Origin of the sequence: Streptomyces sp. NBC_01016, assembly GCF_026341035.1 — a bacterium.
GTDB lineage: Bacteria > Actinomycetota > Actinomycetes > Streptomycetales > Streptomycetaceae > Streptomyces.
The window spans coordinates 3,073,182-3,303,867 of record NZ_JAPEOQ010000001.1 but is presented as its reverse complement, the minus strand read 5'-3'; the positions used below and the strand labels follow the sequence as shown (position 1 = coordinate 3,303,867).

Sequence of the window (230,686 nt, the reverse complement as noted above, 5' to 3'; positions counted from 1 at the left end):
CGCAGACCGCTTCGGCGCTGCGGGCCAAGTCGGTGGAGGACACGGCGTTCTACCGGTTCACGCCGCTCCTGTCGGCCCTGGAGGTGGGCGGCTCGCCTGGGGACCCCGCCGTGTCCGTGGAGGCGTTCCACGCGTACTGCGCGCGCGTGCAGCGCGACTGGCCCTATACGTCGACGGTCCTGTCGACGCACGACACGAAGCGCAGCGCAGACGTGCGGGCCGGCGTCTCGGTCCTGACGCAGTGCCCCGAACGGTGGGAGGCCCTCCTCGCGGAGGTCACCGGGCGGACCGCGCGGGGCGGCGGCGCGAGCGCGCCCGACCCGCAGCTGGCATGGGCCGCCTGGCAGACCGTGGCCGGGCTCGGCCCCGCGGAACCTGCGCGGCTGCGGACCGCGATGCTCAAGCACGCGCGCGAGGCGGGGCTTTTCACGACGTGGACGGAGCAGAACGCGGACTACGAACGCGCGGTGGAGGACTTCGTGGCGTCAGGCCCTTGCGGCCCGCCGGGCAACGAGGTGCTGCGCTTCATGGACGATCTGGAGCCCCATGTGCGCGCGAACATCCTGGGCGCGGCCCTCGTGCACCTCACGATGCCGGGCGTTCCCGACCTCTACCAGGGCACGGAGCACGAGTACCGCGCCCTGGTCGACCCGGACAACCGTGCGCCCGCCCGGCTCGCCCCCAAGGAGCACAGCGCCAAGGCCGAGCTCACCGGGTGCGCGCTGCGCCTGCGCCGCGCGCACCCCGAGTGGTTCGGCGGCGCGGCCACCTACGAGCCGCTGCGCGCCGAGGGCCCCGGCGAGGCGCACTGCGTCGCCTACGCGCGCTCGGGCCAAGTGGTCGTGGCGGCGACCCGACTCTCCTTGCGGCTCGCCGACGCCGGCGGATGGCGCTCGACACAACTCGCGCTTCCCGAGGGCGAGTGGGTTGAACTCCTCGGACCAGGAAGGCGGTTCAGCGGGCACGCGCGCGTGGCGGAACTCTTCGAGCATCTCCCTGTGGCGCTCCTCGTCCGCGCCGACCAGAGCAGCGACGAGGCAGAGGGCAAGAGCGAGGGCGAGGGCCTGCGAGCCCTCATCGCAGACGTACGTGGAGAGCTGCGGGAGAGCGGGTGAGCAGCCCCTCGTAGGCGGGCCTGAAGCCCGGCGCCCACGCCATCGACGGCAGCGCCGCCAGCAGGGCGCGCAGGCCCGCGTCGGCGGTGAGGCGGGCGAGTTGGACGCCCGGGCAGCGGTGCCGCCCTGTACCGTGGGCCAGTTGCCCGGGAGCCGCGCGGAACAGGTCGTAGCGGTCGGGGTCGGCGAACCGGGCCGCGTCCCTGCCCGCCGCTCCCACCAGACACGCGACCGTGGCGCCCGCCGGTATCGTGCCGCCGCTCACCGGGACAGGCGCGAGGGCCCGGCGCAGGACGACGTGCGTGGCGGGGTCGCGGCGCAGCGACTCGGCCCAGGCGGCATCGGCGAGTTCGGGGCGGGCCCGCACCAGCGCCAACTGCTCGGGGTGGTCGAGGAGGTTGGCGAGGAGCGCGGCCAGGGCCCTGCCGGTGGCGTCCCCGCCCGCGCCGAGGAGCGTCGCGGCGAGCCCGCAGACCGTGTCGTCGGACAGCGGCCGTCCGTCGGCCCGTGCGGCGCACAGGGCGCCCAGGAGGTCGTTCGTGGGGTGGGCGCGGCGGCGGGCGATCTGCGGGCGCAGGAAGGCGTCCAGGGCGTCCGGGGCGCCGCCCAGGTGGGTGAGCCCCGCGCGGCACAGGGCGGCGACGTGGGCGGTGCCCTCGTAGGGCAGGCCCAGCGCGCGGACGACGGCCACGGCGGGCAGCCAGTGGCAGAACTCCTCGACCAGGTCGGCCTCGTGGCGTCGGGTGAGGCGGCGCGCGAGCACGTAGGCGGTGCGTTCGACGCTCGCCTTCAGGGTGGCCAACGCGCGCCCCTGGAGGGCCGGGGCGAGGAGCGCGCGCTGGGCGGCGTGCGTGTCCGCTTCCAGGTGCGCGAAGGTACGGCCGGGCGGCGGGGCGACCAGCCGGGGATCGGCGAGCGCCGTGCGCACGTCCACGTAGCGGCTGAGGAGCAACGCGCCGAAGGGCTCGTCGAGGTGCAGCGGGTGCGTGGTCCGCAGGGTGCGATACAGCGGGAACGGATCGTGGGCGGTCCGCGGCGCGGCGAGGCTCGGGGGCTGCGTCACGGACCCCGCGTGCGGGTAGGACCCCGATGCGTCGGGATACGAGACCGGTCCGGAAGGGCACAGCACCGCGGGACTCCACTCTGTACCGGGGCGCGCACCGGTCGCTGCGCGCCGCTCTTCCCAGCGCACCACCGAGGCCTTCGTCACGCAGCCTCCGTTCCACTGTCCGAGTGACAGCGGTGACTCAGGGTGACGTACGGGTCTGACCTGCACGGGGCCGAGGTGGCGTGAACTCTCCCCTGCCGAGCGGCCCGGGGCCGCTGTATAGGCCTTCTTGACACATGGAGCGGAGCATGGGGTACTGCGGATTGCTGACGCCGGGAGCACCAACGGGGGTGAGTCACCTGTCGGAGCAGCGGTACCCCACCTCGGCCGAGTTGGTCCAGTCAGCGCGGGAGCTGACGTCTCACCGACCTGACCTGTGTCGCCTACGCCAGGTCGGGACGTCGCGTGGGGGGCGCCCCCTGCACCTGCTGTCCATAGGGCACGACAAGCGCGCCGTCCTCATCGTGGCCGGGGCGCACGCCAATGAGCCCACGGGCGGCTCCACGGCGCTGCACCTGGCCGAAAAGGCGCTCTTCGACCAGGAGTTGCGAACCGACCGGGCCTGGCACTTCCTGCTGTGCGCGGACCCGGACGGCGCGGCCCTGCACAACGCTCCGGAGCCGCACTCGCTGCTCGACTACCACCGGGGCTTCTTCAGGCCCACGGGCGCCGAGCAGCCGGAGTGGTCGCCGTCGGTGCTGCCCCCGGACCGGCTTCCTCCGGAGACGAAGACCCTGGTCGGCGTGATCGACGAGGTGCGGCCCTACCTCCAGGTGTCCCTGCACGGCACCGAACTGGGCGGCAGCTGGGTGCAGTTGACCCGGGACATACCGGGGCTCGCCGAGCCCTTCGCCAAGTCGGCCGCCGAACTGCACATACCGGTGGAGACCGGGGCGTCGGACGCGGCGGGCTGGCCGACGTCGGGGCGCGGCGTCCATGTGATGCCGGACCTGGACGCGCAGGCCGCGTTCCCGAGCCTGCCCGACGACGCCCGCCTGTCGACGTGGCACCACGCGCACCGCTACGGCGGCTCCACGGCGATCGTGGAGGTCCCGATGTGGGCCAGCGACCTGGTGGACGACCCGGCCCCGCACCCCGCGCCCGAGCGGGCGCTGCGGCGCCTGTCGGCCCGGCTCAGCCGCGACACCCGGCTCGTGGAGGAGATCCTCACGGAGGCCATGCCGCGGCTCCCGGACACCGGCGGGCCGCTCCTCGGCGCGGCCTGCTGGGCCCTGGGCCTGGTGCCGGGGCTCGCGGACGACTGGGTCCAACCGCCGCCGCCGGGCGCCACGATGGCGTACGTCGGCAGCATCGACGCGTTCGCCCGGCGGCTTCCGTTGCGGGCCGCGGCGATGCTCCTGCGGGTCCTGGTGGAGGCCGACGACCAGGCGGCGCCCCGTCTCGACGCCCTCGTCACCCGGTGGTGCGAGGCGTACGCCGAGCGGTTCGGGGCGCGGTGGGTGCCGGTGGCCCACCAGATAGAGCATCAGGCGCGGACGACGGTGGCGGCGGTGCGGCACGCGCGCGGATGAGCAGGCGCCCCCGGGTCAGTCTGCGGACAGCCGGAACGCCATGCGGCCGAAGGCGACCTGATCGCCGTCCTTCACGACGGCCGCGCCGATCACCCTGCGCCCGTTCACCGACGTGCCGTTGGTCGAGCCGAGGTCGCGCAGCACCCACACGCCGGCCTGCCGGCTCAGCTCGGCGTGCACCCGCGAGACCGTGTCGTGGCTCAGCCGCAGCCCGTTGGCCGGGTCGCGGCCGATGCGCAGCGGGTACGGGGACGCGACCGGCGGCAGGAGCAGCTTCGGCAGCCGCTCCACGGTCCACGCCCTGCGCAGCCGCACGGTGAACCCGGAGACCGCCCCCACGGTGCCGAACAGCGCCCGCGACCAGCGGCTCTCCTGCTGCAGATCCGCGGTGAGCCGGTCGAGGTCCTCGGTCCGCCGGGCGGTGAACACCAGCTCCATGCGGCGCACGAACGTGTCGTGCGAGAGCCGACCGAGGGCGACGCCGTCCCTGAGCACCTTCAGCGCACGGTCCCGCTCGGCGTCGGAGAGCCGAGCCGGGTACGTGTGGTGTTCAAAAGAGGACGTCACAAAGGGAATTGTCGGGCAGCGGAGGCCGAGGTGTCCAGAAAACCGGGAGCGTGGGCCACCCCGCGCTGTTACGTTCGGCGCGCCGCGGCCACCAACGGGCCGCTCCCCAAGGAGACTTCTTGACCTCGACAGTCCTGCCCCTTGTCGTGCGTGCTCTCACCGAGGCCGACGCCCGCCTCTTCCATTCCCTCGACGATCCCGGCCTGGTCGGCCGCGCCCTCGTCGGATCCGTGTACCGCACCGTCGGGGAGGGCGGCGAGTACCGGCCCGAATGGACCTGGGTGGCGCTGCGCGGCGACCGTGTGGTGGCCCGTGCGGCGTGGTGGGGCGGTCCCGACGACGAGCGGCCGGTGGCCCTGGACTGGTTCGACGTCGCCGAGGGCGAGGCCGCGGCGGGCGCCGAGCTGTTGCGGAGGGCGCCGTTCCGCACCGAGTTCGACCTGCTGCTGCCGCCCGACTGGCGCGAGCGGCCGGAGGTCGTGGCCGCGGTCGAGCCGCGCAGGGCGGCGGTCGAGGACGCGGGCATGCGCTTCCTGGTGGAGCGTTTTCGGTATCGGTGGACTCCGGGGGACGGTCTGCCCGAGCGGCCCGGCCGCCTGGAGTTCCGCCCCGAGCCCGACGACGAGGCCGTCCTGGACGTGCTGCGGCGCGTGCACTCGGGGACGCTGGACGCGCATTCGCGGGCGGCCATCGAGGAGAGCGGCTCCGACCGGGCCGCGCGCCAGGAGCTGGACTTCTTCCACTGGTTCCCCGCGGGCCGCGAGTGGTTGCAGTTGGCGTACACGAAGGAGGGCGAGCTCGTCGGCCTCCATGTGCCCGCGCACAATCCCGCGGGCCCCTGTGTCGGGTTCATCGGCGTGGTGCCCGAACAGCGCGGGCACGGGTACGCGTACGACCTCCTGGTGGAGACGACGCACTTCCTGGCCGAGCGGGGCGCCGAGTTCATCGCGGCCGCCACGGACGAGGGCAATTTCCCCATGGCGGCGAATTTCGCGAAGGCCGGGTACCCGGTGGCACAGAAGCGCATCAACTTCGTGTGACGGACCCCGACTTCGTGCGGCAGAGCCTCGACTTCGTGTGACGCGTGCCCCAGCGAGGCAAATTCGTGTGACGCGTGCCCCAGCGAGGCAAAACGGCCCCGCGTCGATCACAACTGACGCACCATGGGACTCAGCCGTCACTGTCGGCAGGCATCCGGTCACGAGGGGGAACGGTCCGTGCAGTTCGAGGTGTGGGCACCACAGGCCGAGCAGGTAACGCTCCACATACGGGGCGCCGAAGACGAACAGGGCACCACGCGCGCGTTGGCGCGGGACCCGTACCGCGGCGACGGATGGTGGTCGGGCCGGGCCGAGGCCGTGGACGGCACGCGGTACGGCTTCGCGGTCGACGAGGGACCCGTGCTGCCCGACCCGCGCTCGCGGCGGCAGCCCGAGGGCCCGGACGGGCTGAGCGCCGTCGTCGACCACAGGCGGTACGCGTGGCGCGGCCAGTGGCCCGGGCGCGGACTGACGGGAGCGGTCCTGTACGAGCTCCATGTGGGCACGTACACGAAGGAGGGCACACTCGACGCCGCCGCGGGGCGGCTCGGCCACCTCGCCGACCTGGGCATCACGCACGTGGAGTTGATGCCGCTGTGCCCCATGCCGGGCCGGCACGGCTGGGGCTACGACGGGGTCGACCCGTGGGCCGTGCACGAGCCGTACGGCGGGCCCGAGGCGCTGAAGCGTTTCGTCGACAGCGCGCACGAACAGGGCCTCGGTGTCGTGCTCGACGTCGTGCACAACCACCTGGGCCCTTCCGGCAACCATCTGCCCGCGTTCGGCCCGTACTTCACGGACACGCACCACACGCCGTGGGGCAGCGCGGTGAACCTGGACGCGCCCGGCTCCGACGAGGTACGCGCGTACCTGATCGGCAGCGCGCTCGCCTGGCTGCGCGACTACCGGATCGACGGGCTGCGGCTCGACGCGATCCACGAGCTCCACGACCGGCGCGCCCTGCCGTTCCTGGAGGAGCTCTCGGCGGCCGTGGACGCGCTCGCGGAGGACCTCGGGCGGCCGCTGTTCCTGGTCGGCGAGTCCGACCTCGGCGACCCGCGCGTCATCACCGCGCGCTCCGAGGGCGGGCTCGGACTGCACGCGCAGTGGAACGACGACGTGCACCACGCCGTGCACGCGGCCGTCACCGGTGAACGGCGGGGCTACTACGGGGACTTCGCGCGGCAGCCGATGGCCTCGCTCGCCAAGACGCTCACCCACGGCTTCTTCCACGACGGCACGTACTCGACGTTCCGCGGCCGCCGCCACGGTCGCCCGCTGGACCGCACCACCGTCCCCGCGCACCGGCTGCTCGCCTACACGCAGACCCACGACCAGATCGGCAACCGGGCGCAGGGCGACCGCCTCGCCGCGCTCGTGAGTCCCGGACTGCTCGCGTGCGCGGCGACGCTCGTGCTCACCGGGCCGTTCACGCCGATGCTGTTCATGGGCGAGGAGTGGGCCGCGAGCACGCCCTGGCAGTACTTCACCGACCACACCGACACCGCTCTCGCCGAAGCCGTACGCAAGGGCAGGCGGCGGGAGTTCGCGGCGCACGGCTGGGCCGAGGAGGACATCCCTGATCCGCAGGACCCGGCCACCCGTGAGCGCTCCTGTCTGAACTGGGAGGAGCGGGAAACGGGCCACCACGCGCGCGTGCTCACCTGGTACCGCGAACTCATCGCCCTGCGCCGCGCCCGCCCCGACCTCCGGGACCCGGATCTGGCCGCGGTCAAGGTCGCGTACGACGAGCGGGCGCGGTGGATCGCCTACCGGCGCGGCGATCTACGGGTGGCGGTGAACCTGTCGGACGTGCCGGTGTCGATTCCGCTGGGGCGTCCTGTGGCGCGGCTGCTCGCCACGTGGGAGCCGGTGGAACTGCCGGGCAGGGACGGCGTGCTGACGGTCCCGGCGGAGTCCTGCGTGGTCGCTGTGGCGCCGTAGAAGCGCAGCCGTAGAAGCGCACAGGGACGGAGGGCGGCGGCGGGCCGGAGAGCGGGCGGGCCCGGCCCTCCGTCCCGCCGCCGCCCTCCGGCTCAGCCCTCCGACACCAGCTCCAGCAGGATCGCCTCCCACGCCCGCTCCATCTGCGCCCGCAGCAGACCCTCGGGGCTGTCGTCGGCGCCGTACAGCCGGTCCCCGAGCCGCACCAGGACATCGCACCGCGCCAGCCACAGCCCCCGCAGGCACGACCGCGGTCCGTACCCCGCCAGCGTCGCGGAGCGGACCGCGGCACGCGCGCCCACCGCGATCGTGAGCCCGGCGATGTCCTCCGCGGCGTCACCGACGACCGCGTCGGCCCAGTCGAGGACGCCGCGCACCCGGCCGTCCGTCGACACGGTCAGATGCTCGCCCTTGAGGTCGTGGTGGACGAGCACGGCCTCGGGCTGCGGGACGAGCTGCGCGACGGCCCGCGCGGCGAGCTGATCGAGCCGCTCGGCCTCGAACTCGCCGTCCGCATCGAGCTTCAGGGCCGCGGCGCCGGCCTCGCGGCGCAGGCTCTCCAGCGAGCGCGGCGGCACCTTCGGCACACCGACAGGAACGGTCCGCGCGACCGGCACCTCGCGCAGCCCCGCGAGCAGCCCGGCGAGATCCTCCTCGCCGGCCGCGGTGACGTCCCTGACCTCGGCGGACTCCCCGGGCAGCCGCTTGTCGAGCGTGCAGGCGAGGCCGGGCGCCCACTCCCCCGTCGCGACGGAGGCGGGCACGGCGACCGGCACGTGGGGACGTACGAGGTCACGGAGGCGCACCTCGCGCCGCAGCCGCGCGGACATCGCTCCGTCGGTGGCGAGGCGCAGCACGTGCGCCTTCCCCACCCACCACGTGGAGTGCTCGCCGCCCTCGGTGACGGGGCGCACCTCCGGAGTGCCGCCGTCCGGAAGCATCGCCTCCAGGACGCGGCGCACGGCGTCGGCAGTGGGCTGCCGCGGCGTCGACGGCATGGCCGCTCAGCCCACGATCGCCATCTCGCGCGCCGTCGCGTTGAGGCGCCGGCCGCCGTCCTCGGTGACGGTCACGATGTCCTCGACGCGGACGCCGAACCGGCCCGGCAGGTAGATGCCGGGTTCGACGGAGAAGCACATGCCCGGCACCAGCTCCTGCTCCTCGCCCTCGATCATGTAGGGCGGTTCGTGGGTGGTGACGCCGATGCCGTGCCCGGTGCGGTGGATGAAGTACTCGCCGTACCCGGCGTCCGTGATGACCTTGCGGGCGACCCGGTCGACGTCCTGGCAGGCGATCCCGGGCCGTACCGCGTCACAGGCCGCGGTCTGCGCCTCCCGGACGATGTCGTGGACCTTGCGCTCCTCGTCGGTCGGCTCGCCGACGTGCACGGTACGGGTGGTGTCGGAGCCGTAGCCGTGCTTGAGGCCGCCGAAGTCGAGCACCACCATGTCGCCGTGTCCGATGACGCGGTCGCTCGCCTCGTGGTGCGGGTTGGCGCCGTTCGGGCCCGAGCCGACGACGGTGAAGTCGACCTGCGAGTGCCCGAACCGCTTCAGCAGATCGGACAGTTCACCGGCGATGTCGTTCTCGCGGCGGCCCGCGAAGGCGACCTTCTTGATCTCCTCGTACGTGGCGTCCGCCGCGGCGCCGGCGGCGGCGAGGCGCTCCAGTTCGGCGGCGTCCTTCACGCCGCGCAGCATCGGCAGGGCCTCGGTGAGCGAGACGTACGAGGTCTCGGGCAGGGTCTTCTGCAGGCCGAGCAGATGCATCGCCCAGGCGTTGTCGCTCACCCCGAAGCGGCCCGGACCCCCGACCGACCTGAGCAGCGGGGCGGTGACGTCGTACGGGTCCTTGCCGTCGGTCCAGTCGCGCAGCGTCATCGCGTCGGCGCCCGCGGCCTTGGCGGCGTCGGGCGCCTCCAGGGTCGGCACGACGAGCGTGGGCTCCTGGTCGGCCGCGAGCACGAGGAGGGTGAGCCGCTCGGTGTCGGCCGGTACGTGGTAGCCGGTGAGCCATACGAGGTCGGGGCCCGGCGCGACCAGCACCCCTGCGAGCCCCGCGTCGGCGGCGGACTGCGCGGCACGGTCCATGCGGGCCTTGTAGTCGGCGGCGGTGAAGGGCGCGGGGGTACCGGTCGTCATGTCCTGGCCTTTCGTACGGGTGAGCGCCTGTGGGAGTGCGGGCGTCGTACGGGCAGCCATCCTGCCCGGCGGCGCGGGGCGGCGCGAGACCGACCTCTGCCCATGATTTCAGGCGCCGTGGGCGGGGCGCGCGCCGAATACGGCCGTCACGTGACCACCCCGGGGGTGACCGCCAGCTTCTGCAGCGCCCCGTTCGCGTGCCGGACCGTGACCACGACCTGCCGTCCCGGTCGGGTGTCCGCGACGTCGGCCACGTGCGCCGCCAGGTCGAGCGCGGAGCCGACGCGCCGGCCGCCGAGGCCCACCAGGACGTCGCCGCGGACCAGGCCGCCGGTGTAGCCGGGGCCCGGGACGTGCACGGCCACGACGAGCGCGCCGGGTGCCTTGGGGGCGTCGACGACCTCCACGCCGAGCCCGCCCCTCGGCAGGGGCGCCGCGGGCTGTGCGGGCGCCGTGGTGGGTCCCGGCGTGGCGGCGGGGCTGCTCGGCGGCGGGGTCGCGGGTCCTGCCGCGGGCGGGGCCTGCCGCTTCAGTTCGGCGAGCTTGCTCATGCCGATGACGGTGGCTCCCACGGTGCCGAGGCCGATGCCCGCGAGGACGAGCACGACCGCGCACAGCAGGCCGCACAGCACGCTGCACAGGCGCCTGCCGCGCTGCTGGGCGGCGCCCGGCCTGCCGGGCTTCGGCGCAGGACCGGGCCCCGTCAGCGGGCCGGCCGACGGCTCCGGCGTCGACGTCGTGGTCGATGCCCTGCCCCCGGTTCCCGGCATCGACTTGGGACGCAACGCAGTCTGTTCCATGGGTCGTCCGCCTCCGGTCCCTGGCCCACTCGGCCACGGCCAGAGCCCTACCCTCCGCGCACGCCCACGACGATCCACGAACGAGTGAGAGTGCCGGGGCCGGCTCGAACGCCGGCGCCCCCTGGGGCCGCCGATCAGCGGCTTATCCGGTCAGCGCCGTCACGAACTCCGCCGCAGCAGCACCCGTTCTTCGTCGCGACGCTGTTCCAGCCGGAGCTGTCCGGTGACGGCAGCCGCCCGCACCCGATCGTGCAGGCGCTGGCGCGGGCGGCCGTCACGCACGCGGCAGGTCGGGTGGGTCAGCCCGTGTGACCTCTGGGGTCTTTCTCGTTGTGCGGCAGCGCGATTTCGTCTCTTGCCAGCTTGTCCGTGATGCGCTCGAAGATTTCGGTCACAGTAAAGAACACCGTTCCTATCCACTGAGTCAAAGTGAGCCCTGCGTCCAGGACTGCACGTCAGTGGCCTGCCGCGGACGGTCTTCGGCAGGCTGGGCCGTTGCCTTCTCTCTTCGGCGGCGTGCATCGTGTGCACGGTCCCTGGCCGCGTCGGCCGATCACGATCGCCGCAGCGTCATGACCGGACGTCTGATGAGTTGCCGTGCTGGTGGTCTTCTTCCAGTGCTGGGCGCCCCAGCGGCTGGAGTACGCCGGGTCGACGACGATCACCGACAGTCCCGCCCGGTGAGCCATCGCGAGGAGCCGGGCCGCGAACTTCGCCGTCGGCATCGCCGCCACCGTGGCCCGGAACACCCGGCCCCGCCTGCCACACCCGCCGCACTCCTCCCGGCCGATGGCGAACCCGAGGTCCTCGATCACCAACGCCCCCGCCCCCGACCGGCGCGCTTGACGGAGCAGGGCGGAGCAGGCGTGCCGGATCTGCGCATCGCGGCGGGAGGTGGAACCGGCGTAGTCGACCTCGATGCGGGTCGGGCGGCCGACGGGATTGCCGTGCACGTCCAGACGCCACACGGCGAGGTGATCGGCGTTGTGATCGATACCGATCACCCCGCGGGCCCGCGCGGCGGCCAAGAACGCCTCATCGTCCGCCCCCTCGGGCAGCACGTTCGAGGGCGGGGTGAAGGCGGCTGTGAGATAGCAGCGCCCGCACTCGAACGTGACCGTGTAGCCGACCGCGCGGTGCGCCTTCACCTGCGCCTGCCACTCGGCATCCCGATGCGCGAAGGCCGCGCGGGCATCCAGGGTGTAGCGCCCGTAGCGGTCCACCACATCGGCATGCTGGGCGGCAAGTTCGCCCGGCAGCTTGATGGTGACGACGCCGTCCGGGCTGATGCTGATGGTCTGGTTGCCGTGGCGTTTGCCGGACTCGCCGTCCGCCTCGATCCGGGTGCGCGCCTGCCTCCACCGCTCCCGCCAACTTGCTTCGTCCAGCCCGGCCGGCTCCAACCGCAGGCGGGTCTTGAGTAGACGCTTGCCGCCGCGCACGATCTTCACCCTCCCGGCCCGCCGCTGCTCTCGCAGCCTGGCGGCGCGCGCGGTGAGGTGCGCGAGACGGCGCTGCTTGGCGGCGCGGACGGCCTGGGTCGGGTAGCCCGCCACCCGGGTCTTGATGTCGCAGGCGGCCACCGGTACTGCCAGCCGCCCTCGGATAACCTCGATCGCCCGTGTCAGCTGCTTCAGGTCGTCGGCCTGCGCACGGCGGGCCAGCACCCACTGGTCGTTGCTGCCGCGCACGATGGTGCCCGCCCAACGGGCCGAGGTGATCGCGCTCAACTCCCGCTTGCGCCGCGCGAAATCCTCCAGCGTATGCCCAGTGCCCAGCCGCACTCGCTCCGCCAGATCCGCCCCCGCCAGCCGATCCAGGAATTCCCCCAGTCCGGCCAGAACCTCCGCGTCCCGCTCGGACAGCCGCAGCCGCGTTTTCAGCGCCATCGCCCCGGCATGCCGGGCCAGGCGGGGCGGGGACAACACCCGCAAGCCCGACGCGCTGCGCATCACCGCTCCGACCACCCCGTTCGCCCGCCCTTCACCACGCCGAAGACCATCGCGTGGTTCAACGACGCACCCACCCTCAGGTCACCCATTCGGCGCACGAACTCCCGTTCCCGACTCCGCCCCACAGCCCCCGGGGCCGGCCAACGGCCTGGGCTATGCCCGAAAGGTCGATGGCGCAACGACACCCGATCCACGACCTCACAAGACGGCTGGTGTCCCAGCGAAGTTCCCTGAACTGCCCCATCCGGACGTGTGGTTGTTGAAACCAATCGGAACCGGAGGTGCCGGAACGCGGCCCGGGACGAAGCCGTGGGCGCGGCGTGAGAGCCACGCGTCGCGGTAGCGGTCCACTTCCCGGTGCCAGTTGAGAATGCCCGCCATCCAGTTCCGCAGATCGTCGACATAGCCGTCGAGGACCGTGCGCGCCTCGCGGTCGAGGCCGAAGTCCTCGTAGAGGACGGGGAGTTCGTGGTCGACGATGTGCTCGAACTGCCGCATGCGCTGCGTCATGAGGTCGTTCACGATGCCGAGCGCCGTCGGGTAGTCGGCGCCGAAGAAGTTCTGCACGACCAGGATCGCGTTGTGGATCTCACCCTCGAACTCGATCTCCTTCTGGTACGAGAACACGTCGTTGAGCAGCATCGCGTAGTCGATCGCCGAGTTCTCCAGGGCACGCACCGGGCCCGTGCGGTAGACCTCGGGCGGCACAGCGGGCCCGTGCCCCATGCGGCACAGGCTCATGGTGAGGTCGGAGCCGAAGGTGGCGCGGCGCATCTCCAGGTAGTCGACCGGGTCGGGGATGCGGTTCTGGAGCTGGTTGGCGACCTCCCACACCCAGCTCTCCGTCATGACCTCGACGGCGTCCTTCAGGGTGCGCCGCTGCTGCGGGGCCATGGCGGCCGTGGTGCGCCGCCACAGGTCGGCGAGGCCGCGCTCCATGGCGTTGGTCGGCGGCGGGATCTCCTCGCCGTCCACGGGCATGCAGGCGGAGAGCCGCGCGGTGCACAGTTTGGCGGCGGCCAGGTCGCGGCGGTGCCCGAAGATCAGCGGGTAGTAGTCGTCCCCGTAGGTGCCCCAGGCGAGCCACTGGGAGCTGAGGTCGAGCGCCTCCGGTGAGCCGTCGGGGTCGAGGCCCGCCGCGCACAACGGCAGGTCGTAGGCGCGGAGTTTGTCCTCGTCCCAGACGCCCTCCGCCAGGATGCCCATCCGGTGCATCCACGGAAGCAGTCGCGCGCGGGCCCCGTCGAGCTCCGGGTTGAGGGTCAGGGCGAACGGCATGTGGATGTCGGGGATCAGGGAGGGGCCGACCTTCTGGAACGGCACGTGCGTGTACGCGCGCAGGCGCTCGGCACCGACGTCGGCGAGCAGCGCCCGTACGTCGACGGTGCCGGTGCCGATCCCGCTCGGCGCGCCCAGGGACGGAGCAGCCTGCGCGGCGGCCTCCTTGTTCATGTAGCGGCTCGAGCGCATGTGCCACTCGTGGCCGCCGGACTGCCAGTCCTGAAGGCCGCGCGTGTACGCGGCGATCGCGGCGACCTGGTCCGGTGTGAGCCCCTTCTCCACGGAGAGCGCGGGCACCTCGGTCAGCGCGGTGTGCTCGAACTGGTGCAGCCGCGAGGTCAGCACATCATTGACGGCTTCCGCCGCCTCCTGTGTCGTACAGCCGAAGAAGGTCTCCAACACCAGGACGCCGTTGGAGAGTTCGCCCTCGTCCATGACCTCCCGCTCGTAGGAGAAGAGGTCGTTGCGCAGGTGCACGCCGTCGGAGAACGTCTCCATGAGGACGCGCAGCGGCCGCGACGTGGCCACGGACGCCGGGACTTCGGCGGTCGCGTACTCCACCAGGCCCGCCGACCAGGGGGCGCCGCCCACCTTGCGGCGCATCTCGATGTACTCGACGGGGTTGGAGATCCGCCCCTCGTTGATGTTGGACAGCTCCCACATCGACTCGTTCAGGAGGTGCTCGGTCGACTCCGCGAAGCGGCGCCGCCACTCCATCGACATGGCGGGCACGGTGCGCCGCCACAGGTCGATGAGGCCCGCCTCGACCGGGTTCTCCGGCTCGGGCACGGGGGTGTCGAGCTCCATCGGCATGAACAGCGGCAGCCGGTCCAGGTGCGCCTTGCCGGCCGCGCGGTCGTTCGTGCGCTTGAACATGTCCAGGAAGTGGTCGTCGAAGAAGAAGACCCACACGTACCAGTCGGTGATCAGGGAGAGCGCCGGGCCGTCGCAGTCGGGGTGCGTGTACGCGCACAACAGGCCGTAGTCGTGCGCGTCGAGGTCGCCCTGGTCCCAGACACCGCTGCCCTCCAGCATCCCCATCTCGCGGGCCCACACCGTGGAATGGGCCCGCGCCTCGTCCAGGTGCGGATTGAGCCGGGCCTGGTACGGCATGTAGAAGCGCGGCAGATGGAAGGGCTGTGTGGACTCGTGTGTCATGAGCGCCGCCCTACCCGTGGCCGTCAACCGGCATCCGCGGGGCGGAACATGATCGCACCATCGCGTGAACCGGAGACTGAACGGCGCCCGTTCAGGGAAAGACGTGCCGCCTGATACACAACAGGGGCACCTCTTGCACTGCATGCACCCCTTGCCCGTACGAAGCGAAGGACCCACGTTGCGCATCCGGACCACGTCGACCGCCGCCCGCTGCCTGGTCACCCTGGGCGCCGCCACCGCGCTCACCCTCGGCGGGGCGGCCCTCCCGGCGTCCGCGGCCCCGGCCGCACCCGCCACCGCATCGCAGACCGCCCACGCCAACCCGCGCGCCCTCGCCGCGATCACCTCGCTCGCCACGGAACGGCTCGCGCTCGCGGACAAGGTAGCGGCGGCCAAATACGGCACGGACGCGCCGATCGACGACCCGGCACGCGAGCAGCAGATCCTCGAGGACGTGGCGAAGCGCTCGGCGGACCTCGGCATCGACCCGGCGTTCACGAAGTCCGTCTTCCGGGATCAGATCGAGGCCAACAAGGTGGTGCAGCGCGGTCTTTACGCCCGCTGGGACGCCCACCCCGAGCAGCGCCCGACCGAGCGCCCCGACCTCGCCACGGAGGTGCGCCCGCAGCTCGACCGCATCACGACGCGGCTCCTGGACGCGCTGCGGGAGGTGGCCCCCGTGCGCACCTCCCCCGCCTGCGGGCCGCTGCTCACGGCAGCAGCGCTGCACGACGCTCACGCGCGCGGGTTCGACGTACTCCACCTCAAGGGCCTTGCGCGGGCGCTGCCTTCGGTGTGCGCCTCCTGAGCCCCGCTCGGGGCCGGGACCTACGCCCAGTGCGCCGGACGCCGCAGGCCCGCCGGGATGCGGGTGGCCACGTCGCCGCGGGCCGCGTTCACCTGCGCCTGGGTGAGGAACAGCGCCCCGGTGAGGTCGGCGCCCGCGAGCCGGGCGTCGCGCAGGTCCGCGCCGATCAGGTCGGCCGATCGAAGGTCGGCGCCCGTCAGATCCGCGGCCACAAGAAGGGCGCCGCGGAAATTGGCGCCCCGTAGGTCGGCCTTTTTGAAACGCGCGCCTACTAGGTCGGCTCCCCGGTGGTTCTTCTTGCGGCCGAGCGCACCGGGCACGTCGGCGCGCACCAGTTCACTTGCCTTCAGTAGAAGGGCGTTCACGTCGCCCCGGATGGTCGGCACGTCGGCGGCGACGAGTTCGTCGCTGCGCGCGCGGGTCAGCCGCTCGATGTCCTCGCGGGCCCGCCGGGCGTCGTCGTGCACGGCACCGGCCGCTCTCAGCTCCAGTACGTCGCTCAAGTACCAGAGCAGCTCGTGCAGTTGGCGCATGACCGGGAAGACCTCGTACATGGCCCTGGCGCTCTCGGGCCGCTCACGCCAGCCGACGCCCTCGAAGGTGACCTGGGAGACCTTCTGGCCCGCGCCGAAGCAGTCGAAGACGGTGCAGCCGGGGTAGCCCTCGTCGCGCAGCCTCGCGTGGATGCCGCAGCGGAAGTCCTGCTGGAGGTTGCGGCAGGGCGTGCCCGCGTTCTTGTCGTGCGCGAAGTCGTGCGACTTGGCGAAGGGGAGGGCGACGCAGCACAGGCCGAAGCAGTCGGCGCAATCGGCGCGCAGGTCGGGGCGGTCGGGTGGGGCGTCGGGGGAGGTCACCCCCACATTGTCGCCGATCGGCCACGGCGCACGCCGCCACGCGCGCGTGCGCCCCCTTGTGGCCGGGCCCGGCCCCGCGCCACCTTTGGAGGCGTCCCGCACCGCCCGAAGTCCCACACCCTTGGGAGTCGACGTGGCCTCCTCCTTCGTCCTGCCGTACGAACTGCACGGTGACGGCCCGCACAAGGTGATCGCGGTGCACGGCTGGTTCGCCGACCGCGCCGCCTACGCGCCGATCGTGGCCGACCTCGACCGCACCTCCTTCCAGTACGCGCTCGTGGACCTGCGCGGCTACGGGGAGGCGAAGCAGACGCCGGGCGCGTACACGACGGCCGAGGGCGCCGCGGACGTGCTCGACCTCGCGGACCGGCTCGGCTGGGAGCGGTTCTCGCTGATCGGGCACTCCATGGGCGGCACCGTGGCGCAGCGCGTGGTGGCGACCGCGCAGCGCCGGGTGCGCCGCATCGTGGGCGTGTCCCCGGTCCCGGCGTCCGGTCTGCCCATGACGCCCGAGCAGCGGGAGCTGTTCGTGACGGCCGACACCTCCCCCGCGAACCGCCGCGCGATCATCGACGTCACGACGGGCGGCGTACGCCCCGCCGCGTGGCTGGACCGCATGGTGGAGCGCTCGTTCGCGTGCAGCGACACCAAGGCGTTCCGGGCCTGGCTCGACTCGTGGACCGGCGACGACTTCCACGCGGACCTGGGCCCCTGTACGGTCCCCGCGCTCGCGATCACCGGGCAGCTCGACCCGGCCCTTGCCGCGCCCCTGATGCGCTCGACGTGGCTGGCCTGGTTCACCCGCGGCGAGCTCGTCGACCTCCCCGTGTGCGGCCACTACGCGATGGACGAGGCGCCGCTCGCGCTGATCCGCGTCATGGAGGACTTCCTGCGGGCGGACGGCTCGTGACGCCTGTCGTCCCCGACGTCTTCGACCCGCGCCTGTACGCGCGTGGCGTCCCGCACGACCGCTACCGGACGCTGCGCGACCACCACCCGGTGGCCTGGCAGCCGGAGCCCGCGGTCCTCGGCTGGCCGGAGGGCCCCGGCTTCTGGGCGGTCACCCGGCACGCGGACGTGGTCCGGGTCCTCAAGGACGCGTCGGCGTACTCCTCGCACCTGGGCGCGACCCAGATCCGCGATCCGGACCCGGCAGACCTCCCGTTCATCCGCGGCATGATGCTCAACCAGGACCCGCCGGCCCACGGCAGGCTGCGCCGCCTGGTGAGCCGGGCGTTCACGCCGCGCCGAGTGGCGGCGTTCGAGGAGTCGGTACGGAACCGAGCAAGATCCCTACTGCACAAGGCACTTCACGACAACGACAACAAAAACGAGAACGCGGACACGGACACGGACACGGACCCGAACACGGTGGACCTGGTCGCCACGGTCACCGACGACTACGCCCTCCTGAACCTCGCCGACCTCCTGGGCGTCCCGGAGTCCGACCGCGCGCTGCTCCTGCACTGGACCCGCCGCGTCATCGGCTACCAGGACCCTGATGAAGCAGCCGAAGCCGCTGAAGCGGCCGAAGCGACCACGGCCACCACCACCCCACCGGTGAACCCCCGCTCCCCCTCCGCGCTGGCCGACATGTTCGCGTACGCCGAGGAGCTGACGGCCCACAAGCGTGCCCACCCGGCCGACGACATCATGACGACGCTCGCCGCGGACCCCGATCTCACCCCGCCCGAACGCCAGATGTTCTTCTTCCTGCTGACGATCGCCGGCAACGACACGGTCCGCAGCGCCGCTCCCGGCGGCCTCGCCCTGCTGGCCGAGTCCCCACCCGCGTACGAACAACTCCGTACAGGCAAAGCCGACTTGACGCTCGCGCTCGACGAGCTGCTGCGCCGCCACCCACCGGTCCTGACCTTCCGCCGCACGGCGACCGAGGACACGACCCTGGCGGGCGCGCACATCAAGCGCGGCGACAAGGTGGTCGTCCTCCACGCCTCCGCCAACCACGACGAACGCGTCTTCCCCGACCCGTTCACCCTGGACCTGGCCCGCACCCCGAACCCCCACGTCTCCTTCGGAGACGGTCCGCACGTCTGCCTGGGCGCCCACTTCGCCCGCCTTCAACTACAGGCGCTGTACGAGGAAGTGGGCCGGTCCCTGCCGACCCTGACACTCGCGTCGCCACCGAAGCGCCTCGTGTCGAACTTCATCAACGGGATCAAGGAACTACGGGTCGAACCACGGGTGCGCCCACACCCGCACACGCCCACGATCCGGTGATTGGCAGGGATCTTGGTCGCGGCCCCCGAAGGTTCTGCTCATGATGATCAACAAGATCCCTCGTACCGCGCGCCGCCTCGCCGCCCTGCCCGCCGCCGCGGTGTCCGTGCTGGCCCTCGCTTCCGCGCCGTCGGCCACGGCCAGTGCCCCGGACGTCGACACCACGAAGTCCGCGACCTCCGTGGCGAAGGTCGCGCCCTCCTCCTGTCCCGTCGTCCCGGACCGCCTCTACGCGGCCATCGACCGCGTCCCGCTGGAGAGGATCTCGCCGGACCCGGAGTACCGGAACGACTGCCAGACGCTGTACCGGGCGGACGGGCGCGCCCCGGCGGTCATCTTCAAGGAGGGCTTCGAGGCGAAGGACGTCACGACCGGGCAGTACGACCTGGAGCAGTACGTACTGAAGAACCAGCCGTCGCCGTTCGTCTCCACCACCCGCGACCACGACCTCTTTAAGAAGTGGACCAAGTGGATGCGGGGCGGCGCGTACAACTACTACATCGACGCCCCGAACGGCATCGACGTCAACGAGACGATCGGCGACACGCACAAGTACGCCGACCAGGTCGAGGTCGCCTTCCCCGGCGGGGTCGCGTCGCGCTTCGTCATCGGCGCGTGCCCGATCAACAAGGAGACCAACACCGAGAGCATGTCGGACTGCGTGAGCAACCCGGGCTTCCGGCCGGTGACGGCGGCAACGGCGGCGCGCTGAGCGCCGCCGGGACCGCCGGTCCTCACTCCCCCTCGGGGCTCAGCGTGAGTGAGATCGAGTTGATGCAGTACCGCTGATCCGTGGGCGTCTGGTATCCCTCGCCCTCGAAGACGTGGCCGAGGTGCGATCCGCAGCGCGCGCAGCGCACCTCGGTGCGGACCATTCCGTGGGTGCGGTCCTCGATGAGTTCCACGGCGTCGGTGTTCTTCGGGTCGTAGAAGGACGGCCAGCCGCAGTGCGACTCGAACTTCTCGGTGGACGTGAAGAGCTCGGCGCCGCACGCGCGACAGGCGTAGACGCCCTTCGTCCTCGTGTCGGTGTACTCACCGACGAACGCGGGCTCCGTGCCGGCCTGGCGCAGCACCGCGTACTCCGCCGGGCTCAGTTCCGTGCGCCACTGCTCGTCCGGCTTCTCGACGTCGTACGACATGTGCCTCATCCCTTCAGCTGGTCAAGGATCCGCGGGCCGAGGTCCGTGACGTCGCCCGCGCCCATGGTGAGAACGAGATCGCCCTGCTTGGCCATTCCCGCGACCGCCGCGACCGCGGCGTCCTTGTCGGCGGCGGCCTGTACGTCGGCGCCCGCCTCGCGGGCGGCGTCGATGATCAGGGCGCTGGTGATGCCGGGGATCGGGTCCTCGCGGGCCGGGTAGATGTCGAGGACGACCGAGGCGTCCGCGAGGGCGAGCGCGGCGCCCATCTCCTTGCCCAGCTCCTGGGTGCGGGAGAAGAGGTGGGGCTGGAAGAGGACCAGGAGGCGCGAGTCGGCGGCCGCCGCGCGCATCGCGTCCAGGTCCGCCGTCATCTCCGTGGGGTGGTGGGCGTAGGAGTCGATGACCTGTACGCCGTTCACCTCGCCCTTGAGCTGGAGGCGGCGCTTGACGCCCGTGTACGACTTGAGGGCCGAGGCCAGGTTCCGGGCCGGGATGCCCATCGCGACGCCCGCGGCGAGCGCCGCCACCGCGTTCTGCGCGTAGTGGCGGCCGGGGACGGAGACCGTGAAGGTCAGCAGCTTGCCGTCCAGGAGGACGGTCACCTCGCTGGCCAGGCCGCGCGGGGTGATCTTGTGGATGCGGATGTCCGCGCCCTCGGACTCGCCGTACGTGACGACCTTGAGGGACGTCGTGTCCCGGACCCTGCGGGTCAGCTCGGCCGCGCCCGCCTGGTCCGCGGCGATGACGAGAGTGCCGCCGGGGGTGATCTTCCCGGTGAACGTCTCGAAGGACTCGTAGATCTCGTCCATGGACGCGTAGTTCGCGTGGTGGTCGAGTTCGACGTTGAGGATGATCGCGACTTCCGGCTTGTACTTGTGGAAGCTGCGGTCCGATTCGTCGGCCTCGGCGACGAAGATCTCGCCCTCGCCGTGGTCGGCGTTGGAGCCGGGGACGTCCAGGTCGCCGCCGATGGCGTAGGACGGGTTCAGGCCGAGGGACTTCAGGGACACCGCGAGCATCGACGTCGTGGTCGTCTTGCCGTGCGTGCCCGCCACCGCGATCGGGCGCAGGCCGTCCATCAGGGAGGCCAGCGCGTCCGAGCGGTGCACGACCGGGACGCCGAGCTCCTGGGCGCGGGCCAGCTCCGGGTTGTCCTCGCGGATGGCCGAGGAGACGACCACGCAGGTGGCGTCGGAGGCGAGGTGCGCGGCGTCGTGGCCGATGTGCACCGTCACGCCGAGCTCGCGCAGCGCCTGCGCCGTCGCGGACTCACGGGCGTCGCTGCCCGCCACCTGCGCGCCGCGCTGGGCGAGGATCTTGGCGATGCCCGACATGCCGGCGCCGCCGATGCCGATGAAGTGCGGTCGGTCCATGTCGGCGACGGAATGCGGCAGGCCGGGTGCCATGCGTGATCTCCCCTGGGGTTCTCGGGTGTCCTGGTCCGTAGTCACGTCGACCACGGCAGGGGCCAAGCCTATTGCCTCGGCCCGTGCCGCCCCGCCCCTCGCCCCTTCACCCCCTGCTGTCCGTCACGCCTTGCTGTGCGAGAACAGCTTCAGGACCGGCACGCCGACCTGGTGGCGGGCGCGCGAGGCCCAGTCCCGGTGGAAGAACTCCTCGACGTAGTGCGGATCGGTCAGCACGATGACCTCGTCCGCCTTCACCTCGTCGACGAGCGCCTTGAGGGCGTCCAGCGGGTGGTCCTCGATGAGTCGGCCCACCGCCTCGCTGCCCGCCTGGTGCAGCGCGGCGAGGGAGACGGCGAGGGCCTTCTCCGCCGGGCCCTTGGCCTCGTCGCCCTCGGGCACCTCGCTCTCCCTGCCCGCCTCGTCGAACTCGCCCATCGCGACGTCGTCGATGGCCCGCAGCAGGCGGTCCGCCTGGTCTCCGCGGGGCTGCAGCAGCACGTGGAAGGAGACGTCCTCCTCGCCGTGCAAGGTGGTGACGAACTCCACGTCGGCGGAGGTCAGAGCCTTCTCGATCATCAATACGCTCGTGAACACGACGGGCGCCCTTCTTCTCCTACCGTGGGCCGGCTGACGACGACCCTCCGGGTGGACCAGCGGACCTGCGGAAACCATCCTGCCCCGTATTCGCACGGGGACTGCGAGATTTAGTGTGCCCAGCCAAAGCTAAACGGAACGAGTCATTCCGCCGAATGTCGCCGTGCTGTCGGCGGACAGCGGCCGACAGTGGCTACTGTCCGCCCCGCGGCCGGGCGTAACGGCTGTACAGGAATCCGTCCTCCTCCAGTAGGGACGTCAGTTCGAACCGCTCCGGCACGGCCAAGGTCGAGCCGCCCGCGATCCGCTGGGCGTCCCCCGCGGTCAGCATCGGGGACACGGTCAGGCACAGCTCGTCGAGTACCCGGCCCGCCACGAACTGACCGAGCATCCTCGGCCCGCCCTCGGTGAGCAGACGCCGCAGGCCCCGCTCGCCGAGCGCCGCCACCGCGCGGTCGGGGTCGACCGCGGCTCCGTCGCCCGCGACCAGCACCTCCACGCCCGCCTTGCGCGCGGCCGCGACCCGGTCGGCCGAGGCGCCCGCGCCGGTGAGCAGCAGCGTCGGCACCAGCGGGTCGGTGAACAGGGGCAGGTCGAAGTCGAGGTCGAGGCTCGCGCTGATCACGGCGATCTGCGGGGCGGGGCCCTGTCCGGCCGCCTCCCTGCGCGCCGCGAACGCCTCGCGCGCGCGGGCGGGGCGGTAGCCCTCAAGGCGGACCGTCTCCGCGCCGACCACGACGACGTCGGCGAGCCCGCGCAGCGTGCCGAAGACCCGCATGTCCGTGGCGTTGGAGATGGGCTGGGAACGGCCGTCGTGCTGGGCCGCGCCGTCGAGCGTGGAGACCATGTTGGCCCGCAGCCACGGCGCGTGCGCCGCTTCGGGCGGGTACGCGTAGGCGTCGGCGAGCTCGTCGAGGCTCCACTCACGCCCCTCCGGGCTCGCCTCCCTCCCCTCGTACCCCTTGCCATCTGCTGTTTCGTACGTCACAGGGAACAGGCGTCGCATGACGTGCAGTGTGGCACGGAGACTAAGGTGGGTAACCGTGTCGTCATCCCTCGAAGCCGCCGACTCCCGGGAGTCCAGCCAGATGGGCATCAGCCCCATAGCCGACCCGTCGCCGCTGTCCCTGTGCGCGCGCGAGCCGCGCGTCCCCGCGGAGCGCCTGGTCGCCGAGATGGTGCCGCCGCCCCGTTTCGACTCCGTACGTTTCGACACGTACATCCCGGACCCGAAGCAGCCCAGCCAGACCGAGGCCGTCCAGGTCCTGAGCTCCTTCGCGGCCGGTCTCCGCGGGGCGCACGCGACCGGGGCGGGCAAGAAGCGCGGCTTCCTCGGCTTCGGCAAGAAGCCCGCCGCCCCGACCGGACCGCGCGGCGTCTACCTCGACGGCGGCTACGGCGTCGGCAAGACCCACCTCCTCGCCTCCCTCTGGCACGCGACCCCCGCCGAGCCCGAGTACAAGGCGTTCGGCACCTTCGTGGAGCTGACGAACCTGGTCGGCGCGCTCGGCTTCCAGCAGACCGTCAAGACGCTCGGCGGCCACCGGCTGCTCTGCATCGACGAGTTCGAGCTGGACGACCCGGGTGACACGGTGCTCGTGTCGAGTCTGCTCGCGCGGCTCGTCGAAGCCGGTGTCGCGCTCGCCGCGACGTCGAACACGCTGCCGGGCAAGCTCGGCGAGGGCCGGTTCGCCTCCGCCGACTTCCTGCGCGAGATCCAGGGCCTGTCGGCCCACTTCAGGCCGCTGCGCATCGACGGCGAGGACTACCGGCACCGCGGCCTCCCTGAGGCCCCCGCGCCGTTCACCGACGAGCAGGTCACCAAGGCGGCGTACGCCACCGAGGGCGCCTCGCTCGACGACTTCCCGCACCTTCTGGAGCACCTCGCGCGCGTGCACCCGAGCCGGTACGGGGCACTGACGGACGACCTGAAGGCCGTCTGCCTCACCGATGTGGCGGCCGTGCCCGACCAGTCGACCGCGCTGCGGCTCGTCGTCCTGGCGGACCGGCTCTACGACCGGGAGATACCCGTGCTCACGTCGGGGCTCCCGTTCGACCGGCTGTTCAGCGAGGAGATGCTGAACGGCGGCTACAAGAAGAAGTACTTCCGGGCGATCTCCCGGCTGACCGCGCTCGCGCGCGACGCGAAGGGGCTCGTACACGCGTAAGTAGGGGCTCGTACACGCGTAAGTCACGAGTGAGTACGGGCACGTCGCGGGCGCGCCGATACATGGTCGGTGCACGAATCGCCTGCGCTACGCGCGTGGTTCCCGCGGCGATAGGCACGTGGTAAACACAGCCGGGTCACAGTTCCTGTCCGCCAGCAGGAGGTTGCACCCATGTCCCGCACCGCTGACGCACGACAGTCCGCGACCCGACGTCAAGTACTCGCCCGCTCCGGCGCCCTGGGGGTGGGCATCGCCTTCGCGGGGAACCTCTCCGAGCTGTTCGCCGGCTCGGCAGCCGCCCAAGGACGCGCCGGATACGGCCCGTTGGTGCCCGACCCGGCCGGTCTCCTCGACCTCCCGAAGGGATTCCGCTACAAGGTCCTGTCGCGGGAGGGGGAGCCACTCCGCTCCGGCGAGGGCAAGGTTCCGTCGAACCACGACGGGATGGCGGCGTTCGCCGGCAGACAGGGCCGCGTGCACCTCGTACGCAACCACGAGAACCGGGTCACCGGAAAGATCGCGGTGCCGACCGTCGAGGGTCTGACGTACGACCCGATGGGCAAGGGCGGCTGTACCGTGCTCGCCGTGGACCGGAAGAACAATGTCCTGTCCGAGCGGGTCGGCATCGCCGGCACGGCGGTCAACTGCGCGGGCGGGCCCACGCCTTGGGGCACCTGGCTGACCTGCGAGGAGACCGAGGACAAGGCCGGCACGAACGGCTACACCAAGGACCACGGCTTCATCTTCGAGGTCGACCCGGTCGACCCGCACCGCTCGGGCGCCGTCCCGCTCACCGCGATGGGCCGCTTCCAGCACGAGGCGATCGCCGTCGATCCGAAGCGCGGCGTCGTCTACGAGACGGAGGACGCCTTCGACAAGCCCTTCGGCCTCTTCTACCGCTTCCTGCCCAAGAACGCGAAGGGCGGCCTCGGTTCGCTGCGCGCGGGCGGAAAGTTGCAGGCGATGCGGGTGCCGGGCGTGCCGGACCTGTCGGCGGTCCAGGAGACGGGCGCCACGTTCAGCGGCATCGAGTGGGTCGACGTGCCGGACCCGCTGGCCGCACAGACCCCCATCCGGAACCAGGACTTCGGCCCGAAGGGCATCACCCACGCGCAGAAGCTGGAGGGCTGCTATTGGGGCGGGTCGAGCGTCTACTTCGTCTCGTCGTACGCCCGCAGCCGCGAGGGCTCGGCCGCCGACCACTACGGGCAGATCTGGCGCTACGACCCGTCGTCGCGCCGCCTGACGCTGGTCATCGTGTTCGGTCCCGACACGGACGTCCAGCTGCCGGGCGAGGAGCCCGACAACATCTGTCTCGCGCCGAGCGGGGGCCTGATGGTGTGCGAGGACGGCGAGGGCGCTCAGCACGTGTTCGGCGTGACGCGCAAGGGCGAGGTGTACGCCATGGCGCGCGGCCGGCAGAACATCGGGACGGCCGACAAGCCCGAGTGGGGCGAGTTCGCCGGGGTCACCTTCTCGCCGGACGGCGAGACGATGTTCGTGAACTGCTATACGCCGGGGACCACGTTCGCCGTGACGGGACCTTGGCACTGAGCCGTTGACGCATGACGGTCGGCCGTTCCCTCGTTCGAGGGGACGGCCGTTCGCCTGGCCGGTTTTCGCGGGTGGCACACCGCGTGCCGGGCGAGTGCCCTGGGCAAGGTCCCCTTTATGGAAGAACGGTCAACCACAGCCTGGGAGTTCACCGACGACCGCGGACACCTCACGTCCGCGAGCGAGACGCCACAGCGCGTCGTCGCCTATATACAGGCCGGGGCGAGCCTGTGGGATCTGGGCATACGCCCGGTGGGGATCTTCGGCTCGTTCCACGACGGCGAGGAGCCCGATCACGCCAAGTCCGGCGCGCTGCCGCTGGACGACCTCGCGTACCTGGGCGCGGGAGCGGGGCTCGGCCTGGACGACGTGCTCGCGGCGCGCCCCGACCTGGTCGTGGCGCTCACGTACGGCGGCGGGCAGGTGTACGGCATCGAGCCCGACACAGCGAAGCACCTGGAGGAGCACGTCCCCGTCGCCGTGTTCGACGTGGGGCAGGGCCGCACGTTGGGCGGGGTGCGGCAGCGTTTCGCGGAGCTCGGGCACTCGCTCGGGACCTCGGAGCCGGCAGAGATGCGGGAGGAACTCGCCCGCGCCGAGCGGCAGTTGGGGGTCGCGGCCCGCGGGGCGCGGGGCTTGAAGGTGCTGGCGCTCTCGGCCGCGGGGGCGGACGCGGTGCACCTGGCCCGGCCCACCAAGTGGCCCGACCTGAGCGCGCTCGGCGGGCTCGGCGTCGGCATGGTGGCGCCGCCCGAGGGGCCCGGCGCCAACTGGTACACGGGGACGTGGCGGGACGTCGCCGAACTCGCCCCCGACGTCATCCTGTCGGACGCCCGCGCCAACGCGGCGCCGCGCGCCCAGTACGCGGCCGACCCGCACTGGGCGTCCGTCGCCGAACGGGCGTCGGTGCTGCCCTGGAACCCGGAGACCCCCGCCAGCGCCCGCGCCCACGCGGCGCTCTTCGACCAGGTGGCGGGGGCGCTGCGGGGGCGCTAGCGCGCTATGGGAGTCAGTGTCAGTCGGCGGGTTCGTCCGGGACGGGCTGGTCCGGGTGGACGCCCGGGGCATGGGGTGCGCCGGTGCGGCCGGTGCCCGCCACGTCCGAGTCGGGGACGGTGACGTCGGGCCCGGACTCGTCCTCCGGGGCGCCCTCGGCCCCGGCCCGCTGCTCGGCGTCGGTGTCGGGCTCGGGGTTCGCGCCGGGCCCGGTGGTTTCGGTTTCTTCGGTGTCCGCCTGCTGGTCGGGGAGGTCCCGCGGGACGGCGCCCGGTTGCTTTGCCATGAAGTGATCAGCGCCCCAGTGCCTTGGCGAGTTCGGCCTTGTTCATCTTCGAGCGGCCCTCGACGCCGCGGTCCTTGGCCTCTTCGTAGAGCTGGTCCCTCGTCGGACCGCCGGCGCCCTGGTGGGAGCGGAGGCCGCCGCGCCTGCCCGAGGAGATGTCCTGCGTCGATGTGCGGCTCGCCTGCTTCGACTCGCCGCTCCTCGCACGCTCCTTGTTCACCGTGCGGGCGGCGATCTCCTTGGCCCGCGACGTGCTCTCGCCCCGGTCCTGGGCGCTCTTCTTGATCTTCTCGTACTGGCGCTCACGCTTGGCGCTCGATCCGCTGGGCATGGCGGCTCACTCCCTTCCACTCCGTTCCGTTGTAGCCCCTCCCGCTCCATGTCGCAGGGCGACGTCGGGGCCGGGCGGGGATGCACCCCGCCCGGCCCCGACTTCCCTTTGCTCCCCTGGCCTTTCGGCCGCAATCCGGGTCCCCCTGCCCGCGGCGCTCAAACTCCGCGTTTCCGTACGGGTGTTGGGGGCACCCGCCGCCGCATGCCGTTACCAGTGAGGAACACGGAGATGGAGTGGCTGGACAGCGCGGCGTGTGCCGATGAGGACCCGGACGTCTTCTTCCCTGTCGGCACGACCGGGCCCGCCATGGATGACGTAGAGGCCGCCAAGGAGGTGTGCCGAAGCTGCCCGGTGATCACGGAGTGCCTGCGGTGGGCCGTCGCCACGGAGCAGACGTCGGGGGTCTGGGGCGGGACCTCCGAGGGTGAGCGGGCCCGGCTGCTGCGGGCCGAGCGCCGCCGACGCGCCCGGGCCGGGGCGGCGCACTGAACCCGGGCCGGGGCCGCGCGCTGAAGGGTCACGCTCCGTAACGCGTGCCCCCGCGCGCGGCCCGCCCCGTCAGGTGCGCCCCGGGCCGCCGCTGCCGGCTGCGTCGCCGCCGTCCCGGCTCCAGCGGCGCGGCCGCTGGTCAGTGCTGCGCTTGCTGCCCGCGTTGCCGAAGCCGTGCAGCTCGTGCGGGGTCAGGCGGGAGCCGCCGTCGTCCGTGTGCGGCATCTCGTCGGGCTCCCGCATCTCGCGGACCTCTTCCACCGGGCCCGTACGCGGGAGTTTCGGCTGGTCGGCCGGGTCGGGTGGGCCCGGTTCCCGGCGTCGGAACCTGATGCCCATCCAGACCGCCCAGATCAGGGCCAGCGCGATCACCAGGCCGACGACGAACGGGACGACCGAGGTGGAGGGGTCGGGGGAAGCCATTGGTGTCGTCATGGGGGCCGGGTACCCCACTGCACGAGATCACGCCCCTCCTCGCGAGTCCGATTTGCACGATTTGAGGTAAATCCGACGATACTGTCGGCGCGTGATCAGACATGTACGCCGCGTGACCGCGGCCTGCGCCCTGGGCGCGCTCGCTCTCGGCCTCGCCGGATGCGGCGAACCGGCCTCGTCGGGAGTCTCGGGCGCGACGCGCCCCACCGGCTCCCAGGAGAGCCCCCGGAAAGGCGCCCCGGACAGCTCACCGAAGGCGTCCCCGAAACCGAAGAAGACCCCCAAGCCCACCCTCGCTCCCGGCCCGGGCGGCACCACCCCCGTCTTCAAGCGCGGCGCGGCGACGAAGAACCGGACCGTAGCGCTCACCTTCGACGCCGACATGACGGCCGACCAGGGGGCGCGGGCGCGGGCCGGGGAGCGCTTCGACAACCCTCAACTGGTGGGCACCCTACGTAAGTTGAAGGTCCCTGCCACGGTCTTCATGACCGGGCGCTGGGCCGAGGAGTACCCCACGGAGGCCAAGGACATCGGCCGGGACCGGCTGTTCGAGGTCGCCAACCACTCGTACAGCCACTACGCCTTCACCGGGGACTGCTACGGCCTGCCGAGGGTGCCGGCACGGGGCATGCGGGCCGATGTCGACCGCGCGTTCGGCGCGTTCCGGAAGGCGGGGGTCGAGCATGTCGTGCCGTACTTCCGGTTCCCCGGCGGCTGCTACGACCGGGCGGCGCTGCGGGCCCTGACGCCGACCGGGGTGACGGCGGTGCAATGGGACGTGGTGAGCGGTGACGCGTTCGCCACGGACGCGGACGCCGTGACCCGGCAGGTGCTCGACGGGGTGCGGCCCGGTTCGGTCGTCGTCATGCACTGCACGCGCAGCGCGGCGCCGACGACGGAGCGGGTGGTGCGGGCGGTGGTGCCGAAGCTGCGGGCGAAGGGGTACCGGTTCGTGCGGGTGTCGGATCTGGTGGGGGCGGCGCGCGGGGCGTGACCGTGGCTTGGCCGTGCTCGCCCGCGCTGGCCGTACGCCCGTGTACGTACGCTGGAGCCATGAGCGACTACTGCGCCGGTGGCCCCGAGGAGCGCCCGGCACCCACTGCTGCGCCTGGCGAGCCATTCGCCGAGTGCGTGCTGTGCCGGAAGCCGACGGAGTACCCGGAGTCGACGAAGGGCAGCACGCTGTGCCCGGTCTGCGAGTGGCAGGAGGCGCAGCGCACGGCCTGCTCGGGCTAGCCGGGCCTCAGCGGCGGGAAGCGAGGGCGCAGGCCGCCGCCGCGCAGATCCCGGCCACGGCCACCGCCCCCGCGAGCGGCAGCAGCAGGACCGGCACCGCCCCGTCCTGCGACCCGGTCACCAGGGCGCTCACCACGGACTTCGCCGGTGACCCTGGGGCGATCAGCGCGACGAGTGCGCACAGCACCAAGGTGGCCACGCCGAGCCCTGTGCCGCGCACCACGGGCCAGGTGGTGACGGCCCCGACGGCGACGCCGACGAGGGCGCACACCAGCACGGCGAGCAGCCCGGACCCGGCGGCCGGCCACTTGGCCACGCGCACCAGGCGATCGGTGCTGACCCCGTCGCTGATCAGCGCCACGACCACGGTCGCCGCGACGCCGACGGCCAGCGTGGCGAGGAACGCGGCGGCCAGGCTCGCCAGGTGGGCGCGCCACGGCGCCGTCGCCGCCGCGGCGCAACTGCGGGCAGCGGGCGGCTCGTTGGTGACGCATATCCGCGCCAGCCAGGCCCCCACGGGGAGCAGGGCCGCGGCGGTGTACCCGAGGGAGTCGAGCACCGGCTGCCCCGCCTGCACGCCGACGGCGGCGAACGCGGCGTAGAGGACGACCGGTGCCAGCCAGCGCTGCGAGCGCAGCAGCAGGGCCGACTGGTAGGAGAGCAGGGCCGTGGTCATCCGTTGTTCTCCGTGGGCTCGGGCGTGCGGACGGCGACGATGTGCCAGGGCGGGTCGGCGGCGAGCAGCGTGCGCAGTACGGCGTCGGAGTGCGCGGCGTCCGTGGTGATCCGTACGGTGCGGGGGTCGAGGCGGACGTGGGTGTGCGGGTGCGACAGGGCGGGCTCGTGGCCCGCGGGCCCGGCGGCGTCGACGACCACGGTCGCCCCGCCGCCTCCCTCGCTCCGCAGCACGGCCCCCTCCTCGACCTCGTACGTCGCGTCGGCGGTGCCGGTCAGGCGGCGCGGGTCGTGGTCGACGAAGAGCACGGCGGCGCCGGCCCCGGCGCGTTCGGCGACGGCGTCGTCGAGGGTGTCGCGGGCGGTGGTGTCGAGGCCGGTCCAGGCCTCGTCGAGGACGAGCAGCTCCGGCTCCGCGAGCAGGGCCGCGGCCACCGCCACCTTCTGGCTGCTGCCCTTGGACAGCTCGGCGAGGGGTGACCCCGCGTAGGCACCGGCGCCGAACCGCTCCAGCCACTCCCCCGCCCGCCGCGCGGCCGTCGGGCGGCCGAGGCCGTGGATGCGGCCCATGTGCGTGAGGTAGGCGCGGGCGGTGAACGGCAGGGCAGGCGGGAAGCGTTCGGGGACGTAGGCGGTGCGCGGGCGGCCGATGACCCGGCCCTCGGTGGGCGCGTCGATCCCGGCGACCAGCCGCAACAGCGTGGACTTCCCGGTGCCGTTGGGCCCCCGCACCCGGAACACGGCCCCCTCGGGCACGTCCATGTCGACCCCGCGCAACACCCAGGGCCCACCAAGTCCATAGCGGCGACCCGCGCCGCGGAGCGTGACGTGCATGCGGTCATGTTCCCCTACACGTACTGGAGCCCCGGCGGCGGCTGAGCCATTCAAGCCCGCTCTTCGGACGAGAGCCCGCGGGGCCCGGGGCAGAGCCCCGATCTTTTCAACCCCACCCCACCAAGCGACCCCGCCCATTCAAGCGGCCCCGGCAAATCAAGCCCGCTCTTCGGACGAGAGCCCGCGGGGTCCGGGGCAGAGCCCCGATCTTTTCAGCCCCTGCGGCGATTGAGCAGCGGGGTCCGGGGCGGAGCCCCGTGGCGTGGAGGGCGGCCGACCGCCTGGCAGACTGGACCGGTGACCAGTGACGCCCCCCGTACCGACACCCCCTCCCACCCTGAGCCCAGCGCACGCGAGTTCGTGCTGCCGCTCGTCGTACGCATCGAGCGGGCCGCGCCCCCGACGCGTACGGACGCCCTGGAGGCCGCGGCGCGCGCCGTGTTGGTGATCCTCTCGGACGAGCGCTCGGTCGGTGAAGGACCGTGGGCGCAGGCGATGCACGACTGGCAGGACGCCCGGATCCGCAAGGTGGTGCGGCGGGCGAGGGGCGCGGAGTGGCGGCGCGCGGAGGCCCTCGACGGGATCACCGTCACCACCGGATCCGCGGAGGTACGGGTCTTCCCGCCGGTCCCCCTCGACGGCTGGCCCAAGGACCTGGCCCGCCTCCAGGTCTCCGGCACGGACCTCGACGACCCGGAGGCGCCGCCCGCCCCCGACTCCTCGGCCCCGGTCCTCTGGCTCAACCCCGACCTCGGCATGACCGCGGGCAAGACCATGGCGCAGGCCGGCCACGGGGCCCAACTCGCCTGGTGGGAGCTGTCCGGCGCGGAGCGCAAGGAGTGGCGTGAGGCGGGCTTCCCGCTCTCGGTGCGGACCGCCGACCCGGCGCGCTGGCCCGCGCTGACCACGGGCGGGCTGCCGGTCGTACGGGATGCCGGGTTCACGGAGATCCCGCCCAGCGACACCGTCGTGTCCGAGGGACCCCTCACGGGCGATCTCCTGCCCGGCCTCGCCCACCTCTGAGCCCCGGGCACGAATGGGCCCCGGGCACGTAAAAGACCCCGCCCGTCCGCACGGGGGATGACGGACGGCCGGGGCCACTCGGAAGGCTACCCCACTCCGCGGGAGGCCGGGCCGGGTCCCCGGTCCTCGCCGCGGCGGGCCGTTCCTGTGCCGCGCCGACGCCCACTTGAAGCTGCCCCGCCGGATGCCCATGGATGAAACCTCAAATGTTGCTCTGAACGTGGTCCCGCAGGGGTTCGGGCCGTGCCGTTGTGGTCAGGAGACCAGGAAGCAGGGCGGCGGAGGGGGAGTTCCATGGAGCTGGGTACCGGGATCGGCTGGCGGCCCGAGATCGCGGAGACGGTCGAGGCCATGCAGGGCATCGACTGGGTCGAGGCCGTCGCCGAGAATCTGTGTCCGGGGCATCTGCCGGACTCCCTGCGGCGGCTGCGCGAGCGCGGCGTCACCGTCGTCCCGCACGGCGTCTCGATCGGCCTCGGCGGGGCCGACCGTCCCGACGAGGGGCGGCTCGCCGACCTCGCCGCGTGCGCGGAGGCTCTCGGTTCGCCGCTGGTCAGCGAGCACATCGCGTTCGTACGTGCCGGGGGCGCGCGCACCGCTTCGCAGCCGCTGGAGGCGGGGCATCTGCTGCCCGTGCCGCGCACCCGCGACGCGCTCGACGTGCTGTGCGAGAACGTCCGGATCGCCCAGGACGCGCTGCCGGTACCCCTCGCGGTGGAGAACATCGCGGCACTGTTCGGCTGGCCGGGCGAGGAGCTGACGGAGGGGCAGTTCCTGTACGAGCTGGTGGAGCGGACCGGCGTACGGCTGCTCATCGACGTGGCCAATCTGCACACCAATCACGTCAACCGCGGCGAGGACCCGGCGAAGGCGCTGGCCGAGCTGCCGGTCGAGGCCATCGCCTATGTGCATGTCGCGGGCGGCTTCGAGCGGGACGGCGTCTGGCACGACAGCCACTCCCACCCCGTGCCGCCGGCCGTGCTCGACGTACTCGCCGAGCTGGCCTCGCGCGTGACCCCGCCGGGTGTGCTCCTCGAACGCGATGACAACTTCCCTGAGGACCTTGGGGAGTTGGGGCGCGAGGTGGAGGTCGTCCGGGAGACGGTCGCGGCCGGGTCCGGCCCCCGCGCGCAGGCCCCCGACGACCGGATGACCTCGCCCGCCGCGCCGCCCGTCGACGACGCCACGCGGCAGCGGCTCGCACTCGACCAGGCCGCCCTGCTGTCCGCACTCGTCGCCGGCACTCCCGCCCCGGAGGGCTTCGACCGCGCGCGACTCGCCGTCCAGGCCCGGGCACTCGCGGGCAAGCGGGCCGACGTCGTCGCGAAGGTGGCACCCGAACTCCCCCTGATCCTCGGCGAATCCACGTACCGGTCACTCTTCCTCGGCTACGCACGACGCCGGCCGATGACGAGCGGCTACCGACGCGACGCCCTCGACTTCGCGGAGCAACTCCTGCTCACGCAACGGCTCCAAGAGCCCGCCACACGCCGCGAGTTGACCCACTGGTGGCTCGACCGCTCCGGCCCCAAGCCCCTGACCGGCCGCCCGGTAGCGCGAGCCCTGAAGACCGCAGCTTTCGCACTGCGGCGGACCAAATAGAGCCCCTGCGGCGCAACCGAGCCATCCAAGTCCCGCGGCATGGCTGAACCATCCAAGCCCCGCGGCACGGTCGAGCCATTTGAGCCCCTACGGCGATTGAGTAGCGGGGTCCGGGGCAGAGCCCCGAGTCCGCAACCCCGGTGCGGCCCGCGGCGACCGCATACCTACCGCAGGTGACGTAAACCCGACCGATGCCCACCCCACCCGCCCGAGCCGGAGGCTAGCGTGCGTGCCGCACCAGGAGGCACCATGCGATTGTTCCCGCCCACCACCCCACCCGGCGCCACCGGCCAGGGAATCCGCGTCAACGGCACCGCGCTCATCGTCACGGGACTCGTGGCGACGCTGGCCGCACTCGTCTTCCCCCTCTGGTCGTACGCGGACCGCTCCGGCACCGGCCTCGACGAGCTCAACGCCCAGACCGTGTCCACCAGATTCGGGCCGCTGTCCGCCACCGACCGCCTCTTCATCACCAAGGTGCGGCTGGCCGGGCTGTGGGAGCTGCCCGCAGGACAGCAGGCCGAGGAGCGGGCGCCCAGCAAGGCGGTCGAGACGGCGGGCGAGCACCTCGTCGAGGGGCACACGTTCCTGGACGCCCGGGTGCGCGAGGTCGCGGCCCGGATGAACCTGGAACTTCCCAGCCAGCCGAACGCCCAACAGCAGGGCTGGTTACGGGAGTTGACTGCCGCGAGAGGCGAGGACTACGAGCAGAAGTTCGCCAACATCCTCCGCCGCGCCCACGGGCAGGTCTTCTCGCTGGTCGCCCAGGTACGCGCCTCGACGCGCAACGCGCTCGTGCGGGAACTCGCGGACGACGCCAACACCACCGTCCTCGACCACATCAAGGTGCTGGAGGCCACCGGCCTCGTCGACTTCGACGCGCTCGCCCGCGACGGCGCCACCGCGAGCCCGCCGCCCGCCACCCGCTCCCCCGCCCCACCGGGACCGACCCCCGCACCGGGCACCGCGACCCCGGTCTCACCGTCGCCCACCCCCTCGTTCTCCCTGCCGCCCGCCGCGTCCCGGCCGAAACCGGCCCCCGACGCACGCGAGAAGGACAACGACAAGAAGCCACCCAAGCCGAAGCCGAAGAAGACGAAACCGAAGCCGAACGTCACGACACGATGACCGGCTGTCCACATCGTGGGCGAGGCATGGCGGCATTCGCGCAACTGTCGTAGAAACTGCGCATGTTGTGGGTCCTGTTCCTCCTCGTCGCCTGCGTCGCCGCCGGAGTCTCCTGTGGGCGGCTGTGTCTCGCGGCCGTACGCACCGCCGAGGGCGAACGCGCGACGGGCCGCGACACGTCCGTCGGCGTGCGCGCCGACGCGTACCAGGGGCGCGAGCTGTCCCTGTACGAGACCGCTTTCCTGTCGGGCGGCCCCGACCGGGTCGCCGAGGTGACGCTCGTGTCGATGGCCCGCAGCCGCCGCCTGCTGCTCGCGCACACCGGCTGGGCGACCGTCGTCGACCCGGTCGGCGAGGACCCGATGGAGCGTTCGGTGCTGCGCGCGATCGGGCCCGAGGGACAGGCACGGATCGCGCCGCTGCGGACGGCGGCCGCGGCCGGGGACGCGGTACGGGTGCTCGCGGAGCGGCTGGTCGCGGCCGGGCTCGCGGTGCCGGACCAGGAGCGGACGACGCTCGCGGGCGCGGTGCGGCAGGTACGACGGGCGACGGCCGCCGTGGTGCTGCTCGGCCTGCTCGCAACGCTGCTGCCGGACGAGAACGCACGGCAAGAGGGGCCGGTGGCCCTGTGGTTCGGGCTCCCGCTGCTGCTCACACTGAGCTGCCTCACCCTCGCCCGCATCGAGAGCCACCCGTACACGCGCTGGGCCTCACCGACCGGGCAGCGGCTGCTCGCGGGCCGGCCCCTGGGCGCCGGCAGCCTGCTCGCCGTCGCGGTGCGCGGGGTGCGGGCGGTCGACGACCCGCAGCTGCGCGCGGCGCTGACCGACACGGGGCGACATACCACCGAGTGAGCCGCCGCGCACGCCGATGAGGGCAGTTACCACGCATCAGGGTCATGGTTCCGACACCCACGACCTGGTCCTTTACTTCGTCAACTGCCGCCCCAAGGATCCCTTTTGTGCGCGAGTCGCACGGCCTCGCGAACCGCTTCGCCGCACGGGTTCGCGGGCCCCGACGAAGGGATACGTCCAAGCGATGCGAGCAGCCCCCGCCCTCTGCGCCACCGCGGGATCCTTGATCCTCTCGGCCCTGGTCACCGCCCCCGCGGGCGCCGCCACGCCCACACCGCCGCCCGCCGCCGAGACGGCCGGCACCACGATCGCCGCGCTGCGCGCCGCGGACGCCGGGATCCGCTGGGGCGCCTGCCCCGAGGTCGAGGGTCTGCCGGATTCGGTCCGGTGCGGCACCGTCACCGTCCCGCTCGACTACGCGCACCCGATGGGCAAGAAGATCAAGCTGACCGTCAGCCGCGTGAAGGCGACCGGCAAGAACACGACCGGTAAGAACAAGGGCCACAAGGTCGCCCGGCAGGGCCCGCTCGTCTTCAACCCCGGCGGCCCCGGCGGCAACGGCATGTACTTCCCGGTGGCCGGAACGCAGCCGGAGTGGCGGCCCATCGCCGCCGCGTACGACCTGGTCGGATACGCCCCGCGCGGCGTGGGCCGGTCGGCGCCGCTGTCCTGCGAGGACCCGAAGAAGAGCCGGAAGGGCCCGACGCAGTCGCCGACCCACCCCTCGGCCGCGTACAAGAAGAAGCGCGTCGCGCAGGCGAAGGCGTACGCGCGCGGGTGCGCCGGGCGGAACCCGGACATCGAGCACTTCAATACGCTCAACAACGCCCGTGACCTGGATGTGCTGCGGGCCGCGCTCGGCGAGAAGAAGCTGACGTTCATCGGCGCCTCGTACGGCACGTACCTGGGTGCCGTGTACGCGGAGCTGTTCCCCTCGCACGTGCGGCGGATGGTCTTCGACTCGGCGGTCGACCCGTCCCCCGACGGGATCTGGTACGCCAACAACCTCGAACAGTCGGCCGCGTTCGAGCGCCGCTGGACCGACTTCAAGGCGTGGGTCGCCCGCCACGACAAGGCGTACCACCTGGGCAGGACGCCCGGGAAGGTGCAGGCCGCGTACGAGAAGGTGAGCGCGGAAGTGTCCCGCAAGCCGGCCGGGGGCAAGGTCGGGCCGGCCCAGTTGCAGTCCGCGTTCCTGCAGGCCGGGTACTACGACGACTACTGGCCGCTGCGGGCCTACGCGCTCTCCGCCTACGTGAAGGGCGACCCGAAGCCGCTCGTCGACCAGGCCGCGCCGATCAAGGAGTCGGCCAAGGAGGACGAGAACAGCAACGCCGTCTACACGGCCGTCCAGTGCAACGACGCGTCCTGGCCGACGGACTTCCGCACCTGGGACCGCGACAACTCGGCCCTCGCGAAGCGCGCCCCGTTCGAGACGTGGGACAACGCGTGGATGAACCTGCCGTGCGCCTACTGGTCCACTCCCCGGCAGCAGCCGCTCGACGTGCGCACCGCCCCGGGCGAACTCCCGCCGACGCTGATCCTCGCGGCCGAGCGGGATGCGGCGACGCCGTACAAGGGCGCGCAGGAACTCAACCGTCGCCTCGCGGGTTCGTCCCTGGTGACCGAACGCAAGGCGGGCACGCACGGGATCGGAGCGGGCCCGAACCAGTGCGTCAACGGTCGCCTGAACGCGTATCTCCTCCGCGGAGAGCTGCCGGAGAATGGTGCGGCCTCGTGCGCGCCGCACAAGGAGCCCAAGCCCTTGGGCTCAAGCCGCTAAGTTCAAGCCCCTCCGGGGTCGGGGTCCCGGGGCTCTGCCCCGGACCCCGCTGCTCAATCGCCGCAGGGGCTTGATCGACTTACGCGAGCCCCGCCACCAACTCCGAAACCGACTTGCGCCGCCCCGTGAAGAACGGAACTTCCTCACGGACGTGACGCCGCGCCTCGGACGCGCGCAGCAACCGCATCAGGTCCACGATCCGGTACAGCTCGTCCGCCTCGAACGCGAGGATCCACTCGTAGTCGCCGAGCGAGAAGGACGCGACCGTGTTGGCCCGCACGTCCGGGTAGCCGCGCGCCATCTTGCCGTGGTCGGCGAGCATCTTGCGGCGCTCGTCGTCGGGCAGCAGGTACCAGTCGTAGGAGCGCACGAACGGGTACACCGAGATGTAGTCGCGCGGCGTCTCGTCGGCGAGGAACGCCGGGATGTGCGAGCGGTTGAACTCGGCGGGGCGGTGCAGCGCCATGTTCGACCACACCGGGTCGAGCGCGCGGCCCAGCTTCGTGCGACGGAAGAGGTTGTACGCCTCCTGCAGCTGGTCGGCCGTCTCCGCGTGCCACCAGATCATGAGGTCGGCGTCCGCGCGCAGACCGGACACGTCGTACGTGCCTCGGATCGTCACGTCCTTCGCGGCGAGCTGGTCGAACAGCTCCTGGACCTCGTCCGCGTACCCGGAACGGTCCTCGGGGAGCACGTCCTTCAGCTTGAAGACGGACCAGAGGGTGTAGCGGATGACCTCGTTGAGGTCCTTGGCCAGCTTGCCCTTGTTCGGAACGCGGGCGGCCTCGGGGGTGGTGGCGTCGTCACTCATGTCCTCATTCTCCCGCTCCGCCGTGCATGCTCTGCACCGGGTCGGCCTTCAGCTCGTCGAGGGCCGTGGTGTCTCCACCGAGGATGTCCACGGCCGCGTACGCGCTGGCGATGCACGCCGGGATGCCGACGCCGTCGTACGCGGCTCCGCACACGGCGAGGCCGGGCACGGCGGCGATGTGCTCGCGGATCCGGTCGACGCGGGCGGCGTGCCCGACGGGGTACTGGGGCAGACCGTCCTTCCAGCGCGTGACGTGCGCGGCGACCGGGGCGGCGTTGAGCCCGGTGGCCTCGCGCAGGTCCTGGCGGGAGAGGTCGACGAGGTCGTTGTCGTCGCGGGCGAGGTCCTTCTCGTCGCCGTAGCGGCCGACCGAGGTGCGCACGACGAGCAGGTCGGGGTTCTGCTCGGCGATCCAACCCCACTTGCGGGAGGCGAAGGTGGCGGCCTTGATGGTGTGGCCGTCGACCGGCGGGACGAGGAATCCGCTGCCCTCCGGAACGTCCGCCTCCGCCTTCCGGAACGCCATCGTGATCAGCGCCATGGAGGCGTACTCGATGCGGCGCAGCTCCTGGGACGCCATCGGGGACGCCGTGCGCAGCAGGCTCGCGGCGGCGGGGGCCGGGAGCGCGACGATCACCTGGTCCGCCTCGAAGGTGCGGCCGGACTCGGTGCGGAGCTGCCACTGTCCGTCGCGGGTCGTGAGGGTGGTGGCGCGCTCGCCGAGCAGAATCTCGCCGCCCTTGGCGCGCACCGCGTCGGCGACCGCCCCCGGCAACGTACCGATGCCGCCGTCGATGCCCATGAACACGGGCCCGGTCTGCTGGTTGGCCGCGGCGCGCTCCTGGATGGCGCGGACGGCCTCCGTGAGCGAGACGTGGCGCGCCGCCTCCTCGAACAGCTGCGGCACGGCGCTGCGCATCGAGATCAGGTCGGCGTCGCCCGCGTAGACGCCGCCGAGCAGCGGTTCGACGAGCCGGTCGACGACCTCGCGGCCCAGGCGCGCGGCGACGTACCTGCCGACGGAGACGTCCTCGCCGAGGTGGGTGGGCGGCAGGTGGTCGTCGCGGCGGATGCGGCGCAGGCCCTCGTCGGAGAGGACTCCCTCGAGCGCCTCCGCGGTGCCGGGCACGCCCATGACGTGGCCCTTGGGCATCGGGCGCAGGGCGCCGCGGGTCCAGATGGAGGCGGTGGCCGTGCTGGGCGGCTGCAAGCGGTCGCCGAGGCCCACTTCGCGGGCGAGGCCGACCGCTTCGGGGCGGCGGGCCAGCATCGACTCGGCGCCGAGGTCGACGCGCGCGCCGGCGATCTCGCCGGTGTGCAGCTTGCCGCCGAGCCGTTCGTCGGCCTCCAGGACGGTCACGTGCACCTGCCCGCCCCGCTCGCTCCCGTCGAGCAGTCGGTGGGCGGCCGCGAGGCCGGCAATTCCGCCGCCGATGACGAGGACTTTCCTGCCCCGCCTGCCCCGACCCGTCTTCGTCACAGTGTCCGCTTCACGCATGCCCCCCACTTTGTCAGAACGTCAGCTCCAGATTGACGCGCGCGGCCGTGTCCCGACCGTGACCGCTTCGGGACCGGTCGGCAACCACCGTTCGGGGGACTCGCGCGTCGAAGGGGACGTCCGATGACCGTCACGTCCCTCGGGGGTACGTCCATGCACCTTTCCAGTACGCCGACACACACCAGGCCACGACCGCTGGCGCTGCTCGCCGCGGCACTGTTCGCGGTGGCGCTCGCGCTGACGGGCTGCTCGGGGGCGGGCGGCGACGCGGGCGGCAGCGACGCCGACGACAAGGCCGCCGGGCAGGCAGGCCCGGGCAACAGTGGTGCGGGCGGCAAGGCCGACTCCAGCGACCAACAGGCAAAGAAGCCACCGAAGCTGACCGGTGTGCACATCATCCGCACCGCGCACCTCTCCGTACGCGTCAAGGACGTCCCGGACGCGCTCGACAGGGCCCGCACCGCCGCCGAGGACGCGGGCGGGCTGGTCGGCGACGAGACGACCGACCGGGACGGCCACGGCCACGAGCGCTCCCGCGTGACACTGCGCGTACCGCAGGAGTCGTACGAGGACGTGCTCGACCAACTCGCGGGCAGCGGACGCCTGTTGGAGCGAAACGTGACGGCGAAGGACGTCACGGACCAGGTCGTGGACGTCGAGAGCCGGATCAAGTCGCAGCGGGCGAGCGTGGCGCGGGTGCGGGAACTCATGGACCGGGCGGAGAAGTTGAGCGACGTGGTGACCCTGGAGGGCGAGCTGGGCACGCGCCAGTCGGAGCTGGAGGCGCTGCTCGCGCAGCAGGACTCCCTCAAGGACCGCACCAGCCTCGCGACGATCACCCTGCGCCTGACCGAGACACCTCCGGCCACACCGGCGGCGGACGACGACCCCGACCTCCTCGACGCCCTGTCGGGCGGCTGGGACGCCTTCACCACGACCCTGAAATGGATCGGCATCGCCCTGGCAGCAGTCCTCCCGTTCGCGGCACTGCTGGGCGTACTGGTGTTCCTGTTCATACGTTTCCTGCGCCCCCGGCTGCCTAAGACCCCGCCCGGCGACTGAGGGGCGTGACATCGAGTGGGGTTGTTCGTTGATGTGATCGACGGATGAATTACCGTAAGGGGGTGGCTGGTTGTGGCTCAGGGGAAGCGGGGCGGCAACGGCCGCCGGGTGCGCCCCTTCCGAGAGGTGGCAGCGCCGTTCGTGGTCACCCCGCCCGTCGGCTGCCGGATCCGTACCCGGCTGCGCCTGTCCGCGCGTGATGAGACGGTGCTGCGGGCCGTCGGCGAACACCTCGGGAAGCTGGTCGGGGCCGATCTGGCCGCGCGGGTGCGACTCGGGGACGTTCCGGCGGCAGACAATCGGCGGGCCCAGCGGAAGAAGACGCTGACCGTCCTGTCCTCCTCCCGCTGGGCCGGGACCATCACTTGCACCTCGGAGGACCAGTACAATCTCGCCCGCCGCGCCCTGAGCGACACCATCGGCTCGCTGCGCCGCGCGATCCGGGCCATCGAATCCCGCCTTGCCATCCCGGCCGGAACCGTCCAGCGGCAGGGGCAGCGGGTGGTGCGCGGTTACGCTGACCAGGACGAGCGACACTCCAAACAGCAGCGCCTACAGATCCTGCAGGGCCGCCTGCGCAACGCCCTGAGGGAACGGAAATCGGGGCGGGTGCGCATCACGCGGGGTGGGCGCCAGCTGCTCAATTCCCGCCACCACCTCTACGCGACGGCCGACGGCACCAAGCCGTCGCCCCAGCAGGCCTGGCAGGCCGAAGTCGACGCCTGGCAGCGGAAATGGGCCGATCGGCGGATGTTCCTGACCGCCTATGGGGAGGCCGGGGCGCCGTTCGGGAACTACACGATCAGCATTGACCCCGCCGACGGCACCGTCGCCCTGGTGCTGCCCGAGCCGCTGCGCGCGCGGTTCGCCAACGCCCCGCGCGGCCGCTATGTCCTGGATGCCCGTGCAGTGTTCACCCACCGCGGTCAAGGGTGGGCGGACCGGGTGATGGCCAGAGGCTCGGTGCGCTACGACATCGCCCACCACACCGGGCGCGGCCGCTGGTACCTGGACGCCTCTTGGGCGACGGTCAAGAAGGGCCACAAGGCCCCCGTTCCGATGGTGGAGGTGCTGCGGCAGCATCCGGTGGTGGCCGTCGACGTGAACGCCGACCACCTCGCGGCCTGGCTTCTCGATGTGCACGGCAACCCCGTCGGCCGCCCCCGCACTCTCCCCCTGGAGTTGTCCGGGCTACCCTCCGCCACCCGCGACGCACGCCTGCGCGCAGCCGTCACCCAGCTCCTCGACCTCGCCCGCCTGCACGGGTGCGCGGCGCTCGTGATCGAGAACCTGAACTTCTCCGACGCGCGTGCCACCGGCCGCGAGAATCTGGGCCGGGGCAAGCGCGGCAAATCCTTCCGGCGCACCGTGGCGGGCATCCCGACCGCGCAGTTCCGCGACCGCCTGTCCGGCATGGCCCACCACGTCGGCCTCTCCGTGATCGCCGTGGACCCTGCCTATACCAGCCGTTGGGGCGCGCAGCACTGGCTGAAGCCTTTGAAGGACACCACGCAGACTTCCGACTCGACCCCGGTGAGCGGGCATCATGCCGCCGCTGTGGTTGTCGGCAGGCGGGGCCTGGGATTCCCGGCCCGGCGCAGGAGAAATGGAGCCCGCCAAACCCCCACTCGCCGCACAGCACCATCACGTGCGCGGCGGGTGGGGGCCGTGCGACCAGAGGATCGCACCGGGCCAGCCGTTCCCGTACCGCCGAGTCATCGGACCAGGCCCCGCACGGAGCGGACAGCTCCGGCCAGGACCTCTCGCAGCACCACCAGGTCACCCGGCCCGGTGACGCGTCAGACGAGAGCCGCCCCGACCGGAAAGCACCCGCCCAAAGGCCCCAACACCGTTCGGGGGCCCAGCACTCCAGGCCGACAACCCATACCGCCTGGAATGCCAGATACGGCCAACCTCGGCCGACCAACTTAGGAACGGTTAGCGTAAAGAAATGAGCACCGACACCGCGCGCGAGCGCCTCGTGGTCATCGGCGGCGACGCCACCGGCATGTCCGCCGCGTCGCAGGCCCGCCGCCTCAAGGGCCCGGACGAACTGGAGATCGTGGCCTTCGAGCGGGGCCACTTCACGTCGTACTCGGCATGCGGCATCCCGTACTGGGTGGGCGGACAGGTCGCCGAGCGCGACGAGTTGATCGCCCGGACACCCGAGGAGCACCGGGCGCGGGACATCGACCTGCGCACGCGGACGGAGGTCACGGAGATCGACGTGGCGGGGCGCCGCGTACGTTCCCGTGAACTCGACGGCGGGGCCGAGTCCTGGACCTCGTACGACAAGCTCGTGATCGCCACCGGCGCCCGGCCCGTCCGCCCCGACCTGCCCGGCATCGACGCGCCCGGCGTGCACGGCGTGCAGACGCTCGGCGACGGTCAGGCGCTGCTCGACACGCTGCGGGCGACCGAGGGTCGGCACGCCGTGGTCGTGGGCGCCGGGTACATCGGCGTGGAGATGGCGGAGGCGCTGATCCACCGCGGGTACGAGGTGACGGTGGTGAACCGCGGCGCCGAGCCGATGTCGACGCTCGACGCGGACATGGGCCGGCTCGTGCACGAGGCGATGACCGGCATGGGCATCACCATGGTCGACGACGCCGAGGTGACGAAGATCCTCACGGGGGACGACGGGCGGGCCCGCGCGGTGGTCACGGACGACGCCGAGTACCCGGCGGACGTGGTGGTGCTGGGGATCGGTGTGCGCCCGGAGACGACCCTCGCGCAGGAAGCCGGGCTGCCGCTCGGGGCGCACGGCGGGCTGCTCACGGACCGGGCGATGCGGGTGCGCGGCCACGAGAACATCTGGTCGGGCGGCGACTGCGTCGAGGTGCTGGACCTGGTGTCGGGAAGCGAGCGGCACATCGCGCTCGGCACCCACGCCAACAAGCACGGCCAGGTCATCGGCTCGAACGTCGGCGGGGACTACGCGACGTTCCCCGGCGTCGTCGGGACGGCCGTCAGCAAGGTGTGCGATTTGGAGATCGCCCGTACGGGCCTGCGCGAGAAGGACGCTCGACGTGCGGGATTGCAGTACGTGACCGTCACCATCGAGTCGACCAGCAGGGCGGGTTACTACCCCGGCGCGGCGCTGATGACGGTGAAGATGCTGGCCGAGCGGCGCACGGGCCGGCTGCTCGGCGTGCAGATCGTGGGCCGCGAGGGCGCGGCGAAGCGGGTCGACGTGGCGGCGGTCGCGCTCACGGCGGGCATGACGGTGGAGCAGATGACGGCGCTCGACCTGGGCTACGCGCCGCCGTTCTCTCCGGTGTGGGACCCGGTGCTGGTGGCGGCGCGGAAGGCGGTGGCGGCGGTCCGAGCGGGCTGACTCCGGCTCGAAGCACCGCCTCAACGCGCGGTGTCGGCGCGACGCCTCAAAGCGCCGCCTCCCGCGCCGCGGCCACCGCGTCCACCAGCCCGAGCCCGGACTCCCTCCCCGCCTCGATGGCGTCGAACCAGGCCCGCAGCGCCGACCGGACATCGGCCACGAACTGCTGCGCGGCGGGGGCGAGTTCACCGGCGCGGTGCACGACGCCGAACGGCGACTCGATGAGCGGGTCGGTCTCGACGACCTCGGCCCCCGCGTCGAGCGCCGCCGCGCACATCCGCAGCGGCAGGAACGCCTGGAACCCGGACCTGAGCACGAAGGCGAGCTGGGCGCTGCGGCTGGGCACGGTCGCGCCGGTCGTCGGGTCCACGCCGTGCGCGGCCAGCGCCGCCTGCACGGCGTCCTCCTCGTTGCGGGTGACCTGGCGGCGGGCGAGCGGCAGGTCACCGATCCCGGCGAGGGGGACGCGCCGCGCGCCCGTCGCGGGGGCGCCGAGTCCCGGTGGGCGTACCAACAGCAGCCGTTGCACGCCCAGTTCGATGAAGTCGAGGTCGCCGCGGAGTTCGTCGGGGGCGAGCGTGAAGCCCAGTTCGGCCCGCCCGTCGGCGACCGCCGCCACGAGTTCGTGCCGGGAGCCGACCTCGCTGATGTCGAGCCGGACCGCCGGGTACGCGCGCGTGAACCCGCCGGCCCAGGACGCCACCGCCTCCCCGGACATGTCGGGCGTGCACATCACCGTGAGCACGCCCCCGCCGACCTCACGGGCGCTGCGCATCGCGTCCTGGACGGCGACCACGTCGTCGAGCACCCGCCGGGCCAGCGGCACCAGCTGCCGCCCCGCCGAGGTCGGCACGAGGCGGCGCGCGGTGCGGTGGAACAGCTCGACCTTCAGCTCGCGCTCCAGGGCCTTGATGGACCCGGAGACGGTGGGCTGCGACAGGTACAGGCGCTCGGCGGCGCGCCCGAGTCCGCCGTGGTCCACCACGGCCAGAAACTGCTCCAGCTGTCTCAGCTCCACCGCGACTCCCGTGCCTCGTCGAACGGACCCGGGTGATGACCAGGCCTTACGCGCCCACGGCCGGTCCGCGGGTGACACGGTAAGTGTCGGGCAGCGTCCCGTCCACGCCGACCTGCCTGCTCACCGCGCGGCCGAGGTTGCGCTCGTGCACCGGCGAGGAACCCTCGTAGATCCGCAGCGCCCGTACGTCGCGCCACATGCGCGGTACGGGGTGGTCGCCGACGATGCCCTCGCCGCCGAGGAGCTGGACGCAGCGGTCCGCGACGCGGCTCGCCATCTCGGAGGCGAACAGCTTGGCGGCGGCGATGCGGTGGCGCGGCACGGTGCCGGAGTCGAAGGCGTGCGCGGCCTCCATGGTGAGCGCGCGTGCGGCCTCCAGGTCGGCGAAGCAGCGGCCGAGGTCGGCCTGGACGGCGCCGAGGTCGGCGAGGGGCGCCCCGAACTGCTCGCGGCCCGACAGGTGCCGTGAGGTCTCCTCCAGCATGCGGGTGGCCTGCCCGACGCAGGTGGCGGCGACGTGCAGCCGGGCATGGTTGATGCCGCGCAGTGCGGCCTTGAACCCGGCGCCGAGTTCGCCGCCGAGCAGCGCGGAGTCGGCGACCCGCACCCCGGCGAGGTCGATCTCGGCGACCGGCGCCTCCGCGTGCCCGTTCATGCGGGTGGGCAGCCGGGTCGTGACGCCTTCGGTGTCGCGCGGCACGAGGAACGCGGAGACGCCCGCGGCGCCGTCTTCCGGCTCCCCCGTCCGCGCGAACACGACCAGCTCGTCGGCCCAGTGGGCGTTGGTGATGTACCGCTTGTGCCCGTCGATGACCCAGCCGCCGTCGACCCGGCGCGCGGTGGTGGTGAGCGATCCGGCGTCGGACCCGGCATCGGGTTCGGTGAGCGCGAATGCCGTGACGTGCTCCCCCGCCGCCATCTTCGGCAGCATGGTCTCGCGCTGCTCGTCGGTGCCGTGGTCGAGGATCGCCTGCGAACACAGCCCGATGACAGTGGAGAACCGCGACCGGTACACGCACGACGCGCGGGTGAACTCCATGGTCAGCTGGACCTGTTGGCTCATGGACCACTCGAGCCCGCCGAGCCGCCGCGGTATCGACACACCGAACAGCCCGTTGTTCGCGAGCGCCTCCACCACACGCTCGGGGACCTCCCCCGCTTCCACCATCTCCGGCTCGGCGGGAATGAGAACGTCATCGGTGAGGGCGGCCACGCGGGCCAGATACGCATCGAAGCCGAGCTCGAAGACGTCGGGGTCGATCATGCGGATCCTCCTAGGGGGTGGTGGTGCCGGGGTGCCCGTCCCGGCTTGGGCAATCTGCCGCCTTGGGCGGCAGGGTGGGCAAGGCGGCGCACGGTGCCGCGCAATGACGACTAAGGGGTCCGGCCACGGAGCGGCATATCGCCGCACGCAAAATCCGCCGCCGCGACGGCGCCGCCGTCGACCAGAGCGCGGATCTCCGTCTCGCCCCGGCCGAGCTCCGCGAGTATCCGCACCGTGTGCTCACCGATCCGCGGCGCCGGCGGCGTACTCGCGGGGCGACGGCCGCCCAGCGAGAAGGCCGTGGTGGGGGCGGTGCCTCCGCCCCCACAGTCCGCGATCAGCCCGGAGGCCCGTACATCGGGGTCGTCGGCGAGTTCGTCGAAGCTCCGCACCGCCCCGCACACGATGCCCGCGCCGCGCAACCGCTCCAGGGCCTCGGCCCGGTCGAGCCGGCCGAGGGTGGCGTGCAGCAGATCGAGAAGTTCCGGCCGGTGCTCGACCCGCGCGGGGTTGGACGCGAACCGGGGGTCACCGGCCAGCTCAGGACGCCCGATCACCTCGCACAGCGCCGCGAACTTCTCCTTCGTATAGGCGGAGAGGACCAGCGCCCCGCCGTCCCGGGTCCGCACCAGGTCCGCGGCGGGCGCCGCCAGCGCCTGCCCGTTGCCGCGCCGCCGCGGGACGTTGCCGCTCAGCTCGTGCTCGGCCCAGGTGGACGCCTGGGCGTGCACGACGGCCTCCATGAGCGAGGTCTCGACGACATCGCCGCGCCCCGTGGTCGCCCGCTGGAGCAGCGCGGCGAGCACCCCGGACGTCAGCGCCTGCGCCGCCAGCACGTCCGCCACCGCGAAGCCCACCCGCTGCGGGTCCCCGTCCGCCGACCCGGTGAGGTCCATGACGGCGAACTCGGCCTGCGCCGCGATGTCGAGCCCGACCCGGTACGCCGAGGGGCCCCGCGTGCCGAACCCGGTGACGAAGCCGTAGACGAGGCGCGGGTGACGGGCGAGCAGGACGTCCGGGCCGAGGCCGAGACGTTCACTGACGCCGTGCCGGAAGTTGTGCAGCAGCACGTCGGCCGACGCGAGCAGTTCGCGGACCACGGCCTCGCCCTCGGGCGCGCGCAGGTCGACGGCGATGCTGCGCTTGCCGCGGTTGTTGGCGCGGACCATCGCGGTGCCGAAGGGTCCGATGCCGCGCGCCTGGTCGCCCGCGAGGGGCTCCACCTTGATGACGTCGGCGCCGAGGTCGGCGAGGTTCTGCCCGGCTCCGGGCGCGGCGATGTACTGCCCGAAGTCGAGGACGCGCAGTCCTGCGAGAGCGTTCATCGGGCCACCTCCACGGACGCGGCGCGACGCTTCGCGGTCTCGGCGAGCAGCGCCTCCCGCGAGCGCGCCGGGTTCAGCAGCAGCCCGCCCGCGACGGCGAAGACGCAGATGGTGATGCCGACGACGAGGAACCCGTCGGCGTACCCCTGCGAGACGGTGTCCGCGGCGTCCACGATGACGCCGAGCAGCCACGGAGCGACGATCCCCGCGACGCTGTACGCGGCGATGATGCAGCCGAAGAAGCCGGGCCGGTGCCTGCGGGGCAGGAAGTCGGCGGCGCCCGCGAAGGCGACCGAGAACGCCACGCTGTTGATGGAGAACGCGGCGACCACCAGCGCCAGTTGGAGCCCGCCCGGCGGCACCTGCGTGAAGGCGATCATGGCGACGCCCGCGAAGCAGAGATAGCCCATCGTCAGGAATCCGCGCGCGGCCCGCGCCGAGCGCCCGGCCTTCAGCATCCGCCCCGAGATCAGCCCGGCGGTGAGCAGCACGACGATCGCGAGCCCGTACGGGAGCGTGGCGAGGAGCCCGACGGTGCCGCGCGAGTAGCCCATCCCGTCGTGCAGGAACGAGGGCAGCCAGGACACCTTGAGCGAGGAGATGAGGTACCCGGCGAAGGAGAGCAGGGCGAGCCCCCAGAAGCTGCCGGTGCGCAGGAGCGAGGTCAGCGGTACGTCGATGTCACCATGATCAAGCCCCGCCGGCGATTGAGGCGCGGGGTCCGGGGCAGAGCCCCGTGGCCCCATCCCCGGCTCCCTCCGTGTCACGATCAGCCACAGCACGGCCCACAGCGCCCCGACGGCGACGAGCACGACGAACGCCGCGTGCCAGGTCCAGGTGATGATGACCCAGGTAAGCACGGGCGTGGCGACCAACGGCCCGACGGAGGACCCCGCGTTGACGATCGCGCCCGCGAACGCCCGCCGCTCGGAAGGGAAGCGGTCCGCCACGACGGACTGGCACAGCGCGTGGGCGGGGCCCTCGAAGAAGCCGAGCACCATCCGCGACGCGATCACCACGCCCACCGTGGTGGGCACGGTCAGCGGCGCCATGCTCGCCACCCACGCGATCATCAGAGCGGCCGCGGACCAGCGCCAGCCGATCCGCCGGAAGAACAGCGCGAGGACGACCGCGCCCGCCGCGAACAGCCAGAAGAAGGCGCTCGACATCAGGCCGTACTGGGCGGCGGTGAGCCCGAGGTCCTTCTCCAGGTCGGGCGCGGCGAGCCCGATGGCCGCCTTGTCGGCGAAGTTCAGGGTGAAGAAGGCCAGCAGCAGGCCGATGATCCACCAGTCCGTCGATGACACCCCTCGACGGAACCCCGGCTCCTTCGCCGTCCCGGCCGCCGCCTGCGACGCTGCATGCGCGGTCACGTCCACCTCCACGGTCCCGCGCCACCGGATGGGGTGGCGCACGGCACAGGCAATCGGAGGTGGCGGGCGCGAACAATGGCCGTTCTCCGCAGGGGCCCTTCGGCAATTCCGAAGGGACCCCGGCGGCGGCGCGAACTACTTGGCGGTCTGCGTGTGCACGTACTCGACGAGCCGGGTCAGCGAGTCCGGGTCGGTGTTCGGCGGCACGCCGTGGCCGAGGTTGAACACGTGGCCCTCCAGGCCCGCAGCGGCGTCGAGGACCTCGCTGGCCCTGGTCTCGACGGCCTCGGGCGTGGAGAACAGGATGGCCGGGTCGAAGTTGCCCTGGAGGGCCTTGCCGGGGCCGACGCGGCGCGCGGCCTCGTCGAGCGGGACGCGCCAGTCGACGCCGACGACGTCCGCGCCTGCCTCGCCCATGAGCCCGAGCAGCTCGCCCGTGCCGACACCGAAGTGGATCCGGGGCACCCCGTACTCCGCGACGGACTGGAAGACCTTCGCCGATGCGGGCATCACGGAGCGCCGGTAGTCGGCGGGCGCGAGCGCCCCCACCCAGGAGTCGAACAGCTGGACGGCGCTGGCGCCGGCCTCGATCTGCACCTTCAGGAACGCGGAGGTGATCTCGGCGAGCCGGTCGACCAGGTCGGCCCAGAGCTGCGGGTCGCCGTACATGAGCGCCTTGGTGTGCTCGTGGTTGCGGGACGGGCCGCCCTCCACGAGGTAGCTGGCGAGCGTGAACGGGGCGCCCGCGAAGCCGATCAGCGGCTTCTCGCCGAGCTCGGCGGTGAGCAGCCCGATGGCCTCCGTGACGTACCAGACGTCCTCGGGGGTGAGGTCCCGCAGCCGGGCCAGGTCGGCGCGCGTGCGGATCGGGTCGGCGATGACGGGGCCGACGCCGGGCTTGATGTCGAGGTCGATGCCGATGGCCTTGAGCGGCACGACGATGTCGCTGAAGTAGATCGCCGCGTCGACGTCGTGCCGGCGCACCGGCTGCATCGTGATCTCGGCGACCAGGTCGGGGCGCATGCAGGAGTCCAGCATCGCGATGCCCTCGCGCACCTTGTGGTACTCGGGCAGCGAGCGGCCGGCCTGGCGCATGAACCACACCGGCGTGTGCGGCACGGGCTCGCGCCTGCACGCCTTGAGGAAGGCTGAGTTCCTGGTCGCCTTCGTGGCTTCGTACGTCGCTGACGGCTGCTGGCCCGTGGCCTCGGTGTTGGCACTCACACCCGAAAGTTTCGCACGCCCCCGACGTCGCCTGTGAAGGACCTGGGGAAGGGGGCTCCGAGAGGGGTGTCCCTCCCCACGCGCGGGGTCCGCTCCCCTTAACCTTCCCGGCATGGCTGCGGCTCAGGGACAACGGTCGGGCGACGGGCGCGACGACCACGACGACACAGGCGGGATGAGTGAATCGGTGCGGGAGGGGCAGAACGCTCGGGACATGAACGCTGCACAGGAGCACGACCCCACCCCGCCCGCCTTCCGCACGGCGGTCGACGCCCTGCGGTCCGCGCGGCTCCGCCCGGAGATCGAGATCGACCCGACGCGGCCGCCGCAGCGCCTGGCTCCCTTTTCGTACGCGCTCGAGGCCGCGGTCGTGGACGGTGACGAGGATCTGGCCGACGGCCGGCTCGTCCTGCTGCACGATCCGGAGGGCCACGACGCCTGGCACGGCACGTTCCGGCTCGTGACCCTGGTCCGGGCCGAACTCGAACCCGAGATGGCGGCCGACCCCCTGCTCCCGGACGTCTCCTGGTCCTGGCTGACGGGCGCGCTGCAGGCCCGCGGCCTCTCCTATGGGGAGCCCTCGGGCACAGTCACTCGTGCGAGTTCGCACTACTTCGGCGGGCTCGGCGACCGGGCGCCCGCCTCGCAGATCGAGATCCGGGCGTCGTGGACACCGCGCGAGGGCCTGGGCGGCGTACCGGACACGGCGGCGCATCTCGCGGCGTGGTGCGAGGTGCTGTGCCAGATCGCGGGCCTTCCGCCGGTGGCGGCGGGGCCGCAGGGGCCGGACGGCGCGGTGGTGACGCTGCCGCAGCGGCGGGGGCCGCGGCCTTCCTGAGCGCCGTTTCCCAGGGATCATTTTCGGCCGTGTCGGAGCACCTCCGACACGGCCTTCCCATGTTTCGGATCCTTTCGAAATGGCCCCGGTCAGTCGGATTTGGTTCGATTGGATGCGACTCCTGACTATTCGGCACCCTTTCGAATGGTCGCTAGCGTGTCCGAATTGCTCGCATTGTTACTCACCAAATCGTGATCATTCTCTAAAGGCGGCCGGGTTTGGTGCCGAAGGACCCAGTGACCTTGAAAGCACGGTTCATCCCGGCTTCATCCCCGAGCCGGCTCCGTCCCGCACCCCAGGAGGCCTGGTGTCCGTTCTCCTCGAGCAGCCCTCAAGCCTGGTCGCCTACCGCCCGAACAAGCCGACGGCGATGGTGGTCGTGGCCGACCCCCGCGTCCGTTCCACCGTGACCCGCCATCTGTGGGCGCTCGGTGTTCGTGACGTGATCGAGGCCTCGTCCGTCGCTGAGGCTCGTCCCCGCATCGGCAACCCCCGCGACATCTGCGTCGCCGACGTCCACCTTCCCGATGGATCCGGCCTGACGCTCCTCTCCGAAACCCGAGCCGCGGGCTGGCCCAATGGGCTCGCCCTCTCCGCCGCCGACGACATCGGTGCCGTGCGCAACGCCCTCGCGGGCGGCGTCAAGGGCTATGTCGTCACCGGCACCCGTACCAACATCGGCCTGCCCACCCGCCCCGGCGCCGCCCCGATCGGCGCCGCGGCCGCCCGTATGCACCGTCGCCCCCCGGGTGCCCCGAGCCACCCGGGCGGCTACCGCGAACTCTCCGGCCGCGAAGTGGAGGTGCTCCGGCTCGTCGCCGAGGGCCAGTCGAACAAGGCCATCGGCGTCTCGATGGGCCTGTCCGCCCTGACCGTCAAGAGCCACCTCGCCCGCATCGCGCGCAAGCTCGGCACGGGTGACCGGGCCGGCATGGTCGCGGTCGCGCTGCGCACCGGCATCATCCACTGATCGACCCGTGGCCGGATTCGTCCGGTTTACTTCGGCACGGCGCCCGTCGACGGAACGTTCCGTCGACGGGCGCCGTGCGTTCACAGATACTCTTGACAGGTGACCGACGCCCAAGAGACCGCAGCAGACAGTTCACTGCGCACCACCGGAGGCGCCCCTCTGGACGACGGCGGATCTTCTGCTGAAGGATCTGTTGGTTCAGTCGACGGTGCGCCCACCCCCCTCCTCGAACCCCGCGAGGGCATCCCGCCGGTGATCGCCGACGAGGCCTCGCTCGCCGATGTCGTCGCGGCCTTCGCCGCCGGCACCGGCCCTGTCGCCGTCGACGCCGAGCGCGCCTCCGGCTACCGCTACGGGCAGCGCGCCTATCTGGTGCAGCTGCGCCGCGAGGGCGCGGGCACCGCGCTCATCGACCCGGTCGCCTGCCCCGACCTCTCCTCCCTCGGCGAGGCCATCGGCGACGCCGAATGGGACCTGCACGCCGCCACCCAGGACCTGCCGTGCCTGCGCGACATAGGCATGCGGCCCGCCCACCTCTTCGACACCGAGCTGGCCGGACGGCTCGCCGGTTTCCCGCGGGTGGGCCTCGGCGCGATGGTCGAGAACGTGCTCGGCTACGTACTGGAGAAGGGCCACTCCGCCGTCGACTGGTCGACGCGCCCGCTGCCCGAGCCCTGGCTGCGCTACGCCGCGCTCGACGTCGAACTCCTCGTCGACCTGCGCGACGCGCTGGAGAAGGAGCTCGACCGGCAGGGCAAGCTGGAGTGGGCCCACGAGGAGTTCGACGCCATCGCCTCGGCCCCGCCCCCGCCGCCGCGCAAGGACCCCTGGCGGCGCACGTCCGGCATGCACAAGGTGCGGCGCCGGCGTCAGATGGCGGTCGTCCGCGAGCTGTGGACGGCGCGCGACCAGGTCGCCCAGCGGCGGGACGTGTCGCCGGGCAAGGTGCTCGGTGACTCGGCGATCGTCGAGGCCGCACTCGCGCTGCCGCTCAATGTGCACGCGCTGTCCGCCCTGCCCGGCTTCGGCCACCGCATGGGCCGGCGCCAGCTGGAGCAGTGGCAGGCGGCGGTCGACCGGGCGCGGGCCCTGCCGGACTCCGAGCTGCCGCAGCCCGGCCAGCCCACGACGGGACCGCCCCCGCCCCGCGCCTGGGCCGACAAGGACCCCGCCGCGGCGGCCCGCCTCTCGGCGGCGCGCGCGGCGGTCTCGGCCCTCGCCGAGACGCTCTCGATGCCCCAGGAGAACCTGATCACGCCGGACACCGTGCGCCGGGTGTGCTGGGAGCCTCCGGCGGTCGTGGACGCGGAATCCGTGGCGGAGGCGTTGGCCTCGCACGGGGCGCGGCGCTGGCAGGTGGAGCAGGTGACCCCGGTCCTGCTCCCGGCGCTGACGGCCTGATCCCATCCCCTCTTCCGTACGCCCCCGACTTCCGGTCGGGGGCGTACGGCGTTCACGGGCCCCGTGGGTGGCGGCCCCTCCGTCCTCCGCCCTGGGGCTCTGCCCCGGACCCCGCTGCTCAATCGCCGCAGGGGCTTAGGAGGTGTGACCTTCGCCGCTCCGGCCCGGGGGGCTTCAAGACTTGGTTACCCGCAAGTAGCATGACGGTATTCGCAGCGCGCCGTCCGCGTACCCGGAAACGGGTCCGTACCGGACGCCCGCGCCGCGCGGCAGCGCATTCCCGCACCAGGAGGAGAGCCATCGTGCCTCGTACCGTCAGGGACGTCGTCTTCGTCGACGGCGTCCGCACCCCGTTCGGCAAGGCGGGCCCGAAGGGCATCTACCACGAGACCCGCGCCGACGACCTGGTCGTCAAGTCCATCCGGGAGCTGCTGCGCCGCAACCCGAACCTGGACCCCGCGCAGATCGACGAGGTCGCCGTCGCCGCGACCACGCAGATCGGTGACCAGGGCCTGACCATCGGCCGCACCGCGGGCATCCTCGCGGGCCTGCCGCAGTCGGTCCCCGGCTACTCCATCGACCGCATGTGCGCGGGCGCGCTCACGGCCGTCACCACCACCGCGGGCTCCATCGCCTTCGGCGCGTACGACGCCGTCATCGCGGGTGGTGTCGAGCACATGGGCCGCCACCCCATGGGCGAGGGCGTGGACCCGAACCCCCGCTTCGTATCGGAGAAGCTGGTCGACGAGTCGGCCCTCTTCATGGGTATGACGGCGGAGAACCTGCACGACCGCTACCCGCACATCACCAAGCAGCGCGCCGACGAGTACGCCGTGCGCTCGCAGGAGAAGGCGGCGAAGGCGTACGCGGACGGGAAGATCCAGCAGGACCTCGTCCCGATCTCCGTCCGCAACACCAACGCCGAGGTCGGCGAGACCGGCTGGGGCCTGGTCACGGCCGACGAGCCGATGCGCCCGGGCACGACGCTCGAGAACCTCGCGGGCCTCAAGACCCCGTTCCGCACGCACGGCCGCGTCACGGCCGGCAACGCGGCCGGTCTCAACGACGGCGCGACGGCCTCGATCATCGCCTCCGAGGACTTCGCCCGCGAGAACAACCTCCCGGTGAAGATGCGCCTCGTCTCCTACGCCTTCGTGGGCGTGGAGCCGGAGGTCATGGGCTACGGCCCGATCCCGGCGACGGAAAAGGCCCTCGCGAAGGCCGGCCTGTCGATCGAGGACATCAACCTCTTCGAGATCAACGAGGCGTTCGCCATCCAGGTCCTGGCCTTCCTGGACCACTACGGCATCGCGGACGACGACGCGCGCGTCAACCAGTACGGCGGCGCCATCGCGTACGGCCACCCGCTCGCCTCCTCCGGCGTCCGTCTGATGACGCAGCTGGCCCGCCAGTTCGAGGAGCACCCGGAGGTCCGCTACGGCCTCACGACCATGTGCGTCGGCTTCGGCATGGGCGCCACGGTCATCTGGGAGAACCCGCACCACAAGGACGCCGGAGGCGACAAGTGAGCACCACCACCGCTGAGCTCCTGAAGGGCGCCTCGGCCCTCTTCCCCGACGAGGTCGTCACGTCCGCGCACGTACGCCACCTCGACCTCCCGTACGGTGCGGGCAAGTTCGCCCTCATCACGCTGGACAACGGCCTGGACCACACCAAGCCGACCACCTTCGGCCCGGCCTCGCTCGCCAACCTGAACACGGCGATCGACCAGGTGGAGAAGGAGGCCGCCGAGGGCGACATCGTCGGCGTCGGCGTCACCGGCAAGCCGTTCATCTTCGCGGTCGGCGCCGACCTCAAGGGCGTCGAGCTGCTGAAGAAGCACGACGACGCGCTCGCCATCGGCAAGGGCGGCCACGAGGTCTTCAAGCGCCTCTCCGCCCTCGCGGTCCCCACCTTCGCGTACTACAACGGCGCGGCGATGGGCGGCGGCGTCGAGGTCGGCCTGCACTGCAGCTACCGCACCGTCTCGAAGGCCCTCCCGGCCTTCTCCCTCCCCGAGGTCTTCCTCGGTCTCGTGCCCGGCTGGGGCGGCTGCGCGCTCCTCCCGAACCTCATCGGCGCGGACAAGGCCGTCTCGGTCATCATCGAGAACAGCCTCAACCAGAACAAGCAGCTCAAGGGCAAGCAGGTCTACGAACTCGGCATCGCGGACGCGCTGTTCGAGGGCGCCGACTTCCTGGAGCAGTCCCTGCTCTGGACCGCGGACGTCCTCAAGGGGAACGTCAAGGTCGAGCGCCCGGACGTCGACCGCGGCGAGGCCTGGGACCAGGCCGTGGCGCGCGGCAAGTTCATCGCCGACGGCAAGGTGCACGGCGCGGCCCCGGCGGCGTACCGCGCGCTGGACATCATCGCGAACGCCAAGTCCGGTGACCTGCAGGCCGGCTTCGACGCCGAGGACCAGGCCCTCGCGGACCTGATCATGGGCGGCGAACTGCGCGCGGGCATCTACGCGTTCAACCTCGTCCAGAAGCGCGCGAAGCGCCCGGCGGGCGCCCCGGACAAGAACCTGGCGCGCCCGGTGTCGAAGGTCGGCGTGGTCGGCGCGGGCTTGATGGCCTCGCAGCTGGCGCTGCTCTTCCTGCGCCGCCTCGAGGTCCCGGTCGTCCTCACGGACATCGACCAGGCGCGCGTCGACAAGGGTGTGGGCTACGTCCACGCCGAGATCGACAAGCTGCTCGGCAAGGGCCGCATCAACCAGGACAAGGCGAACCGCCTCAAGGGCCTGGTCTCCGGTGTCCTGGACAAGGCGGAGGGCTTCTCGGACGCCGACTTCATCATCGAGGCGGTCTTCGAGGAGATCGGCGTCAAGCAGCAGGTGTTCGCGGAGGTGGAGGCCGTGGCCCCCGCACACGCGATCCTGGCGACGAACACCTCCTCCCTCTCGGTCTCCGAGATGGCCTCGAAGCTGAAGCACCCCGAGCGCGTGGTCGGCTTCCACTTCTTCAACCCGGTCGCGATCCTCCCGCTCCTGGAGATCGTCCGCGGCGAGCAGACGGACGACGCGGCGCTGGCCACGGCGTTCGGCGTCGCCAAGAAGCTGAAGAAGACCGCGGTCCTGGTCAAGGACGCCCCGGCGTTCGTGGTCAACCGCATCCTGACCCGCTTCATGGGCGAGATCCAGAACGTCATCGACGAGGGCACGCCGGTGGCCGTGGCGGAGAAGGCGGTCGAGCCCCTCGGCCTCCCCATGTCCCCGCTGGTCCTGCTTGAGCTGGTCGGTCCGGCGATCGGTCTGCACGTCTCGGAGACCCTCAACCGCGCCTTCCCGGAGCGCTTCACGGTCTCCCCGAACCTCGCGGCGGTCGTCAAGGCCGGCAAGCGCGGCTTCTACGTCTACGACTCCGGCAAGCCGGAGCTGGACCCGGAGGTCGCGGCGCTCCTCGAGCAGGGCGACGTGGTCCTCACGGAGGAGCAGGTCCGCGACCGCGTCCTCGACGCGGTGGCCCAGGAGATCGGCCTGATGCTCGACGAGGGCGTCGTGGCCGAGGCCCAGGACATCGACCTGTGCCTGATCACGGGTGCGGGCTGGCCCTTCCACCTGGGCGGAATCACTCCGTACCTGGACCGGGCGGGCGTCTCGGAGCGGGTCATCGGGAAGAAGTTCCTGGAGGCCGGGGTGGCTTCGGTTCCGGCGTGATGGTGCGCGGCTGACGTGACGGTGCGTTTGTGACGCACGGTGCGCGTCTGATGTGACTGTGACGGCTACCCACGAAATATTCGTGGGTAGCCGTCACAGTGTGCGGTCAGGAGCTCCACGGCCCCAACGGGCTCCCTGCCTTGGGAGACAGCTGTCGCCGCACTCGTAGTCGACCGTCCAGGCCGATGACCGCGACGGCCAGCGCCCCGGACGCGTCGTACGCCATCGACGGGGCGTTCGTGAACATCTCCCCCGACTCGCGCCAGTGCGTACCAGAGACGTCCTTGTCGCGGTCGGGCATCGAAACGACCACTCGGCCCCGGCTGCCGCGATGCGCCAAGAAGGCCTCGCGTGCCCCGCGTTCGGGGGCCCACAGCGCGGCCACCGCGCCGGTGCCACCGTGACCGCCGAGCCCCGCCCCCGAGCCCGGCCAGCGACCGTCGGCATGCTGCCGGTAGGCCATGACCTGCTGGGTCCCGGCCTCCCGGAAATACAGGCAGGTGCGACCGCCTCCGGAATCGACCGCGGAGAGCCCGCCGGTCGCCGGCCGCCCCGTCTTGAGGGTGTCGTCCAGCAGGAACGGGCCTCCCGGTTCGGTCTGGTGCCAGCGCCAGACCGAGGTCTTGCCCGGCACGAACAACTCCACGGTGCCGCGCTCAGTGGTGACGGCTGTGCCCGCGTCCTGGACGAAGCTGCCGCCGATGCTCTCCCACGGCGCCCAGGTGCCGTCCGTGTCCCGACGGCGCACGCTGATGCCCTGGTCGAAGTCGCGGCAGAAGACGTACAGCCGGCCGGCCGCGTCGACCGCCGCGTGCGGCACTCCCAACTCCCGCTGGCGGTGCGCGTCGCCGTGCGCCCAGTCGGGGTTCTCCAAGCTCTGCCAGCCGCTGAATCCGTTGCCGTCCGGGTCCTGGGTGGTGTGGACGACGTCGACGGTGACTCCGCTGCCGATGACGTGCTGGCGGCGCAGGGCCGCGAGTTCCGCGGGCCCACCGGGAAGTCCGGCAACGGCCAGGGTGGGAGCCACCCAGCCCTCGCCGAGCACGAACGGCCCCTTCCACTCGCCGCTCGCAGGCCCGGTCTCCGTCCAGAAGGCAAGCCGACCGCCCAGCACTCCGAAGGCGTTGAGCCGCCCGCCCGGGCCGAGGCGCAGCCATCCGGTGGTCGGCGAGTACCGGTGGGCGGTGCTCATCATGTGTGTGCTGCGGAACGGGTCCGGGCCCAGCTGTCGGTCGCCACAGGTGTGACAGGTGCCGTGCCGGCAGTCGTCGGGGGCGTCGAGGCCGCTGTACGTCGCCAGGTACTCGGCCTTCTCCGTCACCGCGTCCGAGTCGAGGTTGTAGCCCCAGAAACGGTTGGCGTAGCCGCGATAGTGCTCGACGACGGTGGCGTGCCCCGCCTCGCGGTGCCGGGTGAGGGCCGCGAGGGCGAACTGGGTGGTCGTGGTGTGGTCGATGTGGTCGGAGCAGACGAACTCCGTTCGGCCACCGTCGTGTTCGGGGTCGGGGTCCATGGTGCGGACAGTGGTCGGCCGGACGCGGTCGAGCAGTGCCGCGAGCCCGCCGATCACCTGGTCCCGGGTGATGTGCTGGGCCTCGGTCACGACCCCGCCGTGCACGGGCAGCGTGCGCTGGGTGCGCAGCGCGCCTTCCCACAGCTCGTGCAGCCGGGTGCGGGTGCCCCGCTCCGTGGGTGCGCCCATGTGCAGCTGGAAGAAGTACAGGCACACGGAGGGGTGGCCGACGAGGACGAACCGCTCCACGGCGAATCCGGGGACGATCTCCACCGCCTCGCGGTGCCACGGACGGTCGCGGTCGCCCGTCGCCATCCGGGCGTACGCCGAGCGCAGACCGCACCCGCGTTCGGTGCTGTAGCGGGCGAAGTCGGGTGCCACAGCCTTGCGTTGCGGTTCGTTGGTGTCGACGTTGATGCCGTCGCCCTCTCCCGCGGTGACGATCACCGTTGTGACGACGTCGCCGTCCTGCAGGGAGCGCACCAGGTCGGGGTTCATGAAGTACAGGTCGTCGTCCTGGTGGGCGACGATGTGCAGGACGGAACGGGTCGGCGAGGTCTCCGGGGCGGTCATCGGTCCACCACGTTCATGGCCATGGCCCCGGATGCCGAGCAGTACGGACGCACCCACACCGGGCGCGCCGGGTGGACCACGGCGAACTCCGAGGCCTCCTCCCCCGCGAGCGGGACCGACGGGTAGACGTAGGCGCTCTTCACGTCGTGGAAGTCCTCCAGCAGATGGCAGACGCGCACCTTGCGCCGGTCGTACGGGTCGGGCTGGAGCCACCAGTCCCAGTCCTCCCACCGCTCCAGGCGGAGGTCGACGACATGGCGCAGTGGTACCTCGGCCCGGAACGACTGCCGGCCCAGGATCCCTACCTGTACGGCAACATTGCGCGCATGTCGGCCTCGGCGGCTGACGACGAACTGGGCACCGGGCTCCATCCGGAGGCCGCCGCACAGCACACCGCGCAGGGAGATCGTGTCGGCGTCGACATCGACTTCGGTGCACTCGACGTGCTCCTCACGCAGCACGGTCCGCAGCATGAGCCGACCGTTCGGCTGCGCGTACGGGAGGTTCCAGGCGATCGGTCCTGTGGGCGGGCGGCCGATCACACGGGCGCGCGCACCGATCAGGGCACGGGTGTCCCGGACTCCTGCCTTCATGTGCACGGGGGCGACGTTGGGAGCGCTCATGGTCACCTGCCAGCGCCCGTCGCCGAGGGCGTCGAAGGCGGACGGCGTGAGCGCGGCGGAATATCGGGTCGCACCGTTGTCCAGATCCTTGCGCGAGGTGCGCAACGGGAGATCGGGGCGGCGCTCACCGTCCGACGGCTTGTGGCGCAGCGTGAACTGCCAGCGGCGGCCCTCCCCGGGACCGTCGGCCGAAAAGCGCAGCCAGCCCGTGTCATCGGTGGTGACGTCCACGGTGGCCGCGCCCAGCGTCACCGGGGGCACGGTGAGAACGCCGCCGCCGGCGCGACGGGCCGACCCCGGGGACCGGTAGCCCCGCTGGGCGGCGGCTCGCTTGCGGGCGGCCTCCTCGAACAGCGCGACGTAGCGGGCCGCCACGGCGGACGGGTCGTAATCGGCTCCGTTGCGCAGGGCGGCGGCCCCCATGGCACGGCGCAGCGGTTCGTCGGCCATGAGCCGTCGGAGCCCCCAGACGATGCCCTCGACCTGCCCATTGGGCACGAGAAAGCCGTCCTCGCCCGGGTGGAGGATCTCGCGCGGGCCGACGGGACAGTCGGTGGACACCACGGGCAGTCCGCAGCGCATGGCCTCGACCAGCGTCATACCGAAGGACTCCGCGCTGGAGGTGACAGCCGCGATGGACCCCTTGGCCCACTCCGACTCGATCGGCGAGAAGCCGCCCATCAGCAACGCCCGTCCGGCCAGGCCCAGTTCAGAGACCAGCTCGCGGAGCTTGCCGGCCTCGCCGCCGTCGCCGTAGATGCGCAGTTGCCAGTCGGGGAACTCGTCGGCGAGTTCCCCGAAGGCCCGGATCAGCAGGTCGTACCGCTTGATGTGGTGCATGCGTCCGGCGCTGACCACGACCTTGTGCGTGCAGTCGGACGGCGGTACGGACGGCTCGGGCACGCTGTTGGGGATGCCGACGACGGAGATGCCGGGGATCGGCGTGTTCTCCATGAACGAGCGGGCGTCGGCCTCGGTGACCGTGGTGATGGCGTCGAGCCGTGGGTAGACCCGGGCCATCTCGGCCCGCACCGCGGCGGGGATACCCAGGTGCGTCATGTGCTCCTGGGCGATGCGCAGCGCACCGTCGCGGGTGTACCCGGCGACGAACAGATTGAGGCTGGGCCGGGTGCCGACGACCACGTCGGCGTCGGTGCGGTCCAGATCCCGGATGATGCGGGCGTCGGTGAACCTGCTGTACTGCGCGTAGAACTCCTCCTGGCGCGGCACCACTTCGCTGGGCTCGTCGCCTCCGGCCGCGGTGTGGTCGGCGGATCCGGGGCGCAGGTCGACGAGGGCGCGAACGGTGATCCGCGGGGAGATCTCGAACTTGGTCGCGGTCGTACGCCGGAACACCGAGACGATCTCCACGTCGTGGTGGACGGCCAGCGCCTCCGCGAGATTGATGACCGTGCGGTTGGTGCCGCCGATGCCGTAGATGTTGTTGATGAGGAAGGAGATCTTCATCGGACCTCGCCCTCCTTGCGCTCGAACGGACTTGGCACGGGGTAGTACGCCTGGAGGAACTTGTTGAGCATCACGGTCTGCCGAACCACGTCGCGCCCGTCGGACAATGTGTCGTTGATGCAGAAGGCCTGCCGGTCACGGCGGGCGAGCAGAATGCCGAGCCGCCGCTGTATCTCGGGCCTGGCCAGGTCGAGATAGGCGAAGGTGATCTCGGAGGGGATCGCTCGGCCGGTGAAGTAGGCGTAGTAGTGGTACAGCGACGACGGGATGGAGATGTCGTCCGCGCTGCGAAACCGGCTCATGGACGTGTTCCAGTGCGCCTCGGCGAACTCCGTCTCGATCTCCTGGAGCACGCTGCGCCGCAGCGCATAGGGGGCGTGCCGGATCTTCTGGACGATGGCCGAGCCGAAGTTGTCCAGCAGCAGTCTGCGGTTGTTCTTCCCGGCCGCGTCGACCGGCCTGTCCCCCAGCGTCCGCTCCCACTGGGGCACTTGGGACGGCGACAGGAAGGTGCGGGTCATGCCGTTCGACAGGAAGAAGTCGGCCGGGGTGACCGGACGCCCGAGGAACATGTCGTCGTTGAAGTAGAGGAAGTGCTCGGACAGGCCCTTGATGTGGTGCAGCCTGCTCTCGATCGCATGGGAGTTGAACGTCGGCAGGGCGGCCGAGTCGTGGAAGATCTCCGAGTGGTCGACCACGGTGATCCGCGGGTGGCGTTCATTGAGCCAGCCCGGACACTGACGGTCCGTCACCAGATAGACGTGGCGCACCCAAGGGGCGTTCTGCTCCAACGCACGCAGGGAGTAGCGGAGTTCGTCCCGACTGATATAGCGGGCGGCGTTCGCGGACTCCGAGTGATAGCCGCCCTCGCCGTACACGGCCCGGCGGTGCTGCCACTCGGGGTCGTCCCCGTCGACCCAGGTGTAGACCACGTCGATGGGGAAGCGGACGTCCTCGGGCAGTGCGTCGGCGCACGGTGCGATGGTGCGCACCGAGCGGGTGCGGCGGGTGTGCAGCGCCGCGAAGCCCGTCAGCCTGCTGACCGGCACGACAACCCTGGGTTCGTCGAAGGCCACGTCGTCGGTGACACGGTTGGGCCTTGGAGCGACGAGTCGGCCGTCCTGCTGTTGCCAGAACTCGATGTCGCAGCCGTGGGCGAGGCCGATGACCAAGGATGCGGCGGGGTCGCTCCACACCATGCCGACACGCAACACTTGTGCTCCGCCCACGAGTTGGCGGGCACGACGGGATCCGCACAGGGCCCGGCGGCCCACCTCGACGTCGCCGCGGCAGGCGGTCACATAGACGGGTCCGGTGGCGGCGCTGCGGCTCAGCGCCCGAGCCACCCGGTCGCGGTCCGCCTCGGCGACGGCGAGGCACGAGCGGTAGTCCGACTCACCCCGGACCGCGAAGTAGTCGACGCCCTCCTCGTCGAACAAGGTCGAGACGAGTTCGAGGTTGGCCTCACGCAGTCCCAGTGGTGACACCGTGGGGCGCACCAGTGCGACGTGTCTGCTGTGTCCGGCCAGGACGGCGAGCCGCTCCTGCGCGTTGAACAGATGCGGCCAGCGCCGGCGCGCCCGCGCGGCGCGCAGGGCGCGGGCCAGCAGGGTCACGGCCGTCGCATGGCGCAACAGCTGCTTGAGTCCTGTCCGCAGACGGATCGGTACACGGCGCGCGATCCGGCGCCGCAGCCCGCTCGGGACAAGGGTGCGGTACGCCCCGACGACCGCGGACGCCTCGGGATTGCCCATGCTCACGACTGGTTGCCCGACTCCCTCGAAGCCCCGCGCTCGAAGATGCTGCGGACGGGGTAGTAGCGGCGCAGAAGGCGGATGACGGCCTCGGTTCCGCCCTGGTCCAGGGCCCGTTGGTCGCCGAGCCCGTAGAACTGGATCTGCTGGGTGTCCCGGCGCACGAGCAGTCGCTCCAGGCGGAGGTCGATGCCGGGCAGGGCCGCGTGCAGCGCCGTGGACGCCTCACCGGACGGGTCGGCGATTGCGGACGTGTACCCGATGTGATGGAGCACGCTGTCCAGCGGGTGGCCACCGGGGATCGCGGGCACCGTCTGCCCGTCGAACAGCGGCAGGGTCGCGGAGACCGACTGCGTGAGGCGTTCGAGGGTGGCGCAGCGATGGGGTTGTGGGCCGCCCGCGTAGCCGTGGGCGGTGACACTCCCGGTTGCCGTGTAGGCGGCCCGGGTCCAGGGGGCGAACGACTCCTCGGCCGTCCACCGCCCTCGGCGCGGGCGGGTGACGCCATGCGGGCCGAAGTAGTCGAAGGGGCGCACCGGCCGGCCGAACAGGGCACCGGGACGCAGCAGCACGAAGTGCTCTGCGACATCGGGGAGTTGGTGCAGCTGCCACTCGGCGCCGGGGCCCGCGGGGACGATGCTGAGCCTGTCGTCGGAGTGCAGCCAGCCAGGCACTGGCGCCTGGGCGACCACGTGAACGACATCGATCCACGGTGCGTACTGGTGCACGGAACGCAGGGCGGCCCTGAGCAGTTCCTCGCCCCAGAGGGTGGGGTGCTGCCAGAGCAGGACGGCATCGACGGGGAAGGTGACCTCTTCGAGCCGAGGCACGTCGAAGTGCTCCAGCGTGACCGTCGGCTCCATGTCGCCTTCGATGTCGCAATAGCCGCTCAGCCGGTCGAGGGCGATCTCGATGCCGTGCGCGTCCGCGGGCACGGCCCGCTGCACCCGGTTGGGGCGGGGGCCGACGAGCCGTTCCTGGGGCAGGTCGGTGTTGTGGGTCCAGAACTCGATCTCGATGCCCTGGTCGTCGCCGAGCCAGAGGTTCTCGGTCGGATCGGTGCGCAGCCAGACGAGGCGAATGACGCGCGCCTTGCCGAAGTGCTTCCACGCCTTCACATGGCTGCCGGGAATCGACTGCGTGTCGCTGTTGGCCGGCGACACCGACACCACGTACCCGGTGTGCTCCTCCAGCAGGGCGCGCAGGGCGCGGCGCACCGCTCCCTTGTCCCGCTGGTCCACGGCGAGAGCGATACGCCGGTCGTCGAGGGCCGGGACCGCGAACCAGGGGATCTCGGCCGCGTCGAGCGCGTGGGCGACGAGGCGGAGGTCGAGCCTGCGGGCCAGGTCGAAGGTGAGCCCGGTGTGCACGTGCCCGATACGGCTGTCCGGTGCCGCGACCCGGCGCTCGGAGCGGCCCAGTTCGACTCTGCGGACGCGCCGCAGCGCACGCCGGTGGAGGCGTGCTTCGCGGCGGCGGAGGGTCTGCGCCAGCGAACTCTGGAGCTTGCGCCGCACCCGTCTGGGGACCGTCGTCGTGGCGACGGAGCGCACGGGCTGCGGGACGAGCCGCCGGTATACGTGGGCCGCGGAGCTCAGCGACGTCTGATCTGCCACGTCATGAACTCCGTCTCATCGCTCGTAGGGGCTGGGCGTGGGGAAGTAGGAGGTGAGGAATCCGTCGAGGAGTTCCTGCTGGGCCTCGATGTCCTCGGGGGTCGAGAAGGCGTCGTTGAGGCAGAACGAGTCCTGGTTCCTGCCGTCCAGGAGCCGCTGCAAGCGGTCCGCCAGGTCGGGCACGGCCAGTTGGAGATAGGCGAAGGGCATCGAGCCCGGCTGGGCGCGGCCGGTGAGGGCCGCGTAGTAGAGCGCGAACGACGAGGTGGGCGAGAGGTCCGTGATCGCACGGAACCGGCTGGCCGAGGTGCGGGCCCAGGCTTCGGGAAAGTCCCGCTCGGCCTCGTCCATGGCCGACTTGAGCAGGGCGTACGGGATGTGCTCCATGGGCTGCGTGATGACCCGGCCGAAGCGCTCGTGCAGCAGGGCGCGGTTGTTCTTGCAGGCGGCGTCGACGGGGGTGTCGGTCGGAGCGACCGGGCCCTGAGGGATGCGGTTGCGCGAGGGGAAGTACCGCGCCACGCCGGTCGGCGTGAAGAACGCGTGCGGGGCGACGGGCCGGCCCATGAACATGTCGTCGTTGAAGTAGAGGAAGTGCTCGGCGATCCCCTCGATGTGGTGCAACTGGCTCTCGATGGAGTGCGAGTTGAACGTCGGCAGGTCCGCCGGGTTGCGGAAGATCTCCCGGTGGTCGGCTGTGCGCAGGCCGGGCAGGTCCTCGCGCAGCCAGTCCGGCACCTGGTCGTCGGTGACGATGTAGATGTTGCGTATCCAGGGCGCGAACAGGTGCAGGGAGCGCACCGAGTAGCGCAGCTCGTCACGGCTGATGAAGCGCGCGTCGCTGGCCGACTCCGCGTGGTACGCCTCGCCCTTCGCGGTCGCCTTGCGGCGTTGCCAGGCGGGGTCGTTGCCGTCGACCCACGTGTAAACGGCGTCGATGGGGAAGGCGATGTCGTCGGCGCAGTTCACCAGGAACTCGGGCCGGGTGGGCAGCGGCGGCGCGAGGTTCGGGTCGGTCCAGTCGGAGACGAAGCGGCTGAACAGACGGGCGGCGCCCAGCACGTTCGCGCCGTCCGCCGCCACGGCCCAGGTGGCCCGGTTGGCGCGGGGCGCGACGAGGTACGTGCCGCGCTGCTGCCAGAACTCGATGGCGCAGCCGTACTCGTGACCGAGCAGCAGATGCCGGCCCTGATCGGTGCGGTACCAACTCACGTTCAGCACGCGGGCACCGGAGACGTCGCGCCACGCCTTCGGGTCCCGCGAGGAGACGGGCTTGGCCGGGCGAAGGGCGTCGGGATCCACCACGCTCAGGTGGCCGGGGTACTGGCCGAGACCCCGGAAGACCGCGCCGAGCGCCTTCTCCCGGTCGTGCTCGGCAACAGCCACGACGGTGCCGTGGTCGGAGGTGCCGCGCACCGCGAAGTGGCCCACGCCCGCGGCGTCGAGCAGCGCGGTGAGCGCCCTGCGGTTCGCCTCGCGGGCGCTCAGCGGCGTGACACCGGGCTCGACGTAGACGTCGGAGTGCTCCCCGGAGGCCGCGCTTCCCGTGGGAACGGCAGGCGTGTGCTGCGCCGGTCCGACCGAGATGCGAGGCGCAACATGGTGGACGGCGGATTCCGAAACGGTTGTCACCGGCGCTGCCCTTCAAGGGCGTGCAGAAGTCGCACTTCACCCCTCCCCTTCTCGCCCGGCACTGAGCCGAGAACGAGCCCCAGCGGTCGCACGCCCTTGTGCCCCCCGGCTCGAAAACCGCGACCGCTCACCAACCGGCAATAAATAGCCGGATTTGATCACCGAAAGACCTATTCAGCCTCACAGATGTCGCGCACATCTTCACTAAGTCATCACACATCTGTCAACAGGGGTTATGACTCGTTCCACAAAACAAAAAGTTCGGAGTCGGTCTATAGTTCGGGCACAGCACGGCCCGCCGGTCGGCCCCGCGGCCTGCCTCTCCCCCACTCGTGGCCTCCCTACCCGTCATCACCCGGGTCGGTGCCTCCTTGCGCCGAGCCACCTGCGAGAGAGGACACCGCGGCATGACGCACGCCCTGACGGAGCCGCAGCAGACCCGTAGATCCAGGCGCGCACCCGGGCGCCGCAGGGGCAAGCCGCGACGACGACGCGTGTGGCGCTGGATCCTGCTGGCCCTGGTCGTCGTACTCCTGGCCGCGGGCGGCACGGGGTACTGGCTCTACAGCAACCTCGACGGCAACCTGAAGGGCGTGGACCTCGACAAGGCCATCGGCACCAACAGGCCCGAGAAGCTGCCCACTTCGGGGCAGAACATCCTCGTGCTCGGCTCCGACTCGCGCTCCGGCGCCAACGCCTCGCTCGGCACCGGCAAGGTTTCCGGCGCCCGCTCCGACACCGCCCTCGTGATGCACATACCCGAGGGCCGGCAACAGGCCGTCGCCATCAGCATCCCGCGCGACACCCTCGTCACCCGTCCCGAGTGCACGGCAACCAGTGGCTCCGCCCTGCCGTCCGCGAAGCGTGTGATGTTCAACTCCGTCTATTCCGCGGCCGGTCCGGCCTGTGTGGTCAAGACGGTGGAGCAGATGTCCGGCGTGCGCATGGACCACTTCGTGGAGATCGACTTCGCCGGCTTCAAGGGGCTCGTGGACGCGATCGGCGGCGTTCCGGTCACTGTCGACAAGGCCATCCACGACAAGTCCAGCGGCCTCGACCTGGAAGCCGGCACACACACGTTGGACGGAACCCGGTCGCTGGCGTTCGTCCGCACCCGGCACGGCATCGGCGACGGCAGCGACCTCGGCCGCATCGGACTGCAGCAGAAGTTCATGATCGCCCTGCTGTCCGAGATCGAGAAGCAGGACCTGTTGGGCAGTCCCACCAAGGCGTACAAGATCGCGGACAATCTGACCGAGTCGATGACGACGGACTCCGGCCTCTCCTCGCTGACCAAGCTGGCCGACTTCGCGCGCAGCATGAACGGCGTGGATCCCGGCTCCATGGAGACGGTCATGCTTCCGGTGGCCTACGACCAACAGGACCGCAATCGCGTCGTGGCCGCGGAGCCGCAGGCGAGCACGCTGTGGAAGGCGCTGCGCACGGACAAGGAGATCCCCGAGTCGGCGAAGAAGTCCCCGGCCACCGGCGGAACCTCCGGCTGACCCTCCCCCGCCGACTCTGCGATCAGGCCCGCTGCGACGGCGCGAGGCGCAGGCCGGACTCAGCGGTCTGGCGCGCGATGTGCAGACCGCCGTCCGCACCGATCATGCCGAGCACCACCCGCCCGAACGCGTCGCACGCAAGGGCAGGAGCGCCCACGCAGCCCTCGCCGGTCGCCGACCACCAGAGGCCCGCCTGCTCGTTCTCCGTGCCGAAGGCGGCCAGCATGACCTGCCCGTCCACGTCGCGATGGGCCAGTACGGTGCAGTCGTAGCCGTCGATCGGAGCGCGCAGCGCGGCCAACACACCCTCGCCGGGCGCTCCACCCAGCGGGTACACCCAACCTCCCGGCCGATGCCCCGCGATCCCACCGGTGGTGGGATCGGTCCAGTAGTACGTGGCCCGGCCCGGCGCGGTCTCCAGGGCAACGGCGCTGCCGGGAGCCACCGTGACGGGGATGTCGGGCTGCTGTCGGACGTCCCCGTCGGGCTCTTCCTGGGCCCACCGCATGATGAGGTTCGGGCCGGGGACCATCGCCTCGACATGACCGGAGGAGTGGTCGACCACGACCACCGGCTCCTGGGCCTGACTGCCCTTGAGGTCGGTCCACCCGCCCCACGTGCCACCGGGCAGCTCCCTGCGCAGCATCACGCCGCGACCCGCGTTGCGGACGAAGACGTAGACGGTGCCGGAGGCGCTGACCGCGGCGACCGGGACGCCGAAGCGGGCCGCCTTCTCCCGGTCCTTGTGCGGATTGCCCAACGAGCGCCACTCGGTGACGGGGCGTCCGGTCTGGTACTGGATGGCGTGCACGACGTCGACCGCGGGCGGCCCGTCCCCCTTGCGCACCTGACGGCGTCCGACGAAGTGGACGTAGGCGTCGGCCCCTTGGGTCGCGTACACATGGGTCAGGCCGGCGACCGGGATGACGTCGGGGCCCTGCCAGTCCGGTCCGCCCGGCCGCCGCTCGGTCCACCTCAGCAGCCCGGTGCGGGTGCGGGCGTAGGCGGTGAGCCGACCGTCCCTGCCGAGGACCAGCCAGCGGCCGGCCACCGGCCCCTCGGCCCCGCGAGAGCCGTCCACCGCGCTGTCCGTCTCGACGATCGCTCTGTCGCGGGCGGCGCCGCGCCCGGATCTGGTCCGCATGACGTGACCTGCCCCTTCTCTGACGCGGGGCGGCGACCGATCATCTGTTCCGAACCTGTGTGCGCCCCGAGCCGTCCCATCATAAAGTGACGGACCAGTGAACATGGCGCGATGATCCCGTGCAGCACCGCGTTCAGTGGTGCTGGGACCTCGGTTCAGACCGGCTGCCAGGCGGTCAGCGCGAGCCCCGGTTCGTCCTTGCGTCGGGCGACGAGCAGCTGCCCCGTGGACGACGAGGCCGAGGCCGCGGTGACATCGCCCCGGTGATCGAGAGCGAGCGCCACCTCCGCATCCTCCGGCAGGCCCGGCCCCGACTCCACCCACCAAGCACCGGCCGACTCCTGCTCCGTGGGATACGCGGCAAGGGCCACGCGGCCGGAGGTCGTGCGCTGCGCGAGAACCGTGCAGTCGTGGCCGTCGAGCATGCACCGTACGGCCGCTACCGGGCCCGGTCCGGCCGCCTTGAGGAGAGGCACGGGCTGCGCGTCCCCGCGCCAGGCGTGCAGCACCTCGTCCTCGTCCGTGAAGAAGAGCGTGCTGTGGGTCGCGGATGTGACCAGAGCGGTCAGGCTCGACTCGCGGACCTTGACCGACAGCGCCCCGCCGTCATTCACCGGCTTCGCGCCCGGCTCCCGCTGTCGCCAGCAGGCGATCCCGTCGGCCGTGACCGCATACACCTCCACCAGGCCCGACTCCCCTGCCACCGCGGCGAGTTCGCCCCGCACCCCCGACCCCTTGAGATCGGCCCACGCGCCCCAGCCGCCCTTCTCTCCCTGTACGCGCATGCTCAGGCCACCTCCGCCGTTGCGTACGAAGACGTGGGCACGCCCTTGAGCGTCCACGGCGACGGCGGGCGGCCCGGTGCGGTCGCCCTTCTTGTTCGGGTGGCCGAGCGGGGTCCAGTCGAGCGCGGCGAGGTGGGGCTGGAAATGCGTCGAGTGCACCAACCCCGCCTCCCCGGGCACGGTGGGCCGCCAGGAGGCCAAGTGGACGTAGCGATGAGGGCCTTGGGCGAGAGCGAGGCCGCGGAGGAGGCGCTGCTCGCCCCCAACGGTGCGACCGGCGCTCCACGACCCGTCCGGGCCGCACTCCAGACGGCAGCCGATGGCATCACCCTCGGAGGCGTACTCATACGCGCAAAGCCTGCCGTCGCGTGCCCGTACCAGCCAGTCGCCGTTCACGCACTCCACCTTAATCGGGTGGTCCGGAACCTCGCGTGGGACCCTGGCCCCATGAACGCGGGACTTGTGGTGGTCGACGGTGCCAACGTGGTGGGGTCGGTGCCCGACGGCTGGTGGCGCGACCGGAGAGCAGCCGCGGTCCGATTGCGCGACCGGTTGGCGGACTACGCCGAGGACCATCCGGAGGCCGAGGTGGTCCTTGTCCTGGAGGGCGCCGCCCGCGGGGTGGCATCCGTTCCCGGAGTACGTGTCTCGGAGGCACCCACCGACGGTGACTCGCACATCGTCGCCGTGGTCGCCGAATCCGCCGAACCTTGCGTGGTGGTGACGGCCGACCGCGAGCTGCGCGGTCGGGTGGAGTCACTGGGGGCGACATGCGTGGGGCCGCGGACCGTCTACCCGTAGCTCATGCGCCGCCGTCACCCACCCCGCGCGTACACCACCGCCCCGTCCACCCGGGCCACTTCGCGGTACTCCCCCAGGATCCGCCTCAACGATCCCACCCGCCCCGGCCCATAGGGCCCGCCCCGTGAATCGTCGACGATCATCGACGGGGGCCGGGCCCGGAGCTCCGCGCGGAACGTGGCCCAGCTGCCCGGCACCGCGAAGCGCTCGCCCACCCCGCCCCCGTCCCGGCCCCCGCTGAAGTTCGTGAGCAGGCCCGCCGTCAGGAAGCGGCTCGCCGGTCGGCGGTTCGCGAGCCAGTACGTTTCCGGGTGCATGCCCCAGATCAGGACGCGCTCGGTCGGTGCGGTGTGCTCGCGGACGGCCGTGGCCACCTGCTCCGTGTGGGCGAGTTCGGTGCGGGGGGCCAGCAGGCCCCACGTGAGGAACAGGGCGCCGGCGCACGCCGAGGCGAGCAGGGAACGTCTCAGGTGTTCGCGGGGGAGAATGTGCAGCGCCAGCGTTCCCAACAGGGTCAGGGGCGGGATCAGTTGGAGGTAGTAGTGGCCGAAGAAGTGGAAGCCGAAGATCACCGCCGCGGCGGATGACGCGAGCCACAGCCACAGCTCCCCGCATCCCGTCCGGGCGATCCTCAGCACCCGTACGATCGGCGGCAGTACGCCCGCGCAGGCCACCGAAAGGATCGCCGCGTTCGTCAATCCCCGCAGGAGGACGTGGAGTTCGGAGCCGGTGATCGAGGCGTACGCGCCCGAGCCCGTCACCGTCCAGAAGGCGAAGCCGGCGGGGTTCGTGGCGAGGGCCGCGGCCGCGACCGGGGTGAGTGCCCCAACAGCGCACCGCAGTACGGCACTTCGTGGCCGGCCCGCCCGCCACAGCATCCACACCACCGGCACCAGCACCGCTCCCCCGGTCTGCTTCGACAGGAACGCGCCCGCGACCGCCAGCCCGCACAAGCCCCATCTGCGGCGGTCCGCGCACCACAGCGCCGCCGCGGTCCACGGCAGCATGAAGACCTCGAAGGTCGCGGCCTGCGTGTCCTCCGGGTTCAGGCCGATGGAGAGGACGAGGTAGAGGGCTCCTGCCGTGCGGCCCGCCGTGTCGCCCCAGCGGCGGCGGGCCAGTGACGCCAGGAACACCGCCGCCACCACGTGCGCCGCCACCGCGCACACCCGCACCGGCGTGAGCGAGTCCGAGCCGAAGAGCGCGAACACCGCCTCGTACAGCCAGGGAACCAGCGGGGGTTTGCGGTCGACAACGGTTTCGTACAGCGTGCCGCCGTGCGCCAACATCCGTGCCTGGACGGCGAGATAGCCCTCGTCCGGGTTCCAGAGCGGGCGGGTGAAGGACGGGAGGCGGGTGAGGCAGGCGAGGGCTGTCAGGGAGAGCAGCACGCGGGGCCAGTAAAGGCGAGTGCGTCTGCGTCCCGAGGTGCCGCCGCGGCCTTCGGATACGTACAGTCGCGACGGGGGCACCTCAGTGAGCATGGGCGCCAAACTATCCGCCCCTGTATGTCCCACTTGGCAGGGACATACAGGGGCGGCGATTCACACGACGATTCACACGGCGACTACTGTGCGTTGCCCCGCGCCGCGCGGCTGTGGCGGCGGCCGTAGATGAAGTAGATCACCACGCCGACCAGCATCCACACCACGAACCGCAGCCACGTCTCCACGGACAGGTTGAGCATCAGCCACACCGAGCACGCCACGGAGGCGATGGGCAGGAACGGCACCCACGGGGCCTTGAAGCCGCGCGGGAGGTCGGGGCGGGTGCGGCGCAGGATGAGGACGCCGAGGGCCACCACGACGAAGGCGAACAGGGTGCCGATGTTGACCAGCTTGGAGAGCTCTTCGAGGGAGATGAAGCCCGCCACCAGGGCCGTCAGGAAGCCCAGGATGATCGTCGAACGGTACGGCGTGCGGAACTTGGGGTGGACCGCGCTGAAGACCGGGGGCAGCAGGCCGTCACGGCTCATCGCGAAGAAGACGCGGCTCTGGCCGAGGAGCAGGATCATGCAGACGACCGTGAGGCCGACGACCGCGCCGAAGGAGATCAGGCCCGCCCAGAACGGGTGGCCGACCGACTTGAAGGCCTCGGCGAGCGGGGCGCCCGGGTCGAGGTCCTTGTAGTTCTGCATGCCGGTGACGATCGCGGCCACGCCCACGTACAGGACCGTGCAGATGGCGAGGGAGCCGAGGATGCCGAGCGGGACGTCCTTCTGCGGCCTGCGGGTCTCCTCGGCCGCCGTCGCGACGACGTCGAAGCCGATGAACGCGAAGAAGACGACGGCCGCGGCGGTGAAGATGCCCATCACGCCGAAGCTGGAGGGTGTGAAGCCGGCGATTCCTTCGAGGAGTGTGGCGCTCAGCCCCGAGCTGCTCTTGTTGTCCTGGGCGGGCGGGATGTACGGGGTGTAGTTGGCGCCGTTGATGAAGAAGGCGCCGACCGCGATCACGATCAGGACGACCGTGACCTTGATGGCCACGACCACCGACGTCACCCAGGCCGACAGCTTCATGCCGATGACGACGACCGTCATCACGGCGAGGACCAGCAGGAACGCGGCGATGTTGAAGCTGAAGCCGTCGTGGCCCGAGCCGGGGCCCTGGAGGGCCGCCGGTAGGGGAATGCCCCAGCTGTCGAGGAGCGACTGTACGTAGCCCGACCAGCCGACGGCGACCGTCGCACAGCCGAGGGCGAGTTCGAGGATCAGGTCCCAGCCGATGATCCATGCCGGGAACTCGCCGAGGGAGGCGAAGGCGAAGGTGTACGCGGATCCGGCGACCGGGACCGTCGAGGCGAACTCCGCGTAGCAGAGCGCCGCGAGGGCGCAGACCACGGCGGCGACGACGAAGGAGATGGTGACCGCCGGGCCCGCGTAGTCGGTGGCGGCGGTGCCGGTGATGACGAAGATGCCGGAGCCGATGACGACGCCGACGCCGAAGACGGTGAGGTCGAGGGCGGAGAGGGTCTTCTTGAGCTGGTGCTCGGGCTCCTCGGTGTCCTGGATGGACTGCTCGATGGACTTGGTCCTGAACAGGCCGTTGCGGCTCCGCTCCGGGCCCGTGTCTGGCTGGGTGCTCACCGGCTACCTCCGTAGGCTTCGTCGTCCCATGATCGAGACGAGTAGCCTTCGGCGGGCGGGTGAGTCCTGCGTATTCATACGAATGGGGCCGACCGGGCCCCCTTATGGGGGATCGGTCGACCCCACGCGCCACCTCGGCAGATTCAGCCCCACCGACGATTAAAAGATGTCCTCAATCGCCGGACGGGCTTGATTCGCCTCAGTCCCGCGCCGGCTCCACCGTGGCCGAGGTCGACTCCTCGTAACGGCCGTCCAGCTTGGAGACGAGGCCTGTGACCTGGCGGGCGATGTCGGGGGCCGTGAGGCCGATCTCCGCCATGATCTCCTTGCGGGAGGCGTGCTCCAGGAAGCGCGGCGGGATGCCGAAGTCACGGAGCGGGACGTCGACGCCCGCGTCGCGCAGCGCCTGCGCGATGGACGAACCGACGCCGCCCACGCGGGAGTTGTCCTCGACCGTGACGACCACGCGGTGGCGCTCGGCCAGCGGGGCCATCGCCTCGTCGACCGGCTTGACCCAGCGGGGGTCGACGACGGTCGTCGTGATGCCCTGCTTGTCGAGGAGGTCGGCGATCTCCAGGCACATCGGGGCGAGGGCGCCGACCGAGACCAGGAGGACGTCGGGCTTGTCGGACTTCGGCTCGCGCAGCACGTCCATGCCGCCGACCTTGCCGACCGCCTCGACGGCCGGGCCGACCGCGCCCTTGGAGTAGCGGACGACGGTGGGCGCGTCGTCGACCTGGACCGCCTCGCGCAGCTGGGCGCGGACCTGGTCGGCGTCGCGCGGCGCGGCGATGCGGACGCCGGGGACGACCTGGAGGAGGGACATGTCCCACATGCCGTTGTGCGAGGCGCCGTCGGTGCCGGTGATGCCGGCCCGGTCCAGGACGAAGGTGACCCCGCACTTGTGCAGGGCGACGTCCATGAGGAGCTGGTCGAAGGCGCGGTTGAGGAACGTCGCGTAGACCGCGAAGACCGGGTGCAGGCCGCCCTGGGCGAGGCCCGCCGCGCTGGTCGCCGCGTGCTGCTCGGCGATGCCGACGTCGTAGACCCGCTCGGGGAACTCCTCGGCGAACTTCTTCAGGCCGACCGGCTGAAGCATCGCGGCGGTGATCGCCACGATGTCCTCTCGCTCGCGGCCGAGCTTGGCCATCTCGTCGCCGAAGACGGAGGTCCAGTCGGCGCCGGAGGCCTTGATCGGGAGGCCGGTGTCGGGGTGGATGGGGCCGATGCCGTGGAAGCGGTCGGCCTCGTCCTGGAGGGCGGGCTTGTAGCCGCGGCCCTTCTCGGTGAGGCAGTGCACGATGACCGGGCCGCCGAAGCGCTTGGCGCGGGTGAGGGCCGATTCGAGCGCCTCGATGTCGTGGCCGTCGATCGGGCCGACGTACTTCAGGCCGAGGTCCTCGAACATGCCCTGCGGGGCGATGAAGTCCTTGAGGCCCTTCTTGGCGCCGTGCAGCGTCTCGTACAGCGGCTTGCCGACGACCGGGGTGCGCTCCAGGAGGTCCTTGCCGCGGGCCAGGAAGCGCTCGTAGCCGTCCGTGGTGCGCAGGGTCGCGAGGTGGTTCGCGAGGCCGCCGATGGTGGGCGCGTACGAGCGCTCGTTGTCGTTGACGACGATGACGAGGGGGCGGTCCTTGGCTGCGGCGATGTTGTTCAGCGCCTCCCAGGCCATGCCGCCGGTGAGGGCGCCGTCACCGATGACCGCGACGACGTGGTCGTCGCGCTCCTGGATCTCGTTCGCCTTCGCCAGACCGTCGGCCCAGCCGAGGACCGTGGAGGCGTGGCTGTTCTCGATCACGTCGTGCTCGGACTCGGCCTGCGAGGGGTAGCCGGAGAGGCCGCCCTTCATCTTCAGCTTGGAGAAGTCCTTGCGGCCGGTGAGCAGCTTGTGCACGTAGGACTGGTGGCCGGTGTCCCACAGGACCTTGTCCTGGGGGGACTCGAAGACGCGGTGCAGGGCGATCGTCAGCTCGACGACGCCCAGGTTCGGGCCGAGGTGGCCGCCGGTCTTGGAGACCGCGTCGACGAGGAAGGTCCGGATCTCGCCTGCCAGCTGGTCCAACTGCTCCAGGCTGAGCCGGTCCAGATCGCGCGGTCCCGTGATGCGGGTCAGCAGCGGCACCCGTGCCTCCTTGCGATAGAGCTGTGAGTAGCTGGTTGAGCTGTCGAGCTTGCCGGGCCTGTCGATTCTAATGTTCCGCCACTCGCGGCGGCGTGCGGGCCGTGCGTTCCTCGTCACGCCCTCGTCACGAAACAGAACCAGCGGCACGCCCCGCACGCAGGGCGTACGCGTGACTGTGCCCGGCGTCACCATTGACACCGGGCACAGTCGATCGAGGCCAGAAGGGCCGCGGCAGCCGTCAGGCGCGGCCGGCCGTCTTCTGGGTCTTACGGGTGATCGAGTCGATGACGACCGTGGCGAGGAGCACAGCGCCGGTGATCATGTACTGGATCGGGGTGGCGATGCCCTGGAGCTGGAGGCCGTACTGGATCGACGTGATCACCAGCACACCGAGCAGCGCGTTCCAGGTGCGGCCCCGGCCACCGAAGAGGCTGGTGCCGCCGATGACGGCCGCGGCGATGACGTTCATCAGAAGGTCACCGGCGCCGGCGCCCTGGTTGGCCGCCGCGATCTTGGAGGCCCAGAAGAGGCCGCCGACCGCCGCGAACAGGCCCGCGAGGGAGAAGACCGAGATCCGGATCGCCGTGACGTTGATGCCGGCACGCCGGGAGGCCTCGACGCTGCCGCCGAGCGCGTTGATCTTTCGGCCGTACGAAGTGCGGCGCAGCATGAAGTCGGTGCCGACGAGGACGATGCCGAACAGCAGCACCGCGAGCGGCAGCCCCTTGTACTGGTTGAAGATGATCGCCACGCCGAAGACGGCGATCGCGAGCAGCACCGTGCGCAGCACGATGTCGCTGAGCGGCCGGGACGGGATCCCCGCGGCCTCGCGGCGCCGGTTGCCGAGGAAGGTCGGCACGAAGTAGCCGAGGACCGCGATGACGGCGAGGACGTAGGCGGCGGCGACGTCCGAGAAGTAGTACGTGGTGAGCTTGCCGACCACACCGTCGCCGTCGAGGTTGATGGTGCCGTTGGAGCCCAGGATCTGGAGCATGAAGCCGTTCCAGAACAGCAGGCCCGCCAGCGTGACGGCGAAGGCGGGAGCGCCGAGCCGGGCGAAGAAGAAGCCGTGCAGGGCGCCGATGATCGCGCCCGCGGCGAGCGAGATGAGGACGGCGAGCCACTCGTTCATGCCGTGCGTGACGCTCAGCACCGCGGTGATCGCCGAGGAGACACCGGAGACGGAGCCGACCGACAGGTCGATCTCGCCGAGCATCAGCACGAAGATGATGCCGACCGACATCATGCCGGTGGCGACCATCGCGACGAAGATGTTGCTGAGGTTCTCCGCGCCCAGGAACGCCGAGTTCATGCTCTGGAAGATCACGCCGATGACGATCAGGCCGATGACGACCGGGATGGCGCCCAGGTCACCGCCCTTGACCTTGCGCTTGAACTCGCTGATGTAGCCCGCGAAGCCCTGCTCGCGCACGAGGAGGCGGGGGTCGATGGCGGTCACGGCGGCGCCGGCGGCGACTCCCGGGGCGTCCACGGCGGACTCGGGCCTGTCGGCCTTGGTGACGCTCACTTCGGGCTTGTTGACGCTCACTTCTGAGCCTCCACGTTCGCGCGTGCCGCACGACGGGTCACGGCGTTGTCCGTGGCGCCGGTGATGGCGGAGATGATCTCTTCCTGGGACGTGCTCTTGACGTCGAACACGCCGTTGTTGCGGCCGAGCCGGAGCACGCCGACCTTGTCGGCGACGGCCTTCACATCGGCCATGTTGTGGCTGATGAGGATGACCGCGTGGCCGCGCTCGCGAAGGCGCTCGACGAGGTCGAGGACCTGAGCGGTCTGCTCGACGCCGAGGGCGGCGGTCGGCTCGTCGAGGATCACCAGCTTGGGCTCGCCGAGCATCGAGCGGGCGATCGCCACGACCTGGCGCTGACCGCCGGAGAGCGAGGCGACCGGGATCCGCACGCTGGGTATCCGGATCGAAAGGGTGTCGAGCAGTTCCTGGGCGCGGCGCTCCATCTCGACCTCGTCGAGGATGCCGCGCTTCTTGATCTCGCGTCCCAGGAACAGGTTGCCGACGACATCGATGTTGTCGCACAGCGAGAGGTCCTGATAGACGGTCGCGATCCCCAGGTCCTGGGCATCGTGCGGCCGGTTGACGGCGACGGCCTTGCCGTGCCACTCGATGACACCGTCATCGATGGGGTGCACGCCGGCGATCGTCTTGACCAGGGTGGACTTTCCGGCACCGTTGTCGCCGACCAGGGCGACCACCTCACCGGCGTGGACTTCAAGCTCTACGTCGGTGAGCGCCTGCACGGCACCGAATCGCTTGGAGACCCCGCGCAACGCCAGCACGGGCGTAGCGGACACGTGAACCATCTCCTTCACCGCCAAAGGTCTGAACCCGGCGGGAGGTTGAACTCAGAAGAATGAGGGGGGTGTTGGTGTTCCGTCCGGCGCCCGGCCGTTGAGCTTTGCGGGGCTGTTGGCGGCGGGGCGCCGGACGTGCATCAGGGGCCCGTCAGGGCCGCAAGGGAGGCTGCTGCGCGCTCCCGGTTCACTCGGGTTACTTCAGGCCGATCTTGTCGCAGGCCTTCTTGTACTTGGCCGTGCAGATGTCGTTGACCGTGTAGTAACCCTCCTTGATGACCGTGTCCTTGATGTTGTCCTGGGTCAACGAGACCACCGGGACGATCACGGAGGGGATGCCCTTCTCGGTGCCGCTGTCGACCTTGGTGGTCTGGAGCGAGCTGTCGAGCTTGCCGTCCTTGGCGATCGAGACGGCCATCTTGGCGACGGTCTCGGCCTCCTGCGGGTACGACTTGAAGACCGACATGTACTGGTCGCCGGTCACGATGCGCTGCACGCCGGCAAGCTCGGCGTCCTGGCCGGTGACCGGGGGAAGCTTGGAGACGCCCGCGCCCTTGAGCGCGGTGATGATGCCGCCGGCGAGGCCGTCGTTGGCGGAGTAGACGCCCACGATCTTGTCCTTGCCGAGGGCGGAGATCGCGGCCTCCATGCTGGCGTTGGCGTTCTCCGGCTTCCACTCCTTGGTGTCGTACTCCTTGGCGACCTTCACCTTGCCGTCGAGGACGGAGTGGGCGCCCTTCTTGAAGTCGCCGGCGTTCGGGTCCGTGGCGGCACCGTTCATCATGACGATCTCGTTGCTCGGCTTGGCCTTGTCGCCCAGGGCCTTCAGCAGGGCCTTGCCCTGAACCTTGCCGACCTCCTCGTTGTCGAACGAGGTGTAGGCGGAGATCGGGCCCTCGGCCAGGCGGTCGTAGGCGACGACGGGGATGCCCGCGTCCTTGGCCTTCTTCACACCGCCGGCGACGGCCTTGGAGTCGACCGCGTCGATGATCAGCACGTCCACCTTGTTGGTGATCATCGTGTCGATCTGCTGCGACTGGACGGACGCGTCCTGCTTGGCGTTGAGGTACTGGACCTTGCCCTTGCCATTCGTCAGCTTCTTGACCTGCTGCTCGATGATGGGCTTGTCGAACTTCTCGTAACGCGCCGTCTGGTTCTCCGGAAGGAGCAGGCCTATCTTCAGCGCATCGGTGTTCTTGGCGGTGGACTTGTCGCCCTCACCACCGGACTCCTTGGCGCTGCCACAGGCGGCGAGGGACACGGCCATGGCGGTGGCACAGAATGCAACGGCGGCACGACGCATACGCGTGTTCACTTCAGAAACCTCCCTGACGAGGCCGCGTCGTTGCGGCCGAGGTGGCTGGAAGTCAACTCGGCCGCAACCGCAGCGTCAAGGAGTAAATCCTTAACGGGTTGGCAACGGTGTCATGCGTTCTCTAAGTGAAGGCAGGTGTTGCTGCGGGCACAGCACCCGCACCGGACCCGTCCAAAAGCATCGAATCGCCCATCTCGCTCAGGGCGAGGGCCAGCGCCCCGAGCACCTCCGCGCGGCCCCCCAACGCCCCTGGGAGGACCGAGAGTTGGCGTCCGGCGCTGGGGATCGCATAGCGCCCCACGGACTCCCTGATGGGCCCCAGGACCAGCTCACCGGCCTCCGCCAGATCGCCGCCGAGGACGACCCGGCTGGGGTTGAGCAGATTGCAGAGATTCGCGACGCCGGAGCCGATGTGCCGGCCCACGTCCGCGACGACGCGGCGGCAGCCCGGGTCCCCGTCGCGCGCGAGCCGCACGACGCGCTCCATCGTGAGATCGGTGCCGTGGCTGGACTGGAGCAGCGGCAGCACATAGCGGGCGGCGGTGAAGGTCTCCAGGCAGCCGCGGTTGCCGCAGCGGCACACGGGCCCCGACTCGTCGAGCGTGATGTGCCCGATCTCCCCCGCCGTGCCGCCGGGGCCGCGGTAGATCTTCCCGCTGATCACGAGGCCCGCACCGACACCACTGGCCACCTTGATGTACGCGAGGTCCTTCACGCCCCGGCCGCTGCCCCACACCAGCTCGCCGAGCGCGCCGAGGTTGGCGTCGTTGTCGACGTGCACCGGCACGCCGAGGCGGCGGGCGAGCTCCTCGGCCGGCTTGGTGCCGGACCAGCCCGGCAGGATCGAGGTGGAGCCGAGCGTGCCGCTCTCCACGTCGATGGGGCCCGGCACACCGAGCCCGATGCCCGCGACCTTCGCGCGGTCCACGCCGGTGGCGACGATGAGGCGCTCGACCAGCTCTTCGGCCCGGTCGAAGCCCTGCGCGGCGGAGGCGTCCACGTCGAGCGGCTCGGACTCCTCGGCGAGTACCTGGTGGGCGAGGTTGCCGACGGCCACGCGCAGGTGGGTGTGGCCGAAGTCGACGCCGATCACGATGCCCGCGTCCCCGCTCAGCGAGACGCTGCGGGCCCTTCGTCCCCCGGCCGATGTGGGCGTGACCTCGACGGTTCCGCCGTCCTTCAGCTCCCGGACGATATTGGAGACCGTCGCGGCGGACAGGCCTGTCGTCCTCGCGATCTCGGCCTGCGTGAGCGATCCGGCAAGACGTACGGCACGTACGACCCGCTCGAGATTGGCCCGGTGCAGCGAGGACTGCGACCCCGGAGTCTCCATTGACCCACCCTTAGTCCCTTGGCCCACGTCACCCTACGTGACCAGACCTTGTACAAGTTATGAACTCCAAACTCCGCTGAAGGTGTCTCCGGCGTCAAGCCCTTGACGGAAATAGCTTCTTTCCACCGTGGGCAGGGGTCGGGCCCCGGAGAGTTCTCTCTCCGGGGCCCGACCCCTGTTGCGCGACGGATGGGCCTCAGCGGAAGGTGCCCTGCGACACCGAACCGGCGATCCGGCGCTGGAAGATGACGTACACGATCAGTACGGGCACCACCGTGATCACGATCGCCGCGAACAGCGCGCCGTAGTCGATGTCGTAAACCTGCGAAGACGCGTAGGCGGCCATCCCCTGGGTCAGCACCCACTTGTCCTGGTCGGTGTTGAGCGCCACCGGCAGCAGGAACTGATTCCACAGACCCAGGAAGTTGAAGATCGCCACCGCGGCCATGCCCGGGCTGGCCATCGGCAGCATCACCTGGAAGAACGCTCGCCATTCACCCGCGCCGTCGATCTGCGCAGCCTCGTAGACGTCATGCGGCAGTGACCGGAAGAACGCGTAGAGGAAGAACATCGTGAACGGCAGCGCGAACGCGACATAAGTGAGGATCAGTCCCGGCCGCGTGTTCAGCAGCCCGAAGTTCTGCAGCTGGAAGAAGAGCGGCACGATCGCCAGGAAGACCGGGAAGGTCAGCCCGGCGAGCATCACGTAGTAGATCACCCGGCGTCCGGGGAATTCGAACCGGGCGAGGATGTAGGCGCACATCGCGCCCAGCAGCATCACCAGGAACAGCGCGCAGACCACGACGATCACGGAATTCAGGAAGAACTTCCCGATGTTCGCGTCGGTCCACGCGTGCTCGTAGTTCTCGATCCTCCAGTGACCCGGCAGCGTGAACGGCGAGGAAAGGATCTCTCTGGTCGACTTGAAGGACGACACCAGCACCCACAGCATGGGCACGATCACGATCACGGACCACAGGATCAGCAAGCCGTGCGAGAGCGCCGCGAACCTGCGGTCGCTGCTCACGACGGCGCGCGTCAGCTTCCGGTCCCGCGCCGGCTTGCGGTCGCTCGCCTGCTTCCGGTCGGCGGCTATGGCGCTCACTGAGCACCTCCCTTGGCTCCAGCACGCCGAGCCTTCAACCCTGGCGCTTTCTTCTTGCCCTCGTTCTCGCCACCGCCGGTCAGGCGGTTGACAAGGAACACCAGCGCCGCGAACACCAGGGTGACCACGGCGAGGACGACCCCCATCGCGGTGGCGTATCCGAACTGCTGCTTCCGGAAAGCGGTGTTGAACAGATCCTGGCTGATCGTCAGGGTCGAGTTGTTCGGCCCACCGTTCGGCAACAGCGCCTGTACGAAGACGAATGCGTCCAGCGCGGCGATGCCCAGGTAGATGTACGCCGTCTGCACGCTGTCCCGGATCGCCGGCAGGGTGACCGAGATCGTCATCCGGAATCGGCCTGCCCCGTCGATCCTGGCCGCCTCGTACAGCTCGGAGGGAACTCCCTTGATCGCGGCGATGAAGAGCACCGCGTAGAACCCGACGAGCCCCCAGACGAAGACGAACATCAGCGCCGGCATCGCGGTCGCCTGCTCGCCCAGCCAGGAGAACTCCTCGAAGTCCAGACCGAGCTTGGTGAGGATGCCGTTGAGCAGGCCGGCGTTCGGGTCGTACATCTGCGCCCAGATCAGACCGACGATGATGGCCGGCACGACGTAGGGGAAGAACGAGATGATCCGGTAGAACGACGCTCCCCGGATCCCTCGGACGGGGCCGATGCTGGGCCCGCCCAGCGTGACGGCCACTGCGACCCCCAGGGCGAGCGTCAACGTCGCAAAGGGCACGACGGCCGCCAGCAACGCGACGTTGCGCAGCGCCTTCAGGAAGATGTCGTCCTGGAACATCTTGGTGAAGTTGTCGAGCCCGATGAAGTTGAAGTCCGGGCTGAAGCCGCGCCAGTCGGTCATCGCCCAGAAGATCGCCTGGGCGAACGGGTACAGGACGAAGAGCACGAAGACGGCCAACGGGACGCCGAGGAACGCGAGGAAGAACGTCACCCGGTCGAAGGTGAGCTTGCGGCGCCGGGGCCGCCCGCCGCGAGCGGCCGGCTCGGGCCGGCGGCTCGCGGTTTTGGGATTGGTGGTCGTGTCGCTCATGGCGGTGCTACTTGACCTCGAGCTTCTTGACGGAGTCGTCTTCCCGGATCTTGTCGGAGATCTTCTGCAGAGCCGAGGTCAGGCCCTTGCGGTCGAGGTCACCGGAGAGGAAGGAGTTCCACGGCACCAGCATGTCGGTGTTCATCCCGTAGGCGAAGATGAACTGGATGTTGAAGATGTTCGTGCCCGCGGCTTCGAGCATCTTCGTCTGCGAGACCAGCGCCGACGATCCGTAGCCGTCGGCGGGCACGGTGCCCTTGACGATGGTCGGGGCCTTCTTCGTCTTGGAGAAGTTGGCGGCCGCCTCCTTGGACAGCATCGCCCGCAGCGTCTCCTTACCGCCGGCCACGTTCTTGCCCTTCTTGGGAACGATGAACGGCTCGCCCGCCTCCGCGCGAATCGACTCGTAGGGCAGTTTCGGGCTGCTGGTGACCGTCATCTCCGGGATGCCGGTCATCTGGAAGTCCTTCTTGGTGGCCTTCGCCATCTCGTTCTCGATCCAGCCACCGCTCGGGTAGAGGAGAGCCTTCTGGTCGTTGCTCCAGTGCGCCTGCGCCTTCTGGAACTGGGTGCCGGAGCCACCGGGGACGAACATCTTCTCCTTGACCATGGTCTCCATGACCTTGAGGATGTCCTGGATGGCCGGCTGCGACCAGGAGTCCTTCTCCAGCTTTTCGAGAGAGAGCCGGACCTCGTCGCCCCCCTCCTTGACCGCCCCGTTGATCAGCATTGTCTGGTAGTAGGTCGCGGCTTCCTTGCCGAAGACGAAGAGGTACTTGCCCTTCTTCTTCGCCTTCTGGCCGAGGTCGAGCGCTTCGTCCCAGGTCTTCGGCGGGGTCCAGCTGTTCTCTTCGAACAGCGTCTTCGAGTACCAGACGCCGTACACCGTCATCACGTAGTTGAGCCCGACGAACTTGCCGTTGTACGTGCCGGGTTCCTTGACGTTGGGGTAGACCGTGTCGGCGATCTTCTTGCCCTCGTAGTTGTTGGCCTCGAAGACGTCATCGAGCTCCTCGAGCTGGTCGAGGATGCCGAGGAAGCCGATCTGGTCCTCACCGGAGTTGTCGATGAGGTCCGGCGGGTTGCCGCCGACGAACCGGGGCTGGAGCTCCGGAGCGATGTCGACGACCGGCTTGACGTCGACCTTGACTCCGGCGATCTGGGATCCGATGACCTTGTTGACGTAGTCGACGTAGTCGGTGCCGTAGCCGCCGTCGAAGATGGCCGCGTCGACCTTGGAGTTCTTGGCGACACCGAACGGGTTCTTGCTGCTCGACTTGCCCTTCGAGCCGTCGTTGCTGTCGTCGCTGGAGGGGGAGCCACACGCAACGGCGAACGAACCCATGGCCGCGGTGGCGATCGCCCCGCGCAGGAGCGTCCGCCTGTCAAGAGAGCCGGCACGAATGGTCATCTCTGCATCCTCACTGAACTGATCGATTGGATCTCTGACGGTTTGCTGCATGTTTCGGCTGCCGGGCCAGATTGGCCATGCGCGTGCCGCACTTCTCTGTGAGCGCGTCCTGGTTTCGGTGCCCCTCAGGGGCACCGATGGTGATCAGCTGAGCGATGTCGGACAAGGCGTAACGCAGGTGGAGCTGGGTGGTACCCGCCCGGCAGGACGCACGGCCGGGGCGGTGGCGACAGGTATAGTCCACTCACTGTGAGGGGGGCAAGATCGAATGCAGGTTTGGGCATCGGTCTTTTCCGAGTTGAGACCTCCCGGAAATACGTCGCACGAGCGACGAACCGAGCTTTCCAACTTCCTTGCATACAAAAGGTGTAACGGAATGCGTCGCGCCGCTTGTGGAATCCCGCTTTTCCGCTATCGGCCGTCGCGGGGAGGAAGACGCCGCGTGATCCGGTCGAACAGGTCCGTCAGCGGCTCGCCGACATCCCGTCCGAACTCGGTCAGTCCGTACGTGACTTGGGGCGGCGTCGTCGGTTCGACCTTCCGCCAGACCAGTCCGTCCTTGACCAGCGCGCGCAGGGTCTGGGCGAGCATCTTCTCGCTGACACCCTGAATGCTGTCGCGCAGCTCGTAGAACCGAAGGTCGTTGCTCCGCAAGGAGATCAGGACCCAGATGCCCCACCGGCTGGTGACGTGGTCGACCATGTCGCGCGCCGGGCAGTCGGTGTGAAACACCTCATACCGAGCGTCCGCCCCACCCTGTGTCAACTGCACACTTTCCCCCATGTCTTGAGCTTACCTCCGGGTATGTTCTTACGGAAAGTAAGTCCGGGTCCTAGCGTCAATTGCCTTAGCGAACAACGGACTTGGAGCTGGAAATGATCGTGGTAACCGGAGCTACCGGAAATGTCGGCCGGCCTCTGACGCAGGCCCTGGCCGAGGCGGGCGAGCAGGTGACGGCCGTGTCGCGGAACGCGGCGCAGGCGTCGGCGCCGACGTCGGACGGGGTTCGGCACGTGGCGGCCGACCTGGCCGAACCGGCGGGCCTCGCCCCCGCGTTGGACGGGGCGAAGGCACTGTTCCTCTTGTTGTCCGGCGACCTGCACGCACCCGAGGCGAGGCCCGCCGACATCATCGACCTGGCCGCGGCCAACGGGGTTCGCCGGGTCGTCCTGCTGTCCTCGCAGGGCGTGTCGACCAGGCCGCTCGGTACAACGCGGGTCGCGATGCGCGCCCTTGAGGACTCGTTGCGGGAGTCGGGCCTGGACTGGGCGGTCGTGCGACCGGGCGGTTTCGCCTCCAACGCGCTGGCCTGGGCAGAGTCCGTCCGTACGGGAGGCACGGTCGCCGCACCCTTCGGGGATGTCGGGGTTCCGGTCGTCGACCCGGCGGACATCGCCGAGGTCGCGGCCGCCTGCCTCCTGGACGACCGGCACTCCGGCGGGGTCTTCGAACTGACCGGTCCCGAGGTGATCACGCCGCGCGGGCAGGCGGCGGCCATCGCGGCCGCGCTCGGCTCGCCGGTGCGGTTCCAGGAGCTCACCCGCGACGAGGCCAAAGCCGCGATGACCCGGTTCGTACCGCCGGAGCTCGCCGACGACACGCTGGACATCATCGGCGCCCCGAACGCCGCCGAGCTGCGGATCAGCCCGGACGTGGAACGGGTCACCGGCCACGCCCCGCGCCCCTTCGGCGACTGGGTCGCCCGCAACCTCGCCGCTTTCGGCTGAGGCAAAGGCAAAAGCACAGGCACCGGAGCGGGGGCCGGTGCCAGGGCGGGACCGTCTACACCGGCGTGCGGTACTCCATGAGCAGCAACGCGGAATCGTCGTCCACACCCGAGTCCGTGTGCGCATGCACATCGCCGCGCAACCGCACCAGACAGTCGTCGAGGGACTCGCCGCGCAGCAGTGAGACGCGCTGGACGAGCGGATAGAAGGCGTCCTCCGCGTTACGCGCCTCGGCGAGCCCGTCGGTGTAGAGGAGCACACGGTCGCCGTCCGCCAGCTCGACGTGGCTCGGCCGCGGCGGGTCCTGCTCCAGCCAGTCCAGGCCGAACGGCAGGGCGGGGCTCGGCGGGTGCGCGAGCTCATGGCCGCCGTCGGCCCGCACGACCAGTGGTGGCGGGTGCCCGAAGGAGAGCAGCGTGAGCCGCCCTGCCGGGTCGAGTTCGGCGAGGACCGCGGTGACGAACTGCTCGTCGACGCCCCTGCGGCCCAGCGCGCCCGACATCTTGGCGGCGACCTCGTCCAGGTCGGCCGAGTCGTGCGCGCTCATCCGGAAGGCGCTGAGCATGATGGTGGCCGTGCGCACGGCGCCGAGTCCCTTGCCCTGTACGTCGCCGATGACGACGCGGACGCCGTCGCCCGCAGGGACGGCCTCGTAGAAGTCACCGCCGATCCGGGCGTCCTCGGTCGCCGAGAGATACGAGGCGGCGATGCGCGCCGGTTCGGTGTCCTGGGGCACCGGAGCGAGGATGACGCTCTGCACGAACTCGGAGATCAGCCGGTGCCGGGTGGCCCGCCGCTCGTGCTGCACGCGCGCGTACGCCGCGACGGCGGAGGCGGCGGTCACCAGGGCCACGCTGGCGAGAGCCACCACGCCGCGTCGGCTGTACAGCAGGTCGCCGTACGCGGCGACGCAGGCGCACAGCAGGAGCGATACAAAGCCGCAGGTGACCACCTTGCGGACCGGGGCGCAGCAGGCGGTGAGCGCGGGGCAGACCGCGAACAGGGGCAGCAGGCCGACATCGGCGCCGAACACCAGGTCGAGGACCGCGACAGCGACCGCGGCGACGAGGCCGGGGCAGATCACGGTGATCCACGCGGGGAACGCGGGAGCGCGCACGACGCCTCCTGGGGGCCGTAAAGCGAAAGGTCATGAATGGGATATTTTGCCAAGATTCGCCACTGTACATGGGTGATTCACCCATCCGACCGGCCGATCACGGCCCGTCGGAAGGGGCACACACGGCGTATGGGGCCGGCCTCCCCGCCCGTGCGACCCCAAAGGGGGCAACGCCCTTGACACCACTGGGCACTTGAGCCCCTACTGGAGCTTGCTCAGCAACTGACAACGTTGTCCAGTAGCCGGAGGATGCGCCCTTCATGCGAGGCAGATCCAGACACCTGAGGTCCAGACACAGACTCGGTTCCGTGGCCGCGCTCGGCGCGGCCGCACTTGTGCTCACGGCGGCAGGCCAGGGCCTCGGCCCCGCCCCCACCGCGCACGCCGCCGAGGGGAAGCCGGAGTTCCGCTCCTCCTTCGAGGCCGGTCAGCCCGCCCCCGACTGGCTGAACACCGTCGACACCGACGCCGACGGCGGCAAGCGGGCGAGCGGGGTCGACGGCGCGTACAGCAGCGGCATGCCGGGGAATGTGAACGGCCATGTCACCGACATCCGGGCCAGCGGCGAGAACGCGGGCGGCGGTGAGACCAAGGAGAACCTCGTCGACGGCGAGGCGACGACCAAGTGGCTGGCGCTCACGCCGACGGCCTGGGTCGAGTACGACCTCGACGAGCCGGTCAAGATCTCCAAGTACGCGCTCACGTCGGCCAACGACCACGACGAGCGCGACCCGAAGGACTGGACCCTGAAGGGTTCGACGGACGGCAAGGAGTGGAAGACGCTCGACTCCCGCTCCGGTGAGACGTTCGACAAGCGCCAGCAGCTGAAGTCGTACGACATACAGAGCCCGGCGGACTACTCCCACTTCCGTATCGAGTTCACGAAGAACAACGGCGCGAGCGACGCGGTGCAGCTCGCCGACCTCCAGCTGTCGACCGGCGGCGACTCCACCCCGGCCCCCGAGGACATGCTCTCGTTGGTGGACCGCGGGCCGACGGCCTCGCCGACCGCCAAGGCGGGCGTCGGCTTCACCGGTACGCGCGCGCTGCGCTACGCGGGTACGCACAAGGGTGACGGTCGCGCCTACTCGTACAACAAGGTCTTCGACGTCGATGTGGCGGTGGCCAAGGACACCGAGCTCGCGTACAAGATCTTCCCGTCCATGGCGAACGGCGACCGCGACTACGACGCCACGAACGTCTCCGTCGACCTCGCCTTCACCGACGGCACGTACCTGAGCGACCTCAAGGCCCTCGACTCCTACGGCGGGGCGCTGACCCCGCAGGGGCAGGGCGCGGCCAAGCGGCTCTACGTGAACCAGTGGAACGCCGTGAAGTCCGGGATCGGGTCCGTGGCGGCCGGCAAGACGGTCGACCGGGTCCTCGTCGCGTACGACTCCCCCAAGGGGCCGGCGAAGTTCCGTGGCTGGCTCGACGACGTGAGCATCGCGAAGGCCCGGCCGGCGAAGCCGAAGGCGCACTTGAGCGACTACGCGTCCACGACGCGCGGCACGAACTCCACCGGTGACTTCTCGCGCGGCAACACCTTCCCGGCGACGGCCGTCCCGCACGGCTTCAACTTCTGGACGCCGGTGACCAACGCGGGCTCGCTGAGCTGGCTGTACGACTACGCGCGCGACAACAACGCGGACAACCTGCCGACGATGGAGGCGTTCGCGGCGAGCCATGAGCCGAGCCCGTGGATGGGCGACCGGCAGACCTTCCAGGTGATGCCGTCGGCGAAGTCGGGCGACGCGCTCGACACGTCGCGCTCGGGCCGCGCGCTGCCGTTCAAGCACGACGACGAGACGGCGACGCCCTCGTACTACGGCGTGAAGTTCCAGAACGGTGTGCGGGCGGAGATGGCGCCGACCGACCACGCGGCGGCGCTCCGCTTCAGCTATCCCGACGACGACGCGAGCGTGGTCTTCGACAACGTCTCCGATCAGGGCGGCCTCACGCTCGACAAGGAGAACGGGGTCGTCACGGGCTACTCGGACGTGAAGTCGGGCCTGTCGGCGGGCGCGACGCGACTGTTCGTCTACGGCGTCTTCGACAAGCCGGTGAAGGACGCCGACTCGTCCGGCGTGAAGGGCCACTTCACGTTCGACGCGGGCAAGGACCGCACGGTCACGCTGCGCCTCGCCACGTCCCTGATCGGCCTCGACCAGGCGAAGGACAACCTGGCGCAGGAGCTGCCGCAGAAGCGGTCCTTCACGGACGTACGGAACGCGGCGCGCGCCCAGTGGGACACGCTGATGAAGAAGGTGGAGGTCGAGGGCGCGACGGACGACCAGCGCACGGCGCTGTACTCGTCGCTGTACCGCCTTTACCTGTACCCCAACTCCGGCTTCGAGAAGGTCCGTTCACAGGGCGGTAAGGGCAAGTCCACGTACAAGTACGCCTCCCCGTTCTCGCCGATGCCGGGTCCGGACACCCCGACCCACACCGGCGCGAAGATCGTCGAGGGCAAGCCGTATGTGAACAACGGCTTCTGGGACACGTATCGGACCACCTGGCCCGCCTATTCGCTGCTGACGCCGAAGAAGGCCGGTGAGCTGGTCGACGGGTTCGTGCAGCAGTACCGGGACGGCGGCTGGACCTCACGCTGGTCGTCCCCCGGCTACGCGGACCTGATGACCGGCACCTCCTCCGACGTGGCGTTCGCGGACGCGTACGTGAAGGGCGTCGACGACTTCGACGTCGAGTCGGCGTACAAGGCGGCCGTGAAGAACGCGACCGTGGTGGCGCCGACGGCGGGCGTGGGCCGCAAGGGCATGGAGACGTCGCCCTTCCTCGGCTACACGCCGTCGGAGACGCACGAGGGCATGTCGTGGGCGATGGAGGGCTACCTCAACGACTACGGCATCGCGGAGATGGGCCAGAAGCTCTACAAGAAGACCGGCGAGAAGCATTACAAGGAGGAGTCGGAGTACTTCCTCAACCGCGCCCGTGACTACGTCAACATGTTCGACGACAAGGCGGCCGGTGGGAGCTCCAGTCCCGGCTTCTTCCAGGGCAAGGGCAAGGACGGCAACTGGCGTGTGAAGTCCGAGGACTTCGACCCGGCGATCTGGGGCTACGACTACACGGAGACCAACGCCTGGGGCTACGCGTTCACCGCCGTCCAGGACAGCCGCGGCCTCGCCAATCTGTACGGCGGCCGCAGCGGTCTCGCCAAGAAGCTCGACACGTACTTCGACACTCCGGAGACCGGCTCCAAGGACGTCGCCGGATCGTACGGCGGAGTCATCCACGAGATGACCGAGGCGCGTGACGTACGGATGGGCATGTACGGCCACTCGAACCAGGTCGCGCACCACGTCACGTACATGTACGACGCGGCGGGCCAGCCGTGGAAGACGCAGGAGAAGGTCCGCGAGGTCATGTCCCGCCTCTACACCGGCAGCGAGATCGGGCAGGGTTACCACGGCGACGAGGACAACGGCGAGCAGTCGGCCTGGTACCTGTTCTCCTCGCTGGGCTTCTACCCGCTGGTCATGGGCAGCGGCGAATACGCCATCGGTTCCCCGCAGTTCACGAAGATGACGCTGCACCTGGACGGCGGCAAGGACCTCGTCGTCAAGGCGCCGAAGAACAGCGCGAAGAACATCTACGTGCAGGGCGTGAAGGTCAACGGCCGTACGTGGACGAAGACGTCGCTGCCGCACTCGGCGATCGCCAAGGGCGGCGTCATCGAGTTCGCGATGGGTGACAAGCCGTCGAAGTGGGGCACGGGCGCCGATGCGGCGCCGACGTCGATCACGAACGACGACAAGGTGCCCTCGCCGCGCTCGGACGCGATCACCGGTTCGGGTCCGCTCTTCGACAACACCTCTGACACGAGCGCGAGTTCGGAGTCGGTGGAGCTGCCGGTGGGCGCGGACGGAGCGAAGGCGGTCCAGTACACGCTGACGTCGGAGGACAAGGCGAAGGCGCCGACCGGCTGGAAGCTGGAGGCGTCGGACGACGCCAAGGACTGGAAGACCATCGACCAGCGCTCCGGCGAGTCCTTCGCCTGGGACAAGCAGACACGGGCGTTCTCCGTACCGTCCCCGGCGACGCACAAGCACTACCGGCTGGTGTTCACCGGCGGGGCGGCGACGGTGGCGGAGGTCGAGCTGCTGTCGTGACACCCGGGGCGATGTGAACCGGCGGGCGGGCGTGAGCTGTTGACGCCCGCCCGCATGGTGTTTCCACCGTGACCCTCTCTCTTGTCCACTTCGTACGGACGCTGTCAACTCCCCTTACCAAGCGCGTGACTTGACCTGCCTCCTACCCTCCGTCGTGACATTCTTGGCATGCCCACGTGTCCTTGTCCTTCGGGGAGGGTGCCATGACCTCGCAGCAGCCGTCGCCCGCGGCCGACCCGGACAATCCCGGTGAGGGCAACCGAACCGTCGGCGCCGGTGACGTCGGCGGCGGATCCGGACGCTGGCTGTTTGTCCTGCACCTCACTGTCTGCGGTCTGCTCGCCGTCGTCAGCGCCCTGGCATGGATCACCGGCGCCGACGTTCAGACGGTGGCCACTCTCGGAGTGGGCGGCATCGTTGCCGTCGTCGCTGTCCTCATCCCCATCGTCGCCGCGAAGGACGACACCGAGGCGCTCAAGCGCCATGTCCGCCCCTTCATCACGGCCCTCGGTATCGGCGTCATCCTCTTCGCGCTCGTGTCCGTGGTGGGGTTCGGATTCAGGGAAGCGGGAGCCACCGACGTCACCCCGTACACCGAACTGGACTCATCCGCACAAGGCATGACCGCGGGCAACACCGCCGCCCTGACGGTCGAGGCCGAACCGGACGGCGCCGAGCTGCGCGTCGTGCTCGGTGCCGAGGATCTGACGGCAGGATCCACGCCCTGCCAGAGCAGCGGTCGGCTCGAGTTCCACGGCACGGACCTCGAGGAATCCCAGACGGTCGACCTCGCCCCGGAGGTCACCGTGTCGCTCCCACTGGACACCGAGGGAGCAACGGTCCAGGTCGACATCACGATGCACCACGACGACCCCGGCTGCCGCATCACACTCGGTGTCGAGAAGTCCGAATACCTCTGACCCCACGCTCTCCACAGGAGCCACCATGTCAAGCGATCCTCCTCAGCAGCCGCGGCTCAGAGTCAGCCTTCCCCATGTCCTGACCGCCCTGGCGAGTTTTGTGTGCGGATCGGCAGTCACCGCAATCGGCATGCATGCCCTCACCTCCCCGGGCGAAGCTCCCGTGAACACCATGAGCGAGAAGCAGCAGACCACCGATGCTTCCGGGTCCATCTTCAAGACCAAGGGCAACATGGTCACCATCGCCGTGAAGAAGGGACAGCCCGGGTTCAGCACGCGCCGCGGCGACGAATACAGCTACGAGGGATTCGAGAACGACCTGGTCCACTCTCTGTCCGAGGACATGGGCTTCAGCCCTGATCCCCGCGACATCCCCTCACTCGACCGCGAGCGGATCCTGACCAACGACGGCGCCGAGCTGGTGGTCGCTACGTACACGATCACCAAGTCGCGGGACAAGAAGGTCGATTTCACCGTTCCGTACCTGAAGACCTATCAGAGCGTTCTGGTCCGAAAGGACAACACCACGATCAATCGGCTCAAGGACCTGGACAACCCGAGTGTCCGCATCTGCACTGCCGGAAATTCGACCTCGGACCCGAAGAGCACCGACGACAAGAAGGAGCAGGAACGCATCGAAGTGGCCCTTGGGAAGAGGGCCAACGTCGAATACCGGGCGGACTACAAGACGTGTGTCCGGCAGCTCCAGGACGACAACTTCGACGCGGTGTGGACCGACCGGGTCCTGCTCGAAGGGTTCGCTCAAGCGGCCCCGTACGCCAAGGACGTCGAGGTTCGGCGCAAGATCCAGACTCCGGGTCCCGCACAGTTCTACGGCATCGCCATCAACGAGAACCATCAGGCGGACTGCAAGAAGCTCAACAAAGCCATCCGGCATTTCCTGCACACCGACTGGACCAGCACGTTCCGCTCCCAGTTTCCCGGGCTCACCCACAGCGGCGTGAACCCTCAGGAGTTCAAGCCCAGCGACCGGGACATCAGAGACAAGGAACCTACCTCCTGCGGCCGCGGCCCTGCCGACAAGGGCGCCTGACCGGTGCTCACCCGGGGCAGTCGCCCTTGTCGTAGGTTCGGTACAGCGACAGCTTTCGGTTGTGGTGTGGTGCGGGGAACTCCACGACCGGCACCGGCTTGCACGTCGACCATCTGTTGTTCGTGCTCTGGCCCGCGAAGCCGTACGTTCCCGTGGCCCCTTGGAGCATGCCCGTGCTGTTGACGGTGGACTGCGACAGCGTCGTGTACAGCTCCTGCTTGGTGGGCAGTTGCTCGGTGTCCTTGTCCTTGTTCATCTCGACGAAGGTGCGCTTCATCGCCTCGGTGAGCAGCCGGAGGCCGTCGTAGTACGAGGCCGCGTAGCCGTCGTCCAGGGGCTTCTCGCCCAGCGTGTGCGCGGACTTGAGCTCGTTGAACTGGTCGAGGAAGTCGTCGATGCCGGCGGGGCGGTCCGCGGAGCCCTTCTTCTCCCAGCCCGGGTCGAAGGAGGCGGCGTCGACGATCGTGGCCTTCGCCTTCTTCAGATCGCGCTCGACCTCCTTCCTGGTGAGGCTGGGCTCAAGGCCTATGCCGGTCTTCACGATGCGCAGGGGGCTGCCGTGGTTGCAGCTGCCCGCGTCGGAGAGGGCGTCGATGAAGCCCGGGAGGTCCTGGTCGCGGCCCGCGTAGAAGACCGTGTCCGTGCGCTCGCTGCAGATCTTGTTGACCGCGTCGACGAAGATGCCCGGCTCGCCCTCGTCACTGCCGGAGGAACCGGTGAAGAGCGACGATCTGGTGGTGAGGCCGTAGTCCTTGGCGAAGCGGCTCTTGAGGGTGTTCGTCAGATCCGCCGAGTACACGTCGCCCGTGTGCCGGTCGAGGAGCAGCAGCCCCTTCTTCTTTCCGTGCGGGTACGTGTCGAGGTAGTGCTTCAGGGCGTTCGCGAACTCCTTGTCGTCCGGCGACGTCTTGAAGAAGTACTCGAAGTTCATCGACGAGGCGTTGATCACCGGCCCCACCGTGGGGATCTTGCGGGTGCTCAGCTCTTCGAGGGCCTGTTTGGTGTCCGTCTGGCTGCTGGGGATTCCCGTGACGCCGACGAGCGGGTGCTTCGAGTCCGCGGACAGTTCGCCCAACTTATCGACCACCGGCCGCCATTGGTCGAGCTGCCGGCCGACCGGCGCGAGCATCAGCTGGACCTGCGGGCCGCCCGCCCCTGCGTTCGCTTCCTTGAGCGCGGCGAGGGAGCCCGCGAGGGCGCGGCGGATCATGTCGCCGGTCATCGCGCTCGTGTCTCCGGAGGTGAAGGACATCATCAGGGCGACACGGACGTAGGGAGTGCCGCTCTCCGAGGCGACCTGGTCGTTCTCGTCGGCGATGGCGTCGAGGAGCGAGCCGATGCCTTCGTCGGCCTCGAAGGACCGGGTGGTCACGCCGATGCACTGCCCGTCGATGTCGCTCAGCCCGTTGTCGCACTTGCGCAGCAGCTTCGAGCCGCCATAGATCCCGCCCGCCACGAGCGCGAGCACGACGAGCACCGCGACGCACCAGTCCAGCGGACCCCACTCCCTGATCCTGCTGCCGAACATCAGCCTCCCTCCCCGGAGTTGGTGCTTGCGGGAACGGGCAGTTCCTGCCTCTTGCGGGCGGCCGTAGGCCAGTCGCGGGCCGCCTGGCCGAGGGCCGCGTACCAGGTGGGGTGGCGGCGGGCGAGGAAGCCCAGCTCCTCCCCCACGGCCCGGCACATCCGGTCGGCGTCCGGGTCGAGCGCCGCGTCGGCGTACGGCTCGGAGAGGTACCACAGGGCGTGCAGCAGGCGGTTGATGCTGCGTCCCGAGGGGTCGAGGCGTGCGTAGCGGGCCGCGTGCTCGCCGTCGGCGATCTCGACGCGCTGGTCGCGCCAGGTCTCGTCGGCGGGCGGCACGGGTGCGCTGGCGCAGCGCTGGAGGCACAACAGCCAGTGCTCGACGCTCTGTTCGGCCTCCTCCGCGTCGAACTCGTCGGCGAGCATCGCGACGACCTGTTGCGGGTTTCCGGCGGCGAGGTTGTGGCGCAGGGCGTCGGCCTCCTCGGTCTCGGCGCGCTGGACGTGGTGGAGGTGGAGGAACGCGTGCACGGAGCGCCAGCCGTGCGGTTCGTCGCCCGGCGGCAGGGTGCGCCGCGCCTCGTGGACGAGGAGGGTGCGCAGCAGCCCGCTGGTGACCAGCGGGCCGTCGGAGGTCGGGAGTTCCTGCCACTTCCGCTCGACGAGGTACTGCGCGGCGGCCGTGGCGGGCAGCTGCTCGGGCCCGACGAGGCCGAGGTCCTGGGCGAGCGCCTCGGCCGCCTTGGAGTCCCGGGCGAGGCAGAGCTTGACGAGGCGGTCGCGCTGTCTGCGGTCGGGCAGCAGGTCCCGCAGCAGCACCTCGGTGACGGCGCGGCCGCCCTCGACGCGCAGGTCCAGCAGGTCGCGCGGGACGACGGTGCGGTTCTGCTTGGCGGTCTCGACGGCGGCGTCGGCGAGGACAGTGCTGGCCGAGGGGTGGCCGCCGGTGAGCGCGTGGAGCGCGGAGGCGAGGTGCGGGTGGAGCAGGCGCGAGGACGCCCGGTCGAGCATGGAAAGGATGTCGTCCCTGGTCAGCGGGGTGAGCGGGAGGACGAGGAGGCCCTCGGACGGCTCGTGTCCTGTCCGCTTCCACAGGGTGGCGGCGTGTCCGGGTCGTCTGACGCCGCCGGGCGGCAGCAGGTCGACGAGTTCCCGGCGTACGGCGTGCGGCGCGTCCTCGCGCGGCAGGTCGCCGAGCCGGGTGGCGACGACGACGGTCCGGTCGTCGTACTTGCGCTCCCCCAGGGCCCGCTGTTCCAGGAGGAGTTCCAGGAAGCGGTTGCCCGCGGGGGTGTGTGCCTCGTCGAGCAGGATCAGCGGCCAGGGCTCACGGTTGAGCCGGCGCACCACACCGTGGGCGTGGGCCAGCTCCTCCAGGAAGGCGGCGGTCAGGGCCTGTTCCGCCGCGTGGAGGTAGTCGCCGCCGCGGTGGAAGCGTCGGGACAGCAGCCACAGCGGGTCCTCTTCGGCGATGGTGCCGTCGGGCGTGGTGTGCCGCTTGCGGAACCAGGTGCGGGCCGGGTCGAGGGGCATCCTGGCGGCGAGCTGGCGCAGCAGGGCGGCGGTGACGGGTTGTGTCCCGTCCGGGTCGTCGGGGTCGCCGTCGCGGGCGGCGGCCCGGCTGAGCGAGGTCTCGACCTGGGTGGCCCAGTCGCGGGCGACCTCGCGTTCGGCGCCGCGCGCGAGGCCGCTCGCGATGAGCATCCGGGCGTGCCGGCGGCACACCTCGTCGCGCTCGTCCGTCTGCCCCACGTGCCAGCCGGACACGGCGAACAGGGCGGGCAGCAGCGTCCGGAAGATGCCGTACGTGGGGGTGAGCGCGCACACGAGGCGCTCCAGGATCTCGGCGGGCGACGCGGCGTTCTGCGGCGGCACGCTGCCCTCGGGGACCTCCTCGGTGAGGCCGGCCGCGACCGAGCCCGGCACGACGGCGCGCACATGGGCGAGCGGGAGGCGGCCCCGGTAGCCGCGGGCGAGGGTGTCGAGGAGGGCGCTGCGTCCGGTGCCGTGCTCGCCGGTGAGCAGCACGACGGGCACGCCGGAGCCGAACTCGCGCTTCGTGCGGGCGCGTTCGTAGAAGGCGAGCCCGGTGAGCGAGGGGACGAGCGATCCCACCAGGGGTTCGCGCCCGTACAGAAAGGGCGCCTTGGGCCGGGCCATCTTCGGCTGTCCTGCTTCCCTAGGGATCGTCAACTACAGCGTGAACCCTAGAACTTACCTGTGACGCCGATCTCTTGCCAGATGGACCACAAGGCCGCGGAACCCTTTACGGTTGCGGATAAATCTCCAGCTCGGCACCCTCGGGCAGCTCCTCGACGCCCTGGATGACGCCGCCCGGATAGGCGATCCGGACCCTGCGCAGCGACGCGATTCCCTTGAGCGGGGCGAGGTCGATGTCGCCACCCTGCGTCACGTGCAGCTCCTCAAGACCTTGCAGTCGGCGGGACATGCGCCGCAGTTGCAGCGGGGTGCCCTGCTGGGCGTACACGTAGAGCTTGGTCAACTGCGGGATCTGGCTGGTCGGGTTGAAGAGGAGGGTGCTGAGCTGCTCGGCCGAGAGGCAGAGCGTGCGCAGTTCGGGCAGCCGGCCGAGGAGTGCGCCCCAGCCGTCGGGCAGCAGCCGGCTGCTCGCGTCCTGGAGGTGCAGCTCCTCCAGCGCGACGCACCGGGTGATGTCGGAGAGGTCGGAGGTGCCGGGCGGCAGCGACAGCGTCTTGAGCCGGCCGGGCCTGGGCAGTTCGGCGACGCCGCGCCAGGGGACGCCCGCGCCGATGCGCAGGGCTTCGAGGCGCGCGCACTGGTCGAGCTGCTCCAGCGGCTCGAACTGCGGCACGTTCTCCAGGACGAGGCTGCGCAACTGCGGGAGGCCGGTGAGCGGCTGCGGGTCCTTGACGTTGCGGCAGCCCTGGAGGGTGAGGCTCTCCAGGTGCTGGAAGTCGTGGAGGAGGGAAAGGTCGTCGATCTGTAGCGCGCCGCGCAGCCGCAGCTCGCGCAGGTGTTCCGGGGACAGGGCGGCGCGTACGGCGTCGGGGGCGAAGTCGCCGTGGATGCCCACGCGCTCGCATCCCGGAAGCCGTGAGAGGGCGTCGAGTTCGGCCTGCGAGCGGACGGTGACGGGTTCGCCGGGCGCGGCTTCGAGGAGCGGGGCGATGATCTCGCGGGCGTACGTCTCGGTGTCGAAGCGGTCCCAGTGGCCGAGGAGTTGGGCGCGCACGGTGGACTGCGAGGTGGTGAGGAACTCGCGCAGCCGCGGGATGGCGGCGTCGCCGCCGATCTGGCAGATGGCGTGCGCGGTCGCCAGCTCGGCGTCCCCGTCGAGTTCATCGGCCCTCGGGAGCAGCCCGAGCAGCAGCGGCCCCGTACGTGCCAGGACGCGCGCCTGGCGCAGGCTGCGCGGCGGGAGCATGCTCGCGGCCTCGGCCTCGATGGTCTGCCGCACGGCGGGTTCGAGCCGCGTGGCCTGTTCGAGGGATGCGAGCGCCAGGAGGCGGATCCTGGCCTGGACGGTGACGTCCTTCTCTCGTTTTCCGCGGTCGCTGAGGCGCATCAGCAGGTCGGCCCGCCCATTGTGATCGGCTTGCGCGACAGCCATCTGCACCACGTCCTCCCACTGGTCCATGTGAGCGTGTTTCACCAGCATGCCGAAGTCACGGTCCTCAAGAACAGCCTTGGCACCCAGGTAGTCCTGAAACGTACGATGAATGAAGTCAACGGCTCCCGGAGCGGGCTCGCGGAGCAGTCCGGAGCGCTCCAGCAGATATTCCAGCGCGTGCTCGGGCCCGCCGAGCCGTTCGAGACTCGGCACCTGCGGCTGGAGTCTGCTCAGCTCATGGATGGCGTCGTCGCGCTCCATCTGCGTGTCGTCGTTGCGGATCAGCCGGTACGCGAGCCGTTTGAGCGGCTCGGTCGCCGACTCCTCGTCGAGCCGGGGGCGGTCGTCGCCCCGCCCGTACAGGTCCCGCTCCACGTCGCGCCGCTCAAGGAGCATGGACAGGGCGGCCCGGTAGAGCGAGGCCCGCCCGTTCGGCAGAAAACCCCGGCGCTCGCGGTGCAGGGCGCAAATGAGGCTGCACATCAGGGGGTTGGTGGCGAGACGGCTCAACTCGGGGTTGGAGCGCAGGGATTCGACGAGCTCCTCGCCGAGCCCTTCGCGCGCCCCGGCCGCGATGTGCCACCGCGCGATGAAGCGGCGCAGATCCTCGGAGCCGAGCGGGTTGAGGCTCAGCTCGTGGAAGCCCTCGCTGCGCAGCCAGCCCGGTTCGAGCGCGGAGGGCCGCGTGGTGCACAGCCACAGATTGCCCGGAAACTGCTGCACGAGGTCGCGCAGCCACTGGCGGGCGCGCCGCCGGTCGGCCTTGGGGATCTCGTCGAGGCCGTCGACGAGCAGCACCGCGCGGCCGTTGCGCAGAACGCGGACGACCCAGCCGTCGGGTTCGCTGCCGCTGAGACCGCAGCGAATCCACTCCAAGAACTCCTCGGGCAGCGGGAGTTCGGCCCCTTGGCGGGCAAGGGTGCGCAGCGGCAGCACGAACGGGACGCGCCCGATCAGCTGCGGCAGCGCGACAGGCACGGACTCCTGACGCGCGGTGGTCAGGGCGAGCCACTGCACGAGCGTCGTCTTGCCGGTGCCGGCGAGGCCGTGCAGCAGGACCTTGCCGCGCCCGGCGAGCGCGGTCTCGACGCTCTCCTCGGGCACGGTCTCGTAGTCGCCGTCCTCCTCCGCGGCCACGATCGGTACGGCGGTGAGGCTCAAGTAGGCGTCGTCGAGCGGCCATTCGGGTCCGGCGGGGTCGCGCAGGTCGACGCCGTAGATGGTGAGCTGACCGTGCTTCCCGACGACGTAGTCGGCGTACTGCTCCTCGAAGCGGATGTCGGCGGCCTGGTGGTCCTCACCGGAGACGGTCCGCAGCACGCGCTCCAACAGCTCCTTCTGTTCGCGGAGTTGGCGAAAGTTCGACAACTGGGCGCGGGCCTCGAAGCCGGGGCGTTCGGTGAAGAACCGCACGAGGTGCACGCAGGCGGTGACGAGCAGCGCGTCGTGGAAGCGGGCCGCGTCCGCGGTGAGCAGCCCCTTGATGTCCGCCTCCGCCGCGCTGGACAGCGTGGCGGCCAGCTCCTCGGGCCCGAGCACCACCACGTCGACGTCGTTCATGTCGAGCTGGCCGAGCGCGAAGAGCGTACGGGTGAGGGCCTGGCCCACCGCGTCGTGCTCGTCGTCGGGCAGCCTGGCCTCGTGCGGCGGCGCGGCCCGCACGGCGCGGCGCACCAGCTCCCGCGAAAGCCGGTGCATGTCGTCACGGCTGAGGGCGGGATGATCGCCGACGAAGGACAGCAACGACCGTACGCGCACGGGCTTTTCACCGGGGAACTCGGCTCCCGCCACCTTCGCCGGAGGCAGCACGAACCGCTTCAGCAGCGGCACCACCACCGAGGACGCGAGCTTCAGCCCCATTGCGCCCAGTTCCACCGCTCACCCCCGTCGCCCACGTGTCTCCTACTTTACGTGTACGAGGCCGGGGCACCAGATGGCCGAACTCACACCACACCACCTTGCCGGGGTCCCGCTCCCCCACGCCCCACGTGTCCGCGAGCGCCTCGACGAGGATCAGCCCCCGGCCACCCTCGTCCGGCCGCACCATGTGCGGCACGCCGTTGCCGCTGTCGTGGACCTCGATTCGGAGCCCGTCGTCGTGGGGCAGGAGTCGCAGGAGGTAGCCGCGGCCGGGCGGGACGCCGTGGAGCAGCGCGTTGGTGGCGAGTTCGCTGACACACAGCACGACGTCGTGCGCGCGGTCGTCCCCCACGCCCCAGTCGGCGAGCGCGGCGCGGGTGAACTCCCGGGCGGCGGGGACGGATTGGCGTTCGCGGCGGTAGAAGTGCTCGCGGGGTTCGGGTGACTCGATCACGTCGTTCACGGGAAGGAATGTGACGGACGGTGACCGACCGTCGGCAGTGGACCGACCCCGACAGAATTCTTGTCGGGGTTCGAGCGGGGTCGAGGAAGAACGGGGGCGGGGACATTGACCGTCATGAGCACCGGGAAGCGTCCGCCAAGGAATCCGTCGGCGTTGAAGATGGTCGGCCAGCTGGTCGCCCTGTTCCGCAAGTCCGCCGGATTCACCCAGGCGGCTCTCGGGGAGCGGCTCATAATGGCCGAGTCGACGATCGCGGCGATCGAGCAGGGCAGGCGGCCGCTGTTGCCCGACCTGGCGGTCGCGATGGACCAACTCCTCGGCACCAAAGGTGCGTTGGCGGTTGCCGTGGCCAACATGCCGGAGATCGACCAGTTCCCGTTGTGGGCGGAGTCGTACATGGCGCACGAGCGGGAGGCCATCGCACTGTCCTGGTACGACGTCCTGACCGTACCGGGCATCCTCCAGACCGAGGCCTGCGCCCGCACGGTGCTGCGCAACCGGGTCCCGGCGTACGACGAGGACGAGATCGAGACCAAGACGGCCGCGCGCGTACAGCGGCAGGAGGTCCTGCACCGCAAGTGCCCACCGACGCTCAGCTTCGTCGTCTGGGAGGCGGCGCTCAAGCTGGCGTACCTCGACCCACTGGCACGAGCGGAGCAGCTCCGGCACCTGCGGGCGTGCGCCGAACTCCCGGGCTTGGCGCTCCAGTTCCTGCCGCTCGACTCCCCGACTCACGCGGGTCTCGATGGGGCCTTCACCGTCCTGGAAACGCCGTCGCACCAGCACCTCGCTTACACGGAATCCCAACGTGGCAGCCAGTGGGTTTCCGACCTCGACCAGGTGTCCTCGCTGGCGCGCAAGTATGCGATGCTGCGATCACAGGCCCTGACGCCCGAGCAGTCCATGGGCCTACTGGACCGGCTGCTAGGAGAACGATGAGCACCGCACTGAACTGGTTCAAGTCCAGCTATAGCGGCAGCGAAGGCGGCCAGTGCCTCGAAGTCGCCTACACCTGGCGGAAGTCGAGCTACAGCGACTTCAATCACGGCGCCTGCGTAGAGGTCGCCACCCACCCCACCGCCATCCACGTCCGCGACTCCAAGAACGCCGACGGCGGCCCGCACTTCACCGTCGCGCCGGAGGCCTGGACCGCGTTCCTCGGCAGCGCGCGCCGCGGCTGAGCGCAGAACGCGAAGGGCCGCGACCCCCACGGGGATCGCGGCCCAACTGCGTTACTGACCTGCTTACTCGCTGATCAGGCTGCGCAGCACGTACTGAAGGATGCCGCCGTTGCGGTAGTAGTCCGCCTCACCGGGGGTGTCGATGCGGACGACCGCGTCGAACTCGACGCCGGAGTCCGTGGTCACCTTCACCGTGGACGGGGTCGTGCCGTTGTTGAGCTCGGTGACGCCGGAGATCGAGAAGGCCTCCTCGCCGGTCAGGCCGAGGGAGTCGGCCGACTGGCCCTCCGGGAACTGCAGCGGGAGGACGCCCATGCCGATGAGGTTCGAGCGGTGGATGCGCTCGTACGACTCGGTGATGACGGCCCTGACGCCGAGAAGCGCGGTGCCCTTGGCGGCCCAGTCACGGGACGAACCGGAGCCGTACTCCTTGCCGCCCAGGATGACGAGCGGGGTGCCCTGCGCCTGGTAGTTCTGCGACGCGTCGTAGATGAACGACACCGGGCCGTCGGCCTGGGTGAAGTCGCGGGTGTAGCCGCCCTCGGTGCCCGGCGCGATCTGGTTGCGCAGGCGGATGTTGGCGAACGTGCCACGGATCATGATCTCGTGGTTGCCGCGACGCGAGCCGTACGAGTTGAAGTCGCGACGCTCGACGCCGTGCTCCGACAGGTACTTGCCCGCCGGGGTGTCGGCCTTGATCGCACCGGCCGGGGAGATGTGGTCGGTGGTGACCGAGTCGCCGAGCTTGGCGAGGACGCGGGCGCCCGCGATGTCCTCGACCGGAGCCGGCTCCATGCCCATGCCCTCGAAGTACGGGGGCTTGCGGACGTAGGTCGACTCGCTGTCCCACTCGAAGGTGTTGCCGGTGGGGACCGAGAGGGCCTGCCACTGGGCGTCACCCGCGAAGACGTCCTCGTAGGACTTCGAGAACATGTCCTCGCCGATGGAGTTGGCGACGACGTCGTTGACCTCGGCCTCCGTCGGCCAGATGTCGGCCAGGAAGACGGGCTTGCCGTCCTGGTCGACGCCGAGGGCGTCCTTGGTGATGTTGACCTTCATCGAACCGGCGATGGCGTACGCGACGACCAGCGGCGGGGACGCCAGGTAGTTCATCTTGACGTCGGGGTTGATGCGGCCCTCGAAGTTCCGGTTACCGGAGAGGACGGACGTCACGGCCAGGTCGTGGTCGTTGACGGCCTTCGAGACCTCCTCGGGCAGCGGGCCCGAGTTGCCGATGCAGGTGGTGCAGCCGTAGCCGACGAGGTTGAAGCCGACCTTGTCGAGGTACGGGGTGAGACCCGACTTGTCGAAGTAGTCGGTGACGACCTTCGAGCCCGGGGCGAGGGTGGTCTTGACCCACGGCTTGCGGGTCAGGCCCTTCTCCACGGCCTTCTTCGCGACGAGGGCCGCGGCCACCATCACGTACGGGTTCGAGGTGTTGGTGCAGGAGGTGATCGCGGCGACGGTGACGGCGCCGTGGTCGAGCTCGTACGTCGAGCCGTCGGCGGCGGTCACGGTGACCGGGTTCGACGGGACGCCGTTGGTGTGCGCCGGGGCGTCGGACGCCGGGAAGGACTCCTTGCCGGCCTCCTCGTCGTCGGCGACGTAGTTGCGCACGTCGACCGCGAACTGCTCGGCGGCGTTCGCGAGGACGATGCGGTCCTGCGGGCGCTTCGGACCGGCGATCGACGGGACGACCGTGGAGAGGTCGAGCTCCAGCTTCTCGGAGAAGTCGGGCTCGGCGGCCGGGTCCAGCCAGAGGCCCTGCTCCTTGGCGTAGGCCTCGACGAGCGCGACCTGCTGCTTGTCACGGCCGGTCAGACGCAGGTAGTTCAGCGTCTCGTCGTCGATCGGGAAGATCGCGGCGGTGGAGCCGAACTCCGGCGACATGTTGCCGATGGTGGCGCGGTTCGCGAGGGAGGTGGCGGCGACGCCCTCACCGTAGAACTCGACGAACTTGCCGACGACGCCGTGCTTGCGCAGCATCTCGGTGATCGTGAGGACCAGGTCGGTGGCGGTCGTGCCGGCCGGCAGCTCGCCGGTCAGCTTGAAGCCGACGACGCGCGGGATGAGCATCGAGACCGGCTGGCCGAGCATCGCGGCCTCGGCCTCGATGCCGCCGACGCCCCAGCCCAGGACGCCCAGGCCGTTGACCATCGTGGTGTGCGAGTCCGTGCCGACCAGGGTGTCGGGGTAGGCCTGACCGTTGCGGACCATGACCGTACGGGCCAGCTTCTCGATGTTGACCTGGTGCACGATGCCGGTGCCCGGCGGGACGACCTTGAAGTCGTCGAACGCGGTCTGGCCCCAGCGCAGGAACTGGTAGCGCTCCTTGTTGCGGCCGTACTCCAGGTCCACGTTCTGCTTGAACGCGTCCGAGGTGCCGAACTTGTCGGCGATGACGGAGTGGTCGATGACCATCTCGGCCGGGGACAGCGGGTTGATCTTCGCCGGGTCGCCGCCGAGGGCCTTCACGGCCTCACGCATCGTGGCGAGGTCCACGACGCAGGGCACGCCGGTGAAGTCCTGCATGATCACGCGGGCCGGCGTGAACTGGATCTCCTGCGCGGGCTGAGCCTGGGAGTCCCAGTTGCCGAGCGCACGGATGTGGTCGGCGGTGATGTTCGCGCCGTCCTCGGTGCGGAGCAGGTTCTCCAGAAGGACCTTCAGGCTGTACGGAAGGCGGGCCGAGCCCTCAACCTTGTCCAGCTTGAAGATCTCGTACGACTCGTCGCCCACGCGCAGCGTGCTGCGGGCGTCGAAGCTGTTCGCCGACACGACAGTCTCCTTCATATATGTGCGCGTTCCACCGCATCCTGCCGCCACGCCGACTCGACGATCCGCTAAGGTAAGGCTAAGTTAGGTATGCCTTACCGTCCGACCCTCGATACCGTGCGGCCACGGAGCGCCTCGGTAGATATCTCGATGTCGAGATAACTCTAATACATCACTCGGTGGTGCCTTCAAGCGCCACCGTGCACATACCTGTGCGCGCTCCCCCCATGGTCGTACGCGGACCGGATACGGGCCAGTGGGTACGGCGACTGATCCGGGCGGGCGCGGGTACTCGGAGAGCTCCACCGGCGGGCGGCACGGCCCGAAGCGGACCCACAGCAGCACCGGCCGCCGGACCACCTCCATGGATCTGCCGGGCCCCTTCGGCTGGCGCCGCACCCGGACCACCCGGCGCCGTCGAGGTCACGCAGGTCACTGAGGCCGCCGAGGCCACCGAGGCCACTGGGGTCACATGGAGGGCACTCCTCCACATGGCCCCACCGGCATGCAACATCTCATATTTGAGATAACCTGCCGCTATGGCAGACGACTACCTCGAACGTATCGGCAAGCTCATCCGCGACGCCCGCCAGCACCGGGGCTGGACGCAGTCGCAGCTTGCGGAGGCGCTCAACACCAGCCAGAGCGCGGTGAACCGCATCGAGCGCGGGAACCAAAACATCAGCCTTGAGATGATCGCTCGAATTGGCGAAGCTCTCGACAGTGAAATCGTCTCCCTCGGGTACGCGGGACCGATGCACCTGCGCGTGGTCGGCGGACGCCGGCTGTCGGGTTCGATCGAGGTCAAGACGAGCAAGAACGCGTGCGTGGCGCTGCTGTGCGCCTCGCTGCTCAACAAGGGCCGCACCGTGCTGCGCCGGGTCGCCCGCATCGAGGAGGTGTACCGCCTCCTGGAGGTACTCGGCTCGATCGGCGTCCGCACCCGCTGGATCAACGACGGCGCGGACCTCGAGATCGTGCCGCCCGCCGAGCTCGACATGAACGCCATCGACGCGGAGGCCGCGCGCCGCACCCGCTCGATCATCATGTTCCTCGGCCCGCTCCTTCACCGCATGGACCGCTTCAAGCTGCCGTACGCGGGCGGCTGCGACCTCGGCACCCGCACGATCGAGCCGCACATGATCGCGCTGCGCCGCTTCGGCCTCGACATCACGGCGACCGAGGGGCTCTACCACGCGGAGGTCCACCCGGACGTCGCGCCGGACCGCCCCATCGTGCTGACCGAGCGCGGCGACACCGTGACGGAGAACGCGCTGCTCGCCGCGGCCCGCGCCGACGGCACGACGATCATCCGCAACGCCTCGTCCAATTACATGGTCCAGGACCTGTGCTTCTTCCTGGAGGCGCTCGGCGTCGAGGTCGAGGGCGTCGGCACGACGACGCTCACCGTGCACGGCGTGCCGCACATCGACGTCGACGTGGACTACTCGCCGTCCGAGGACCCGGTCGAGGCGATGAGCCTGCTGACCGCGGCCGTCGTCACGCAGTCCGAACTCACGGTCAAGCGCGTGCCGGTCGAGTTCCTGGAGATCGAGCTGGCGGTCCTGGAGGAGATGGGCCTCGACCACGACCGCTCGGCGGAGTACCCGGCCGACAACGGGCGCACGCGCCTCATCGACCTCACGGTCCGCCCGTCGAAGCTCGAAGCGCCGATCGACAAGATCCACCCGATGCCGTTCCCCGGCCTGAACATCGACAACGTGCCGTTCTTCGCGGCGATCGCGGCGTCGGCGCAGGGCAAGACCCTCATCCACGACTGGGTGTACGACAACCGGGCGATCTATCTGACCGACCTGAACCGGCTCGGCGGCCGCCTCCAACTCCTCGACCCGCACCGGGTGTTGGTCGAGGGGCCGACACGGTGGCGTGCCGCCGAGATGATGTGCCCGCCGGCGCTGCGTCCCGCCGTGGTCGTGCTGCTGGCGATGATGGCGGCCGAGGGCACGTCGGTGCTGCGCAACGTGTACGTGATCAACCGCGGTTACGAGGAGTTGGCGGAGCGGCTCAACTCCGTCGGCGCGCAGATCGAGACGTTCCGGGACATCTGATCCCTGGCCTTCAACTCCCGTCTGCCCTTTGGGTGGACGGGGTGTGAAGGTGGGCGCATGAAGCGTCCCTCCGCCGCCGCCCTCGCCGCGTGCGCCTCCCTGGTTCTGCTCGCCGGTTGCGGGACCGGGCACGGCGCGCCGGAATCCAAGCCGTCCGCGTCCGGCGGGGGCAGTGGCGGGGTGCCCCAGGAGCCCTCGGCCAGCCGGGCCCCGGCGGCAGGGAAGGGGTCCAAGGACCCCGACGACCTCAATGGCGACGGGCACCGGGACCTCCTCGTGCCCGTCGCGGCGCACGTGAACCCGGACACGCATGAGCGCGACGAGCGGGTCGGCGTCATCTTCGGCTCCGCCCGCGGGCTCGACCCGACAACGCGCACAGTGTACGGGCGGTCGGACCTCGGGATTCCGCGCTCGAACCTTGCCGACCAGGGGCCCGAGGAGAACATCGCCGCGGAGAACGTGACCACGGCCGACCTCGACGGGGACGGGTTCCCCGATCTCGTCACCACGGTGGCCGAGGAGTCCGGCGATCGCAGCGGCGACTATCGCCACGTCCCCTACGTGGCGTGGGGCACGCCGACCGGCCCCGGCGAGGAGGGACGTACGGCCACCCCTATCCAACTCCCCTCCACCGCAGCACATTTGGGCCTGGACGGTCTCACGCGTGGCGACTTCGACGGGGACGGCCACCACGATCTGGCGGGCCTCGGCGAGAACGGCACGAAGGCGCACATCCTGTACGGCCCCTTCGACCGCTCGGGCGCGCCGGCCCGCACCGGTTCACTGCCCGGACACGGCATCGACCTGGTGGCGGACGACATCGACCCGACCGGCAAGCCGCGTGTCACCGGGCTTCTGGCCCGCGTAGTGGGCGACGGGGAGCAGACGACCAGCACGCTGTACGCCGACCCGCGCACGGGCCAGGGCCGCGAGCTGCGCGCGGGCAACGCGCACGCCTTCGGCGATTTCGACGGGGACGGGCGGCGGGACCTGGCCGTGGGTGACGACGGCAGCCGCAACGACGAGCCCGGCTCCGAGACGGAAGCGGCCGACGTGGACGGGTCGTTGGCGGTGTACCCCGGCGGGGGCGGGGCCCCGGAGACGTACAAGCTGCCCGAGCCCGGCAAGGGGCGGCACGGCGACTACGGCCCCGGCGGGTACGTCGCCGCGGATCCGGACGGGGACGGGCGGGACGGCATCCTCGTCGCCACGTACGACGGGGCGACGCTGATCGACGGGAACGAGCGGATCCCCGTGCTGCGGCAGGGGCCCGCGGAGGTGGACGGCAAGAAGCGCTCGGACAACGCGCGTCGGGCGCGGCCGGTCGAGGCGGGTGACTTCGACGCCGACGGCAAGGAGGAGCTGGTCCTGGCGTGGGCGGCGGACGGGCTCTTCACCTTGTACGGGGAGCATCCGACGCACTGGTGGATCACGGATGGGACGTCCGGCCGGGACGCGACCTCGTTCGCGACCGATTGAGCCCCTGCGGCGATTGAGCAGCGGGGCCCGGGGCGGAGCCCCGCGACCTGGGACCGGTGCACCTGGGACCGGTGCAGGGGAACTATCCGACGAACTCCCGGATCGCCGCCGCCAAGGCCTTCGGCTGGTCCAAGGGGATGAGCGTGCCGCAGTCGTCCAGTTCCACAAGCCGCCCCTGCGGCAGCAGTTCCGCGAGGCGGCGGCCGTGGGCCAGGGGCATCATCTTGTCCTGCTTGCCCCACACCACCAGGGCCGGACGGTCATACGTGCGCAGGGCGTCCGCCGCCTCCATCATCTCCGTCTTCACACTGGAGCGGAGGTAGTGGAGCAGCAGCTTCCGCGCCGCCGGGTCCTTGCGCAGCGGCTCGATCCAGTGGTCGATGAGTTCGTGCGGGACCGGGCGTTGCGACATCACCGCGTAGCCCGTGCCGGGCATGCGGCGCAGGGGGCGGACGGACAGGGTGCGCGCGAGCAGTGAGATGCCGCCGGGGACCCGGGACATGACCTCCAGGAGCTTGCCCGACGGGCCCGGCGGATAGTTGTCGAAGGCCTCACAGCCCGCGATGACCATGCGGCCCACCCGGTCGGGGCGTTCGGCGGCGAGCTGCTGGAGGCGCCCCGCGTCGTTCTCTACGAACACCGTGTCGTCGCCCAGCTTGAGCGCGTCGGCGAACTCGCCGATGAGCAGGGCCACGGAGTGCGGGGTGATCCGGGCGCCGGGGCGCACGGGCGTGTGCTGACTCCCGTACGGGAGGTGGGGCACGACGCACCGCACGGACGTGCCGAGTTCGTCGACGACGTGCCGCCACACCGTGCCGTTCTGGGCGAGCCCGTGGAGGAGGACGACGGTCGTGCCGTCGCCTCCCGAGTCCTCGTACGCGATCGGGCCCACGGAGAGGTCCACCGAGAGTTCCGTCTGTTGCGTCATGCCCTGACCCTAGATGCGGGTCGGTCTCAGGGAAGTACCGCTACTCCGTCGATTTCCACCATGGCCTGTTCGTCCCACAGGCGGCTGACGCCGATCACGGCCATGGCCGGGTAGTCGCGGCCCGCCAACTCACGCCAGATCCGGCCGAGTTCGCGGGCGTTCTCCCGGTAGTCCGCCACGTCCGTGGCGTAGACCGTGACGCGGGCCAGGTGTTCCGACGTGCCGCCCGACGCGCGCAGGGCGGTGAGCAGGTTCGTCAGGGCGCGGGTGAACTGTGCGGGGAGGGTGTCGCCCACGACCTTGCCGTCGGCGTCCAGGGACGTCTGGCCCGCGAGCATCACCAGGCGGCCACCCGTCGCGACGACGGCGTGGGAGAAGCCGGTGGGCGGGGAGAGTTCGGGCGGGTTGATGCGCCGCAGGTTGCTGCTGTTGCTGCCGCCGTTGCTGCTGTTGCCGCTCACGAGGTCTCCTCCTTGTGCCCCTTGTTCCCCTTGTTTTCCTTGTTTTCCTTGTACAACTCGCGGGCGATGATGGCTCGTTGGACCTCGGAGGCGCCTTCGTAGATGCGGGGCGCCCGGACCTCGCGGTACAGGTGCTCCAGGACGTGGCCGCGTTGCAGCGCCCGCGCTCCGTGCAACTGCACCGCGGCGTCGACGACTTGCTGGGCCGCCTCCGTGGCGATGAGCTTCGCGGCGGCCGCGCGACGCGGCACATCCGGGGCGCCCTCGTCGTACGCGGCCGCCGCCGCGTAGACCATGAGGCGCGCGGATTCGACCCGTACCGACATGTCAGCGACCTGGTGGGCGACGGTCTGGAGTTCCTTCAGCGGGGCGCCGAACGCCTCCCGCTCGGACGTGTGCGTGAGCGTCGCATCGAGGGCCGCCTGCGCCATACCGACGGCGAACGCGCCGACGCTGGGCCGGAACAGGTTCAGCGTGCCCATCGCGACGCGGAACCCGGCGTCGACCTCGCCGAGCAGGTCGTCACGGGTGACCGGGACGCCGTCGAAGGCGAGGGTTCCGATGGGGTGCGGGGAGATCATGTCGAGGTGTTCGCCGGTCAGCCCGGGGCGATCGGCGGGGACCGCGAAGGCCGTCACGCCGCGCGCGCCCGCGTCGGGGGTGGTGCGGGCGAAGACGGTGTAGACATCGGCCTCGGGAGCGTTCGAGATCCAGCACTTCTCGCCGGTCAGCCGCCATCCGTCGCCGTCCCGGTCCGCGCGCAGGGACAGCGCCGCCGCGTCCGAGCCCGCCCCCGGCTCACTCAGCGCGAACGCCGCCACGGCCCGGCCCGCGCCCACCTCGGGCACCCACCGCTCGCGCACCGCCGCACTGCCGTACGCGTGGATCGGGTGCGCCCCGAGCCCCTGAAGCGCGAGCGCCGTCTCGGCCTCCGTGCAGACGCGGGCCAGGGACTCGCGCAGCAGACACAGGTCGAGCGCGCCCGAGGTGAACAGGCGCTCAAGGAGACCGAGTTGGCCGAGTTCGGCGACAAGGGGGCGGTTGACCCGGCCCGGCTCACCCTTCTCGGCGAGTGGGGCGAGGCGGTCGGCCGCGAGGGCCCGTAGCTCGCCACACCACGCGAGCTGCTCCGGTTCGAGCGAGAATGTCCCCATACGTGGTGCTCCTCTCACGGCCACCTACCGGTTCACGGGCCGCCTATCGGTTCACAACCGCCTACCGGTCCACGACTGCCCACCGGCCGCACCCAGGAACCGTATCGCGCCCCGTTGACTGTCGTCACCATCACGATACGCTCGATGCGCGGCGCCTCACCCGGCGACGGCATGCGAGCCACTCACCACGAGGGGGCGCCAGGCCATGACCCACCACCCGCTCAGCCCTTCCGCCCACGTCGACACCTTCGCCCGCGACCATCTGCCGCCCGCCGAGCTGTGGCCGGGCCTCGGCTTCGACCTGCCCGAACTGCGCTACCCGCAGCGGCTCAACTGCGGGGCCGAGCTGCTCGACGCCACCGTGGAACGGCACGGCGCGGACCGCCCCGCCTTCCACTCCCCCGGCCAAGCCCCCTGGTCGTACGCCGAGTTGAAGGCGACCGTGGACCGGATCGCGCACGTGCTCACCGACGACCTGGGCGTCGTCCCCGGCAACCGGGTGCTGCTGCGCGGCCCGACCACCCGGCACCTCGCGGCCTGCTGGCTCGCCGTGATGAAGGCGGGGGCCGTCGCCGTGACCGTCCTCGCGGGGGCGCGGGCGAGCGAGCTGGCCACGGTGTGCGGGATCGCGCAGGTGGGGCACGCGCTGTGCGACATCCGCTCGGTCGACGACCTGGCCAAGGCCGAGGTGCCGGGGCTGCGCATCACCACGTTCGGCGGGGACGGGCCCGACGACCTGCTGCACCGTGCGGCCGGGAAGCCGGCGGCGTACGAGGCCGTCGCGACCGCCGCCGACGACGTCGCACTGATCGCCTTCACCTCGGGGACCACCGGGCGCCCCAAGGGGTGCATGCACTTCCACCGGGACGTGCTCGCGGTCGCGGACACCTTCGCGCAGTACGTGCTGAGGGCCGAACCCGACGACGTGTTCGCGGGGAGCCCGCCGCTGGGCTTCACGTTCGGACTCGGCGGCCTGGTGATCTTCCCGCTGCGGGCGGGCGCCTCCGCGCTGCTGCTCGAACAGGCGGGCCCGCAGAAGCTGCTGCCCGCGATCGCCGAGCACCGGGTGTCGGTCGTGTTCACCGCGCCGACCGCGTACCGGGCGATGCTCGCTCTGCTTTCGGAGGTCCCCTCGTACGACATCTCCTCGCTGCGCCGCTGTGTGTCCGCGGGCGAGAATCTGCCCGCCGCGACCTGGCACGCCTGGCAGGAGGCGACCGGCCTGCGCATCATCAACGGCATCGGCGCGACCGAACTCCTGCACATCTTCATCTCGGCGGCCGACGACGCGATCCGGCCGGGGACGACGGGCGTTCCCGTGCCCGGCTGGGAGGCCCGGATCGTCGACGTCGAGGGCCGCCAACTCCCGGACGGGGAACCCGGGTTGCTCACCGTACGCGGCCCCGTCGGCTGCCGCTACCTCGCCGACGAGCGGCAGACCGTGTACGTACAACACGGCTGGAACGTCACCGGGGACACGTACGTCCGCGAGCCCGACGGCTACTTCCGGTACGTGGCCCGCGCCGACGACATGATCATTTCCGCCGGGTACAACATCGCGGGCCCGGAGGTGGAGGACGCGCTGCTGCGCCACCCGGACGTGGCGGAGGCGGCCGTGGTCGGACGCCCCGACGAGGAGCGCGGACAGGTGGCAGTGGCGTACGTGGTGCTGCGGGCCGGAGCGCGCCAGGACGCGGAGGGGCTGCGGGAGTTCGTGAAAGCGGAACTCGTCCCGTACAAATGCCCGCGCGCCATCGAGTTCCTGGACGCGCTGCCGCGCACGGCCACGGGAAAGCTCCAGCGGTTCCGGCTCCGCGAGCCCTCAGCCGTAGAGTGATCGCGTGTCCGAGCAGCCCACTTCCCACACCCCCCGCTCCCTCATCGTCACCCTGTACGGCGCCTACGGCCGTGACCTGCCGGGGCCACTGCCGGTCGCCGAGCTGATCCGGCTGCTCGGCGCGGTCGGCGTCGACGCCCCGTCCGTCCGCTCGGCGGTGTCGCGCCTGAAGCGCCGCGGCCTGCTGCTCCCGGCCCGCACCACCTCCGGTGCGGCCGGCTACGCGCTCTCCGACGACGCCCGCCAGCTCCTCGACGACGGCGACCGCCGCATCTACGGAAGCGGCTCCTCGGCCGACGGCTGGGTGCTCGCCGTCTTCTCCGTGCCGGAGTCCGAGCGCGCCAAGCGGCACGTGCTGCGCTCCACGCTCACCGGCCTCGGCTTCGGGACGGCGGCGCCCGGCGTGTGGCTCGCGCCCCTCGCCGTCTACGAGGAGACCCGGCACACGCTGGAGCGGATCGGCTGCGCCGGGTACGTGGAGCTGTTCCGCGGCGAACACCTGGGCTTCGCGGCGACGGCCGACGCGGTGGCCCAGTGGTGGGACCTCGCCGCCCTCGCCAAGCTCCACGAGGCGTTCCTGGACGAGCACGAGCCGGTGCTGCGGGCGTGGGAGGCCCGCGAGGACACCCCGTCGCGCGAGGCCTACCGCGACTACCTCCTGGCCCTCGACTCCTGGCGCCACCTCCCGTACGCGGACCCGGGCCTGCCACCGGAACTCCTGCCGGAGGGGTGGCCGGGGGTGCGGGCGGCGGAGGTGTTCCGGGCGCTGGACGGGCGGTTGCGGGGGGCGGGGGCGGAATTCGCGCGGGCGCCGGGTCCGGGTCCGGGGTCGGGGCCCTAAGGGAACCCTCAGGTTCCTCCACGGCTCCTCTCAGAGAGCCTGTTTAGCGTCGGTTCGCATGAGTCTGATGGGCAACATGAACCGGGCGCTGACCGCCACCACGGGCCTCCAGGTGCGCCGTGCGCCCAAGGGGCCCGCCCCTGTGCAAAAGGTGGCGGCGCCGGCGCGGCGGGCCGTTCCGGAGTATCGATGTACCGACGACCCGGGGACGGACCGGCTGCTCAGCCGGCCCGTGTTCATCATGTCGCCCGTGCGCTCGGGCTCGACCCTGCTGCGGATGCTGCTCGACGCGCACCCCCGGCTGCACGCCCCGCACGAGCTGCACATCCGGCGCCTCGAGGTCGACTACGGCAGCAAGCTGTCGCGGCGCGCCATGGACGCCCTCGACCTGAGCCGCGGCGACCTGGAGCACCTGCTGTGGGACCGCGTCCTGCACCGTGAACTCACCAGGTCCGGCAAGGACTTCATCGTCGAGAAGACGCCCAGCAACGCCTTCGCCTACCAGCGGATCCGCGACTGCTGGCCCGATGCCAGATTCGTGTTCCTGCTGCGCCACCCCGTCTCCATCGCCCAGTCCTGGCACGAGGGAGACCCCGAGAAGCGCACGTACGACGAGGCCTGCGCGGACGCGCTGCGCTACATGAAGGCCGTCGACAACGCCCGCAAGGGCATCACCGGCGGCCACACCCTGCGCTACGAGGAGATCACGGCCGACCCGGAGGGGAGGATGCGCGCCTTGTGCACCTTCCTCGGGGTCGACTTCGAGCCGTCGATGCTGGAGTACGGCGCCCGCGACGAGACGCAGGTCCAGAAGGGGCTCGGCGACTGGCGGGACAAGATCCGCAGCGGCAGCGTGCAGGCGGGGCGCGAGCTGCCCAAGGACGACGAGATCCTCGAGGTGCTGCGTCCCATCTGCAAGGCGTGGGGGTACCTGAAGTGAAGCCCCGGGCCGAGGTCGAGGAAGTGTGGCCACGGGACGGGCGGATCGGGATCGTCGGGCGGCTGGTCGGACTGGGCGCGGGGGCCGGTGGCGCGTGGCAGCTGACGGTGACTCGACGGTCGCACGTCGGTCAAGTGCTGTGCTACGACGCCGAGTTGAACGGTGAGCGGTTCAACTGCGCGTGGGACGTGGCCGATCTCGCCGCGTACGACGACGGGTTCAGCGGCGCCGACCAGTGGGATCTGCATCTGACGGACGGGCGGCGGACGTTGCGCGTCGGGCGGCGGCTCGACGACATCCGCGGCAAGAAGGCGATCTACGTCTATCCGCGGCAGGCGGTGCCGGGGGCGGGGTTCGACGTACGGCCGTACTTCACCGTCGAGGACAACTTGTCGCTGGAGTGCCGCGAACTGTTGCCGGAGTCCCGCGCACTGTCGCCGGAGCGCCGCGCCCTGCCGCTGGAGCGCCGCGCATGAGGAACACCCGCATCCGGTACCTGCTGCTGCACGCCTACGGGCGCGGCGGCACCATCCGCACCGTCTTCAACCAGGCCAACTCCCTTGCCGCCGCCGGCTGGGACGTCGAGATCGTCAGCGCCATGCGGAGGCGCGATGCCCTTCAGTTCCCGCTGGACGAGCGGGTGCCGGTCACGACGGTCGTCGATCTGCGCGAGAGCGCCGCCCCCGAGGCCACGGAGCCGGGGCTCGGCGGCTGGTGGCGTGCGCGGCGGCGCGACAAGCTGGCCGCGAGCCCCGCCCGCGAGATCCCACGCGGCGAGTTCGGCCACCGCTACTTCGACCGGCGACTCGAACTCGCCCTCGGCGACTACCTGCGCTCGCTCACCGACGGCGTGCTCGTCACGACGCGCCCCGGCCTGAACTTCCTCGCCGCCGCGCACGCCACGAACGGCGTGGTGCGGGTGGCGCAGGAACACATGAACCACGGCACGCACCGCCCCGACGTGCAGCGGCGCATCGTCGAGACGTACGAGTGCTTCTCGGCCGTCGCCGTACTGACCGAGCGCGACCGGAGCGAGTACGCGCGGCTGCTGCCCGCCGCGCGGGTCGTACGGATCCCGAACGCCGTGCACTCCCTCGACCAGGTCCCGGCGAACCACGCCTCCAAGATCGTGGTCGCGGCCGGCAGGCTCTTCCCGCAGAAGGGCTTCGACCTGCTGATCCCCGCGTGGGCGAAGCTCGCCCGGGAGTTCCCCGACTGGCAACTGCGCATCTACGGCAGCGGCGAGAAGAAGGCGCAGCTGCGGGCCCTGATCGAGGAGCACCACCTCTACAACCACGTCCTGTTGATGGGCCACACCGACCGGCTCGACGACGAGCTCGCCAAGTCCTCGCTGTATGTGCTGAGTTCACGCTTCGAGGGGCTGCCGATGGTGATGATCGAGGCGATGGCGCACGCCCTCCCTGTGGTCTCCTTCGACTGCCCCACGGGCCCCGCCGACGTGCTCACGCACGGCGTGGACGGGCTGCTCGTGCCGGAGCAGGACCCGGATGCCCTCGCCGACGCGCTCGTCCGGCTCATGGGCGACCGCGAGCTGCGCGCGGAGATGGGCACGGCGGCGCTGCTCACAGCGGCCGCCTACGGGCCCGACGCGGTGCATCCGCGGTGGGAGGCCCTCTTCACCGAACTGACCGAACCCGACGACCTGCGAGCCGCGCGCGGCGCCGCGGAAGGACTGCACGTATGACCACGGCCACGAAGGCCCGCCCGCAAGGGGCCACGATCTGGCTCACCGGGCTGCCCAGTTCAGGCAAGACGACCGTGGCGCGCGCCCTCGCGGGGCAGTTGCGCGCGGAGGGCCGGCGCGTCGAGGTGCTCGACGGCGACGAGATCCGCCGCTTCCTGTCGGCGGGCCTCGGCTTCAGCCGCGAGGACCGGAACACGAACGTGCAGCGCATCGGCCTCGTCGCCGAAGTCCTCGCCCGCAACGGGGTGTTCGCCGTCGTCCCGGTCATCGCCCCGTACGCGGACAGCCGCGAGGCCGTCCGTAAGCGGCACGCCTCCAGCGACACCCCGTACGTCGAGGTGCATGTCGCGACGCCGGTCGAGGTGTGCAGCGAGCGCGACGTGAAGGGCCTGTACGCGCGTCAGGCCGCGGGCCAGCTGACGGGGCTGACCGGGGTGGACGACCCGTACGAGCCTCCGGTCGACCCGGACCTGGCCCTGGAGACGCAGTTCCAGACGCCGCAGCAGTCGGCGGGTTCGGTGCGGGCGGTGCTGGTGGCGAGGGGTTTGCTGTGAGCGACTTCCGTTACGCGCCGAGCCACTCGGACGACCTGAACGCTCATGAACTCAGCTATGAACTCAGCCACTTGGACGCTCTGGAGTCCGAGGCGGTGCACATCCTGCGCGAGGTGGCGGGCGAGTTCGAGCGGCCGGTGATCCTCTTCTCCGGCGGCAAGGACTCGATCCTGATGCTGCATCTGGCGCTGAAGGCGTTCGCGCCCGCGCCGGTGCCGTTCCCGCTGCTGCACGTCGACACGGGGCACAACTTCCCCGAGGTCATCGCGTACCGGGACCGTGTGGTCGCCGCACACGGGCTGACACTCCATGTGGCGTCCGTACAGGACTACATCGACCGGGGTGTGCTCCGCGAACGCCCCGACGGGACCCGCAATCCGCTTCAGACGGTGCCGCTGACGGAGACCATCCGGGACGAACGCTTCGACGCCGTGTTCGGCGGCGGCCGCCGCGACGAGGAGAAGGCGCGGGCGAAGGAGCGGGTGTTCTCACTGCGGGACGAGATCTCGCAGTGGGACCCGCGCCGCCAACGCCCCGAACTGTGGCAGCTGTACAACGGCCGCCACGCACCCGGCGAGCACGTCCGCGTCTTCCCTCTCTCCAACTGGACCGAGCTGGACGTCTGGCAGTACATCGCGCGGGAGCGGATCGAGCTGCCGGAGATCTACTTCGCGCACCGCCGCGAGGTGTTCGACCGGGGCGGCATGTGGCTGACGGCCGGTGCGTGGGGCGGCCCGAAGGAGGGCGAGCACGTCGAGAAGCGACTCGTCCGCTACCGCACGGTCGGCGACATGTCCTGCACCGGCGCCGTCGACTCCGACGCCGAGACGCTCGACCAGGTGATCGCGGAGATCGCGGCCTCCCGACTCACCGAACGAGGCGCCACCCGCGCCGACGACAAGCTGTCAGAGGCGGCCATGGAAGACCGCAAGCGCGAAGGGTACTTCTAGAGATGTCTGTTTCCACGATCGCCGACGTCGGTACGTTGCGGCTCGCCACGGCCGGGTCCGTCGACGACGGCAAGTCCACGCTCGTCGGCCGCCTGCTGCACGATTCCAAGTCGGTTCTGGCCGACCAGCTGGAGTCGATCTCCCGCACGGGAACCCCCGACCTGGCGCTCCTCACGGACGGGCTGCGGGCCGAACGCGAGCAGGGCATCACGATCGACGTCGCGTACCGCTACTTCGCGACGCCGCGTCGCCGTTTCATCCTGGCGGACACGCCGGGCCACGTGCAGTACACGCGGAACATGGTGACGGGCGCCTCGACGGCGGAGCTGACGATCATCCTGGTCGATGCCAGGAACGGGGTCGTCGAGCAGACCCGCAGGCATGCGGCGATCGCCGCGCTGTTGCGGGTCCCGCATGTGGTCCTGGCGGTGAACAAGATGGACCTCGTCGGGTACGAGGAGTCCGCGTTCGGCGCGATCACGGAGGCGTTCGCGGCGCTTGCGGACGAGTTGGGGATTCCGGAGGTGACCGCGATCCCGATCTCGGCGCTCGCGGGCGACAACGTCGTGGACCCGTCCGAGCGCATGGACTGGTACGGCGGGCCGACGGTCCTGGAACACCTGGAGACGGTCCCGGCGACGGCCGAATCCCCGTCGGCGCCTGCCCGCTTCCCGGTCCAGTACGTGATCCGGCACGGAGAATCCCGCTACTACGCGGGCCAGTTGGTATCGGGAACACTCCGGGTCGGCTCCACCGTTACGGTGCACCCCTCGGGCCGTACGTCGACGATCGCGGGGCTGGACGTACTGGGCACGGAGGTGACGGAAGCGCACGCGGGGGCCTCGCTCACGGTGCGCCTCTCGGACGAACTCGACGTGGCACGCGGCGACTTGATCGCGTCGAGCACCGACCGGGCGCCGACGGTGACGCAGGACGTGCGGGGTTCGGTGTGCCATGTGGCGGACCGGGCGCTGCGGGTCGGCCAGCGCGTCCTGGTGCGCCACACGACCCGCACGGTGCGCGGGATCGTCAAGTCGCTTGGCGGAGCGGACGAGTTGACCGCGAACGACCTCGGGTCGGTGGTGCTGCGGACGGCCGAGCCGTTGGTACTCGACGCGTACGCGGAGGTGCGCCGAACGGGAGCGTTCCTCCTGCTCGACCCGTCGGACGGAACGACGCTGACGGCGGGTATGACGGATCTGTCTCCCTGACGGGGCGGACGCTCAGGAGCCGACGTATTCGTACACGCCCCCGTGGGGGTGACGAAGCACCGCACGATGGCCATTGGGGGTCGGCTGCGCCGGCCTTACCACGGTGGCCCCGGCCGCCACGGCTTCCTCAACTGCCGTGTCCAGGTCGGCGACCACGAGAGTGGCCCCGACTCCGGCGACCCGTTGCACCGCTTCGTCGGGCCCGCTGAACAGGAGAAAGGGACCAACGCTCGCCAGATCGACCCCGGCGAAGGCGAAGCGGGCGGCTGTCCCGCCGGTCAGCCTCTCGTAGAAGGTGACGGCCGCGTCCAGGTCGTCGACACACTGTCGTGTGATCACTGAGTCGATCTTCATCGTCGGTGCCGTAGCTCCTCGTAGGGTGCGTCTCTGCTTGTGCCGGGGGGTGTTCGCGACAGCGCTAGCTGCCACTGCCCGCGAGGAGCTGCGTCGCGTATCCGCCACGCAGCTCCTCGGTGATCCGGCGCCGCCATGGGCGGCTGATCAGCGCATGGGTGAGCCGACGGGTAGTGCGGGGCGCAGCCATGATTGTTTCTGCGACTCGGCGGGCCTGGTCCATCAGTTGATCCCTCGGCAGCACCTCGTTGACCAACCCCCATTGCAGTGCGGTCGCGGAATCGATCCCCCCGCCCGTGTAGGCGAGGTGGGCGGCACGCTTGGTGCCGAGCAGCTCCTCCAGGGCGAGGTACATGCCGTCGCCGGGCACCGACCCTGCGGCGAAATTCCCGTCGGCGATCACCACATCGTCGGCGCACAGGGTGACGTCGCACATCAGGGCCAGTTCCTGGCGTGGACCGGGTCCGTTCAGTACCCCGATGGTCGGTACGTCGACGCCCAGGACCAGCCCCTCAAGGAGTCGCGCCCCGTCGGAATACTGCTCGTACAGCAGGTCGCTGGACCACTGTGACAACGGTTGTGCGAACGACTGCGGATCGACCCCGGCCATCCACTGTCGGCCCGTCCCGGTAATGATCAGGACCTCGTTGTCCGGGTCCGCGCCGGCTTCCGAGAGCACTCTGCCCCAAGCGTTCAGCAGCGCACGCGAGAAGACCGCCGGTCCACCGTCGGTGTGCATGCGGATCTCGACAACCCCCGAGTCCCGGTGGATGTCGAAGTGTTCGGCGAACGTGGCCTTGTACCGCTTCAGGGCCGGGCGTTCCACGAAGCCGCCGAGAAGCCTGTCGCGATCATCCAGCGCATCGGGCATCGGGCATCGAACCTTTCGATCGGCAAGAGCCTGGCGCCTTCACTGTGCCATATTAAGTGGGGTCAGACCCCACTTAATGAGGAGGCGGGAAAGAATGCAGCCGGCGAACGAGGAACGTGCGGGCGACGGCCGCCCCGTGCGTGCCGATGCCCGGATCAGCCGCGAGCGGATCGTGGCCTCCGCCGGTCAACTGTTCTCCGCAGAAGGTGTGTTGGTGTCCCTGGAGCGGATTGCCCGGCACGCCGGGGTGGGCTCGGCGACGCTGCATCGCCACTTTCAGGGGCGAGGCGCACTTGCCGTCGCGGTGATGGACGAGCGGGTCCAGGCCCTGTGCACACGAGCGCGCCGGCTCTCGGCCGAGTTCGAACCCGGGCAGGCCCTTGAGGTGTGGCTACGGGCGGTCGTGGCGCACAACAACACGTTCCGTGGCCTTGCCACGCTGCTGTCCGAGGAACTTGCCGAGCCCGGACATCATGTGGAAGCACGGCATGACGAGGTGCGCGCGGCGGGCGGAGAGCTTCTGCATCAGGCGCAGCAGGCGGGCGCGGCCCGGAGCGGCATCACGATCTCGGATCTCCTCAACCTGGCCAACGGGATCGCGGTTGCCACCGAGCGCGTGCCGGACCGGGAGAGGCAGGCCGACCATCTGCTCGACGTCGTGATCACCGGCGTACGGCCCCGCACCGACGCGGCCGGAGCCCCCGGAGGGGGCGGGCGGGTGGGAGATGGGCGAGGAAACGCGGCCGGGACGCCGGCATAAGCGCAACCACCGGCGCCGGTGCCGACCCCGGTGCCGCGCAGCGGGAGCGAGTGGCCCCGACACCCCGGGCCGCCGAACCCCCGGTACCGCCCAACCGTCGCCATGGGCGCCCACCGATCACCCGGTCACCCCGGCAGCACCAACCTCGGCTTAGGCGCATCCAGCCGACCCGTCTGGGGCCGCCGGGACCCCGCACCGTACTGCTGGGGCCACACCACCCCCGGCCCCACATACCCCTGTTCCGCCGCCGCGTGGAGCGTCCAGTTGGGGTCGTACAGGTGCGGGCGGGCCAGCGCGCAGAGGTCCGTACGGCCTGCCAGGACAAGGGAGTTGACGTCGTCCCACGACGAGATCGCGCCGACCGCGACGACCGGGACACCGGCCTCCGCCCGGATCCGGTCCGCGTACGGCACCTGGTAGGAGCGCCCGAACGCGGGCCGCTCGTCCGAGACGACCTGCCCCGTGGACACGTCGATCGCGTCGGCGCCGTGCGCGGCGAAGGCACGGGCGACCGCCACGGCCTCCTCCTCGCTGGTGCCGCCCTCCGCCCAGTCCGTGGCCGAGATCCGCACCGTCATCGGGCGCTCGTCCGGCCACACCTCGCGTACGGCGTCGAAGACTTCCAGCGGGAACCGCAACCGGCCCTCCAGCGAGCCGCCGTACGCGTCCGTACGCCGGTTCGTCAGCGGCGAGAGGAAGCCGGAGAGAAGGTACCCGTGCGCACAGTGGAGTTCGAGGAGGTCGAAGCCCGAGTCCGCCGCGTTCCGTGCCGCAACCACGAACTGCTCACGCACGTCCGCGAGTTCGGCCACCGCCAACTCGCGCGGCAGCTGGCTGTCCGGCCGGTAGCGGAGCGCGGACGCCGCGACCAGCGGCCAGTTGTCGTCCGCCGCCGGGAGCGGCTCGTCCATGCCCTCCCACATGAGGCGCGTGGAACCCTTCCGCCCCGAGTGGCCGAGCTGCACCCCGATCGCCGTGCCGGGTGACTGCGTGTGGACGAAGTCCGTGATCCTGCGCCAGGACGCCGCCTGTTCGGGTGCGTACAGGCCCGCGCAGCCCGGCGTGATGCGGCCCTCCGGGCTCACGCACACCATCTCCGTCATGACGAGGCCCGCCCCGCCGAGCGCCCGCGCCCCCAGGTGCACGAGGTGGAAGTCGCCCGGCACCCCGTCCGCCGCCGAGTACATGTCCATCGGCGAGACGACGACCCGGTTGCGCAGCTCAAGGCCACCGAGCCGGAACGGCGTGAACATCGGCGGCGTGCCCTCGGGGCAGCCGAACTCCCGCTCCACCGCCTCCGTGAACCCCGCGTCCCGCAGCCGAAGGTTCTCGTGCGTCACCCGGCGCGAGCGCGTGAGCAGGTTGAACGCGAACTGGCGCGGCGGCTGGTCGAGATAGCGGCCCAGCTCCTCGAACCACTGGAGGCTGGCCCGCGCCGCCCGCTGCGTCGACGCCACGACGGGCCTGCGCTCCTCCTCGTACGCGGCCAGCGCCGCATCGGTCGTCGGCTGCTCGGTCAGGCACGCGGCGAGCGCGAGCGCGTCCTCGACGGCGAGCTTCGTACCGGAGCCGATGGAGAAGTGCGCGGTGTGCGCGGCGTCGCCGATGAGCACGCAATTCCCGTGCGACCAGCGGTCGTTGACGACAGTCCGAAAAGTCGCCCACGAAGAGTTGTTGGTCCTCAGAGCCCGGCCGCCCAGCGCGTCCTTGAAGATTTTCGCGCAGGCCTCGATCGATTCGCGTACGTCCATGTCGGCGAAGCCTGCCGCTCGCCACACTTCCTCGCGCATCTCCACGATCACCGTGGACCCACCCTCGCTGAACGGGTATCCGTGCAGCTGCATCACGCCGTGTTCCGTCTCGGCGATGTCGAAGCGGAAGGCGTCGAAGGCGAAGTCGGCGGCGAGCCAGATGTAGCGGTTGCGGTGCTCCTCGATGTGCGGCCCGAACGCGTCGGCGTACGTGTCGCGGGTCTTGCTGTGCACCCCGTCGGCGGCGATCACCAGGTCGTACGCCTCGCGGAGTGCGGCGATCGGCGGCGCCTCCTCCTGGAAGCGCAGGTCCACGCCGAGTTCGCGGCAGCGGCCGTGCAGGATCTCCAGGAGGCGGCGTCGGCCGAGCGCCGCGAAACCGTGGCCGGTCGACGTGTGGCGCTGCCCCCTGTGCACGATGTCGATGTCGTCCCAGCGTACGAACTCGTCCTGGAGCGCCCGGTAGACCACCGGGTCGGCGTGCTCGATGCCGCCGAGGGTCTCGTCGGACAGGACGACGCCGAAGCCGAACGTGTCGTCCGGGGCGTTCCGCTCCCAGACCGTGATCTCCCGGTCCGGGTCGAGGCGCTTGAGGAGGGCGGCGGCGTACAGGCCGCCGGGGCCGCCTCCGATGACGGCGATGCGCCGGGCGCGTACGGTCATTCGCCGGTCACCGCCCCTGCCACTTCGGCGGGCGCTTGTCGGTGAACGCCGCGTGGAACTCGGCGTAGTCCTCACCGTGCATGAGCAGCGCCTGCGTGGCCGCGTCCATCTCGATGGCCCCGGCGAGGGGCATGTCCAGCTCGGCCGTCAGGAGCGCCTTCGTCTGCGCGTACGCGAGCGCGGGCCCCTCGGCGAGGCGCCGGCCGAGGGCGAGCGCGGCCTCGTCGGCCCGGCCCTCGTCGGTCAGCTCGCTGATCAGGCCGATGCGCTCGGCCTCGGGCGCGCGGACCGCGTCGCCGAGCATCAGGAGGCGGGTGGCGTGACCGAGGCCGACGACGCGGGGCAGCAGATAGGCCGCGCCCATGTCGCCGCCGGAAAGGCCGACCTTCGTGAACAGGAACGCGAAGCGGGCACTGGGGTCGGCGACGCGGAAGTCGGAGGCGAGCGCCAGGACCGCGCCCGCGCCTGCCGCGACCCCGTGCACGGCGGCGATCACCGGGAAGGGTGCCTCGCGCACGGCCCGTACGACCTGCCCGGTCATCCGGTTGAAGTCGAGGATCTGCGCGGTGTCCATGGAGAGCGTGGCGCCGATGATCTCGTCGACGTCGCCTCCGGAGCAGAAGCCGCGGCCCTCGCCGGTAAGGACGAGGGCGCGCACGGATTTCTCGCGGGACAGCTCGGCGAGGAGGTCGCGCAGGTCGGCGTAGGCGCCGAAGGTGAGCGCGTTGAGCTTCTCGGGGCGGGCGAGCGTGACGGTGGCGACGCCGCTCTCGTCCACGGCGTACGTCAGGTGCTGCCAGGAGTCGGTGCGGGGGGTGGAGCCGGTGAAGGGACTCATGCGATGCCTCCGGCGGGTGGCGGGCGTGGCGTGCCGAGGAGGGGCCAGGGCTCTTGCGGCGGATCCTGCTGGCCCTGGACCCGTCGACCGTATCACCGCATCGTGACCGCCGTCACGAGTGCGCGATAACCCAGAAAGGGTCGGACGTCCCGAGCTGCACCGACGGGAGCCTCTTTCGCCCCACGCCGTACCATTCATAAGGTTGAACGCAGGACAGTCCCCCTTGAGCCCGTTCCTCCGAGCCCGCCCCCGAGCCGCATACGCGCCCTCCGCCCCCAGGATTCCGCCGTGACTCCCTTCTCCGGTCCCCCTACGCCCACGTCGTGGCGCATAGCCCTACCGCACACGGCCGCGGCCGTGCCGGTCGCGCGTGCCCTCGTGCGGACCGCGCTGTCCGAGATCGAGTCACCGGCCGCGGACGCGGACACGGCGGAGCTGCTGACGGCGGAGCTGGTGGCGAACGCGGTGGAGCACACGACCGGGGAGACGCCGATCGAGCTGGTCGTGGAGCTGCTCGACTCCGGCTGTCAGGTCGAGGTGCACGACACGGACCCGGCGCCGCCCACCGACCTCACCAACCCCGAGGACGACGGGCCGCCCGACCCCTGGCAGGAGCACGGCCGCGGCCTGCTCCTCATCCGCACGCTCAGCTCGTCGTGCGGGCACCGCCCCACCGATTCCGGCAAGGCGGTGTGGTTCACGCTTCCTACCGCGGTGCCGGCGCAGCGTCCGGCGTCCGAGGCGTAGCCCCGCCACCGTCGCCGTTGCCGTCGCCGTCGCCGAGCCGCGAGTTGCGGCGGCCGTACAGCGCGTACACGAGCGCGCCCACGACGAGGAACACCGCGAACTGGACCCAGGTCGTCCAGCCCGTGCCCCAGATCAGGTAGAGGCAGAAGCCGACACCCAGGATCGGGCTGACCGGGTACAGCGGCACCCGGAACGAGCGCTTCAGACCGGGGTGCGAGCGGCGCAGCGCGATCACCGCGATGTTCACGACGACCATGGTGGCGAGCGTGCCGATGGTGGTCAGGTTGACGACGGCGTCGAGCGAGGAGAACGCGGCCGGGATCGCGAAGACGGTCGCGACGATCCACGTGTTGGCGACCGGCGTGTGCGTCTTCGGGGAGACCCGCTCGAAGACCCGCGGGATCAGCCCGTCGCGGGACATCGACATCAGGATCCGGGTCTGCCCGTACATCACCGCGAGCACGACCGAGGCGATGGCGACGACCGCGCCGAAGGCGATGATGCCGCCGCCGACAGCCGACCCGGTGACCTGGTCGACGACGAGGGAGAGCGCGGCCGGCTTGTCCCCGACGGCGTCCGCGCCGAGCGCGCCGATGGCGGCGACGGCCACGGCGACGTAGAGCAGCGTGACGATGCCGATGCAGATCAGGATCGCGAGCGGGATGTTGCGCCGCGGGTTCTTGACCTCTTCGCCGGCCGTGGTGACCGCGTCGAAGCCGATGTACGAGAAGAAGGCGAGCGAGGCGCCGGAGGTGACACCGGCCATGCCGTCCTTCAGGAACGGGGTCAGATTGCCGGCCTCGAAGGCGGAGTAGGCGATCGCGCAGAACACGATCAGGATGCCGATCTTGAGCACGGCCATCGCGGCGGTCGCCCCCGCGCTCTCCCGGATCCCGCGGACCAGCAGGGCCGCGGCCATCAGCATCACGAGCACGGCGGGCAGGTTGATCACGCCACCGTCGGCGGGCCCGGCGGAGAGTGCCTCGGGCAGCTGCCACCCGAAGACGCTGTCGAGCAGCTCGTTCAGATACTGGCTCCAGCCGACGGCCACGGCCGACACCGAGACGCCGTACTCCAGGAGCAGGCACCAGCCCACGAGGAAGGCGACGCGCTCGCCGAGGGTCGCGTAGGCGAAGGAGTACGAGGATCCGGAGACCGGGATCGCGCCGCCCAGCTCGGCGAAGGAGAACGCCGTGAAGATGCAGGTGATCGCGGCGAGGACGAAGGAGAGGATGACGGCGGGGCCGGCCTCGGCGACCGTGTCGGACAGGCCGACGAAGATGCCGGTGCCGACGATCGCGCCGACGCCGAAGCACACGAGCTGGAAGAGCCCCATGGTGCGCTTGAGGCCGTGGCCTTCGAGGTCGGCGCCCGATTCGGCGATGAGGGACTCGGGCGACTTGATGCGCAGGCCGGACGGGGTCGGCGACATGGGGTGGTGCTCTTTTCTGGTGTGCGGGTGCGGCGGGGTGGGCCGCATGCCGGTGGGGTCGGAGAGGGTGTTCCGGCCCCACCAGTTTGAACGGTTACTCAGTGAATGCGCGGTTTGTCGCTACCGGCCGAGCGTCGCGACCATGATGGCCTTGATGGTGTGCATCCGGTTCTCCGCCTCGTCGAAGACGACGGAGTGCTCCGACTCGAAGACCTCGTCGGTGACCTCGAGGGACTCCAGGCCGTACTTGGCGTGGATCTCGCGGCCGACCTTGGTGCCCAGGTCGTGGAAGGCGGGGAGGCAGTGCAGGAACTTCACGTCCGCGTTCCCCGTAGCGCGCAGGACGTCCATCGTCACCGCGTACGGCGTGAGCGCCTTGATCCGCTCGTCCCAGATCTCCTCCGGCTCACCCATCGACACCCATACGTCGGTGACCACGAAGTCGGCGCCGGCGACGCCCTCCTCGACGGTCTCCGTGAGCGTGATGCGGGCGCCGCTGGCGGCGGCCAGCTCGCGGGCCTTGGCGACGATCTCCTCGGCCGGCCAGTAGGCCTTCGGCGCGACGATCCGGACGTCCATGCCGAGCAGGGCGCCGGTGACGAGGTACGAGTTGCCCATGTTGAACCGGGCGTCGCCGAGGTAGGCGAAGGACATCTCGGTGAGCGGCTTGGCACTGTACTCGGTCATCGTGAGCACGTCGGCGAGCATCTGCGTGGGGTGCCAGTCGTCGGTCAGGCCGTTGTAGACCGGCACGCCCGCGTACTCGGCGAGCGTCTCCACGATGGCCTGCTCGTCGCCCCGGAACTCGATGGCGTCGAACATCCGGCCGAGCACGCGGGCGGTGTCCTTGCTCGACTCCTTCTTGCCGATGTGCGAGCCGGCCGGGTCGATGTACGTCGTCGACGCACCCTGGTCGGCGGCCGCGACCTCGAAGGAGCAGCGCGTACGCGTGGACGCCTTCTCGAAGATCAGCGCAACGTTCCTACCCTTGAGGTGCTGCGTCTCGGTCCCCGCCTTCTTGGCCGCCTTCAGCTCCGCGGCCAGGTCGACCAGGCCTCGGAACTCCTCGGCGGTGAAATCCAGCTCCTTGAGGAAGTGGCGGCCGGTGAGGTTCATTCGGGGGCTCCTGCGCGTGACTCGGGGACGGGGTCGGGACAGTGGAAGTCTATACGATGTTCCACATTTCTATTCATGATATTCCCGGACGGCGTCGCACGCGCAGCGCGACCGCGACACCGAGCGCGAACAGCGGCAGTCAGGAGGTGTTGACGGCGTCGCGCTCGACCGGGCAGCTCATGCAGCGCGGGCCGCCGCGCCCCCGCCCCAGCTCGCTGCCCGGGATCTCGATGACCTCGATCCCCTGCTTGCGCAGGAACGTGTTCGTCGTGGCGTTCCGCTCGTACGCGACGACGACACCCGGCTCGACGGCGAGCACATTGCAGCCGTCGTCCCACTGCTCGCGCTCCGCGGCGTGCACGTCCTGCGTCGCGGTCAGCACCCGGATCCCGGGGAGCCCGAGCGCGGCGGCGATCGCCCGGTGCATGTGCTCCGGCGGATGGTCGGTGACCTTCAACTCCGCGCCGGACGAGCCCGGTTCGATGGTGTACGAGCGCAGCATGCCGAGCCCCGCGTACTGCGTGAACGTATCGCCGTCGACCATCGTCATGACCGTGTCGAGGTGCATAAAGGCCCTCCGTTTCGGCATGTCGAGGGCGACGATGGTGCGCGCCGAGCCCGCCGCGAACAGCTTGTGCGCGAGCATCTCCACGGCCTGCGGCGTGGTCCGCTCGCTCATCCCGATGAGTACGGCGCCCCGCCCGATGACGAGCACGTCGCCGCCCTCGATGGTCGACGGGAAGTCGGCCTGCCCCTCGGACCAGACGTGGAAGCCGTCCTCCGCGTCCCGGAACAGCGGGTGGTGCCGGTAGATCGCTTCGAAGTGGACGGTCTCACGCTGCCGGGCCGGCCAGCGCATCGCGTTGATGGACACCCCGTCGTAGATCCAGGCCGAGGTGTCGCGGGTGAACAGGTGGTTGGGCAGCGGGCCGAGCAGGAAGTCGTCGAGCTCCATGACGTGGAAGCGCACGGAGGTCGGCTCCGGGTGCGCCGCCAGGAACTCGCGCTTCGTCATCCCGCCGATGAGCGCCTCGGCGAGCTCCGTGGACGGCAGCGTCTCGAAGGCCTCCCGCAGATGGCCGGTGGCCAGCGGTCCGTACTCCTTCTCGTCGAAGACCCGGTCCAGGACGAGGCCGCGGGCGGCGTCGACGTCCAGGGCCTCGGTCAGCAGGTCGCCGAAGAGGTGCACGTCGACGCCCCGGTCGCGCAGGACGTCGGCGAACCCGTCGTGCTCCTGGCGGGCCCGGCGGACCCACAGCACGTCGTCGAAGAGCAACTGGTCCTTATTGCTGGGCGTGAGCCGCTTCAGCTCCAGATCGGGCCGATGCAGGATGACTCGGCGCAGGCGGCCGGCCTCGGAGCCGACGTGGAATCCCATGCCCCCATCCTTACCCGCCGCACCGCGGTTGCGCCCCGGGGCTCCGCCCCGGACCCCGCGCCTCAATCGCCGGCGGGGCTCAATATGCCGAACCGTGGAATCGCGTCACAGCCGAGGGTCGACCGGCTCCGACTCCAGCGCCAGGACCGCGAACACCGCCTCATGCACCCGCCACAACGGCTCCCCCTCCGCAAGCCGGTCCAGGGCCTCCAGGCCCAATCCGTACTCACGGATCGCCAACGACCGCTTGTGCCCAAGGAACCGCTGCCGAAGCTTCGCCAGATTCCCCGGCCGCGTGTACTCCGGCCCGTAAATGATCCGGAGGTACTCGCGCCCGCGGCACTTCACGCCCGGCTGCACGAGCCGCCCCTTCGCATCCCGCACCAGCGCCCCGACCGGCTTGACGACCATGCCCTCGCCGCCCCGCCCGGTCATCTCCAGCCACCAGTCGACCCCGGCCCGCACCGACTCGGCGTCCCCCGTGTCGACGTACAGCCGCCGCGTCGTCTGCAACAGCCCCGTCGTGTCGTGCGCGACGACCCGGTCGATGAGGGAGAGCTGCTCGTCGTGCGGCAGCCCGGCGAGCGAACGTCCCCGCGCGGCCAGGATCTGGAACGGCGCGAGCCGCACCCCGTCGAGGCCGTCCGTACTCCAGCAGTAGCGCCGGTACGCGTCCGTGAACGCGGCGGCGTCGGCCGCCCGACCACGCTGACGCTCCAGCAGATCACCCACGTCGACGCCCCGCCCGGCCGCCGCCTCCAGCACCCCGAGCGCACTCGGGAACACGGCACCGGACGCCGCGCCCACCGCCGCGTACTGCGCGCGCAGCAGCCCGGACGCCTTGAGCGACCACGGCATCAACTCGGCGTCGAACAGCACCCAGTCAGTGTCGAGCTCCTCCCAGAGGCCCGCGGCGGTGACGGCGTCCCGCACCCGCCCGATGACCGCCTCGGCGGTCTCCGCGTCGTCGAAGAACGGCCGCCCGGTGCGCGTGTAGACCGAACCGGTGACCGGCCCACCACTCTCCTCGGAGACCCCGAAGCGCTCCCGCGCCGCCTCCGCGTCGCGGCACACCAGCACCACAGCCCGCGAACCCATGTGCTTCTCCTCGCACACGACCCGCTCCACACCGTCGGCCGCGTACTGGGCGAACGCCTCGGCCGGGTGCTCCAGGTAGCCGTCCTGCGAGGACGTCGCGGTCGGCGCCATCGTCGGCGGCAGATACGGCACCAGCCGCGGGTCGACCGCGAACCGGCTCATGACCTCCAGCGCCGCCGCCGCGTTCTCCTCGCGCACGGTCACCCGGCCCGTGTGCCGCGTCTCCACGCTCCGGCGGCCGTGCACATCGGCGAGGTCCAGCGGACGCCCCTCGTGCCCGCCCGGCGCCTCCGTCGCCAGCGGCCTGGCCGGCTCGTACCAGACCTGCTCGGCCGGTACGTCGACCAGCTCGCGCTCGGGCCAGCGCAGCGCGGTGAGCTTCCCGCCGAACACGGCGCCGGTGTCGAGGCAGATGGTGTTGTTGAGCCACGTAGCGGTCGGCACCGGGGTGTGGCCGTAGACCACGGCCGCCTGGCCGCGGTACTCCTCCGCCCACGGATAGCGCACCGGCAGCCCGAACTCGTCGGTCTCGCCGGTCGTGTCCCCGTACAGCGCGTGCGAACGGACCCGCCCCGATGTGCGGCCGTGGTACTTCTCGGGCAGCCCGGCGTGACACACGACGAGCTTCCCGCCGTCGAGGACGTAGTGGCTGACCAGCCCCTCGACGAACGTGCGCACCTCCGCGCGGAACTCCTCGCTCTCCCCGCCCAGCTGCTCGACCGTCTCGGCGAGGCCGTGCGTGTGCTGCACGTTGCGCCCCTTCAGCCAACGGCCCAGCTTGTTCTCGTGGTTGCCGGGCACGCACAGCGCGGTGCCGGCCTTCACCATGTCCATCACGCGGCGCAGCACACCGGGTGTGTCGGGGCCGCGGTCGACGAGGTCGCCGACGAACACGGCGGTCCGACCCTCGGGGTGCTCCCCGTCCACGTACCCCAACTTTCCGAGCAGCGTGTCGAGTTCGCTCGCGCATCCGTGGATGTCGCCGATGATGTCGAACGGTCCGGTGAGGTGCGTCAGATCGTTGTACCGCTTCTCGCGCACGACGCTCGCGCCCTCGACCTGCTCGACACCGCGCAGCACGTGCACCTTGCGGAAGCCCTCGCGCTCCAAGTGCTTGAGTGAGCGGCGCAGTTCGCGGGTGTGCCGGGTGATGACGCGGCGCGGCATGTCGGCGCGGTCGGTCCGCCCGGCGTTCCGCGCGGCGCACACGTCCTCCGGCACGTCGAGCACGATGGCGATGGGCAGCACGTCGTACTTCCGTGCCAGGTCGACCAGTTGACGGCGGGCGTCCTGCTGGACGTTGGTCGCGTCGACGACGGTCAGACGCCCGGCCGCGAGCCGCTTGCCCGCGATGTAGTGCAGTACGTCGAAGGCGTCACGGCTGGCGCCCTGGTCGTTCTCGTCGTCGGCCACCAGGCCGCGGCAGAAGTCGCTGGAGATCACCTCGGTCGGCTTGAAGTGGGCGCGCGCGAACGTGGACTTGCCCGAACCGGACGCGCCGACCAGCACGACGAGGGCGAGATCGGTGACGGGCAGCACGCGCCCTGTGGTGTCGGTGGTGGTCATACGGCCTTCGCCCCCTTCTCGTTCCTGACTGTGGTCTCTGCCATCTCTGTCGTGCCTGCGGTCTTGGTCGTCGTGAACACCGCCATCTGCGTCGGCGGCCCCACCTCCGGGTCGTCGTCCCCCACCGGCACGTACCGCACGGCGTACCCGTGCCGCGCGGCGACCCGCTCCGCCCACTCGCGGAACTCGGCCCGCGTCCACTCGAACCGGTGGTCGCCGTGCCGGGCGTGCCCCTCGGGCAGGGACTCCCAGCGGACGTTGTACTCGACGTTCGGCGTGGTCACGACGACCGCCCGGGGCCGCGCCGAACCGAACACCGCGTACTCGAGCGCGGGCAGCCGCGGCAGGTCGAGGTGCTCGATGACCTCGCTGAGCACCGCGGCGTCGTACCCCTTGAGCCGCTTGTCGGTGTACGCGAGCGAGCCCTGCATGAGCTGTACGCGGGAGGCCTGCCGCTCGCCCATCCGCTCCAGCTTCAGCCGCCGGGACGCGACGGTGAGCGCACGCATCGACACATCGACGCCCACGATCTCGGTGAACCGCACGTCCTTCAGCAGCTCCTGCACCAACTGGCCCTGCCCACAGCCCAGATCGAGCACCCGTGCGGCGCCGGACTCCCGGAGCGCGGCAAGGATCGCCTCCCGGCGCCGCACCGCCAGCGGCACGGGACGCTCCTCGGTGTCGCTCTCCTCGTCCACGGCGTTGTCGATCTCGTCGATGTCCGTGTCGTCGGCGTCCGCGAGCCTGGCCAGTTCGAGGCGCTCCATGGCCTGCCGGGTCAGCGACCAACGCCGCGACAGATACCGGCCGACGATCAGCTTCTGCTCGGGGTGCTCGGGCAGCCACCCGTCCCCCGCGCGCAGCAGCTTGTCGACCTCGTCGGCCGAGACCCAGTAGTGCTTGGCGTCGTCGAGCACCGGCAACAGCACATACAGGTGCCGCAGCGCATGCGCGAGCCGCAGCTCACCCTCCAGGACGAGCCGCACATAGCGCGAGTCGCCCCACTCCGGGAACTGCTCGTCCAGCGGCACGGCCGCCACCTCGACCGTCCACCCCAGCGGCTCGAACAGCTTCCGTACGAGGTCGGGCCCGCCGCGCGCCGGCAGCGCGGGCACCTCGATGCGCAGCGGCAGCGCCTGCTCGGCGCGCTCCGGGCGGGCCTTGCAGGCGCCGCGCAGCGCGCTGGAGAACACGTTGCTCAACGCGACGGCCAGCAGCGACGACGCGGCGTAGGGCCGGTCGTTGACGTACTGCGCGAGCGCCGCGTCGGGAGCGCCACCCCGCCCCTTGCCCCTGCCCCGCCGGGCCAGCGCCACGGGGTCCACTTCCAGCAGCAGCGCGGCCGTGCACCGCTCGTCGCCGGCCTCGGGGTAGAGGACGTGCGCGGTGCCGTGCGCCGTGCTGAAGGCCTGGGCGTTCGCTGGATGCTTGTGCAGCAGAAAGCCCAGATCGGTGGCCGGATTCGCGGCATTGCCGGTGGTCGAGATCGTCAAAAGCACACGGCCGAGTATGGCTCCGACCCCGCGCTCCCCACCATGGATTTTCGCCCGCTCGACGACGCCCGCATCATCGAAGCGCGCACCCCTGACCTGCATGATGGGTGCATGGATCTTCGCGTATTCACCGAACCGCAGCAGGGTGCGACCTACGAGACGCTGCTCCGCGTCGCCAAGGCCGCCGAGGACTTGAACTATGGAGCCTTTTTCCGGTCGGACCACTACCTCCACATGGGCCCCGTCGACGGCCTGCCCGGGCCCACGGACGCCTGGACGACGCTCGCCGGTCTCGCCCGGGAGACGAGCCGGATCCGGCTCGGCACGCTGATGACGGCCGGCACCTTCCGGCTGCCCGGCGTGCTCGCCATCCAGGTCGCGCAGGTCGACCAGATGTCGGGCGGCCGCGTCGAGCTGGGGCTCGGCTCCGGCTGGTACGAGGAGGAGCACTCCGCGTACGGCATCCCGTTCCCGAAGGAGAAGTTCGGCCGCCTCGAGGAGCAGCTCGCCATCGTGACGGGCCTGTGGGAGACGCCGGTCGGGCAGCGCTTCAACTACGACGGATCCTTCTACCAGTTGAAGGACTCCCCGGCCCTGCCCAAGCCCACCCAGCCGCGCGTCCCGATCCTCATCGGCGGTCACGGCGCCAAGAAGACCCCGGCGCTCGCCGCGAAGTACGCCACCGAGTTCAACATCCCCTTCGCCTCGATCGCCGACACGGAGCAGCAGTTCAAGCGCGTGAGGGCCGCGGCCGGCGAGCACGGTCGCGCCCAGGACGCGCTCACCTACTCCAACGCCCTCATCGCCTGCGTCGGCCGCACCGACGCCGAGGTCAAGCGCCGCGCCGACGCCATCGGCCGCGACGTCGACGAGCTCAAGGCCAACGGCCTCGCCGGCTCCCCCGCCGAGGTCGTCGAACGCCTCGCCGCATACCAGTCCGTGGGATCCCAACGGATGTACCTCCAGATGCTCGACCTCGATGACCTGGACCACTTGGAACTGATCGCCTCCGAGGTGGCGACACAACTGAGCTGAGCGGGCGGGCCGCTCCTTCGTCCCCGTCGCCACGGTCGGGTGAAATTGCGTCAACCCGGCGCGTGGTGGCGGGGGCGCCCAGTGACCCGGCCCCGGTCGTGATCGTTGACTCGGGCGGAGCCGGACCGCCCGGCACCCGCGCCGGCGGTCGCTGCCGGGCGTCACGATTGCGTCAACTGCCCTCCCGCTCGGGAGGGCGAGGGCCGAGGAGGCCGCCATGTCCCAGGAAGCCGTGCCCGATGGGGCCGTGCACGATGAGGCCGTGCACGACACGTCCGCGCCGGAGCAGGAAGGCGCACCCAAGGGTCTGCTGCAGCAGATGGAAGAGCTGATGGCCGCGCTCAACGCCGACCTGACGCAGCTCGACGCCGACCTCCAGCAGCCGCCCAGGACTTCGCCACAGCCACCGGCCGACGAGGACGTCTGAGCGGGACGCTCGCCGCGTCAGGCGCCCGCGACGCCGCCCGGGGTCGGAGCCAGGGGCGACGTCAGGGCCGGGCCCGCCCGGGCCGCCCTGGGTCGTCCGGCCACCCTGAGTCGCCCGCCCGGCCGCGCGCCCGCCGGTCTCAGGCCGCGGGTATCAGCCTGTCGGCCCCAGCCAGCCAGTCTTAGCCCACCGGTCTCAGGCCGCCGAGTCCGAGTCCGGCTCCGGTGCGGGCTCCCGGTCGGCGAGGGGCAGCGCGCGGCAGCCCTCCGGGAGCCGCCGCAATATCCCGAGGATTCTGTCCCTCGACTCGTCCGCCGCGTCGATCGCCTCCATGCACTGCCAATAGGCCCCCTCCTCGAACGACTCGCTCGCCACGCCGACCAGCGCGATGCCCACGTCACCGAGCAGGACGCCGAGATCCATCAACGCCCGGTGCACATCGCCCAGTTCGGTCAGCTGGGCCGCCCGTATCCCGCCGGCCCCCACGATCGGCGTCGCCGAACCCCCGCTGCCGCGCGCCCCCGCCTCGCTCAGTCCCAGCGCCTCGCCTCGTAACTCCGGCGGCCCCTGCATCGCGAGGCGACTCCCTATCGCCTGCGCCAAAGCCTGTGCCTGCCACGCCTCCCTCATGATGTCCCGCGGGTCCTGGCTCTCCGCCAGGGCCCGTCGGCCGACCCCGATGAGCCGCACCGCATCCATCGCGTCCCCGTCCGTCTCCCGCCCGAACTCCTTCGTCCACTACCCAGAGTGAAGGTATGAGCGGCGAAAAGCCAGGGGAAGCCCGAAATCTGTGGACACAACGTTCAATGTGGATAAGTCGATGACTCCGGAGAGTGACATTCGGTGCGTCGGCGGGCAGTTGACGGAGGCGGGGCATCCACCCCACCCGGCACCCGCGCCCCGCAGCTCCACCCGGGACCCTCGCCCCGCACCTCTATCCGGCGCCCTCACCCCGCACCGGGAACCGCCGCTCGTTGCGGTCGATCTTCGCCGACAGGGCGGCCAGTGCGTCGATGCCCAACACCTCGCACAGTTGCAGCAGATATGCGAGGACGTCGGCGACCTCGTCCTCGACGCGGTGGGCCGAGTCCGGGTCCGCCATCACGCGGCTCGACTGCTCGGGGGTCAACCACTGGAAGATCTCGACCAGTTCGGACGCCTCGACGCTCAGCGCGGCCGCCAGGTTCTTCGGCGTGTGGAAGGGCTGCCAGTCGCGGGCGACCGCGAACCGGGCGAGGCGCGCCTGCAGGGTGGCCACGTCCAGCGGACGGCCTTCGTCACGGTCATCCGCACGGCGGGTTTCTTCACGTTCCTCGTTCATCGCTCCAGGTCTACCATCGCCGCCCCCTCCGCCCGCGCTCCCCGCTCCGCCTCGGAGCCCTCGCCCACCGCGGCGACGAGCCGGATGTGGCCGCGGGCGCACATACGGGCGGCCAGCGCGGTGAGTTCGGCGCACTGGGCGCGGTCGAGGCTCCGGTCGAAGCCGTCCGCGAGAACGGTCAGGCTCTGGTACGCCTCCGGGACCTCGGCCGCCGCGTCGACGGCGAGCACGCGGGGTCCGGTGAGCAGGACGAGCGCGAGGGCGAGATACCTCAACTCGCCGTCCGCGAGCCGCTCGACGGGGCTCGTGACCCCGCCGCCGCGATCCACGACGGCGCGCACGGACCCATCGGGCGCGATCTCGGCGCGTACATCGGTCACCGGTCCCACGAGGCCCGCGCGGGCCGCCGCGACGAGCAGCGCGTGCCGGGTCCCGCACTCGGCTCCGGTGCGGCGCAGTACGGCGGCGAGGTTGTCGCAGCCGCCGTGCAGCCGGTCGGCCGCCGCGGGAGCCGGGGTGCGCATCCGCGTGGGGTCGGGGTCGCAGGCGAAGGTGGAGCGCAGGCCGACGACGACCTGTTCGGCCGCGGCGAGCACCTTGCGCTGTCCTTCGGTGCGGCCCGCGACGCGCAGCGGGAGCATGGCCGTGCCGAGCAGGTCGTCGGGGAGCGGCCCGCGGGTCACGGGCACGGAGCCCGCGGTGTGCCAGGCGGCCTGGACGTCGCGTCGGCCGGGGTCGCGCAGGGCGGTCTGCAGGTAGGTGATGTCGGGTCCGGTCAACCGCTCGCCGACGACGCGGAGTTCGGGTTCGGCCTGGACGGCCAGGTCGAGCCGTACAGGTCCCATGGGGCCTTCGACGGTGCAGCCGATGTGGAACCCGCGGCGGCGTTCGGCGTCGGGGCGCGCGCGTTCGGGAACGTAGGCGTGGGGGTCGGGGAACACGTCCGCGAGGTGTGCGCCGCCGCCGAGTCCGGCGAGCGCCGCGAAGGCGCGCAGCGCGCTGGTCTTGCCGCTGCCGCTGGGGCCGGACACGGCGGTGAACGGGCCGAGGGGGACGATGGTGCCGCGGTGCCGGGCGAAGGCGGCGAGCCTGAGCCGGGTCACGCGGGGGCGGTCGGAGGACGCGCCGGGGAGCGGGGGTGCGTCGCGCCGGAGCACGGTCATGGGTTGAACGTAGGGGTCCGTTCCGCGCAGAACCGTTTGCGCGGAGCGGCCTTCCTACGATCGGGGGACTATGCCCGTCGGGCTTGCCCCGGCGGTGCGCCTATGGTCGGCCGGGGTTACGGCCTCGGGGCTCCGCCCCGGACCCCGCGCCTCAATCGCCGGCGGGGCTTAACTGTCGCGCCGCTACGAGACCGCGCCCTGCACCAGCCCCTGGACCTCCGTGCCGGGAGGCGCCAGCAGGAAGACGTTGCGGTCGACGCGGTGCATGCCGCAGCCGAGGCCGAGGACGACGCCGCTGCTGAAGTCCAGGACCCGCTTGGCGACTTCGGTCTCGGCGCCGGTCAGGTCGAGCAGCACCGGTATGCCGGACATGACGGTCTCGGCGACTTCGCGCGCGTCGCCGAAGACGTTGACGCGAAGCACCACGAAGCGGCGGCGCGGTTCGGTCTCCGCTTCCGGCATCGCCCGGTGGTCGACCGCGGACGGCCACTCGTTGCGGCTGCGCAGCGGCACGACCTGGGCGAGACCTTCCCACTGTTCGTCGGTGACGTCGTGGCTGTTCAGTTCCCCCACCCCGTTTGGGCTCGCACTCTTGTCTGTACGGCCCAATTCTTACGTCATGTAACCCATTCGGCCCAACACCGACACGGTGCGGCACTCGTGCGACCGGTCACACTTGGTCACCGGAGCGCGCCAGCCACCGCCCGGCGTGCCGGGTGACCTCGATGGGGCGGCCGAAGCAGGAGGTCATCAGGTCCTTGGTCAGCACCTCGTCCACGGCGCCGCGGGCGAGGACGCGGCCCTCGCGCAGCAGGAGGGCGTGGCTGATGGCCGGGGAGAGCTCTTCGAGGTGGTGGGTGACGGTCACCGTCGCCAACTCGGGGCGGCCTTCCGCGATGTGACGCATCGTGTCGATGAGGTCCTCGCGCGAGGGCAGGTCGAGGGCGTTGAACGGCTCGTCGAGCAGGAGCAGCGCCGGGTCCGCCATGAGGGCGCGGGCGATGAGGAGGCGGGCCCGCTGGCCGCCGGAGCACACCCCGTACGGACGGTCGGCGAGCTCCTTGATCTGGAGTTCGGCGAGCAGCGCGTGGGCCCGCTCGCGCACCTCGTCGTCGTACGTCTTCCAGAGCGGCTGGACAGTGCCGCTGTGGCCGGTGAGGACGACGGTGTGCCCCGGCAGGTCCTGGGGGACGCGCTGCGAGGTGGAGACGTGCCCGATGAGCGCGCGCAACTCGCGAACGTCGACGCGACCGAGCTGGTGGCCGAGGACCTCGACGGTGCCGGTGGTGGGGAAGTTCGTGGCGCCGACGATACGCAGGATGCTGGTCTTGCCGGCACCGTTCGGGCCGAGCAGGGCCCAGTGCTCGCCGGAGCGCACGGTCCAGTCGATGCCGTCGAGGATGACCTGGCCGGTGGTGTAGCGGCGCATGCTGACGGCGTCGAGGGCTGCCACCACGTGTCCGTCGCTCCGGTTGCCGTCCGTCCCGTTCATGGCGTCTCCCGATTCGTCGTGCGTTGCACGGAGACTAGCTGTAGGTGGCATTTATCCGGGCGGGCGTCCGAGTCGTGGACCGGTCCGGGGTCGTCCGGGGTCCACCGACCGGTGGACCCCGAGTTCCACCGGTCGCCGCTGTCCGCGCCCACGCCCCGCGACCAGCATGGACGTCATGACCAACTACCCCGTACGTATGGCTCGTTGGAGTGCCGGGCACCCGTGGAGGGCGATCACCGGCTGGTTCTTGTTTGTTGTTCTGTGTCTTGGTGCCGGGATCGCCGTGGGTGGCAATGCCGCCACGTCCGCCGATTTCGGCGTCGGTGAGGCGGGGCGCGGTGAGGCGATCGCCCGGGAGGGTGGGCTCGCGCAGCGGCCCGTCGAACGGGTGCTGATCGAGGAGCGCGGCGCCGGGCGGCTTGAGCGGGCGACCGGTGGCGCCGTCGCCGGTGATGTCGTCGACCGGATGCGGGGGCTGCCCGAGGTGCGGTCCGTGGCCGAGCCCGTGTGGTCGAAGGACGGCCGGGCGGTGCGCGTCGACGTCACCATGAAGGGCGCCGAGCTCGACGGGAAGAAGCACGTCGATCCGCTGCGGGCACAGACCGAGCAGGTACAGAAGGCGCATCCCGGGCTGCGTGTCGAGGAGACCGGCGGGCCGTCCATCAGTCAGGGCGTCGACAAGCTGCGCGGCAGTGACCTCTCCCGTACGGAGATGATCGCGCTGCCCATCACGCTGCTCACGCTGCTGCTCGTGTTCCGGTCGGTGGCGATGGCGACCGTGCCGCTGCTGCTCGCGCTGTCCGCGATCGTCGCGTCGATCGGTCTGTCGATGCTCGCCTCGCACGTCTTCCCCGACGCGGGGGTCGGCGCGAACATCATTCTGCTGATCGGGCTCGCCGTCGGCGTCGACTACACGTTGTTCTATCTGAAGCGGGAGAGGGAGGAACGGGACCGGTCGCAGGGGCAGTTGGACTCGCGGGCGCTTGTGGAGATCGCCGCTGCCACCTCCGGGCGCGCGGTCGTGCTGTCCGGGCTCGCGGTCGCCGTGTCCAGCGCGACGCTCTATCTCGCCGACGACGTGATCTTCTCGTCGATCGCGACGGCCGCGATCCTGGTGACGCTGGTCGCCGTGGTCAGCTCCCTGACGGTGCTGCCCGCGCTGCTCGTGAAGATCGGGGCGCGCGCCGAGCGCCGCGCCGCACGCAAGCCGCGTAAGTCGCGTAAGCCGGGGTCGCAGAAGCCCGTGCGGCACAACGTCCTCTTGCGGCTCACCGCCCGTCGACCCGGCGCCGTACTGATCGTCGCGGTCCTCGCGATGCTGGCCCTGGCGGCTCCCCTGCTCGGCTTGAAGCTGACCGACATGGGCCGCGAGACGCACTCGCGGCAGACGCAGTCGATGCCCACCTTCGACCGGTTGAACGCGGCGTTCCCCGAGGTCAAGGCCTTGCATCAAGTTCTCGTACGGGCCGACGCCGAGCGCGCCGACGAGGTGGCCGGGGCGCTGCGCTCGCTCGCCGCGGACGCCAAGGACGACCCCGGCCTGAACGGCACATACACCCTGCGCAGCTCTGCCGACCATCGCGTCACCTCGCTCGAACTGCCCGTCCCCCACTACGTCAGCACCGAGCCGGCGCAGGAGTCGCTGCAGCGGCTGCGGCTGGAGTATCTCCCCGAAGCGGTACGAGAGTTGGGCGGGGGCGTCGATGTCGCGGTCAGCGGTGACGTGGCCCGTTACGCCGACTATCCCGCGCATCAGAAGGAGAAGCTGCCGCTGATCATCGGGGCGTTGCTGCTCGTGACGTTCGCGATGACCGTGTGGGCGTTCCGGTCCGTGGTGCTCGGGTTCGTCGGGGTCGCGCTGAATCTGCTGTCGGCGGCCGCCTCGCTCGGCGTGCTCATCTTTACGTTCCAGGGGAGTTGGGCCGAGGGGTTGCTGGACTTCCAGTCGACGGGATCGATCGGTTCGCGGGTGCCGCTGTTCCTCTTCGTGATCCTCTTCGGGCTCTCCATGGACTACCAGGTGTTCGTGATCAGCCGGATCAAGGAGGCCGCGGAGCGCGGGGTGCCGACGCGGCAGGCGGTGCTCGACGGGGTCGGCAGCTCCGCCGGGGTGGTGACCAGCGCGGCGTTCGTGATGGTGACCGTGTTCGCCAGCTTTGTGTCGCTGCACTTCATCGAGATGAAGCAGATCGGGTTCAGCCTGGCCGTGGCGGTGCTCCTGGACGCGTTCGTCATCCGGGTGCTGATCCTGCCCGCACTCATGCTGCTGCTGGGCGAGCGGAGTTGGTGGCCCTCGCGCGGGCCGCTGCGGGCCGGGAAGTCCACGTCCGAGCGCCCGCTGGCGAACGTAGGCTGATCGTCGTGGACAGCAGCCGAGCGCCTCTCCTCGCCCCGCGGCAGACGGCCGCCGTGCCCGTACCGCACCGCTGGAACGCCGTGCTGTGGGTGCTGTGCGGCCTGGTCCCGCCCGCCCTCGCGGTGGCGGACACCCCGCCCGGGACGAAGTACCCGACGTTCGTGCTGCTGTCCGCCATGACCTGCGCGTACGCGGCGGTGGCCATGTTCCCCGGTCGGGAGCTGCTGCGGCCGACCACCTACCTCTCACTGCTCGCCGCCGGGGTCGGCGCGGTGGCGTACACGATGGGCAGCGGCGCGGCCCTGTTCATCGTGTCGCTGCCGCACTTCTGGATCTACGCGTCCGGGCCCGGCGCCGCCCTCGCCCTCAGCGGGGCGACGGCCGCGCTCACCGTCGGCGGCACCATCGTCGGCCGCGATCCCGGCACTCAACTCATCAACGGCAACGTCCTGTTCACTCTCGCCGGGTACGCCGCCGGGTCCACGGTGGGGCTCCTCGTGCACCGGATCACCGAGCAGGGCCAGGCCCGCACTCAACGGCTGAGCGACGAACTCGCCGACACACAGCAGGCGTTGGCGGCAGCGCATCGTCAGCAGGGCGCGGCGGACGAGCGGGAGCGGATGGCCCGCGAGATCCACGACACGCTCGCCCAGGGTTTCGCCTCGATCATCGTCCTCGCGGAAGCGGCCCGCGCCGGACTCCCGACCGAATCGGCGCGCTCCGCCCAGCAGTTGACGTCGATCGAGCACACGGCGCGGGAGAACCTGGCGGAGGCGCGGGACCTGGTCGGCGCCACCCCGCCACCGGGCGGCGCCGCACAGGGCCCGGTGGCGGGCACGCTGCGCCGCATCCTCGACCGGTTCGCGCAGGACACCGGGATCACGGTGGACGCCGAGCTGGCCGAGGTCGACTGCGACCAGCAGACCCGTATCGCGCTGCTGCGCTGCACGCAGGAGTCGCTCTCCAACGTCCGTAAGCACGCTGCCGCTTCGACCGTCGCCGTGGTGTTGGAGCAGGGCGCGTACGGCATCGATCTGGAAGTCACCGACGACGGGCGCGGTTTCGACGTCGCCGCGGCGCGCGGCTTCGGCCTCGACGGCATGCGCAAGCGGCTCGCCGAGCTCGGCGGCGAACTGACCGTCACCAGCTCACCGGGCGACGGCACCCGCGTACTGGCCCAACTGCCCGGCACCGGGGCCGCGGACCGGAACGTAGACCGGAACGTAGACCGGACCACAGAGGAGCGAGTATGAGTGGCGAGGCGAAGCTGAGGGTCGTCGTGGTCGACGATCACACCGTGATGCGGGCCGGCGTCGTCGCCCTGCTCGCGCCGGAGCCCGGAATCGAGATCGTCGGCGAGGCGGACGACGGCCGGCCCGGCGTGGCGCTCGTCGAGGATCTGCGCCCCGATGTGGCGCTGCTCGACCTGCGGATGCCGGGGCTCGACGGGGTGGCGGCGACCGAGCGGATCGTCGCGGGCCCGAGCCGTACCCGCGTCCTGATCCTGACGACGTACGACACGGACACCGAGATCGAACGGGCGGTGGAGGCGGGCGCGATCGGCTACCTGCTCAAGGACACCACGCGCGAGCAACTCGTCGACGCGATCCGCTCCGCGGCACGCGGCGAGACGGTGCTGGCCCCGCGGGTGGCACAGAAACTCGTGGCGAAGCTGCGCCGACCCACCCAGACGGCGCTGACCGCGCGCGAGGTGGACGTCCTGACGGCGGTCGCGGACGGCCTGTCCAACCCCGACATCGCGAAGCGCCTCGTGATCGGCGAGGCGACCGTGAAGACCCACCTGCTGCGCATCTTCGCGAAGTTGGACGTGAGCGACCGGACGCGGGCGGTGGTCGTGGCGATGGAGCGCGGGGTGCTGTAGGCCGGTCGCGGCCCGGGAAACCAAAGCCGTGCGGAAACCAAAGCCGTGCACGACCGTTGACACCCCCACTGACCAAGTGATCTATTCACTTTATGAGTTACGCCGATCAACCCTCGCTGTCCGAGCGCCTCGCGGACGACATAGTCGAGATCATCCGCACCGAACGACTCTCCCCCGGCGACGCCCTGGCCTCCTCGCGCGAGCTGGCCAAGCGGTTCGAGGTGACGACGCCGACCGTGCGGGAGGCGCTGCGGCGCCTTGAGGCCATGCAGGTCGTGGAGTTCCGGCACGGTTCGGGCACGTACGTCGGGCCCGGCGTCGAGCGGCGGCTGCTCGCCAATCCGCACCGCCCACGCACCTCGCAGCGGTCCGTCCTCGAACTCGTCGAGGCACGCCTCGTCGTCGAGCCCGCGGTCGCGGCCGAGGCGGCCCGCATTCGACTCCCGCAGGGCATCGAGCAGTTGGAGCACGCGGCGGCCAACGCCCTGTTCCCGCCCGAGGAGTCGCTGCGCCGCTCCGTGCACTTCCATGTGGCGCTCGCGACGGCCAGCGGGAACGCGCTGCTGAAGGAGACCGTCGAGGCACTTCTCCAGGTCCGCGCCCGCGACCAGGTCGAGATCCGGCACCGCTACAACGACCGGGAGCGCGACCACGCCGAGCATCTGGAGATCGTCGAGGCGGTACGGGACGGTGACGCGGCGGAGGCCGAGCGGATCACCCGGGAGCACCTGACCGCGATCCGGGACACCGTCCTCACCGCCGACTTCCCCGACGGGGGTGAGCTCGCGTGACTCACATCCAACAGCCTTACCGGCTCGCCGAGTTGACGACGGAGGAGGCCGCCGAGGCCGTCACCCGCGCCCCCGTCGTCATCATCCCGGCCGGCGCCTACGAGCAGCACGGCCCCGGCATGCCCATCGCCACGGACACCATCCGCGCCGAGCGGATCGCCGACCTCGTCGGGGCCCGGCTCGCCGGGCGCGTGGTGATCGGCCCGCCGCTCCCGGTCGGCGTCTCTCCGCACCACATGGCGTTCGCCGGGACGGTGACGCTGACGACGACCACGTTCGCCGCGGTCGTGCGCGAGTACGTGGAGAGCCTGCGGCGGCACGGCTGGCGACGGTTCCTGGTACTGACCGGGCACGGCGGCAACAACGCGACGCTCACCACGGTGGCGCAGGACCTGCTCGCGTCCCACCCCGACGTGCGATTCGCCTGGACGCCGGTCACTTCGCTGGTATCCGGCGTTGTGGCGACGATGGGGGTGAGCGAGGTGCACGGGCACAGCGGCGAGGCAGAGACCGCCCAAATGCTGGCCCTGGCACCAGAGTTGGTTCACCAGGACCGACTGAAGCCCGGAACCGTGTCCCTCGACGAACTGGGCCCCGAGTCCCGCCTCGCCCGCACCTTCTCGCAGCCGACGCTGACCCTGCCGTACGACGAACTGAGTGCCAACGGCGTGCTCGGTGACCCGACTTCGGTCACGGCCGAGGACGGGCGGGCCATCGTGGACGCCGCCGTCGACCGCGTGTCCGCCTTCGTCGAAGAGTGGCTCGACCTGTAACACCCCTGCCCTACCCCCTCTCAGCAACCCTCATTTGGAGCCGCACATGAAGGGTCTACTTCGGCGTGCCTGCGTACTGGCCGCCGCACTCGTCGCCGTACCGTTCGCCCCGGCACAGGCCTCCCCGGCCGTTCACCCCACCGGCTGCGGCACCCCCGCCCCGCAACAACCCGGCACCAGCGTCCCGCACACCATGACCAGCGGCGGCCGCGAGCGCACGTACCAGCTGCACCTCCCCAACGGCTACACACCGGACCGCAGTTGGCCGCTGATCGTCGCCTACCACGGGCGCGGCAACACCGGAGCCGGCACCGAGGCGTTCTCCCGCCTCTCCACGCTGCCCGCGATCGTCGCCTACCCGAACGGGGTCGTCGGCACCGGCGACGGTGAGCGGCAGGCCTGGCAGGGCGCTCCGTACGCGGCGGCCGGCGTGGACGACGTCGCGTTCACCGGGGATCTCCTCGACTCCCTCGAAGGCTCGCTGTGCGTGAACGAGCGGCGGGTGTACGCCACCGGAAAGTCCAACGGCGCCGGATTCACCGGCCTGCTCGCCTGCCGGATGTCCGACCGGTTCGCCGCCGTCGCACCGGTCGCCGGGGCCTTCTACCCCGGCACCCGCGAGGGCGGCTGCGATCCGGAGCGCCCGATGCCCGTCCTCGACTTCCACGGCACCGGCGACACCACCATCCCGTACGCGGGTGACACCGACCGCGGGCTGCCCGCCATCCAGGACTGGGTGCGCGAGTGGGCCGACCGGGACGGCTGCCGCACCCGCACGCCCGACCAGGTGACCGAGCCCGACATCACGACGTCCCGGTGGACCGGCTGCGCGGGCGGCGCGGAGGTGGCGCACGTCGCGGTCACCGACGGCGGACACACCTGGCCGGGCGCCGACGGCTACAGCGGCGGCGGCTACACCACGCAGACGATCCAGGCCCACGAGGTGATGTGGGCGTTCTTCAGGAACCACGAACTCCCAACCCGTCAACGCTAGTTGGAGCCGCAGCCATGACCGTACAGAGAGAGGCACCACCGCACGCCGAAGCGGCCGCACGACTGCCCTTCGTCATCCGCGCCCTCGGCGTCGTCGAACGTGCGGGGAACCGACTGCCGCACCCGTTCTGGCTGTTCTGGATCCTGTCGGCGGTGCTCGCCGTCGTCAGCGCCGTGCTCGCCGGGTTCGACGTGTCCGTGGTGTCGCCCGCCGACCACAAGACGGTCGCCGTGCAGAACCTGCTCAGCGGCGACGGGCTCGCCATGGCGGTGTCGACGATGGTGTCGAACTTCGCCGAGTTCCCGCCGATGGCGACGATCGTGGTCGTCATCATGGGCGTCGCCGTCGCCGAGCGCAGCGGATTCCTGTCCGCCGCGATGAAGGTCGGGGTCGCGCGGGTGCCCGCGTCGTGGGTGGTGTTCGCCGTCGCGTTCGCCGGGACGGTCGCGCACGTCGCGTCGGCCGCCGCGTACATCATCCTGGTGCCACTCGGCGGGCTCGCCTTCCGCGCCGTGGGCCGCTCCCCGATCCTCGGCATCGTCGTGGCGTACACGTCGATCGCCTCCGGCTACGACGCGAGCCCGGTGCCCACGCCGAACGACGCGATCTTCGCGGGCATCACGACGGCCGCCGCGAAGATCGCGGGCGGCGACGACGCGTACGTGTCACCGCTGTCCAACTGGTTCTTCAACATCGCCTCTTCTCTCCTGCTCGCCACCGTCATCACGCTGGTCACGCGCTGGGTCCTGGCCAAGCGACCGGACCTCGACCCGGACCCCGACGCGGACGTCGAGGACCTGGGCACGCTGGACCTGAGCGAGCGTGAACGCTCCGCGCTGCGCCGGGCGTTGCTCGCGCTCGGCGGCGGCCTGGTGCTGGTCGTGGCTGCACTCGTCCCCACGTCCTCTCCCCTGCGCGGGGACGGCGGCAGCATCGTCGAGTCGCCGTTCATCGACGGCATCGCGGCGGTCGTGGCCGTCCTGTTCGCGCTCACCGGCATCGTGTACGGGGCGCGCTCGGGGTCGATCGCGAAGCCCGGCGACGTACCGAAGCTGATGGCGGCGGGCGTGAAGCAGATGGCGCCGGTACTGGTCCTCTTCTTCGCCATCGCCCAGTTCCTCGCCTACTTCGACTGGACGCACATCGGCGACGTACTGGCGGTGCGGGCGGCCGAACTCCTGGAGCACAGCGGGATGCCGATCGTCGTGGTGTTCCTGCTGATCCTGCTCCTGCTGACCGTCGTGAACGTCATGGTGACCAGCGGCTCCGCGATGTGGGCGCTGGCCGCACCCGTCCTCGTGCCGATGCTGATGCTGGCGCACGTGCCGGCCGAGACGACGCAGGCCCTGTTCCGCATCGCCGACTCCGGGTCGACCGCGATCACACCGATGAGCCCGTACTTCGTGATGGCCCTCGGCTTCCTCCAGCGCTACCGCAAGGACGCGGGCATCGGCACCCTCGCCGCGTACACGCTGCCGCTGGCGATCGCGATGACGGCGGCGTGGACTCTGCTGTTCCTCGCGTGGTGGGCGATCGGGATTCCGCTGGGGCCGGGGGCGCCGGTGCGCTGATGGGTGACGGGCCGGGCCTTCCGCGACCTACCCCCACGCCCTCAGCACCGGCGACCGCTCCTCGACGGCTTGCGCCGCGTCCAGCAGCCCGTCCTCCGTGAACCGGCCGCCCACCAACTGCACCCCGACCGGCACCCCGTCGTGCACGGCCACCGGGACGGTGACGGCCGGGAAGCCGAGGATCGGCACCGACGTCATCGGCCACATCGCCGGAAAGAGTTCCAGGGCGCGGGCCTCGTCCGCGAGGTCGGCGTCCTGCTCGAAGGGCGGCTCGGCGCACACCGGGGTGAGCAACAGGCGGTCGGCGCCGAGGAGTTCCTGGAGGCGGGTGACGAGTGCGCCGCGCCGACCCCAGCCGTTGATGTACGTCTCCAGGTCGGGGCGCTCGCCCCACACGGCGGCGGACGCCGCGAAGTGCCGCGCGAGCGCGGTGCGGATGGCGTCGTCGCCGATCTGCTCCACGACCCGGAGCAGCGGCCGGGTGTCCTCGGTGAGCAGGAGCAACCAGAGCCGGGCGGCCTCGGCGAGCAGCGGTTCGGCCGCCACCTCGTCGACCTCGTACCCCGCGTCGGCGAGACGGGCGGCCGCGGCGTCGAGGGCCGTGTCGACGGCCGGGTGGTTCTTCGCGCCGTCGTTGCCGCGGACGACCGTCACCCGCGTCGGGGCGGGGCCCCTGGGCGGCAGCGCCGGAACGCCGTAGGGGTCGCGCGGGTCGGGCCCGCTCATGGCGTGCAGGGCGAGCCGGGCGTCCGCCACGGTCCTGCCGAGCGGCCCCTGCACGGCGCAGGCCTGCACGGTGGGCGGGAAGTCGAGCGGCACCCGCCCCTCGGGGGTGTCGGCGTACGCGGGCGGCGCCCAGCCGGAGATGCGTCCCACGGTGGGCCGCACCCCGACGACGCCGCAGCAGGCCGCGGGGAAGCGGATCGATCCGCCGATGTCGTTGCCCTGCGCCAGCGGCGTCATCCCTGCCGCGATCCCGGCGGCGGCTCCCCCGCTGGAGCCGCCGGGTGTGCGCGCGGCGTCCCACGGGTTCAGGGTCCGCCCGTGCAGGTCGTTCGTGGAGAACCAACGCAGCGAGAACGCGGGGACGTTGCTGCGTCCGAGCGGGATCGCTCCGGCGCGGCGCAGCGCGGTGACGCAGGCCGCGTCCTCGTCGGCGAGGTTCCCGGCGAGGGCGGTCACACCGTTCGTGGTGGCGTGGCCGCGCTGCTCGGTGTTGACCTTGATGGAGACGGGCACGCCGTGCAGCGGGCCGAGTTCGGCGCCCTCGGCGACGGCGGCATCGGCCCGCTCGGCCGCGGCGATCGCCTCGTCGCGGCGGACCTCCACCAGCGCGTTGACCTTCGGGTTCGTCTCCTCGATGCGGTCGAGGCAGGACGTGACGACCTCGTAGGACGACACTTCCCCGCCGCGTACGGCTGCGGCGATCTCGGCGGCGGAACGCTGCCACCACTCGGTGTTCTGGCCGGGACTTCCCATGGAGCACCCTCTTCCAGCTGCACAATCCGGTAACCGGTGATACAACGGCGTTTTATTTCGCGGACAGACTGCGCCGCCGCGTATGCCGATGTCAACAGGAGTCCTGGAAAAGGCAGTTCATTCCCGAAGGTCGGTCCGGACGGTCAGCCGGCGGATCCGCGCAGCTTGTCGACCACGGCCAGGATCGCGCGCTCGCCGCGCTCGGCGGACCAGCTCTCGGGATCCTCCAGCGTCGCCAGCCAGTAGCCGCGCAGGACGAGGTGGAGGACGTCACCGCTCAACTCCGCGTCGGGCAGCCCCGCTTCGGCGACCATCTCCGTGAGCCCCTGATAGTCACTGCGCGCTGCCGACCGCCGCGCATCGCCGACCTCGGCACCCGGTCCCGCGCTGGCGATCTCCATCATCAGCCGGCGCAGCACCTCGTCGTCCTGCTCGGTGGTGCACATCCAGCGGACCGCCGCGCGCAGCCTCTCCTCGCCCTCGACGCCCTCGATGGCCCGCTCCAACTCGCGACTCCAGTCGGCCTCGGCGCGACGCAGCGCGTTGATCATCAGCGCGGCGCGATTGGCGACGTAATTGGTCACCATCGCGGTGGAGCCGCCGAGCTGCTCGGCCACGGCCCGGATGGTCACGGAGCGCACGCCCCGGTCCCGGGCGACCTGGATGGTGGCGGTCGCGATCTCGTCGAGCCGCTTCGCCTCGTCTACCTCGATCGGCATGTCGCCGACCTTAACCCAACGGGTTGACCGCGTTCACACGGAGCTGCAATGTTGTCATACAACGCTGTTACATCACGGCGTTGTTCGTCGTTGCTCCTTGCTTGCTCGACGTTTCCGCCCAGGAGATTTCCGGGGGACCCCTTCATGACCTTTCGTTTCTCACGCGTCGGCCCGGCGCCCGTGCCCGAGCGGGCCAGCCAGTACCGGGTGCGGATGCGCGACGGGATCCGGCTCGCCACCGACGTCTATCTGCCCGACGGACCCGACAACGCGCAGACCCCGACCGTCCTCGTCCGGCTGCCGTACGACAAGAACAGCCGCTACGTGTACTTCGACGAGATCGCCGCCCGCTTCACGGCCCGCGGCTACGCCGTCGTCGTCCAGGACGTGCGCGGCAAGTTCCGCTCCGAGGGCCAGACGCTGCCGTTCCTGCGCGAGTCCGACGACGGCTACGACACGATCGACTGGATCGTCCAACAGGCCTGGTCCGACGGCCTGGTGGGCATGTTCGGCGACTCGTACTACGGCTTCACGCAGTGGGCGGCGGTGGCGTCCCAGCATCCGGCGCTGCGCGCCGTCGTGCCGCGGGTGACCACGGTCGACTTCAACGCTACGGCCCAGGGCGGCGGCCCGCACGACCCGCCGGGCGTCGGCCGCCCCGTCTGGCTGGAGGGCATCGAGTACTACGCCCACTACTGGGTGGACCAGGGCCTGTACGAGTACGAGCCGGACCGCTCGATCCGCCCGGTCGTCGAGCAGTACGAGGAGGCGTTCCGGGCGATCGGCGCCCGCTCGGCGTGGTTCGACACGCTCGTGCCGCACTTCACCGACCTGTTCCCGGCGCGCGGCCGGCACCCCTACGACGCGCGGCCGGTGCCCGTGCTGCACTGCGTCGGCTGGTTCGACAACATCCTGATCCCGCATCTGCGGGACTATCTGGCGCTCGCGGGGCGCCCCGGCTGGGACGCGGTCCAGTATCTGTGGGCGGGCGCCGTCGACCACGAGAACTACCGCCTCGCCGACGCGCCCGCGACCGTCGACACCGACCACGGGCAGAGCGGGGCGGCCCTCGACCGGATGCTGCCGCAGTACGTCGACCCGGCTCTCGCGTTCTTCGACGTGTTCCTCAAGGGGATCCGGACGGTGTCAGACCTCCCGAAGGTCCGTTGGGAGTTGGGGCACGGCGACTGGCGTACGTCGACGGCCTGGCCGCCGCTGGAGACCGTCGAGCGCACCTTCTGGCTGGCCCGTACCGAGCACGCGAAGGGGCCGCTTCCGGAGGGCGGAGCGCTCGTCGACTCGCCGTCCGACGAGGCGAGTTCGACGCAGTGGACATACGACCCGGAGGCCCTGGTGCCGTCGGACACCGCCAACTCCTTCGAGTACCTGCACAGTTACCCGGATCTCTCGGACACGGCGAACCGCGAGGACGTGCTCGTGTTCTCCGGAGCGGCACTCACCAAACCGCTCGACCTGGCGGGGCCGCTCGGCCTGCACCTCCATGTCACCAGCACCGCCCCGACGTTCGACGTCTTCGTGAAGCTCGTGGACGTCGGGCCCGACGGGCGCGCCCACCTGATCGCGCGCGGCGAGGTCTCCCTGCGGACCGACCTCGCGCCGCCGGAGGTCCGCGTCGATCTCGGGCACACCGGCTACCGGGTGCGCACCGGGCACCGGCTCGCCGTCCTCCTCGCCTCCAGCGACTACCCGCTGTTCCTGCCGTCGTCCGGCAGCGACGACAACCCGTGGACCACGACCGCCGCCAAGTCCTCGGGACAGACGCTGCGCACCGGCAGCGCCCACCCCTCACGCCTCACGGTCTCGGCCCTGCCCGCCCACGCCTGACCACGCACCCGCGCCCCACAGCGGAGGACCCGTACCACCACAGCACCCCATCCTCATCAGGAGCACCTTCATGCACGCTCCCCGACTCACCGTCATCTGTGTCACCACACTGGCCACCGCGCTGACGCTGGCCTCCTGTTCCTCCTCCGGCCCGACCGCCGCGAAGAACGCGATCGACCTCACGACCACGACGCCCGCCGCGGACGGCACCGTCGACCACGTCACCTGGAACCTGCCGATGGGCGAGCCGACCACGCTCGACCCCGCAAAGGTCGGCGACTACTCCCCCAGCACCGTCGCCTCCAACCTCTGCGACCCGCTGATCCGCCTGAAGCCGGACTACTCGACGGCCCCCGGCCTCGCCACCTCCTGGCAACGACCGGACCCGAAGACCCTCGTCCTGAACCTGCGCCGCGGCGTCCGCTTCTGGGACGGCAGCCCGATGACCGCCGCCGACGTCGTCGCGAGCCTGGAGCGGCAGCGCGTGCCCGCCACACAGAGCGTCAACGTCCAGGTCCTCGCGAACGTCACCACCATCAAGGCGACGGAGGACCACCAGGTCACCGTCCGCTTCCGCACCCCGGACTCGCTCTTCCTGAAGTACCTGGTGAACGGGTTCGGGGCCGTCGGCAAGGCCTCGTACATGAAGAAGGCGGGCGCCTCGTACGGCACCGCGCGCGGCGGCCTGATGTGCACGGGCCCGTTCAAGCTGACCAAGTGGCGCTCCGGCGACTCCATCACCGCCGTGCGCAACACCGCGTACTGGGACCGCTCGCTGCGCCCCAAGGTCAAGGAGCTCACGTTCCGGTTCATCACCGACAACGGGACGCTCACCAGCGCCCTCATGTCCGGTCAGATCGACGGGAGTTACGAGATTCCCTCGACGTCCGCCAAGGCGCTGCGCGGCTCGAAGGAAGGGCGGCTCTACTACGGCCCTTCCGCGCAGACCGTGTTCCTCGGGGCGACCTCGCCCACCTCGCCGATGGCCGACCGCCGGATCGCCGACGCGCTCTCCCTCGTCCTCGACCGCGACGCCCTCGTCAAGAACGTCTTCGACGGCGCCGCCCAGCGCCAGAAGACCTTCATCCCGTCCCTGGTCTGGAAGAACAGTGAGGCCAAGGACGTCTACGCCAAGGGGTACGCGGCGCTGCCCGCCGTCCCCGGGCCGGATGTCGCCAAGGCGAAGAAGCTCGTCGACGAGGCCGCTCCGAAGCGGCGCACGCTCACGATCGCCACGGCGGCCGGCGACCAACAGTCGCTGCAGACCCTGACGTTCCTCCAGGCCGCCACGAAGAAGATCGGACTCAAGGTCGTCATCCGGCAGCTCCAGCCGACCCAGATGTCCGGCCTGTTCTTCAACCCGGCGCTGCGCAAGGGCCTCGACGCCACCATCGCCCTCGGCTACGTGGAGATCCCCGACCCCTTGTCGTACGCGGACATGATGACCGACCCGAAGTCGCCGATGAACTGGACCAACTACCGGAACAACAAGGTGACTTCACACATTCGGGCGGCCAAGGCCACGACCGATCCGCAGCGGGCCGCGCGCGAGTTCACCGAGGCGCAGGCGCTGTACGCGAAGGACTTCCCGATCGTTCCCATCGCCTGCCCGTACGAGCGGCTGTTCCTGAACAAGCGGCTCAGCGGTGTCCCCGCCTCCTTCGCCTACATCAACATGCCGTGGGCGGCGCGTATCGGCGGCACCGGGCGGGAGTCCTCATGATCTGGCGCTTCGTCGTCCGGCGGGCCGCCATGCTCGCCGCGACGGCGCTGGTCGCGAGCGTCGCCGTGTACGGGGCGCTGTTCGTCTCGCCCGGCGACCCGGCGACGCTCCTCGTCGGCGGAGGCAAGCCGCCCAGTGAGCGGCTGCTCGCCGAGATCCACCGCCAGTACCACCTCGACGATCCGTTCCTGCGGGGCTACTGGCGCTGGCTCACCGCCCTGTTCCACGGCGACCTCGGCCAGTCGCTCAGCTACCGCGACTCCGTCGCGCACCTGGTCGGCGACCGGCTCGGCAACACGCTCTTCCTCGTCGCCTTCGCGGCGGTCCTCATCATCGGGGCTGGCGTTGCCCTCGGGACGCTGGCCGCGCTGCGCGGCGGCTGGGGCGAGACGGCGGTGACCGTCGTGACGACGACGCTGATGGCGGTGCCGACCTTCGTGATGTCGGTGCTGCTGATCTGGGGCTTCTCGGTGCGCTGGGGTCTGTTCCCGGCGTACGGGAGCGGGTCGGGCTTCGCCGGACGTCTGGAGCATCTGTCGCTGCCGGCGCTCGCGCTCGCCGCGACCTGGCTCGCGTACGTCGCGCAGGTGACGCGCTCGGCGGTGCGCGCCGAACTCGCCTCCGAGCACGTGCAGACCGCGCGCGGCCGCGGCATCCCCGAGCGTCTCGTGGTGCGTAAACACGTGCTGCGCAACGCCTCCGCGCCCATCTTCTCGGTGTCCGGCGTGGCCGTCGCGGGCCTGATCGCGGGCTGCGCGATCGTCGAGCAGGCCTTCGGGATCAACGGCATCGGGGCGCTGCTCGTACAGAGCGCGGCGAAGCAGGATCTGGCGGTGGTGCAGGCGCTCGCGCTGATCAGCGTCGTCCTGTTCGTCGGCGTGAACACCGTGGTCGACGTGGTCTCGGCGCTGCTGGACCGGCGTACGCCCTTGGAGGCCTCGTCATGACGACCTATCAACTCGCTGCCAAGGCCGGTGTTTTCGGGCGCGGCCGACGTGCGGCGCGCGGCAACGGCGTGCTGATCGGCGCGGGCGCCGTCGTCGCCCTCGTCGTCCTCGCCGCCGTGTGCGCGCCACTGATCGCGCCGTACGATCCCGAGGCCGTCGACCCGCTGGCGGTGTACCAGGGCAGCAGCGGCGCCCACTGGCTGGGCACGGACGACACCGGCCGCGACATCCTCTCCCGCATCCTGTACGGGTCGCGGCTCAGCCTGCTCGCGCCCGCCGTGGTGACGCTCGTCGCGAGCGTCGTCGGCTCGGCACTCGCCATCTCCGGTGCCTGGCTCGGCGGTTGGTACGACCGCGTGGTGTCGTCCGCCCTGAACGTCGTGTTCGGCTTCCCCGGTCTGATCCTCGCCGTGGTCGGCGCGGCCGTCTTCGGCGCGGGCCTCCAGGTGGCGGTCGTGACGCTGTCCGTCGCGTATCTCCCGTACGTCGCGCGGACCGTGCGCGGCGCCGCGCTGCGCGAGGTGCACCTGCCGTACGTGTCCGCGTTGCGGATGCTCGGCCTGCCGGGGTGGCGGATCTGCCTGCGCCATCTGACGCCCGCGCTGCTGCCGCTGGTCCTGGTGCAGGTGACGGTGTCGTTCGGCTACACCCTGCTCGACGTCGCCGCGTTCTCGTTCATCGGCCTGGGCGCGCAGCCGCCGACGGCCAAATGGGGCCTGATGGTCGCGCAGGGCGCGTCGGGCGTGCTCGCGGGCCGGGCCGAACAGTCCCTGTACGCGGGCCTGGTGATCGTCGTGTTCGTCATCGCCTGCACCCTGCTCGGCAACGGCCTGTCCCGACGGCTCCTGGGAGAGGACAGCCGATGACACTTCTCGACATCCGACGGCTCCGCGTCACCCTTCCCCTGGACGGGACCGACCGCGCGGTCATCCACCGGGTGGACCTCTCCGTGCCGGCCGGCGCGGCGCTCGGTCTGGTCGGCGAATCCGGCTCGGGCAAGTCGCTCACCGCACGCTCGGTGCTGCGGCTGCTGCCTCCGGGGGCCCGCGTCGACGGCGACGTCCTCCTCGACGGCGCGTCCGTGCCCGCGATGGGCCCCGCCGACCTGCGGGCCCTGCGGTCGGCCGACGTCGCGATGATCCACCAGGACCCGCGCGCCCACATCAACCCGGTCCGCACGGTCGGCGACTTCCTCACCGAGGGCCTGATCGCGCGGGGCACCCGGGCGCGCGAGGCCACGGCCACGGTCACCGGGCTGCTGCGCGACGTCGGCATCCCCGACGCGGAACGCAGGCTGCGGCAGCGTCCGCCGGAGCTGTCCGGGGGGCTGCTCCAGCGCGTCATGATCGCGGCGGCGCTCGCGGGCGGCCCCCGGCTGCTCCTGGCGGACGAGCCCACGACGGCGCTCGACGTCACGACACAGGCCGAGGTCATGGCGATCATCGACGAGGCCCGTGCCGCGCGCGGGCTCGCCCTGCTGTTCATCACGCACGACCTGGCCCTCGCTGCGGCCGTCTGCGACCGGATCGCGGTGATGTACGCGGGCTCGATCGTCGAGGAACTTCCCGCCGACCGGCTCCACAAGTCCGCCCGCCACCCCTACACCCGGGCACTCCTCGCCTCCCGGCCCGCGCCCGGCGCGGACGCACACGAGCTGCGGGCGATCCCCGGACGACCGCTGTCCGCCTACGAGGCCGGTGCGGGCTGCGCGTTCGCGCCACGCTGCCCTGCCGCCCGGGCCCTGTGCCGCACCGAGAGCCCCGAGCCGCGCCCCGTCGGCGACGGCCTCGCCGCCTGCCACTACCCAGCGGAGCCCGCCGATGACCTCGACGCCTGAACCCGCCCACCCGTACGCGCTCGAAGTCACGCACCTGCGCAAGGAGTTCGGCGATGTCGTAGCCGTCGACGACGTCGACCTGACGCTCGCGCCGGGCGGCTCGCTGGCCATCGTCGGCGAGTCCGGCTCCGGCAAGACGACGACGGCCCGGATGATCGCCGGCCTGGAGCACCCGACGGCCGGGACGATCCGCCTCGCGGGGCGCGAACGTCCCCGCCCGCCCCGCCGGACGGCCGAACGACGCCGCGCCGCCCGCGACATCCAGATGGTCTTCCAGGACCCGTACGCCTCCCTCGACCGCCGCCAGCGGGTGCGCGACTGCGTCGCCGAAGTCATCGCGCTCCACACAGAACTGCGCGGCGCGGACCTCGACCGACGCGTCGCCGAACTCCTCGACCAGGTGGGCCTCGACGAGCGGCAGGCCGCCGCACTCCCCCGGGCCCTGTCCGGCGGCCAGCGCCAACGCGTCGCGATCGCCCGCGCGTTGGCCGTCGTCCCACGGATCCTCGTCCTCGACGAAGCGGTGGCCGCGCTCGACGTGTCCGTGCAGGCGCAGATCCTCACACTGCTGCGCGAGATCCGCGAACGGACCCCAGTGGCCTACCTGTTCATCACCCACGACCTCGGCATCGTCCAGCACGTGTGCGACGACATCGTCGTCATGCACCGGGGCCGCATCGTCGAACGCGGCGCGGCCCGCACGGTCCTGACCGATCCGACGGACGCGTACACCCGCACCCTGCTCGAATCAGTGCCGCGCCCGGGCTGGAAGCCGCGCCGCAGCACTCCCTCAACCCCCGCCCACTGACCAGGAGTTCGCGTGCCCCACACCCCCTCACTCACCTACGCCTTCGAGATCCGCGCCGAGGTCACCAAGCCGCTGCACATCGGCCACGGAGCCGGCGAGAGCACCGAGTTCACCCCGATCACCGGCGGCACCGTGACCGGCCCGCGCCTCAACGGCACGGTGCTGCCCGGCGGCGGCGACTGGTCGAACACCCGAGGCGGTGTCTGCGAGTTGGAGGCCCGCTACCTCCTGCGGGCGGACGACGGCGCCGTCATCGACATCGTCAACCGCGGCTACTACGTGGAGGACTCCGGCTACTTCCGCACGGCGCCGACGTTCCGCACCGACGCGCCCGCCCATCTCTGGCTCGCCCGCACGGTCTTCGTCGGACACGCGCGGGACGAGGGCAGCCCGGAGGACGGGGTCGCCATCGTGATCCGCTGCTACAGCGTGGACTGAACGGCGTTTACAAAACGTTCAGTAAATAGTGGGGCCCACAGCTCTCGGGATGCGGCGCAATCCATTGACGCCCGCCGGAATTCCCGCCACCGTCTTGGCGACAAGCATTCCGCTCATCCCGAGAGCTGGGACCCCACAATGAAGAGAATCAAACACTACGTCGCCTTCCTCGCGGCGGCCGCAGCCATCGCCGCGGGCCTCTTCGCCTGGCCCGCCACGGAATCGGCGCAGGCGTTCCCGCCGAGTTCCAAGCAGACCGTACTGAATTACTTACGGTCCGTTTCCGGGAATCACATCATTTCCGGCCAGCACAACAAGGAGCCCGCCACCTCGCCCGGCGCGTACACGCAACAGGTGAAGGACGTCACCGGCCAGTACCCCGGCCTGTGGGGCGGCGACCTGATGTTCAACGCCACCGACGTGGCGAACCGCCAGCGCGTGATCGACCAGGCCAAGACCGAGTGGAAGAACGGCTCACTGGTGGCCCTGACCTGGCACGTCTGCCCGCCGACCGGGGGCAGCAGCTGCGCGTTCGAGGGTGGCGTGAAGTCGAACATCTCGGACGCGCAGTTCTCTCAGCTCGTCACCGACGGCAGCGCCCTCAACACGGCGTGGAAGAAGCGGCTCGACGAAGTCGTGCCCTATCTCAAGCAGTTGAAGGACGCGGGAGTGCCCGCCCTCTTCCGCCCGCTCCATGAAATGAACGAGTCGTGGAACTGGTGGGGGAACCGGCCGGGCGCGAATGGCAGCGCGCGCCTGTACCAGATCACGCACGACTACCTGGCCAACACCAAGGGTCTCGACAATCTGATCTGGGTCTGGAACGTGCAGGACAATCCGGCGGGCGGCTGGAGCAGTTACTACCCGGGCAGCCAATACGTGGATGTCGTGTCCCTCGACGCCTGGTACAAGAATTACCCGAGTTCCGCCGACTATCAGCAGATGCGGAGCATCGCCGGCACCAAGCCGATGGCCATCGCGGAAATGGGCAAGATGCCGAACGCCTCACTGCTGACGAGTCAGCCCCAGTGGGCGTGGTTCATGCTCTGGTCCGAGCAGCTGCGCGGTAACAACACCAACGCCGAGATCCAGTCGACGTACTTCCACCCCCGCGTCCTGAACCAGGGCGAGCTCACGCTCTGACCTCCGAACCCACCCCCACGCCCCGCGGCGGCGCGCTGCTGCCGCGGGGCACCAGCACGGGCAGCGCGACGGGCTCCGACGAAGGGTTGCGGCGGTGGACCACATCGAAGAGGCGGCGGGTGACATCGGCGCCGAACGCGAAGACGTCGTGGCTCATGGCCGACAGGTTCGGGTGCGTGAGCCGGCACAGCTGGGAGTCGTCCCAGGCGATCAGGCTGACGTCCTCCGGGACGTTCAGGCCCAGTTCGGCGGCGACCGCGAGGCCCGCGACCGCCATGATGTCGTTGTCGTAGACGATCGCCGTGGGCCGCCGCGCGGAGGCGAGCAGCCGGCGGGTCGCGCGGGCGCCCTGCTCGCCGGAGAAGTCGGTGGTGACGTTGTGGGCCGGTTCGAGGCCGAGGTCGGCGACGGCCTGGTTCAGCGCGGCGGTACGGATGCCGGTGTGGCCGAACGCCGGATGGCCGCCGACCCGGGCGATCCGCCGGTGCCCGAGCGCGGCGAGATGGCGCACCACCTCCCGTACGGCGGTCTCGTCGTCGGTCCACACCGAGGTGTAGCCGCCGGTCAGGGACGGATGGCCGACCGCGACGGCCGGGAGGCCGATCGCGCGCAGGGCGGCGATCCGGGGGTCGTCGTGCTGGATGTCGACCAGGATGGATCCGGCGATCCGGCGGGAGCGCCACCACTGCCGGTGCACGGCGATCTCCCGGGCGGTGTCGCGCACCAAGTGGAGGAGGAGCGAGCAGCCGTGCTCCTCCAGGACGGACTCGGCGCCGGAGATGAACTCCACGTAGAACGGCTCCAGTTGGAGCTGCCGCGCCGATCGCGCGATGACGAGCCCGACGGTGTCCGCGGCCCCGGTCGCCGAACCGGACAGCTTGCTCGGCGTCCGATGCGGCGACCAGCCCAGTTCGGCGACCGCCGCCATGATGCGGGTCCGTGTGGCGTCGGAGAGGCCGGGGCGGTTGTTGTACGCGAGGGAGACCGCGCCCCGCGACACCCCGGCGCGGGCCGCGACGTCGGTGATCGTGACGCGCCGTGTGGGCGGCGGGCCGGTCATTTCGTGGCACCGGCCGCGAAGCCGTTGTAGATGTAGCGCTGCAGGAACAGGAAGACGAGCAGCGTCGGCAGGATCACGAGGATCGCGCCGGCGGAGATGTCCTCCCAGTGCGCGCCGAACGGCCCCTTGAACCGGAACAGCGCGGTGGAGATCGTCCCCTTGTCCTCAGAGGGCATGTAGAGGAACGGGATGTAGAAGTCGTTGTACGTCGTGATGCCCTTGACGATGACGACGGTGGCGATGGCCGGCTTGAGCAGCGGCAGGATGATCTTCCAGTAGATGGTGAAGGTGTTGGCACCGTCGATCCGGGCGGCCTCGTCGAGCGAGGTCGGGATGGACCGGATGAACTGCAGGAAGATGTAGATCGAGACGATGTCCGTCCCCATGTAGAGCAGGATCGGCGCCCACCGCGAGTCGAACAGGCCGAAGCTGTTGACCACTTGGAAGGTCGCGACCTGCGTCGTCACCCCCGGTACGAGCGTGGCGAACAGGAAGAGCGCCATGACCGTCTTCTTCAGGCGGAACTGGAAGCGGTCGATCGCGTAGGCCGTCATCGAACCGATGAGAACGGTGCCGGTGATCGAGAACAGCAGGATGAACGCCGTGTTCCCGAACGCCCTCAGCATCTTGCCGTCGCGGAAGGCCGTGACGTAGTTGGAGAGGTTCAGCCAGTCCTCGGGAAGGCTGAACGCCCCTCCGCCCTGGGCGAGTTCGTGCGAGGACTTCAGCGATGTGAGGAGCACGACGACGAGCGGTACGAGGACCACGAGGGCGGCGACGACCAGGGAGAGATAGGTGAGCACCGTGCCGACGCGCGGCCGCCTGCGGGCCCGGTCCACTACAGGTAGAGCGGTCATACGAGGTCCACTTTCTCGTCGGGCACAAGGCGTCGCTGGATCCACGTGATCAGCAGGATGATCAGGAGCAGCACCACGGCGCAGGCCGAGGCGAGCCCGGTCTTGTTGAACTGGAAGGCGAGCTTCACCGTCTGGATGACGAAGGTCGAGGTGCCGGTCGCGCCGCTGGTCATGATGTACGGGATCTCGAAGACCGCGAGCGAGCCGGAGACCGCGAGGATCACGCTGAGGCTGAGCACCGGTTTGATGCCGGGCGCGATGATGTGCCGGAACTGCTGCCACCGCGAGGCTCCGTCGAGCTGCGCGGCCTCGTACAACTCCCCCGGGATCGACTGGATCGCACCGAGGAACAGCACGAAGTTGAGTCCGGTGAACCGCCACACCGACACCCCGGCGAGCGAGGTGTTCGCCGACTCCGCGTCACCGAGCCACGCGTGGTCGCCGCCGGCCCCGAACCACGAGAGCACCGAGTCGAGGGTGCCGCCGTCCTGGAAGAAGTACAGGAAGACGAAGCCGATGGCGACGCCGTTGATCAGGTACGGGAAGAACAGGATGCCCTTGAAGAGGTTCCGGAAGCGCAGGTCGAAGCTGAGCACCGTCGCGAAGTACAGCGCGATCACGATCTGCACGGCCGACGCGGCCAGGTAGTAGAAGCTGACGAAGAAGACCCTGAACAGCTCGGGCCGCGTGAAGAGTTGGGTGTAGTTGTCGACCCCGGTGAAGTTCCGCTCCGGACTGACCCCGTCCCAGTCCGTGAAGCTGTAATAGATCATGTTGCCGACCGGCACGTACGTGAACGTGATCAGCAGCGCGAGCGGCACCAGCAGAAACAGCCACGGGGTGACCTTGCGCAGCACATCAAGCCTCTGCGACGTTTGAGCAGGCTTTTCAACCCACGGCGACGATTGAGCAGCGGGCTTATCAAGCCCCTGCGGCGATTGAGCAGCGGGGCCCGGGGCAGAGCCCCGCGACGTAGGCCCGGCCGACGCCGAACTGAACTTCCCACCAGAACCCATCACTCACCCACCCGCAGTCGCAGACGCCTCGCCCCACCGCTGATCGAGCTCGTCGAAGTACCCCTTCAACGACCCCTTCTGCGCACCCCGCGCAATGTCGATCAGCTTCTGCCGATAGTCCTGCTTGCTGAGCCCGATCTCGGACGCGTTGTCGATCGCGTTGACCTGCCCGGTCTTCGCCTCCGAACGCTCGATGTACTCGACATCGTTGTCCTCGTACGGCTTGAGCGTCACCGGCATCGGCGCGGAGCGCAGCGCGGAGACGGCGCCCTCCTTGGCCGCGTAGCCGGACTTCTCGGTGAACCAGTCGAGCCAGGCGCGGGCGGCGGCCTTGTGCTCGGAGTGGATGTTCACGGCCTGCTGGTAGTCGGAGAGCAGCGTGGCGCAGAACTTTCCGTCCTTCTGGACCGGGAACGGCATGAACCCGATGTCGTCGGGGTTCTCGCCCGCCTTCTTTGCGGCGTCCTGCATCTGCGTGACGGCCCAGGAGCCGAGCAGCATGCTCGATATCTTGCCCTTGGCCAGCAGGTTCTTGGAGTTCTCCCAGTTGGTGGTGGTCGGGTCCTTCTCGGCGTACTTGTCGTGGACGATGTCGTACAGCAGCGTGTCGATGACGTTGAGGTCGCTGCCGGCGGCCCACGGCTTCTTGTCCGACGCGAGCTTGTCGTTGGCCTTCACGTCGCAGCTCACCGAGCCGATGGAGTTGGACCAGGGGCTGCTCAGCGGCCAGCCGTCCTTGAAGTTCGTGTAGTACGGCACCGCGTCGGTCCGGCTCTTGACCGCCTTCAGGTCGTCGAGGAACTCCTGCGGCGTGGTCGGCCAGTCGGTGACGCCGGCCTTCTTCCACACGGCTTTGTTGTAGAGGAAGCCGTTGGCCGTGCCGAAGCTCGCCACCCCGTACGTCTTGCCGCCCACATCCGTCTTGCCGGTGAAGCGGTACTTCTTCTCCATGTCCGCGGTGTCACCGAGCGGGGCGAAGAACTTTGGGTAGTCGTTCTTGCCGATGACCGCGGGGATCATCAGCACGTCACCGTAGTTCTCGGTGTTCATGCGGATCTTGACTTCGCCCTCGTAGTCGGTGATGCCCTCGAACTTGACCTTCACCTTCGGGTACGTCTTGTTGAACTCGGCGGCGTACTTCTTCATCGCCCCGCTCTGTACGAGATCGGTGCGGTGGGTCAGGACGGTGATGGTGCCCGATACGTCCTTGGGGTCGGTCGGCGCCTTCGCCTCCCCGCCCGTCCCCGTGCTTCCTCCACTGCACCCGGCGGCTGCCAGCATCGCGGTGGTGAGCAGCGCGACGCCCAATGGCTTGCTCGGCTTCATCCTCATGTGCCCCACTCCTTCGAGGGTTTGACGGCTCCGGCCCAGCGGCTGACGGCACTATGGCAGCGAACTGTGAACCGGTAAAGGCCCTTGGAGCAGTCGACTGCCAAATCACCCTTGGCGAAGGGGACTAGACCGGTTCACTCAACCAGAGTTAAGTTGGCGCGGATCGCCAACTCGGGCCTGCTGCAAGTCCGATGACAGCCGCACGATGGGAGCCGCACCATGAAGGACGCCGTCCAGCTCGGCGAGGGCTGGAGCCTCGACCACGACGGGACCGGGGTCCCCGCCCGTGTCCCCGGATGTGTCCACACCGACCTCCTGGCCGCGGGCCTGATCCCGGACCCGTTCCTCGGCACGAACGAGCACGAGATCGAGTGGGTGGGCCGACGCTCCTGGACGTACACCCGCACGCTCGAAGCAGGCCAAGGCCCGCACGAGCGAACGGACTTGGTCTTCGACGGCATCGACACGGCGGCCCGCATCACCCTCGGAGGGAAGCCGCTCGCCCGCACCCGCAACATGCACCGCTCGTACCGCTTCGACGTCACCGGCCGCTCCGGCGAACTGCGAGTGGAATTCGCCCCGGCCTACGAAGAGGCCGCCGCAGTACGGGAGTTGACCGGGGAGCGCCCCAACGTCTATCCGGCGCCGTCCCAGTACATCCGCAAGATGGCCTGCTCCTTCGGCTGGGACTGGGGGCCCACCGTGGTGACGGCGGGCCTGTGGCGCCCGGTCCGGATCGAGCGCTGGTCGACCGCACGCTTCGCACGAGTACGGCCGCTGGTGACGGTCGACGGCTCAACGGGCCGTGTCGAGCTGCGGGTTGAGGTCGAGCGCACCTCGCAGGGCGCCGGGCGTCCGCTGGCGGCACGGGCCTCGGTGGCGGGCATCGAGACGCACGCGACCTTCGAGGGCGACGCAGCCACACTCTCCCTGGACGTCCCCGACGCACACCTCTGGTGGCCACGCGGATACGGCGAACAGCCGCTGTACGAGATCGAGTTGACGCTGCTCGACGGTTCGGAGGAGCTGGACACCTGGCAGCACCGAGTCGGCTTCCGCACCGTCGAGATCGACCGCGGCGCCGACGAACACGGCACCGGCTTCACCTTCGTCGTCAACGGCATCCGCATCTTCGCACGCGGCATCAACTGGATCCCCGACGACGTCCTGCCCTCCCGCATCACCCCCGAGCGCTACCGCACCCGCCTCACCCAGGCCGCCGATGCCAACGTCGACCTCGTACGCATCTGGGGCGGCGGCATCTACGAGGACGACGCCTTCTACGACGCCTGCGACGAGCTCGGCCTCATGGTCTGGCAGGACTTCCCCTTCGCCTGCTCCGCCTACCCGGAAGAGCAGCCACTGCGCAGCGAAGTGGAGGCCGAGGCCCGCGAGAACGTCGTGCGCCTCATGCCACACCCCAGCCTCGTCCTGTGGAACGGCAACAACGAGAACCTGTGGGGCTTTCGCGACTGGGGCTGGGAGGACGAACTCGCAGGGGACTCGTGGGGCGAGGGCTACTACCTCGGCATACTCCCGCGCGTGGTCGCCGAGTTGGATCCCACCCGCCCCTACACCGCCGGCAGCCCCTGGTCCGGCTCCTGGGACCACCACCCCAACGACCCCGACCACGGCACGTTCCACTCGTGGGAGGTGTGGAACCGGCTCGACTACACCGAGTACCGGTCCGAAGTCCCGCGCTTCGTCGCCGAGTTCGGCTGGCAGGCACCGCCCGCGCTGGCCACGCTGCGCCGCGCCCTGCCCGGCGAGAAGCTCGCGCCCGACTCCCCCGGCATGCTCCACCACCAGAAGGCCGAGGACGGCAGCGGCAAGCTTCAGCGCGGCCTGGAACGCCACTTCGCCGCGCCCGAGGGCGACTTCGACCGCTGGCACTACCTCACCCAGGTCGTCCAGGCCCGCGCCGTCGCCACCGGCATCGAGCACTGGCGCGCCAACTGGCCGCGCTGCGCCGGCACCATCGTGTGGCAGCTCAACGACTGCTGGCCGGTCAGCTCCTGGTCCGCCATCGACGGCGACGGCCGCCTCAAGCCCCTCCACCACGAACTGCGCCGCGTCTACGCCGACCGACTCCTGACACTGCAACCAGCCACAGATACACCGGAGTTGGTGCTCTCCAACCTGGGCGCCGCACCGTGGGACACCACCGTCACCCTGCGCCTGATGCGCGCCGACGGGACCGTGGCCGGGCAGACCCGGCTGCGGGCGACCGCGGGCGCTCGCGAGACGCTGCGGGTGCCGGTGCCGGGCGAACTCGTGCCCGCCGCAGGTTCGGCCAAGGAGTTCCTGGTCGCGGACGCGGAAGGCTCGCGCGCGCTCCACTTCCCCGTACGGGACAAGGAGTTCGGCTACCCCGAGCCCCGCTTCACGGTCGTGACCGAGACCGTCGGCGGGGACCCGGATACAGTCGACGTCGTGGTGACCGCCCAGACCCTCGTACGCGACCTGCTGCTCCAGCCCGACCGTGTCTCCCCGCACGCGACCGCCGACCGCGGACTGGTCACGCTGCTGCCCGGCGAGCGGGCCCGGATCCGGCTCACCGGCGCCCGCGGCGCGGGAGCCAACGCGATCCGTTCCGCCCTCTTCTGCGTGGAACCGGCATGACCGCCCCGATCCGCAACGTCACCATCAAGGACGTCGCGGCCGCCGCCGGGGTGTCCAAGGGCGCGGTGTCGATCGCGTTCAACCAGAAGCCCGGGCTCTCCGATGCCACCCGCGAGCGGATCTTCGCCGCGGCACGGGAGTTGGGCTGGGCGCCGAACTCCTCGGCGCGCAGCCTCTCCCGGCGCACCACGGACACGATCGGCCTCGCCCTGTGCCGCCCGGCCCGGCTGCTCGGCCTCGAACCCTTCTACATGGAGTTCATCTCCGGCATCGAGAGCGTCCTCGCCGAGCACTCCTGCTCGCTGCTCCTACGCCTGGTCAGCAGCCTCGACGAGGAGATCGCCCTCCAGCAGACGTGGTGGCGCGAACGCCAGATCGGCGGCAGTGTGCTGGTCGACTTCCACCAGGACGACCCACGCATCGAACCGCTCTCGCGGCTCGGGCTCCCGGCCGTCGCGGTCGGCCACCCGGACCTCACGGGCGGCCTGCCCTCCGTGTGGACCGACGACGCCACCGCGATGACGGAGGCGGTCCGCTACTTCGCGGCGCTCGGTCACCGCAGGATCGCCCGCGTCGGCGGCCCGGCCGACCTCGGGCACAGCGCGATCCGCGAGGAGGCGTTCCAGTCGACGCTGCGCGGGCTCGGTCTCGACACCGACCTGCACCTCAACACCGGCTTCGCGGACGAGGAGGGGGCCCGGGCCACGCGCTCGCTCCTGCTCCGCCCCGACCGGCCGACCGCGATCGTCTACGACAACGACATCATGGCGGTGGCCGGGCTCGGGGTCGCCGCGGAGATGGGGGTGGCGGTGCCCGACGACCTCTCGCTGCTTGCCTGGGACGACTCCCAGCTCTGCCGCCTGACCCACCCCACGCTCTCCGCGATGAGCCACGACGTGCACAGCTTCGGGGCCCAGGTCACCCGCGTCCTCTTCGACATCATCGCGGGCAACCCGGCGAAACCCGGCCCCGTACCGACGCCTTCGCTCACCCCTCGGGGGTCCACGGCGCCACCACGGGCGTCGTGACGGGTCCCTCGACGGCCTGCAGCATCCCTGCGGGCAGCCGGTCGTTGCCCCAACTGCGCTCGATGTAGCCGATGATGCGCGTGACGTCCTCGGCGGGCACCCGCTCCGGTTCGCCGTGCTCGAGCGGGTCGGCGTGGAAGATGTAGAGCCGCGAGGCGAACTGGTCGAACGGCAGTGAGCCCTCGCCGAACCGCTCGCCGTTGCCCGCGGTGGAGACGACGACGCCGTCGCCCCAGTCCTGGCCGCTGTCGTTGTTCGGGTTGTAGAAGTACACCCGCATGACGTCCTGCGGGTCCGGCGCGACCCGCAGGATCGTGATCGCGTGCCAGCCGACGTAGCGGGCCGCGCTGTCGGTGACGGCGACACCGGCCGGCTGCGGATGGATCAGCGGCTGCTCACCGTTGTAGAACGGGTGGTAGCTGGCGTGGAACTGCCGCAGGAACTCGTCGAGTTCGACCAGGTTGCCGGTCGCGACGTCGACGTTGATGTGGAACCCGCGGGCCGTCCACCAGCCGTGGAACTCGGGGTTGACCCACCGGTGCGGGTCCCCCGGCCGCTCGACGCAGCGCCGCCCCATCTCGGCGTAGATCCGGTCCAGGTGGGGCACCACGAGCAGCGACACGGGGTCCAGGTCCGTCGGCAGCGTGCTCGCGACTCCGGTCCCGCTGTCCTTCGACGAGATCGGCTGCCCCTCGAAGTGCATGAGGATCTCGTCGTCGCGGGCGGCCCAGACCACCACTTGCAGCAGGTAGTCCGGGTCGTTGTAGGCCCACATGGACAGCGCGCGGGCCGACTGGCAGGTGGGGTTGTCGCCCTGGCCGACGCCGAGCGGCAGGCCAAGCACCGAGAGCACCCCCGCGACCAGGCGCGCCCGCGGCCCCGGCGTGTCGCCGAAGACGGTCGTCAGCCGCTCGTGCGCGACCGGAGAGAGTTCGAGCGCCAGTTGGCGCCACAGTGCGGGCACCACCGGCGGCTCGTACAGGATGCCGCGGTCGAGCAGCAGCGCGAGGCCGTAGACGCATTGCGCGGTCTGTGGGTGCACGGCCACCTCGATCAGCCGGTGCACCAACTGGCTGTAGCGCATCAGACAGTTCCGGCCGGTGTCGGAGAGGCCGAGCGCCTCCCCGACGAGGTAGAGGTGCTCGCTCTCGCTCAGGAGGAACCGGAGCAGTTCCGCGTGGTAGGGCGACACCAGGCCGGTGTCGTGCATCGCCCGCGCGAACCCCGTCGCCTCGTACTGCAGGCCGACGGCGTCCATCGCCTCGAGGCGGGAGCGGAAGACGTCGAGGCCCGGGTCCTCCCGGCACGCCTCTGTGGTCCCGAACAGGCTGGAGATGAGCCGGTCGATGCCCTGCCCCGACGACACGCCGAGAGCGACGTCCGGGTCGTTGCGGTAGATCGAGATCCGGGTGATCAGGGACTGCGCCGCCTCGACCTGGATCGGACGCTGGCGCAGGATCCGCCAGATCTCGTCCACCAGCTTGTCCAGGACGGTGTCGTACCCGATCTCGTCGGCGAGATGGCGGAACAGGTCCCGGACGAGCTGTGCGGTCCTGCCCTGCTGGATCCGCTCCGCCTCAGTGGGCGGGTTGAACAGCAACTCCAGGTTCGCCCCCAGCACTTGGGACAGGAACTGGCGGGCGTCCTCGGCGGGCAACGTCGGGTGCTCGAAGTCACCGCGGGCGACGGCGAGCATCCGCAGCTCACTGGTCGCCTCCATGACGACGGTGTCCGCGTCTCCGCTGTACAGACCCGGGCCCACCAGCGCCGGAATCAGGATCTCCGGTGTCGCCCAGTCCGTCCCCTGGAAGAGGCCGGCTTCCTCAAGTGCCTGCGCCCTGGCCTGGACCGCCGCGGCGCCGCCCGGCTGTACGAGCACCCGCCGCAGTGCTTCCAGGACCCGCCGCAGCTTCGTGTACTTGCCGAAGTCGCGGGTTTCGGCCATGGCCTGGATGGCGTCGTCGAGTGAGGCCGCGCGCTTCTCCAGCGTCGTGGCCCCACCGTTGGCGTCGACGGTCGGTTTCAAAGGGTTTCCCTCGGGTTGGCCTCCTGCGTCCACACGGTCGTCAGGACGGTCGTCAGACGTAGAAGTCGAGCTCTTCCTGCTTCTTCAACAGGTCGCGCATTCGGTAGGGGTCTTCACCGAAGAAGTACACCAGGCCCCAATGGGTTCCGAACGCGGTCCTCTTGGTGACGGTCTCTTCGAGCGGCGTCGAGAGGTCGTGCGACTCGTAGTAGTCGTCGTCCTCGGTCACCTCCGGGATCTCCAGGTCGCTGACGACGCGGCGCCGCGGGTAGACGCCGAAGCAGCCGGCGACTCCGGACGCGTCGACGACCTCGCGCGGGAAGAAGGCGTCGATCTCCTCCTCGGTCGTCTTCGGGTCGAAGGCCAGCACCAGCGCCTGGTACGCGTTGAAGCCGTATGCCCGCTCAAGCAGCTCGAACACCTTGAAGCCCGGCGGCCGGTAGGCGACCTCGCCGAAGTACATCTCGCCGTCACTGGTGACGAAATACTCCGGGTGCACGAAGCCGAACTCGATGTCGAACGTCTTGATGAGCTTCTCGATCTGCGCCGTGATCTGCGGGCGGTAGCGCTCCAGTTCCGGGGTCGCCGGAACGAACACCGAATATCCCAGCGTGACGTATTCGGAGATGTTGAGGAACTTGATCTTCCCGTTGTGTACCCACGCCTCGACCGCGAACTCCCAGCCGTCGAGGTGGGATTCCATGAGGACGGGAAACTCCTCGTCCGGAATCGTGTCGACCTCGTCGGGGGTGCGGATGACGCGGTGCCCGAGGCATCCCGCCTTGTCGAACGCCTTGAGGTGGATCGGGTCGTTCGGGTCGCCGTCCAGCTTGAGCAGGGTCTGGTTGACGCGCTTGAGGAAGCGGGTCACGTCGTCCCGGTCGTGCGCCTCCTCGAAGATGCCGACCCGGATGCCGCCGAGTTGGGCGCGGCGCTTCATCAGCGCCTTGTCCCGCAGCAGCATGGCCTGCCCGTACAGCCGAGGGTTGCCCAACAGAACGGAGTTGATCGCCCCCGCCCACTCGACTGTTTCCTCGTACAGCGGGATCGCGACGTCGACGCCCTCGTTCTGCAGCGTCTCGGCGATCTCCACGGAGCGGTCGTTGAGCCGCTCGAAATTCCACGGCACGTACGGGATGTCGTGCTCGACGCAGTACTCCTCGGCCCACTCCGGGGCCACCACGACGTATCTCCGATCGAACCGGTCGAGAGCTTCCACCGCGTTGAGACTCCAGCCGAGGAGGGCTACATAGCCCTTGTCGGGGTTCCTGGTGACCGGTTCGCGCTGCGGCATAGACAGTTTCTCCTTCGGCGCGTGCGCCCATCGGGGGTGTGGCTGACTCGCCTTCCCGACGATCCGACGCACAAACGCCGACCTTGATCCTGTCCGGCCGTCCTCGCCTACGGTCCTGAGTCCCCATCAGGACCGTAGGCAGCAACGCCACTTCAGCGCGACGTCCCGGGTACGGGGTCCGGGAACCCGGGACGCCGGCCGCAGCGTCACGGGCGACACGGGCCGTCCGGCACTGCGGAAGGACAGGCAACTGCCCATATGGAAAGCTAGGTGCTGGTACCCGAGGACATGATCCGGTTGGCACATGCAGCGGTCCTCTAAACGCAGCTGATTGACCGCTGCGGTACGAGCTCGGCGAGGGGCTTGATCAATGGGACGGCAGAATTCCACAAATGCCGAACGATTCTGTGCCTGAGTACGGCGGGAACGTGCATCGGGTTTCGGCCCTACGAGCCGATTTCGCCCGACCCGTCCAGCTCCGCACGTCCGACCTGGACGAGGCCCGCCAGGTCATCCGTCACAACTTCTACCCGAACGTCATCGACCTGCTCCAGCCATCAGCCACCCTCACCGGGCACTTCGCGATAGGCAGGCTCCGCGGTATGACGCTCGGCACCCTGCAGTTCGGTGCGGATCTGTGCATGCGCTTCGGCGAACTGGGGGCGTACCACGTCGACGTGCCGCTGTCCGGGTCCATGGCGTGGCACCAGGGACGCCTCGATCCCCTCCTGGCCACCGTGCAGGAAGCCGCGGTCTTTCAGCCCGGCCACAACACGGTGCTGGACCGGTGGAGCGGAGACTGCCGACTTCTCGCGGTCAAGATCGAACGCCCCGAACTGGAGCTCCAGTTGGAGCGTCTGCTCGACGCCCCGATCCAGTTGCCGCTTCGGCTGAAACCCGCCATGAACATTTCGCACGGCCTCGGGCGCAGCTGGGCCCAGCTGGTCCGGACGGCGGCGGAAGACGCCCAGACGTCGCGGGGGCTCACCCATCACGAGCTGCTGGCCGACCGACTGCACGAGGCGCTGGTGATCGGACTGCTGCTGGCCGCCGATCACCCCTACCGCGAACAACTGGCCCGGCCGGTCACCCCCTGCCGTCCGACCCCGGTCAAGCGCGCCATCGACGCCATGGAGGCGCACCCGGAGCATCCGTTCACCGTGACGGGCCTCGCGGAGATCTCCGGGGTGGGCATCCGACAACTGCAACAGGGGTTCCGCCAGTACGTCGGAATGCCGCCCACGGACTACCTCCGCCGGATTCGGCTGGCCCGCGCCCATGAAGAGCTGCGCTCGAAGGAACCGGGCCAGGTGACCGTCACCGATGTCGCCTACCGCTGGGGCTTCACCCACCGCAGCAGATTCGCCGCCGCCTACCGCCAACGCTACGGCGAATCACCTTCGGCCACCCTGCACAGGACGTGACGCCCAGATCCGCCTACGACCGGCCCTTCTCGGCGGGCTCAAGAATCGCCAGGCACTCGACGTGATGCGTCATCGGGAACAGGTCGAACGCCCGCAGCGTCCGCACCCGGTACCCGCCCTCCTGGAAGTACCCGAGGTCGCGCGCGAGGGCGGCCGGGTCGCAGGCCACGTAGGCGATGCGGCGGGCGCCGAGCGTCGTGAGGTGGGTGACCGTCTTCTTGCCGGCGCCCGCGCGCGGCGGGTCCAGGACGATGAGGTCGACCTCGGAGATGCCGGTGCGCGGCAGGACCGCCTCGACCTTGCCCTGCTCGATGCGGACCCGGTCGAAGGCCTCCAGGTTGTGCCGGGCGTCCTCGACGGCACGCTTGCCGGACTCGATGCCGAGGACCGCGCCCTTGTCGCCGATCCGGTCCGCGAGCGCGCCCGCGAACAGGCCGACGCCGCAGTACAGGTCGAGCGCCATGTCGCCCTTGCGCGGCAGCAGGCCCTGCATGACGGCGCGCATCAGCGTGTCCGCCGCCTTCGGGTGCACCTGCCAGAAGCCACCGCTGCCGACGCGGTACGTACGGTCGTCGGCACGCTCACGCACGAAGGGGCGGCCGTGGACGCGGTGCACGCCGCCGTCCTTCTCCTCGACCCGCATCACGGAGACCGGCTTGTCGAGCTCGACGATCGGCAGGCGGGCGCCGGGCTTCGGGGCGAGGATCACCTGGCGGTCCTGCGAGCCGCTCGCCGCGATCGCCTCGACCGACTCCATGCCGGACCAGTCACGCTTCTCGATGCCGAGCTCGGACACGCCCTCGGCGGCGATCATGCAGTGTTCGATCGGCTCGACCTCGTGCGAGCGGTGGCGGCGCAGGCCCGCGTTGCCGTCGGCGTCGATCGCGTACTGGACGCGTGTGCGCCACTGCGGGACCTCGCCCGACGGGAGCTTGTCGCCCTCGGCCGGCATGACCGTGCCGTCCCAGCCGACCTCCTCGGGCGTGAGGCCCGCGAGGCGCTGCAGTTGCTCGGCGATGACCTCGCCCTTGAGGCGGCGCTGCGCGCCGGGCTTGGCGTGCTGCCAGTCGCAGCCGCCGCAGCGGCCGGGTCCCGAGTAGGGGCAGGGCGCCTCGACGCGGTCCTTGGACGCCTCGATGACCTGGACGGCGTCGGCGCGCAGGAAGCGCGCGCCCTCCTCGCCCTCGGTCACCCGTGCCACGACCCGCTCGCCGGGCAGCGTGTGCCGGACGAAGAGGACCTGGCCCTCGGCCGTGCGCGCGATGCAGTGGCCGCCGTGCGCGACGGGGCCGACCTCGACCTCGTACTCCTCCCCCACCAGTGACGTCGTCGGTTCTGCCTGCATGGCGGGGCTCCAGTACGTAAGGGGAAAGTCTTCGGCGTCGCGGCCACGGAAAAGCGGCCGGACACCAGCCCACCAGTTTACGTGGCTGTCGTCCGGCCGCTCACCAAGGCGGCCACCCGGCTACTTCGAGGTGGGCTCCTTCGGGCGCTTCTCGACCGGACCGCGCCGCACGGCACCCGGCGCGTTCCACTCGGACCGCCTGCGGGCCCGCTTCTTCGCGGCCTCGGAGGACTCCAGCTGGTACGGGACGGACGTGACCATGATGCCGGGGGTGAAGAGCAGTCGCCCCTTCAGCCGCAGCGCGCTCTGGTTGTGCAGCAGGTGCTCGTACCAGTGGCCCACCACGTACTCGGGGATGATCACGCTGACCGCGTCGCGCGGGGACTCGCGGCGCAGGTTCTTCACGTACTCGATGATCGGCCGGGTGATTTCCCGGTACGGCGAGTCAAGAACCTTGAGCGGCACGTCAATACCTCGACGCTCCCACTCGTCCCTCAACGTCTTCGTCTCTGCTGGATCAACATTGACGCTCAATGCCTCAAGGGTGTCCGTGCGCATCAACTTGGCGTACGCGAGCGCCCGCAGCGTCGGCCGGTGGATCTTCGACACGAGGACCAGGGAGTGCACGCGCGAGGGGCGCACGCTGTCGTCCGTCGGGGTCTCCGGCGCGGCGATCTCCTCGGCGACCCGGTCGTAGTGCTTGCGGATCACGGTCATCGTCACGAAGAAGATGCACATGCCGAGCAGTGCGACCCAGGCGCCGTGCGTGAACTTCGTAAGGAGGACGACCACGAGGACCATGCCGGTCAGGAACGCGCCGAACGTGTTGATCGCGCGGGAGCGGATCATGTGGCGGCGCTTGGCGGGGTCCCGCTCCGTGGCCAGGTGCCGGTTCCAGTGCCGCACCATGCCGATCTGGCTGAGCGTGAAGGAGACGAACACGCCCACGATGTACAGCTGGATCAGGCGCGTCGAGTCGGCCCCGTAGATGACGACCAGGAGGGCCGCCGCGCCCGCCAGCAGCACGATGCCGTTGGAGAACGCGAGGCGGTCGCCGCGGGTGTGCAGCTGGCGCGGCAGGTAGCGGTCCTGGGCGAGGATCGAGCCGAGCAGCGGGAAGCCGTTGTACGCGGTGTTGGCCGCGAGGAAGAGGACGAGGGCGGTGGCGGCCGCGAGGACCAGGAACATGAAGCTGCCGCCGCCGAAGACGGCCTCGGCGACCTGCGAGATCACCGGGTCCTGCACAAAACCGGAGCCGACCGCGGCACCGTTGTGGATCAGATCCTTCGCCGGGTTCTCCGCCATCCGCACGTCGGTCACGAGGGCCAGCACGATGATGCCGCAGAACATGGTGACGGCGAGGCCGCCCATCAGCGCGAGCGTGCTCGCCGCGTTCTTCGACTTCGGCTTGCGGAAGGCCGGGACACCGTTGGAGATCGCCTCGACGCCGGTGAGCGCCGCACATCCGGACGAGAAGGCGCGCAGCAGCAGGAAGACGAGCGCGAAGCCCGCGAGGCCCTGGTGCTCCGCCTTGATGTGGAAGTCGGCGGTGGGCGCGTGCATGGCGTCGCCGAGGACGAGCCCGCGGAACGCACCCCAGGCGATCATGATGAAGACGCCGGCCACGAAGACGTACGTGGGAATGGCGAAAAGCTTCCCCGACTCCTTCACACCGCGCAGATTCATCAAGGTGAGCAGCACGATCACGGCGACCGCGCACAGCACCTTGTGCTCGATCACGAACGGGACCGCGGAGCCGAGGTTCTCGATGCCGGACGAGATCGACACGGCCACCGTCAGGACGTAGTCGACGAGCAGCGCGCTCGCGACGGTGAGGCCGGCCTTCGGCCCGAGGTTGGTGTTCGCCACCTCGTAGTCGCCGCCACCGCTCGGATAGGCGTGGACGTTCTGGCGGTAGGAGGCGACGACCGTGAACATCAGCACGACGACCGCGACCGCGATCCAGGGGCTGAAGTGGTAGGCCGACACGCCCGCAATGGAGAGGACCAGCAGGACCTCGCCGGGCGCATACGCCACGGAGGACAGCGGGTCGGAAGCGAAAACGGGGAGAGCGATGCGCTTCGGCAGGAGCGTTTCTCCCAGCCGGTCGCTGCGCAGTGCGCGCCCGATCAAGATCCGTTTGGGCACGTCGGTCAGTTTGGACACGGAGAGGATCGTAAGCGTTCGAACGGGGGGTCGCCCACCCACCACCCCCATTCAGCTTCGTGCTGTGCGCCACGCCTGCGCAGATGTGACCACCGACTGTCCACCGACGCGAAGGGGGAGATCTCTTACAGAGCCGATACGGTGGTCCAGAGCGCGAGCCGCACAGCAGCCCGCATCGTGCCCGAGATCGAGCCGCACCGGCTGGACCATCCCGCGAGAGAGAGCCATGAGCAGGACGTTTACGCAGGTCAGAAGGCCTATGAGGAGTGCGGGGTAGGGCCGTGCATATCGTGATCATGGGCTGTGGCCGAGTAGGGTCCCAACTCGCCCAGACCCTGGAGCAGCAGGGCCACACGGTCGCCGTGGTCGATCAGGACCCGACGGCGTTCCGTCGCCTGGGTTCGGGTTTCGGCGGCCGTCGGGTCACCGGAGTCGGTTTCGACCAGGACACCCTGCGCGAAGCGGGCATCGAGGAGGCCGGCGCCTTCGCCGCCGTCTCCAGTGGTGACAACTCGAACATCATCGCCGCCCGCGTGGCCCGCGAGATGTTCGGCATCGAGAACGTGGCGGCGCGCATCTACGACCCCCGTCGTGCGGAGGTCTACCAGCGCCTGGGCATCCCGACGGTCGCCACGGTCCGCTGGACCGCCGACCAGATGCTGCGGCGCCTGCTGCCGTCCGGCGCGGAGCCGCTGTGGCGCGACCCCACCGGCGGCGTCCAGCTCGCCGAGGTGCACGCCTCGGAGTCCTGGATCGGCCAGAAGATCAGCCGCCTCCAGGAGGAGACCGGCGTACGCGTCGCGTTCCTGACCCGGCTCGGCGAGGCGATCCTGCCGACGTCGCAGACGGTGCTTCAGGAGGGCGACCTCGTGCACGTGATGATGCGCACGGACGACGTCGAGAAGGTCGAGGCGGCGTTCGCCGAGGGCCCCGAGGAAGGCGGTCAGTGATGAGGGTCGCCATTGCCGGAGCCGGAGCGGTCGGTCGTTCGATCGCGGGCGAGCTCCTGGAGAACGGTCACGAGGTCCTCCTCGTCGACAAGGCCCCGACCGCCATCTCGGTCGAGCGCGTCCCGCAGGCGGAGTGGCTGCTCGCCGACGCCTGCGAGATCACGTCCCTGGACGAGGCGGCGCTGCAGCGCTGCAACGTGGTCATCGCGGCCACCGGCGACGACAAGGTCAACTTGGTCGTCTCGCTGCTCGCGAAGACCGAGTACGGGGTCCCGCGGGTCGTCGCCCGCGTCAACAACCCGAAGAACGAGTGGCTGTTCAACGAGTCGTGGGGCGTGGACGTGGCCGTCTCGACGCCGCGCCTCATGTCGGCGCTCGTCGAAGAGGCGGTCAGCGTGGGCGATCTCGTCCGCCTGCTCCGCTTCAGCCACGGCGACGCGAACCTGGTCGAGCTGACCCTCCCGGAGGAGTCGGCCCTGGCCGGCACCCGGGTCGGTGACGTCCAGTGGCCGCAGGACACGTCCCTCGTGACGATCATCCGCGGCACCCGCGTGCTGGCCCCCAGCGCGGAGGACTCCCTCGAGGCGGGCGACGAGCTGCTGTTCGTCGCGGCGCAGGCGCGCGAGGAGCAGCTGGAGGACCTGCTGTCGGTGCGACGCGAGGACGCGTAACGCGTAACGCTTCTGCATGAGGCAGGCACATGGAGGCGGCCCCGAGCTCTCGGCTCGGGGCCGCCTCCATGTCGTTCACGACGGGTCGTACGAGGGCCGCTCTCGGGTCGTACGAGGGTCAGACCTCGCGGCGATGCCGCGCCCGCCCGTTCTCTTCACTGGCGGCCTGAGCCTGCTCGCGCTCGGCCTCGGCCTGCCGCTCCTTCTCCTCCATCTCCGCGAACACGTCGATGGGCGCGGGCGCCTTCGCCAGGAACACCCACGTGAGCCACACCGCCAGCAGGAACGGCGGGATCTTCAACGCGACGAGCACCCAGCCGAATTGCGTGGTGTCCCCCCACCAGTACAGCGGGAACAGAATCGCGCACTTGGCCAGGAGGATCAGGCCCCAGGCCCAACTCGCCTTGGCGTACGCCTTCTTGCGCCCGGGGTTGCGGGTGCGCCAGGAGAGGTTCTCCTTGAACACGGGGCCGAGGATCAGCCCGATCAACGGCACCCCGCACAGCGTCGTGACGATGTACGCGAGCGCGAGCCCCAACGTGTAGAGCATGCCCGGCAGATAGAAGTCCTTGGCGTTGCCCGTCATCATCGCGAAGACAACACCGAAGGCGACACCGAAGACGCCACTGAAGGCGTGCTTGACGGTGTCCTTCATGACGAGGCGCACGACGACGAGGACCAGGGACACCGCGAGGGCCGCGATGGCCGACATGTGCAGGTCCTTGTTGACCGTGAAGATGCTCACGAAGAGGAGGCCGGGCAGGACGGTCTCCACCATGCCCCGCACGCCGCCGAAGGCCTCGAAGAGCGCGGCCTCGGTCACGGACTTGTCCGTCACGGCGCCTTGATCGACTCCGGGTTCACGTTCGGTCGGCTTGTCGAGGGACGTCACCGGCTACTCCCGTCCGAGCGGTCTGAGTTCGTACTTCGGATTGAACAGCACCCTACGGCCCCGACTCATCGAGATCCGTCCCGAAGCTATGAGTTTGCGCCCCGGCTCGATCCCGACGATCGAGCGCCTGCCGAGCCACACCACGTCCACCGCGGCCGAGCCGTCGAACAACTCCGCCTCCAGCGCGGGAACTCCGGCGCGTGGTCGCAGGGTTACCGTGCGCAACGTACCAGTAACAGTGACCATTTGTCGGTCCGCACAGTCGCCGATGCGCGTGCAGCCGGTGGTCTCCGAGTCCTCGCGCAGCTCCTCCGACTCCAGGTCCTCCTGGGAACTGGACAGCCGGTCGAGCATGCGCCGGAACCGGCCCGCCGGCTTCTCGGACGCCCTTTCGGAACGCGGAACAGCACTCATACTGGAAGCGTACCTGGGCCCTGTGACAGGGTCGTACCCGCTGGTGTACCCGCTTTCGCGGGCCTCACCGCTCGAATCGGTACCCCATCCCCGGTTCCGTGACGAAGTGCCGCGGATGCGAGGGATCGGTCTCCAACTTGCGCCGCAACTGCGCCATGTACACCCGCAGGTAGTTGGTCTCCGTCCCGTACGAGGGCCCCCACACCTCCTGCAGCAGCTGCTTCTGGCTGACCAGGCGGCCCGTATTGCGCACCAGGACCTCCAGAAGATGCCATTCGGTGGGGGTCAGCCGTACGTCGTGCCCGCCCCGGTTGACCTTCTTCGCGGCCATGTCGACCGTGAAGTCCGAGGTCTCGACGATCCCCTCGTCCTCGGTCCCGCCCGTGGGCTCGGCCCGCCGCACGGCCGCCCGCAGCCGGGCGAGGAGCTCGTCCATGCCGAAGGGCTTGGTCACGTAGTCGTCGGCGCCCGCGTCGAGCGCCTCGACCTTCTCGTCGGACGAATGCCGCGCGGACAACACCAGGATCGGTACGCGGGTCCAGCCGCGCAGCCCCTTGATCACCTCGACGCCGTCCATGTCGGGCAGGCCCAGGTCGAGGACGATCACGTCGGGGTGGCGGGCGGCGGCGAGCTGCAGCGCCTGCGCCCCGTCCGCGGCGGCGTCCACCTCGTACTTGCGCGCCTTCAGGTTGATGACGAGGGCGCGGACGATCTGCGGCTCGTCGTCGACCACGAGCACCCGGGTCATGCGTGCCTGCCTCTCTGGGGACCAGCTGCCTGTCCGGCTGCTTGTCCGGCTGTCCGTACGGCCTCCGGGGCCGTGTCCGGGGTGGTGCGGGTCGCGGCCCGCAGGGTCAGGACCATCGTGAGCCCGCCTCCTGGAGTGTCCTCCGCGCCGAGCGTGCCTCCCATGGCCTCCGTGAAGCCGCGCGCCACGGCGAGCCCGAGGCCCACACCGGCGCCGCGCGGAGCGTCACCGTAGCGCTGGAAGGGCTCGAAAATCCGGTCCTTGGCCTCGTCAGGGACTCCGGGCCCGCGGTCCACGACGCGCAGCTCGACGCGGTCGCCGAGCGTGCTCGCGGAGACGAGGACGGGCTTGTCGGGCGGGCTGTACTTGACCGCGTTCTCGACGACGTTGGCGACGGCGCGCTCCAGGAGCCCCTTGTCGACGCTGACCATGGGCAGCGTCTCGGGCACGTCCAGGTCGACGTTGAGATCCGGGTCGGGCACGCCGACCAGCGCCATCGGCACGACCTCGTCGAGGTCGATCTCGCGGATGAGCGGGGTGACGGTGCCGGTCTGGAGGCGCGACATGTCGAGCAGGTTCCCGACGAGGTGATCGAGCCGGTCGGCGCCCTCCTCGATCCCGGCGAGCAGTTCCGCCTGGTCCTCGGGCGACCAGTCGACGTCCTCGGAGCGCAGCGACGACACCGACGCCTTGATGCCCGCGAGCGGCGTGCGCAGATCGTGCGAGACGGCGGCCAGCAGGGCCGTACGGATGCGGTTGCCCTCGGCGAGCGCCCGCGCCGTGTCGGCCTCGGACTGCAGGCGCTGGCGGTCGAGCACGACGGCGGCCTGCGCGGCGAACGCGGCGAGCACGCGCCGGTCCTCCGCGGGCAGCACGCGCCCGGTCAGGGCGAGCGCCAGGTGGTCCCCGACCGGCATGTCGACATCGGCGTCCTCGGGCCGGCCGAGGGACTGCGTGCCGACGCTCGCGGCGCAGGTCCACGGCGCGGTGTCGCCCTCCCGCTCCAGGAGTGCCACGGACTCCATCGCGAAGGTCTCCCGTACGCGTTCGAGCAGCGCCTCCAGGCTGGTGTCGCCGCGCAGCACGCTGCCCGCCAGGAAGGCGAGGATCTCGGACTCGGCGCGCAGCCGGGCCGCCTGGTGGGTGCGCCGCGCCGCAAGATCCACGACCGAGGCCACGGACACCGCGACGCCCACGAAGATCACGATGGCGACGATGTTGCGGGGGTCGGCGACGGTCCACAGGTGCAGGGGCGGCGTGAAGAAGTAGTTGAGCAGCAGTGAGCCGAAGGCCGCCGAGGCCAGCGCCGGAAGCAGTCCGCCGACCAGGGCGGCGGCGACCGTCAGCGACAGGAACAGCAGCATGTCGTTGGCGAGGCCGAGGTCGCTGTGGGTGTGCGTGAGGACAAGGGCGAGCAGCGCGGGGCCGCCGATGCCGGTGAGCCAGCCCCACACGATCCGGGACCGGCCGAGCCGGGCGCCGCGGGCGACGGGCAGTCCGCGCCCCTTGGCGACCTCGTCGTGCGTGACGATGTGCACGTCGAGGTCGGGCCCGGACTCGCGGGCGACGGTCGCGCCGACGCCGGGGCCGAACATGTACTGCCAGGTCTTGCGCCGCGAGGAGCCGAGGACGATCTGGGTGGCGTTGACTCCGCGGGCGAACTCCAGGAGGGCTGCGGGGATGTCGTCGCCGATGACGTGGTGGAACGTGCCGCCCAGGTCTTCGACCAGGGTGCGCTGGACGGCCAGCTCCTTGGGCGAGGCGGCGGTGAGGCCGTCGCTGCGGGCGATGTAGACCGCGAGCACCTCGCCGCCCGCGCCCTTCTCGGCGAGCCGCGCCGCGCGCCTGATCAACGTGCGGCCCTCGGGGCCTCCGGTCAGGCCGACGACGATGCGCTCGCGGGCCTGCCACGTGGAGCGGATGTTGTGCTCGCCCCGGTACTCCTGGAGGTACTCGTCGGCCCGGTCGGCGACCCACAGGAGCGCCAACTCCCGCAGCGCGGTGAGGTTTCCGGGGCGGAAGTAGTTGGAGAGCGCCGCGTCGACCTTGTCGGACTTGTAGATGTTGCCGTGGGCCATGCGGCGGCGCAGCGACTGGGGCGACATGTCGACGAGTTCGATCTGGTCGGCACGGCGGACGACTTCGTCGGGGACCGTCTCCCGTTGACGTACACCAGTGATCGAATCAACCACATCGCCCAACGACTCAAGATGCTGGATGTTGACGGTCGATATGACGTCGATGCCCGCACCAAGCAGTTCCTCGACGTCCTGCCAGCGCTTGGCGTTGCGCGAGCCCGGCACGTTCGTGTGCGCCAGTTCGTCGACGAGGGCGACGGCCGGGGCGCGCAGCAGCACGGCGTCCACGTCCATCTCGTGGAAGACCGTCCCCCGGTACGCGAGCTCTTTGCGCGGGATCTGCTCCAGGCCGTGCAGCATCACCTCGGTGCGCGGCCGGTCGTGATGCTCGACGAACGCCACCACGCAGTCCGTGCCCCGCTCCACCCGGCGGTGTGCCTCGGACAGCATCGCGTACGTCTTGCCGACGCCCGGTGCGCTGCCGAGGTAGATCCGTAGTTTCCCGCGCGTCCCGCGTCCCATGGCCTCATTGTCTTCCCGTGACTGCTCCACGCAGCGTCGAGCCTACGGCCTGCGATCTGCGCAAATGGGGCGGATGACGGCCGGGCGGGTGGCCTTGACGCAACCCTGATGCACGAAACCGGGGCCGCGCACCCTTGAAGGATGCGCGGCCCCGGCCTCGTACGACGGTGTGAGCGCCTCAGCGGACCTCGGTGATCTCCGGGCCGCGCTGGAGCTGGCCCATGCCACCGGAGAAGCGCGAGGCCTCCTGGCCGCCATCGCCCTGGGAGCTCTCGGCGACCATCTGCGCGTCGTCGGGGAGCTTCAGGACGATCGGGTCACGCGGGGCCATCGGGCCCTCGCCGCGCACCACGACGGTGTCGCGGAAGATCTGCTCCAGGAGGCCGGCCGCCTGCGGCTGCACGGCGCCCTGGCCCGAGATCACGCCGCGCAGGAACCAGCGCGGGCCGTCCACGCCGATGAACCGCACGACCTGGAAACCGCCCGTGCCGTCCGGCAGCTGCACCGGCACCTGGGCCCGCAGCTCCCAGCCGAGCGGACCCTCGACCTCGTCGATCACACCACCCTGCTGGGTGATGCCGGAGGCGATCTCCTCGCGGACCTCGCCCCAGATGCCCTCCTTCTTGGGGGCGGCGAAGGCCTGGAGCTGGATCGCGCTGTCCTGGAGGACGACGGTCGCCGCGACGATCGCGTCGCCCGCGACCTCCACACGCAGCTCCATGCCCTCCACGCCGGGGACGAAGACTCCGCCCAGGTCCACCCGGCCCTCGCCGGGCTCGCGGACCTCGGAGTCGTCCCAGGGACCGTCGGGACGGGGCTCGGGCTCGAGTCGGACGCGGTCCGACCCCTGCTCGTCCGTGTCCACGCTGCCGACGCTGTCGACGACCTGCTCGGCCTCGTCGGCCGCATCCTCGGCGGCGCCGTTCTTGTTACGACGTCCGAACACGTCACTGTCCTTCCCGGTCGGATACGACCGAAGCGTATCGATTCCCACCCTTTTGACCGTCCGCGCCGTTGCCGGCAACGGTCGGGCCACCTACGGCAGCGTGCCCGCCGGTGGACCCGAAGCCCCCTTCGGCCCGCACCGAATCGGGAAGCTCCGCGACCTCCTGGAAGCGGACCCTCTCGACCTGCTGGACCACCAGTTGGGCAATCCGGTCGAAGCGCTCGAACCGCACGCTCTCGCGCGGGTCGAGATTCACCACGATCACCTTGATCTCCCCACGGTACCCGGCATCCACCGTCCCTGGGGCATTCACCAGAGCCACGCCGCAGCGCGCTGCGAGGCCGGATCTGGGGTGCACGAAGGCCGCGTACCCCTCGGGCAGGGCGACCGACACACCGGTGGGCAGAACGACCCGCTCACCGGGCGCGAGTTCGCACGCCTCGGTGGTCCGCAGATCGGCTCCGGCGTCACCGGGATGCTCGTACGAAGGCAGTGGCACATCGGGGTCGACGCGCCGCACGAGCACGCCGAGTTCGTGGCCGGGACCGCCAGGGAAATTGCTCACGGGTTCACCTCGAAGGCGCGGGCGCGCCTGACCTGGTCGGGGTCGCTCATGGCCGCCTCGATCTCTTCCGGGCGGCCGTTCTCGATGAAGTGGTCGACCTTGACCTCGATGAAGAGGGCGTCGGCACGCACGGCAACGGGCCCGTCGGGGCCACCGATCCGGCCGGTCGCGGTCGAGTAGATCTTGCGGCCGGCGACGGCCGTCACCTCGGCGGACAGGAACAGCACCGTGTCCACGGGAACGGGCCGCACGAAGTCGGTCTCCAGGCGGCCGGTCACGGCGATGGCCTGAAGCAGCCAGTTCAGGGAGCCGAGCGTCTCGTCGAGCGCGGTCGCGAGGACCCCGCCGTGCGCAAGACCCGGCGCACCCTGATGCGCGGGGCGCACGGTGAACTCGGCGGTGACGGTGACACCTTCACCGGCCCGCGCCTCCAGGTGCAGCCCGTGCGGCTGCTCGCCGCCACAGCCGAAACAGTGTCCGTAGTGCGCGCCGAGGAGCTCGCCGGGGGCGGGCGCGTCGGGGTGCCGCACCGGGGCTATGGCGTCGGCAGGGGGCGTCAGAGCTGCAGAAGTACCACTCACAGCCGCAGACCTTACCCGCGCGTCCTATCACTCCACGCATCGTGCCAAGCTTGAGCCCATGGAGACCTCGACGACGCCCTACGACGAACGACTCACCGCGCCCCGCTCGTGGTGGCTCATCACGTTCATGGTGGGTGTCGTCGGCGCCATCATCCTGCTGCCCTTCGGCCCGTTGCCGCTGCTCGGAGGCTTCGTCGGCGGCCTGCTCATCGCGGCCGTGATCACCAGTTCGTACGGCTCGGCCCGGGTTCGCGTCGTCGCCGACTCGCTGGTCGCGGGCGACGCGAAGATCCCGCTGTCCGCCCTCGGCGAGGTGCACGTCCTGGACGCGGAGGAGGCCCGCGCGTGGCGCACGTACAAGGCCGATCCGCGCGCCTTCATGCTGCTGCGCAGCTACGTCACGACCGCGGTGCGGGCGGAGATCACCGATCCCTCGGACCCGACGCCGTACGTCTACCTGTCGACGCGCGAACCTGAAGCTTTGGCAAAGGCTCTGAGCCGCGCCTGAACGAGGGCGGGATCAGGGGCGGAATCAGGCCCCGATCTCCAGGGCGTCGGGCGGCTCCTCCAGGGGCGGCAGTTCGGTCAGCGCCTCCCAGGGCACCTGGTGCCGCCGCAGGTCCTGACGTACCCGCTCGGCCAGCTTCCTGGTGTCGCGCCGGTTCATGAGCGCCCCCACGGCCGCGCCGATCATGAACGGCGTCAGGCTCGGAAGGTTCCGCACCATCCGCTTCATGATCTGCTGTCGAAGCTCGCGCTTCATCTGTACGCCGAGCGCCGCATTGACCGTAGTCGGCTTCGTCACGTCGATGCCGCGCTCTTCCGTCCAGGCGGTCAGATAGGCGCCGCTGCGGCCCTTCAGAGTCCCTGGCGGCCGCAGTCCGTAGACCTCGTGCAGCTCGGCGATCAACTTCAGCTCGATCGCGGCCACACCGGTCACCTCCGCGGCCAGTTCGGTCGGCATCGCGGGCGGAACGGGCAGCATCGCGGCGACGCCGACTCCCGCGCCCACGGTGGATGTCGCGGCGGCCGCGCCCGTGACCAGCTTGTCCGCGAGCTGTTCGGGGTCGAGACCCGGGAACTGCTTGCGGAGGGTCGCCAGGTCCCGCACGGGAACCCGCGGCGCGTTCTCGATGATGCGATCGGCGAGATAGCCGATCGAGGCCTTGGCGGCCGCGCCGCCCTTGGCCAGCCCCGTTCTGGCTGTTCTGGCGCCTCTCGCGACGGCGCCACCCCTGCGCGCACCGTCGCTGCCGGCCGCCGGGGCCACCGGCAGGTCGCCCGCCGACTCATGGTCGTCCGCCGATTCGAGCGAGGCTTCTTCTCCGGGGGCACCCGATGCTGCACCAGGTGCTCCTGGGAAAGAGCCTCGCTCGTCGTCACGCACGGCCTCTGACGGGCCTTGAGCCGTCCCGCTGACCTTCTTGTTGCGGGAGCGGCGCTTCCAGGGCGGGGTCGAGCTGGTCATGCCCGACCCTGCCTCAGTCGCAGTCGCGGCAGATGGGCTGTCCGTTCTTCTCCCGCGCGAGCTGGCTGCGGTGGTGCACCAGGAAGCAGCTCATGCAGGTGAACTCGTCCTGCTGCTTGGGCAGGACACGGACGGCCAGCTCCTCATTCGAGAGGTCGGCGCCCGGAAGCTCCAGGCCCTCCGCCGCCTCGAACTCGTCCACGTCGACGTTCGAAGCCGACTTGTCGTTACGCCTGGACTTCAGTTCCTCAATGCTGTCTTCATTGAGGTCGTCATCGGTCTTGCGTGGGGTGTCGTAATCCGTTGCCATGTCGCTCTCCCCCTCTGGGTGTCTGCGGTGTCTCAAGCGCCGTAACGCATGAGAGGCCGGACTTGTGCCCGACCTGAGGCGGAGATTTTGCCTCACATCAAGGTCTGTTACTCAATCGACACCCAACTGGATCCCTCACGAGTGATCGTCTTGGGTGGCGAACCGGACCGTACACGGTCCGATTGCCGCACTGCACGGGCGCCACCCCGTGTACTTCCCGTGATCAAGGCGCCCGAAAACCCGGACTTTCCCGGCTTTCACACGGCTTTTGCGATCACGGAGAGTGGACGGCCGAAAAAACGCCCATGTGATCGATCACACACGGAGATCTCCGGCGCAGGTCCGGAAAATTCAGCCAAAAGCGAACTCCCCAGCGCGTCGGCGGAAGCATGTCAGATCCATGGGCCGCACGCACGTTGAACCGGCCTAGATCGGCAGGGTGACCCGCATCACGAGCCCACCCCCCTCGCGTGGCTCGGCGGTGATGCGACCCCCGTGGGCGCGCGCGACCGACCGGGCGATGGAGAGCCCGAGGCCCACGCCCTTGTCGCTGCCGGTGCGCTCGGTGCGCAGCCGCCTGAACGGCTCGAAAAGATTGTCGATCTCGTACGCGGGGACCACCGGGCCCGTGTTCGCGACCACCAGGACCGCCTGGCCGTGCTGGGCCTCCGTGTCCACCTCCACCCATCCCCCTTCGGGGATGTTGTAGCGGACGGCGTTCTGCACGAGGTTCAGGGCGATGCGCTCCAGGAGCACACCGTTGCCCTGGATCACCGCTTCCTTGCACTCCCCGCGGATCTCCACGCCCTTCTCGTCGGCCTCGGCCCTGGCCTGGTCGATCGCCTGCGAGGCGACCTCCGCCAGGTCCACGGGCTTGCGCTCGACGATCTGGTTGTCGCTGCGGGCGAGCAGCAGCAGGCCCTCCACGAGCTGCTCACTGCGCTCGTTCGTGGCCAGCAGCGTCTTGCCGAGCTGCTGGAGCTCCACAGGGGCGCCCGGATCGGAGAGGTGCACCTCCAGGAGGGTGCGGTTGATCGCGAGCGGTGTACGCAGCTCATGGGAGGCGTTCCCGACGAAGCGCTGCTGCGCCGTGAAGGCGCGCTCCAGGCGGTCAAGCATCTCGTCGAAGGTGTCCGACAGCTCCTTCAGCTCGTCGTCCGGCCCGTCCAGCTCGATGCGGCGCGTCAGGTCCGTGCCGGCGACCCGGCGCGCGGTGCGCGTGATCCGGCCGAGCGGGGACAGGACGCGGCCCGCCATGGCGTAGCCGAAGGCGAAGGCGATGACGGCGAGGCCCATCAGGGCCATCAGGGAGCGGCTGAGGAGTACGTCCAGAGCGTGCTGGCGCTGCTTGTTGACGCAGCCGTTCATCAGGTCGTTCAGCTCGCTCGCCGAGATGTTCCCCGACGGGAAGTTGCAGCTGGTGCTGATGACATGCCCGTCGGTGACCTTGAACGGCAGATCGCCGCCCACGTCGAGGGCCTGCGCGGCCAGGAGGTAGATGATCGAGAGCAGCAGGATGCCCGCGATCAGGAACATGCCGCCGTACAGCAGCGTGAGCCGTATCCGGATGGTCGGGCGGAGCCAGGGGAAGGGCGGCTCCGCCTTCGTCCCGGGCTTCCATGTCGGTTTCGGTGGCGCCGGAGAGGGTGGCGCGGGTGCGGCGGCCATCTAGGGATCAGATCCGGTAGCCCGAGCCGGGCACGGTGACGATGACGGCGGGCTCGCCCAGCTTGCGGCGCAGGGTCATCACGGTGACCCGCACGACGTTCGTGAACGGGTCCGTGTTCTCGTCCCAGGCCTTCTCCAGGAGCTGCTCGGCCGAGACGACGGCACCCTCGCTGCGCAGCAGCACCTCGAGGACGGCGAACTCCTTGGGAGCGAGCTGGATCTCCTTGCCGTCCCTGAACACCTCGCGGCGGTTCGGGTCGAGCTTGATCCCCGCGCGCTCGAGCACGGGCGGCAGCGGCATGCTCGTACGCCGTCCGAGGGCCCTTACACGGGCCGTCAGCTCGCTGAACGCGAAGGGCTTGGGGAGGTAGTCGTCCGCCCCGATCTCCAGGCCCTCCACGCGGTCGCTGACGTCGCCGGAGGCGGTCAGCATGAGGATGCGGGTGGGCATGCCCAGCTCGACGAGCTTGCGGGCGACGTCGTCGCCGTGCACGAGCGGGAGATCGCGGTCGAGAACGACCACGTCATAGTCGTTGACGCCGATGCGCTCCAGGGCGGCCGCACCGTCGTACACGACGTCGACGGCCATGGCCTCCCGGCGGAGTCCGGTGGCCACCGCATCGGCGAGCAGTTGCTCGTCCTCGACGACGAGTACGCGCACGTCGCTTGTCCTTCCTCTGGTCGCCCACCAGCGCGCTTCTCGGGCGCGCGGGCAGGCCGGGTGTTGAGCTGTGGCCACCATCCTGCCCCTTTCGGCCATAAACCGGCTGTAAGACGGACGGGCGACCCGGGGAATGCGGATTTTCTGGATGGGTCGAGGTTTCTCCGGATGGAGCCTTGGGGAGGACGGCTGTACATCCGCGATCACGCTTTGTATGTGGCATGCCACGAGCCGCTGTCGAGACCGCTCTCCACCAGGGACGGCTCGGGGACGTGATCGCCCCTTCCTAGGGCACACCCCCGTGCCATCGACCCACGACCCAGGACGAGGGGGCGCAACCATGGACGCATTCACCGCAGGACTTCTGCAGCGCATTAGGGCGGCGGAGACCGACCTGACGCTGGCGCGCGAGACCGGTGACGACTTCCTTGCCGAGGTCGAGCAGGGTGAGCTGGACGACCTCCGCCGCCTCGCCGCGGAGCACGGCGTGGAGGTTCACGCCTCGAGCGTCTGACGCACGTACGAGGGCCCCGGCGCCTGGTTGATCCAGGCGGGCGCCGGGGCCTTTTCGTATGCCGTGGGCTCGTGTGCCGTGAGCTTGTCTGCCGCTAGCTCGTGTGCCGTGAGCCGGGACGCTCAGTCGTGCCAGGCGCCGAGTTCTTCCAGCCAGTTCTGAAGCGGCTCGAAGACGCCGGGGGGCGCCGCGACGGTCAGCTCCGGCGAGAGCGGCTCCCCGGGGCGGCCACCTGTGAGGGCGCCCGCCTCGCGCGCGATGAGGTCGCCTGCCGCGAAGTCCCAGGGGTTCAGGCCGCGTTCGTAGTACGCGTCCATGCGGCCGAGCGCCACGTCGCACAGGTCGATGGCGGCCGAGCCGCCGCGCCGGATGTCGCGCACGCGCGGCACCAAATGCCCCAGCACCTCGGCCTGGCGGGCGCGGCGCGACTCCAGGTAGCCGAAGCCGGTGCCGACCAGGGCCTGCTCGAGGGGCGGCGCCACGCGCACGCGCGCGGGGCGGTCGTTCACGAAGGCGCCCTCGCCGAGGACGGCGCGGTAGGTCTCGGCGCGCATCGGGGCGGCGACGACGCCGACGAGCGTCTCGCCGTCCTTGCGGGCCGCGATGGAGACGGACCAATCGGGGCGCCCGTAAAGGTAGTTGACGGTTCCGTCGATGGGGTCGATCACCCACTGGATGCCGCTGGTGCCCTCCACGGAGGAGCCCTCCTCGCCGAGCACCCCGTCGTCGGGGCGGCGCTCGGCCAGGTAGTCCGTGATCAGCTTCTCGGAGGCGATGTCCATCTCGGTGACGACGTCGACGGCGCTCGTCTTGGTGGCGGCGACGCCGAGGTCCTCGGGCCTGCCGTCGCGCAGGAACACACCGGCCCGTGCCGCCGCCTCCAGGGCGATCTCGAGCAGTTCCGCCTTGAGCGACGCGAGGTCGTCGGCAGTGGGGGCGGCCTCAGTGGCCTTGGGGTCGGTCACGTCACTGTCCTTACGCGTACGAGCTGTCGGCACCGGCGGCGGCCGGCTTGGGGGTGCGGGCGGGGCAGCAGCCCACGGGACACAGGTCGTGGCTCGCGCCGAGCGCACCCAGAGCGCAAGGCGTGACGTTCCTGCCGCTCTCGGTGGCGGCCCGCTCCAGGGCCAACTCCCGTACGGCGGCGGCGAAGCGCGGGTCGGCTCCCACGGTGGCGGAGCGGCGCACCGGAAGGCCCAGCTCCGCGGCCTTCGCCTCGGCCTCGGTGTCGAGGTCGTAGAGGACCTCCATGTGGTCGGAGACGAAGCCGATGGGCGCCATGACGACGGCCGGGACGCCCGCCGCGTGGCGCTCCTCCAGGTGGTCGCAGATGTCGGGCTCGAGCCACGGGATGTGCGGGGCGCCGGAACGCGACTGGTAGACGAGCTGCCAGGGGTGGGCGACGCCGGTCTCCTCGCGCACCGCGTCGGCGATGAGCTGCGCGACGTCCAGGTGCTGCTTCACGTACGCGCCCCCGTCGCCGTGCTCCTCGGTCCGCCCGGAGGTGTCGGCCGCCGCGTTCGGGATGGAGTGCGTGGTGAAGGCGATGTGGGCGCCGGCGCGGACGTCCTCGGGGAGGTCGGCGAGGGACTTCAGGACGCCCTCGATCATGGGGCGCACGAAGCCGGGGTGGTTGAAGTAGTGCCGCAGCTTGTCGATCCTCGGCAGCTCCAGGCCCTCGGCCTCCAGCGCGGCGAGCGCCTCCGCGAGGTCCTCGCGGTACTGGCGGCAGCCCGAGTACGAGGCGTAGGCGCTGGTGGCGAGGACGAGGATGCGGCGGTGGCCGTCGGTGACCATCTCGCGCAGCGTGTCCGTCAGGTACGGCGCCCAGTTCCGGTTGCCCCAGTAGACCGGCAGTTCCAGGCCGTGCTCGGCGAAGTCCTTGCGCAGGGCGTCGAGCAGGGCCCTGTTCTGGTCGTTGATCGGGCTGACCCCGCCGAACAGGAAGTAGTGCTGCCCGACCTCTTTGAGCCGCTCCTTGGGGATGCCCCGGCCGCGCGTCACGTTCTCCAGGAACGGGACGACGTCGTCGGGGCCCTCGGGGCCTCCGAACGAGAGCAGCAGCAGGGCGTCGTAGGGGCGGGCATCGGGGCTGGCAGCGTGCGCGTCTGGCATGACTTCGATCCTGCCACCCGGCACTGACAGGCGGAAAACCGCGTGTGTCCCGGTCGTGGCGCGCGTAAGCTGTATCCACCGCTTTTACGCCTTACCGGAGTCGAGTTGCCCAGCCCCTACCGCGCCATATTCGCCCTGCCCGGAACCAAGAGCTTCTCCGCTGCCGGGCTCCTCGGCCGAATGCCCCTGTCCATGATGGGCATCGGCATCGTCACGATGGTCTCCCAGCTGACCGGGCGCTACGGGCTCGCGGGGGCCCTGTCCGCGACGGTGGCGCTGTCGGCCGCGCTGCTCGGGCCGCAGATCTCCCGGCTCGTCGACCGGCACGGGCAGCGCCGGGTGCTTCGACCGGCCACCGTGATCTCGCTCGTCGCGGTCACCGGTCTCCTGTTGTGCGCCAAGTACACGGCGCCGGACTGGACCCTCTTCGCGTGCGCCGCACTCGTCGGCTGCGTCCCGAGCGTCGGCTCCATGATCCGGTCACGGTGGGCGGCCCTCTACGGAGACGTCCCGCGGCAGCTGCACACCGCGTACTCCTTCGAGTCGGTGCTGGACGAGGTGTGCTTCGTCTTCGGGCCGATCATCTCGATCGGCCTGTCCACGGTGTGGTTCCCGGAGGCGGGGCCCCTTCTGGCGGGCTGCTTCCTCGCGGCCGGCGTCTTCTGGCTGACGTCGCAGCGCGCCACGGAACCGGTACCGCACCCGCGCGAACAGCACAGCCCCGGATCGGCGCTCCGCGCGCGTGGCTTGCAGGTTCTGGTGGCGACCTTCGTCGCGACGGGAGCGATCTTCGGGTCGATCGACGTCGTCACGGTGGCCTACGCCGAGGACCTCGGCCACAAGTCGATGGCCAGCGTGGTGCTCGCCGTCTACGCGACCGGCTCCTGCCTCGCGGGCGCGCTGTTCGGCCTGCTGCACTTCAAGGGAGCGCCCGCTCCCAGGTGGCTGCTGGGTGTCGTCACGATGGCCGTGAGTATGATCCCCCTCCAACTGGTCGGGAACCTGCCAATCCTGGCCGTGGCGCTCTTCGTCGCGGGCCTGTCCGTCGCACCGACGATGATCACGACGATGGCCCTCGTCGAGCAGCACGTACCACGCGCGAAGCTGACCGAGGGCATGACCTGGGTGAGCACCGGACTCTCGGTCGGCGTCGCGCTCGGCTCCTCCGTGGCCGGCTGGGTGATCGACGCGGCCGGGGCGGATGCCGGGTACGCGGTGCCGGGGGTATCCGGCGCCGTCGCGGTCCTTGTCGGGCTCCTGGGCTATCGCCGGCTGAAGCGGCCGGTTCCGCAGCGGGGAGGAAGTACCGATGAGCAGGCCACCGAGGGGTACGCGGGGCGCGCCGGGCACGCAGACGGGCAGGCGGAAGAGCAGCGAAGCCTGGCGTAACTGGGCGGGCAACGTCACCGCGCGCCCCGTGCGCGAGGTGACGCCCGCGTCCGTCGAGGAGCTGACAGCGGCGGTGCGCAGTGCCGCGGAGGACGGCCTGAAGGTGAAGGCCGTCGGCTCGGGCCACTCCTTCACGGCGGCGGCCGCGACCGACGGAGTATTGATACGCCCTCAACTGTTGACCGGAATCCGCAGCATTGACCGGTCGAACGGGACCGTCACGGTCGAGGCCGGTACTCCGCTCAAGCGACTCAACATGGCCCTGGCCCGCGAGGGCCTGTCGCTCACGAACATGGGCGACATCATGGAGCAGACGGTCTCCGGCGCCACCAGCACCGGCACGCACGGCACGGGCCGCGACTCCGCGTCGATCGCCGCGCAGATCAAGGGACTTGAGCTGGTCACCGCGAGCGGGGAACTCCTCACCTGCTCCGAGAAGGAGAATCCCGAGGTCTTCGCGGCCGCCCGCATCGGTCTCGGTGCCCTCGGCATCGTCACGGCGATCACCTTCGCCGTGGAGCCGATCTTCCTGCTGTCCGCGCGCGAGGAGCCGATGCCTCTCGACCGAGTGCTCACGGACTTCGAGGAGCTGCACGCCGAGAACGAGCACTTCGAGTTCTACTGGTTCCCGCACACGGGCAGCTGCAACACCAAGCGCAACAACCGCAGCGCGGGCCCGGAGGCCCCCGTCTCCAAGTTCAGCGGCTTCGTCGAGGACGAGCTGCTCTCCAACGGCCTGTTCCAGGTGGCCAATTCGATCGGCCGCGCCGTGCCCGCCACGATCCCTTCGATCGCCAAGGTCTCCAGCCGGGCGCTGTCCTCCCGGACGTACACGGACATTCCCTACAAGGTCTTCACATCGCCGCGCCGCGTGCGCTTCGTGGAGATGGAGTACGCGGTTCCGCGCGCGGCCCTCGTGGACACCTTGCGCGAGCTGAAGTCCATGGTCGACCGCTCACGCCTGCGGATCAGCTTCCCCGTCGAGGTCCGCACTGCCCCGGCCGACGACATCGCGCTGTCCACGGCGTCCGACCGCGACACCGCCTACGTAGCCGTGCACATGTACAAGGGGACGCCGTACCACCGGTACTTCACCGCGGCCGAGCAGATTCTCACCGCCCACGAGGGGCGCCCGCATTGGGGCAAGATGCACACGCGCGACGCGGAGTACTTCACGCGCGCGTACCCGCGCTTCGGCGAGTTCACGGCGCTGCGCGACCGCCTGGACCCGGACCGCGTGTTCGGCAATGCCTATCTGCGGCGGGTGCTCGGCGACTGACCCGGCAGCCCCCGCAGGGGCGTACCTCGGGTCACTCCGACTGCTGCTGGACGTCCGAGCCCTGCGTGGGGGCAGAGGTCGGGTCGGTGGTGCTGCCACTGTCCGAACCGGAGTCCGAGCCACTGTCGGAGCCCGAGTCCGAACCGGAGTCGGAGGACCCGCTGTCCGAACCGCTGTCCGAGCCCGAATCGGAGCCCGAGTCCGAGCCCGAGTCGGAGGACCCGCTGTCCGAACCGGAGTCCGAGCCACCGTCGGAGCCACCGGTGTCACCCGTCGTCGGGGTGGCGCTCGGGTCCGGGGTGGTGGTGCCGGAGTCGTCGTTGTTCTGCGTACCGGTGTCCGAGCCGGTGCTGCTGCCGTCGGACGGCGTCGGAGTGGTGTCCGGAGTGGTGTCGCCGCCGGACGAGGAGTTCCGCCCCTTGAAGGCGTCGCCGATGGTGGTGCCGCCGCCGCTGCCACCGAAGGTGTGGCCCGACACCAGTTCGTACGTGGTGATGCCGCCCATGGTGACGCCGAACACGACCGCCGCGGCGATCAGTGGCCGCTTCCAGCTCTTGATGCGCGAACGGTGCACGGTGCCCTCGGTGAACTCGTCGTCGAGGTCCGCGCCGCCGTCGGCGTGATCGACGTGATCGACGTCCGGGGCACGCAGCATCCGCGTGGCCTCGTCGATCGCCTCGGGCTTGATCAGCTGCGTCTTCTCGGGGTCGGTCGCGGCGGTCGCGGCCGTGGCACCCGCAGCGCTCAGCAGTTGCGTCTTGTCGGTGTCCTCGTCCGGCAGCAGATCGGCCACGGCGCCCGTGTCGAGCAGTTGGGTCCCCTCGGTGGCGGTGGTGGAGACCTGCTTCATGGAGGTGACCTGTTCCATGGCGGTGACCTGCTCGACGGCGGAGACCTGCGGCAGCGCCGTCGCCTCATCGGCATCCGCGGTCGGGGTTTTCGTCGTCCCCCAGGTCGTGGTGGTCGGCAGCGCCGTCACGGCCGGCCGCGCCGCGGGCGGCTCCGAGCCCGTGACCATGGACCTCGTGGCGTCCATCGAGGAGTCCGAGCGGAACGTACGGGGCACGGGCCTGCCCTGCGCCGTCACCGGCACCTGCCGGGTCTTCGGCTTCACCACCCGGACGTCGCGTATCTGCTCACCGGTGCGCCTGAAGAAGTGCTGGAAGAGCGTGCCACCACAGGTGGCGAGGGCACTGACCACACCGGCACCGAGGATCGTCCCGTAGACACCGAGGCCGGAGGCGAGCTTCGCGGCCACGACGGCGGCGACCGCACTGCCCGCCACCTGCGGGACGCTCAGATCCAGCCGCTTCCTCCTGGGCTCTTCCTCCACGTCCTCGGATATGTCCTCGGAGATCTCCGGCTTCTTGCCCATTCTCGGACCTTGCCTACCTTTCTCGACAAAACCACCCATGCCCCAGCGAAGCTCCCAAGAGTAAGCGAACTCCCTAGGACACAAGAGAAAGGACGTATCGGAGGAGGAATCAGTTCCGGTTCCGGAGATTTCGTGAAGCAGAACACGCGGACTCCACACATGGCCCGCCAAAATCGTGGGACCGCGGCCCCAACTCCCGCCCCCCGACAGAACTTCGACAGCGTGCCGATCCACGCAAGTGGCCCGAATGGAGTACTGTTGCGAGCCCTGGGTCCGGTCTCCCGCCAGGGTGCTCGGGTCCTGCCAGGATCGTGGGGAGGGGGTTCGCTGCACAGGGTGACGGAGTCCGTCACTTAGCGTTGCGAATAGGTAACCGTGCCATAACGGCGACCCCGGGCCCATGCCCGACACGCCGGGCAACTCGGCAAGGTTGTGGCAGGCTGCACCCGGGCAGGCCACACTCGACTAGCGGAAGCAGCGACGCACGTGACGTCGGCAGGCACCACCCGGGAGGTCCCCATGCCCGAACTGCGTGTCGTGGCCGTCTCTAACGACGGCACACGGCTGGTGCTGAAGGCTGCGGACAGCACGGAGTACACGCTGCCGATCGACGAGCGCCTCCGGGCCGCCGTACGTGGCGACCGTCCGCGCCTCGGCCAGATCGAGATCGAGGTGGAGAGCCACCTCCGCCCGCGCGACATTCAGGCGCGTATACGGGCAGGCGCGACCGCCGAGGAGGTCGCACAGTTCGCCGGCATCCCGGTCGACCGGGTGCGCCGCTTCGAGGGCCCTGTGCTCGCGGAGCGCGCGTTCATGGCCGAGCGCGCCAGGAAGACCCCCGTGCGCCGCCCCGGCGAGAACGCCGGCCCCCAGCTGGGCGAGGCGGTGCAGGAGCGTCTCGTACTGCGCGGCGCCGACAAGGACTCGGTCCAGTGGGACTCCTGGCGCCGGGACGACGGCACCTGGGAAGTCCTGCTCGTCTACCGGGTCGCGGGCGAACCGCACTCGGCGAGCTGGACGTACGACCCGCCCCGCAGGCTCGTCCAGGCCGTGGACGACGAGGCGCGCTCGCTCATCGGCGAGTCCGACGACATCGGTACGCCCGAACCCACGTTCCCGTTCGTGCCGCGCATCGCCCGTCTGCCCAGGGACCGGCCTCTCGACCGCCCCCTCGATCGCGCCCTGGACCGGCAGCTCGAGCGGCCGACGCCGCCCGCGGAGCCGGAGCCCGAGGAGACCGAGCTGCCGGCGATCGCCTCGTCCGCCCCGCCGGAGCGCGACTCGCTGACCAGCCTCCTGGAGGCCGTGCCCAGCTACCGCGGCGACCTCGCGGTGCCCGAGCGTCCTGCCGTGGCTCCCGAGCCGCCGCAGGAGGAGCCGGAGACGCCCGCGGCCGCCGAGGTGGAGGAGCCGGCGGCGCCCGCTGCGTCGGCCGGAGCCGGATCGGCGTACGCGGACATCCTGATGCCGCGTGCCGTCGCCGGCCACCGTGACCGCCTCACCGGCACGACCGACCGCCAGGCGGAGGCGGACGGCGTACGCCCCGGCCGCCGCGCCGCCGTGCCGAGTTGGGACGAGATCGTCTTCGGCACGCGCCGCAAGAAGCAGGAGTAGCCGGCTCTTGCACCACGAGTAGCAACCTTTTGTACGCAGAGGGGGCCCGCGCCGTTCAGTCGGCGCGGGCCCCCTCTGCGTAGCGACGGCTACTGCGGGTCCGGCCCCGTGGCCACCGGGCGCGCCTCGTCGGCGGACCACTGGGACCAGGAACCGACGTACAGCTGGGCATCGATGCCCGCCACCGCGAGCGCCAGGATCTCGTGCGCGGCCGAGACGCCTGAGCCGCAGTAGACGCCGACCTGGCCCGGATCGCCGTTCGCGCCAAGGGACTTGAAGCGCTCCGCGAGCTCGGCGGCCGGCCGGAAGCGGCCGTCGTCGCCGACGTTCTCCGTGGTCGGAGCGGACACCGCGCCGGGGATGTGGCCGCCGACGCGGTCGATGGGCTCCACGTCACCGCGGTAGCGCTCGGCGGCGCGGGCGTCGAGGAGCAGACCGGAGCGGGCCAGGGCCGCGGCGGCGTCAGCGTCGAGCAGACCGGTGGCACCGGGTGCAGGCTCGAAGGTGCCCGGCTGTGGCGTCGGGGCCGTGGTCTCCAGGGGGCCGTTCCAGGCGGCAAGCCCGCCGTCGAGAACCCGCACGGACGAGTGACCCGTCCAGCGCAACAGCCACCAGGCGCGCGCCGCGGCCCAGCCCTGACCACCGTCGTATACGACGACGTCGCGGTCCGCCGAGACGCCGGCGGCGCGCATCGCCGCGCCGAATCCGGACAGCTCGGGCAAGGGGTGCCTGCCGTCGCCCGGACCCGCGTGACCAGCGAGTTCCGTGTCCAGATCGACGTAGACCGCGCCGGGCACATGGCCCGCCGCGTACTCGGCACGGCCGTCGAACGCGGGCACTCCCGCGGCCTTGGCGAGGCTGAGCTGCCAGCGGACGTCGAGCAGCACGGGGGGCTGCTCACCCGTCAACTCGCTCGCAAGTTCGGATGCGGTGATGATGGCATTCATGGGCCCATCCTTGCTCATGCCCTGGCCCGCGCGCTCGTGGTCGTATAGCGTGCTCGATCGACTACCGAGCGTCTATTGACCGGACATGGCAGGGTCGTGGCGCCGAAACGTATGCGAAACACCGTTTCGGGCATCCTCAGCGGGGAGTCCGATGGTTTCGGCGCGGCCGAGGAGCGTCGCGCGGCACCGAGTGCCACCATCGGCACGGGCGCCATCTGAGATGTGGGATCCCGAGCCGCGGGCCCCGCGGGATCCGTTCCGAGGAGAGAGTGACGATGACCGAGGCAGCAGCCCGGCGCGCACCCGGCACCCCTTGCTGGGTGAGCCTGATGGTGCACGGCATGGCCGCGACCCAGGAGTTCTACGGGGCGCTGTTCGGCTGGGAGTTCAAGCCCGGCCCACAGCAACTCGGCCCGTACGCGCGGGCGCTCCTCGACGGCAAGGAGGTCGCCGGGATCGGCCAGCTGCCGCCCGACCGCCACCTGCCGATCGCCTGGACCCCCTACCTCGCATCGGACGACGTGGACGCGACGGCCGAGACGGTGCGGCACTGCGGCGGCACGGTGGGCGTGGGCCCGCTGGACGCCGGGGAGGCCGGCCGGATGGCGATCGGCTCCGATCCCGCGGGCGCGGTGTTCGGGATCTGGCAGGCCGCCGAGCACGTGGGCTCTGCGGTGACCGGGGTGCCGGGCGCGATGGCGTGGAACGAGCTGGTGACGCGGGAGACCGCGAGCGTCGCGAAGTTCTACGAGGCGGTCTTCGGTTACTCCGAAGAGGCCGTCGTCTCCGCCGACTTCGACTTCGTGACCCTGCACCTGGCGGGCCACCCCGTGGCCTCCGTGCACGGCGTCGGCCATGCCCTGCCCCGCGACCAGGGCCCGCACTGGATGACGTACTTCACGGTCAAGGACGTGGACGAGGCCGTGGAACGGGTCGCCGACCTGGGCGGCCACGTGGTGTCCGCCGCCCGCGAGGGTCCGCACGGGCGGGTGGCCACGGTGGCGGATCCGGAGGGGGCGGTGTTCTCCGTGGTGGCGCCCCCGGCTGCGTAGGCGGGGCGTTTCCCGGGGCCTGCGTCCCGCTCAGGCCGAGCCGACCGGCAGCACGTCCGGGGACAGGGCCGCCGCGTGTGCCGTGGCGCTCGTCATCCGCCTGCTGTGATGCCGTCGGCACAGCACCTCGTAGCCGATCTCGTCCGGCGACCGGTTCACGTCGCCGACGACGACCTGGGCGCCCTCGACGACCATCGCGCCGTTGACCGTACGGGCGTTGTGCGTGGCGCGGGCGCCGCACCAGCACAGCGCCTCCACCTGCAACACCTCTACGCGGTCGGCGAGTTCGACCAGGCGCTGCGAGCCGGGGAACAGCTTGGAGCGGAAGTCGGTCGTGATGCCGAAGGCGAAGACGTCGAGTTCCAGCTCGTCGACGACCCGGGCGAGCTGGTCGATCTGCTCGGGCGCGAGGAACTGCGCCTCGTCCGCGATCAGGTAGTCCACCCGGCCGCCGTGCGAGAGATGGTCGACCACGTACGCGTAGACATCCAGGTCGTCCGCGACCTCCACGGCGTCCGTGACCAGGCCGAGGCGGGAGGAGAGCTTGCCCTCCCCCGCCCGGTCGTCGCGGGTGAAGATGAGGCCCTGGAGGCCGCGCGCCGATCGGTTGTGCTCGATCTGCAGAGCGAGGGTCGACTTCCCACAGTCCATCGTTCCGGAGAAGAACACCAGCTCGGACATGGGGAGTTGAGCACCTTTCGCGTGACGTGAGGGGGTTGCAGACGTGGTCGGCGTGGCCGATGTGGCCGGAGGGGTCAGGACCGCACTTCCAGCAGCGGTACGAGCTGTTCCGCCGGGGTCATCGAGCCGTGGTTACCGACCATCAGGGATTCCTTCGGCTCGTTCCGCGAGGCGATGAGCACCACGTCGTCACGGGCCGCGGCGATGACGTCGCCGAGCCGGTCGTACACACGTTGATCAACCTGTGGGCCGAACCAGCCGGCCGCGATCGCCTCGTCGCGCGAGGCGATCCAGAACTGCTCGCCGAGCACCTCTCGCCACACCGTGAGCACGTCGCTCGCCGCGCCCGGCACCGCGTACACATGGCGGGCGCGGCCCTCGCCGCCCAACAGGGCGACGCCCGCGCCCAGTTCCCAGTCCTCGTCGAAGTCGATGCGGGACTGCTCGTCGAAGGCGATGTCGACCATGCCGTGGTCCGCGGTGACGTACAGGGCGCTGCGCGGCGGCAGTTGCTCGGCGAGCCGCTGCGCGAGGCGGTCGACGTACATGAGCTGGCCGCGCCAGGGGTCGGAGTCGACGCCGAAGCGGTGCCCCTTGCCATCGACCTCGCTGTAGTACGTGTACACCAGCGACCGGTCCCCCGCGGCCAGTTGCTCGGCGGCCAGGTCCATGCGGTCCTCGCCGGAGAGGCGGCCGTAGAACGTACCTCCGCTGAGGGCGATCTTGGTGAGGGGGGTCGTCTCGAAGTGCGGCGCGGACACCTGTGCCGTGCGAATACCCGCTTCGTGGGCGCGCTGGAAGATCGTGGGGTACGGCTGCCAGGCCCGCGGCTTCGTCCACGGGTTCCAGCGGAGCTGGTTCATCAGCTCGCCGGTGTCCGGGTTGCGCACGGTGTAGCCGGGCAGGCCGTGCGCGCCAGGGGGCAGGCCTGTGCCCACGGACGCGAGGGAGGTCGCGGTGGTCGCCGGGTAGCCCGCGGTGATCGGGCGGCCTGTACCGCCGCGCGAGGACGATATGAGCGAGCTGAGGAACGGTGCCTCGTCCGGGTGCGCCCTGAGCTGCTCCCAGCCCAGGCCGTCGATCAGGAACACGCAGGCGCGGTCGACCGGCTGCAGCTCGGAGATGCCGGCGGTGCAGCCGGGCACGCCCAGGTGGGCGCCGATGGTGGGCAGCAGATCGGCGAGGGATCCGGTGCCGTACGCCGGGACGGGAGCGGAGTGGACGGGCAGCGGCTCTACGTCGTCCCAGGCGGCCTGCGTCATCGGCGGCCCGCGTCCGCGATGGCCTCGGAGAGGGACTGGGCGAAGGTGAGGGCCTGGCGCACGGTCTCCGGGCCGTCCCCGGCCTCGCTGACGCGCAGGCTCAGGTCGTCCGCGGTCGTGCTGCCCGTGTAACCGTGGTCCGCCTCGCAGTTGGGGTCGCCGCAGGTCGCGGGCTCCAGGTCGACGCGGGACACGGCGCCCCAGCCGATGGTGAGGACGACCTCGCGGGGCAGCGACCCCGGAACGTACTTCTCCGGATTGGCGACGACGCGGCTGAGCACGACCGAAGAGATCCGGCCGATCTGCACGGACTCCGTCGACGTCGTCGCGTATGACGTCGGGGAGGTGCTGTCGGCGGCCTGCTCGTCGGTGTGGCTGACGATGAAGCGGCTGTCGGTCAGGACCAGGACGGTGACATGACGACGGACCTCGTTCGCATCGAACGTGGTCTCCTGGTGCACCAGGTACGACGAGATCGGCTCGCCGCCGACCGCGGCCTCCACCGCCTCGGCCACAAGAGCCGGGTAGTAACCGCTGCGCTCGATCGCCGCTCGCAGCCCTTGGGTCGTCGTACTGGTCTTGGCCATGTGGTCCATCCTAAGGCCCGTAAAGAGACTGCCGATGCCCCTGTGGATAACTCTCCGTGAGGGTCAGTTTCGAGGTGGTTCAGTACGCGGCGGGCAGGGTGCGCGGGCCGAGGTCGTCGCGGGCGGGCGGCGGCGCGAGCCGGACGGAGGCGCCGAGGACGGTCAGCCCGCGCTCGGCCACGACGACCGGTTCAAGGGCGACGCCGACGACCTCGGGGTGGTCGTCGACCAGACGCGACACGCGCTGCAGCAGCTCCTCGAGCGCGGGAGTGTCCACGGGGGCCGCGCCGCGCCAGCCGAACAGGATCGGGGACGTCTTGATGGACCGCACGATCGCCTGCGCGTCCTTGTCGGTCACCGGGATCAGCCGGTGCGCGGTGTCACCGAGCAGTTCGGAGGCGGCTCCGGCGAGCCCGAAGGAGAGCACGGCGCCCGCGGCCGGGTCTATGACGGCGCGTACGACGGTGTCGACTCCGCGCGGCGCCATCGCCTGCACGACCGGCCGCAGTTCGGCGGGCTTGCCGAGCCGCTGGGTCAGGTCTTCGTAGGCGCGCCGCAGCTCTCCCTCGCTGGACAGGTCCAGGCGTACGCCGCCGAGGTCGGGGCGGTGCCGCAGATGCGGGGCGGTCGTCTTCAGGGCCACCGGGTAGCCGAGCGTGTGCGCGGCCGCCGCGGCCTCGTCCGGGCCGGGAGCGGGCAGCGTGCTGCGCACGTCGATGCCGTAGCGGGACAGCAGGGCGCGGGCGTCCTCCGGGGCGAGGTCTGCGCCTCGCGGGTCGCCCTCCTTGGCGAGCAGTCCCGTGATGAGCTCGGCGGCCCCCTGCTCGTCGACGGCGTCGTACTCGGGCACCTTGCCGGGCGTGGCGGCGTCGCGTCGCCACTGGGCGTACTTGGCCACCTGGGAGAGCGCGCGGACGGCGCGCTCGGCGGCCGGGTAGGCAGGGATGAGGCGGGGAGTGCGGTCCACAGGAGGCGGGGTGCCGTCGGGGGCGTCCGGCGCCTCGGGGGCCCCAGGGGTCCCCGAGGTCTCGGAGGCGGCGCGCTGGGGCAGGGTGTCGGGCGCGTTGGGCCCCGTGCTGGCCGCGGCGGAGAGTGCTTCCGCGAGGCCACCGAGTTCGACGTGGACGACGAGCACCGGCTTCGTGGGGCCGGTGGCGGCTGCCGCGCTCAGGGCGGCCGCGAGTTCCGCGTCCTCCGAGGGGCCCTCCCCCACGGCGGGGATCGCGGTGACCACGACGGCGTCCGTCTTCTCGTCGGCCAGTGCCTGCTCCAGTGCGGCCCGGAAGTCGGCGGCGGACGCGGCGGTCGTCAGGTCCAGCGGCGGCTTGGGCCGCAGCCCTTCGGAGAGGCACACGTCGTACGTCAGGAGGCCGAGCGACTCCGAGTTGCCGAGGATGGCGACACGCGGCCCCTCGGGCAGCGGCTGGCGGGCCAACAGGAGGCCGGTGTCCACGAGTTCGGTGATCGTTTCGACCCGGATGACCCCCGCCTGGCGCAGCAGCGCGGACACGGTGGCGTACGGGAGGCGGGTGGCCCGCACCGCGTGCCCCGTGGGCGCGATGCCGCTGTGCCGGGCGCCCTGCACGACCACCAGGGGCTTGGCGGCGGCGGTGCGGCGGGCGAGGCGGGTGAACTTGCGGGGGTTGCCGATCGATTCGAGGTACATGAGGGCGACATCGGTGTCCGCGTCGTCGTACCAGTACTGAAGGACGTCGTTCCCGGAGACGTCCGCGCGGTTGCCCGCGGAGACGAACGTGGAGACCCCGCTGGCCCCGGTGACTCCCCCGCCCCTGCGGTGCAGGCGGGACAGGAGCGCGATGCCGATGGCGCCGGACTGGGCGAACAGGCCGATACGTCCGGGGCGCGGCATCTCGGGGGCGAGCGACGCGTTGAGCCGTACCTCCGGTGATGTGTTGACCACTCCGAAGGCGTTCGGCCCGATGATGCGCATTCCGTAGCTGCGGGCCTGGCGGACCAGGGCGCGCTGGCGCTCGCGGCCCTCGTCCCCGCTCTCCGCGTAGCCGGCGGAGACGACGACGAGGCCCTGCACGCCGCGCTCGCCGCACTCGGCGACGACCTCAGGGACGTCCGGGGCGGGCACGGCCACGACGGCCAGGTCGACCGTCTCCGCCGGGTCGATGTCGCGTACGGAGCGGTGGGCGGGCAGGCCGTCGATCTCGGTGACGTCGTCCCCGAACGCCTGGTTCACCGCGTACAGGCGCCCGGTGAAGCCCGCGTCCTTCAGGTTGTCGAGAACGCTGCGGCCCACTCCTCCGGCCGCACGTCCCACGCCGATCACGGCGACGGAGCCGGGGGCGAGCAGGCGCTGCACCGAGCGGGCCTCGGCGCGCTGCTCGCGCGCGTGCTGCACCGCGAGCGAGGCCTCCGTGGGCTCGATGTCGAACTCCAGACGGACGACGCCGTCCTCGAAGCTGCGCTTCTGCGTGTATCCGGCGTCCCGGAACACCTTGATCATCTTGCTGTTGGCGGGCAGCACCTCGGCGGCGAACCGGCGGATGCCGCGCTCGCGGGCGACGGCCGCGATGTGCTCCAGGAGGGCTGAGGCGACGCCCCGGCCCTGGTGGGCGTCCTGCACGAGGAAGGCGACCTCCGCCTCGTCGGCGGGCGCGGTCGCCGACATGCCCTGCTCGTTGATCCGGTCGTAGCGCACCGTGGCGATGAACTCGCCGCCCACCGTGACCGCGAGACCGACCCTGTCCACATAGTCGTGATGGGTGAAGCGGTGCACGTCCTTGGCGGACAGGCGGGGGTAGGGCGCGAAGAAGCGGTAGTACTTCGACTCGTCCGAGACCTGCTCGTAGAAGCTGGTCAGATGCTCGGCGTCCGCCGTCGTGATGGGCCTGATCCGCGCGGTGCCGCCGTCGCGCAGCACCACGTCGGCCTCCCAGTGGGCGGGGTACGCATGCCGGTCCGACGGGGTCTCCATGCCGCAAGAGTAGGGCCGGGCACCGACAGACGGCGGTCGGTCGTACGGGTCGCGGCCCGTGCGTACGGAGGGCACCCTATGGAGGACCGAAGGGCCGTGCCGGTGAGGACCTGGGTCCGCGTCACGCACGCCTCCCGATATGGAACACTGGTCTAGACAACCGTGAGACACCTGAAGGGCAGCATCACATGGCTGAGCGCCGCGTCAACGTCGGCTGGGCCGAGGGCCTCCACGCCCGCCCCGCTTCCATCTTCGTCCGCGCTGCCACGGCGGCCGGTGTTCCCGTGACGATCGCCAAGGCCGACGGCAACCCCGTCAACGCCGCCTCCATGCTGGCAGTGCTCGGCCTGGGCGCGCAGGGCGGCGAGGAGATCGTGCTGGCTTCCGACGCCGAGGGCGCGGACGCCGCGCTCGACCGTCTGGCGAAGCTGGTCGCGGAGGGGCTCGAGGAGCTTCCCGAGACCGTCTGACACAAAGACAAAAAGCAGTACGGCTGAGCCGCGCGTTCCCCTTCGGGGCGCGCGGCTTTTTCGTTCACTATTGCGGCGCGAATTGGGCAGCTGGAAATGGGCGGCAGGAAATAGGCAGCGGGAATTCATCCGCGCCTCGTTCAACCCATTCACCGAATAGTGCACTTCTTTGTATACGGTGCTGTTGTTAAACCTGGCGCCCCACTGTGTTGACTGCATGTTGCGAAGTCCTCACATGCTCGCCCGCGCGGGGGACGCGCAGCCTGTGGGCGGCCGTCGCGCGCTCCGCGTGCAGGGTGGCCAGGGCGCGGGCACGCTCCGCGTCGCCCCGTGCCACGGCGTCGACGATGGCGCCGTGCTCGGCCCAGGACTCGGCCGGCCTGGCCGGGCTCTCCACGGCGTACATCCAGGCGATCTTGTGGCGGAGCTGGGTGAGCAGGGTGATCAGGCCGGGGCTGCCGGAGGCCTGGGCGAGCGTCTCGTGGAACCAGCTGCCGAGGGAGCGCAGATCCTCGCTCTGACCTCGCCGGGAGCGCTCCTGCCCCAGCCTGACCAGGCCACGCAGCACCTTGAGGTGGGCCTCGGTGCGGCGCTGCGCGGCGCGGGCGGCGCCCATGGGTTCGAGCAGCATGCGGATCTCCAGGAGGTCGGCCGCCTCCCGCTCGGTGGGTTCGGCCACGCACGCGCCCGCGTGCCTGCGCGTGACGACGAACCCCTCCGCCTCCAGGGTCCGCAGCGCCTCGCGGACGGGCACGCGCGAGACCCCGTAGCGACGCGCGAGCAGTTCCTCGGTGAGCCTGCCGCCGCGCTCGTAGACGCCGGCGACGATGTCGTCGCGGATCGCTGTGCATACCGACTGCGCGGGAATGCGCATGACTCGACCTCCGCCTCAATGCCCGCGATACGCGGTCGATTGACGCCCGGTCAAGCGCGAATGACACGTGGCCGGAACGTTTACCCGGTGACTCTATTCCACCGGACTTGAATTTCCGACGAGGGAACTGAATCCAGGGATATTTTTTGGACAGTGCAGACCCGCGCACGCGAAAGCCCCGGCTCGGTGAGCCGGGGCTTTCGTGGAGTGTGCCTGACGGGTCAGACGTTCACACCGTGCTGGCGCAGGTACGCGACGGGGTCGATGTCCGAGCCGTAGTCGGGGCCGGTGCGGGCCTCGAAGTGGAGGTGCGGGCCCGTCACGTTGCCGGTGGCGCCGGAGAGGCCGATCTGCTGGCCGGGGGTGACGTCCTGGCCGACGGAGACGCCGATCGAGGACATGTGGCCGTACTGGGTGTACGTACCGTCCTTCATCTTGATCACGACGTTGTTGCCGTACGAGCCGCCCCAGCCGGCCTCGACGACGGTGCCCATGCCGACCGCGTGCACCGAAGTGCCGCTGGAGGCGTGGAAGTCGATGCCGGTGTGGCTGCCGGAGGACCACAGTCCGCTGCCGGCCTGGTAGGCGGTGGAGACGTACGAGCCGGAGATCGGCGACACGAAGCTGTTCAGGCGCTTGCGCTCGGCCTCGCGGGCGGCGCGCTCCTTGGCCTCGCGCTCCTTCTGGGCCTTCTCGGCTGCCCGCTTCTTGGCCTCCGCCTCGGCCTTGCGCTTGGCCTCCTCGGCCTTCTTCTTGGCCTCGGCCTCGGCCTTCGCCTTGGCGGCGGCCTTCTGCTGCGCGGTGGCCTGCGCGTCGATCTGCTCGGCCAGGGAGTCGCCGATGGCCACGGCCTGCGTGAGGCCGTCGTGCGGGGCTATCGCGGTGTCGGCGGCGAGTGCGGGAGCGGCGAGGCCGCCCACCACGCCCGTCGTGGTGATTGCGGCGACGCCGGCGACCTGAGCGGTGGTACGCGTCAGGCGGCTGGGACGGCGGTGCTTCCCGGTGGCACGGGTGAACGCCATGAAGTGGCTGATCCTTTCCTTCCTTCTCGCCTACCGGGTTAGCTGACGGGTTCGGAGCAGGAAGGTCTCCTACAGGCCCCCTCCCCTTACGGGAAGAGCGCCCGATTCACCCCAGGGACTTCGGTGGGTCCCCGGCTCCCCTGGCTCGCACCATGGGGACTCGGCGATGACTGTCCGGTGTCGCGGGCGCGACGTACGTCTGGCGGACAGCCGGAGGGAACGCTAAGCGGGGCGTCTTTGGATCGACAAACAGAACCCGGCTTTTGTAGTGCACGCCACAGGGCAGACAGGCAACCACTACATCAATTCGGACATTTGTGATCGTGTGGTGATTGAAGATGATCGTGACGCACGCCACGAAGCCCCGGCGGCCGATGCCGGCGCCGGGGCTTCGTGGTGTGCCGCGGGAGACGAACTCAGCCCGCGACCACCGTGACTTCGCCGATGCCGAGCGCCTTGACCGGCTCCTCGATCTGCGCGGCGTCACCCACCAGGATCGTCACCAGGCGATCCGCCGGGAACGCGCTCACGACGGCGGCCGTGGCCTCCACGGTGCCCGTGGCGGCAAGTTGCCGGTACACCTGCGCCTGGAAGTCGTCGGGCAGGTGCTGCTCGACCTGGTCGGCCAGGGTGCTCGCGACGGCCGCGGCGGTCTCGAACTTCAGCGGGGCCACACCCACCAAGTTCTGTACGGCGGTGTCCCGTTCGGCATCCGTGAGCCCCTCGGCCGCCAGCGTGCGCAGGACCTTCCACAGGTCGTCGAGCGCGGGCCCGGTGTTCGGAGTGTCCACCGAGCCGCTGATGGCGAGCATCGCGGCGCCGCTGCCGTCGGGCGCGGAGCGCAGCACCTGGGCGAAGGACCGCACTCCGTAGGTGTAGCCCTTCTCCTCGCGCAGGACGCGGTCCAGGCGCGACGTGAGGGTGCCGCCCAGGCAGTACGTGCCGAGGATCTGCGCGGCCCACACACGGTCGTGCTTGTCCGGTCCGACCCGGCCCATGAGCAACTGCGTCTGCACGGCACCGGGACGGTCCACGATGATCACGCGGCCGGTGTCGTCGGCGACGACCGGCGGCACGGGGCGCGGCTCGGCGGTGTCGCCGGTCCAGGCGCCGAGCGTGTCGGCGAGGAGGGCGTCCAGGTCGATGCCCGTCAGGTCGCCCACGACGACGGCCGTGGCGGTGGCGGGGCGTACGTGCCGGTCGTAGAAGGCGCGCACGGCCGCCGCGTCGATGGCCGAGACGGTCTCCTCGGTGCCCTGGCGCGGGCGCGACATGCGCGCGTCGGCCGGGAAGAGCTGCTTGGAGAGCTCCTTGGCAGCGCGCCGGGCCGGGTTGGCGGCCTCGTGCGGGATCTCGTCCAGGCGGTTGCGGACGAGGCGCTCGATCTCGCTGTCGTCGAAGGCGGGGGCCCGCAGGGCGTCGGCCAGGAGGGCGAGGCCCTTGGAGAGGCGGGAGGCCGGCACTTCGAGGGAGGCACGGACGCCGGGGTGGTCGGCGTGCGCGTCCATCGTGGCGCCGCAGCGCTCCAGCTCGGCGGCGAACTCCTCGGCGGAGTGCTTGTCGGTGCCTTCGTTGAAGGCACGCGCCATGATCGTCGAGACGCCGTCGAGGCCCTTCGGCTCGGCGTCCAGCGGTGCGTCCAGGTGCACCTCCACGGCGATGACCTGCTGTCCTGGCCGGTGGCAGCGCAGCACCGTCAGGCCGTTGGGGAGCGCGCCGCGCTCCGGGGCCGGGAACGCCCAGGGCTTGGGCTCGCCCGCCTGCGGCCGCGGGTGGAAGTCCATGTTCGCGAGCTGCTCGGTCACTGGCCCGCCTCCTCAGCGATCTCGGCGTTCTCGGTGTCGGCGGGCGCGGTCGGCTCGTACACGAGGGACGCGCGGTTGTCGGGACGCAGGCGCGCCTTGGCGATCTCCTGGACCTCCTCCGCGGTCACGTCCAGAACGCGTCCCACGGCGGTCAGGGCGAGCTGCGGGTCGCCGAACAGGACGGCGTAGCGGCACAGCTCGTCGGCGCGCCCGGAGACCGTGCCCAGGCGGTCCAGCCACTCGCGCTCCAACTGGGCCTGGGCGCGCTCCATTTCCTCGGGGCTCGGGCCCTCCTCGGCGAACCGGGCGAGCTCCTCGTCGACGGCGGCCTCGATGACCGGCACCTCGACGTCTCCGGAGGTCTTCACGTCCAGCCAGCCCAGCGAGGGCGCTCCGGCGAGGCGCAACAGGCCGAAACCGGCCGCCACAGCGGTGCGGTCACGGCGTACGAGCCGGTTGTACAGGCGCGAGGACTCGCCGCCGCCGAGGACGGTGAGGGCGAGGTCGGCGGCGTCGCACGCGCGCGTGCCGTCCTGCGGGAGCCGGTAGGCCGACATCAGGGCACGCGCCGGCACCTCCTCCTCGATGACCTCGCGCTGCTGCTCGCCGATGACCTCCGGGAGGGCACCGTCGCGCGGGGCGGGCTTGCCGTCATGGCCGGGGATGGAGCCGAAGTACCGCTCGACCCAGGCCAGCGTCTGCTCCGGGTCGATGTCGCCGACGATCGACAGCACCGCGTTGTTGGGCGCGTAGTAGGTGCGGAAGAAGTTCCGCGCGTCTTCAAGGGTGGCCGCGTCCAGGTCGGCCATGGAGCCGATGGGCGTGTGGTGGTACGGGTGCCCCTCGGGGTACATGAGGGCGGTCAGCTTCTCGAACGCCGTGCCGTAGGGCACGTTGTCGTAGCGCTGGCGCCGCTCGTTCTTCACGACGTCCCGCTGGTTCTCCATCGACTCGTCGTCGAGGGCCGTGAGGAGCGAGCCCATGCGGTCGGCCTCGAGCCACAGCGCGAGCTCCAGCTGGTGGGCGGGCATGGTCTCGAAATAGTTGGTGCGCTCGAAGCTCGTCGTACCGTTGAGCGAGCCGCCCGCGCCCTGGACGAACTCGAAGTGCCCGTTGCCGTGCACCTGCTTCGAGCCCTGGAACATCAGGTGCTCGAAGAGGTGAGCCAGGCCCGTACGGCCCTTGACCTCGTGGCGCGAGCCGACGTCGTACCAGAGGCAGACCGCCGCGACCGGGGTCAGATGATCCTCGGAGAGCACCACGCGCAGGCCGTTGGCCAGCCGGTGCTCGGTCGCTGTCAGGCCGCCGGAGCCGGCCTCGGCGGTGGCCGTGTGACCCATGGGCATGTACGTCCCTTCGATCGCGGTGCAACGCGAATTCGCGGTGAGCTCTGGACTGCGGCAGGTCCTGGAACACTGAACTGCTGCGAGTGCTGCCACTGTATGCAAGCGTGCTGGCACCTGGCGAAGTTCCCGCCTGGGCTACGCCGTGAGCGAGCAGGCGGCCCTCTCGGTGCCCTGCGACACCCGGTACTGAAGGGCCGCGAGCGGCGTTGTCAGTGCGGCGGTCCACAATGGTCCGCGACAGTTCCCGTTCATGTAACCGTTCTTGTAGGTGAAGGAGCCGCAGCAGCGATGGCCCGCCGCAGCACGAAGACCCCGCCGCCCGACGACTTCGAGGAGAAGATCCTCGACGTCGACGTGGTCGACGAAATGCAGGGCTCCTACCTGGAGTACGCGTACTCGGTCATCTACTCACGCGCCCTGCCCGACGCCCGCGACGGGATGAAGCCCGTCCACCGTCGGATCGTCTACCAGATGAACGAGATGGGCCTGCGCCCCGAGCGTGGCTACGTGAAGTGCGCCCGCGTCGTCGGCGAGGTCATGGGTAAGTTGCACCCCCATGGCGACTCGTCGATCTACGACGCCCTGGTGCGCCTCGCCCAGCCGTTCTCCATGCGCGTCCCGCTGGTGGACGGGCACGGGAACTTCGGCTCCCTGGGCAATGACGACCGCCCGGCCGCCATGCGTTACACCGAGTGCCGCCCGGACGCCGCCGCGTCCCTCATGACGGAGTCGATCGACGAGAACACCGTCGACTTCGTCGCGAACTACGACGGCCAGGAGCAGGAGCCGCTCGTCCTCCCGGCGGCATACCCGAACCTGCTGGTGAACGGCGCGTCGGGCATCGCGGTCGGCATGGCGACCAACATGGCGCCGCACAACCTGGGTGAAGTGATCGCCGCCGCGCGGCACTTGATCCGGCACCCGGGCGCCGACCTCGACACGCTCATGAAGTACGTTCCGGGGCCCGATCTGCCGACGGGCGGCCGGATCGTCGGCCTGTCCGGCATCAGGGACGCGTACGAGACGGGCCGCGGCACGTTCAAGATCCGCTCGACGGTCTCCGTGGAGAACGTGACGGCGCGCCGCAAGGGCCTCGTCGTCACCGAGCTGCCCTTCGCGGTCGGCCCCGAGAAGGTCATCTCGAAGATCAAGGAACTGGTCGGTTCCAAGAAGCTCCAGGGCATCGCCGACGTCAAGGACCTCACGGACCGCGAGCACGGCCTGCGCCTGGTCATCGAGATCAAGAACGGCTTCGTGCCGGAGGCCGTCCTGGAGCAGCTCTACAAGCTGACGGCCATGGAGGAGTCCTTCGGCATCAACAACGTGGCGCTGGTGGACGGCCAGCCGCTCACCCTCGGCCTCAAGGAACTCCTCGAGGTCTACCTGGACCACCGCTTCGACGTGGTGCGCCGTCGCAGCGAGTTCCGCCGCAGCAAGAAGCAGGACCGGCTCCACCTGGTGGAGGGCCTCCTCGTCGCCCTGGTGGACATCGACGAGGTCATCCGCATCATCCGCTCCAGCGACAACAGCGCGCAGGCCAAGGAGCGCCTGATCGAGCGCTTCTCGCTGAGCGAGATCCAGACGCAGTACATCCTGGACACGCCGCTGCGCCGCCTCACCAAGTTCGACCGCATCGAGCTGGACGCGGAGCGCGACAAGCTCAACGGCGAGATCGACGAGCTGACCGGCATCCTCGATTCCGACTCCGAGCTGCGCAAGCTGGTCTCCACCGAACTGGCCGCCGTGGCCAAGAAGTTCGGCGACGACCGGCGCACGGTGCTCCTGGAGTCGGCCGGCGCCCCGGTGTCGGCGGTTCCGCTCCAGGTCGCCGACGACCCGTGCCGCGTGCTGCTCTCCTCGACCGGGCTGCTCGCCCGTACGGCGAACGGCGATCCCTTCACCGAAGGTGAGGACACCAAGCGCACGAAGCACGACGTGATCGTCTCCTCGGTCCCCGCGACGACTCGCGGCGAGATCGGCGCCGTCACGTCCGAAGGACGCCTGCTGCGCCTGAACGTGGTCGACCTGCCGCAGCTCCCGGACTCGGTCTCCGCGCCGAATCTCTCAGGAGGCGCCCCGGTCTCCGAGTTCCTCTCCTCCCTGGAGGCGGACGAGACGGTCGTGTGTCTCATGACCCTGGACGAGTCCTCACCCGGTCTGGCGATCGGCACCGAACAGGGCATCGTGAAACGCGTGGTGCCCGACTATCCGTCCCACAAGGAGGAGCTGGAGGTCATCACCCTCAAGGACGGTGACCGCATCGTCGGCGCCGCGGAGCTGCGCACCGGTGAGGAAGACCTGGTCTTCATCACGGACGACGCACAGCTGTTGCGCTTCCAGGCCTCCATCGTGCGCTCGCAGGGCCGCGCGGCGGGCGGCATGTCCGGCGTGAAGCTGGCGACAGGAGCGAAGGTCATCTCGTTCACCACGATCGACCCGGCGGTCGACGCGGTGGTGTTCACCGTGGCCGGATCGCGCGGCACGCTGGACGACTCGGTGCAGACGACGGCCAAGCTCACTCCGTTCGACCAGTACCCGAGGAAGGGGCGTGCCACGGGCGGCGTCCGCTGTCAGCGCTTCCTGAAGGGCGAGGACTGTCTGAGCCTGGCCTGGGCCGGGCCGGCACCCGCGCGTGCGGCGCAGAAGAACGGCACGCCGGCCGAGCTGCCCGAGATGGACCCACGCCGCGACGGTTCGGGCGTGTCGCTGCCGAAGACGGTGGCGTCGACGGCGGGTCCGGTCTAGGAACGCGGGAGCGGGTCAGGAGCGAGGTCCGCCTGGGGGTCGACGTAGTCCGCGACCTCCTCCGCCTCGCCCTTGTCCTGCACGTAGCGGAGAACGCCCCACATGCCCTGCTCGTCCACGGTGTGTGGGGCGTCGCTCTTGGCGGCGTCGAGCTGCTTGCCGAGGTCGGTCGTGTCGATGCCGGATCCGATCAGGACGAGCTGGGTGAGGCGCTCCTCTTCGCTCGGCCACGGCTCCGGGTAGAACCTCAGGAAGCGCCCCACGGCATGCACGGCGTACCGGTTGCCCGTGTCGCCCGCGCCGAAGTCGACATATCCCTTGATGCGATAGAGCCCCTCGGGCCTGCTGTCGAGGAACGCGACCAGCCGGCGGGGGTCCATGGGCACTTCGGAGCTGAACGCGACACTGTCGTAGGCGGCGTGCAGATGCGTGTCGTGCGCCGCGCGGCTGCCCTGGTCGTCATCCTCGTCATCCTCGACACCGTCGTCATGCCGGTGCAGATCGTCGAAGGACAGCTGCCCGATCCGCTCCCCGGTGGGGCGGCAGTCGAAGAGCAGCGCCGGGTCGATGCGCCCGTACGACGCGGAGACAACGGCGGCCCGGCCGGCCGCGGCCCGCACGGCGCCCAGGACCCGCTCACGCTCGTCCGGGCCGACGCGATCGCCCTTGTTCACCACGACGAGGTCCGCGATCCCCAGGTGCCGCTCCACCTCGGGGTGCTTCTCGCGTGTGGCGTCGAACTCGGCGGTGTCGACGACCTCGATCAACCCTCCGTACACGATCCGCGGGTTGTCGCTGGCCAGCACCATGCGCACGAGTTCTTGAGGCTCAGCGATGCCGCTCGCCTCGATCACGATGACGTCAATGGCATGCATGTCATTGACGGGCCGAGTCAACTTCTCCAGATACACGTCAAGTTCACTGGCATCCACCGCGCAACACAGACATCCGTTGCCGAGCGCGACCGTCGAGTCGCCCAGTTGTCCGGCGACCGCCATGGCATCGATCTCGATCGACCCGAAGTCGTTGACGATCGCCCCGATCCGGGTGCCGCCGCTGCGGTGCAGCAGATGATTGAGCAAGGTCGTCTTCCCCGACCCCAGAAAGCCGGCGAGGACGACGACGGGGATCTGCTGCGGGCTGGCCTTGCTCAACGCGACCTCTCTCACACCGGATCGCGCCGCGGCGTGCGCCGCAGCGCACGCCGGTTCGGGGTCCGGCTCTCGTACGAAGAATGAATGCCGCCCCAGGATACGAGCGGGTGGAAAGGCCGCGAAGTGAACGATTGCTAACGGCGCCCGCTGGGCACACGTTGGACATGGCGCCGGTTTTCGCGAACTGAGCATCCACCCGTGCGCCTCCTCTCCGCCTCCCGCCGATCAGAGCCGCTCGGCACCCTGGGAGTCGGCAAGCGCGCCGCCCACCGCCGCCGGTTTCCGTCTCCGTCGCCCCTCATCCGACGACCGGCGCACGGTCGCCTGAATCGGGGGTTGACATGACCACAAGGAGTTACCCGTCATGGCGTGACGCAGTCGCCGTGATCGTCAGCGGCGCCACGGGAGCCGCCGCGGCCCAGGTATGGCATCGATACGGGCCGGACCGCCGGTTGACCACAGCGCAGCGCCGACGCGCCCGCGCGCACCAACAGCGCATGCACTGGGAGCTGCTGAGCAAGGCGCTGGACGATCCGGCTCTGGGCGTGGTCATAGACACCTACGGGGTGGAACTCTCCCCACAGAAGCGTCGGCAGATGATGTACGCCAACCTCTGGTACATCAGCGTGTTCCACCAATACGAATCCGGCCTGCTGACCGAGCAAGAAATCCTCGGGCCCTTGCGTGAGCTGTTCCAGAGCCCGCACATACGCGAGTACTGGGAGATCACCCGCCCCCACCGCGCAGCCCTGGACCCCTCGTCCTCGGAAGCGCGAATCGGACGCATCGCCGAAGCCCTGTTCCAGGAACTCGACGAGGCCGACACCGACGAATGGTGGGTGGTCGGGCAGCCCTCCCCTTGACGATCGGTCACCCGTTGCGGTGAACGTTCCAGCCAACTTCCCCTATGAGAACGGCCATCGGTACTCGCTGCGCATTACTGTGACGGCGTATCTATGTCCGCCCTCATAAGGACCAAAACCCTTGAAAATCGTCCGCCGCATCGGAGTACCTCCGAGCGCTCGCGGCAGCTCGGCTGCCGGCACCTGCCCCGATGTCTTCGAACTCAGCGACGGGAACTTCGCTGTGATCGGCACGGAGGCCACTGCGGACCTCAAAGGCGAACTCCCGCCGGATGCGGGGGTCGCCGACTACGAGCGCATCGTCATCGTGAACCGAGAGACGCTGCTGCGCGCCAAGCAGGACATCCCCGACGCCTGACAGATACCCCTTAGGGCGCACCATGTCGCATGCACCACGGCCGCCGACCGCAGATCCGGTCGGCGGCCGTTGCACGCCATCAGACCGCCGGTGGAACCGCCACCGGCGGCTCCATCCCCACGTACCGCGCCGCAGGGCGGATGATCTTTGAATCCTCGGACTGTTCAAGGATGTTGGCGCTCCAGCCGACGACCCGGGCCGCCGCGAACGTCGGCGTGAACATGGTGCGCGGCAGTCCGCACAGCTCCATGACCACGCCCGCGTAGAACTCCACGTTCGTGTGCAGTTCGCGGCCCGGCTTCAGCTCCGCGAGGATCGCCTCCACCTGGCGCTCGACCTGGACCGCGAAGTCCACCAGCGGGCCGCCGAACCGCTCCGCGATTCCGCGCAGCATGCGCGAGCGCGGATCCTCCGTGCGGTAGACGGGGTGACCGAAGCCCATGATCCGCTCCCCCGCGAGCACCCGTTCCCGGATCCAGGAGTCGATGCGGTCCGGTGTGCCGATCGCGTCCAGGGTGTCGAGCGCACGACTGGGCGCCCCGCCGTGCAGCGGCCCGGACAACGCTCCGACCGCCCCGACCAGAGAGGCCACGACATCCGCTCCGGTCGACGCGATGACACGACCCGTGAACGTTGACGCATTGAATCCGTGATCAATGGTTGAGATCAGGTATTGCTCGATGGCTCGTGCATGCGCGGGGTCGGGCTCCGAACCCGTCAACATGTACAGGTAGTTGGCCGCGTACGAGAGATCCTCGCGTGGCTCCACGGGCTCGAGCCCCTCACCGAGCCGGTGCAGTGCGGTGAGCATCGTGGGGACCACGGCCGTTGCCGCCACCACATCCGCGCGGCGCCGCTCCGGGTCGATGTCGTACACGGGCCGAAAGCCCCGTGAGGCACCGAACAGCGAGAGCGCCGTCCGCAGCCCGGCGAGCGGCCCCGAGACCGCACCGGCCCGGGCGATCGCCGGCAGCGCGGCCCGCACGTCCTCGGGCAGCCCGCGCTGCCCGGCGGTCTCCCGCGCGAAGGCCGCGGACCGCTCGGCGCCGGGCAGCTCACCATGGAGCATCAGGTGCCACACGTCTTCGAAACCACGGGTCTCCGCGAGCTCGACGGCGGAGTACTGGCGGTAGTGATAGAAGCCCTCCCGCCCCCTGACATCCCCGAGTTCGGTGTCGGTGACGACGACACCGGCGAGCCCGCGCGGTACGTCGACGGCCGTGGCGGCCGTGCTCCCGTTGATCGGCATGTTTCCTCCCTGGACTTGATTCGACTGTCCATGCTTGACTCAATAACTGTCAATATTGATTGAATCAATGCATGGCGATCCGGATACGGTGACGCGCATGAGGGATCAAGAACCTGCGCCGACGCAGCGGGCCCGCCGCCTGACCACCAAGGAGACCGCCGAGCTGCTCGGCGTGAAGCCCGAGACGGTGTACGCGTACGTGAGCCGCGGGCAGCTCACCAGCAGGCGTGGGGAGAACACACGCGGCAGCACCTTCGACGCCGCCGAGGTCGAGGCACTCGCCCGCCGCAACAGACGGGAGACCACGGCCGGTTCGGGCACCGGCGAGCTGTCGGTACGCACGCGGATCACCCTCATCGACGACGACCGGTACTTCTTCCGGGGGGTCGACGCGGTCCAGCTCGCGGCCCGCCACTCGTACGAGGAGGTCGCGGAGTGGCTCTGGACGGGCACGCTGCGCCCCGGCGCCCGGTTCACCGCCCCCAAGGAATCGCTCTCCGCGGCCCGCAAGGCCATGGCCGCCCTGCCCGAACTCAGCAGCCCCATCGACCGGTTGCGGGTGGCGGCCGTTGCCGCGGCGACGGCCGACCCGTTGCGCTACGACCTGTCCGAGGACTCCGTGCTCGGCGCCGCCCGGTCCCTCATCCCCACCCTCGCGGCCGCGCTGCCCCTCGTACGGACGACGTACGTGGACGGCGCGCCGATCGCCCAGCGCCTGTGGGGGCGGCTGACCTACAGGGAGCCCGACGAGGCGTCACTGCGCATCCTGGACATGGCTCTTGCCCTGTTGGTCGATCACGACCTGGCCGCCTCGACGCTCGCGGTTCGCGTCGCCGCGTCCGCGCGGGCGCACACCTACGCCGCCGTCTCGGCGGGCCTGGGCGTCCTGGAGGGGCCGTTGCACGGGGCGGCGAGCGGTCTGGCCCACCGGATGCTGCTGGACGTCCTCGACCGGGGCAGCGCGGGCTCCGTGGTGGCCGACGAGCTGCGTTCGGGCCGCCGCGTGCCCGGGCTCGGCCACCGCCTCTACCAGGGCGAGGACCCGCGCGCACAGGCGCTGTTCGCGGCGCTGGAGGAACTCCCTCAGGCGCGTCCCGCACTGGCGGCGGCCCGCGACGTCGTGGCGACCACTGCCCGCCACACGGACCTGCACGCCAATGTGGACCTGGCCCTCGCCGCCTTCACGGCGTCGTTCGGGATGGCGGCGGAAGCAGGCGAGACGATCTTCGCCGTCGCACGCACGACGGGCTGGATCGCGCACGCCCTGGAGGAGTACGGCGAACGCCCTCTCCGTATGCGGCCGACGGGCCACTACGTAGGCCCGCGCCCGCCTCAACCCCTGCCGTCGGTTTCCGCGGCGGAGTGACCGGGCGGCGGGGTTAAGGTCGCCGCTGTGAATACGTGCACGACCGCCTCGCGGGATCTTGAAGAACCTCTGGCCGGGACGGCGGCCACCGCACGCACCTGGCTGCTGATCGAGCAGCCGGGGCCGTGGGGCGCGAAGGCCCTGGTCTCCAGCCATCTCGACCCCGAAGTGGGCCGCGCCCTGGAGGCGGCGGCGGACGGCACCGGGGTGCGCGTCGCCCTCGTGCGCCGTCCGGGCCGACACGCGGACCACCATGCCTCGCAGCGTCACCAGGTGTACGTGGCCCACACGGTCCCGGGAAACACCTGGCTGCGCAGCACCACAGTCGCGGCTCCCGAAGAGCTTCTGGGGCTCGACTTCGCCGCCTTGGGAGCGGGTCGGCACGGCGGCTTCGGCGCACCCTACGAAGGCGAGCCCCTCGCCTTCGTCTGCACGAACGGGAAACGCGACCGGTGCTGCGCGCTTCTGGGACGGCCCCTGGCCTCCGAACTCGCCTCCTCCGGAGAAGAGGGCGTCTGGGAAATCACGCACCTGGGCGGCCACCGCTTCTCCCCCACTCTCCTTGTGCTGCCCTATGGCTACGCCTACGGGAGGTCCTCGGCCGCCGACGTCAAGGAGGTTCTTCATGCGGTGCGCTCGGACCGGATCGTGCTCCATGGCTGCCGTGGCAATTCCGCCTGGGACCGTCCGGGGCAGGCCGCCGAGCTCGCCGTGCGCCGTGCGACCGCCGAGTACCGCGCCGATGTCCTGAGCGTCGTACACACGGCATCGATGGATCCACCAACCGATCCACCTGTTGATGCGCACGTGGACAACGCGTACTGGGACGTGACGATCGCCCACATGGACGGCCGCCGCTGGACGGTCGTGGTCGCCCGCGGCGCCTCGCTCCCGCCCCGGCCGGAGAGCTGTGGCGCCGCGCTCGGTTCGCCGGCCCGTATGGATGTCGTCGCTGTGCGTGAGGCTTCCGGGCTGCGCGGCTGACCGGGGCGCTCCCGCTCGGAGGCAGCAGGGAGATCCGCGCCACAAGGCCTTCGACCAGCGCCGACGGGCCCGTAACGTTCTGGGCCATGAGCTCGACTTCCCCTGCCCGCCGCCTGCGCTTCGGCCTCCCTAGACGGGTGTTCGCCCAGGTGCTGCTGATGCAGGTGGCGATCGCCGCGGGAGTGGCGGTGCTGGCGACGGGGCTCTTTCTGGCGCCGCTGAGCGACCAGCTCGACGACCAGGCGATGCGCCGTGCCCTGGCCATCGCGCAGACCACGGCGGCGGAGCCCCGGATCGCCGAGGAACTGCGTTCCTCACGGCCGAGCCCGGACGGTCCCGTGCAGGCCGCGGCGGAGCGGATCCGCCGGGCCAGCGGCGCCGAGTACGTCGTGATCATGAACCGGGAGGGCGTCCGCTGGTCGCACACCGATCGCGGCCGGGTCGGACACGTCGTGTCGACGGACCCCAGCGCGGCGCTGGCGGGCCGCGCGGTCATGGAGATCGACGAGGGGACGCTCGGCCGCTCCGCGCGCGGCAAAGTGCCCCTGAGGGCCGCGGACGGGGCCATCGTGGGAGCCGCCTCGGTCGGCATCGAGTACGACAGCGTCCGCGCGCGCCTCATCCACGCCATCCCGGGCCTGTTCGCGTACGCGGGAGGGGCCCTGGCCGTCGGGGCGCTCGCCGCCTATCTGATCTCGCGACGGGTGCAGCGGCAGACCCGTGACCTGGCCTTCTCGGATATCTCGGCACTCCTGGCCGAGCGCGAGGCCATGCTGCACGGCATTCGCGAGGGCGTCGTGGCGCTGGACCGCGGCGGACGGATACGCCTGCTCAACGACGAGGCGCAGCGGCTGCTCGGCGTGGACTCGAAGGTGATCGGACAGCCGCTGGACGAGGCGCTCGGCGCTGGGCGTACGACGGACGTGCTCGCGGGGCACGTCTCCGGGACCGATCTGCTCACCGTCCGCGGGCAGCGCGTCCTGGTCGCGAACCGGATGCCCACCGACGACGGGGGTGCGGTCGCCACCCTGCGCGACCGCACCGAACTGGAGCAGCTGGGCCGCGAACTCGACTCCACGCGCGGCCTGATCGACGCCCTGCGCGCGCAGGACCACGAACACGCGAACCGCATGCATACGTTGTTGGGCCTTCTGGAGCTGGAGATGTACGAGGAGGCCGTGGACTTCGTCGGCGAGGTGGCGGGCGCGCGCCGGGTGACCGCGGAGCAGATCACCGAGCGGATCGAGGACCCGCTGCTGTCGGCCCTGATGGTGGGCAAGGCGACCGTGGCCGCGGAGCGCGGTGTCGAGTTCGGCATCTCCGGGGACACCTGGCTGCCGGACCGCCTCGTCGATCCGCGCGGCCTCGTCACGATCGTCGGCAACCTGGTGGACAACGCCCTGGACGCGGCCGCCGGTTCGGGACAGCACGCGCGCGTGGAGGTGCTTCTGCGGGCCGAAGGCCGAAGTGCGGTCCTACGGGTACGCGATTCCGGGCCTGGCGTCCCCGCCGACCAGCGCGAGACCGTCTTCGTGGAAGGCTGGTCCACCAAGGAGCCGCCGGCCCACGGCAAGCGCGGCATTGGGCTCGCCCTTGTGCGCAGGTTCGCCGAGCGGCAGGGCGGCACCGCCGAGGTGACCCAGTCGCCCCTCGGGGGCGCCGAATTCGTCGTTGTCCTGCCGGAGGCCCTCACCGTGGACGTACCGGACGTGTCGGACTTGACCGAGGAGGCCCGATGATCGACGTACTGGTCGTGGACGACGACATCCGCGTGGCCGACGTCAACGCCGCCTATGTGGCGAAGGTTCCCGGCTTCCGTGTCGCGGCGACCGCACACAACGCGGCGGAGGCACTCGACCGGATCGAGGAGCTCCATGTCGATCTGGTGCTGCTCGACCACTACCTGCCGGACCGGACGGGCCTGGCGCTCGCCCGGACGGTGCGCGAACGCGGCCACCAGATCGACGTGATCATGGTGACCGCGGCGCGCGACGTGGGGACCGTACAGGCCGCGATGCGCCACGGGGCGCTGCAGTACCTGGTCAAACCGTTCTCGTTCGCGGGCCTGCGGGGCAAGTTGGAGGCGTACGCGACGCTGCGGCGCACCCTCGACGGCGGGGGCGAGGCGGAGCAGGCGGAGGTCGACCAGATCTTCGGCGCGCTCTCCGCCGGGCCCGCGCCCGAGCTGCCCAAGGGGCACTCCCCCACCACCGCCGAGCTGGTCCGCCGGGCGATGATGACCGCCGAAGGCCCGCTGTCGGCACAGGAATTGGCCGACGTCACCGGGCTCAGCCGGCAGACCGCCCAGCGCTACCTCAAGCTCCTGGAGCGGACCGGGCGGGTGCGGCTGAGCCTCAAGTACGGCGACACCGGCCGGCCCGAGCACCGCTACGAGTGGGCCGCCAGCCGCTGACTCCCCGCAGGGGCGTGCCGCTCTCCCGTAGAGGCCCCCCGCCCGTAGAGGCAAAACCCCGCCCGCAGGGGCGTGTCAGACCGCCCCTGCGCCCGTGAGCGCCCGTACTTCGGTCTCCGCGTGCTTGGCCTCGTCCGGCTCCTCGGGGGAGGTCACGGTGCCCAGCCAGCCCGCGAGGAAGCCGAGCGGAATCGAGACGAGCCCGGGGTTCTCCAGCGGGAAGTACTGGAAGTCCACGCCGGGGAACAGCGACGCGGGGCTCCCGGAGACCACCGGCGACAGCACCACGAGCACCAGCGCGGGCACCAGGCCGCCGTACACCGACCACACGGCGCCCCGCGTGGTGAAGCCCCGCCAGAACAGCGAGTAGAGCAGCACAGGCAGATTGGCCGACGCGGCGACCGCGAACGCGAGCCCGACCAGGAACGCCACGTTCAGGTCCCGCGCCAGCAGTCCGAGCCCGATCGCGAGCACGCCGACACCAGCCGCGGCGACCCGCGCCACCGCGACCTCGCTCCACTGCCTGCCACCGCTCTTCCCCTCGGGGCCGCCTCTACGGAGCGAGGCGTACAGGTCGTGCGCCACGGAGGCCGAGGACGCCAGCGTGATCCCGGCGACGACGGCGAGGATGGTGGCGAAGGCGACCGCGGCGACGATCGCGAACAGCACCGTGCCCCCGGTGGAGTCCTCGCCGCCGCCCAGGTCGAGGGCGAGCAGCGGAACCGCCGTGTTCCCCGCGGCATTCGAGCCCCGTACGGCATCGGGGCCCACGAGGGCCGCGGCGCCGAACCCGAGCACGATCGTCATCAGGTAGAAGCTGCCGATGAGCCCGATGGACCACACGACCGAGCGGCGCGCGGCCCGCGCGGTCGGCACGGTGTAGAAGCGCGACAGGATGTGCGGAAGGCCCGCCGTGCCGAGCACGAGCGCGAGGCCCAGGCTGATGAAGTCGAAGCGAGCGGTCCAGCTTCCGCCGTACTTCAGACCGGGCACGAGGAAGTCCGAACCGTGCCCGCTGCGTGCGGCGGCGGTGCGCAACAGCTGGTCGAAGTCACCGTGGAAGCGCGCCAGGACGAGCACCGTCAGGGCGATCGCCCCGCCCATGAGCAGGACGGCCTTCACGATCTGGATCCAGGTGGTGGCCCGCATCCCTCCCATCGACACATAGATGACCATGAGCGCGCCCACGCCGACGACGGTCCAGGACTGCGCGGCGCCACTCGCCTCCCCCAGCAGCAGCGCGACCAGGCTTCCCGCGCCCACCATCTGCGCCACCAGATACAGAACGGACACGGTCACCGAGGAAGTTCCCGCGGCGATGCGCACCGGCCGCTCCCGCATCCGGGCGGCGACGACGTCGGCGAGCGTGAACCGGCCGCAGTTGCGCACCAGTTCGGCCACGAGGAAGAGGACCACGAGCCAGGCCACGAGGAAGCCGACCGAGTAGAGCAGCCCGTCGTAGCCGAACAGCGCGATCAGTCCGGAGATACCGAGGAAGGACGCGGCCGACATGTAGTCACCCGCGATGGCGAATCCGTTCTCCATGGGCGAGAACAGCCGGCCGCCCGCGTAGAACTCCTCCGCCGAACCGTGCCGCTTGCGGCTCGCCCAGGTCGTGATGGCGAGCGTGACCGCCACGAACACGCTGAACAGGACCAGGGCCAGGGTCTGATGCGCCCCGGTCACCGCCGGCCGCCCTCGCCGTGCGCAGTACCGTTCACGCGCGCGTCGCCGACGAGTCCGCGCGTCATCTCCTGCGTGTCCCAACGCAGTTCGAGCGCCGCGCGATCGCGACGCAGCCGCGCATGTCGCGCGTACAGCCACGTCAGCAGGAACGTACTGGCGAACTGCCCGAGGCCCGCCACCATCGCCACGTTCACGACGCCCGCGACCGGTTGGGCCATCAGTCCGGGCGCCGTCGTGGCGGTCACGACGTACGCGACGTACCAGGCGAAGAAGAGCACGACCGCCGGGACGACGAACCGCCGGTAGCGCCTGCGCACCTCCTGGAACGCCGCGCTGCGCTGCACCTCCAGGTAGACCCCCGCCGCGCTCCGCTCGGACGGCACGGCCGGGGCCGGCACCGCAGCCGCTCGCACGCCCGGGCCGCGCCACTCACCCCAATCCGAGTCCGGCTCGTCGTACCAGGGATCGCCGCCGCCTCTCGTGGCAACGGCCCTGGGCCGCGCGGTCGCGCGCCCGTCGTGCTTGTCCACCGGACTCTCCTTGTCCGCGGCCCACTGCGGCCGCGGACCAAGGATGGACAGAACGGGAAGATCCCGGACGCTCTCCGCAGACCCTTCACCCCATTAGGTGATGGACGTCCCCGGCGGCTTCGCGAGTCCGTGCCGATACGCGTAACGGACGGCCTGCGCGCGGTCCTTGAGCCCGGCCTTCGCGAACAGGTTGTTGATGTGGGTCTTCACCGTCGCCGTGGAGACATGCAGTGCCCGGGCGATCTCCTGGTTCGTCAGGCCGTCGGAGATCAGCACCAGGACCTCGGCCTCCCGCGCCGTGAGCCCGTCGGGTGGCTCTATCGGCTCCGGCACGGTGGCCTCGGGCTGCGACAGTCTTTCCAGGAGCCGCCGCTGGATCTTCGGCGAGAGACCCGCGTCACCGGACAGCACGCCCTCCACCGCCCGGACGATCTCGTCCCCGTCGGCATCCTTCGTGAGATAGCCGCGCGCTCCCGCCCTGAGTGCCGGAAAGAGCGACTCGTCGTCGGCGTACGTGGTCAGGATGACGACCTGGGTACCCGGGTACTCCTGCCGGATCCGTCTGGTCGCCTCCGCTCCGTCGCAGCGCGGCATGCGAAGGTCCATCAGGACGACGTCCGGGGCCAGTTCGGCCACGAGCGCGACCGCCTCGTCACCGTCTCCCCCGGAGCCGACGACCTCGATCCCGGGCAGCAGTCCGAGCAGCATCACGATGCCCTCACGCACCACCGTCTGGTCATCGACCACCACCACGCGGGCCGGTGGCCTCCCCGCGCGCACCCCCGCCTCGGCCCCACTCATACGGGAACCTTCAACTTGACCACGAAACCCTCCTCGTACGGCCCCACCTCGAGCGTGCCGCCCAACAACTCGGCTCGCTCCTTCATCCCCAACAGACCGTAACCGCCACCACTGACAGTGAGCTCCTCGTGAGGCCGGGACGCCCCCGAGTCCCGCACTTCCAGGGCCACTTCACCCGGCCCGTACTCCAGCCGGATGTCCGTCTTCGCGCCCGGCGCGTGCTTGCGTACGTTCGTCAGCGCCTCCTGCGCGACTCTGCGCACGGTCTGGGACGCCTCGACGGACAGCGGCCGACGCCCGCCTCCCACCGTGAGCGTCGCCCCGTCAGAGGACGCGACCAGCTCCCGCAGGAAGTCCTCCAGCGGTGTCATCTCGCCCCGCAGCGCGGACAGGGCCTGCCGGGTCTCGTCGAGGCCGTCCCGGGCCATGCCGCGCGCCGCCACGACGCGCTCCAGGATCTGGTCCCGGTCCGCCCCGCGCTCGATGAGGAGCCGGGCGGCCTCCAGATGCACGAGCTGGGCGGAGAGGCTGTGCGCGAGGACGTCGTGGATCTCGCGCGCGATCCGCGACCGCTCGGCGAGCGCCGCCGACTCGGCCTCGGCGGCACGCGCGGCGCGCTCCTGCGCCAGGGCCCGCTGCGCGCTCCCCCGCGCCTCGGCGTCCAGGCGCAGCACATACGCGGAGAGGCAGAGCCCGATGGCGACGACGGCGGTGGTCAGCCAGGCATCGTCGTTGACCACCGCGAACCCCGCGAGCGCCACCGCGGTGGCAGGTACCGAGGCGGCCAGGGGCAGCCGCTCCAGCGCGGAGACCGCACAGCCGCACCACAACACGATCGCCGGCCCGATGAATCCGGCCCACTGGGCCAGCACGGCGACCGCCACCAAAAACGCCAGCAGCACGAGAGAGGGCCACAGCCGATGGTCGAGCGTGGTGCGGAAGAACGCCCAAGCCGCCGCCACGCACGCGATCAGCAGTACGGGCCCCAGGATCAGCGCCTGGTCGCTGATGTCGCGCTGTGTCACGGCGGTCCACACAAGGACCGCGACCACGACCACCCGCACCGTGCGGGCGAGCATCCGCCGGGCGCGGGTGACGCCCTCGCGGGAGAGCGCCTCCCGGGAGGGCCATTCCGTCCAGTTTCCGCGGATCACCTACGGTCCTCCCACGCCGGCTGGGCGACAGGACCAACGTACGCCGAGCGCTCCCGGTCGGCCCGCAGCATCAGCAGGCCGGAGCGGACCAGGAGCGAGACGGCGAAGCCGAGCATCAGGCTGGAGCTGCCGAGGTGGACGCCCAGCGCCAGACCGACGCCCGCGACGGACCCGCGGGCCGCGACACCACCGAGCCAGGCCCCGGCCGTCGCGACGGTGCCCTTGGTCCACACGTCGCCCCGCTCGTCCGTCCAGACGCGGGTCGTGAACGCCCACCCGATGCCTATGCCCACGCTCACCAGCACCTCGACGGCAAGCAGGACGACCGAGCCCGTCACGTGGTGGGGATCCGTCACCGCGCCGTCCTTCAGTGCGAGGACCGCGAGGATCGCGGGCAGGAGCCACCACTTCCGGTCGCCGGACAGGCGCTCCGTCTTGAACTGACGCATCAGTACGAGCGCGACAACGGCGACGATCACCAGGATGGTGGGGAGCCCGGACATGACTGCCTCCGTGGAGCGGTCGGGAGCGAAGTGGTTCAACGCCTTCGACGCTACGGAAATCGGCAGGTCAGGGGATCGGAGCCGGGGTGGATCGCGGGTGGATCATGCGGCTCCACCCGTGGGTGGAGCCGCATGAGGTGACCTGCGTGGCGGGGACGCGATCACCGCCTCCCCGCCCTCGTCGCTACATGTCGATGCGCGACCGGTCGAGGGTCGACGCGGAGCTGCTGATGAACTCCTTGCGCGGCGCCACATCGTTGCCCATCAGCAGGTCGAAGACGTGCTCCGCCGCCTCCAGCTCGCCGATGTTGATCCGGCGCAGCGTGCGGTGGCGCGGGTCCATCGTGGTCTCCGCGAGCTGGTCGGCGTCCATCTCACCGAGACCCTTGTACCGCTGGATCGAGTCCTTGTACCGCACACCCTTGCGCTGGAGCTCGAGCAGCGTCTCGCGCAGCTCTCGGTCCGAGTACGTGTAGATGTACTTGTCCTGGCCCTTCTTCGGCTGGACCAGCTCGATGCGGTGCAGGGGCGGCACGGCGGCGAAGACACGGCCGGCCTCGATCATCGGCCGCATGTAGCGCTGGAACAGCGTCAGCAGCAGCGTACGGATGTGCGCGCCGTCGACGTCGGCGTCGACGAGCAGGATGATCTTGCCGTAGCGCGCCGCGTCGATGTCGAAGGTCCGGCCGGACCCAGCTCCTATGACCTGGATGATGGCGCCGCACTCCACGTTCTTCAGCATGTCCGTCACGGACGACTTCTGAACGTTGAGGATCTTGCCACGGATCGGCAGCAGAGCCTGGAACTCGGAGTTCCGGGCGAGCTTGGCGGTGCCGAGCGCGGAGTCGCCCTCGACGATGAACAGCTCGCTGCGCTCCACGTCGTCACTGCGGCAGTCCGCGAGCTTGGCGGGGAGCGACGAGGTCTCCAAGGCCGTCTTACGACGCTGCGCGTCCTTGTGCTGACGCGCGGCGATGCGGGTACGGGCCGCGGCGACGGCCTTCTCCATGACGGCGCGGGCCTGCGCCTTGGCGTCGCGCTTGGTGGACGACAGGAACGCCTTGAGTTCCTTGGCCACGACATTCGCGACGATCCTGTTGGCCGCCGAGGTACCGAGGACCTCCTTGGTCTGGCCCTCGAACTGCGGCTCCGCCAGACGCACCGTGACGACGGCCGTGAGGCCCTCCAGTGCGTCGTCCTTGACGACGTCGTCCTCGGCCACGCGCAGCACCTTCTGGGTGCGCAGAACCTCGTTCATCGTCTTCGTGAGCGAGCGCTCGAAGCCCGCCACATGAGTACCACCCTTGGGCGTGGCGATGATGTTCACGAACGACTTGATGCTCGTGTCGTACCCGGTGCCCCAGCGCAGCGCGATGTCGACACCGAGCTCACGCTGGACCTCGGTCGGCGTCATCTGGCCGTGCTCGTCGAGCACGGGGACGGTCTCCTTGAAGGTGCCCTGCCCGGTGAAGCGGAGGACGTCGCAGACCGGCTTGTCCTGCGCCAGGTACTCGCAGAACTCGCTGATGCCGCCGTCGAAACGGAAGGATTCCTCGCCCTTGCTGCCACCCTCGCCGAGGCCGAACTCGTCGCGGACGACGAGGGTCAGGCCCGGCACCAGGAACGCGGTCTGCCGCGCGCGCTGGTGCAGGTCGCTCAGGGAGAGCTTGGCGTCCTTCAGGAAGATCTGGCGGTCCGCCCAGTAGCGGACGCGGGTGCCACGTCGCGCCTTCGGGACCTTCTTGACCTTGCTCAGTCGCGCCGAGGGGTCGAACGTCGCGTCGGGTCCGGGCTTGGCGAAGGCGCCGGGGACGCCACGCCGGAAGCTGATGGCGTGCGTGTGCCCGCCAAGGTCCACCTCGACATCGAGACGTGCCGACAGCGCGTTCACCACGGAGGCGCCCACGCCGTGCAGACCGCCGGAGGCCGCGTACGCGCCGCCTCCGAACTTGCCGCCCGCGTGGAGCTTGGTCATGACGACCTCGACCCCGGAGAGGCCGGTCTTGGGCTCGACATCCACGGGGATGCCGCGGCCGTTGTCCCGGACCTCTACGGAGGCGTCGTCGTGCAGGATCACCTCGATGCGGTCGCAGTAGCCACCGAGGGCCTCGTCGACGGAGTTGTCGATGATCTCCCAGAGGCAGTGCATCAGGCCGCGGCTGTCGGTCGAGCCGATGTACATGCCCGGACGCTTGCGTACGGCTTCGAGCCCCTCAAGGACGAGCAGGTGCCGCGCGGTGTAGTTGGAACCGTCCCGGTCTGCTCCGGTCAGCAGCGCTGTGGACGGCACGGACGTATCGGCGGTCACGCGGTTCGCTCCTCGCTGAATTTCAGATGGGGCCCTCACGAATGAAGGGCCGGCGTCGGTCGCCGTTCAGAGGGTACCGAGGCCTGGTAGAGCCTTTGTCACGCCACCCTCACCTCAGCCCAGACTAGTCCAGGATCGCATGCATGTTCGATCCCTCGATGGAGTGACGCCCACATCACGTTCCCTTCCAGGCATGAACCATTTAGGCTCCGGGCACGTCCTCATGAACAAACCGGCAACCAGCCGGGGGAGGACCGACCTGACAGAACGCGCGAACCCGTAAGACATTAGAGACGCAATACGGCACATTCGCCGCCACCCGGCGACAGACAGCCGGCCTCGAAGAAATTTTTCGAGGAAAAGCCGCGAGCGGGAACGTTTTCGGCCTGGTTGGATGTTGACCCTGGTACGACAGCTCGTCGAGCTAGAGAAGAGGCGACGTGACTACTGTTCTGACCCCCGCGACCCCCCTGACGGCCGCTGACCGCTGTGACCGTTGCGGCGCCCAGGCATATCTGCGCGTCGTTCTGATCAGCGGTGGTGAACTGCTCTTCTGCGCCCACCACGGTCGCAAGTTCGAGCCGGAACTCAAGAAGATCGCCGCTGAAATACAGGACGAGACGGAGCGGCTCACCGCCGATCCGGCAAGCGCCGAGACCGAGGAACGCTGACGCCTCGCACACACGACGAGTTAGCTCCGGCATCAGGCCGGTGATCGGGCGGCTGCCCCTGCACCCCAGGAGCAGCCGCCCGTCCTCGTATCCGCAGAACGCCTCAGGCGTGCCCCCGCAGGACCCGCAGCGCCTCCGAGGCGCGCGTGTAGACACCTGGGCTGCCGGCGCGCCCACAGCCGCTCCCCCACGACACGAGACCGATCAGCTTGCCCCTGGCGACCAGCGGACCGCCACTGTCCCCTTGGCAGGCGTCCTTGCCGCCACCGGACTCGCCCGCGCAGAGCATCGACGAGGGCTTGTACGTTCCGTCGTTGCCGCCCGGCGGATACGCCTGCTTGCACTCGGCGTCGGCAAGCACCCGCACCCGCGCGGCGTGCAACGTACGCGCGTAGTCGCCCGCTCCCGTCGTGTCACCCCACCCGTAGACGGACGCACCGGTGCCGGCCCGATACGCCGGGTGCCCCTCGTCCGCCATCGGGAGCACATCTCGCTCAGGTAGCCGTGTGTCGAGTGTGAGGACCGCCACATCGCCGGCGTTCGTCCGGCCGTCGTACGCCGGATTGATCCATTCACTGCGCACGGACACCTCGGCGCCGTCGGACGTCTCGAGATCGCCGCGGCCGACGATCGCCTTGAGGTCCCGCACCTGATCGCGCGGCACTCCGAGCACGTCCTCGCTCAGGCAGTGCGCCGCGGTGAGGACCGTCGACCGCCCGACGACCACTCCTCCGCAGAACTGACCCGCACGGGTTCCGCCGAACCGGTCACGGCTCGCGAGCGCCACCACCCAGGGGCTGTTGGAGGCATCGGCCTGATGGCCCCCGACGATTCCCTCGTCGGCGGCCGCGGACTGGGGGGAAGCCAACGGCAGCACCGCCGCCGCGGCCAGCACGGCCAGTGGAGCGGTCAGCACTCTCGCGAAAGAGCGACGCATACGGTCTCCTCACTCAGGGTTGCAACGGCACACCCAGAGTCGTTCAGCGCGACACGCCGCGCACTGTGAGGATCCGCCTGGACCCGCCGACGACGAAGGCCCGGCACCTTCCCGCGAACGGGGAAGTGCCGGGCCTTCTGAGGGCCGTACAGCGCCTGTGACTAGTCGAGGTAGTCCCGCAGGACCTGCGAGCGCGACGGGTGGCGCAGCTTCGACATCGTCTTGGACTCGATCTGGCGGATGCGCTCACGCGTCACGCCGTAGACCTTGCCGATCTCGTCGAGGGTCTTCGGCTGACCGTCGGTGAGACCGAAGCGCATGGAGACGACGCCCGCCTCGCGCTCGGACAGGGTGTCGAGCACGGAGTGCAGCTGCTCCTGGAGGAGCGTGAAGCTGACGGCGTCGGCCGGGACGACTGCCTCGGAGTCCTCGATGAGGTCACCGAACTCGCTGTCGCCGTCCTCGCCCAGCGGGGTGTGCAGGGAGATGGGCTCACGGCCGTACTTCTGGACCTCGATGACCTTCTCGGGGGTCATGTCGAGTTCCTTGGCCAGCTCCTCCGGGGTGGGCTCGCGGCCCAGGTCCTGGAGCATCTGGCGCTGCACGCGCGCGAGCTTGTTGATGACCTCGACCATGTGCACCGGGATACGGATGGTGCGGGCCTGGTCGGCCATGGCGCGGGTGATCGCCTGACGGATCCACCAGGTGGCGTACGTCGAGAACTTGTAGCCCTTGGTGTAGTCGAACTTCTCGACCGCGCGAATCAGACCGAGGTTGCCCTCCTGGATGAGGTCCAGGAAGAGCATGCCGCGGCCGGTGTAACGCTTGGCCAGGGAGACCACCAGACGGAGGTTGGCCTCCAGGAGGTGGTTCTTGGCGCGGCGGCCGTCCTCGGCGATGATCTCCAGCTCGCGCTTGAGCTTGGGAGCGAGCTTGTCGGCGTTGGCCAGCTTGTCCTCGGCGAACAGACCGGCCTCGATGCGCTTGGCGAGCTCGACCTCCTGCTCGGCGTTGAGCAGCGGGACCTTACCGATCTGCTTCAGGTAGTCCTTGACCGGGTCGGCGGTGGCGCCGGCGGCGGCGACCTGCTGGGCCGGCGCGTCGTCCTCGTCGTCGTCGGACAGGACGAAGCCCTGGCCCTCCTTCTCCTCGGTGGCCTCACCCTCGCCGGCCTTGGCGGGGGCGGGGGTCTCCTCGGTCGCATCGTCCTCAAGAAGGTCGTCGTCCTTCTTGGCGGTCTTCTTCGCGGCGGTCTTCTTGGCGACCGTCTTCTTGGCAGCGGCCTTCTTGGCCGGCGCCTTCTTCGCCACGGCCTTCGTGGCCGACTCGGCCTCCTCGTCGACGGCCTCGGCGGCCGGCGGCTCGGGAGTGGTGGTGGCGGCGACCTTCTTGGAGGTAACCGTCTTGGCCGCGACGGTCTTGGTCGCGGTGCGCTTGACCGGACTCTTGGCTGCGACGCTGCTCTTTCGGGGACGCTTGGGCTCAGCGGCACTGACCATCAGCGTCACACCCTCTTCCTCGAGGATCTGGTTGAGGCTGCGCAGAACGTTCTTCCACTGAGTGGCCGGAATCTGGTCGGCTTCGAACGCACGGCGCACGTCGTCGCCGGCGATCTGGCCATCAGCCTTTCCCCGCTCAATGAGCGCCATGACAGAGACGGATTCGGCGATCTCCGGCGGGAGCGTACGGGATGTGCTGGCCGACACGAACAACCTCTCGGAACGTTGGAAAACGGCTTCCGGCCCCGTCCTGTGTGGACCGGAGCCGACGACCGCCGGCTTGGGGATGGGCCGACGGCGCGGGCAGGAGCCTGGGAGATGGACAGCGCCACAAGCGGCTGCTGTATTCCCTCCTCGGCTGTCACCTCTTAGGTCATCGCGCTGCCCCGAGGAGCGTTACGCCCAATCTGCGTGGCCCGAGTCACACCGCGTTATCGGTCAAAGACTGACTGATACGGACAGAAAGGGTCATGCGGCTGCACTCGTCCGGGCGTCCAACGACCTCGAGGGACGGATCCCCTATAGGAGAACGAATCTTCCACCTACGCCTCGAGTCGCCGGATGGCGCCCTTCTACACATGCTCCGTGTCCACTCGTCCACGTCGCACATGCGGCACCGTCCGGCGACACATGGTTCGCCCTCCACCGCCCCGCCGCGCCTCCGGCGCGGTCAGTGCTCGCGGGGAGCCGGGACCACGCGCTCCACCTCGGGGTGGACGATGAGCAGCTGCCGCATGGCCGCCTCGGCACCCGCACCATCGCCCGCGGCGAGCGCGTCGACGATGCGCGCGTGGTGCGCGACGACCGCCTCGTTCGGACGGTCGCAGCCGATGACCGGGCCGCCGGAGACGTGCAGGGCGGCGGACACGATGCCGGAGAGGTGCTCGAGCATCCTGTTGCCCGCGAGCTGGATGAGCAGCGAGTGGAACTCCGCGTCGGCGCGCGAGAACGTGATCGAGTCTCCCTGACCCAGCGCGTGCCGCATGATCTCCACCATGTCGGCCAGGCGCTGCTGCACGTCCTCCCTGCCGTGCCCCGCGGCGAGCCGCGCGGCGAGCGGCTCGATCGTCCACCGCAGCTCGCTCAGCTCGCGCCGCTGACTGTCGCGCTGCGGCCCGAAGGCGCGCCATTCGATGATGTCCGGGTCCAGCAGGTTCCAGTCGCTGACCGGCCGCACGCGCGTGCCGACGTTCGGCCGGGCACTGACCAGGCCCTTGGCCTCCAGTACACGCAGGGACTCGCGGACGACGGTGCGGGAGACCTCGAACCGCTGACCGATCTCCTCCGGAACCAGCGGGCGGTCGGCGCCGAGGTCACCGGAGACGATCATCTGCCCGAGCTGCTGGACGAGTTGGCCGTGCAGACCGCGCCCCCGGCTGCCGCCGGCACGTCGGCCCACCCGGCCGAGATCAGGGTCCGGGCTCTCCCATGCGGGGCCGCCGACACGGTCGGCGGTCGACTCCACATAGGGATAGCGGTCGAGTTCGCCCGGTCCTGCGAGGCCTGAGTCGGCGGAGCGGGCGGCGGTCATCATGGTGTGCGCAAGGGTACTCACGGAATCTGTTGTCGGCGCCGTCCCCAACTCCCTTGAGGTCTTTGGTGAAAAGCACACGAAAGGGTGATCTCCCTCCTCGCTGCACTTGACGCCTTATCGGAAAGAAATGGGCGTTCTACGGGGAGTTGCGCTCAGCGAGGTACCGGAAGGCGTCGGCCGGTCGTCACCGCACCCGAGTACGCAGCGCTGTGAACAGATATGCGCAGAGCAGGGCACTCAGCGACAACATCAGCGCGCCGCCCACGGGTTGAGTGATCATCCGCATCCCGGCGGCGGCGAAACGCTCGATCCCGAACGGCCAGTCCATCAAGGCAAGATCACGCAGGCGTCCCGGAAGTCCCGCCGCCGTTCGCACAGATGGTCCCTCCAAGGCCTTCTGTACGAGCGGCACGATGATGATCGGCACGGCTACCACGGCGGCAAGTCCGGCCGCCGTGGACCGGAACAGACCGGACGCGAGAACACCCGCCCAGGCGCATCCGACGACCAGAGCGAGCCAACTCGTGCTCAGGGAGAGCCACTCGGCGGGAACTTGCGTGAGCTCCGATCCGTATACGAGGTAGAGCAGCGTGGCGTCACCGACGACGGTGAGGACGCCCAGGAGGAGGGCGGCCGCCGCGCCGACGAGCAGCTTCGCGGCGAGAAGTCCCAGGCGGCGGGGGACAGTTC

193 protein-coding genes, 2 pseudogenes and 1 riboswitch (2 of these 196 only partly in view) are annotated in these 230,686 nt (G+C 70.6%); of the genes and pseudogenes, 85 read left to right on the top strand and 110 right to left on the bottom strand.

Features of this window, described 5'->3' with window-relative positions; translation table 11 throughout:
• On the top strand, positions 1 to 1,115 hold the end of the coding sequence (gene treY / locus OG746_RS15230; RefSeq protein WP_266715132.1) for a malto-oligosyltrehalose synthase. The gene continues 1,357 nt to the left of window position 1, outside the view; 1,115 of the gene's 2,472 nt are visible here — the last part of the coding sequence; its start codon lies off the left edge, out of view; its stop codon occupies positions 1,113 to 1,115.
• Here the strand turns inward: treY and OG746_RS15225 are convergent.
• Complete coding sequence (locus OG746_RS15225) at positions 1,075 to 2,178, bottom strand: cytochrome P450 (RefSeq protein WP_266715131.1); 1,104 nt, start codon at positions 2,176 to 2,178, stop codon at positions 1,075 to 1,077. The two genes, treY and OG746_RS15225, sit on opposite strands and share 41 nt — an antisense overlap.
• 335 nt (positions 2,179 to 2,513) lie before the next feature.
• Between OG746_RS15225 and OG746_RS15220 the strand changes: the two genes are divergently transcribed.
• Complete coding sequence (locus OG746_RS15220) at positions 2,514 to 3,755, top strand: M14 family zinc carboxypeptidase (RefSeq protein ID WP_266715130.1); 1,242 nt, start codon at positions 2,514 to 2,516, stop codon at positions 3,753 to 3,755.
• A 15-nt stretch (positions 3,756 to 3,770) separates the two neighbouring features.
• Here OG746_RS15220 and OG746_RS15215 read toward each other — a convergent pair whose 3' ends face one another.
• Positions 3,771 to 4,322, bottom strand: a complete 552-nt coding sequence (locus OG746_RS15215) for an FHA domain-containing protein (RefSeq protein ID WP_266715129.1) — start codon at positions 4,320 to 4,322, stop codon at positions 3,771 to 3,773.
• Positions 4,323 to 4,441: 119 nt separating this feature from the next.
• Here OG746_RS15215 and OG746_RS15210 point away from each other — a divergent pair, with 119 nt between their 5' ends.
• Together OG746_RS15210 and treZ are read left to right on the top strand one after the other, a co-directional pair.
• Positions 4,442 to 5,362, top strand: coding sequence for a GNAT family N-acetyltransferase (locus OG746_RS15210; protein ID WP_266715128.1), 921 nt, complete (start codon positions 4,442 to 4,444; stop codon positions 5,360 to 5,362).
• A gap of 177 nt (positions 5,363 to 5,539) precedes the next feature.
• Complete coding sequence (treZ, locus tag OG746_RS15205) at positions 5,540 to 7,306, top strand: malto-oligosyltrehalose trehalohydrolase (RefSeq protein ID WP_266715127.1); 1,767 nt, start codon at positions 5,540 to 5,542, stop codon at positions 7,304 to 7,306.
• Positions 7,307 to 7,398: 92 nt separating this feature from the next.
• On the opposite strand, the gene OG746_RS15200 is transcribed toward treZ, so the two are convergent.
• From OG746_RS15200 to cyc2, 5 genes are all read right to left on the bottom strand, one after another.
• Positions 7,399 to 8,304, bottom strand: coding sequence for an aminoglycoside phosphotransferase family protein (locus OG746_RS15200; protein WP_266715126.1), 906 nt, complete (start codon positions 8,302 to 8,304; stop codon positions 7,399 to 7,401).
• A 6-nt stretch (positions 8,305 to 8,310) separates the two neighbouring features.
• Positions 8,311 to 9,447, bottom strand: coding sequence for an aminopeptidase P family protein (locus OG746_RS15195; RefSeq protein ID WP_266715125.1), 1,137 nt, complete (start codon positions 9,445 to 9,447; stop codon positions 8,311 to 8,313).
• A 146-nt stretch (positions 9,448 to 9,593) separates the two neighbouring features.
• Complete coding sequence (locus tag OG746_RS15190; protein ID WP_266715124.1) at positions 9,594 to 10,247, bottom strand: serine protease family protein; 654 nt, start codon at positions 10,245 to 10,247, stop codon at positions 9,594 to 9,596.
• Between the two features lie 455 nt (positions 10,248 to 10,702).
• Positions 10,703 to 12,199 carry a transposase gene (locus OG746_RS15185; RefSeq protein ID WP_266715123.1) on the bottom strand — a complete coding sequence of 499 codons (1,497 nt, stop codon included), beginning with the start codon at positions 12,197 to 12,199 and terminating at the stop codon, positions 10,703 to 10,705.
• A 198-nt stretch (positions 12,200 to 12,397) separates the two neighbouring features.
• Positions 12,398 to 14,638, bottom strand: a complete 2,241-nt coding sequence (gene cyc2 / locus OG746_RS15180; RefSeq protein ID WP_266715122.1) for a germacradienol/geosmin synthase Cyc2 — start codon at positions 14,636 to 14,638, stop codon at positions 12,398 to 12,400.
• A 178-nt stretch (positions 14,639 to 14,816) separates the two neighbouring features.
• Between cyc2 and OG746_RS15175 the strand changes: the two genes are divergently transcribed.
• Entirely contained in the window at positions 14,817 to 15,446 is a 630-nt protein-coding gene (locus tag OG746_RS15175; RefSeq protein WP_323179608.1) for a chorismate mutase, read from the top strand.
• 20 nt (positions 15,447 to 15,466) lie between these two features.
• On the opposite strand, the gene OG746_RS15170 is transcribed toward OG746_RS15175, so the two are convergent.
• Positions 15,467 to 16,300: a pentapeptide repeat-containing protein gene (locus tag OG746_RS15170; RefSeq protein WP_266715121.1), complete on the bottom strand. Its 834-nt coding sequence runs from the start codon at positions 16,298 to 16,300 to the stop codon at positions 15,467 to 15,469.
• Between the two features lie 133 nt (positions 16,301 to 16,433).
• Here OG746_RS15170 and OG746_RS15165 point away from each other — a divergent pair, with 133 nt between their 5' ends.
• From OG746_RS15165 to OG746_RS15155, 3 genes are read left to right on the top strand one after another with little or no spacing between them, the layout of a single operon-like run.
• On the top strand, positions 16,434 to 17,210 hold the full coding sequence (locus tag OG746_RS15165; RefSeq protein WP_266715120.1) for an alpha/beta fold hydrolase: 777 nt from the start codon (positions 16,434 to 16,436) through the stop codon (positions 17,208 to 17,210).
• Entirely contained in the window at positions 17,207 to 18,541 is a 1,335-nt protein-coding gene (locus OG746_RS15160; RefSeq protein WP_266715119.1) for a cytochrome P450, read from the top strand. Before OG746_RS15165 ends, OG746_RS15160 begins: the two co-directional genes overlap by 4 nt.
• A gap of 43 nt (positions 18,542 to 18,584) precedes the next feature.
• Complete coding sequence (locus OG746_RS15155; RefSeq protein ID WP_266718966.1) at positions 18,585 to 19,253, top strand: ADP-ribosyltransferase; 669 nt, start codon at positions 18,585 to 18,587, stop codon at positions 19,251 to 19,253.
• Positions 19,254 to 19,275: 22 nt separating this feature from the next.
• On the opposite strand, the gene msrB is transcribed toward OG746_RS15155, so the two are convergent.
• The 4 genes from msrB to OG746_RS15135 all read right to left on the bottom strand — a co-directional run bounded on the left by msrB (position 19,276) and on the right by OG746_RS15135 (position 22,695).
• On the bottom strand, positions 19,276 to 19,683 hold the full coding sequence (msrB, locus tag OG746_RS15150) for a peptide-methionine (R)-S-oxide reductase MsrB (RefSeq protein ID WP_266715118.1): 408 nt from the start codon (positions 19,681 to 19,683) through the stop codon (positions 19,276 to 19,278).
• Between the two features lie 5 nt (positions 19,684 to 19,688).
• The gene (gene murC, locus OG746_RS15145) at positions 19,689 to 21,092 is read right to left on the bottom strand and encodes a UDP-N-acetylmuramate--L-alanine ligase (protein ID WP_266715117.1); all 1,404 of its coding nucleotides are present in this window, start codon (positions 21,090 to 21,092) and stop codon (positions 19,689 to 19,691) included.
• 123 nt (positions 21,093 to 21,215) lie between these two features.
• Entirely contained in the window at positions 21,216 to 21,689 is a 474-nt protein-coding gene (locus OG746_RS15140; RefSeq protein WP_266715116.1) for an indole-3-glycerol phosphate synthase, read from the bottom strand.
• A 193-nt stretch (positions 21,690 to 21,882) separates the two neighbouring features.
• Positions 21,883 to 22,695 (bottom strand): pyrimidine reductase family protein, encoded by an 813-nt coding sequence (locus tag OG746_RS15135; RefSeq protein ID WP_266715115.1) that lies wholly within the window; start codon positions 22,693 to 22,695, stop codon positions 21,883 to 21,885.
• Between the two features lie 82 nt (positions 22,696 to 22,777).
• Between OG746_RS15135 and zapE the strand changes: the two genes are divergently transcribed.
• The 3 genes from zapE to OG746_RS15120 all read left to right on the top strand — a co-directional run bounded on the left by zapE (position 22,778) and on the right by OG746_RS15120 (position 26,407).
• Complete coding sequence (gene zapE / locus OG746_RS15130; RefSeq protein WP_266718964.1) at positions 22,778 to 23,857, top strand: cell division protein ZapE; 1,080 nt, start codon at positions 22,778 to 22,780, stop codon at positions 23,855 to 23,857.
• Positions 23,858 to 24,028: 171 nt separating this feature from the next.
• The gene (locus OG746_RS15125; RefSeq protein ID WP_266715114.1) at positions 24,029 to 25,411 is read left to right on the top strand and encodes a PhoX family protein; all 1,383 of its coding nucleotides are present in this window, start codon (positions 24,029 to 24,031) and stop codon (positions 25,409 to 25,411) included.
• A gap of 117 nt (positions 25,412 to 25,528) precedes the next feature.
• Positions 25,529 to 26,407, top strand: coding sequence for a substrate-binding domain-containing protein (locus OG746_RS15120; protein ID WP_266715113.1), 879 nt, complete (start codon positions 25,529 to 25,531; stop codon positions 26,405 to 26,407).
• A gap of 19 nt (positions 26,408 to 26,426) precedes the next feature.
• Here OG746_RS15120 and OG746_RS15115 read toward each other — a convergent pair whose 3' ends face one another.
• A complete protein-coding gene (locus tag OG746_RS15115) occupies positions 26,427 to 26,693 on the bottom strand; it encodes a hypothetical protein (RefSeq protein ID WP_266715112.1) in 267 nt (88 codons plus the stop codon).
• A 7-nt stretch (positions 26,694 to 26,700) separates the two neighbouring features.
• Positions 26,701 to 27,024, bottom strand: a complete 324-nt coding sequence (locus OG746_RS15110) for a plasmid stabilization protein (RefSeq protein WP_266715111.1) — start codon at positions 27,022 to 27,024, stop codon at positions 26,701 to 26,703.
• 231 nt (positions 27,025 to 27,255) lie between these two features.
• Between OG746_RS15110 and OG746_RS15105 the strand changes: the two genes are divergently transcribed.
• Positions 27,256 to 27,516 (top strand): WhiB family transcriptional regulator, encoded by a 261-nt coding sequence (locus tag OG746_RS15105; RefSeq protein ID WP_266715110.1) that lies wholly within the window; start codon positions 27,256 to 27,258, stop codon positions 27,514 to 27,516.
• 69 nt (positions 27,517 to 27,585) lie between these two features.
• Here OG746_RS15105 and OG746_RS15100 read toward each other — a convergent pair whose 3' ends face one another.
• Complete coding sequence (locus OG746_RS15100) at positions 27,586 to 27,951, bottom strand: DUF6479 family protein (RefSeq protein WP_266715109.1); 366 nt, start codon at positions 27,949 to 27,951, stop codon at positions 27,586 to 27,588.
• Positions 27,952 to 28,042: 91 nt separating this feature from the next.
• On the opposite strand from OG746_RS15100, the gene OG746_RS15095 reads away from it, so the two are divergent.
• Positions 28,043 to 28,945 (top strand): polysaccharide deacetylase family protein, encoded by a 903-nt coding sequence (locus OG746_RS15095; protein WP_266715108.1) that lies wholly within the window; start codon positions 28,043 to 28,045, stop codon positions 28,943 to 28,945.
• Between the two features lie 59 nt (positions 28,946 to 29,004).
• Positions 29,005 to 29,187 carry a hypothetical protein gene (locus OG746_RS15090; protein ID WP_266715107.1) on the top strand — a complete coding sequence of 61 codons (183 nt, stop codon included), beginning with the start codon at positions 29,005 to 29,007 and terminating at the stop codon, positions 29,185 to 29,187.
• Between the two features lie 7 nt (positions 29,188 to 29,194).
• Here OG746_RS15090 and OG746_RS15085 read toward each other — a convergent pair whose 3' ends face one another.
• Both OG746_RS15085 and OG746_RS15080 read right to left on the bottom strand, forming a co-directional pair.
• The gene (locus OG746_RS15085; protein ID WP_266715106.1) at positions 29,195 to 29,863 is read right to left on the bottom strand and encodes an ABC transporter; all 669 of its coding nucleotides are present in this window, start codon (positions 29,861 to 29,863) and stop codon (positions 29,195 to 29,197) included.
• Positions 29,860 to 30,696 (bottom strand): ATP-binding cassette domain-containing protein, encoded by an 837-nt coding sequence (locus OG746_RS15080; protein WP_266715105.1) that lies wholly within the window; start codon positions 30,694 to 30,696, stop codon positions 29,860 to 29,862. The genes OG746_RS15085 and OG746_RS15080 overlap by 4 nt, the downstream gene beginning before the upstream one ends.
• A gap of 297 nt (positions 30,697 to 30,993) precedes the next feature.
• Here OG746_RS15080 and OG746_RS15075 point away from each other — a divergent pair, with 297 nt between their 5' ends.
• From OG746_RS15075 to OG746_RS15055, 5 genes are all read left to right on the top strand, one after another.
• Positions 30,994 to 31,719 carry a peptidyl-tRNA hydrolase gene (locus OG746_RS15075; protein ID WP_266715104.1) on the top strand — a complete coding sequence of 242 codons (726 nt, stop codon included), beginning with the start codon at positions 30,994 to 30,996 and terminating at the stop codon, positions 31,717 to 31,719.
• A gap of 294 nt (positions 31,720 to 32,013) precedes the next feature.
• Positions 32,014 to 33,321: an MbnB/TglH/ChrH family RiPP precursor modification enzyme gene (locus tag OG746_RS15070; protein WP_266715103.1), complete on the top strand. Its 1,308-nt coding sequence runs from the start codon at positions 32,014 to 32,016 to the stop codon at positions 33,319 to 33,321.
• 249 nt (positions 33,322 to 33,570) lie between these two features.
• Positions 33,571 to 34,449, top strand: a complete 879-nt coding sequence (locus tag OG746_RS15065; RefSeq protein WP_266715102.1) for a DUF4142 domain-containing protein — start codon at positions 33,571 to 33,573, stop codon at positions 34,447 to 34,449.
• Positions 34,450 to 34,511: 62 nt separating this feature from the next.
• A complete protein-coding gene (locus OG746_RS15060; RefSeq protein ID WP_266715101.1) occupies positions 34,512 to 35,303 on the top strand; it encodes a TIGR04222 domain-containing membrane protein in 792 nt (263 codons plus the stop codon).
• 184 nt (positions 35,304 to 35,487) lie between these two features.
• On the top strand, positions 35,488 to 37,086 hold the full coding sequence (locus OG746_RS15055) for an alpha/beta hydrolase (protein WP_266715100.1): 1,599 nt from the start codon (positions 35,488 to 35,490) through the stop codon (positions 37,084 to 37,086).
• A gap of 79 nt (positions 37,087 to 37,165) precedes the next feature.
• On the opposite strand, the gene hemQ is transcribed toward OG746_RS15055, so the two are convergent.
• Together hemQ and hemG are read right to left on the bottom strand one after the other, a co-directional pair.
• Positions 37,166 to 37,897: a hydrogen peroxide-dependent heme synthase gene (gene hemQ / locus OG746_RS15050; RefSeq protein ID WP_266715099.1), complete on the bottom strand. Its 732-nt coding sequence runs from the start codon at positions 37,895 to 37,897 to the stop codon at positions 37,166 to 37,168.
• 4 nt (positions 37,898 to 37,901) lie between these two features.
• Positions 37,902 to 39,395, bottom strand: coding sequence for a protoporphyrinogen oxidase (gene hemG / locus OG746_RS15045; RefSeq protein ID WP_266715098.1), 1,494 nt, complete (start codon positions 39,393 to 39,395; stop codon positions 37,902 to 37,904).
• Positions 39,396 to 39,548: 153 nt separating this feature from the next.
• Between hemG and OG746_RS15040 the strand changes: the two genes are divergently transcribed.
• The 3 genes from OG746_RS15040 to OG746_RS15030 all read left to right on the top strand — a co-directional run bounded on the left by OG746_RS15040 (position 39,549) and on the right by OG746_RS15030 (position 43,794).
• On the top strand, positions 39,549 to 40,457 hold the full coding sequence (locus OG746_RS15040; protein ID WP_266718962.1) for a DUF4349 domain-containing protein: 909 nt from the start codon (positions 39,549 to 39,551) through the stop codon (positions 40,455 to 40,457).
• A 72-nt stretch (positions 40,458 to 40,529) separates the two neighbouring features.
• On the top strand, positions 40,530 to 42,389 hold the full coding sequence (locus OG746_RS15035; RefSeq protein WP_266715097.1) for a hypothetical protein: 1,860 nt from the start codon (positions 40,530 to 40,532) through the stop codon (positions 42,387 to 42,389).
• Positions 42,390 to 42,408: 19 nt separating this feature from the next.
• On the top strand, positions 42,409 to 43,794 hold the full coding sequence (locus OG746_RS15030; protein ID WP_266715096.1) for an FAD-dependent oxidoreductase: 1,386 nt from the start codon (positions 42,409 to 42,411) through the stop codon (positions 43,792 to 43,794).
• A 46-nt stretch (positions 43,795 to 43,840) separates the two neighbouring features.
• On the opposite strand, the gene OG746_RS15025 is transcribed toward OG746_RS15030, so the two are convergent.
• From OG746_RS15025 to hemE, 5 genes are all read right to left on the bottom strand, one after another.
• Complete coding sequence (locus tag OG746_RS15025) at positions 43,841 to 44,812, bottom strand: LysR family transcriptional regulator (protein ID WP_266715095.1); 972 nt, start codon at positions 44,810 to 44,812, stop codon at positions 43,841 to 43,843.
• 46 nt (positions 44,813 to 44,858) lie between these two features.
• Positions 44,859 to 46,076: an acyl-CoA dehydrogenase family protein gene (locus OG746_RS15020; RefSeq protein ID WP_266715094.1), complete on the bottom strand. Its 1,218-nt coding sequence runs from the start codon at positions 46,074 to 46,076 to the stop codon at positions 44,859 to 44,861.
• Positions 46,077 to 46,186: 110 nt separating this feature from the next.
• Complete coding sequence (locus tag OG746_RS15015; protein WP_266715093.1) at positions 46,187 to 47,401, bottom strand: CaiB/BaiF CoA transferase family protein; 1,215 nt, start codon at positions 47,399 to 47,401, stop codon at positions 46,187 to 46,189.
• Complete coding sequence (locus tag OG746_RS15010) at positions 47,398 to 48,774, bottom strand: MFS transporter (protein WP_266715092.1); 1,377 nt, start codon at positions 48,772 to 48,774, stop codon at positions 47,398 to 47,400. Before OG746_RS15010 ends, OG746_RS15015 begins: the two co-directional genes overlap by 4 nt.
• A gap of 135 nt (positions 48,775 to 48,909) precedes the next feature.
• Positions 48,910 to 49,998 (bottom strand): uroporphyrinogen decarboxylase, encoded by a 1,089-nt coding sequence (gene hemE / locus OG746_RS15005; protein ID WP_266715091.1) that lies wholly within the window; start codon positions 49,996 to 49,998, stop codon positions 48,910 to 48,912.
• Positions 49,999 to 50,212: 214 nt separating this feature from the next.
• Here hemE and OG746_RS15000 point away from each other — a divergent pair, with 214 nt between their 5' ends.
• From OG746_RS15000 to OG746_RS14980, 5 genes are all read left to right on the top strand, one after another.
• Positions 50,213 to 50,836: a DUF3000 domain-containing protein gene (locus OG746_RS15000; RefSeq protein ID WP_266715090.1), complete on the top strand. Its 624-nt coding sequence runs from the start codon at positions 50,213 to 50,215 to the stop codon at positions 50,834 to 50,836.
• 307 nt (positions 50,837 to 51,143) lie between these two features.
• The gene (locus OG746_RS14995; protein ID WP_266602921.1) at positions 51,144 to 51,806 is read left to right on the top strand and encodes a response regulator transcription factor; all 663 of its coding nucleotides are present in this window, start codon (positions 51,144 to 51,146) and stop codon (positions 51,804 to 51,806) included.
• 99 nt (positions 51,807 to 51,905) lie between these two features.
• On the top strand, positions 51,906 to 53,207 hold the full coding sequence (locus tag OG746_RS14990; protein ID WP_266715089.1) for a ribonuclease D: 1,302 nt from the start codon (positions 51,906 to 51,908) through the stop codon (positions 53,205 to 53,207).
• Positions 53,208 to 53,509: 302 nt separating this feature from the next.
• The gene (locus tag OG746_RS14985; protein ID WP_266715088.1) at positions 53,510 to 54,736 is read left to right on the top strand and encodes a thiolase family protein; all 1,227 of its coding nucleotides are present in this window, start codon (positions 53,510 to 53,512) and stop codon (positions 54,734 to 54,736) included.
• Positions 54,733 to 56,865 (top strand): 3-hydroxyacyl-CoA dehydrogenase NAD-binding domain-containing protein, encoded by a 2,133-nt coding sequence (locus OG746_RS14980; protein ID WP_266715087.1) that lies wholly within the window; start codon positions 54,733 to 54,735, stop codon positions 56,863 to 56,865. Before OG746_RS14985 ends, OG746_RS14980 begins: the two co-directional genes overlap by 4 nt.
• A gap of 106 nt (positions 56,866 to 56,971) precedes the next feature.
• Here the strand turns inward: OG746_RS14980 and OG746_RS14975 are convergent, their stop codons facing one another.
• The 5 genes from OG746_RS14975 to OG746_RS14955 are packed head-to-tail and all read right to left on the bottom strand — an operon-like array spanning position 56,972 to position 65,998.
• On the bottom strand, positions 56,972 to 58,951 hold the full coding sequence (locus tag OG746_RS14975) for a DUF8189 domain-containing protein (RefSeq protein ID WP_266715086.1): 1,980 nt from the start codon (positions 58,949 to 58,951) through the stop codon (positions 56,972 to 56,974).
• Positions 58,948 to 61,041 carry a glycosyltransferase family 4 protein gene (locus OG746_RS14970; RefSeq protein WP_266715085.1) on the bottom strand — a complete coding sequence of 698 codons (2,094 nt, stop codon included), beginning with the start codon at positions 61,039 to 61,041 and terminating at the stop codon, positions 58,948 to 58,950. The genes OG746_RS14975 and OG746_RS14970 overlap by 4 nt, the downstream gene beginning before the upstream one ends.
• Complete coding sequence (locus OG746_RS14965) at positions 61,038 to 62,795, bottom strand: stealth family protein (protein WP_266718960.1); 1,758 nt, start codon at positions 62,793 to 62,795, stop codon at positions 61,038 to 61,040. Before OG746_RS14965 ends, OG746_RS14970 begins: the two co-directional genes overlap by 4 nt.
• Before the next feature lie 2 nt (positions 62,796 to 62,797).
• Positions 62,798 to 64,411, bottom strand: coding sequence for a stealth family protein (locus OG746_RS14960; protein WP_266715084.1), 1,614 nt, complete (start codon positions 64,409 to 64,411; stop codon positions 62,798 to 62,800).
• 15 nt (positions 64,412 to 64,426) lie between these two features.
• Entirely contained in the window at positions 64,427 to 65,998 is a 1,572-nt protein-coding gene (locus OG746_RS14955) for a stealth family protein (RefSeq protein ID WP_524540465.1), read from the bottom strand.
• Positions 65,999 to 66,450: 452 nt separating this feature from the next.
• On the opposite strand from OG746_RS14955, the gene OG746_RS14950 reads away from it, so the two are divergent.
• A complete protein-coding gene (locus tag OG746_RS14950; RefSeq protein ID WP_266715082.1) occupies positions 66,451 to 67,548 on the top strand; it encodes an LCP family protein in 1,098 nt (365 codons plus the stop codon).
• 22 nt (positions 67,549 to 67,570) lie between these two features.
• Here the strand turns inward: OG746_RS14950 and OG746_RS14945 are convergent, their stop codons facing one another.
• Both OG746_RS14945 and OG746_RS14940 read right to left on the bottom strand, forming a co-directional pair.
• Complete coding sequence (locus tag OG746_RS14945; protein WP_266715081.1) at positions 67,571 to 68,692, bottom strand: PLL family lectin; 1,122 nt, start codon at positions 68,690 to 68,692, stop codon at positions 67,571 to 67,573.
• Positions 68,693 to 68,847: 155 nt separating this feature from the next.
• Positions 68,848 to 69,873 (bottom strand): PLL family lectin, encoded by a 1,026-nt coding sequence (locus OG746_RS14940; protein ID WP_266715080.1) that lies wholly within the window; start codon positions 69,871 to 69,873, stop codon positions 68,848 to 68,850.
• 51 nt (positions 69,874 to 69,924) lie between these two features.
• Here OG746_RS14940 and OG746_RS14935 point away from each other — a divergent pair, with 51 nt between their 5' ends.
• Positions 69,925 to 70,278 carry a PIN domain-containing protein gene (locus OG746_RS14935; RefSeq protein ID WP_266715079.1) on the top strand — a complete coding sequence of 118 codons (354 nt, stop codon included), beginning with the start codon at positions 69,925 to 69,927 and terminating at the stop codon, positions 70,276 to 70,278.
• A 14-nt stretch (positions 70,279 to 70,292) separates the two neighbouring features.
• On the opposite strand, the gene OG746_RS14930 is transcribed toward OG746_RS14935, so the two are convergent.
• The 11 genes from OG746_RS14930 to OG746_RS14880 form a co-directional block, all read right to left on the bottom strand.
• Positions 70,293 to 71,762 carry an ArnT family glycosyltransferase gene (locus OG746_RS14930; protein ID WP_266715078.1) on the bottom strand — a complete coding sequence of 490 codons (1,470 nt, stop codon included), beginning with the start codon at positions 71,760 to 71,762 and terminating at the stop codon, positions 70,293 to 70,295.
• An 83-nt stretch (positions 71,763 to 71,845) separates the two neighbouring features.
• Positions 71,846 to 73,363, bottom strand: a complete 1,518-nt coding sequence (locus OG746_RS14925) for an amino acid permease (protein ID WP_266715077.1) — start codon at positions 73,361 to 73,363, stop codon at positions 71,846 to 71,848.
• Positions 73,364 to 73,562: 199 nt separating this feature from the next.
• Entirely contained in the window at positions 73,563 to 75,485 is a 1,923-nt protein-coding gene (gene dxs, locus OG746_RS14920; protein ID WP_266715076.1) for a 1-deoxy-D-xylulose-5-phosphate synthase, read from the bottom strand.
• Positions 75,486 to 75,723: 238 nt separating this feature from the next.
• A complete protein-coding gene (locus tag OG746_RS14915; protein ID WP_266718959.1) occupies positions 75,724 to 77,013 on the bottom strand; it encodes a sugar ABC transporter permease in 1,290 nt (429 codons plus the stop codon).
• Between the two features lie 17 nt (positions 77,014 to 77,030).
• On the bottom strand, positions 77,031 to 77,822 hold the full coding sequence (locus OG746_RS14910) for an ATP-binding cassette domain-containing protein (RefSeq protein ID WP_266718957.1): 792 nt from the start codon (positions 77,820 to 77,822) through the stop codon (positions 77,031 to 77,033).
• Between the two features lie 187 nt (positions 77,823 to 78,009).
• A complete protein-coding gene (locus OG746_RS14905; protein ID WP_266715075.1) occupies positions 78,010 to 79,128 on the bottom strand; it encodes an ABC transporter substrate-binding protein in 1,119 nt (372 codons plus the stop codon).
• A gap of 121 nt (positions 79,129 to 79,249) precedes the next feature.
• Positions 79,250 to 80,461 (bottom strand): ROK family transcriptional regulator, encoded by a 1,212-nt coding sequence (gene rok7B7 / locus OG746_RS14900; protein ID WP_266715074.1) that lies wholly within the window; start codon positions 80,459 to 80,461, stop codon positions 79,250 to 79,252.
• Positions 80,462 to 80,657: 196 nt separating this feature from the next.
• A complete protein-coding gene (locus OG746_RS14895) occupies positions 80,658 to 81,566 on the bottom strand; it encodes a carbohydrate ABC transporter permease (protein WP_266715073.1) in 909 nt (302 codons plus the stop codon).
• A complete protein-coding gene (locus OG746_RS14890) occupies positions 81,563 to 82,621 on the bottom strand; it encodes a carbohydrate ABC transporter permease (protein ID WP_266715072.1) in 1,059 nt (352 codons plus the stop codon). Before OG746_RS14890 ends, OG746_RS14895 begins: the two co-directional genes overlap by 4 nt.
• 7 nt (positions 82,622 to 82,628) lie before the next feature.
• Positions 82,629 to 84,032: an N-acetylglucosamine/diacetylchitobiose ABC transporter substrate-binding protein gene (ngcE, locus tag OG746_RS14885; protein ID WP_266715071.1), complete on the bottom strand. Its 1,404-nt coding sequence runs from the start codon at positions 84,030 to 84,032 to the stop codon at positions 82,629 to 82,631.
• Between the two features lie 411 nt (positions 84,033 to 84,443).
• On the bottom strand, positions 84,444 to 84,815 hold the full coding sequence (locus tag OG746_RS14880) for a winged helix-turn-helix transcriptional regulator (RefSeq protein WP_266715070.1): 372 nt from the start codon (positions 84,813 to 84,815) through the stop codon (positions 84,444 to 84,446).
• Positions 84,816 to 84,907: 92 nt separating this feature from the next.
• Between OG746_RS14880 and OG746_RS14875 the strand changes: the two genes are divergently transcribed.
• Positions 84,908 to 85,759: an SDR family oxidoreductase gene (locus tag OG746_RS14875; protein ID WP_266715069.1), complete on the top strand. Its 852-nt coding sequence runs from the start codon at positions 84,908 to 84,910 to the stop codon at positions 85,757 to 85,759.
• A 55-nt stretch (positions 85,760 to 85,814) separates the two neighbouring features.
• Here OG746_RS14875 and OG746_RS14870 read toward each other — a convergent pair whose 3' ends face one another.
• Positions 85,815 to 86,876, bottom strand: coding sequence for a PP2C family protein-serine/threonine phosphatase (locus OG746_RS14870; RefSeq protein WP_266715068.1), 1,062 nt, complete (start codon positions 86,874 to 86,876; stop codon positions 85,815 to 85,817).
• A gap of 260 nt (positions 86,877 to 87,136) precedes the next feature.
• On the opposite strand from OG746_RS14870, the gene OG746_RS14865 reads away from it, so the two are divergent.
• The 3 genes from OG746_RS14865 to OG746_RS14855 all read left to right on the top strand — a co-directional run bounded on the left by OG746_RS14865 (position 87,137) and on the right by OG746_RS14855 (position 92,983).
• Complete coding sequence (locus tag OG746_RS14865; protein WP_266715067.1) at positions 87,137 to 91,009, top strand: GH92 family glycosyl hydrolase; 3,873 nt, start codon at positions 87,137 to 87,139, stop codon at positions 91,007 to 91,009.
• Positions 91,010 to 91,212: 203 nt separating this feature from the next.
• Positions 91,213 to 91,929 carry a hypothetical protein gene (locus OG746_RS14860; RefSeq protein WP_266715066.1) on the top strand — a complete coding sequence of 239 codons (717 nt, stop codon included), beginning with the start codon at positions 91,213 to 91,215 and terminating at the stop codon, positions 91,927 to 91,929.
• 172 nt (positions 91,930 to 92,101) lie between these two features.
• Positions 92,102 to 92,983 (top strand): transporter substrate-binding domain-containing protein, encoded by an 882-nt coding sequence (locus OG746_RS14855; protein WP_266715065.1) that lies wholly within the window; start codon positions 92,102 to 92,104, stop codon positions 92,981 to 92,983.
• Between the two features lie 7 nt (positions 92,984 to 92,990).
• On the opposite strand, the gene OG746_RS14850 is transcribed toward OG746_RS14855, so the two are convergent.
• From OG746_RS14850 to OG746_RS14835, 4 genes and pseudogenes are all read right to left on the bottom strand, one after another.
• The gene (locus OG746_RS14850) at positions 92,991 to 94,511 is read right to left on the bottom strand and encodes an ABC transporter substrate-binding protein (RefSeq protein ID WP_266715064.1); all 1,521 of its coding nucleotides are present in this window, start codon (positions 94,509 to 94,511) and stop codon (positions 92,991 to 92,993) included.
• Positions 94,511 to 96,667 (bottom strand): ATP-binding protein, encoded by a 2,157-nt coding sequence (locus tag OG746_RS14845; protein WP_266715063.1) that lies wholly within the window; start codon positions 96,665 to 96,667, stop codon positions 94,511 to 94,513. The genes OG746_RS14850 and OG746_RS14845 overlap by 1 nt, the downstream gene beginning before the upstream one ends.
• A gap of 106 nt (positions 96,668 to 96,773) precedes the next feature.
• The gene (locus tag OG746_RS14840; RefSeq protein ID WP_266715062.1) at positions 96,774 to 99,959 is read right to left on the bottom strand and encodes an NACHT domain-containing protein; all 3,186 of its coding nucleotides are present in this window, start codon (positions 99,957 to 99,959) and stop codon (positions 96,774 to 96,776) included.
• A 79-nt stretch (positions 99,960 to 100,038) separates the two neighbouring features.
• Positions 100,039 to 100,422, bottom strand: a pseudogene (locus OG746_RS14835) (ATP-binding protein); the annotation flags it as partial.
• A gap of 114 nt (positions 100,423 to 100,536) precedes the next feature.
• Here OG746_RS14835 and OG746_RS14830 point away from each other — a divergent pair.
• Together OG746_RS14830 and OG746_RS14825 are read left to right on the top strand one after the other, a co-directional pair.
• Positions 100,537 to 101,361 (top strand): helix-turn-helix domain-containing protein, encoded by an 825-nt coding sequence (locus OG746_RS14830; RefSeq protein ID WP_266715061.1) that lies wholly within the window; start codon positions 100,537 to 100,539, stop codon positions 101,359 to 101,361.
• Entirely contained in the window at positions 101,358 to 101,603 is a 246-nt protein-coding gene (locus OG746_RS14825; protein WP_266715060.1) for a DUF397 domain-containing protein, read from the top strand. Before OG746_RS14830 ends, OG746_RS14825 begins: the two co-directional genes overlap by 4 nt.
• 63 nt (positions 101,604 to 101,666) lie before the next feature.
• Here OG746_RS14825 and acnA read toward each other — a convergent pair whose 3' ends face one another.
• Complete coding sequence (acnA, locus tag OG746_RS14820) at positions 101,667 to 104,381, bottom strand: aconitate hydratase AcnA (protein WP_323179606.1); 2,715 nt, start codon at positions 104,379 to 104,381, stop codon at positions 101,667 to 101,669.
• 298 nt (positions 104,382 to 104,679) lie between these two features.
• Here acnA and OG746_RS14815 point away from each other — a divergent pair.
• The 3 genes and pseudogenes from OG746_RS14815 to OG746_RS14805 all read left to right on the top strand — a co-directional run.
• A pseudogene (locus tag OG746_RS14815) lies at positions 104,680 to 104,817 on the top strand (DUF4236 domain-containing protein); the annotation flags it as partial.
• Between the two features lie 100 nt (positions 104,818 to 104,917).
• Positions 104,918 to 106,447 (top strand): type II toxin-antitoxin system RelB family anti-toxin, encoded by a 1,530-nt coding sequence (gene relB, locus OG746_RS14810; protein WP_266715058.1) that lies wholly within the window; start codon positions 104,918 to 104,920, stop codon positions 106,445 to 106,447.
• Positions 106,448 to 106,504: 57 nt separating this feature from the next.
• Positions 106,505 to 107,926, top strand: coding sequence for an FG-GAP repeat domain-containing protein (locus tag OG746_RS14805; protein WP_266715057.1), 1,422 nt, complete (start codon positions 106,505 to 106,507; stop codon positions 107,924 to 107,926).
• Positions 107,927 to 108,008: 82 nt separating this feature from the next.
• Here OG746_RS14805 and OG746_RS14800 read toward each other — a convergent pair whose 3' ends face one another.
• The 3 genes from OG746_RS14800 to OG746_RS14790 are packed head-to-tail and all read right to left on the bottom strand — an operon-like array spanning position 108,009 to position 110,469.
• Positions 108,009 to 108,854 carry an alpha/beta fold hydrolase gene (locus tag OG746_RS14800; protein WP_266715056.1) on the bottom strand — a complete coding sequence of 282 codons (846 nt, stop codon included), beginning with the start codon at positions 108,852 to 108,854 and terminating at the stop codon, positions 108,009 to 108,011.
• Between the two features lie 26 nt (positions 108,855 to 108,880).
• Complete coding sequence (locus OG746_RS14795) at positions 108,881 to 109,315, bottom strand: RidA family protein (protein WP_266715055.1); 435 nt, start codon at positions 109,313 to 109,315, stop codon at positions 108,881 to 108,883.
• Positions 109,312 to 110,469 carry an acyl-CoA dehydrogenase family protein gene (locus OG746_RS14790; protein WP_266715054.1) on the bottom strand — a complete coding sequence of 386 codons (1,158 nt, stop codon included), beginning with the start codon at positions 110,467 to 110,469 and terminating at the stop codon, positions 109,312 to 109,314. Before OG746_RS14790 ends, OG746_RS14795 begins: the two co-directional genes overlap by 4 nt.
• A 205-nt stretch (positions 110,470 to 110,674) precedes the next feature.
• Between OG746_RS14790 and OG746_RS14785 the strand changes: the two genes are divergently transcribed.
• From OG746_RS14785 to cysN, 8 genes are read left to right on the top strand one after another with little or no spacing between them, the layout of a single operon-like run.
• Positions 110,675 to 112,306 (top strand): AMP-binding protein, encoded by a 1,632-nt coding sequence (locus OG746_RS14785; RefSeq protein ID WP_323179605.1) that lies wholly within the window; start codon positions 110,675 to 110,677, stop codon positions 112,304 to 112,306.
• A gap of 4 nt (positions 112,307 to 112,310) precedes the next feature.
• Positions 112,311 to 113,147 carry a PaaX family transcriptional regulator gene (locus tag OG746_RS14780; protein WP_266715053.1) on the top strand — a complete coding sequence of 279 codons (837 nt, stop codon included), beginning with the start codon at positions 112,311 to 112,313 and terminating at the stop codon, positions 113,145 to 113,147.
• Positions 113,148 to 113,205: 58 nt separating this feature from the next.
• On the top strand, positions 113,206 to 114,087 hold the full coding sequence (locus OG746_RS14775) for a sulfotransferase family protein (RefSeq protein WP_266715052.1): 882 nt from the start codon (positions 113,206 to 113,208) through the stop codon (positions 114,085 to 114,087).
• Positions 114,084 to 114,563, top strand: coding sequence for a hypothetical protein (locus OG746_RS14770; RefSeq protein WP_266715051.1), 480 nt, complete (start codon positions 114,084 to 114,086; stop codon positions 114,561 to 114,563). Before OG746_RS14775 ends, OG746_RS14770 begins: the two co-directional genes overlap by 4 nt.
• Complete coding sequence (locus OG746_RS14765) at positions 114,560 to 115,792, top strand: glycosyltransferase family 4 protein (RefSeq protein WP_266715050.1); 1,233 nt, start codon at positions 114,560 to 114,562, stop codon at positions 115,790 to 115,792. Before OG746_RS14770 ends, OG746_RS14765 begins: the two co-directional genes overlap by 4 nt.
• Positions 115,789 to 116,346, top strand: coding sequence for an adenylyl-sulfate kinase (gene cysC, locus OG746_RS14760; RefSeq protein ID WP_266715049.1), 558 nt, complete (start codon positions 115,789 to 115,791; stop codon positions 116,344 to 116,346). Before OG746_RS14765 ends, cysC begins: the two co-directional genes overlap by 4 nt.
• Positions 116,347 to 116,381: 35 nt before the next feature.
• Positions 116,382 to 117,296: a sulfate adenylyltransferase subunit CysD gene (gene cysD, locus OG746_RS14755; RefSeq protein ID WP_266718953.1), complete on the top strand. Its 915-nt coding sequence runs from the start codon at positions 116,382 to 116,384 to the stop codon at positions 117,294 to 117,296.
• Positions 117,297 to 117,298: 2 nt separating this feature from the next.
• Positions 117,299 to 118,507 (top strand): sulfate adenylyltransferase subunit CysN, encoded by a 1,209-nt coding sequence (cysN, locus tag OG746_RS14750; protein WP_266715048.1) that lies wholly within the window; start codon positions 117,299 to 117,301, stop codon positions 118,505 to 118,507.
• Positions 118,508 to 118,519: 12 nt separating this feature from the next.
• Here the strand turns inward: cysN and OG746_RS14745 are convergent, their stop codons facing one another.
• The gene (locus OG746_RS14745; RefSeq protein WP_266715047.1) at positions 118,520 to 118,861 is read right to left on the bottom strand and encodes a VOC family protein; all 342 of its coding nucleotides are present in this window, start codon (positions 118,859 to 118,861) and stop codon (positions 118,520 to 118,522) included.
• Between the two features lie 64 nt (positions 118,862 to 118,925).
• Positions 118,926 to 119,732 carry an enoyl-CoA hydratase/isomerase family protein gene (locus OG746_RS14740; RefSeq protein WP_266715046.1) on the bottom strand — a complete coding sequence of 269 codons (807 nt, stop codon included), beginning with the start codon at positions 119,730 to 119,732 and terminating at the stop codon, positions 118,926 to 118,928.
• Between the two features lie 94 nt (positions 119,733 to 119,826).
• Here OG746_RS14740 and OG746_RS14735 point away from each other — a divergent pair, with 94 nt between their 5' ends.
• Entirely contained in the window at positions 119,827 to 120,492 is a 666-nt protein-coding gene (locus OG746_RS14735; protein WP_266715045.1) for a TetR/AcrR family transcriptional regulator, read from the top strand.
• Positions 120,493 to 120,617: 125 nt separating this feature from the next.
• Here the strand turns inward: OG746_RS14735 and OG746_RS14730 are convergent, their stop codons facing one another.
• Positions 120,618 to 122,906, bottom strand: coding sequence for a bifunctional salicylyl-CoA 5-hydroxylase/oxidoreductase (locus OG746_RS14730; protein WP_266715044.1), 2,289 nt, complete (start codon positions 122,904 to 122,906; stop codon positions 120,618 to 120,620).
• Between the two features lie 7 nt (positions 122,907 to 122,913).
• Positions 122,914 to 123,744: an enoyl-CoA hydratase family protein gene (locus OG746_RS14725; RefSeq protein ID WP_266715043.1), complete on the bottom strand. Its 831-nt coding sequence runs from the start codon at positions 123,742 to 123,744 to the stop codon at positions 122,914 to 122,916.
• Between the two features lie 288 nt (positions 123,745 to 124,032).
• Between OG746_RS14725 and OG746_RS14720 the strand changes: the two genes are divergently transcribed.
• Positions 124,033 to 124,491 carry an ATP-binding protein gene (locus OG746_RS14720; protein ID WP_266715042.1) on the top strand — a complete coding sequence of 153 codons (459 nt, stop codon included), beginning with the start codon at positions 124,033 to 124,035 and terminating at the stop codon, positions 124,489 to 124,491.
• On the opposite strand, the gene OG746_RS14715 is transcribed toward OG746_RS14720, so the two are convergent.
• From OG746_RS14715 to OG746_RS14695, 5 genes are all read right to left on the bottom strand, one after another.
• On the bottom strand, positions 124,451 to 125,923 hold the full coding sequence (locus OG746_RS14715) for an amino acid permease (RefSeq protein ID WP_266715041.1): 1,473 nt from the start codon (positions 125,921 to 125,923) through the stop codon (positions 124,451 to 124,453). The genes OG746_RS14720 and OG746_RS14715 overlap by 41 nt on opposite strands.
• 120 nt (positions 125,924 to 126,043) lie before the next feature.
• On the bottom strand, positions 126,044 to 127,039 hold the full coding sequence (gene argF / locus OG746_RS14710) for an ornithine carbamoyltransferase (RefSeq protein ID WP_266715040.1): 996 nt from the start codon (positions 127,037 to 127,039) through the stop codon (positions 126,044 to 126,046).
• 139 nt (positions 127,040 to 127,178) lie between these two features.
• A complete protein-coding gene (locus OG746_RS14705; RefSeq protein ID WP_266715039.1) occupies positions 127,179 to 128,417 on the bottom strand; it encodes an arginine deiminase in 1,239 nt (412 codons plus the stop codon).
• Positions 128,418 to 128,522: 105 nt separating this feature from the next.
• Complete coding sequence (locus OG746_RS14700) at positions 128,523 to 131,081, bottom strand: polynucleotide kinase-phosphatase (protein ID WP_266715038.1); 2,559 nt, start codon at positions 131,079 to 131,081, stop codon at positions 128,523 to 128,525.
• Complete coding sequence (locus OG746_RS14695; protein WP_266715037.1) at positions 131,078 to 132,580, bottom strand: 3' terminal RNA ribose 2'-O-methyltransferase Hen1; 1,503 nt, start codon at positions 132,578 to 132,580, stop codon at positions 131,078 to 131,080. Before OG746_RS14695 ends, OG746_RS14700 begins: the two co-directional genes overlap by 4 nt.
• Positions 132,581 to 132,685: 105 nt before the next feature.
• Between OG746_RS14695 and OG746_RS14690 the strand changes: the two genes are divergently transcribed.
• Complete coding sequence (locus OG746_RS14690; RefSeq protein ID WP_266715036.1) at positions 132,686 to 133,609, top strand: LLM class F420-dependent oxidoreductase; 924 nt, start codon at positions 132,686 to 132,688, stop codon at positions 133,607 to 133,609.
• A 217-nt stretch (positions 133,610 to 133,826) separates the two neighbouring features.
• Entirely contained in the window at positions 133,827 to 134,036 is a 210-nt protein-coding gene (locus OG746_RS14685) for a hypothetical protein (RefSeq protein ID WP_266715035.1), read from the top strand.
• A 195-nt stretch (positions 134,037 to 134,231) separates the two neighbouring features.
• On the opposite strand, the gene OG746_RS14680 is transcribed toward OG746_RS14685, so the two are convergent.
• The 5 genes from OG746_RS14680 to OG746_RS14660 form a co-directional block, all read right to left on the bottom strand.
• Positions 134,232 to 134,735, bottom strand: coding sequence for a DUF6099 family protein (locus tag OG746_RS14680; RefSeq protein WP_266715034.1), 504 nt, complete (start codon positions 134,733 to 134,735; stop codon positions 134,232 to 134,234).
• A gap of 235 nt (positions 134,736 to 134,970) precedes the next feature.
• Positions 134,971 to 135,357 (bottom strand): nucleotide pyrophosphohydrolase, encoded by a 387-nt coding sequence (locus OG746_RS14675; protein WP_266715033.1) that lies wholly within the window; start codon positions 135,355 to 135,357, stop codon positions 134,971 to 134,973.
• Positions 135,354 to 136,520, bottom strand: a complete 1,167-nt coding sequence (locus OG746_RS14670; protein WP_266715032.1) for an AAA family ATPase — start codon at positions 136,518 to 136,520, stop codon at positions 135,354 to 135,356. Before OG746_RS14670 ends, OG746_RS14675 begins: the two co-directional genes overlap by 4 nt.
• A gap of 183 nt (positions 136,521 to 136,703) precedes the next feature.
• Entirely contained in the window at positions 136,704 to 137,084 is a 381-nt protein-coding gene (locus OG746_RS14665; protein WP_266718951.1) for a cell division protein SepF, read from the bottom strand.
• A 106-nt stretch (positions 137,085 to 137,190) separates the two neighbouring features.
• Positions 137,191 to 138,012, bottom strand: coding sequence for an ABC transporter ATP-binding protein (locus tag OG746_RS14660; RefSeq protein WP_266715031.1), 822 nt, complete (start codon positions 138,010 to 138,012; stop codon positions 137,191 to 137,193).
• A gap of 175 nt (positions 138,013 to 138,187) precedes the next feature.
• Between OG746_RS14660 and OG746_RS14655 the strand changes: the two genes are divergently transcribed.
• From OG746_RS14655 to OG746_RS14625, 7 genes are all read left to right on the top strand, one after another.
• Positions 138,188 to 140,368, top strand: coding sequence for an MMPL family transporter (locus tag OG746_RS14655; protein ID WP_266715030.1), 2,181 nt, complete (start codon positions 138,188 to 138,190; stop codon positions 140,366 to 140,368).
• A 5-nt stretch (positions 140,369 to 140,373) separates the two neighbouring features.
• Positions 140,374 to 141,621, top strand: coding sequence for a sensor histidine kinase (locus tag OG746_RS14650; RefSeq protein ID WP_266715029.1), 1,248 nt, complete (start codon positions 140,374 to 140,376; stop codon positions 141,619 to 141,621).
• Positions 141,618 to 142,250 (top strand): response regulator, encoded by a 633-nt coding sequence (locus tag OG746_RS14645; RefSeq protein ID WP_266715028.1) that lies wholly within the window; start codon positions 141,618 to 141,620, stop codon positions 142,248 to 142,250. The genes OG746_RS14650 and OG746_RS14645 overlap by 4 nt, the downstream gene beginning before the upstream one ends.
• A 92-nt stretch (positions 142,251 to 142,342) precedes the next feature.
• Positions 142,343 to 143,041: a FadR/GntR family transcriptional regulator gene (locus tag OG746_RS14640; RefSeq protein WP_266715027.1), complete on the top strand. Its 699-nt coding sequence runs from the start codon at positions 142,343 to 142,345 to the stop codon at positions 143,039 to 143,041.
• A complete protein-coding gene (locus OG746_RS14635; RefSeq protein WP_266715026.1) occupies positions 143,038 to 143,814 on the top strand; it encodes a creatininase family protein in 777 nt (258 codons plus the stop codon). The genes OG746_RS14640 and OG746_RS14635 overlap by 4 nt, the downstream gene beginning before the upstream one ends.
• 46 nt (positions 143,815 to 143,860) lie before the next feature.
• The gene (locus OG746_RS14630) at positions 143,861 to 144,808 is read left to right on the top strand and encodes a CE1 family esterase (RefSeq protein ID WP_266715025.1); all 948 of its coding nucleotides are present in this window, start codon (positions 143,861 to 143,863) and stop codon (positions 144,806 to 144,808) included.
• A 14-nt stretch (positions 144,809 to 144,822) separates the two neighbouring features.
• Positions 144,823 to 146,379: an AbgT family transporter gene (locus OG746_RS14625; RefSeq protein ID WP_266715024.1), complete on the top strand. Its 1,557-nt coding sequence runs from the start codon at positions 144,823 to 144,825 to the stop codon at positions 146,377 to 146,379.
• Positions 146,380 to 146,406: 27 nt separating this feature from the next.
• Here OG746_RS14625 and OG746_RS14620 read toward each other — a convergent pair whose 3' ends face one another.
• Both OG746_RS14620 and OG746_RS14615 read right to left on the bottom strand, forming a co-directional pair.
• Complete coding sequence (locus OG746_RS14620; RefSeq protein ID WP_266715023.1) at positions 146,407 to 147,858, bottom strand: amidase; 1,452 nt, start codon at positions 147,856 to 147,858, stop codon at positions 146,407 to 146,409.
• Positions 147,859 to 148,001: 143 nt separating this feature from the next.
• Positions 148,002 to 148,577 carry a TetR/AcrR family transcriptional regulator gene (locus OG746_RS14615; RefSeq protein ID WP_266715022.1) on the bottom strand — a complete coding sequence of 192 codons (576 nt, stop codon included), beginning with the start codon at positions 148,575 to 148,577 and terminating at the stop codon, positions 148,002 to 148,004.
• Positions 148,578 to 148,721: 144 nt separating this feature from the next.
• Between OG746_RS14615 and OG746_RS14610 the strand changes: the two genes are divergently transcribed.
• From OG746_RS14610 to OG746_RS14575, 8 genes are all read left to right on the top strand, one after another.
• A complete protein-coding gene (locus OG746_RS14610; protein ID WP_266715021.1) occupies positions 148,722 to 150,422 on the top strand; it encodes a CocE/NonD family hydrolase in 1,701 nt (566 codons plus the stop codon).
• 70 nt (positions 150,423 to 150,492) lie between these two features.
• Positions 150,493 to 152,145, top strand: coding sequence for an ABC transporter substrate-binding protein (locus OG746_RS14605; RefSeq protein ID WP_266715020.1), 1,653 nt, complete (start codon positions 150,493 to 150,495; stop codon positions 152,143 to 152,145).
• Positions 152,142 to 153,092: an ABC transporter permease gene (locus tag OG746_RS14600; RefSeq protein WP_266715019.1), complete on the top strand. Its 951-nt coding sequence runs from the start codon at positions 152,142 to 152,144 to the stop codon at positions 153,090 to 153,092. Before OG746_RS14605 ends, OG746_RS14600 begins: the two co-directional genes overlap by 4 nt.
• A complete protein-coding gene (locus tag OG746_RS14595) occupies positions 153,089 to 153,958 on the top strand; it encodes an ABC transporter permease (RefSeq protein ID WP_266715018.1) in 870 nt (289 codons plus the stop codon). The genes OG746_RS14600 and OG746_RS14595 overlap by 4 nt, the downstream gene beginning before the upstream one ends.
• The gene (locus tag OG746_RS14590; protein WP_266715017.1) at positions 153,955 to 154,929 is read left to right on the top strand and encodes an ABC transporter ATP-binding protein; all 975 of its coding nucleotides are present in this window, start codon (positions 153,955 to 153,957) and stop codon (positions 154,927 to 154,929) included. Before OG746_RS14595 ends, OG746_RS14590 begins: the two co-directional genes overlap by 4 nt.
• Positions 154,913 to 155,737: an ABC transporter ATP-binding protein gene (locus tag OG746_RS14585; RefSeq protein ID WP_266715016.1), complete on the top strand. Its 825-nt coding sequence runs from the start codon at positions 154,913 to 154,915 to the stop codon at positions 155,735 to 155,737. The genes OG746_RS14590 and OG746_RS14585 overlap by 17 nt, the downstream gene beginning before the upstream one ends.
• 12 nt (positions 155,738 to 155,749) lie before the next feature.
• On the top strand, positions 155,750 to 156,175 hold the full coding sequence (locus OG746_RS14580) for a DUF3237 domain-containing protein (protein ID WP_266715015.1): 426 nt from the start codon (positions 155,750 to 155,752) through the stop codon (positions 156,173 to 156,175).
• 138 nt (positions 156,176 to 156,313) lie between these two features.
• Positions 156,314 to 157,318, top strand: a complete 1,005-nt coding sequence (locus tag OG746_RS14575) for a glycosyl hydrolase (protein WP_266715014.1) — start codon at positions 156,314 to 156,316, stop codon at positions 157,316 to 157,318.
• Here the strand turns inward: OG746_RS14575 and OG746_RS14570 are convergent.
• Genes OG746_RS14570 through OG746_RS14555 form a run of 4 tightly spaced genes read right to left on the bottom strand, consistent with a single transcriptional unit; the run spans position 157,308 to position 161,577 of the window.
• Positions 157,308 to 158,378, bottom strand: a complete 1,071-nt coding sequence (locus tag OG746_RS14570) for a LacI family DNA-binding transcriptional regulator (protein WP_266715013.1) — start codon at positions 158,376 to 158,378, stop codon at positions 157,308 to 157,310. The two genes, OG746_RS14575 and OG746_RS14570, sit on opposite strands and share 11 nt — an antisense overlap.
• Positions 158,375 to 159,235, bottom strand: coding sequence for a carbohydrate ABC transporter permease (locus OG746_RS14565; RefSeq protein WP_266715012.1), 861 nt, complete (start codon positions 159,233 to 159,235; stop codon positions 158,375 to 158,377). The genes OG746_RS14570 and OG746_RS14565 overlap by 4 nt, the downstream gene beginning before the upstream one ends.
• Positions 159,232 to 160,251, bottom strand: a complete 1,020-nt coding sequence (locus OG746_RS14560) for a carbohydrate ABC transporter permease (protein WP_524540412.1) — start codon at positions 160,249 to 160,251, stop codon at positions 159,232 to 159,234. The genes OG746_RS14565 and OG746_RS14560 overlap by 4 nt, the downstream gene beginning before the upstream one ends.
• 3 nt (positions 160,252 to 160,254) lie before the next feature.
• Positions 160,255 to 161,577, bottom strand: coding sequence for an ABC transporter substrate-binding protein (locus OG746_RS14555; RefSeq protein ID WP_266718949.1), 1,323 nt, complete (start codon positions 161,575 to 161,577; stop codon positions 160,255 to 160,257).
• A 225-nt stretch (positions 161,578 to 161,802) separates the two neighbouring features.
• On the opposite strand from OG746_RS14555, the gene OG746_RS14550 reads away from it, so the two are divergent.
• Together OG746_RS14550 and OG746_RS14545 are read left to right on the top strand one after the other, a co-directional pair.
• The gene (locus tag OG746_RS14550; RefSeq protein ID WP_266715010.1) at positions 161,803 to 164,205 is read left to right on the top strand and encodes a glycoside hydrolase family 2 protein; all 2,403 of its coding nucleotides are present in this window, start codon (positions 161,803 to 161,805) and stop codon (positions 164,203 to 164,205) included.
• The gene (locus OG746_RS14545) at positions 164,202 to 165,233 is read left to right on the top strand and encodes a LacI family DNA-binding transcriptional regulator (RefSeq protein WP_266715009.1); all 1,032 of its coding nucleotides are present in this window, start codon (positions 164,202 to 164,204) and stop codon (positions 165,231 to 165,233) included. Before OG746_RS14550 ends, OG746_RS14545 begins: the two co-directional genes overlap by 4 nt.
• On the opposite strand, the gene OG746_RS14540 is transcribed toward OG746_RS14545, so the two are convergent.
• Positions 165,193 to 167,259 carry a hypothetical protein gene (locus OG746_RS14540; protein ID WP_266715008.1) on the bottom strand — a complete coding sequence of 689 codons (2,067 nt, stop codon included), beginning with the start codon at positions 167,257 to 167,259 and terminating at the stop codon, positions 165,193 to 165,195. The genes OG746_RS14545 and OG746_RS14540 overlap by 41 nt on opposite strands.
• A gap of 52 nt (positions 167,260 to 167,311) precedes the next feature.
• Entirely contained in the window at positions 167,312 to 168,553 is a 1,242-nt protein-coding gene (locus OG746_RS14535; RefSeq protein ID WP_266715007.1) for an ATP-grasp domain-containing protein, read from the bottom strand.
• Positions 168,554 to 168,945: 392 nt separating this feature from the next.
• Here OG746_RS14535 and OG746_RS14530 point away from each other — a divergent pair, with 392 nt between their 5' ends.
• A complete protein-coding gene (locus OG746_RS14530) occupies positions 168,946 to 169,977 on the top strand; it encodes an AraC family transcriptional regulator (protein WP_266715006.1) in 1,032 nt (343 codons plus the stop codon).
• A gap of 13 nt (positions 169,978 to 169,990) precedes the next feature.
• Here the strand turns inward: OG746_RS14530 and OG746_RS14525 are convergent, their stop codons facing one another.
• Both OG746_RS14525 and OG746_RS14520 read right to left on the bottom strand, forming a co-directional pair.
• Positions 169,991 to 171,322: a class I SAM-dependent RNA methyltransferase gene (locus OG746_RS14525; RefSeq protein WP_266715005.1), complete on the bottom strand. Its 1,332-nt coding sequence runs from the start codon at positions 171,320 to 171,322 to the stop codon at positions 169,991 to 169,993.
• Positions 171,323 to 171,442: 120 nt separating this feature from the next.
• Positions 171,443 to 173,488: an APC family permease gene (locus OG746_RS14520; RefSeq protein WP_266715004.1), complete on the bottom strand. Its 2,046-nt coding sequence runs from the start codon at positions 173,486 to 173,488 to the stop codon at positions 171,443 to 171,445.
• A gap of 281 nt (positions 173,489 to 173,769) precedes the next feature.
• Between OG746_RS14520 and OG746_RS14515 the strand changes: the two genes are divergently transcribed.
• Positions 173,770 to 174,438 (top strand): potassium channel family protein, encoded by a 669-nt coding sequence (locus OG746_RS14515; protein ID WP_266715003.1) that lies wholly within the window; start codon positions 173,770 to 173,772, stop codon positions 174,436 to 174,438.
• Positions 174,438 to 175,109, top strand: a complete 672-nt coding sequence (locus tag OG746_RS14510) for a potassium channel family protein (RefSeq protein ID WP_266715002.1) — start codon at positions 174,438 to 174,440, stop codon at positions 175,107 to 175,109. The genes OG746_RS14515 and OG746_RS14510 overlap by 1 nt, the downstream gene beginning before the upstream one ends.
• 118 nt (positions 175,110 to 175,227) lie before the next feature.
• Here the strand turns inward: OG746_RS14510 and OG746_RS14505 are convergent, their stop codons facing one another.
• The 7 genes from OG746_RS14505 to OG746_RS14475 all read right to left on the bottom strand — a co-directional run bounded on the left by OG746_RS14505 (position 175,228) and on the right by OG746_RS14475 (position 181,855).
• Complete coding sequence (locus OG746_RS14505) at positions 175,228 to 176,001, bottom strand: DUF3159 domain-containing protein (protein WP_266715001.1); 774 nt, start codon at positions 175,999 to 176,001, stop codon at positions 175,228 to 175,230.
• Between the two features lie 3 nt (positions 176,002 to 176,004).
• Entirely contained in the window at positions 176,005 to 176,415 is a 411-nt protein-coding gene (locus tag OG746_RS14500) for an OB-fold nucleic acid binding domain-containing protein (RefSeq protein WP_266715000.1), read from the bottom strand.
• 64 nt (positions 176,416 to 176,479) lie between these two features.
• Positions 176,480 to 177,163 (bottom strand): response regulator, encoded by a 684-nt coding sequence (locus OG746_RS14495; RefSeq protein ID WP_266714999.1) that lies wholly within the window; start codon positions 177,161 to 177,163, stop codon positions 176,480 to 176,482.
• Positions 177,160 to 179,763, bottom strand: coding sequence for an ATP-binding protein (locus OG746_RS14490; RefSeq protein WP_266714998.1), 2,604 nt, complete (start codon positions 179,761 to 179,763; stop codon positions 177,160 to 177,162). Before OG746_RS14490 ends, OG746_RS14495 begins: the two co-directional genes overlap by 4 nt.
• A 178-nt stretch (positions 179,764 to 179,941) precedes the next feature.
• Positions 179,942 to 180,709 (bottom strand): DUF3710 domain-containing protein, encoded by a 768-nt coding sequence (locus OG746_RS14485; RefSeq protein ID WP_266714997.1) that lies wholly within the window; start codon positions 180,707 to 180,709, stop codon positions 179,942 to 179,944.
• Between the two features lies 1 nt (position 180,710).
• Positions 180,711 to 181,235, bottom strand: coding sequence for a dUTP diphosphatase (gene dut / locus OG746_RS14480; RefSeq protein WP_266718947.1), 525 nt, complete (start codon positions 181,233 to 181,235; stop codon positions 180,711 to 180,713).
• A gap of 35 nt (positions 181,236 to 181,270) precedes the next feature.
• On the bottom strand, positions 181,271 to 181,855 hold the full coding sequence (locus tag OG746_RS14475; RefSeq protein ID WP_266714996.1) for a PaaI family thioesterase: 585 nt from the start codon (positions 181,853 to 181,855) through the stop codon (positions 181,271 to 181,273).
• Positions 181,856 to 181,913: 58 nt separating this feature from the next.
• Here OG746_RS14475 and OG746_RS14470 point away from each other — a divergent pair, with 58 nt between their 5' ends.
• Positions 181,914 to 182,363 (top strand): DUF3093 domain-containing protein, encoded by a 450-nt coding sequence (locus tag OG746_RS14470; protein ID WP_266714995.1) that lies wholly within the window; start codon positions 181,914 to 181,916, stop codon positions 182,361 to 182,363.
• A gap of 24 nt (positions 182,364 to 182,387) precedes the next feature.
• Here OG746_RS14470 and OG746_RS14465 read toward each other — a convergent pair whose 3' ends face one another.
• The 4 genes from OG746_RS14465 to OG746_RS14450 all read right to left on the bottom strand — a co-directional run bounded on the left by OG746_RS14465 (position 182,388) and on the right by OG746_RS14450 (position 185,962).
• Positions 182,388 to 183,323, bottom strand: coding sequence for a hypothetical protein (locus OG746_RS14465; protein WP_266714994.1), 936 nt, complete (start codon positions 183,321 to 183,323; stop codon positions 182,388 to 182,390).
• 13 nt (positions 183,324 to 183,336) lie between these two features.
• Complete coding sequence (locus tag OG746_RS14460; protein WP_018535993.1) at positions 183,337 to 183,633, bottom strand: DUF4193 domain-containing protein; 297 nt, start codon at positions 183,631 to 183,633, stop codon at positions 183,337 to 183,339.
• 426 nt (positions 183,634 to 184,059) lie between these two features.
• Entirely contained in the window at positions 184,060 to 185,301 is a 1,242-nt protein-coding gene (locus tag OG746_RS14455) for a sensor histidine kinase (protein ID WP_266714993.1), read from the bottom strand.
• A gap of 7 nt (positions 185,302 to 185,308) precedes the next feature.
• A complete protein-coding gene (locus tag OG746_RS14450) occupies positions 185,309 to 185,962 on the bottom strand; it encodes a response regulator transcription factor (protein WP_266714992.1) in 654 nt (217 codons plus the stop codon).
• Positions 185,963 to 186,302: 340 nt separating this feature from the next.
• On the opposite strand from OG746_RS14450, the gene OG746_RS14445 reads away from it, so the two are divergent.
• On the top strand, positions 186,303 to 186,476 hold the full coding sequence (locus OG746_RS14445; RefSeq protein WP_266714991.1) for a hypothetical protein: 174 nt from the start codon (positions 186,303 to 186,305) through the stop codon (positions 186,474 to 186,476).
• Positions 186,477 to 186,598: 122 nt separating this feature from the next.
• Here OG746_RS14445 and OG746_RS14440 read toward each other — a convergent pair whose 3' ends face one another.
• Together OG746_RS14440 and OG746_RS14435 are read right to left on the bottom strand one after the other, a co-directional pair.
• Entirely contained in the window at positions 186,599 to 187,441 is an 843-nt protein-coding gene (locus OG746_RS14440) for an inositol monophosphatase family protein (protein ID WP_524540411.1), read from the bottom strand.
• A 10-nt stretch (positions 187,442 to 187,451) separates the two neighbouring features.
• A complete protein-coding gene (locus tag OG746_RS14435; protein WP_266714990.1) occupies positions 187,452 to 188,591 on the bottom strand; it encodes a ferrochelatase in 1,140 nt (379 codons plus the stop codon).
• A gap of 105 nt (positions 188,592 to 188,696) precedes the next feature.
• On the opposite strand from OG746_RS14435, the gene OG746_RS14430 reads away from it, so the two are divergent.
• Together OG746_RS14430 and OG746_RS14425 are read left to right on the top strand one after the other, a co-directional pair.
• Positions 188,697 to 189,980, top strand: a complete 1,284-nt coding sequence (locus OG746_RS14430) for an MFS transporter (protein WP_266714989.1) — start codon at positions 188,697 to 188,699, stop codon at positions 189,978 to 189,980.
• Positions 189,901 to 191,259 carry an FAD-linked oxidoreductase, L-gulonolactone oxidase family gene (locus OG746_RS14425; RefSeq protein WP_266714988.1) on the top strand — a complete coding sequence of 453 codons (1,359 nt, stop codon included), beginning with the start codon at positions 189,901 to 189,903 and terminating at the stop codon, positions 191,257 to 191,259. The genes OG746_RS14430 and OG746_RS14425 overlap by 80 nt, the downstream gene beginning before the upstream one ends.
• 31 nt (positions 191,260 to 191,290) lie before the next feature.
• On the opposite strand, the gene OG746_RS14420 is transcribed toward OG746_RS14425, so the two are convergent.
• Positions 191,291 to 192,634: a hypothetical protein gene (locus OG746_RS14420; protein ID WP_266714987.1), complete on the bottom strand. Its 1,344-nt coding sequence runs from the start codon at positions 192,632 to 192,634 to the stop codon at positions 191,291 to 191,293.
• Positions 192,635 to 193,153: 519 nt separating this feature from the next.
• Between OG746_RS14420 and sepH the strand changes: the two genes are divergently transcribed.
• Positions 193,154 to 194,248 (top strand): septation protein SepH, encoded by a 1,095-nt coding sequence (gene sepH, locus OG746_RS14415; protein WP_266714986.1) that lies wholly within the window; start codon positions 193,154 to 193,156, stop codon positions 194,246 to 194,248.
• Between the two features lie 89 nt (positions 194,249 to 194,337).
• Here the strand turns inward: sepH and OG746_RS14410 are convergent, their stop codons facing one another.
• Entirely contained in the window at positions 194,338 to 195,195 is an 858-nt protein-coding gene (locus OG746_RS14410; RefSeq protein WP_266714985.1) for a sulfurtransferase, read from the bottom strand.
• 275 nt (positions 195,196 to 195,470) lie between these two features.
• Here OG746_RS14410 and OG746_RS14405 point away from each other — a divergent pair, with 275 nt between their 5' ends.
• Entirely contained in the window at positions 195,471 to 196,247 is a 777-nt protein-coding gene (locus OG746_RS14405; RefSeq protein ID WP_266714984.1) for a VOC family protein, read from the top strand.
• A 30-nt stretch (positions 196,248 to 196,277) separates the two neighbouring features.
• On the opposite strand, the gene OG746_RS14400 is transcribed toward OG746_RS14405, so the two are convergent.
• From OG746_RS14400 to OG746_RS14385, 4 genes are all read right to left on the bottom strand, one after another.
• A complete protein-coding gene (locus OG746_RS14400; RefSeq protein ID WP_266714983.1) occupies positions 196,278 to 196,928 on the bottom strand; it encodes a thymidine kinase in 651 nt (216 codons plus the stop codon).
• A 74-nt stretch (positions 196,929 to 197,002) separates the two neighbouring features.
• Complete coding sequence (locus tag OG746_RS14395) at positions 197,003 to 198,190, bottom strand: alkaline phosphatase family protein (protein ID WP_266714982.1); 1,188 nt, start codon at positions 198,188 to 198,190, stop codon at positions 197,003 to 197,005.
• Positions 198,187 to 198,777: a DUF5998 family protein gene (locus OG746_RS14390; protein ID WP_266714981.1), complete on the bottom strand. Its 591-nt coding sequence runs from the start codon at positions 198,775 to 198,777 to the stop codon at positions 198,187 to 198,189. The genes OG746_RS14395 and OG746_RS14390 overlap by 4 nt, the downstream gene beginning before the upstream one ends.
• Positions 198,778 to 198,856: 79 nt before the next feature.
• A complete protein-coding gene (locus OG746_RS14385; protein WP_266714980.1) occupies positions 198,857 to 201,724 on the bottom strand; it encodes a bifunctional acetate--CoA ligase family protein/GNAT family N-acetyltransferase in 2,868 nt (955 codons plus the stop codon).
• A 188-nt stretch (positions 201,725 to 201,912) separates the two neighbouring features.
• Here OG746_RS14385 and OG746_RS14380 point away from each other — a divergent pair, with 188 nt between their 5' ends.
• On the top strand, positions 201,913 to 202,194 hold the full coding sequence (locus OG746_RS14380) for an HPr family phosphocarrier protein (RefSeq protein WP_030021209.1): 282 nt from the start codon (positions 201,913 to 201,915) through the stop codon (positions 202,192 to 202,194).
• Between the two features lie 187 nt (positions 202,195 to 202,381).
• On the opposite strand, the gene OG746_RS14375 is transcribed toward OG746_RS14380, so the two are convergent.
• The 4 genes from OG746_RS14375 to OG746_RS14360 form a co-directional block, all read right to left on the bottom strand.
• A complete protein-coding gene (locus OG746_RS14375; protein WP_266714979.1) occupies positions 202,382 to 203,068 on the bottom strand; it encodes a GntR family transcriptional regulator in 687 nt (228 codons plus the stop codon).
• Positions 203,069 to 203,289: 221 nt separating this feature from the next.
• On the bottom strand, positions 203,290 to 204,090 hold the full coding sequence (locus OG746_RS14370; protein ID WP_266714978.1) for a M23 family metallopeptidase: 801 nt from the start codon (positions 204,088 to 204,090) through the stop codon (positions 203,290 to 203,292).
• Positions 204,091 to 204,102: 12 nt separating this feature from the next.
• A riboswitch (cyclic di-AMP (ydaO/yuaA leader) is annotated at positions 204,103 to 204,266 on the bottom strand.
• 240 nt (positions 204,267 to 204,506) lie between these two features.
• Entirely contained in the window at positions 204,507 to 205,874 is a 1,368-nt protein-coding gene (locus tag OG746_RS14365; protein WP_266718943.1) for a M16 family metallopeptidase, read from the bottom strand.
• Between the two features lie 17 nt (positions 205,875 to 205,891).
• Positions 205,892 to 207,235: a M16 family metallopeptidase gene (locus OG746_RS14360; RefSeq protein WP_266718941.1), complete on the bottom strand. Its 1,344-nt coding sequence runs from the start codon at positions 207,233 to 207,235 to the stop codon at positions 205,892 to 205,894.
• Between the two features lie 294 nt (positions 207,236 to 207,529).
• Here OG746_RS14360 and OG746_RS14355 point away from each other — a divergent pair, with 294 nt between their 5' ends.
• Entirely contained in the window at positions 207,530 to 209,986 is a 2,457-nt protein-coding gene (locus OG746_RS14355) for a DNA gyrase/topoisomerase IV subunit A (protein WP_266714977.1), read from the top strand.
• Here OG746_RS14355 and OG746_RS14350 read toward each other — a convergent pair.
• Positions 209,983 to 211,140, bottom strand: a complete 1,158-nt coding sequence (locus OG746_RS14350; protein ID WP_266714976.1) for a CobW family GTP-binding protein — start codon at positions 211,138 to 211,140, stop codon at positions 209,983 to 209,985. The genes OG746_RS14355 and OG746_RS14350 overlap by 4 nt on opposite strands.
• Positions 211,141 to 211,523: 383 nt before the next feature.
• Here OG746_RS14350 and OG746_RS14345 point away from each other — a divergent pair, with 383 nt between their 5' ends.
• Together OG746_RS14345 and OG746_RS14340 are read left to right on the top strand one after the other, a co-directional pair.
• Positions 211,524 to 212,003, top strand: a complete 480-nt coding sequence (locus OG746_RS14345) for a DUF6082 family protein (protein ID WP_266714975.1) — start codon at positions 211,524 to 211,526, stop codon at positions 212,001 to 212,003.
• A 121-nt stretch (positions 212,004 to 212,124) separates the two neighbouring features.
• Complete coding sequence (locus OG746_RS14340; RefSeq protein ID WP_266714974.1) at positions 212,125 to 212,361, top strand: hypothetical protein; 237 nt, start codon at positions 212,125 to 212,127, stop codon at positions 212,359 to 212,361.
• 79 nt (positions 212,362 to 212,440) lie between these two features.
• Here the strand turns inward: OG746_RS14340 and OG746_RS14335 are convergent, their stop codons facing one another.
• Positions 212,441 to 213,610: a citrate synthase/methylcitrate synthase gene (locus OG746_RS14335; RefSeq protein WP_266714973.1), complete on the bottom strand. Its 1,170-nt coding sequence runs from the start codon at positions 213,608 to 213,610 to the stop codon at positions 212,441 to 212,443.
• A 97-nt stretch (positions 213,611 to 213,707) separates the two neighbouring features.
• On the opposite strand from OG746_RS14335, the gene OG746_RS14330 reads away from it, so the two are divergent.
• From OG746_RS14330 to OG746_RS14315, 4 genes are all read left to right on the top strand, one after another.
• Positions 213,708 to 214,976, top strand: coding sequence for a citrate synthase family protein (locus tag OG746_RS14330; protein ID WP_266714972.1), 1,269 nt, complete (start codon positions 213,708 to 213,710; stop codon positions 214,974 to 214,976).
• 27 nt (positions 214,977 to 215,003) lie between these two features.
• Positions 215,004 to 215,960 (top strand): ferredoxin family protein, encoded by a 957-nt coding sequence (locus OG746_RS14325; RefSeq protein WP_266714971.1) that lies wholly within the window; start codon positions 215,004 to 215,006, stop codon positions 215,958 to 215,960.
• Between the two features lie 86 nt (positions 215,961 to 216,046).
• Positions 216,047 to 217,699 (top strand): sensor histidine kinase, encoded by a 1,653-nt coding sequence (locus tag OG746_RS14320; RefSeq protein WP_266714970.1) that lies wholly within the window; start codon positions 216,047 to 216,049, stop codon positions 217,697 to 217,699.
• Positions 217,696 to 218,373 carry a response regulator gene (locus OG746_RS14315; RefSeq protein WP_266714969.1) on the top strand — a complete coding sequence of 226 codons (678 nt, stop codon included), beginning with the start codon at positions 217,696 to 217,698 and terminating at the stop codon, positions 218,371 to 218,373. Before OG746_RS14320 ends, OG746_RS14315 begins: the two co-directional genes overlap by 4 nt.
• A gap of 75 nt (positions 218,374 to 218,448) precedes the next feature.
• On the opposite strand, the gene OG746_RS14310 is transcribed toward OG746_RS14315, so the two are convergent.
• From OG746_RS14310 to OG746_RS14285, 6 genes are all read right to left on the bottom strand, one after another.
• Positions 218,449 to 220,059: a monocarboxylic acid transporter gene (locus tag OG746_RS14310; RefSeq protein ID WP_266714968.1), complete on the bottom strand. Its 1,611-nt coding sequence runs from the start codon at positions 220,057 to 220,059 to the stop codon at positions 218,449 to 218,451.
• Entirely contained in the window at positions 220,056 to 220,589 is a 534-nt protein-coding gene (locus OG746_RS14305; protein WP_266714967.1) for a DUF485 domain-containing protein, read from the bottom strand. Before OG746_RS14305 ends, OG746_RS14310 begins: the two co-directional genes overlap by 4 nt.
• Positions 220,590 to 220,682: 93 nt before the next feature.
• The gene (locus OG746_RS14300; protein ID WP_266714966.1) at positions 220,683 to 221,390 is read right to left on the bottom strand and encodes a response regulator; all 708 of its coding nucleotides are present in this window, start codon (positions 221,388 to 221,390) and stop codon (positions 220,683 to 220,685) included.
• Entirely contained in the window at positions 221,387 to 222,544 is a 1,158-nt protein-coding gene (locus tag OG746_RS14295; RefSeq protein WP_524540410.1) for a sensor histidine kinase, read from the bottom strand. Before OG746_RS14295 ends, OG746_RS14300 begins: the two co-directional genes overlap by 4 nt.
• Complete coding sequence (locus tag OG746_RS14290) at positions 222,541 to 223,047, bottom strand: DUF1453 domain-containing protein (RefSeq protein WP_266714965.1); 507 nt, start codon at positions 223,045 to 223,047, stop codon at positions 222,541 to 222,543. Before OG746_RS14290 ends, OG746_RS14295 begins: the two co-directional genes overlap by 4 nt.
• A gap of 184 nt (positions 223,048 to 223,231) precedes the next feature.
• Complete coding sequence (locus tag OG746_RS14285) at positions 223,232 to 225,355, bottom strand: DNA gyrase/topoisomerase IV subunit B (RefSeq protein ID WP_266714964.1); 2,124 nt, start codon at positions 225,353 to 225,355, stop codon at positions 223,232 to 223,234.
• Positions 225,356 to 225,795: 440 nt separating this feature from the next.
• On the opposite strand from OG746_RS14285, the gene OG746_RS14280 reads away from it, so the two are divergent.
• Positions 225,796 to 226,026 carry a DUF7455 domain-containing protein gene (locus OG746_RS14280; protein WP_266714963.1) on the top strand — a complete coding sequence of 77 codons (231 nt, stop codon included), beginning with the start codon at positions 225,796 to 225,798 and terminating at the stop codon, positions 226,024 to 226,026.
• A 103-nt stretch (positions 226,027 to 226,129) separates the two neighbouring features.
• On the opposite strand, the gene OG746_RS14275 is transcribed toward OG746_RS14280, so the two are convergent.
• From OG746_RS14275 to OG746_RS14260, 4 genes are all read right to left on the bottom strand, one after another.
• Entirely contained in the window at positions 226,130 to 226,963 is an 834-nt protein-coding gene (locus OG746_RS14275) for a serine protease (protein ID WP_266714962.1), read from the bottom strand.
• A 161-nt stretch (positions 226,964 to 227,124) separates the two neighbouring features.
• A complete protein-coding gene (locus tag OG746_RS14270) occupies positions 227,125 to 228,675 on the bottom strand; it encodes an RNA polymerase sigma factor (RefSeq protein ID WP_266714961.1) in 1,551 nt (516 codons plus the stop codon).
• A gap of 457 nt (positions 228,676 to 229,132) precedes the next feature.
• Positions 229,133 to 230,017 carry a FadR/GntR family transcriptional regulator gene (locus OG746_RS14265; RefSeq protein WP_266714960.1) on the bottom strand — a complete coding sequence of 295 codons (885 nt, stop codon included), beginning with the start codon at positions 230,015 to 230,017 and terminating at the stop codon, positions 229,133 to 229,135.
• 163 nt (positions 230,018 to 230,180) lie between these two features.
• Positions 230,181 to 230,686 carry the 3' end of an ABC transporter ATP-binding protein gene (locus OG746_RS14260; RefSeq protein ID WP_266714959.1) on the bottom strand. 1,468 nt of this gene lie beyond the right edge of the window, so 506 of the gene's 1,974 nt are visible here — the last part of the coding sequence; its start codon lies off the right edge, out of view; it ends in the stop codon at positions 230,181 to 230,183.

Excerpts from the sequence above, each read along its gene's own strand:
- OG746_RS14365 (WP_266718943.1), bottom strand. The coding sequence starts at position 205,874 with ATGGACTTCCACCCGCGGCCGCAGGCGGGCGAGCCCAAGCCCTGGGCG.
- OG746_RS14855 (WP_266715065.1), top strand. The coding sequence starts at position 92,102 with ATGAGCGAGAAGCAGCAGACCACCGATGCTTCCGGGTCCATCTTCAAG.
- OG746_RS14740 (WP_266715046.1), bottom strand. The coding sequence starts at position 119,732 with ATGCCCGATGCGCTGGATGATCGCGACAGGCTTCTCGGCGGCTTCGTG.
- OG746_RS15155 (WP_266718966.1), top strand. The coding sequence starts at position 18,585 with ATGATCAACAAGATCCCTCGTACCGCGCGCCGCCTCGCCGCCCTGCCC.
- OG746_RS14490 (WP_266714998.1), bottom strand. The coding sequence starts at position 179,763 with ATGGGACGCGGGACGCGCGGGAAACTACGGATCTACCTCGGCAGCGCA.
- OG746_RS14275 (WP_266714962.1), bottom strand. The coding sequence starts at position 226,963 with ATGCGTCGCTCTTTCGCGAGAGTGCTGACCGCTCCACTGGCCGTGCTG.
- OG746_RS15185 (WP_266715123.1), bottom strand. The coding sequence starts at position 12,199 with ATGCGCAGCGCGTCGGGCTTGCGGGTGTTGTCCCCGCCCCGCCTGGCC.
- OG746_RS14640 (WP_266715027.1), top strand. The coding sequence starts at position 142,343 with ATGAGTTACGCCGATCAACCCTCGCTGTCCGAGCGCCTCGCGGACGAC.
- OG746_RS14910 (WP_266718957.1), bottom strand. The coding sequence starts at position 77,822 with ATGGTTCACGTGTCCGCTACGCCCGTGCTGGCGTTGCGCGGGGTCTCC.
- OG746_RS14590 (WP_266715017.1), top strand. The coding sequence starts at position 153,955 with ATGACACTTCTCGACATCCGACGGCTCCGCGTCACCCTTCCCCTGGAC.
- OG746_RS14460 (WP_018535993.1), bottom strand. The coding sequence starts at position 183,633 with ATGGCAACGGATTACGACACCCCACGCAAGACCGATGACGACCTCAAT.
- OG746_RS14630 (WP_266715025.1), top strand. The coding sequence starts at position 143,861 with ATGAAGGGTCTACTTCGGCGTGCCTGCGTACTGGCCGCCGCACTCGTC.
- OG746_RS14495 (WP_266714999.1), bottom strand. The coding sequence starts at position 177,163 with ATGACCCGGGTGCTCGTGGTCGACGACGAGCCGCAGATCGTCCGCGCC.
- OG746_RS14500 (WP_266715000.1), bottom strand. The coding sequence starts at position 176,415 with ATGAGTGCTGTTCCGCGTTCCGAAAGGGCGTCCGAGAAGCCGGCGGGC.
- OG746_RS14880 (WP_266715070.1), bottom strand. The coding sequence starts at position 84,815 with ATGGGGGAAAGTGTGCAGTTGACACAGGGTGGGGCGGACGCTCGGTAT.
- OG746_RS14320 (WP_266714970.1), top strand. The coding sequence starts at position 216,047 with ATGAGCTCGACTTCCCCTGCCCGCCGCCTGCGCTTCGGCCTCCCTAGA.
- OG746_RS15065 (WP_266715102.1), top strand. The coding sequence starts at position 33,571 with ATGCGATTGTTCCCGCCCACCACCCCACCCGGCGCCACCGGCCAGGGA.
- OG746_RS14700 (WP_266715038.1), bottom strand. The coding sequence starts at position 131,081 with ATGACCACCACCGACACCACAGGGCGCGTGCTGCCCGTCACCGATCTC.
- OG746_RS15105 (WP_266715110.1), top strand. The coding sequence starts at position 27,256 with ATGGAGTGGCTGGACAGCGCGGCGTGTGCCGATGAGGACCCGGACGTC.
- OG746_RS14370 (WP_266714978.1), bottom strand. The coding sequence starts at position 204,090 with ATGGCGTTCACCCGTGCCACCGGGAAGCACCGCCGTCCCAGCCGCCTG.
- OG746_RS15055 (WP_266715100.1), top strand. The coding sequence starts at position 35,488 with ATGCGAGCAGCCCCCGCCCTCTGCGCCACCGCGGGATCCTTGATCCTC.
- OG746_RS14935 (WP_266715079.1), top strand. The coding sequence starts at position 69,925 with ATGAACGCGGGACTTGTGGTGGTCGACGGTGCCAACGTGGTGGGGTCG.
- OG746_RS14410 (WP_266714985.1), bottom strand. The coding sequence starts at position 195,195 with ATGAATGCCATCATCACCGCATCCGAACTTGCGAGCGAGTTGACGGGT.
- OG746_RS14610 (WP_266715021.1), top strand. The coding sequence starts at position 148,722 with ATGACCTTTCGTTTCTCACGCGTCGGCCCGGCGCCCGTGCCCGAGCGG.
- OG746_RS14645 (WP_266715028.1), top strand. The coding sequence starts at position 141,618 with ATGAGTGGCGAGGCGAAGCTGAGGGTCGTCGTGGTCGACGATCACACC.
- OG746_RS14875 (WP_266715069.1), top strand. The coding sequence starts at position 84,908 with ATGATCGTGGTAACCGGAGCTACCGGAAATGTCGGCCGGCCTCTGACG.
- OG746_RS14975 (WP_266715086.1), bottom strand. The coding sequence starts at position 58,951 with ATGACCGCCCCGGAGACCTCGCCGACCCGTTCCGTCCTGCACATCGTC.
- OG746_RS14970 (WP_266715085.1), bottom strand. The coding sequence starts at position 61,041 with ATGAAGATCTCCTTCCTCATCAACAACATCTACGGCATCGGCGGCACC.
- OG746_RS14805 (WP_266715057.1), top strand. The coding sequence starts at position 106,505 with ATGAAGCGTCCCTCCGCCGCCGCCCTCGCCGCGTGCGCCTCCCTGGTT.
- OG746_RS14930 (WP_266715078.1), bottom strand. The coding sequence starts at position 71,762 with ATGCTCACTGAGGTGCCCCCGTCGCGACTGTACGTATCCGAAGGCCGC.
- OG746_RS14745 (WP_266715047.1), bottom strand. The coding sequence starts at position 118,861 with ATGAAGATCGACTCAGTGATCACACGACAGTGTGTCGACGACCTGGAC.
- OG746_RS14380 (WP_030021209.1), top strand. The coding sequence starts at position 201,913 with ATGGCTGAGCGCCGCGTCAACGTCGGCTGGGCCGAGGGCCTCCACGCC.
- OG746_RS15125 (WP_266715114.1), top strand. The coding sequence starts at position 24,029 with ATGTCCCGCACCGCTGACGCACGACAGTCCGCGACCCGACGTCAAGTA.
- OG746_RS14290 (WP_266714965.1), bottom strand. The coding sequence starts at position 223,047 with ATGTCCGGGCTCCCCACCATCCTGGTGATCGTCGCCGTTGTCGCGCTC.
- OG746_RS14470 (WP_266714995.1), top strand. The coding sequence starts at position 181,914 with ATGGAGACCTCGACGACGCCCTACGACGAACGACTCACCGCGCCCCGC.
- ngcE (WP_266715071.1), bottom strand. The coding sequence starts at position 84,032 with ATGACCATTCGTGCCGGCTCTCTTGACAGGCGGACGCTCCTGCGCGGG.
- OG746_RS14605 (WP_266715020.1), top strand. The coding sequence starts at position 150,493 with ATGCACGCTCCCCGACTCACCGTCATCTGTGTCACCACACTGGCCACC.
- OG746_RS14730 (WP_266715044.1), bottom strand. The coding sequence starts at position 122,906 with ATGACCGTACGCGCCCGGCGCATCGCCGTCATCGGAGGCGGCCCCGGC.
- OG746_RS14570 (WP_266715013.1), bottom strand. The coding sequence starts at position 158,378 with ATGACCGGCCCGCCGCCCACACGGCGCGTCACGATCACCGACGTCGCG.
- OG746_RS14585 (WP_266715016.1), top strand. The coding sequence starts at position 154,913 with ATGACCTCGACGCCTGAACCCGCCCACCCGTACGCGCTCGAAGTCACG.
- OG746_RS14670 (WP_266715032.1), bottom strand. The coding sequence starts at position 136,520 with ATGACCGTGCTCCGGCGCGACGCACCCCCGCTCCCCGGCGCGTCCTCC.
- OG746_RS14355 (WP_266714977.1), top strand. The coding sequence starts at position 207,530 with ATGGCCCGCCGCAGCACGAAGACCCCGCCGCCCGACGACTTCGAGGAG.
- OG746_RS14845 (WP_266715063.1), bottom strand. The coding sequence starts at position 96,667 with ATGGCCCGGCCCAAGGCGCCCTTTCTGTACGGGCGCGAACCCCTGGTG.
- OG746_RS14360 (WP_266718941.1), bottom strand. The coding sequence starts at position 207,235 with ATGGGTCACACGGCCACCGCCGAGGCCGGCTCCGGCGGCCTGACAGCG.
- OG746_RS14950 (WP_266715082.1), top strand. The coding sequence starts at position 66,451 with ATGACGCACGCCCTGACGGAGCCGCAGCAGACCCGTAGATCCAGGCGC.
- OG746_RS14400 (WP_266714983.1), bottom strand. The coding sequence starts at position 196,928 with ATGTCCGAGCTGGTGTTCTTCTCCGGAACGATGGACTGTGGGAAGTCG.
- OG746_RS14530 (WP_266715006.1), top strand. The coding sequence starts at position 168,946 with ATGCCGAACGATTCTGTGCCTGAGTACGGCGGGAACGTGCATCGGGTT.
- OG746_RS14830 (WP_266715061.1), top strand. The coding sequence starts at position 100,537 with ATGAGCACCGGGAAGCGTCCGCCAAGGAATCCGTCGGCGTTGAAGATG.
- OG746_RS14535 (WP_266715007.1), bottom strand. The coding sequence starts at position 168,553 with ATGCCGCAGCGCGAACCGGTCACCAGGAACCCCGACAAGGGCTATGTA.
- OG746_RS14860 (WP_266715066.1), top strand. The coding sequence starts at position 91,213 with ATGACCTCGCAGCAGCCGTCGCCCGCGGCCGACCCGGACAATCCCGGT.
- OG746_RS14865 (WP_266715067.1), top strand. The coding sequence starts at position 87,137 with ATGCGAGGCAGATCCAGACACCTGAGGTCCAGACACAGACTCGGTTCC.
- OG746_RS14565 (WP_266715012.1), bottom strand. The coding sequence starts at position 159,235 with ATGACCGCTCTACCTGTAGTGGACCGGGCCCGCAGGCGGCCGCGCGTC.
- OG746_RS15110 (WP_266715111.1), bottom strand. The coding sequence starts at position 27,024 with ATGCCCAGCGGATCGAGCGCCAAGCGTGAGCGCCAGTACGAGAAGATC.
- OG746_RS15200 (WP_266715126.1), bottom strand. The coding sequence starts at position 8,304 with ATGCCGTCGACGCCGCGGCAGCCCACTGCCGACGCCGTGCGCCGCGTC.
- OG746_RS15115 (WP_266715112.1), bottom strand. The coding sequence starts at position 26,693 with ATGGCAAAGCAACCGGGCGCCGTCCCGCGGGACCTCCCCGACCAGCAG.
- OG746_RS14425 (WP_266714988.1), top strand. The coding sequence starts at position 189,901 with ATGAGCAGGCCACCGAGGGGTACGCGGGGCGCGCCGGGCACGCAGACG.
- OG746_RS14735 (WP_266715045.1), top strand. The coding sequence starts at position 119,827 with ATGCAGCCGGCGAACGAGGAACGTGCGGGCGACGGCCGCCCCGTGCGT.
- OG746_RS14405 (WP_266714984.1), top strand. The coding sequence starts at position 195,471 with ATGACCGAGGCAGCAGCCCGGCGCGCACCCGGCACCCCTTGCTGGGTG.
- OG746_RS15020 (WP_266715094.1), bottom strand. The coding sequence starts at position 46,076 with ATGATCGACCCCGACGTCTTCGAGCTCGGCTTCGATGCGTATCTGGCC.
- OG746_RS15195 (WP_266715125.1), bottom strand. The coding sequence starts at position 9,447 with ATGACGACCGGTACCCCCGCGCCCTTCACCGCCGCCGACTACAAGGCC.
- OG746_RS14300 (WP_266714966.1), bottom strand. The coding sequence starts at position 221,390 with ATGAGTGGGGCCGAGGCGGGGGTGCGCGCGGGGAGGCCACCGGCCCGC.
- msrB (WP_266715118.1), bottom strand. The coding sequence starts at position 19,683 with ATGTCGTACGACGTCGAGAAGCCGGACGAGCAGTGGCGCACGGAACTG.
- cyc2 (WP_266715122.1), bottom strand. The coding sequence starts at position 14,638 with ATGACACACGAGTCCACACAGCCCTTCCATCTGCCGCGCTTCTACATG.
- OG746_RS14385 (WP_266714980.1), bottom strand. The coding sequence starts at position 201,724 with ATGGAGACCCCGTCGGACCGGCATGCGTACCCCGCCCACTGGGAGGCC.
- OG746_RS14685 (WP_266715035.1), top strand. The coding sequence starts at position 133,827 with ATGTCCCAGGAAGCCGTGCCCGATGGGGCCGTGCACGATGAGGCCGTG.
- hemG (WP_266715098.1), bottom strand. The coding sequence starts at position 39,395 with ATGCGTGAAGCGGACACTGTGACGAAGACGGGTCGGGGCAGGCGGGGC.
- OG746_RS15060 (WP_266715101.1), top strand. The coding sequence starts at position 34,512 with ATGTTGTGGGTCCTGTTCCTCCTCGTCGCCTGCGTCGCCGCCGGAGTC.
- OG746_RS14660 (WP_266715031.1), bottom strand. The coding sequence starts at position 138,012 with ATGAACGGGACGGACGGCAACCGGAGCGACGGACACGTGGTGGCAGCC.
- OG746_RS15135 (WP_266715115.1), bottom strand. The coding sequence starts at position 22,695 with ATGCGACGCCTGTTCCCTGTGACGTACGAAACAGCAGATGGCAAGGGG.
- OG746_RS14615 (WP_266715022.1), bottom strand. The coding sequence starts at position 148,577 with ATGCCGATCGAGGTAGACGAGGCGAAGCGGCTCGACGAGATCGCGACC.
- OG746_RS15000 (WP_266715090.1), top strand. The coding sequence starts at position 50,213 with ATGAACGCTGCACAGGAGCACGACCCCACCCCGCCCGCCTTCCGCACG.
- OG746_RS14555 (WP_266718949.1), bottom strand. The coding sequence starts at position 161,577 with ATGAAGCCGAGCAAGCCATTGGGCGTCGCGCTGCTCACCACCGCGATG.
- zapE (WP_266718964.1), top strand. The coding sequence starts at position 22,778 with ATGGGCATCAGCCCCATAGCCGACCCGTCGCCGCTGTCCCTGTGCGCG.
- OG746_RS14800 (WP_266715056.1), bottom strand. The coding sequence starts at position 108,854 with ATGACGCAACAGACGGAACTCTCGGTGGACCTCTCCGTGGGCCCGATC.
- OG746_RS14890 (WP_266715072.1), bottom strand. The coding sequence starts at position 82,621 with ATGAGCGACACGACCACCAATCCCAAAACCGCGAGCCGCCGGCCCGAG.
- OG746_RS14715 (WP_266715041.1), bottom strand. The coding sequence starts at position 125,923 with ATGTCGCCGACCCCGTCCGGCCTGCGCATCAAGTCGCCCGAGTCCCTC.
- OG746_RS14840 (WP_266715062.1), bottom strand. The coding sequence starts at position 99,959 with ATGGGGCTGAAGCTCGCGTCCTCGGTGGTGGTGCCGCTGCTGAAGCGG.
- OG746_RS14790 (WP_266715054.1), bottom strand. The coding sequence starts at position 110,469 with ATGGGGACATTCTCGCTCGAACCGGAGCAGCTCGCGTGGTGTGGCGAG.
- OG746_RS15040 (WP_266718962.1), top strand. The coding sequence starts at position 39,549 with ATGCACCTTTCCAGTACGCCGACACACACCAGGCCACGACCGCTGGCG.
- OG746_RS14445 (WP_266714991.1), top strand. The coding sequence starts at position 186,303 with ATGGACGCATTCACCGCAGGACTTCTGCAGCGCATTAGGGCGGCGGAG.
- OG746_RS14680 (WP_266715034.1), bottom strand. The coding sequence starts at position 134,735 with ATGGATGCGGTGCGGCTCATCGGGGTCGGCCGACGGGCCCTGGCGGAG.
- cysN (WP_266715048.1), top strand. The coding sequence starts at position 117,299 with ATGTCTGTTTCCACGATCGCCGACGTCGGTACGTTGCGGCTCGCCACG.
- relB (WP_266715058.1), top strand. The coding sequence starts at position 104,918 with ATGGCAGACGACTACCTCGAACGTATCGGCAAGCTCATCCGCGACGCC.
- hemQ (WP_266715099.1), bottom strand. The coding sequence starts at position 37,897 with ATGAGTGACGACGCCACCACCCCCGAGGCCGCCCGCGTTCCGAACAAG.
- sepH (WP_266714986.1), top strand. The coding sequence starts at position 193,154 with ATGCCCGAACTGCGTGTCGTGGCCGTCTCTAACGACGGCACACGGCTG.
- OG746_RS14725 (WP_266715043.1), bottom strand. The coding sequence starts at position 123,744 with ATGAGTCCCTTCACCGGCTCCACCCCCCGCACCGACTCCTGGCAGCAC.
- OG746_RS14435 (WP_266714990.1), bottom strand. The coding sequence starts at position 188,591 with ATGCCAGACGCGCACGCTGCCAGCCCCGATGCCCGCCCCTACGACGCC.
- OG746_RS14525 (WP_266715005.1), bottom strand. The coding sequence starts at position 171,322 with ATGCAGGCAGAACCGACGACGTCACTGGTGGGGGAGGAGTACGAGGTC.
- OG746_RS14850 (WP_266715064.1), bottom strand. The coding sequence starts at position 94,511 with ATGTTCGGCAGCAGGATCAGGGAGTGGGGTCCGCTGGACTGGTGCGTC.
- OG746_RS14785 (WP_323179605.1), top strand. The coding sequence starts at position 110,675 with ATGACCCACCACCCGCTCAGCCCTTCCGCCCACGTCGACACCTTCGCC.
- argF (WP_266715040.1), bottom strand. The coding sequence starts at position 127,039 with ATGAACCTCACCGGCCGCCACTTCCTCAAGGAGCTGGATTTCACCGCC.
- OG746_RS14545 (WP_266715009.1), top strand. The coding sequence starts at position 164,202 with ATGACCGCCCCGATCCGCAACGTCACCATCAAGGACGTCGCGGCCGCC.
- OG746_RS14775 (WP_266715052.1), top strand. The coding sequence starts at position 113,206 with ATGAGTCTGATGGGCAACATGAACCGGGCGCTGACCGCCACCACGGGC.
- OG746_RS14465 (WP_266714994.1), bottom strand. The coding sequence starts at position 183,323 with ATGACCAGCTCGACCCCGCCCTGGAAGCGCCGCTCCCGCAACAAGAAG.
- OG746_RS15085 (WP_266715106.1), bottom strand. The coding sequence starts at position 29,863 with ATGACCACGGCCCTGCTCTCCTACCAGTCGGCCCTGCTGCTGCGCTCG.
- OG746_RS15070 (WP_266715103.1), top strand. The coding sequence starts at position 32,014 with ATGGAGCTGGGTACCGGGATCGGCTGGCGGCCCGAGATCGCGGAGACG.
- OG746_RS14825 (WP_266715060.1), top strand. The coding sequence starts at position 101,358 with ATGAGCACCGCACTGAACTGGTTCAAGTCCAGCTATAGCGGCAGCGAA.
- OG746_RS14575 (WP_266715014.1), top strand. The coding sequence starts at position 156,314 with ATGAAGAGAATCAAACACTACGTCGCCTTCCTCGCGGCGGCCGCAGCC.
- murC (WP_266715117.1), bottom strand. The coding sequence starts at position 21,092 with ATGGCACCCGGCCTGCCGCATTCCGTCGCCGACATGGACCGACCGCAC.
- OG746_RS15120 (WP_266715113.1), top strand. The coding sequence starts at position 25,529 with ATGGAAGAACGGTCAACCACAGCCTGGGAGTTCACCGACGACCGCGGA.
- OG746_RS14455 (WP_266714993.1), bottom strand. The coding sequence starts at position 185,301 with ATGGCCGCCGCACCCGCGCCACCCTCTCCGGCGCCACCGAAACCGACA.
- OG746_RS14705 (WP_266715039.1), bottom strand. The coding sequence starts at position 128,417 with ATGGGATTCCACGTCGGCTCCGAGGCCGGCCGCCTGCGCCGAGTCATC.
- OG746_RS15190 (WP_266715124.1), bottom strand. The coding sequence starts at position 10,247 with ATGGAACAGACTGCGTTGCGTCCCAAGTCGATGCCGGGAACCGGGGGC.
- OG746_RS15080 (WP_266715105.1), bottom strand. The coding sequence starts at position 30,696 with ATGCACGTCACGCTCCGCGGCGCGGGTCGCCGCTATGGACTTGGTGGG.
- OG746_RS14600 (WP_266715019.1), top strand. The coding sequence starts at position 152,142 with ATGATCTGGCGCTTCGTCGTCCGGCGGGCCGCCATGCTCGCCGCGACG.
- OG746_RS14620 (WP_266715023.1), bottom strand. The coding sequence starts at position 147,858 with ATGGGAAGTCCCGGCCAGAACACCGAGTGGTGGCAGCGTTCCGCCGCC.
- OG746_RS15015 (WP_266715093.1), bottom strand. The coding sequence starts at position 47,401 with ATGAACGCTCTCGCAGGACTGCGCGTCCTCGACTTCGGGCAGTACATC.
- rok7B7 (WP_266715074.1), bottom strand. The coding sequence starts at position 80,461 with ATGGAGACTCCGGGGTCGCAGTCCTCGCTGCACCGGGCCAATCTCGAG.
- OG746_RS14690 (WP_266715036.1), top strand. The coding sequence starts at position 132,686 with ATGGATCTTCGCGTATTCACCGAACCGCAGCAGGGTGCGACCTACGAG.
- OG746_RS14560 (WP_524540412.1), bottom strand. The coding sequence starts at position 160,251 with ATGGGTTCTGGTGGGAAGTTCAGTTCGGCGTCGGCCGGGCCTACGTCG.
- OG746_RS14330 (WP_266714972.1), top strand. The coding sequence starts at position 213,708 with ATGAGGGATCAAGAACCTGCGCCGACGCAGCGGGCCCGCCGCCTGACC.
- OG746_RS15090 (WP_266715107.1), top strand. The coding sequence starts at position 29,005 with ATGAGCGACTACTGCGCCGGTGGCCCCGAGGAGCGCCCGGCACCCACT.
- OG746_RS14965 (WP_266718960.1), bottom strand. The coding sequence starts at position 62,795 with ATGGGCAATCCCGAGGCGTCCGCGGTCGTCGGGGCGTACCGCACCCTT.
- OG746_RS14550 (WP_266715010.1), top strand. The coding sequence starts at position 161,803 with ATGAAGGACGCCGTCCAGCTCGGCGAGGGCTGGAGCCTCGACCACGAC.
- OG746_RS14945 (WP_266715081.1), bottom strand. The coding sequence starts at position 68,692 with ATGCGGACCAGATCCGGGCGCGGCGCCGCCCGCGACAGAGCGATCGTC.
- OG746_RS14375 (WP_266714979.1), bottom strand. The coding sequence starts at position 203,068 with ATGCGCATTCCCGCGCAGTCGGTATGCACAGCGATCCGCGACGACATC.
- OG746_RS14390 (WP_266714981.1), bottom strand. The coding sequence starts at position 198,777 with ATGGCCAAGACCAGTACGACGACCCAAGGGCTGCGAGCGGCGATCGAG.
- OG746_RS14420 (WP_266714987.1), bottom strand. The coding sequence starts at position 192,634 with ATGGGCAAGAAGCCGGAGATCTCCGAGGACATATCCGAGGACGTGGAG.
- OG746_RS15100 (WP_266715109.1), bottom strand. The coding sequence starts at position 27,951 with ATGACGACACCAATGGCTTCCCCCGACCCCTCCACCTCGGTCGTCCCG.
- OG746_RS14625 (WP_266715024.1), top strand. The coding sequence starts at position 144,823 with ATGACCGTACAGAGAGAGGCACCACCGCACGCCGAAGCGGCCGCACGA.
- OG746_RS14510 (WP_266715002.1), top strand. The coding sequence starts at position 174,438 with ATGAGGGTCGCCATTGCCGGAGCCGGAGCGGTCGGTCGTTCGATCGCG.
- OG746_RS14655 (WP_266715030.1), top strand. The coding sequence starts at position 138,188 with ATGACCAACTACCCCGTACGTATGGCTCGTTGGAGTGCCGGGCACCCG.
- OG746_RS14315 (WP_266714969.1), top strand. The coding sequence starts at position 217,696 with ATGATCGACGTACTGGTCGTGGACGACGACATCCGCGTGGCCGACGTC.
- cysC (WP_266715049.1), top strand. The coding sequence starts at position 115,789 with ATGACCACGGCCACGAAGGCCCGCCCGCAAGGGGCCACGATCTGGCTC.
- OG746_RS14675 (WP_266715033.1), bottom strand. The coding sequence starts at position 135,357 with ATGAACGAGGAACGTGAAGAAACCCGCCGTGCGGATGACCGTGACGAA.
- OG746_RS14595 (WP_266715018.1), top strand. The coding sequence starts at position 153,089 with ATGACGACCTATCAACTCGCTGCCAAGGCCGGTGTTTTCGGGCGCGGC.
- OG746_RS14335 (WP_266714973.1), bottom strand. The coding sequence starts at position 213,610 with ATGCCGATCAACGGGAGCACGGCCGCCACGGCCGTCGACGTACCGCGC.
- OG746_RS14395 (WP_266714982.1), bottom strand. The coding sequence starts at position 198,190 with ATGACGCAGGCCGCCTGGGACGACGTAGAGCCGCTGCCCGTCCACTCC.
- OG746_RS14765 (WP_266715050.1), top strand. The coding sequence starts at position 114,560 with ATGAGGAACACCCGCATCCGGTACCTGCTGCTGCACGCCTACGGGCGC.
- OG746_RS15030 (WP_266715096.1), top strand. The coding sequence starts at position 42,409 with ATGAGCACCGACACCGCGCGCGAGCGCCTCGTGGTCATCGGCGGCGAC.